At 58.1% G+C, this 230686-nt stretch carries 206 protein-coding genes, 7 tRNA genes, 3 rRNA genes and 6 pseudogenes (2 of these 222 running past the window's edge); 77 read left to right on the top strand and 145 right to left on the bottom strand.

Annotated features, from left to right (window positions below; all coding sequences use genetic code 11):
• From LJU29_RS03625 to LJU29_RS03610, 4 genes are all read left to right on the top strand, one after another.
• Window positions 1-1013, top strand: the 3' portion of a protein-coding gene (locus LJU29_RS03625; protein ID WP_005758474.1) for a sigma-54-dependent transcriptional regulator. Its footprint begins 325 nt before the window's first position; 1013 of the gene's 1338 nt are visible here — the last part of the coding sequence; its start codon lies beyond the left edge, outside the window; the stop codon is at window positions 1011-1013.
• Between the two features lie 340 nt (window positions 1014-1353).
• Window positions 1354-1971: a TetR/AcrR family transcriptional regulator gene (locus tag LJU29_RS03620; RefSeq protein WP_002551994.1), complete on the top strand. Its 618-nt coding sequence runs from the start codon at window positions 1354-1356 to the stop codon at window positions 1969-1971.
• A gap of 81 nt (window positions 1972-2052) precedes the next feature.
• Complete coding sequence (locus LJU29_RS03615; protein ID WP_257111657.1) at window positions 2053-3162, top strand: efflux RND transporter periplasmic adaptor subunit; 1110 nt, start codon at window positions 2053-2055, stop codon at window positions 3160-3162.
• A complete protein-coding gene (locus LJU29_RS03610; RefSeq protein WP_057454343.1) occupies window positions 3159-6248 on the top strand; it encodes an efflux RND transporter permease subunit in 3090 nt (1029 codons plus the stop codon). The genes LJU29_RS03615 and LJU29_RS03610 overlap by 4 nt, the downstream gene beginning before the upstream one ends.
• A 2-nt stretch (window positions 6249-6250) precedes the next feature.
• Here LJU29_RS03610 and thiO read toward each other — a convergent pair whose 3' ends face one another.
• From thiO to LJU29_RS03575, 7 genes are read right to left on the bottom strand one after another with little or no spacing between them, the layout of a single operon-like run.
• Entirely contained in the window at window positions 6251-7363 is a 1113-nt protein-coding gene (gene thiO, locus LJU29_RS03605; protein ID WP_005758483.1) for a glycine oxidase ThiO, read from the bottom strand.
• Between the two features lie 26 nt (window positions 7364-7389).
• Window positions 7390-7791, bottom strand: a complete 402-nt coding sequence (locus tag LJU29_RS03600; protein ID WP_057423379.1) for a type IV pilin protein — start codon at window positions 7789-7791, stop codon at window positions 7390-7392.
• An 11-nt stretch (window positions 7792-7802) separates the two neighbouring features.
• A complete protein-coding gene (locus tag LJU29_RS03595; RefSeq protein ID WP_054994860.1) occupies window positions 7803-11000 on the bottom strand; it encodes a pilus assembly protein in 3198 nt (1065 codons plus the stop codon).
• Window positions 10987-11481: a pilus assembly PilX family protein gene (locus tag LJU29_RS03590; protein ID WP_054994861.1), complete on the bottom strand. Its 495-nt coding sequence runs from the start codon at window positions 11479-11481 to the stop codon at window positions 10987-10989. Before LJU29_RS03590 ends, LJU29_RS03595 begins: the two co-directional genes overlap by 14 nt.
• An 11-nt stretch (window positions 11482-11492) precedes the next feature.
• Window positions 11493-12200 carry a PilW family protein gene (locus LJU29_RS03585; protein WP_054994862.1) on the bottom strand — a complete coding sequence of 236 codons (708 nt, stop codon included), beginning with the start codon at window positions 12198-12200 and terminating at the stop codon, window positions 11493-11495.
• On the bottom strand, window positions 12197-12712 hold the full coding sequence (gene pilV, locus LJU29_RS03580; protein ID WP_005758493.1) for a type IV pilus modification protein PilV: 516 nt from the start codon (window positions 12710-12712) through the stop codon (window positions 12197-12199). Before pilV ends, LJU29_RS03585 begins: the two co-directional genes overlap by 4 nt.
• On the bottom strand, window positions 12712-13185 hold the full coding sequence (locus tag LJU29_RS03575; protein ID WP_057423380.1) for a GspH/FimT family pseudopilin: 474 nt from the start codon (window positions 13183-13185) through the stop codon (window positions 12712-12714). The genes pilV and LJU29_RS03575 overlap by 1 nt, the downstream gene beginning before the upstream one ends.
• A gap of 131 nt (window positions 13186-13316) precedes the next feature.
• Here LJU29_RS03575 and LJU29_RS03570 point away from each other — a divergent pair, with 131 nt between their 5' ends.
• Entirely contained in the window at window positions 13317-13817 is a 501-nt protein-coding gene (locus LJU29_RS03570; RefSeq protein WP_057423381.1) for a GspH/FimT family pseudopilin, read from the top strand.
• A 6-nt stretch (window positions 13818-13823) separates the two neighbouring features.
• Here the strand turns inward: LJU29_RS03570 and ispH are convergent, their stop codons facing one another.
• From ispH to murJ, 6 genes are all read right to left on the bottom strand, one after another.
• Window positions 13824-14771: a 4-hydroxy-3-methylbut-2-enyl diphosphate reductase gene (ispH, locus tag LJU29_RS03565; RefSeq protein WP_004659634.1), complete on the bottom strand. Its 948-nt coding sequence runs from the start codon at window positions 14769-14771 to the stop codon at window positions 13824-13826.
• Between the two features lie 57 nt (window positions 14772-14828).
• Window positions 14829-15305: an FKBP-type peptidyl-prolyl cis-trans isomerase gene (locus LJU29_RS03560; protein WP_002551981.1), complete on the bottom strand. Its 477-nt coding sequence runs from the start codon at window positions 15303-15305 to the stop codon at window positions 14829-14831.
• A complete protein-coding gene (gene lspA / locus LJU29_RS03555; protein ID WP_004667306.1) occupies window positions 15298-15804 on the bottom strand; it encodes a signal peptidase II in 507 nt (168 codons plus the stop codon). Before lspA ends, LJU29_RS03560 begins: the two co-directional genes overlap by 8 nt.
• Window positions 15797-18628: an isoleucine--tRNA ligase gene (gene ileS / locus LJU29_RS03550; RefSeq protein ID WP_257111656.1), complete on the bottom strand. Its 2832-nt coding sequence runs from the start codon at window positions 18626-18628 to the stop codon at window positions 15797-15799. Before ileS ends, lspA begins: the two co-directional genes overlap by 8 nt.
• A 20-nt stretch (window positions 18629-18648) precedes the next feature.
• Window positions 18649-19575 (bottom strand): bifunctional riboflavin kinase/FAD synthetase, encoded by a 927-nt coding sequence (ribF, locus tag LJU29_RS03545; RefSeq protein ID WP_257111655.1) that lies wholly within the window; start codon window positions 19573-19575, stop codon window positions 18649-18651.
• A 122-nt stretch (window positions 19576-19697) separates the two neighbouring features.
• Complete coding sequence (murJ, locus tag LJU29_RS03540) at window positions 19698-21236, bottom strand: murein biosynthesis integral membrane protein MurJ (protein WP_005758509.1); 1539 nt, start codon at window positions 21234-21236, stop codon at window positions 19698-19700.
• Window positions 21237-21486: 250 nt separating this feature from the next.
• Between murJ and rpsT the strand changes: the two genes are divergently transcribed.
• Window positions 21487-21765: a 30S ribosomal protein S20 gene (gene rpsT, locus LJU29_RS03535; RefSeq protein WP_003344603.1), complete on the top strand. Its 279-nt coding sequence runs from the start codon at window positions 21487-21489 to the stop codon at window positions 21763-21765.
• Window positions 21766-21966: 201 nt separating this feature from the next.
• On the opposite strand, the gene LJU29_RS03530 is transcribed toward rpsT, so the two are convergent.
• The 5 genes from LJU29_RS03530 to rplU all read right to left on the bottom strand — a co-directional run bounded on the left by LJU29_RS03530 (window position 21967) and on the right by rplU (window position 25732).
• Window positions 21967-22437 (bottom strand): CreA family protein, encoded by a 471-nt coding sequence (locus LJU29_RS03530; RefSeq protein ID WP_003318791.1) that lies wholly within the window; start codon window positions 22435-22437, stop codon window positions 21967-21969.
• A 27-nt stretch (window positions 22438-22464) separates the two neighbouring features.
• Window positions 22465-23583 (bottom strand): glutamate 5-kinase, encoded by a 1119-nt coding sequence (gene proB, locus LJU29_RS03525; protein WP_057423385.1) that lies wholly within the window; start codon window positions 23581-23583, stop codon window positions 22465-22467.
• 89 nt (window positions 23584-23672) lie between these two features.
• Window positions 23673-24896: an Obg family GTPase CgtA gene (cgtA, locus tag LJU29_RS03520; RefSeq protein ID WP_002551973.1), complete on the bottom strand. Its 1224-nt coding sequence runs from the start codon at window positions 24894-24896 to the stop codon at window positions 23673-23675.
• Between the two features lie 216 nt (window positions 24897-25112).
• On the bottom strand, window positions 25113-25388 hold the full coding sequence (gene rpmA, locus LJU29_RS03515) for a 50S ribosomal protein L27 (RefSeq protein ID WP_002551972.1): 276 nt from the start codon (window positions 25386-25388) through the stop codon (window positions 25113-25115).
• Between the two features lie 32 nt (window positions 25389-25420).
• The gene (gene rplU, locus LJU29_RS03510) at window positions 25421-25732 is read right to left on the bottom strand and encodes a 50S ribosomal protein L21 (protein WP_002551971.1); all 312 of its coding nucleotides are present in this window, start codon (window positions 25730-25732) and stop codon (window positions 25421-25423) included.
• 239 nt (window positions 25733-25971) lie between these two features.
• On the opposite strand from rplU, the gene LJU29_RS03505 reads away from it, so the two are divergent.
• Window positions 25972-26940, top strand: coding sequence for a polyprenyl synthetase family protein (locus LJU29_RS03505; RefSeq protein ID WP_004659642.1), 969 nt, complete (start codon window positions 25972-25974; stop codon window positions 26938-26940).
• A gap of 82 nt (window positions 26941-27022) precedes the next feature.
• On the opposite strand, the gene LJU29_RS03500 is transcribed toward LJU29_RS03505, so the two are convergent.
• From LJU29_RS03500 to selD, 5 genes are all read right to left on the bottom strand, one after another.
• Window positions 27023-27919, bottom strand: coding sequence for a LysR family transcriptional regulator (locus LJU29_RS03500; protein WP_005746377.1), 897 nt, complete (start codon window positions 27917-27919; stop codon window positions 27023-27025).
• A 58-nt stretch (window positions 27920-27977) separates the two neighbouring features.
• Window positions 27978-28565 carry an NADPH:quinone oxidoreductase MdaB gene (mdaB, locus tag LJU29_RS03495; RefSeq protein ID WP_005733829.1) on the bottom strand — a complete coding sequence of 196 codons (588 nt, stop codon included), beginning with the start codon at window positions 28563-28565 and terminating at the stop codon, window positions 27978-27980.
• 198 nt (window positions 28566-28763) lie between these two features.
• Window positions 28764-29528 (bottom strand): sulfite exporter TauE/SafE family protein, encoded by a 765-nt coding sequence (locus LJU29_RS03490; protein ID WP_054076518.1) that lies wholly within the window; start codon window positions 29526-29528, stop codon window positions 28764-28766.
• A 33-nt stretch (window positions 29529-29561) separates the two neighbouring features.
• The gene (mnmH, locus tag LJU29_RS03485) at window positions 29562-30662 is read right to left on the bottom strand and encodes a tRNA 2-selenouridine(34) synthase MnmH (RefSeq protein WP_057454489.1); all 1101 of its coding nucleotides are present in this window, start codon (window positions 30660-30662) and stop codon (window positions 29562-29564) included.
• Window positions 30662-31696, bottom strand: a complete 1035-nt coding sequence (gene selD, locus LJU29_RS03480) for a selenide, water dikinase SelD (protein WP_257111654.1) — start codon at window positions 31694-31696, stop codon at window positions 30662-30664. The genes mnmH and selD overlap by 1 nt, the downstream gene beginning before the upstream one ends.
• A gap of 235 nt (window positions 31697-31931) precedes the next feature.
• Between selD and LJU29_RS03475 the strand changes: the two genes are divergently transcribed.
• The 4 genes from LJU29_RS03475 to phnE are packed head-to-tail and all read left to right on the top strand — an operon-like array spanning window position 31932 to window position 35162.
• A complete protein-coding gene (locus LJU29_RS03475; RefSeq protein ID WP_057434141.1) occupies window positions 31932-32783 on the top strand; it encodes a putative selenate ABC transporter substrate-binding protein in 852 nt (283 codons plus the stop codon).
• A complete protein-coding gene (locus LJU29_RS03470; protein ID WP_257111653.1) occupies window positions 32780-33577 on the top strand; it encodes a phosphonate ABC transporter ATP-binding protein in 798 nt (265 codons plus the stop codon). The genes LJU29_RS03475 and LJU29_RS03470 overlap by 4 nt, the downstream gene beginning before the upstream one ends.
• Entirely contained in the window at window positions 33571-34398 is an 828-nt protein-coding gene (locus LJU29_RS03465; protein ID WP_257111652.1) for a PhnE/PtxC family ABC transporter permease, read from the top strand. The genes LJU29_RS03470 and LJU29_RS03465 overlap by 7 nt, the downstream gene beginning before the upstream one ends.
• Complete coding sequence (phnE, locus tag LJU29_RS03460) at window positions 34395-35162, top strand: phosphonate ABC transporter, permease protein PhnE (RefSeq protein ID WP_257111651.1); 768 nt, start codon at window positions 34395-34397, stop codon at window positions 35160-35162. Before LJU29_RS03465 ends, phnE begins: the two co-directional genes overlap by 4 nt.
• 67 nt (window positions 35163-35229) lie before the next feature.
• Here the strand turns inward: phnE and ggt are convergent, their stop codons facing one another.
• The 3 genes and pseudogenes from ggt to LJU29_RS03445 form a co-directional block, all read right to left on the bottom strand.
• Window positions 35230-36957 carry a gamma-glutamyltransferase gene (gene ggt, locus LJU29_RS03455; protein WP_005777773.1) on the bottom strand — a complete coding sequence of 576 codons (1728 nt, stop codon included), beginning with the start codon at window positions 36955-36957 and terminating at the stop codon, window positions 35230-35232.
• A 205-nt stretch (window positions 36958-37162) separates the two neighbouring features.
• Window positions 37163-38050 (bottom strand): 3-hydroxyisobutyrate dehydrogenase, encoded by an 888-nt coding sequence (gene mmsB, locus LJU29_RS03450; protein WP_257111650.1) that lies wholly within the window; start codon window positions 38048-38050, stop codon window positions 37163-37165.
• 33 nt (window positions 38051-38083) lie between these two features.
• Window positions 38084-39610, bottom strand: a pseudogene (locus LJU29_RS03445) (CoA-acylating methylmalonate-semialdehyde dehydrogenase).
• 158 nt (window positions 39611-39768) lie between these two features.
• Between LJU29_RS03445 and LJU29_RS03440 the strand changes: the two are divergent.
• The 6 genes and pseudogenes from LJU29_RS03440 to LJU29_RS03415 all read left to right on the top strand — a co-directional run bounded on the left by LJU29_RS03440 (window position 39769) and on the right by LJU29_RS03415 (window position 48632).
• Entirely contained in the window at window positions 39769-40716 is a 948-nt protein-coding gene (locus LJU29_RS03440; RefSeq protein ID WP_257111649.1) for a LysR family transcriptional regulator, read from the top strand.
• Window positions 40717-40989: 273 nt separating this feature from the next.
• Complete coding sequence (locus tag LJU29_RS03435; RefSeq protein ID WP_257111648.1) at window positions 40990-43077, top strand: type VI secretion system Vgr family protein; 2088 nt, start codon at window positions 40990-40992, stop codon at window positions 43075-43077.
• Window positions 43074-43631 (top strand): DUF4123 domain-containing protein, encoded by a 558-nt coding sequence (locus LJU29_RS03430; protein ID WP_054994768.1) that lies wholly within the window; start codon window positions 43074-43076, stop codon window positions 43629-43631. The genes LJU29_RS03435 and LJU29_RS03430 overlap by 4 nt, the downstream gene beginning before the upstream one ends.
• Window positions 43628-46240: pseudogene (locus tag LJU29_RS03425) on the top strand (toxin VasX); the annotation flags it as partial. The gene LJU29_RS03430 and the pseudogene LJU29_RS03425, both read left to right, overlap by 4 nt.
• A 64-nt stretch (window positions 46241-46304) precedes the next feature.
• Window positions 46305-47467, top strand: a protein-coding gene (locus LJU29_RS03420) for an IS3 family transposase (RefSeq protein ID WP_122320854.1) whose coding sequence is annotated in 2 segments (ribosomal slippage) — window positions 46305-46560 and window positions 46560-47467 — 1164 coding nt in all. Because the reading frame shifts where the segments join, the coding sequence is not laid out codon by codon here.
• Window positions 47468-47651: 184 nt separating this feature from the next.
• Entirely contained in the window at window positions 47652-48632 is a 981-nt protein-coding gene (locus LJU29_RS03415) for an IS5-like element ISPsy2 family transposase (protein WP_054078085.1), read from the top strand.
• Window positions 48633-48779: 147 nt separating this feature from the next.
• Here LJU29_RS03415 and LJU29_RS03410 read toward each other — a convergent pair.
• From LJU29_RS03410 to LJU29_RS03400, 3 genes and pseudogenes are all read right to left on the bottom strand, one after another.
• A pseudogene (locus tag LJU29_RS03410) lies at window positions 48780-50210 on the bottom strand (PAS domain-containing protein); the annotation flags it as partial.
• A 31-nt stretch (window positions 50211-50241) separates the two neighbouring features.
• Window positions 50242-51064 (bottom strand): annotated as a pseudogene (locus LJU29_RS03405) (phosphate/phosphite/phosphonate ABC transporter substrate-binding protein).
• A gap of 292 nt (window positions 51065-51356) precedes the next feature.
• Entirely contained in the window at window positions 51357-52487 is a 1131-nt protein-coding gene (locus tag LJU29_RS03400; protein ID WP_057452760.1) for an ROK family transcriptional regulator, read from the bottom strand.
• Between the two features lie 165 nt (window positions 52488-52652).
• Between LJU29_RS03400 and LJU29_RS03395 the strand changes: the two genes are divergently transcribed.
• From LJU29_RS03395 to LJU29_RS03365, 7 genes are read left to right on the top strand one after another with little or no spacing between them, the layout of a single operon-like run.
• Window positions 52653-53969: an extracellular solute-binding protein gene (locus LJU29_RS03395; RefSeq protein ID WP_257111645.1), complete on the top strand. Its 1317-nt coding sequence runs from the start codon at window positions 52653-52655 to the stop codon at window positions 53967-53969.
• Complete coding sequence (locus LJU29_RS03390) at window positions 53966-54859, top strand: carbohydrate ABC transporter permease (RefSeq protein WP_257111644.1); 894 nt, start codon at window positions 53966-53968, stop codon at window positions 54857-54859. Before LJU29_RS03395 ends, LJU29_RS03390 begins: the two co-directional genes overlap by 4 nt.
• Complete coding sequence (locus LJU29_RS03385) at window positions 54856-55749, top strand: ABC transporter permease subunit (RefSeq protein WP_005753237.1); 894 nt, start codon at window positions 54856-54858, stop codon at window positions 55747-55749. The genes LJU29_RS03390 and LJU29_RS03385 overlap by 4 nt, the downstream gene beginning before the upstream one ends.
• Window positions 55746-56852: an ABC transporter ATP-binding protein gene (locus LJU29_RS03380; protein ID WP_257111643.1), complete on the top strand. Its 1107-nt coding sequence runs from the start codon at window positions 55746-55748 to the stop codon at window positions 56850-56852. Before LJU29_RS03385 ends, LJU29_RS03380 begins: the two co-directional genes overlap by 4 nt.
• A 6-nt stretch (window positions 56853-56858) precedes the next feature.
• Window positions 56859-57620, top strand: coding sequence for a glycerophosphoryl diester phosphodiesterase (locus LJU29_RS03375; protein ID WP_257111642.1), 762 nt, complete (start codon window positions 56859-56861; stop codon window positions 57618-57620).
• Window positions 57617-58360, top strand: coding sequence for an inositol monophosphatase family protein (locus LJU29_RS03370; RefSeq protein WP_005753240.1), 744 nt, complete (start codon window positions 57617-57619; stop codon window positions 58358-58360). Before LJU29_RS03375 ends, LJU29_RS03370 begins: the two co-directional genes overlap by 4 nt.
• The gene (locus LJU29_RS03365) at window positions 58360-59472 is read left to right on the top strand and encodes an endo-1,4-beta-xylanase (protein ID WP_257111641.1); all 1113 of its coding nucleotides are present in this window, start codon (window positions 58360-58362) and stop codon (window positions 59470-59472) included. The genes LJU29_RS03370 and LJU29_RS03365 overlap by 1 nt, the downstream gene beginning before the upstream one ends.
• A 129-nt stretch (window positions 59473-59601) precedes the next feature.
• Here the strand turns inward: LJU29_RS03365 and LJU29_RS03360 are convergent, their stop codons facing one another.
• Window positions 59602-60165 carry a single-stranded DNA-binding protein gene (locus tag LJU29_RS03360; RefSeq protein ID WP_257111640.1) on the bottom strand — a complete coding sequence of 188 codons (564 nt, stop codon included), beginning with the start codon at window positions 60163-60165 and terminating at the stop codon, window positions 59602-59604.
• Window positions 60166-60174: 9 nt separating this feature from the next.
• Window positions 60175-61569, bottom strand: coding sequence for an MFS transporter (locus LJU29_RS03355; protein ID WP_257111639.1), 1395 nt, complete (start codon window positions 61567-61569; stop codon window positions 60175-60177).
• Window positions 61570-61698: 129 nt separating this feature from the next.
• Between LJU29_RS03355 and uvrA the strand changes: the two genes are divergently transcribed.
• Entirely contained in the window at window positions 61699-64533 is a 2835-nt protein-coding gene (gene uvrA / locus LJU29_RS03350) for an excinuclease ABC subunit UvrA (RefSeq protein ID WP_002555460.1), read from the top strand.
• 94 nt (window positions 64534-64627) lie between these two features.
• Here uvrA and bfr read toward each other — a convergent pair whose 3' ends face one another.
• From bfr to aptA, 56 genes are all read right to left on the bottom strand, one after another.
• Complete coding sequence (gene bfr, locus LJU29_RS03345) at window positions 64628-65092, bottom strand: bacterioferritin (RefSeq protein WP_002555461.1); 465 nt, start codon at window positions 65090-65092, stop codon at window positions 64628-64630.
• A gap of 154 nt (window positions 65093-65246) precedes the next feature.
• A complete protein-coding gene (locus LJU29_RS03340; RefSeq protein WP_257111638.1) occupies window positions 65247-66692 on the bottom strand; it encodes a catalase in 1446 nt (481 codons plus the stop codon).
• A gap of 167 nt (window positions 66693-66859) precedes the next feature.
• Window positions 66860-67246 carry a 50S ribosomal protein L17 gene (gene rplQ, locus LJU29_RS03335; RefSeq protein WP_002555463.1) on the bottom strand — a complete coding sequence of 129 codons (387 nt, stop codon included), beginning with the start codon at window positions 67244-67246 and terminating at the stop codon, window positions 66860-66862.
• Window positions 67247-67287: 41 nt separating this feature from the next.
• Complete coding sequence (locus LJU29_RS03330) at window positions 67288-68289, bottom strand: DNA-directed RNA polymerase subunit alpha (protein ID WP_002555464.1); 1002 nt, start codon at window positions 68287-68289, stop codon at window positions 67288-67290.
• Window positions 68290-68311: 22 nt separating this feature from the next.
• Window positions 68312-68932, bottom strand: a complete 621-nt coding sequence (gene rpsD, locus LJU29_RS03325) for a 30S ribosomal protein S4 (RefSeq protein WP_002555465.1) — start codon at window positions 68930-68932, stop codon at window positions 68312-68314.
• A gap of 18 nt (window positions 68933-68950) precedes the next feature.
• The gene (rpsK, locus tag LJU29_RS03320) at window positions 68951-69340 is read right to left on the bottom strand and encodes a 30S ribosomal protein S11 (protein WP_002555466.1); all 390 of its coding nucleotides are present in this window, start codon (window positions 69338-69340) and stop codon (window positions 68951-68953) included.
• Between the two features lie 30 nt (window positions 69341-69370).
• Window positions 69371-69727: a 30S ribosomal protein S13 gene (gene rpsM / locus LJU29_RS03315; RefSeq protein ID WP_002555467.1), complete on the bottom strand. Its 357-nt coding sequence runs from the start codon at window positions 69725-69727 to the stop codon at window positions 69371-69373.
• Between the two features lie 130 nt (window positions 69728-69857).
• Window positions 69858-69974: a 50S ribosomal protein L36 gene (gene rpmJ / locus LJU29_RS03310; protein WP_002555468.1), complete on the bottom strand. Its 117-nt coding sequence runs from the start codon at window positions 69972-69974 to the stop codon at window positions 69858-69860.
• Between the two features lie 28 nt (window positions 69975-70002).
• Window positions 70003-71337: a preprotein translocase subunit SecY gene (secY, locus tag LJU29_RS03305; RefSeq protein WP_002555469.1), complete on the bottom strand. Its 1335-nt coding sequence runs from the start codon at window positions 71335-71337 to the stop codon at window positions 70003-70005.
• The gene (gene rplO, locus LJU29_RS03300; protein ID WP_002555470.1) at window positions 71338-71772 is read right to left on the bottom strand and encodes a 50S ribosomal protein L15; all 435 of its coding nucleotides are present in this window, start codon (window positions 71770-71772) and stop codon (window positions 71338-71340) included.
• 3 nt (window positions 71773-71775) lie between these two features.
• Entirely contained in the window at window positions 71776-71952 is a 177-nt protein-coding gene (gene rpmD / locus LJU29_RS03295) for a 50S ribosomal protein L30 (RefSeq protein WP_257111637.1), read from the bottom strand.
• 2 nt (window positions 71953-71954) lie between these two features.
• On the bottom strand, window positions 71955-72455 hold the full coding sequence (gene rpsE, locus LJU29_RS03290) for a 30S ribosomal protein S5 (RefSeq protein ID WP_003317099.1): 501 nt from the start codon (window positions 72453-72455) through the stop codon (window positions 71955-71957).
• Window positions 72456-72458: 3 nt separating this feature from the next.
• Window positions 72459-72809 carry a 50S ribosomal protein L18 gene (gene rplR, locus LJU29_RS03285; RefSeq protein ID WP_002555473.1) on the bottom strand — a complete coding sequence of 117 codons (351 nt, stop codon included), beginning with the start codon at window positions 72807-72809 and terminating at the stop codon, window positions 72459-72461.
• Window positions 72810-72819: 10 nt separating this feature from the next.
• A complete protein-coding gene (rplF, locus tag LJU29_RS03280) occupies window positions 72820-73353 on the bottom strand; it encodes a 50S ribosomal protein L6 (RefSeq protein WP_002555474.1) in 534 nt (177 codons plus the stop codon).
• Between the two features lie 12 nt (window positions 73354-73365).
• Window positions 73366-73758 (bottom strand): 30S ribosomal protein S8, encoded by a 393-nt coding sequence (gene rpsH / locus LJU29_RS03275; RefSeq protein ID WP_002555475.1) that lies wholly within the window; start codon window positions 73756-73758, stop codon window positions 73366-73368.
• Between the two features lie 214 nt (window positions 73759-73972).
• Complete coding sequence (gene rpsN, locus LJU29_RS03270) at window positions 73973-74278, bottom strand: 30S ribosomal protein S14 (RefSeq protein WP_002555476.1); 306 nt, start codon at window positions 74276-74278, stop codon at window positions 73973-73975.
• 13 nt (window positions 74279-74291) lie between these two features.
• Window positions 74292-74831: a 50S ribosomal protein L5 gene (gene rplE, locus LJU29_RS03265; RefSeq protein ID WP_002555477.1), complete on the bottom strand. Its 540-nt coding sequence runs from the start codon at window positions 74829-74831 to the stop codon at window positions 74292-74294.
• A gap of 20 nt (window positions 74832-74851) precedes the next feature.
• Entirely contained in the window at window positions 74852-75166 is a 315-nt protein-coding gene (gene rplX, locus LJU29_RS03260) for a 50S ribosomal protein L24 (RefSeq protein ID WP_002555478.1), read from the bottom strand.
• A gap of 11 nt (window positions 75167-75177) precedes the next feature.
• Entirely contained in the window at window positions 75178-75546 is a 369-nt protein-coding gene (gene rplN / locus LJU29_RS03255) for a 50S ribosomal protein L14 (protein WP_002555479.1), read from the bottom strand.
• A 23-nt stretch (window positions 75547-75569) separates the two neighbouring features.
• Window positions 75570-75836: a 30S ribosomal protein S17 gene (gene rpsQ / locus LJU29_RS03250; protein ID WP_002555480.1), complete on the bottom strand. Its 267-nt coding sequence runs from the start codon at window positions 75834-75836 to the stop codon at window positions 75570-75572.
• Window positions 75837-75838: 2 nt separating this feature from the next.
• Window positions 75839-76030: a 50S ribosomal protein L29 gene (gene rpmC, locus LJU29_RS03245; RefSeq protein WP_002555481.1), complete on the bottom strand. Its 192-nt coding sequence runs from the start codon at window positions 76028-76030 to the stop codon at window positions 75839-75841.
• Window positions 76030-76443, bottom strand: coding sequence for a 50S ribosomal protein L16 (rplP, locus tag LJU29_RS03240; protein ID WP_002555482.1), 414 nt, complete (start codon window positions 76441-76443; stop codon window positions 76030-76032). The genes rpmC and rplP overlap by 1 nt, the downstream gene beginning before the upstream one ends.
• 12 nt (window positions 76444-76455) lie before the next feature.
• On the bottom strand, window positions 76456-77142 hold the full coding sequence (rpsC, locus tag LJU29_RS03235) for a 30S ribosomal protein S3 (protein WP_003176422.1): 687 nt from the start codon (window positions 77140-77142) through the stop codon (window positions 76456-76458).
• Window positions 77143-77155: 13 nt separating this feature from the next.
• Entirely contained in the window at window positions 77156-77488 is a 333-nt protein-coding gene (gene rplV / locus LJU29_RS03230; protein WP_002555485.1) for a 50S ribosomal protein L22, read from the bottom strand.
• 13 nt (window positions 77489-77501) lie between these two features.
• Window positions 77502-77777 carry a 30S ribosomal protein S19 gene (rpsS, locus tag LJU29_RS03225; protein ID WP_002555486.1) on the bottom strand — a complete coding sequence of 92 codons (276 nt, stop codon included), beginning with the start codon at window positions 77775-77777 and terminating at the stop codon, window positions 77502-77504.
• Between the two features lie 16 nt (window positions 77778-77793).
• Entirely contained in the window at window positions 77794-78618 is an 825-nt protein-coding gene (gene rplB, locus LJU29_RS03220; RefSeq protein ID WP_003317104.1) for a 50S ribosomal protein L2, read from the bottom strand.
• Between the two features lie 14 nt (window positions 78619-78632).
• Window positions 78633-78932, bottom strand: coding sequence for a 50S ribosomal protein L23 (gene rplW / locus LJU29_RS03215; RefSeq protein WP_002555488.1), 300 nt, complete (start codon window positions 78930-78932; stop codon window positions 78633-78635).
• On the bottom strand, window positions 78929-79531 hold the full coding sequence (rplD, locus tag LJU29_RS03210) for a 50S ribosomal protein L4 (protein WP_002555489.1): 603 nt from the start codon (window positions 79529-79531) through the stop codon (window positions 78929-78931). The genes rplW and rplD overlap by 4 nt, the downstream gene beginning before the upstream one ends.
• A gap of 12 nt (window positions 79532-79543) precedes the next feature.
• Complete coding sequence (gene rplC, locus LJU29_RS03205) at window positions 79544-80179, bottom strand: 50S ribosomal protein L3 (protein WP_257111636.1); 636 nt, start codon at window positions 80177-80179, stop codon at window positions 79544-79546.
• 81 nt (window positions 80180-80260) lie between these two features.
• Window positions 80261-80572 carry a 30S ribosomal protein S10 gene (gene rpsJ / locus LJU29_RS03200; protein WP_002555491.1) on the bottom strand — a complete coding sequence of 104 codons (312 nt, stop codon included), beginning with the start codon at window positions 80570-80572 and terminating at the stop codon, window positions 80261-80263.
• A gap of 141 nt (window positions 80573-80713) precedes the next feature.
• Complete coding sequence (gene tuf / locus LJU29_RS03195; RefSeq protein WP_003369027.1) at window positions 80714-81907, bottom strand: elongation factor Tu; 1194 nt, start codon at window positions 81905-81907, stop codon at window positions 80714-80716.
• A 31-nt stretch (window positions 81908-81938) separates the two neighbouring features.
• Window positions 81939-84044, bottom strand: a complete 2106-nt coding sequence (gene fusA, locus LJU29_RS03190) for an elongation factor G (RefSeq protein ID WP_004666356.1) — start codon at window positions 84042-84044, stop codon at window positions 81939-81941.
• Between the two features lie 30 nt (window positions 84045-84074).
• Complete coding sequence (rpsG, locus tag LJU29_RS03185) at window positions 84075-84545, bottom strand: 30S ribosomal protein S7 (RefSeq protein WP_002555493.1); 471 nt, start codon at window positions 84543-84545, stop codon at window positions 84075-84077.
• Between the two features lie 122 nt (window positions 84546-84667).
• Window positions 84668-85039, bottom strand: coding sequence for a 30S ribosomal protein S12 (gene rpsL, locus LJU29_RS03180; protein ID WP_002555494.1), 372 nt, complete (start codon window positions 85037-85039; stop codon window positions 84668-84670).
• 198 nt (window positions 85040-85237) lie between these two features.
• The gene (gene rpoC, locus LJU29_RS03175; RefSeq protein WP_257111635.1) at window positions 85238-89437 is read right to left on the bottom strand and encodes a DNA-directed RNA polymerase subunit beta'; all 4200 of its coding nucleotides are present in this window, start codon (window positions 89435-89437) and stop codon (window positions 85238-85240) included.
• 64 nt (window positions 89438-89501) lie between these two features.
• A complete protein-coding gene (gene rpoB / locus LJU29_RS03170; RefSeq protein WP_257111634.1) occupies window positions 89502-93575 on the bottom strand; it encodes a DNA-directed RNA polymerase subunit beta in 4074 nt (1357 codons plus the stop codon).
• 221 nt (window positions 93576-93796) lie between these two features.
• A complete protein-coding gene (rplL, locus tag LJU29_RS03165) occupies window positions 93797-94162 on the bottom strand; it encodes a 50S ribosomal protein L7/L12 (protein WP_002555497.1) in 366 nt (121 codons plus the stop codon).
• 79 nt (window positions 94163-94241) lie between these two features.
• On the bottom strand, window positions 94242-94742 hold the full coding sequence (gene rplJ, locus LJU29_RS03160) for a 50S ribosomal protein L10 (RefSeq protein ID WP_002555498.1): 501 nt from the start codon (window positions 94740-94742) through the stop codon (window positions 94242-94244).
• A gap of 201 nt (window positions 94743-94943) precedes the next feature.
• Window positions 94944-95639 carry a 50S ribosomal protein L1 gene (gene rplA, locus LJU29_RS03155; RefSeq protein ID WP_002555499.1) on the bottom strand — a complete coding sequence of 232 codons (696 nt, stop codon included), beginning with the start codon at window positions 95637-95639 and terminating at the stop codon, window positions 94944-94946.
• Window positions 95639-96070: a 50S ribosomal protein L11 gene (gene rplK, locus LJU29_RS03150; protein WP_002555500.1), complete on the bottom strand. Its 432-nt coding sequence runs from the start codon at window positions 96068-96070 to the stop codon at window positions 95639-95641. The genes rplA and rplK overlap by 1 nt, the downstream gene beginning before the upstream one ends.
• A gap of 118 nt (window positions 96071-96188) precedes the next feature.
• On the bottom strand, window positions 96189-96722 hold the full coding sequence (gene nusG / locus LJU29_RS03145) for a transcription termination/antitermination protein NusG (protein ID WP_002555501.1): 534 nt from the start codon (window positions 96720-96722) through the stop codon (window positions 96189-96191).
• Between the two features lie 9 nt (window positions 96723-96731).
• Window positions 96732-97100 carry a preprotein translocase subunit SecE gene (gene secE / locus LJU29_RS03140; protein WP_257111633.1) on the bottom strand — a complete coding sequence of 123 codons (369 nt, stop codon included), beginning with the start codon at window positions 97098-97100 and terminating at the stop codon, window positions 96732-96734.
• A gap of 46 nt (window positions 97101-97146) precedes the next feature.
• Window positions 97147-97222 (bottom strand) — tRNA-Trp (locus tag LJU29_RS03135).
• A gap of 165 nt (window positions 97223-97387) precedes the next feature.
• A tRNA-Thr gene (locus tag LJU29_RS03130) sits at window positions 97388-97463 on the bottom strand.
• A 26-nt stretch (window positions 97464-97489) separates the two neighbouring features.
• Window positions 97490-97563: transfer RNA gene (locus LJU29_RS03125), tRNA-Gly, on the bottom strand.
• Between the two features lie 24 nt (window positions 97564-97587).
• Window positions 97588-97672: transfer RNA gene (locus LJU29_RS03120), tRNA-Tyr, on the bottom strand.
• Window positions 97673-97814: 142 nt separating this feature from the next.
• Window positions 97815-98243 (bottom strand): hypothetical protein, encoded by a 429-nt coding sequence (locus tag LJU29_RS03115; RefSeq protein ID WP_257111632.1) that lies wholly within the window; start codon window positions 98241-98243, stop codon window positions 97815-97817.
• 7 nt (window positions 98244-98250) lie between these two features.
• Window positions 98251-99000, bottom strand: a complete 750-nt coding sequence (locus LJU29_RS03110) for a pantothenate kinase (RefSeq protein WP_257111631.1) — start codon at window positions 98998-99000, stop codon at window positions 98251-98253.
• Window positions 98990-99949: a bifunctional biotin--[acetyl-CoA-carboxylase] ligase/biotin operon repressor BirA gene (gene birA, locus LJU29_RS03105; RefSeq protein WP_257111630.1), complete on the bottom strand. Its 960-nt coding sequence runs from the start codon at window positions 99947-99949 to the stop codon at window positions 98990-98992. Before birA ends, LJU29_RS03110 begins: the two co-directional genes overlap by 11 nt.
• A gap of 145 nt (window positions 99950-100094) precedes the next feature.
• Window positions 100095-100210: ribosomal RNA gene (gene rrf, locus LJU29_RS03100) — 5S ribosomal RNA — on the bottom strand.
• A gap of 160 nt (window positions 100211-100370) precedes the next feature.
• A 23S ribosomal RNA gene (locus LJU29_RS03095) occupies window positions 100371-103263 on the bottom strand.
• Window positions 103264-103502: 239 nt separating this feature from the next.
• A tRNA-Ala gene (locus tag LJU29_RS03090) sits at window positions 103503-103578 on the bottom strand.
• A gap of 30 nt (window positions 103579-103608) precedes the next feature.
• Window positions 103609-103685: transfer RNA gene (locus LJU29_RS03085), tRNA-Ile, on the bottom strand.
• 123 nt (window positions 103686-103808) lie between these two features.
• A 16S ribosomal RNA gene (locus LJU29_RS03080) occupies window positions 103809-105347 on the bottom strand.
• Together the 16S, 23S and 5S rRNA genes with 2 tRNA genes alongside form the textbook arrangement of a ribosomal RNA operon.
• Before the next feature lie 591 nt (window positions 105348-105938).
• Window positions 105939-107432 (bottom strand): CoA-acylating methylmalonate-semialdehyde dehydrogenase, encoded by a 1494-nt coding sequence (locus tag LJU29_RS03075; RefSeq protein WP_257111629.1) that lies wholly within the window; start codon window positions 107430-107432, stop codon window positions 105939-105941.
• A gap of 104 nt (window positions 107433-107536) precedes the next feature.
• Window positions 107537-108883: an omega-aminotransferase AptA gene (gene aptA, locus LJU29_RS03070; protein ID WP_257111628.1), complete on the bottom strand. Its 1347-nt coding sequence runs from the start codon at window positions 108881-108883 to the stop codon at window positions 107537-107539.
• 112 nt (window positions 108884-108995) lie between these two features.
• Between aptA and LJU29_RS03065 the strand changes: the two genes are divergently transcribed.
• The 9 genes from LJU29_RS03065 (at window position 108996) to LJU29_RS03025 (ending at window position 119409) form a co-directional block, all read left to right on the top strand.
• Window positions 108996-109916 (top strand): LysR family transcriptional regulator, encoded by a 921-nt coding sequence (locus LJU29_RS03065; RefSeq protein WP_257111627.1) that lies wholly within the window; start codon window positions 108996-108998, stop codon window positions 109914-109916.
• 185 nt (window positions 109917-110101) lie between these two features.
• Entirely contained in the window at window positions 110102-111499 is a 1398-nt protein-coding gene (locus LJU29_RS03060; RefSeq protein ID WP_057404556.1) for a uracil-xanthine permease family protein, read from the top strand.
• Window positions 111500-111594: 95 nt separating this feature from the next.
• Window positions 111595-112257: a TetR/AcrR family transcriptional regulator gene (locus tag LJU29_RS03055; RefSeq protein WP_002555510.1), complete on the top strand. Its 663-nt coding sequence runs from the start codon at window positions 111595-111597 to the stop codon at window positions 112255-112257.
• Between the two features lie 32 nt (window positions 112258-112289).
• Window positions 112290-112883 (top strand): IMPACT family protein, encoded by a 594-nt coding sequence (locus tag LJU29_RS03050; RefSeq protein ID WP_257111626.1) that lies wholly within the window; start codon window positions 112290-112292, stop codon window positions 112881-112883.
• A 522-nt stretch (window positions 112884-113405) separates the two neighbouring features.
• The gene (locus tag LJU29_RS03045; protein WP_257111625.1) at window positions 113406-114959 is read left to right on the top strand and encodes an ABC transporter ATP-binding protein; all 1554 of its coding nucleotides are present in this window, start codon (window positions 113406-113408) and stop codon (window positions 114957-114959) included.
• An 11-nt stretch (window positions 114960-114970) separates the two neighbouring features.
• Window positions 114971-116071: an ABC transporter permease gene (locus LJU29_RS03040; RefSeq protein WP_257111624.1), complete on the top strand. Its 1101-nt coding sequence runs from the start codon at window positions 114971-114973 to the stop codon at window positions 116069-116071.
• Window positions 116071-116997: an ABC transporter permease gene (locus LJU29_RS03035; RefSeq protein WP_004666363.1), complete on the top strand. Its 927-nt coding sequence runs from the start codon at window positions 116071-116073 to the stop codon at window positions 116995-116997. Before LJU29_RS03040 ends, LJU29_RS03035 begins: the two co-directional genes overlap by 1 nt.
• Window positions 116998-117240: 243 nt before the next feature.
• The gene (locus LJU29_RS03030; protein ID WP_054995097.1) at window positions 117241-117930 is read left to right on the top strand and encodes an SDR family oxidoreductase; all 690 of its coding nucleotides are present in this window, start codon (window positions 117241-117243) and stop codon (window positions 117928-117930) included.
• A gap of 123 nt (window positions 117931-118053) precedes the next feature.
• A complete protein-coding gene (locus LJU29_RS03025) occupies window positions 118054-119409 on the top strand; it encodes an 8-oxoguanine deaminase (protein WP_005752878.1) in 1356 nt (451 codons plus the stop codon).
• Between the two features lie 98 nt (window positions 119410-119507).
• Here LJU29_RS03025 and LJU29_RS03020 read toward each other — a convergent pair whose 3' ends face one another.
• Window positions 119508-120605, bottom strand: coding sequence for a calcium:cation antiporter (locus tag LJU29_RS03020; protein WP_257111623.1), 1098 nt, complete (start codon window positions 120603-120605; stop codon window positions 119508-119510).
• A gap of 265 nt (window positions 120606-120870) precedes the next feature.
• On the opposite strand from LJU29_RS03020, the gene LJU29_RS03015 reads away from it, so the two are divergent.
• The 7 genes from LJU29_RS03015 (at window position 120871) to LJU29_RS02985 (ending at window position 127993) form a co-directional block, all read left to right on the top strand.
• Entirely contained in the window at window positions 120871-121791 is a 921-nt protein-coding gene (locus LJU29_RS03015) for a Fe(3+) dicitrate ABC transporter substrate-binding protein FecB (RefSeq protein ID WP_003431850.1), read from the top strand.
• Entirely contained in the window at window positions 121792-122781 is a 990-nt protein-coding gene (gene fecC, locus LJU29_RS03010) for an iron-dicitrate ABC transporter permease FecC (protein ID WP_058400852.1), read from the top strand.
• Complete coding sequence (locus LJU29_RS03005; protein ID WP_005752871.1) at window positions 122778-123746, top strand: iron chelate uptake ABC transporter family permease subunit; 969 nt, start codon at window positions 122778-122780, stop codon at window positions 123744-123746. Before fecC ends, LJU29_RS03005 begins: the two co-directional genes overlap by 4 nt.
• 4 nt (window positions 123747-123750) lie before the next feature.
• Window positions 123751-124542, top strand: a complete 792-nt coding sequence (gene fecE, locus LJU29_RS03000) for a Fe(3+) dicitrate ABC transporter ATP-binding protein FecE (protein ID WP_057452892.1) — start codon at window positions 123751-123753, stop codon at window positions 124540-124542.
• Between the two features lie 283 nt (window positions 124543-124825).
• Window positions 124826-125920, top strand: coding sequence for a BMP family ABC transporter substrate-binding protein (locus LJU29_RS02995; protein WP_005731182.1), 1095 nt, complete (start codon window positions 124826-124828; stop codon window positions 125918-125920).
• Between the two features lie 75 nt (window positions 125921-125995).
• Entirely contained in the window at window positions 125996-126961 is a 966-nt protein-coding gene (locus LJU29_RS02990; RefSeq protein ID WP_057452894.1) for a 2-oxoglutarate and iron-dependent oxygenase domain-containing protein, read from the top strand.
• Between the two features lie 78 nt (window positions 126962-127039).
• Complete coding sequence (locus LJU29_RS02985) at window positions 127040-127993, top strand: adenosine deaminase (RefSeq protein WP_002555524.1); 954 nt, start codon at window positions 127040-127042, stop codon at window positions 127991-127993.
• Between the two features lie 261 nt (window positions 127994-128254).
• Here the strand turns inward: LJU29_RS02985 and LJU29_RS02980 are convergent, their stop codons facing one another.
• Window positions 128255-128947, bottom strand: coding sequence for an ArsR/SmtB family transcription factor (locus LJU29_RS02980; protein WP_002555525.1), 693 nt, complete (start codon window positions 128945-128947; stop codon window positions 128255-128257).
• 436 nt (window positions 128948-129383) lie between these two features.
• Window positions 129384-130307: a transcription regulator VimR gene (vimR, locus tag LJU29_RS02975; protein WP_257111622.1), complete on the bottom strand. Its 924-nt coding sequence runs from the start codon at window positions 130305-130307 to the stop codon at window positions 129384-129386.
• Window positions 130308-130419: 112 nt separating this feature from the next.
• Here vimR and LJU29_RS02970 point away from each other — a divergent pair, with 112 nt between their 5' ends.
• Window positions 130420-131433 (top strand): zinc-binding alcohol dehydrogenase family protein, encoded by a 1014-nt coding sequence (locus LJU29_RS02970; protein WP_057423706.1) that lies wholly within the window; start codon window positions 130420-130422, stop codon window positions 131431-131433.
• A 54-nt stretch (window positions 131434-131487) separates the two neighbouring features.
• Here LJU29_RS02970 and LJU29_RS02965 read toward each other — a convergent pair whose 3' ends face one another.
• A complete protein-coding gene (locus LJU29_RS02965; RefSeq protein WP_054996737.1) occupies window positions 131488-132684 on the bottom strand; it encodes a multidrug effflux MFS transporter in 1197 nt (398 codons plus the stop codon).
• A 135-nt stretch (window positions 132685-132819) separates the two neighbouring features.
• The gene (locus LJU29_RS02960) at window positions 132820-133017 is read right to left on the bottom strand and encodes a heavy-metal-associated domain-containing protein (protein ID WP_004659353.1); all 198 of its coding nucleotides are present in this window, start codon (window positions 133015-133017) and stop codon (window positions 132820-132822) included.
• Between the two features lie 146 nt (window positions 133018-133163).
• Between LJU29_RS02960 and LJU29_RS02955 the strand changes: the two genes are divergently transcribed.
• From LJU29_RS02955 to cueR, 3 genes are all read left to right on the top strand, one after another.
• Window positions 133164-133544 carry a hypothetical protein gene (locus LJU29_RS02955; protein ID WP_002555530.1) on the top strand — a complete coding sequence of 127 codons (381 nt, stop codon included), beginning with the start codon at window positions 133164-133166 and terminating at the stop codon, window positions 133542-133544.
• Window positions 133545-133613: 69 nt separating this feature from the next.
• Window positions 133614-135812 (top strand): heavy metal translocating P-type ATPase, encoded by a 2199-nt coding sequence (locus tag LJU29_RS02950; RefSeq protein WP_257111621.1) that lies wholly within the window; start codon window positions 133614-133616, stop codon window positions 135810-135812.
• Entirely contained in the window at window positions 135809-136207 is a 399-nt protein-coding gene (gene cueR, locus LJU29_RS02945) for a Cu(I)-responsive transcriptional regulator (protein ID WP_005742930.1), read from the top strand. Before LJU29_RS02950 ends, cueR begins: the two co-directional genes overlap by 4 nt.
• Window positions 136208-136413: 206 nt before the next feature.
• Here cueR and LJU29_RS02940 read toward each other — a convergent pair whose 3' ends face one another.
• Both LJU29_RS02940 and LJU29_RS02935 read right to left on the bottom strand, forming a co-directional pair.
• The gene (locus tag LJU29_RS02940) at window positions 136414-137310 is read right to left on the bottom strand and encodes a PA4780 family RIO1-like protein kinase (protein WP_002555533.1); all 897 of its coding nucleotides are present in this window, start codon (window positions 137308-137310) and stop codon (window positions 136414-136416) included.
• A gap of 244 nt (window positions 137311-137554) precedes the next feature.
• On the bottom strand, window positions 137555-138358 hold the full coding sequence (locus LJU29_RS02935; protein ID WP_005752856.1) for an AraC family transcriptional regulator: 804 nt from the start codon (window positions 138356-138358) through the stop codon (window positions 137555-137557).
• A gap of 85 nt (window positions 138359-138443) precedes the next feature.
• Here LJU29_RS02935 and LJU29_RS02930 point away from each other — a divergent pair, with 85 nt between their 5' ends.
• On the top strand, window positions 138444-139472 hold the full coding sequence (locus LJU29_RS02930) for a bile acid:sodium symporter family protein (protein WP_057423677.1): 1029 nt from the start codon (window positions 138444-138446) through the stop codon (window positions 139470-139472).
• Between the two features lie 6 nt (window positions 139473-139478).
• On the opposite strand, the gene LJU29_RS02925 is transcribed toward LJU29_RS02930, so the two are convergent.
• The 3 genes from LJU29_RS02925 to LJU29_RS02915 all read right to left on the bottom strand — a co-directional run bounded on the left by LJU29_RS02925 (window position 139479) and on the right by LJU29_RS02915 (window position 142701).
• Complete coding sequence (locus tag LJU29_RS02925) at window positions 139479-140876, bottom strand: DUF726 domain-containing protein (protein ID WP_257111620.1); 1398 nt, start codon at window positions 140874-140876, stop codon at window positions 139479-139481.
• Window positions 140877-140908: 32 nt separating this feature from the next.
• Complete coding sequence (locus LJU29_RS02920; RefSeq protein ID WP_004643020.1) at window positions 140909-141187, bottom strand: hypothetical protein; 279 nt, start codon at window positions 141185-141187, stop codon at window positions 140909-140911.
• Between the two features lie 236 nt (window positions 141188-141423).
• A complete protein-coding gene (locus tag LJU29_RS02915) occupies window positions 141424-142701 on the bottom strand; it encodes an acetyl-CoA C-acetyltransferase (RefSeq protein WP_057423675.1) in 1278 nt (425 codons plus the stop codon).
• 108 nt (window positions 142702-142809) lie between these two features.
• On the opposite strand from LJU29_RS02915, the gene LJU29_RS02910 reads away from it, so the two are divergent.
• From LJU29_RS02910 to LJU29_RS02885, 6 genes are all read left to right on the top strand, one after another.
• Window positions 142810-144165 carry a 3-oxoacyl-ACP reductase gene (locus tag LJU29_RS02910; protein WP_257111619.1) on the top strand — a complete coding sequence of 452 codons (1356 nt, stop codon included), beginning with the start codon at window positions 142810-142812 and terminating at the stop codon, window positions 144163-144165.
• A gap of 30 nt (window positions 144166-144195) precedes the next feature.
• Entirely contained in the window at window positions 144196-145053 is an 858-nt protein-coding gene (locus LJU29_RS02905; protein WP_057423673.1) for a MaoC family dehydratase, read from the top strand.
• 120 nt (window positions 145054-145173) lie between these two features.
• Window positions 145174-145479 (top strand): MazG-like family protein, encoded by a 306-nt coding sequence (locus LJU29_RS02900; protein WP_004659381.1) that lies wholly within the window; start codon window positions 145174-145176, stop codon window positions 145477-145479.
• Window positions 145476-146225 carry a methyltransferase domain-containing protein gene (locus LJU29_RS02895; protein ID WP_057453504.1) on the top strand — a complete coding sequence of 250 codons (750 nt, stop codon included), beginning with the start codon at window positions 145476-145478 and terminating at the stop codon, window positions 146223-146225. Before LJU29_RS02900 ends, LJU29_RS02895 begins: the two co-directional genes overlap by 4 nt.
• A 19-nt stretch (window positions 146226-146244) precedes the next feature.
• Complete coding sequence (locus LJU29_RS02890; protein ID WP_004659385.1) at window positions 146245-146883, top strand: DUF4136 domain-containing protein; 639 nt, start codon at window positions 146245-146247, stop codon at window positions 146881-146883.
• An 18-nt stretch (window positions 146884-146901) separates the two neighbouring features.
• A complete protein-coding gene (locus tag LJU29_RS02885) occupies window positions 146902-147468 on the top strand; it encodes a DUF4136 domain-containing protein (protein WP_005752841.1) in 567 nt (188 codons plus the stop codon).
• Between the two features lie 41 nt (window positions 147469-147509).
• Here LJU29_RS02885 and LJU29_RS02880 read toward each other — a convergent pair whose 3' ends face one another.
• The 3 genes from LJU29_RS02880 to LJU29_RS02870 are packed head-to-tail and all read right to left on the bottom strand — an operon-like array spanning window position 147510 to window position 149189.
• Window positions 147510-148100, bottom strand: coding sequence for an LON peptidase substrate-binding domain-containing protein (locus LJU29_RS02880; RefSeq protein WP_004666370.1), 591 nt, complete (start codon window positions 148098-148100; stop codon window positions 147510-147512).
• Window positions 148101-148113: 13 nt separating this feature from the next.
• On the bottom strand, window positions 148114-148830 hold the full coding sequence (locus tag LJU29_RS02875; RefSeq protein ID WP_257111618.1) for an LrgB family protein: 717 nt from the start codon (window positions 148828-148830) through the stop codon (window positions 148114-148116).
• Window positions 148827-149189, bottom strand: a complete 363-nt coding sequence (locus LJU29_RS02870) for a CidA/LrgA family protein (RefSeq protein WP_004659394.1) — start codon at window positions 149187-149189, stop codon at window positions 148827-148829. The genes LJU29_RS02875 and LJU29_RS02870 overlap by 4 nt, the downstream gene beginning before the upstream one ends.
• Window positions 149190-149394: 205 nt before the next feature.
• Here LJU29_RS02870 and LJU29_RS02865 point away from each other — a divergent pair, with 205 nt between their 5' ends.
• The 3 genes from LJU29_RS02865 (at window position 149395) to LJU29_RS02855 (ending at window position 152412) form a co-directional block, all read left to right on the top strand.
• Window positions 149395-149850 (top strand): MaoC family dehydratase, encoded by a 456-nt coding sequence (locus tag LJU29_RS02865; protein ID WP_005752838.1) that lies wholly within the window; start codon window positions 149395-149397, stop codon window positions 149848-149850.
• A 140-nt stretch (window positions 149851-149990) separates the two neighbouring features.
• Complete coding sequence (locus LJU29_RS02860; RefSeq protein WP_005752836.1) at window positions 149991-151742, top strand: C13 family peptidase; 1752 nt, start codon at window positions 149991-149993, stop codon at window positions 151740-151742.
• Between the two features lie 28 nt (window positions 151743-151770).
• Window positions 151771-152412: an oxidoreductase gene (locus tag LJU29_RS02855; RefSeq protein WP_257111617.1), complete on the top strand. Its 642-nt coding sequence runs from the start codon at window positions 151771-151773 to the stop codon at window positions 152410-152412.
• Between the two features lie 143 nt (window positions 152413-152555).
• Here the strand turns inward: LJU29_RS02855 and LJU29_RS02850 are convergent, their stop codons facing one another.
• Genes LJU29_RS02850 through mpl form a run of 3 tightly spaced genes read right to left on the bottom strand, consistent with a single transcriptional unit; the run spans window position 152556 to window position 154808 of the window.
• Window positions 152556-152840, bottom strand: coding sequence for a YceK/YidQ family lipoprotein (locus LJU29_RS02850; protein ID WP_002555551.1), 285 nt, complete (start codon window positions 152838-152840; stop codon window positions 152556-152558).
• Window positions 152833-153462 carry a flavin prenyltransferase UbiX gene (gene ubiX, locus LJU29_RS02845; protein ID WP_002555552.1) on the bottom strand — a complete coding sequence of 210 codons (630 nt, stop codon included), beginning with the start codon at window positions 153460-153462 and terminating at the stop codon, window positions 152833-152835. The genes LJU29_RS02850 and ubiX overlap by 8 nt, the downstream gene beginning before the upstream one ends.
• On the bottom strand, window positions 153459-154808 hold the full coding sequence (gene mpl / locus LJU29_RS02840) for a UDP-N-acetylmuramate:L-alanyl-gamma-D-glutamyl-meso-diaminopimelate ligase (protein WP_004666376.1): 1350 nt from the start codon (window positions 154806-154808) through the stop codon (window positions 153459-153461). The genes ubiX and mpl overlap by 4 nt, the downstream gene beginning before the upstream one ends.
• Window positions 154809-155033: 225 nt before the next feature.
• On the opposite strand from mpl, the gene exaC reads away from it, so the two are divergent.
• The 9 genes and pseudogenes from exaC (at window position 155034) to LJU29_RS02795 (ending at window position 164153) form a co-directional block, all read left to right on the top strand.
• Window positions 155034-156554, top strand: coding sequence for an acetaldehyde dehydrogenase ExaC (gene exaC, locus LJU29_RS02835; RefSeq protein WP_257111616.1), 1521 nt, complete (start codon window positions 155034-155036; stop codon window positions 156552-156554).
• 775 nt (window positions 156555-157329) lie between these two features.
• Window positions 157330-158724: an ethanolamine ammonia-lyase subunit EutB gene (locus tag LJU29_RS02830; protein ID WP_002551875.1), complete on the top strand. Its 1395-nt coding sequence runs from the start codon at window positions 157330-157332 to the stop codon at window positions 158722-158724.
• Window positions 158721-159584: an ethanolamine ammonia-lyase subunit EutC gene (gene eutC, locus LJU29_RS02825; RefSeq protein WP_044295530.1), complete on the top strand. Its 864-nt coding sequence runs from the start codon at window positions 158721-158723 to the stop codon at window positions 159582-159584. The genes LJU29_RS02830 and eutC overlap by 4 nt, the downstream gene beginning before the upstream one ends.
• 83 nt (window positions 159585-159667) lie before the next feature.
• A complete protein-coding gene (locus LJU29_RS02820; protein ID WP_002551873.1) occupies window positions 159668-160126 on the top strand; it encodes a GNAT family N-acetyltransferase in 459 nt (152 codons plus the stop codon).
• Between the two features lie 190 nt (window positions 160127-160316).
• Window positions 160317-160964 carry a DedA family protein gene (locus tag LJU29_RS02815; protein WP_054995937.1) on the top strand — a complete coding sequence of 216 codons (648 nt, stop codon included), beginning with the start codon at window positions 160317-160319 and terminating at the stop codon, window positions 160962-160964.
• Window positions 160965-160967: 3 nt separating this feature from the next.
• Window positions 160968-161777: a M90 family metallopeptidase gene (locus tag LJU29_RS02810; protein ID WP_005752823.1), complete on the top strand. Its 810-nt coding sequence runs from the start codon at window positions 160968-160970 to the stop codon at window positions 161775-161777.
• A 110-nt stretch (window positions 161778-161887) separates the two neighbouring features.
• Window positions 161888-162415, top strand: coding sequence for an inorganic diphosphatase (gene ppa / locus LJU29_RS02805; RefSeq protein WP_002551870.1), 528 nt, complete (start codon window positions 161888-161890; stop codon window positions 162413-162415).
• Between the two features lie 356 nt (window positions 162416-162771).
• Window positions 162772-163503 (top strand): LexA family transcriptional regulator, encoded by a 732-nt coding sequence (locus tag LJU29_RS02800; RefSeq protein WP_057402869.1) that lies wholly within the window; start codon window positions 162772-162774, stop codon window positions 163501-163503.
• A 407-nt stretch (window positions 163504-163910) separates the two neighbouring features.
• Window positions 163911-164153: pseudogene (locus LJU29_RS02795) on the top strand (helix-turn-helix domain-containing protein).
• Window positions 164154-164245: 92 nt separating this feature from the next.
• Here LJU29_RS02795 and LJU29_RS02790 read toward each other — a convergent pair.
• From LJU29_RS02790 to LJU29_RS02735, 12 genes are all read right to left on the bottom strand, one after another.
• Window positions 164246-165097 carry an alpha/beta fold hydrolase gene (locus LJU29_RS02790; RefSeq protein ID WP_057453571.1) on the bottom strand — a complete coding sequence of 284 codons (852 nt, stop codon included), beginning with the start codon at window positions 165095-165097 and terminating at the stop codon, window positions 164246-164248.
• Complete coding sequence (locus LJU29_RS02785; protein ID WP_054077153.1) at window positions 165097-167376, bottom strand: autotransporter family protein; 2280 nt, start codon at window positions 167374-167376, stop codon at window positions 165097-165099. The genes LJU29_RS02790 and LJU29_RS02785 overlap by 1 nt, the downstream gene beginning before the upstream one ends.
• A 192-nt stretch (window positions 167377-167568) precedes the next feature.
• On the bottom strand, window positions 167569-168612 hold the full coding sequence (locus LJU29_RS02780) for a WavE lipopolysaccharide synthesis family protein (RefSeq protein WP_005752818.1): 1044 nt from the start codon (window positions 168610-168612) through the stop codon (window positions 167569-167571).
• A gap of 42 nt (window positions 168613-168654) precedes the next feature.
• The gene (locus LJU29_RS02775) at window positions 168655-169260 is read right to left on the bottom strand and encodes a hypothetical protein (protein WP_257111615.1); all 606 of its coding nucleotides are present in this window, start codon (window positions 169258-169260) and stop codon (window positions 168655-168657) included.
• Window positions 169257-171032, bottom strand: a complete 1776-nt coding sequence (locus LJU29_RS02770) for a hypothetical protein (RefSeq protein ID WP_122321370.1) — start codon at window positions 171030-171032, stop codon at window positions 169257-169259. Before LJU29_RS02770 ends, LJU29_RS02775 begins: the two co-directional genes overlap by 4 nt.
• Before the next feature lie 3 nt (window positions 171033-171035).
• Window positions 171036-171356 (bottom strand): hypothetical protein, encoded by a 321-nt coding sequence (locus LJU29_RS02765; RefSeq protein ID WP_002551862.1) that lies wholly within the window; start codon window positions 171354-171356, stop codon window positions 171036-171038.
• Window positions 171353-172084 (bottom strand): glycosyltransferase family 2 protein, encoded by a 732-nt coding sequence (locus tag LJU29_RS02760; protein WP_257111614.1) that lies wholly within the window; start codon window positions 172082-172084, stop codon window positions 171353-171355. Before LJU29_RS02760 ends, LJU29_RS02765 begins: the two co-directional genes overlap by 4 nt.
• Window positions 172081-172719 carry an HAD family hydrolase gene (locus LJU29_RS02755; RefSeq protein ID WP_257111613.1) on the bottom strand — a complete coding sequence of 213 codons (639 nt, stop codon included), beginning with the start codon at window positions 172717-172719 and terminating at the stop codon, window positions 172081-172083. Before LJU29_RS02755 ends, LJU29_RS02760 begins: the two co-directional genes overlap by 4 nt.
• A gap of 7 nt (window positions 172720-172726) precedes the next feature.
• Entirely contained in the window at window positions 172727-173341 is a 615-nt protein-coding gene (locus tag LJU29_RS02750; RefSeq protein WP_005747676.1) for a PI-PLC domain-containing protein, read from the bottom strand.
• A 1-nt stretch (window position 173342) separates the two neighbouring features.
• On the bottom strand, window positions 173343-174104 hold the full coding sequence (locus tag LJU29_RS02745; protein WP_054077175.1) for a glycosyltransferase family 2 protein: 762 nt from the start codon (window positions 174102-174104) through the stop codon (window positions 173343-173345).
• A gap of 58 nt (window positions 174105-174162) precedes the next feature.
• On the bottom strand, window positions 174163-174867 hold the full coding sequence (locus LJU29_RS02740; RefSeq protein ID WP_005742963.1) for an ABC transporter ATP-binding protein: 705 nt from the start codon (window positions 174865-174867) through the stop codon (window positions 174163-174165).
• Window positions 174864-175640, bottom strand: coding sequence for an ABC transporter permease (locus tag LJU29_RS02735; RefSeq protein WP_005742965.1), 777 nt, complete (start codon window positions 175638-175640; stop codon window positions 174864-174866). The genes LJU29_RS02740 and LJU29_RS02735 overlap by 4 nt, the downstream gene beginning before the upstream one ends.
• 312 nt (window positions 175641-175952) lie before the next feature.
• On the opposite strand from LJU29_RS02735, the gene yghU reads away from it, so the two are divergent.
• The 7 genes from yghU to LJU29_RS02700 all read left to right on the top strand — a co-directional run bounded on the left by yghU (window position 175953) and on the right by LJU29_RS02700 (window position 183836).
• Window positions 175953-176795 carry a glutathione-dependent disulfide-bond oxidoreductase gene (yghU, locus tag LJU29_RS02730; protein WP_005752809.1) on the top strand — a complete coding sequence of 281 codons (843 nt, stop codon included), beginning with the start codon at window positions 175953-175955 and terminating at the stop codon, window positions 176793-176795.
• Window positions 176796-176995: 200 nt separating this feature from the next.
• Entirely contained in the window at window positions 176996-178012 is a 1017-nt protein-coding gene (locus LJU29_RS02725) for a PDDEXK nuclease domain-containing protein (RefSeq protein WP_057423019.1), read from the top strand.
• Between the two features lie 85 nt (window positions 178013-178097).
• Window positions 178098-179264 carry a cystathionine beta-lyase gene (metC, locus tag LJU29_RS02720; RefSeq protein WP_257111612.1) on the top strand — a complete coding sequence of 389 codons (1167 nt, stop codon included), beginning with the start codon at window positions 178098-178100 and terminating at the stop codon, window positions 179262-179264.
• 102 nt (window positions 179265-179366) lie between these two features.
• Entirely contained in the window at window positions 179367-179612 is a 246-nt protein-coding gene (locus tag LJU29_RS02715) for an exodeoxyribonuclease VII small subunit (protein WP_002551852.1), read from the top strand.
• Entirely contained in the window at window positions 179609-180496 is an 888-nt protein-coding gene (locus LJU29_RS02710) for a polyprenyl synthetase family protein (protein WP_002551851.1), read from the top strand. Before LJU29_RS02715 ends, LJU29_RS02710 begins: the two co-directional genes overlap by 4 nt.
• Before the next feature lie 160 nt (window positions 180497-180656).
• Entirely contained in the window at window positions 180657-182549 is a 1893-nt protein-coding gene (gene dxs, locus LJU29_RS02705; RefSeq protein WP_004666391.1) for a 1-deoxy-D-xylulose-5-phosphate synthase, read from the top strand.
• Window positions 182550-182621: 72 nt separating this feature from the next.
• Window positions 182622-183836 (top strand): AGE family epimerase/isomerase, encoded by a 1215-nt coding sequence (locus LJU29_RS02700; protein ID WP_257111611.1) that lies wholly within the window; start codon window positions 182622-182624, stop codon window positions 183834-183836.
• Window positions 183837-183878: 42 nt separating this feature from the next.
• On the opposite strand, the gene LJU29_RS02695 is transcribed toward LJU29_RS02700, so the two are convergent.
• The 6 genes from LJU29_RS02695 to LJU29_RS02670 form a co-directional block, all read right to left on the bottom strand.
• On the bottom strand, window positions 183879-184643 hold the full coding sequence (locus LJU29_RS02695; RefSeq protein WP_057423018.1) for an SDR family oxidoreductase: 765 nt from the start codon (window positions 184641-184643) through the stop codon (window positions 183879-183881).
• Between the two features lie 720 nt (window positions 184644-185363).
• Window positions 185364-186080 (bottom strand): ABC transporter ATP-binding protein, encoded by a 717-nt coding sequence (locus LJU29_RS02690; protein ID WP_003376368.1) that lies wholly within the window; start codon window positions 186078-186080, stop codon window positions 185364-185366.
• A complete protein-coding gene (locus tag LJU29_RS02685) occupies window positions 186077-186952 on the bottom strand; it encodes an ABC transporter ATP-binding protein (RefSeq protein WP_005752799.1) in 876 nt (291 codons plus the stop codon). The genes LJU29_RS02690 and LJU29_RS02685 overlap by 4 nt, the downstream gene beginning before the upstream one ends.
• Window positions 186949-188262, bottom strand: a complete 1314-nt coding sequence (gene livM, locus LJU29_RS02680; protein ID WP_002551845.1) for a high-affinity branched-chain amino acid ABC transporter permease LivM — start codon at window positions 188260-188262, stop codon at window positions 186949-186951. Before livM ends, LJU29_RS02685 begins: the two co-directional genes overlap by 4 nt.
• Before the next feature lie 2 nt (window positions 188263-188264).
• Complete coding sequence (locus LJU29_RS02675; RefSeq protein WP_002551844.1) at window positions 188265-189179, bottom strand: ABC transporter permease subunit; 915 nt, start codon at window positions 189177-189179, stop codon at window positions 188265-188267.
• Window positions 189180-189340: 161 nt separating this feature from the next.
• Window positions 189341-190477 (bottom strand): branched-chain amino acid ABC transporter substrate-binding protein, encoded by a 1137-nt coding sequence (locus tag LJU29_RS02670; RefSeq protein WP_054996597.1) that lies wholly within the window; start codon window positions 190475-190477, stop codon window positions 189341-189343.
• A gap of 505 nt (window positions 190478-190982) precedes the next feature.
• Here LJU29_RS02670 and LJU29_RS02665 point away from each other — a divergent pair.
• The 3 genes and pseudogenes from LJU29_RS02665 (at window position 190983) to nadE (ending at window position 194065) form a co-directional block, all read left to right on the top strand.
• Window positions 190983-191888: a LysR substrate-binding domain-containing protein gene (locus tag LJU29_RS02665; RefSeq protein ID WP_010193576.1), complete on the top strand. Its 906-nt coding sequence runs from the start codon at window positions 190983-190985 to the stop codon at window positions 191886-191888.
• Window positions 191889-191987: 99 nt separating this feature from the next.
• Window positions 191988-193211, top strand: a pseudogene (pncB, locus tag LJU29_RS02660) (nicotinate phosphoribosyltransferase).
• Between the two features lie 26 nt (window positions 193212-193237).
• Window positions 193238-194065 carry an NAD(+) synthase gene (nadE, locus tag LJU29_RS02655; RefSeq protein WP_004654655.1) on the top strand — a complete coding sequence of 276 codons (828 nt, stop codon included), beginning with the start codon at window positions 193238-193240 and terminating at the stop codon, window positions 194063-194065.
• Between the two features lie 467 nt (window positions 194066-194532).
• On the opposite strand, the gene azu is transcribed toward nadE, so the two are convergent.
• The 4 genes from azu to LJU29_RS02635 all read right to left on the bottom strand — a co-directional run bounded on the left by azu (window position 194533) and on the right by LJU29_RS02635 (window position 201889).
• Entirely contained in the window at window positions 194533-194979 is a 447-nt protein-coding gene (gene azu, locus LJU29_RS02650; protein ID WP_257111610.1) for an azurin, read from the bottom strand.
• A gap of 153 nt (window positions 194980-195132) precedes the next feature.
• Window positions 195133-196026, bottom strand: coding sequence for a transglutaminase family protein (locus tag LJU29_RS02645; protein WP_054996760.1), 894 nt, complete (start codon window positions 196024-196026; stop codon window positions 195133-195135).
• Complete coding sequence (locus LJU29_RS02640; RefSeq protein ID WP_257111609.1) at window positions 196026-198521, bottom strand: circularly permuted type 2 ATP-grasp protein; 2496 nt, start codon at window positions 198519-198521, stop codon at window positions 196026-196028. The genes LJU29_RS02645 and LJU29_RS02640 overlap by 1 nt, the downstream gene beginning before the upstream one ends.
• An 89-nt stretch (window positions 198522-198610) precedes the next feature.
• Window positions 198611-201889 (bottom strand): transglutaminase family protein, encoded by a 3279-nt coding sequence (locus LJU29_RS02635; RefSeq protein ID WP_054077137.1) that lies wholly within the window; start codon window positions 201887-201889, stop codon window positions 198611-198613.
• Window positions 201890-202162: 273 nt separating this feature from the next.
• Here LJU29_RS02635 and LJU29_RS02630 point away from each other — a divergent pair, with 273 nt between their 5' ends.
• Window positions 202163-204907 carry a hypothetical protein gene (locus LJU29_RS02630; RefSeq protein WP_057422122.1) on the top strand — a complete coding sequence of 915 codons (2745 nt, stop codon included), beginning with the start codon at window positions 202163-202165 and terminating at the stop codon, window positions 204905-204907.
• Between the two features lie 51 nt (window positions 204908-204958).
• Here the strand turns inward: LJU29_RS02630 and LJU29_RS02625 are convergent, their stop codons facing one another.
• The 8 genes from LJU29_RS02625 to rnr all read right to left on the bottom strand — a co-directional run bounded on the left by LJU29_RS02625 (window position 204959) and on the right by rnr (window position 214591).
• Window positions 204959-207274, bottom strand: coding sequence for a YgiQ family radical SAM protein (locus LJU29_RS02625; RefSeq protein ID WP_257111608.1), 2316 nt, complete (start codon window positions 207272-207274; stop codon window positions 204959-204961).
• 107 nt (window positions 207275-207381) lie between these two features.
• On the bottom strand, window positions 207382-208776 hold the full coding sequence (gene dnaB / locus LJU29_RS02620; RefSeq protein WP_002551832.1) for a replicative DNA helicase: 1395 nt from the start codon (window positions 208774-208776) through the stop codon (window positions 207382-207384).
• Between the two features lie 123 nt (window positions 208777-208899).
• Complete coding sequence (rplI, locus tag LJU29_RS02615; protein ID WP_002551831.1) at window positions 208900-209346, bottom strand: 50S ribosomal protein L9; 447 nt, start codon at window positions 209344-209346, stop codon at window positions 208900-208902.
• Window positions 209347-209365: 19 nt separating this feature from the next.
• On the bottom strand, window positions 209366-210262 hold the full coding sequence (locus LJU29_RS02610; protein WP_004666401.1) for a YybS family protein: 897 nt from the start codon (window positions 210260-210262) through the stop codon (window positions 209366-209368).
• A 39-nt stretch (window positions 210263-210301) separates the two neighbouring features.
• Window positions 210302-210532: a 30S ribosomal protein S18 gene (rpsR, locus tag LJU29_RS02605; protein WP_002551829.1), complete on the bottom strand. Its 231-nt coding sequence runs from the start codon at window positions 210530-210532 to the stop codon at window positions 210302-210304.
• Between the two features lie 28 nt (window positions 210533-210560).
• Window positions 210561-210986, bottom strand: coding sequence for a 30S ribosomal protein S6 (gene rpsF / locus LJU29_RS02600; RefSeq protein WP_002551828.1), 426 nt, complete (start codon window positions 210984-210986; stop codon window positions 210561-210563).
• A gap of 213 nt (window positions 210987-211199) precedes the next feature.
• Window positions 211200-211961 carry a 23S rRNA (guanosine(2251)-2'-O)-methyltransferase RlmB gene (rlmB, locus tag LJU29_RS02595; protein WP_257111607.1) on the bottom strand — a complete coding sequence of 254 codons (762 nt, stop codon included), beginning with the start codon at window positions 211959-211961 and terminating at the stop codon, window positions 211200-211202.
• Entirely contained in the window at window positions 211958-214591 is a 2634-nt protein-coding gene (gene rnr / locus LJU29_RS02590) for a ribonuclease R (protein WP_257111606.1), read from the bottom strand. Before rnr ends, rlmB begins: the two co-directional genes overlap by 4 nt.
• Window positions 214592-214816: 225 nt before the next feature.
• Between rnr and LJU29_RS02585 the strand changes: the two genes are divergently transcribed.
• Window positions 214817-214903, top strand: a tRNA-Leu gene (locus LJU29_RS02585).
• Between the two features lie 124 nt (window positions 214904-215027).
• On the opposite strand, the gene LJU29_RS02580 is transcribed toward LJU29_RS02585, so the two are convergent.
• The 12 genes from LJU29_RS02580 to LJU29_RS02525 form a co-directional block, all read right to left on the bottom strand.
• Window positions 215028-216962 (bottom strand): methyl-accepting chemotaxis protein, encoded by a 1935-nt coding sequence (locus LJU29_RS02580; protein ID WP_257111605.1) that lies wholly within the window; start codon window positions 216960-216962, stop codon window positions 215028-215030.
• Between the two features lie 171 nt (window positions 216963-217133).
• Complete coding sequence (locus LJU29_RS02575) at window positions 217134-218426, bottom strand: adenylosuccinate synthase (protein ID WP_002551824.1); 1293 nt, start codon at window positions 218424-218426, stop codon at window positions 217134-217136.
• A 54-nt stretch (window positions 218427-218480) separates the two neighbouring features.
• Window positions 218481-219668 (bottom strand): ATP phosphoribosyltransferase regulatory subunit, encoded by a 1188-nt coding sequence (locus tag LJU29_RS02570; protein WP_057422127.1) that lies wholly within the window; start codon window positions 219666-219668, stop codon window positions 218481-218483.
• A 270-nt stretch (window positions 219669-219938) separates the two neighbouring features.
• Window positions 219939-220808: a protease modulator HflC gene (gene hflC, locus LJU29_RS02565; RefSeq protein ID WP_257111604.1), complete on the bottom strand. Its 870-nt coding sequence runs from the start codon at window positions 220806-220808 to the stop codon at window positions 219939-219941.
• A complete protein-coding gene (gene hflK / locus LJU29_RS02560) occupies window positions 220808-222007 on the bottom strand; it encodes an FtsH protease activity modulator HflK (protein ID WP_057422128.1) in 1200 nt (399 codons plus the stop codon). The genes hflC and hflK overlap by 1 nt, the downstream gene beginning before the upstream one ends.
• A gap of 96 nt (window positions 222008-222103) precedes the next feature.
• Window positions 222104-223405, bottom strand: coding sequence for a ribosome rescue GTPase HflX (hflX, locus tag LJU29_RS02555; protein ID WP_002551820.1), 1302 nt, complete (start codon window positions 223403-223405; stop codon window positions 222104-222106).
• A 12-nt stretch (window positions 223406-223417) separates the two neighbouring features.
• Window positions 223418-223678: an RNA chaperone Hfq gene (hfq, locus tag LJU29_RS02550; protein WP_002551819.1), complete on the bottom strand. Its 261-nt coding sequence runs from the start codon at window positions 223676-223678 to the stop codon at window positions 223418-223420.
• A gap of 91 nt (window positions 223679-223769) precedes the next feature.
• Complete coding sequence (miaA, locus tag LJU29_RS02545) at window positions 223770-224741, bottom strand: tRNA (adenosine(37)-N6)-dimethylallyltransferase MiaA (RefSeq protein ID WP_011167564.1); 972 nt, start codon at window positions 224739-224741, stop codon at window positions 223770-223772.
• Window positions 224742-226688 (bottom strand): DNA mismatch repair endonuclease MutL, encoded by a 1947-nt coding sequence (gene mutL, locus LJU29_RS02540; protein WP_257111603.1) that lies wholly within the window; start codon window positions 226686-226688, stop codon window positions 224742-224744.
• Complete coding sequence (locus LJU29_RS02535) at window positions 226685-228115, bottom strand: N-acetylmuramoyl-L-alanine amidase (protein WP_197710600.1); 1431 nt, start codon at window positions 228113-228115, stop codon at window positions 226685-226687. The genes mutL and LJU29_RS02535 overlap by 4 nt, the downstream gene beginning before the upstream one ends.
• A 2-nt stretch (window positions 228116-228117) precedes the next feature.
• Window positions 228118-228546, bottom strand: a complete 429-nt coding sequence (tsaE, locus tag LJU29_RS02530) for a tRNA (adenosine(37)-N6)-threonylcarbamoyltransferase complex ATPase subunit type 1 TsaE (RefSeq protein WP_371321907.1) — start codon at window positions 228544-228546, stop codon at window positions 228118-228120.
• A 29-nt stretch (window positions 228547-228575) separates the two neighbouring features.
• The gene (locus LJU29_RS02525; RefSeq protein WP_054996767.1) at window positions 228576-230066 is read right to left on the bottom strand and encodes an NAD(P)H-hydrate dehydratase; all 1491 of its coding nucleotides are present in this window, start codon (window positions 230064-230066) and stop codon (window positions 228576-228578) included.
• A 63-nt stretch (window positions 230067-230129) separates the two neighbouring features.
• Here LJU29_RS02525 and queG point away from each other — a divergent pair, with 63 nt between their 5' ends.
• Window positions 230130-230686, top strand: the 5' portion of a protein-coding gene (gene queG, locus LJU29_RS02520; RefSeq protein WP_054996768.1) for a tRNA epoxyqueuosine(34) reductase QueG. 538 nt of this gene lie beyond the right edge of the window; the window shows 557 of its 1095 coding nt (coding positions 1-557); it begins with the start codon at window positions 230130-230132; its stop codon lies off the right edge, out of view.

The following is a 230686-nucleotide window of genomic DNA, read 5'->3' as shown; positions in this document are numbered from 1 at the left end:
TCGGCAGGCTGCGCGAACTGGTCAATAGTGCGCTGAGCCTGCCTTGCGCCCAGCCAGCCCGCAGCATCGACAGCCGCCTGCTGGGCGACTCGCTGGCGATGCGTACCTTGCGCAACCAGATCGGCAAGCTGGCCCGCAGCCAGGCGCCGATCTACATCAGCGGCGAATCGGGCAGTGGCAAGGAGCTTGTAGCGCGGCTGATCCACGAGCAGGGTCCGCGCATCGACAAACCGTTCATACCGGTGAATTGCGGGGCCATTCCTTCCGAGCTGATGGAGAGTGAATTCTTTGGCCATCGCAAGGGCAGTTTCAGCGGTGCCCACGAAGACAAGCCCGGTCTGTTTCAGGCGGCACATACCGGGACGCTGTTTCTCGACGAGGTGGCCGACCTACCGCTGGCCATGCAGGTAAAGCTGTTGCGAGCCATCCAGGAAAAATCAATCCGCAGTGTAGGCAGCCAGCAAGAGCAGATTGTGGACGTACGCATTCTGTGCGCCACGCACAAAAATCTGAATGCAGAGGTTGCGGCAGGCCGTTTCCGTCAGGATCTGTATTACCGGTTGAACGTGATCGAAGTGCGCGTCCCCTCATTGCGCGAACGGCGCGAGGACATCGATCAACTGGCAGCCAGTGTTCTAAAGCGACTTGCTGGCAATGGCACGCAACCGGTGGCGCGCCTGAATGCGCAGGCGCTCGACACGCTGAAGAGCTACCGATTCCCCGGCAACGTGCGCGAACTGGAAAACATGCTGGAGCGCGCCTACACGCTCTGTGAAAACGATGAAATCCATGCCAGCGACCTGCGCCTGGCAGAGTCCGCCAGCCCCCAGGAGCCCAACAGCCCTAGCCTGGCCGACATCGACAACCTTGAAGACTATCTGGAAAGCATCGAGCGCAAGCTGATTCTGCAGGCACTGGAAGAAACCCGCTGGAACCGTACCGCAGCGGCAGAAAGGCTCAGCTTGTCCTTCAGATCGCTGCGTTACCGGCTGAAGAAACTGGGCCTGGATTGAGCGCTCCGTACGGCACAGCCTGACCGACTATCGTGCGACACTCCGCGTCGGCATGCGTTTCTGGACGCTCTGCGTCCTATCCTGAATAGGCGGCGCGGCGCAGATTTGTGACGCGGAGCGTCACCCCAGGCATTCCCACGCTGGAGCGTGAGGAACGATAAGTGTCTGGGCAACGATAATCTCCACTATCGTGCGACGCTCCGCGTCGGCATGCCATTTCTGGACGCTCTGCGTCCGGTCCCGGTTGGATGTCGCGTGCGTTGAGACCGTAATGTTCGTGACCAATCCCCAACAATGTCACTTATTGTCCACTTACTCCAATGTCAGTAAGCTCCGCCCCATGAGCAAAAACATCAGCAATCCCGCAGCAGGTCGTGGTCCGGTGGACCATGAGATTCGTGATCAGATCGTGATTGCGGCCACCGAACATTTCAGCCAGTACGGTTACGGCAAGACCACCGTGTCCGATCTCGCCAGGGCTATCGGTTTTTCCAAGGCGTACATCTACAAATTCTTCGAGTCCAAACAGGCCATCGGCGAGATGATCTGCGCCCACTGCCTGAGTGAAATCGAGGCCGAAGTCAGCGCCGCAATCAGCCAAACGGACCAGCCACCGGAAAAGCTGCGACGCATGTTCAAATCAGTCGTTGAGGCCAGCATTCGCCTGTTTTCGCAGGACCGCAAGCTGTACGAAATCGCCACATCGGCAGCTACCGAACGCTGGCAGGCGACGCTGGTTTACGAGGAACACCTCAAGGCAACTCTCCGGGACATTCTGCAGGAAGGCCGACAGACCGGCGACTTTGAGCGCAAGACGCCTCTTGATGAAACGGTCATGGCGATCTATTTGGTCATGCGCCCCTACATCAACCCGCTGCTGCTGCAATACAGCTTCGAGCACACCGACGAAGGGCCAAGTCAGTTATCCAGCCTGGTGCTGCGCAGTCTGTCGCCTTAACAAAACAACACTTGTGACTATTGACTAAATTGGTCACTGGAATCAAAGTGCAGACACTGATCACTGCACATTGAGATTCCCATGCTCCGGCACCGATTCGTTTTGCTTGCTCTCGCCAGTGTTCTGCCGGCTGTCCTGACCGGCTGCAACGAAAAAACGCCAGCGGACCCGCGCACAGAAGCGCCATTGGTGCGCGTTGCGAGCCTCCAGGAGGCCGGCCTGGAGCCCCGTTCCTTCACCGGAACCGTAGCGGCGCGGGTGCAAAGCGATCTTGGTTTTCGGGTGTCCGGCAAGGTGCTGGAGCGGTTTGTCGATACCGGGCAGGCCGTCAAGCGCGGTCAACCGTTGATGCGTATCGACCCAGCCGACCTGAAGCTCGCTGCCAACGCCCAACGCGAAGCGGTGAATGCGGCCAGAGCCCAGGCAAAGCAGGCCGCAGACGAAGAGATACGTTACCGAAGTCTGCGCAGCAGTGGCGCCATTTCAGCGTCAAGCTACGACCAGATCAAGTCGACGGCGGATTCGGCCAAGGCTCGACTCAGTGCAGCCGAAGCGCAGGCAGAAGTTGCTCTCAATGCAACTCGCTACGCAGACCTTGTGGCGGATGCCGACGGCATTGTCATGGAAACCCTCGTTGAGCCCGGCCAGGTCGTCAGTGCAGGGCAAGCCGTGGTACGCGTGGCCCACGCCGGACCGCGTGAAGCGGTTATTCAACTTCCGGAAAACCTGCGCCCCCGTATCGGCTCTACCGCCCAGGCCACGCTGTTCGGCAATCAGGACCTCAACGCCACAACACGGTTGCGACAGCTGTCGGACGTTGCGGACCGCCAGACCCGCACCTTTGAAGCTCGCTGGATACTCGAGGGCGAGATGGCAAATGCCCCGCTGGGCACCACCATCACCGTGAAAATCCCGAGCGTAGATAGCGCCGGGCAAAGCACGTTGCGGGTGCCAATCGGCGCGCTGTATGACGCAGGCAAGGGACCGGGCATCTGGGTCATTCAAGGGGAGCCAGCACAGGTTTACTGGACGCCAGTAGTGGTTCAGCAGCTTGATGACGAGCAAGCCAGCATCAGTACGCAGCTCAAGCCAGGCACACGAATAGTCGCACTTGGCGCGCACCTTCTGCACGAAGGTCAGCAAGTAAGAGTGACCGCTCAAGCGGCTTTGGCACAGAGCGCGCGCCCATGAGTAATGACCGTTTCAATCTGTCAGCGCTGGCCGTCCGCGAGCGCTCGATTACCCTGTTCCTTGTTTGCCTGATTTCGCTGGCCGGGATCATTGCCTTTTTCAAACTGGGCCGGGCCGAAGACCCGGCATTTACAGTCAAGGTAATGACCGTGGTGTCCGTCTGGCCGGGAGCAACCGCCCAGGAGATGCAGGATCAGGTGGCGGAGAAGATCGAAAAACGCCTTCAGGAGCTGCGCTGGTACGACCGCGCTGAAACCTACACCAGACCGGGCATGGCATTCACAACCCTGACTCTGCTCGACAGCACGCCGCCGTCGCAAGTGCCGGATGAGTTTTACCAGGCGCGCAAGAAAATCGGTGACGAGGCCATGACCCTTCCATCCGGGGTTATCGGGCCGATGGTCAACGACGAGTATTCGGACGTCACCTTCGCGCTGTTCGCGCTGAAGGCCAAAGGCGAGCCGCAACGCGTACTGGCGCGTGACGCCGAATCGCTGCGCCAGCGCTTGCTGCATGTGCCGGGAGTGAAGAAGGTCAATATCGTGGGTGAGCAGCCCGAACGAGTCTATGTCGAGTTCTCTCACGAGCGACTGGCAACGCTGGGTATCAGCCCTCAAACGGTATTTGCCGCGCTGAACGACCAGAACGCACTGACTGCCGCGGGCTCGGTCGAAACCCGAGGACCGCAGGTATTTATCAGGCTCGACGGCGCTTTCGATGAGCTGCAGAAAATTCGCGATACGCCTGTTGTGGCAAAGGGCCGGACATTGAAGCTGGCGGACATTGCCACAGTAAAACGCGGTTACGAAGATCCGGCGACGTTCATGATTCGCAACGGCGGCGAGCCTGCGCTGCTGCTAGGGATTGTCATGCGCGATGGCTGGAACGGGCTGGACCTGGGAAAGGCACTGGACCAGGAAGTGGGCGCGATCAACGCCGAACTGCCACTGGGCATGAGCCTGAGCAAGGTCACGGATCAGGCCGTCAATATCAGTTCGGCGGTCGATGAGTTCATGATCAAGTTCTTCGTCGCACTGCTGGTTGTCATGCTGGTCTGTTTTATCAGCATGGGCTGGCGTGTCGGTGTGGTGGTTGCTGCCGCCGTCCCGCTGACCCTGGCGGTGGTCTTCGTGATCATGGCCATGAGCGGCAAGAATTTCGACCGGATCACACTGGGCTCGCTGATCCTGGCACTCGGGCTGCTGGTAGATGATGCGATCATCGCCATCGAAATGATGGTGGTGAAGATGGAAGAAGGATACGACCGCGTCGCTGCTTCCGCATACGCGTGGAGCCACACCGCCGCGCCGATGTTATCCGGCACGCTGGTCACCGCCGTCGGCTTCATGCCCAACGGCTTCGCGCGCTCCACGGCAGGCGAATACACCAGCAACATGTTCTGGATCGTCGGTATCGCGCTGATTGCCTCGTGGGTGGTCGCCGTGTTTTTCACCCCGTATCTGGGCGTCAAATTGTTGCCTGATGTGAAGCAGATCGAAGGCGGACATCAGGCGCTTTACAACACGCCGCGCTACAACCGCTTCCGTCGGATTCTGGCGCGCGTCATTGCAGGCAAATGGCTGGTAGCAGGCTCGGTCATCGGGCTCTTTGTGCTGGCCGTGCTGGGCATGGGACTGGTCAAGAAACAGTTCTTTCCAGTGTCCGATCGTCCTGAAGTATTGATCGAACTGCAGATGCCTTATGGCACCTCGATTTCTCAAACCAGTGCGGCCGCTGCAAAAGTGGAAAGCTGGCTGGCTGAACAGGCGGAAGCCGGGATCGTCACCGCCTACATTGGTCAGGGTGCGCCACGCTTCTACATGGCGATGGGGCCGGAATTGCCTGACCCGTCATTCGCCAAGATCGTAGTGCGCACCGACAGCCAGGAACAGCGTGAAACGCTGAAACACCGATTGCGCCAGGCTATTTCCGAGGGGCTGGCTGCAGAAGCGCGGGTAAGGGTCACACAACTGGTCTTCGGCCCCTATTCGCCCTACCCCGTCGCTTACCGTATTGCCGGACGCGACCCGGAAACACTGCGCAGCATTGCGGCGCAGGTGCAACAGGTTCTGAACGCCAGCCCGATGATGCGCACCGTCAATACCGACTGGGGCACACGTACTCCGGCGCTGCATTTCACTTTGCAACAGGACCGTATGCAGGCCATGGGGCTGAGTTCCAGTCAGGTGGCTCAGCAACTGCAGTTTCTCCTGACAGGTCTGCCCGTTACGGCAGTGCGCGAGGATATTCGCACCGTGCAGGTGGTTGCACGCTCCGCTGGCGACACCCGACTTGATCCGGCAAGAATAATGGACTTCACCCTCACCGGCGTCGACGGGCAAAGTGTTCCGCTGTCGCAGATTGGTACCGTTGATGTGCGTATGGAGGAACCGGTGATGCGACGGCGCGACCGCACGCCGACCATCACTGTGCGAGGCGACATAGCCGACGGCCTGCAACCACCGGATGTGTCGACAGCCATAACCCGACAGTTACAGCCGATTATCGACAAGCTGCCCAGCGGTTACCGGATCGAGCAGGCAGGTTCAATCGAGGAGTCCGGCAAGGCCATGACAGCGATGTTGCCATTGTTTCCGATCATGCTTGCGGTCACGCTGATCATTCTGATTCTTCAGGTGCGTTCGATATCCGCCATGGTCATGGTCTTCCTGACCAGTCCGCTGGGGCTGATCGGTGTAGTGCCTACGCTGATCCTCTTTCAGCAGCCATTCGGCATCAATGCACTGGTCGGGCTGATCGCACTGTCCGGCATTCTGATGCGCAATACGCTGATTCTGATTGGCCAGATACACCACAACGAGCAGGCGGGGCTCGACCCGTTTCAAGCGGTGGTCGAGGCTACCGTACAACGTGCGCGCCCCGTGATACTCACGGCGCTGGCCGCCATTCTGGCCTTTATCCCGCTCACCCATTCGGTATTCTGGGGCACGCTCGCCTACACGCTGATCGGCGGCACCTTTGCGGGCACGGTACTTACCCTGGTGTTTCTGCCAGCCATGTACTCGATCTGGTTCAGGATCAGGCCGGATGGCAGCGGGCGACGCCTGGAGACACAGCCTGCCTGAATTCAGTCAGTCGAAAAATGCAGACGCCCTGAAGGTGTATAAGGCGCTGGATCAATAATGGGCTCGCGGTTCAGCAGCAGGTCAGTGATCAACTGGCAGGAAGCCGGGGCCAGCACCAGACCGTTGCGGTAATGACCGCAGTTGAGCCACAGGCCATCAAACCCGGCCAAGGGCCCGATGAACGGAATGCCCTCGGGCGAGCCGGGACGCAGGCCTGCCCATTGGGCGACAGGCTCAGCGTTGGCCAGTTCCGGAAGCAATTCGATGGCCGACGCTTTGAGGCTTTCCAGCGCGGCATGCGTGGTGGTCTTGTCGAAACCTTCATGCTCCAGGGTGCTACCGATGAGTATGTGGCCGTCACGGCGCGGGATCGCGTAGCGCCCTTTGGCCAGCACCATGCTCGATAGAAAGTCCGACGCACACTTGTAAAGAATCATCTGGCCTTTCACCGGCTCGACCGGCAGGTCCAGACCAAGGGTCTTGAGCAGTTCACCACTCCACGCCCCCGCCGCCAGAATCACCCGATCCCCGGTTACATCGCCCGAAGGCGTGCTCACGCCCGAAACCCTGCTACCCTTGCGCACAAAACCGCTGACTTCGCACTGCTCGCGAATCTCGACATTGGGCATCGCCAGCAAGGCAGCCTTGAGCGACTTGACCAGCCGGGGGTTGCGCACGTTGGCCACATCGGCCATGTAGATGGCCCGCGAATAGCCCTCCCCCAGAACCGGTACGGCATCATTCACCGCCGAGATATCGACACTGGTCAACGAGCGTTTCTCGCGCACCGCCCATTCAAGCGCGGCCTGTTCGTCGTCAAGGTCGAGCCAGTACAGGCCTGTCTTGTGAACCTCGGGATCGATACCGGTCTGTGCGAGCAAACGCTCGGCGAGGTGCGGGTAGAAGTCCTGCGACCAGTGCGCCAGCGCGGTGACTGCCGGGCTGTAGCGCCACGGGTAAAGCGGCGAAACAATCCCGCCGCCCGCCCAGGAAGACTCCTGACCAACGCCCGAACGATCAAGCAAAACGACGCTGACCTGCTCGGAGGCGAGATTGAAGGCGGTCAGCAGACCTATGACGCCACCGCCTACGATGACTACTTTTTGCTTGGACATCTTGGTCTCGTGACAAGGAAACGGTTTTAGCGGCCCCAGCATTCTTTGGTGGTCACGCCCGAGGTAGCGCCAGTGTTGCTGCGCGCACCGGTGTTGGTGATCACGAAACTGCCGCATTTGTCACCGGCCATCAGCGTGCCCGGGGTTGGGGCTGCTGTCAGCGTGAAGTCGGTGGCGTTGAGGACCGAATTAATCTTGTAGTACGCATTGCTGGCAAACACACCCTTGTAATCAGCATAAGTTCCCTTTTGTGAATAGAAGCGCTCCAGCGCCTGGGTCTGCTCGGACAGCAGGCTGGCAATCGCCGACCGCTGGGTACGCTTCACGTATTCGGTGTAGCCGGGATACGCGATGGCCGCCAGAATACCGACAATCGCCACGACGATCATGAGTTCGATCAACGTAAAGCCCCTGGATGTCGCTCGCATGATTCGTTTCCCTATTGGATTTGTCGCCACATGATGCGTTGGAAGACGTTGGCGCTGCCGCCTTTTTCAAGGATCTTGTTGGGCGTGCCGCCGCTGGAGTCAATCACGTATTTATTGTCGTTGGTACCATTTGTACCGGCAACGATAGAAGCAACTACCGGGATGCCGGTCCCGATACCGAGACCACTAACGATCAAATCGGAAGAGTTGATATCGCCATCGTTGTTGGTATCCAGTACCTGGTAATTAAGCATGCTGCCGGTCGCGGCATTCAGCTCGAACAGGCGCCCGGTCCCGGTACTTTCGCAGGGATCGGTAGAGTTGACTGCCGCCGTGGTGAAGATGATACGACCGCGTGAGGTTTGTGCCGGATAGATAATCCGTTCGCCGACATAAGGAGCCGTGGTTGCCAACGGCAGGTACCAGCCTTTCTTGGTGCCCCAATCCACATCATTGGAAGTCGTGGTGTAATACGTATTGCCACTTCCGACCACCGTCCCATTGATGGCCTGGGGCTGCAGATTGGCCTCAACGATGTTGCCTGATCCATTATCGCCATCCCAGATGGCATAGAAATCTTGCAACGCGCTGGTTTGTTTGTCCGTGGTTTCGCTGAATTTACCGGTGCCGAAATACACAATCTTGCCGTTGAGGGGATGGTCCAGCAACAACGGCTGAACGGTAATCGACTGACTGGCCCCTTGAGGCGCAGTGAACAGCGGTGAGCCATTGAACGCGACTTTCCAGCTGGAAGCTGCGGCCCCGCTCATGTCGAACTTCCATAGGCGGCCTTTGAGATCGCCAGCGTAAGCCGCTTGAACGACGTTCTGCGAATTGACCCGAAGTTTCACCGAAGACAGCCCGTTATCCGTTTCACTGCCAATGACTGGAGTAGGGATTTCGGCAATGAACTGTCCGGTGTTGGCGTTCAGTACAAACAGAGACGCCCTGCCGGTAAAGCTGCCATAACCGTTGCCAACAACAACGATCCCCGTGCCGTCGGCCATACGTGCTACATCAGGCCTGGAGTAGGTGTATCCAAGATTGTTGAACTTGTTATTGGTGTCGGAAGTGTCCGGAGCCTTGACCTCCCACAATGCCCCGATGCTGTCTGCCGATCCTTCGAAGAGCTTGATCGCAAAAAAAGCCTTGCCGCCAGCCCCCAGTCCGGAATAAGCCACCGTGCGCCATACACTCCCTGCGGACGCCTGCGTGTCGAAGACTGCAATCTGACCATCCACTGTAAAACGGTGAACGCCGGAACCGTAGGAAGAGGACGAAATGGTCGCCAACGAACTCAGGGAGGTAGACGGCATATACGCGTATTTACGCGCACCGGAGTTGGCGTCAATCACATTGAAGAAGCCATCGTTGGCGTTGGCAAGCAGGCTGGAACTCATGTTGCTGGACTTGCCAGACAGGTAAGTGGTGTACGTGGTGTCTCCGAGCAGGTCAGAAGCCGTTTTCTCTGTCGGCAGCCCTGCGCCCAGTGATGAATTGACGATATCGCCCAGGAGCATGGTACGGGTACGAAGCTTGGCATTGGCCGTGCCCTTGGCCCAGGCAATAACTTCCGCGCCGGTCACTCCGGTCGGCAATGTTGCCGTGAAAGCATCACGCTGAGCCTGCGTGAAATTCAGAAAATCCAGAGTGATTTTCGTCGGCGTCGCCGCTGTGCTCCATGACTCGAAAATAGGCGCCTGGGTGCTGCTAGTGATCGTGGTGTCGGTGGTCCAGATTGGGGCGCTCAGCGCTCCTGTCGTAGCGTCCAGATTGTAGGCCTTGATCGTGCCATGCCAGTCCGTCGGATCATAAAGCGTCTGATAAAAGCGGCTGCCCGCCTGAAGGGTGGACGAGTTTGCCACGCCACCACCGCCTGAACCGGCCTTGGCGTAGATATCGCTCAGTGTGAGGTTCAAGGCGTTGTTCAAACCGGAACTGTCATTGGTCTGGAAATACTTGCCGTGCCCATGATTATTGTCAGCAGCGTCTATCAGCATCTGGTTGGCGGCGGTGAAACCAATGGTGTAGGTAATCATGTTCTGTTGGGCGAACCCATCGTTATCCCAACTTCTTTTGGTCAGATCGGTGGCAGGCGTGCTGGTGCCCCTTCGCATGTCAATGTCGTAGGCAAACTTGGCGATATCATCCAGATATAGCGTATCCCCTTCGCCGTCGCCATTGAGGTTGGCCCCATCGTTCGCTGCGTTCAAATCCCAATTGGGCAATGAACGGGACGTATTGAGGACATCCTCAGGATCGTCGGTTGGAAATGTACGGTCGTAGGTCGGCAGACCGTCAGTTATGACCACACCGAAGTTTTTTTGACAGCGATACTGTATCGGACTGGTGTAAGTGCTCGGCGCACCGCTGTAGCCGTAATAAGGCTTCATGCCTCGAAAGTAGCGGGTTATTTCATAATAGGTTTCAGCCAGAGGCGTATTGGAGTCCCCCCTGAGAGCCTTGATCGCTGCGTTGAGGGCCTCAAGGTTCTTGGTCGCCTGGTCCTGGTTGACCCCCCCGTTGTTGTAAGTCGTGGCTGGAACGGGAGAAAGGTCCAGGACTTCCCTGGAAATTTTTCCGCCGGCGCCTGGGTCCGAGCCCGAGGGCGGGTTAAATCCAGCCAGGCCGATTCTCAGGGATTTGTTATTTTCGACCAGCTTCAATGAAACGTTACGCGCGACATTGATGCGGTAGTCGTTGGGAATGATGTTATTGGCGGTGAAGTCTTTGGTGTTGGTGTTGGCGGCCCGCGTCAGGTCAATCAGATAAGAGAGGTAATCTGCAGTGTAGCGAGTGGTGCTTTCGTTGCTGGCCGGATCGGGCAACTTCAGGCAGTAACCCACGTTGTCACGCGCAACGTAGGTGTAATCGCTTCTGCACGTGTAGGGCCCGGCAGAGTCCAGCGAAAGCGTATCGTCGCCCTGAATGGAGACGCCTCTGCAGTTAAAAAGACCGCATGACCCTGGCTGCGCATAAATAATCGACGGACGATTAGTCACCGTCGGATCAAACCCGGCGGCCCAGATGATGTTGTACATACTCCCGGAGTTATCGACCATCAGCATCACATTGGGCGGCACAGCAGATGCACTTAACAGCGGGACCTGGGCTGGCGTGAACGCATACACGGGCGTAAGGGCATAAAAAGCCAAAAGCGCACCGCCGAGATACTTCAGGCTGCGACGTAGTTTCTCAGCAATTGGCATAAATACTCTCCAGCACAGTACGCGACGTGCCTTGAATAGCGACTGATGTCACACGGTACAACGTTACCGTACCGGTACAGGTGGGAGGACGTCTGATAGGTGTCGCCGTGGTCCCCAGATTCTGTACACCGTAAAAACCACCACCTGCTGCTGCCAGCCAGCTCACCCCGGACGCCCCCACTCCCGCAGCGGTCAGCGTGGCTGATTCAGCGGGTGGGGCGCAGTTTGTACACTTGGCCAGCGTGTACCCGGCCACTTTGATCGAAGACTCACCCAGCCTTAGCGCAGCTTCGGACCTTTGAAAGGTCTGATTGCGCAGCGTTACGCTACCCGACATTTTCTCCTGCAACGTTGCGTTCTGCATGGAAGAAATACCCAGCAGTGTCAGCAGCAGCAGAAACACCAGACTGACCAGCAGCACCATACCGCGCTGCCTGGCAGGAAAAGTGTTTTGCAACTTGAAACACAGGGTTCTGTTCATGCCGGGCCCGTTCAAAAGCGATTACGCAGGTAAGCAACGACGTTGTATTGCTGATTCTTGACGATGCCGTTCTGGCCGTCCTGCATTGTCAGGCTGATACGCACGCTGCGTATGTCAGGCGCATTGGCCGCGGTGATAACCGAGGTGTAGGACATCGGATTACCTGCCATGCCAAAGGAAACGGAAAAGTCAGCGACGTTTTGCAACAGCGGCTGCGGCGTAGTCGAGTTCCCGGGCCTGATCGTCAGGTCGGTGCCGCTGAAGGCGTAAATCCACTGGCGAATTGGAAACGCCGTTTGCCCGGTACCGGGTGTTCTTGCGCCGGAATAAAGCTGAGTCGTTGTCTGGCAGTCGGAAATGATTGTCCAGGTCGGAGTACTGCCAGCCGTCCCCACGTCCGCAGTCACCAGCGTCAGCGTTTTGCTCGCGTTATCCCATAGAATCGGAGTGGTAAGTGCAGTAGGCCACGCGATTGCCGGAGAAACAGGCGTGACGTTTTTATAATCCAGGCAGCCGTACATCCCGGACATCCTGATTTCCTGAATCAGCTTGCTCAGTATGAAGCGCGCATCTTCCTGCATGCGTGCGGCGGCGTTCTGGCTCTGATAAGTGCCTCTTGAGGCCGAGAATATCTGGATGATGCCCAGACTGACCACCAGCCCAAGCACCAGCGCCACCATGATCTCGATCAGCCCAAAGCCTTCGGAACGCTTCCTCATGGATTGACCCCCACACGAGAGGTCAAAACAAACACTTGCCCGGCTACCGTTGCCGCTGTGTTGCTAATGGCGTTATCGCTAGCCCCCGTCGCACGCGCGTCGCTCCAGCCAATGGTGATAGTGACAGCGGGGGCATTGCTGACGTCTATGCTGCCCGTGCCGCTCGCGCCTGCGAACGTGGTTATGTTGTTACTGAAGTCATACAGATCCTGATCCCGGGCTTTGTTCAAATTGGCAACTGGCGCCGCTGCCAGATTCGCCAGGGAATAGGTCGCCAGTACGTTGGTCGAGCCATTGGCACTGGCATTGCCATCAACATTGGCGCGAATACGATCCATCATGTCATAGGCAATGAAGCTGGCCTGGCTTCTCATGGTCGAGCTGTCGGTGTATTTGAGGGCATTAAGCTGGATAGCGGCGGCCCCCAGCAGGCCAATCGCCAGGATCAGTACCGAAACCAGCACCTCGATCAGGGTCATGCCAGTCTGACGATATCGTGCTTCACAGGCCATCAGCAGCCTCCGCCCAAGGTGATCCGACCGGTCAGACAGACCTTTATGGTCTTGCTAATAGTGCCTCGGGTGTAGGTCATGGTCACCGCCGCAGCCGGGGCAATGAGCGCTCCCAGGTTGTTGAAATCAATTGCCGTGGCATTGTTATCGGCCACCAGTGTGGCGCCGCTGCTCATGGCCGCCACTTTCCGGAGCGCAGTGGGCGTCGCCTGAGTATCGGAAACCAGATAAACCTGCAATTCGCCAGTCCACGCCGTCCCGCTGGTCGGTGCAATACGCACCGTCACTCCCCGGTTTATCGCCTCAAGTCGCGCATAGTTGAGCGCCCGCTGCAAATCGCTGAGCTCGGTGTCGGCCTTGTTGCTCTGAATGGAACTGGTGAAACTCGGGATAGCGATAGCCGCAAGGATGCCCACCAGGGACACAGTGACTAACAATTCGATGAGGCTGAATCCCTTGGCTATATGACGCATTGAGTGTCTCCTAGACGTTACGACTATAAGGCAGCAATGCCGCAGGAAAATCCATAGCGGGACGTACGGTTGTTTTGTGACGACGAACGCCCGCAAGGTTCTGAAACCGCGGTTTCCAGGGAGGAAAGCATATGAGGCATGCAGGGTTCACACTGATCGAATTATTGATCGTCGTTGCACTGATCGGCATTCTGGCCAACGTCGCAACACCTTCTTTCAAGCAACTGATCGAATCCAGTCGCGGGCTCGCCGCCGCTCAGGAGCTGGCCAGCGGTATCCGTTCAGCAAGAGTCGCCGCTATAACGCGCAATCAGATTGTGACGATTCATGCCATTGAAGGTGACTGGAGCAACGGCTGGCGGATCATACTCGACCTGGACGGCAAAGGCCCCGACGAAAACGATACGCTGCTTGTAGAGCGCGCCAATGGCGGAATGACCCGCGTGGTCGGCAACCAAAAAGTGACGGAGCGACTGAGTTTCAACGGCCTGGGCAACTTGCGTAACAGAACCAACGGCACGTTGCATGTGTGCCTCAACGGCCAGCCGGTCAGCAGCTATCGCGTGATAGTTGCGCCGACTGGACGGGTCAGGATAGAGGACACGAAGCGTGATGTTGCGTTGTGCGGCTAGGCAGCTTCAGAGCAGCGACTTGACGCGCAATTCCTTGGGCATGGAGAACGTGATGTTCTCCTCGCGACCGGCGAGTTCATCCGCACCGGTGGCGCCCCAGGCCTGCAATTGCTGGATCACACCACGCACCAGAACTTCCGGAGCCGACGCACCCGCGGTGATGCCAATACGCTCGACGCCTTCGAACCAGCCTTGTTGCATGTCCTCGGCACCGTCGATGAGGTACGCCGGAGTCGCCATGCGCTCGGCCAGCTCGCGCAGGCGGTTGGAATTGGAGCTGTTCGGACTGCCCACTACCAACACCACGTCACACTCGTCGGCCAGTTGCTTGACCGCGTCCTGACGGTTTTGCGTGGCGTAGCAGATGTCGTCCTTGCGCGGCCCGCCAATGGCCGGGAAGCGCTTGCGCAACGCGTCGATCACCCGGCTGGTGTCATCCATCGACAAGGTGGTCTGGGTCACGAACGCCAGGGAATCAGGGTTGCGCACCTGCAGGCTGGCGACGTCCTCTTCGTCTTCGACCAGATAGATCGCGCCGCCATTGCTGGCGTCGTACTGGCCCATGGTGCCTTCGACTTCCGGGTGACCGGCGTGGCCGATCAGGATGCACTCGCGGCCGTCACGGCTGTAACGGGCGACCTCGATATGCACCTTGGTCACGAGCGGACAGGTGGCATCGAATACTTTCAGGCCACGGCCAGCTGCTTCGGTACGCACCGCCTGGGAAACACCGTGGGCGCTGAAGATGACAATGACGTCATCCGGCACCTGGTCCAGCTCTTCGACGAAGATCGCACCACGAGAGCGCAGGTCTTCGACGACAAATTTGTTGTGAACGACTTCATGGCGCACATAAATCGGCGGACCAAACACTTCCAGAGCGCGATTGACGATTTCGATCGCGCGGTCCACTCCGGCACAAAAGCCGCGGGGGTTGGCGAGTTTGATTTGCATGCTGTGCCTCATGGTTGGTACGGGCAGCCCGGCCTGGGCCGGGCTTGATGGCGAAGGTCAGGAAGCCAGAATCGCCTTCACTTCGAAGATTTCCACTTCAAAGCTCAGTGTCTTGCCTGCCAGCGGGTGATTGAAGTCGATGGTGACCTGATCATCATCGAAAGCCTTCACCACGCCGGGCAATTCGGTGTTGGCGGCGTCGTTGAAGATCACCAGCAACCCTTCGGACAGTTCCATTCCCACAAACTGCGAGCGTGGCATGATCTGCACGTTTTGTGGGTTGGGCTGACCAAAGGCGTTTTCCGGCGGAATTTCCACGGTCTTACGATCGCCCGCCTTGAAGCCGAAAATCGCCATTTCGAAACCGGGCAACAGGTTGCCGTCACCAACTTTGAACGTGGCCGGGGCCTTTTCGAAGGTGCTGTCGACGGTATCGCCGTTTTCCAGACGCAGGGCGAAGTGCAAGGTGACCTGCGTATTCTGACCGATGCGCAGCTCGCCAGACGAGCCTTGAGTCGAAGACTGCTCAGTCATTGACGGTTTCTCCGGTTTTCTTGCTCTTGAACATATCCAGCGCCAGCATGATTGCGCCGACAGTGATCGCGCTGTCAGCGACATTGAACGCCGGGAAGTACCAGCGGTTCTGCCAATGGACCAGAATGAAGTCGATCACATGGCCCAGCACAATACGGTCGTATAGGTTGCCCAGTGCGCCGCCAAGTACCAACGCCAGTGCAACAGCCAACCATGTATCGTCGCGCCCCAGACGCTTGAGCCAGACGACCAGCACGGCACTGACCACAATGGCGATCAGGGCAAACAACCAGCGCTGCCAGCCGGCACCGTCTGCCAGAAAACTGAAGGCAGCACCGGTGTTATAGGCCAGGGTCCAGCTGAAGAAGTCCGGAATCACAATGATCTGTTGGTACAGGCTCAAGGCGTTCTCGAAGTAGTACTTGCTGGCCTGGTCAATGACCAGAACCAGCACGCTCAACCACAGCCAGGCCAGACGGCCAAACGAGGTGTCAGGCATAGTGACGGACCTCGCCTGCACCGCTGATGTTGTCTACGCAACGGCCGCAGATTTCCGGATGCTCAGGGTTTACCCCCACATCCTCGCGATGGTGCCAGCAACGGGCACACTTGGCGTGGCTGGACTTGAGCACTTTGAGTTTCAGGCCCGCGACCTCGGTAACCACCGCATCAGCCGGAGCAGACACCAATGGAGCAACGCTGGCAGTCGAAGTGATCAGCACGAAGCGTAGTTCGTTGCTCAGCTTCGACAGATCGGCGACCAGCGAATCTTCAGCGTACAGGGTCACTTCGGCCTGCAGGTTGCCGCCAATGGCCTTGGCCGCGCGCAGGTTTTCCATTTCCTTGTTGACCGACGTCTTCACCGCCATGATCCGTTCCCAGTAGGCGCGGTCCATTTCGAAGTCGGCAGGCATTTCAGTCAGGCCTTCATACCAGGTGTTGAGCATCACCGATTCGTTGCGCTCGCCCGGCAGGAACTGCCACAGCTCGTCGGCGGTGAACGCCAGGATCGGCGCGATCCAGCGTACCAGCGCTTCGGAGATGTGGAACAGTGCGGTCTGGCAGGAACGACGCGCGGTGCTGTCGGCAGCCGTGGTGTACTGACGATCCTTGATGATGTCCAGATAGAACCCACCCAGCTCCTGCACGCAGAAGTTGTGGATCTTCGAGTACACGTTCCAGAAGCGGTATTCGCCGTAATGCTCTTGCAGTTCGCGTTGCAGCAGCAGCGTGCGATCCACGGCCCAACGGTCCAGCGCGAGCATTTCTTCGGCCGGCAGGATGTCGGTTGCCGGATTGAAGCCCGACAGGTTGGAGAGCAGGAAGCGCGCAGTGTTGCGGATACGACGGTAAGCATCGGCGCTACGCTGCAGGATCTGGTCGGAAACCGCCATTTCGCCCGAATAGTCAGTCGCCGATACCCACAGGCGCATGATGTCCGCACCCAGCGAGTCGTTGACCTTCTGCGGTGCCACTACGTTGTTCAGCGACTTGGACATCTTGCGGCCGTTCTCGTCGACCACAAAGCCGTGGGTCAGCAGCTCGCGATACGGTGCGTGATCGTCCAGCATGCAACCGGTCAGCAGCGACGAGTGGAACCAGCCACGGTGCTGGTCGGAACCTTCCAGGTACAGATCGGCACGTGGACCGCTTTCATGGCCCATCGGATGCGAACCGCGCAATACGTGCCAGTGCGTGGTGCCCGAGTCGAACCAGACGTCCAGGGTGTGGGAGATCTTGTCGTACTTGGCAGCCTCGTCACCCAGCAGCTCGCTGGCGTCCAGCTTGAACCAGGCTTCGATGCCCTCTTTCTCGACACGCTGCGCCACTTCTTCCATCAGCTCGACGGTGCGTGGGTGCAGGTCGCCGCTTTCCTTGTGCAGGAAGAACGGAATCGGTACGCCCCAGTTGCGCTGACGCGAGATGCACCAGTCAGGACGGTTGGCGATCATTGAATGAAGACGCGCCTGGCCCCACGCCGGAACGAACTCAGTGTCTTCGATGGCCTTGACCGCACGCTTGCGCAGGGTCTCGCCGCTTTCTGGCTGTTTGTCCATGCCCACGAACCACTGCGCGGTGGCGCGGTAGATCAATGGCGATTTGTGGCGCCAGCAGTGCATGTAGCTGTGGCTGATGGTTTCGGTGTCCATCAGGCTGCCGACTTCGACCAGCTTGTCGATGATGTTCTGGTTGGCCTTGAAGATGAACTGGCCACCGAAGAACTCCAGCGATTCGACATACACGCCGTTGCTCTGCACCGGGCTGATGATGTCGTCGTTGCTCAGGCCGTACTGCTTGCAGATATTGAAGTCGTCTACGCCATAGGCAGGCGAGGAGTGAACGATACCGGTGCCGGCACCCAGCTCGACATAGTCAGCCAGATAGACTGGCGACAGGCGGTCGTAGAACGGGTGGCGGAAGTTGATCAGTTCCAGCGCCTGACCGGTGGTGGTCGCGATGACCGTGCCTTCCAGCTTGTAACGGGCCAGACAGCTTTCGACCAGTTCGGCGGCCAGTACCAGCAGTTTGTCGCCGACATCGACCAGCGCGTATTCGAACTCGGGATGAACGTTCAGCGCCTGGTTGGCAGGGATCGTCCACGGTGTGGTGGTCCAGATCACGATGGAGGCAGGCTTGCCCAGCGCGGGCAAGCCGAACGCCGCCGCAAGTTTTGCCTCATCGGCGATCGGGAACGCGACGTCGATGGTCGAGGACTTCTTGTCCTGATACTCGACTTCGGCTTCAGCCAGTGCCGAGCCGCAATCGAAACACCAGTTGACCGGCTTGAGGCCCTTGAAGACGAACCCGCCCTTGACCATCTCGGCCAGCGCGCGGATTTCCCCGGCTTCGTTGGCGAAGTTCATGGTCAGGTATGGATTGCTCCAGTCGCCCAGCACACCCAGGCGGATGAATTCTGACTTCTGGCCTTCGATCTGCTCGGACGCATAGGCGCGGCACAGCTCACGCGTACGGTCTGCGGAGAGGTTCTTGCCGTGGGTCACTTCAACCTTGTGCTCGATCGGCAGACCGTGACAGTCCCAACCCGGCACGTACGGGGCATCGAAGCCCGCCAGGGTCTTGGAACGCAGGATCATGTCCTTGAGAATCTTGTTGACCGCATGACCGATGTGAATATTGCCGTTGGCGTACGGAGGACCGTCGTGCAGGACGAACTTGGGACGATCCTTGCCAATCTCGCGCAGCTTCTGGTACAGGCCAATGCTGTCCCAGCGCTGCAGAGTTTGCGGCTCGCGCTGGGGCAGGCCGGCCTTCATAGGGAAGGCGGTGTCCGGAAGGTTTAGCGTGGCTTTATAGTCAGTCATTTCAGGCTCTTGTTTAGCGGTTAGCCATGCCAATGGGCACGGGCGGCGGCGACGTCCGCATTGATCGCCGTCTTGAGCGCCTCCAGTGAGGCGAAACGCTGCTCATCACGCAGCTTGTGGTGGAAAGCCACCGTCAAACGCCGGTCGTAAAGATCGCCGGCAAAATCCAGAAGGTGCACTTCAAGGTGGGCACTGCCATCACCCGCTACCGTCGGACGCACACCGATGTTGGCGACCCCCGGCCAGGTTTTGCCATCGATTTCGGTGCTGACCAGGTAAACCCCGCTCAACGGCACACGACGACGCTTGAGTTGCACATTGGCGGTGGGCGTACCCAATTGACGCGCCAGCTTCTGACCATGCAATACCCGTCCAGTGATCTGGAACGGACGACCAAGCATGCGTTCGGCCAGGGCAAAATCCGACGCAGCCAAGGCCTTGCGTACCTTGGTACTGCTGACCCGGATGCCATCTATTTCAACGGTCTGCGCCGCTTCTACAGTAAATCCGTACGTCGTGCCGGCCTGTTGCAGGAAGTCAAAATCGCCGACCCGGTCAAAACCGAAGCGAAAATCGTCGCCTACTTCTAGGTGTTGAACGCCGAGGCCGTCGATCAGCACGGTTTCGACGAAACTCGCGGCACTCAGCTTGCACAGTCGCTGATTGAAGGACAGGCAAAGTACCCGGTCAACGCCTTCGGCACTTAGCAGCTCGATTTTGTCACGCAGTCGGGCCAGACGTGCCGGAGCGGTCTCGGGAGCGAAGAACTCACGCGGCTGCGGCTCGAAAATCACCACACAGCTGGGCACACCCAATTCGACGGCACGCTCGCGCAGACGCGCCAGGATAGCCTGGTGGCCGCGGTGAACGCCGTCGAAATTGCCAATCGTGGCGACGCAGCCCCGATGTTCGGGGCGCAGGTTGTGAAGGCCTCTAACCAGCTGCATAACGCACTTCTTGCTCATAAAGTGGCCGATTATAACCACACACGGCCGTGGGCGACAGGCAACACACCAAGACCGGATGAAGGTTCTTGGCGTGGCCCCAGAAAACAACGATCAAACCGGGCCTACATAATGGCCTTGCGGGCGAAATCCCTTAGGCGAAAGCCCAGCAACAGAAGCATGGCGAAGTAAGTCACGACACCCGCCGCAACCAGCGCACCCAGACGCAGAAAGCGCTCCAGCATATGACCTTCGTCCCACGCCGGCATGACGTGCATGAGCCCGAGCAGCACAGCCGACATCACCGCAACAGCCACCACCAGCTTAAACAGAAACACCGTCCAGCCAGGTTGCGGCTGAAACAGATCCTGTTTGCGCAACTGCCAGAACAGCAACCCGGCGTTGATACACGCCCCCACACTAATGGCCAGCGCCAGACCGGCATGTTGCAAGGGCACGATGAAGGCCAGGTTGAGCAACTGAGTCACTATGAGGGTGAAGATCGCGATTTTCACCGGGGTGCGGATATTTTGTTGGGCATAAAAGCCGGGAGCCAGCACCTTGATCAGGATGATCCCCAGCAACCCGACTGAATAGGCAACCAGAGCACGCTGGGTCATGGCTGAATCAAGCGCATCGAATCTACCATACTGGAACAACGAAACGGTCAACGGCTCGGCGAGCAACCCCAGCGCCAATGTGCAAGGCAGGACCAGCACGAAACACAGTCGCAGCCCCCAGTCGAGAATCCGCGAATATTCCTGACGATCGCGCTGCGCGTAGGTTTTCGACAGGATCGGCAGCAGGATCGTACCCAGCGCAACACCCAGTACGCCGGAGGGTAATTCCATCAGACGGTCGGCGTAGTACATCCATGACACCGAACCGGCGACAAGGAACGAGGCAAATATCGTATTGATGATCAGAGAAATCTGACTGACAGAAACGCCAAGGATGGCGGGCAGCATCTGTTTCATTACGCGCCAGACGCCGGTATCACGCAGATTCAGGCGCGGCAGCACCAGCATGCCGATCTTTTTCAGGTGTGGCAGCTGGTAGAGCAGCTGTAGCAGGCCGCCGACCAGCACCGCCCAGCCCAGCGCCATGACCGGGGGATCGAAGTACGGGGTCAGAAACAGCGCGAAGAAAATCATGCTGACATTGAGCAGCGTCGGCACGAACGCAGGCACCGAGAAACGGTTCCAGGTATTGAGGATCGCCCCGGCCATCGATGACAGGGAGATCAGCAATATATAAGGAAAGGTCACCCGCAGTAGGTCCGAGGTCAGCGCAAACTTCTCCGGGGTGTCGACAAAGCCGGGCGCGGTGGCCCATATCACCCAAGGTGCAAAGACCACCCCGAGCAGCGTTACCAGCGCCAGTGCCAGGGTCAGCAACCCGGTAACGTAAGCGACAAAGGTGCGGGTCGCCTCCTCCCCTTGCTGGCTCTTGTATTCCGCCAGGATAGGCACGAACGCCTGGGAAAAAGCGCCCTCTGCGAAAATCCGGCGCAGCAGGTTGGGCAGTTTGAAGGCGATGAAGAACGCATCGGTGGCCATTCCGGCTCCGAAAGTGCGCGCGATGATGGTGTCGCGAACAAAGCCCAGAACCCGGGAAACCATGGTGATAGAGCTTACGGCGGCGAGTGACTTGAGTAGATTCATTGAAAGAGTTGTGCGCCTTGGCAAAGGATGGGCGATTAAGCCCGCCATTTATGCGATACTTCGCGCCGCAAAAACGCCCGAAGCAAAGGCCGCGAGTTTACAGGTCACAGGCCGGAAATAAATCCTCCGGTCAAATGTAGCAACCACTCAGCGGAACACCTTAACTGCCCTTGACAAGACTTCAACTCATCGGCATGATTCGCGGCCTATTTTGTTTGCTATTTCACAAAGTCTTTCGAGGAGCTCGACGGTGGCCAACACACCTTCCGCCAAAAAACGTGCAAAACAGGCTGAGAAGCGTCGCAGCCACAACGCCAGCCTGCGTTCCATGGTTCGTACCTACATCAAGAATGTAGTTAAAGCCATCGACGCAAAAGACGCAGAAAAAGCGCAAGCCGCTTATGTTCTGGCTGTTCCTGTTATCGACCGTATGGCCGATAAAGGCATCATCCACAAGAACAAGGCTGCTCGCCATAAAGGTCGTCTGAACGGTCACATCAAGGCTCTGAGCCTTGCTGCTGCAGCCTAAGCGACCCGCTTGTTAAAAAACCGACCTCAGGGTCGGTTTTTTATTGCCTGCTGGAAAGTAGCCGGTGCAACGGAACTTGTGACGCAGAGCGTCACGACAGGCATTCCCACGCTGGAGCGTGAGGAACGGCAATTCAACTATCGTGCGACGCTCCGCGTCGGCATGCCGTTCTGGACGCTCTGCGTCCACCCCTGAGCCACATCAAGGCGCGGGCGCGGTTGTCCATGGCAGGATCGGAATGGCGGTCACGGCATTCTGCGGACTGCCCTCAATGACCCGGTCGCTATAGACCAGGTACACCAGCGCGTTGCGCTTCTTGTCGAAGAAGCGCACCACCTGCATGGTCTTGAAGACCAGCGACGTACGCTCCTTGAAGACCTCATCGCCATCCTTGAGGGTTTCCTTGAAGCGGATAGGCCCGACCTGACGACAGGCAATGGACGCCTCGGCACGGTCTTCGGCCAACCCCAGACCACCCCTCACGCCACCGGTCTTGGCGCGCGACAGATAGCACGTCACACCGTCGACCTTGGGATCGTCAAACGCCTCGACCACGATGCGGTCGTTTGGCCCGACCATCTTGAACACCGTCGACACCTGACCGATCTCTTCAGCCGAGACCAACACCGGCATCAGCAACGCGGCCGCCAACAAACCTTTCATGAAGCGCATCAAATAGTCCTTTTTTGCAGCCTCGAGTCAGACGAGGATCAGGTTATCCCGATGAATCAGCTCAGGCTCGGCCATATAGCCCAGCTCACGCACGATGGATTCGGAAGAGTGACCAATGATTTTCTGGGCTTCGATGGCACTGTAGTTGCTCAGCCCACGAGCGATCTCGCGACCGTCCGGGGCGACGCATACCACCATCTCGCCACGCCGGAAACTGCCCTGCACCAGCTTGACACCCACCGGCAGCAGACTTTTCTGATCCTTGGCCAGCGCCGCAACAGCGCCATCATCCAGCACCAGCGTACCGCGGGTCTGCAGATGCCCTGCCAGCCACTGCTTGCGCGCCGCGAGCATGCCGCGCTCGGGAGACAGCAATGTACCCAAACGCTCGCCACCCTTGAGCCGCGCCAGCACACGCTCGATGCGCCCACCGACGATGACAGTATGCGCACCGGAACGCGCCGCCAGACGCGCAGCGCGCAATTTGGTCTGCATACCACCGCGCCCCAGTGCGCCACCTGTACCACCGGCCACAGCATCAAGCGCCGGATCATCGGCGCGCGCTTCGTGAATGAGTTGTGCATCCGGGTTGTTGCGCGGATCAGCGTCGAACATGCCGTCGCGGTCAGTCAGGATGACCAACAGATCAGCCTCGACCAGATTGGCAACCAGCGCCGCCAGCGTGTCGTTATCGCCAAAACGGATTTCGTCGGTGACCACTGTATCGTTTTCGTTGATGACCGGCACAACCCCAAGCTCGACCAGCGTGCGCAGGGTACTGCGGGCATTGAGGTAGCGCTTGCGGTCCGACAGGTCGTCATGGGTCAGCAGAATTTGCGCGGTATGCCGGCCGTGCTCGGCAAAACTCGATTCCCACGCCTGCACCAAGCCCATCTGACCGATGGCCGCAGCAGCCTGGAGCTCATGCATGGCGCTGGGTCGAGCCGTCCAGCCAAGACGGCTCATACCGGCAGCCACCGCCCCGGAAGACACCAGCACCAGCTCGACACCCGCCTCATGCAGCGCCACCATCTGCTCCACCCAAACACCCATGGCGTTGCGATCCAGCCCCTTGCCATCCGCGGTCAGCAAGGCACTGCCAATCTTCACAACCCAGCGCTGGGCGCCCGTCACTTTGCTGCGCATCTTCTTCCAACCTTAGCCAGAGATTTTCAAATTCAGGATACAAAAACGCCGCTGACAATCGTAGCGGCGTTCAAGTTTACTTCAAGCGATCAGTCACGGACGTAAATGATTTCCGGACCGTCTTCATCGTCCACATCTTCTTCGTCCCAGTCATCGTCACCAATGTCATGCACGCTCTTCACGCCGCTGCGACGCAGTGCACGCTGGTCATCCAGCGCCTGCAACTGAGCACGGGCTTCGTCTTCGATGCGCTGATCCAGCTCGGCCAGCTCTTCAGCATAACCAGGCTCCTCGGCGATACGCTGGCTGCGCTCTTCGAGGTAACGCATGATGTCGCGAGTCAACTGCTCGGTGCCTTCTTTGGCAATCGCAGAGATCACGTAAACAGGGCCGGTCCACTCCAGACGATCAACGATCTCCTGCTTGCGCGCTTCCTGCTCCTCTTCGAGGATCTGGTCACACTTGTTCAGCACCAGCCAGCGATCACGCTCGGCCAGCGACGGGCTGAATTTTTCCAGCTCGTTGACGATCACTTCGGCGGCATCCGGAGCACTGCTTTCATCCAGCGGCGCCATATCGACGAGGTGCAACAGCAGGCGGGTACGCGCCAGATGCTTGAGGAAGCGAATCCCCAGACCGGCACCATCGGATGCACCTTCGATCAGACCTGGAATGTCGGCCACCACAAAGCTCTTCCAGCGATCGACACTGACAACACCCAGGTTTGGCACCAGCGTGGTAAATGGATAGTCGGCGACTTTTGGCTTGGCAGCGGATACCGAGCGAATGAAGGTGCTCTTGCCAGCGTTTGGCAAGCCCAGCAAACCAACATCGGCCAGCACTTTCAGCTCAAGCTTGAGATCACGCTGATCACCCGGCTTGCCCGGCGTGGTCTGACGCGGAGCACGGTTGGTACTGGATTTGAATCGAGTGTTACCCAGACCGTGCCAGCCGCCCTGGGCGACCATCAGGCGCTGACCGTCTTTAGTCAGGTCACCGATGATTTCCTGGGTAGTGGCGTCGATGATGGTGGTCCCGACCGGCACACGCAGTACCAGCTCCTCACCCTTGCGACCCGTGCAGTCTGCGCTGCCGCCATTGGAGCCGCGCTCGGCATCGAAGTGACGGGTATAACGGTAGTCGACCAGCGTATTCAGGTTGACGTCGGCGACCATGAAGATCGAGCCACCATCACCACCATCACCACCGTTCGGACCACCGTTTTCAATGAATTTTTCGCGACGGAAGCTCATGCAACCGTTGCCACCGTCACCGGCTTTTACTCGAATGGATACTTCATCTACAAATTTCATAACGCACGCCTCCCGCCACAGGGACGAGCAGAACCACATAAATTACATAAGACTCTTGCAAAAATGAGCGTTGCGATACCGATCAGAAACCAGCGACCCCAGGGGTCAACATCACAACAGCCCGCACAAACAGTTTTGCAAGAGACTCACCTGCCTCTCTACCTCTACAAACAAAAAAGCCCCGTCGCAAGACAGGGCTTTTAAGCAACTGCGTGATTACGCTGCGGAGACTTCAGTCTTCGGAACGATGCTCACGTAGCGGCGACCGAAGGCGCCCTTGACCTGAAACTTGATCACGCCTTCCACTTTCGCGAACAGGGTGTGATCCTTACCCATGCCAACGCCGTAGCCAGCGTGGAATTGGGTACCGCGCTGACGCACGATGATGTTGCCAGGAATGATAGCCTGGCCGCCATACATCTTCACGCCAAGGCGTTTGGCTTCTGAGTCGCGCCCGTTACGGGTACTACCACCAGCTTTTTTGTGTGCCATGAGTCAATTCTCCAAATGAGGATTAGGCTGAATTAAGCCTGAATACCTGTGATTTTGATCTCGGTGTACCACTGGCGGTGGCCCATACGCTTCATGTGGTGCTTACGACGACGGAACTTGATGATACGAACCTTATCGTGACGACCTTGCGAAACCACTTCAGCCACAACGGTAGCGCCAGCAACAACTGGAGCACCGATGTTGACGTCGTCGCCATTGCCAACCAGCAGAACGCGGTCGAAAGTGACGGATTCGCCAGTAGCGATTTCCAGTTTTTCAATTTTCAGGTATTCACCTGGGGCGACTTTGTACTGCTTGCCACCGGTAACAATTACTGCGTACATGGTATTTCTCCGAAAATCCTGCTCACCCAGCTCTTTATAAGAAGAGTATCGGCTGGCATGGCTGCATGGGGCTGGAACGGCCCGTTTGCATTGCGTAAGGCAGGTGCTGCCCAGGAAAGTTAGGGTGCGCGATTGTACGCAAGGCATTCGTGTGTTGCAAGAGGCGGGTCGTCATACCTTGACACGCTCTACCCCGCGACCTAGCATGCGGCGCAACCTATCCGGAGCACGTGTCGCTGATGCAACCCCAAGCCTTCTATCGCGCGGTGGCGGACGACTTTAGTGCCGTTGACCTTATCATCAAAAAGCAACTGACGTCGCGCGTACCGCTGGTCTCAAAAATCGGTGATTACATTACGTCGGCAGGCGGCAAGCGTCTGCGTCCGTTGCTGGTACTGCTGTGTGGCAAGGCGCTGGGCCGCGAAGGCGATGACCTTCGCCTGCTGGCCGCCACCATCGAATTCCTCCACACCGCAACCCTGCTGCATGACGACGTCGTCGACATGTCCGGCATGCGTCGTGGCCGATCCACCGCCAACGCGCTGTGGGGCAATGCGCCCAGCGTGCTGGTCGGCGACTTCCTGTATTCGCGCTCGTTCGAAATGATGGTCGAACTGGGCTCGATGGAAGTCATGAGAATCCTGTCCAAGGCGACCCGTATCATTGCCGAAGGCGAAGTGCTGCAGTTGTCGAAGATTCGCGACGCCAGCACCACTGAAGAAACCTACATGGAAGTGATTCGCGGCAAGACAGCCATGCTGTTCGAAGCCTCGACTCACAGTGCCGCAGCCCTGTGCAACGCACCAGAGGTACAGAGCGAAGCGCTGCGCACCTTCGGCGACCATCTGGGCGTGGCTTTCCAGCTGGTCGATGACTTGCTGGACTACCGTGGCGATGCCGAAACCCTGGGCAAGAACGTCGGCGACGACCTTGCCGAAGGCAAGCCTACCCTGCCGCTGATCTACACCATGCGTGAAGGCAGCCCGGAGCAGGCCGCGCTGGTTCGTCAGGCGATCCAGAAAGGTGGTCTGGAAGATCTGGAAAGCATCCGCAATGCTGTGGAAAGCGCTGGAGCGCTGGACTACACCGCACAACTGGCCCGTGACTATGCCGCCCGCGCGATCGCCTGTCTGGATGCCCTGCCGCCCAGCGAGTACCGGGATGCATTGGTCGAGCTGAGCGAGTTTGCGGTCGCCCGCACACACTGACAGCCATCGCAGCCGAAAAGCCCGTCCAGCGTGACGGGCTTTTTTATTACCTGCGCACAACGCCCATCGCGCTCAAGCACCTTCAGTGTGTGTAGCCAGCAAGTTTCTCCTGCATGAAATCCAGAAAACACTGAATCCTCAACGCAAGTCGCGAATTGCGGTAGTACACGGCATGAATCGGCTGACGATAGCCACTGTTGGCGCCCTTCAACAGACAGACCAGCCGCCCCTCGCGCAGGTCATCATTGGTCATGAAGTCGGAAAGACAGGCGATTCCCACGCCCTCCAGCACCAGATGGCGCAAGGTGTCACCGCTGGATGCCGAAATGGCAGGCTTGATGGACAGGCGATCGCCCTCAGCGTGGCGCAACGGCCATTGATTGAGAGATTCCACGTGTGTGAAACCCACCAATACGTGTTGCGCCAGATCTTCTGCGGTTTTCGGGGAGCCGTGGCGTTGCAGGTAAGCCGGGCTGGCGACGATATTCAGCAGGCAACTGCCCAGCGAGCGGGCATGCAGGGTTGAGTCAGGCAGCACGCCGATTCGAATGGCAATATCGGTGCTCTGCTCAAGCAGGTCGATGAACCAGTCATCACTGTTGAGTTCCAGTTCGATATCCGGGTAACGCTGACGAAACTCCGCCACATGCGGCACGATGCAATGCAGCATGAACGGTGATGCGGCATTGATACGCAAGCGGCCAGCGGGCGTCTGCCGGGAGGAAGAGAGCCTTTCTTCCAGGCTTTCCATCTGCTCAAGAATATGGCGGGCCCGTTCCAGAAAGAACTTGCCCTCCTCGGTCAGGTCCATGCGCCGCGTCGTGCGGTTGATCAGCGTGGTTTCAAGCTTGGCTTCCAGACGTGACAGGGTACGGCTGACACCGGAGGGCGTCTGGCCCATTTTCTCTGCCGCCGCGGAAATCGAACCGCTTTCGATGACCGAGACAAACACCTGCAATTCATCAGATCTGGCTTTCACTGTTGTCCCCTGCTCAACGCTCAGAGGATATTAGCGCTGTTCAGTGCAAAGGTTGTGCTTACTGCGCACCAAACACTTTGCCCAAGTGAGCCTCGTAACGCTGCACATCCGCTTCGATATTCGGCATTTTCATCACGTCCACTGCCAGAAACGTCGGCAGCCCGGTCATACCCAGAAACTCGTTGGCCTTGTGAAACGGGAAGTACACCGCGTCGACGCCCTTGGCCTCGAAGAAATCAGAAGCGTCATCGAAGGCTTTCTGTGGCGCATTCCAGGTCGCGGAAATCATGTATTGCTTGCCCTGCAGCAAGCCACCGCTGCCATACGTCTGCGACGCATCCGAACGGGTGCGGCCGTCATTGGCGTACAGGCTGCCGTGCCCTTCGGTGAACACTTCATCAATGTATTTTTTCACTGTCCACGGCGCCCCCATCCACCAGCCAGGCATTTGCCAGACGATGACATCGGCCCAGAGAAACTTCTGCACTTCCTCGGCCACGTTGTAACCGCCGTCAATGAAGGTTTCCTTCACATCAAAACCGGCACGGTCCATGAACGCCACTCCAGCCTGATGCAGGGTTGCGTTGTAACGACCATCGGAGTGCGCGAACTGCTTGCCGCCGTTGAGGAACAATACTTTTTTCATGGCTGATCTCTCGCTACCCGACCCCGCCCGTCTTGAGGCTGAGATGGAGGTGATTAATGGATGAGCCGAGAGTAAAGAGATGTGCGCCCGTGAGTAAGACAGCGAAGGGCAAAATACTCTTGCTTCACAGTCACGAATGGCGTTAAGACTATTGAGAAAAATGCCTGAGCGGATGAAGACAGGTTTACCCCATCAGGCTCAACCCTTTATCAGCAGGTGCAGCCCTAACAGCCCCATGCCGATGAAGAACACGCGCTTGAACAGCGCCGCGCTGATTCGCTGACGCAGCCACTGCCCCAGCAGCATGCCCAACAGGGCTGGCATCAGCGCCAACGTGGATGCGCCCAGTTCTGCGCCGCCCAGCGCACCGTTCCACGACAAGCCCGCTGCCAACGCCAGCGTGGAAACAGTGAAGGACAGCCCCAGCGCCTGCACCAGTTGATTGCGTTCAAGCCCCAAAGCCTGCAAATAAGGCACCACGGGAATCACGAACACGCCGGTGGCCGAAGCGACAACCCCGGTAATAAGGCCGCACAACGGCCCCAGCCAGCGCTCTTTGGCGGCCGCGACCCTGAAGGTCGGCAGCAACAGCCCGCTCAATGCATAAAGAAACAGCGCACCGCCCAATGCTCGCGTCATCGAATGACTGCCGCTCATGCCAAGCCAGAAAGCCCCGGCCAGAGTGCCGATGAGAATCATGCCCAGCATCGGCCATAGCCGCTTCATCAGCGGTCGCAGGTTTCCGCCCGTCGCCAGTTGCCAGACGTTGGTGAAGGTCGATGGAATGATCAGCAGCGCCGCAGCCTGCGCCGGCAGCATGGCCAGCCCCAGTAAGCCCATCGCTACAGTGGGCAGGCCGAGGCCAATGACACCTTTGACCGTGCCGGCCAGCAGAAAAGTGCCGATCACCAGCGCCGAAAGGCCCCAGCCGAGGGTTTGATAGAAGTCGAGAATTGAGTGCATGGCATCCCTGCCCAGGTCGATAAAAAGTGGGGCCTAACGTTTGTCAGACCGCTCGCGCAAATAGGCCAGCACGTCCATTTGGTTGCCGGCGAATTCGATACGCGCAGCTTTATGTTCGCGCTGATAAGCGTACATCGGGTCGTAATATTCGCCGAGCAGGCCCTCGATCCAGCCCCTGTGCAGATCAACCTTACCGCTGCGCTGTTGCTCGTCCAGCGCTGCCTGCATAAGGCCGGACAAGCGTTGATGACGCTCGCCGCCCAAGCGTTTGTGAATGTTGTTCAGGCTCTGCAATAGACGCTCAGCGAACAGGCCAAAGCCCTGCTCTTCGCCCTTGACGGTGATGAACTCTGCGCAGAGGTTGATCACATAGTCGTCGAGAATGCGCTCGACGCGGTTCTCGAAGCTGTCTTCCAGCCAGACCATCGGGCAGCCTTGCATTGCTTGATGAAGCTCCAGCGGCACGTTGCAACTGCCGACCAGACGGCTTTCATCTTCCACAACGAATTGTTCGATACCGGCTGCGCGCTTCTTGAGCAAATCGATGGCCAGCCGGTTCTCGAAGTCGATCTGCGCCGGCTGCCCGGTGGCACGCTTGCCGAAGCTGGAGCCGCGGTGATTGGCGATGCCTTCCAGGTCCAGGCTGTTGCGCAGTTGCGTCAACACTTCGGTCTTGCCCGTGCCGGTCATTCCGCCGAGCACGACGATCTCGCATTCGCTCACTGCCTCGTGCAGGATATCCAGCAGGAACGTGCGCATCGCCTTGTAGCCGCCAATGATGCGCGGGTAGTCGACCCCGGCATCCTTCAGCCAGCGCTGGACCGTCTGCGAGCGCAGGCCGCCACGAAAGCAGTACAGGTAGCCATCCGGATTCGCCCTGGCGAACTCGACCCACGCATTGACGCGTTCATCCTTGACCTGACCACAGACCAATTGATGCCCAAGCTGGATAGCGGCGTCCTGGCCGTGTTGCTTGTAGCAGGTGCCGACCTTCTGCCGCTCGATGTCGTTCATCAGCGGCAGGTTGATCACACCAGGAAAAGCCCCCTTGGAAAACTCCACCGGAGCACGAGCGTCCATCATCGGCACGTCGTTGAGAAACAATGCGCGGTAGTCGCTGCTGTTGTCGGCCATCAGAACACCTCGACGGCGTGGGTCTGTCGCTCACGCAGGGTGCCGATAGGGTTGAGCAGCAGGCCCAGTTCGGCAGCCACCGTCAGAAACTCCGCCTCACCTTCAGGGCTGACCGCGACCAGCAGACCGCCGCTGGTCTGTGGGTCGCACAGCAGGTCGCGCTGGGCCTCGCTCAGCGCAGCGATCCTGTCGCCATAGCTTTCAAAATTGCGCAACGTGCCGCCCGGCACACAGCCCTCGGCAATGTAATGCTCGACGCCGGGCAGGCGCGGTACAGCGGCGTAATCCAGACGAGCGGTCAGGCCTGCACCATCAGCCATTTCAACCAGATGCCCGAGCAGACCGAAGCCGGTGACATCGGTCATTGCCAGCACCCCGGCCAGCTTGCCGAAGCGACTGCCCGGCTTGTTCAAGGTGCACATCCAGTCCCGCGCCAGACCGATGTCTTCATCGCGCAATTTCGACTTTTTCTCGGCAGTAGTGAGAATGCCAATGCCCAATGGCTTGGTCAGGTACAGCGTGCACCTCGCCTGGGCGGTGTCGTTGCGTTTCATGTGCTTTTTCTGCACCACGCCAGTTACAGCCAGACCGAAGATCGGCTCCGGCGCATCGATGGAGTGCCCGCCCGCCAGAGGAATACCGGCAGCGTCGCAGACTGCACGGCCACCGCGAATGACTTCACGAGCGACCTCGGGTGGCAGCACGTTGACCGGCCAGCCGAGAATGGCGATGGCCATCAGCGGATCGCCGCCCATCGCATAGATATCACTAATGGCATTGGTCGCGGCGATACGGCCGAAGTCGAACGGGTCATCGACGATAGGCATAAAGAAGTCAGTGGTCGAGACCACGCCGCGCTCGTCATCCAGCGCATAGACCGCTGCGTCATCACGCGAAGCATTGCCAACCCAGAGCTTGGGGTCGAGGTTCTGAGCGCCGCTGCCAGCGAGGATCACGTCCAGCACCTTGGGGGAAATCTTGCAGCCACACCCTGCTCCATGACTGTACTGGGTCAGGCGGATTGGCTCATTCATTGCGACACTCTCGGTTACTGGGAAACAGGCTGTGGAGTCTAGGGGCTGTTCCCTTATCAGCGCAAACCGCGTCGTGCGCCGATCGTGCACTCGGGCGATGAATCTGCCGAACTGGCCTTTCTCGCCATGCCTCTTATAATCCCCGCGCATCACCACCGAATTCTGTGAAGCGCCGCCTGCTCGTGCTGGCGGGCGTCACGTTATCCTTTTTCCGCTATTGAACCGGAGAACCTCCATGCTCAAGCGTACCCTGGCGCTCGCCGCCGGCCTTGCCCTGTCCTTCTCCGCCCTGACCAGCCACGCTGCCGACACCCTGCGCGTCTCGGCCATTCCCGACGAAGCGCCCACCGAACTGCTGCGCAAGTTCAAGCCGCTGGGTGCCTATCTGGAACAACGACTGGGCATGAAAGTCGAGTTCGTTCCGGTCGCCGATTACCCGGCAGTGGTCGAAGCACTGGCCACTGACCGGCTCGACATGGCCTGGCTGGGCGGCTTCACCTTCGTTCAGGTCAACCTCAAGACCGGTAACGCCGTGCCGCTGGTACAACGCGAGCAGGATGCGAAATTCACCAGCAAATTCATCACCTCCGACCCGAACGTGAAAACCCTGGCGGACCTCAAGGGCAAGACGTTTGCCTTCGGCTCGGTGTCGTCGACATCCGGCAGCCTGATGCCGCGTTATTTCATGCTCAAGGAAAACATCAAGCCGGAAACGTTCTTCAGCCGCGTCGCCTATTCCGGCGCGCATGACGCAACCGCTGCCTGGGTTCAGGCGGGCAAGGTCGATGCGGGCGTGCTCAACGCCAGCGTGTGGGACAAACTGGTCGCCAGCGGCAAGGTCGACACCAGCAAGGTTCACGTCTTCGAAACCACGCCAACGTATTTCGACTACAACTGGACTGTACGCGGCAGCCTCGACCCGGCGCTGGCGGCGAAGATCAAACAGGCCTTCCTTGACCTTGACCCGGCCAACCCGGAGCAGAAGGCAATCCTTGATCTTCAGGCTGCCAGCCGCTTCATCGAGACCAAGCCCGAGAACTACAAAGGCATCGAAGAAGCCGCACGCGCTGCCGACCTGCTGAAATGACCTTGCGTCTGTCCGGCATCGAGCTGCGCCACAGCGACGGCACACTGGCGTTGCGCGGTCTTGATCTGAACATCGCTGGTGGCGAGCGGGTCGCGATCATCGGGCCCTCGGGTGCGGGCAAGACAACGCTGCTCAATCTGCTGGCCAGCGCGTTGCCGCCCAGTGCCGGACAACTGGAAGTGCTGGGGGCTGATCCCTGGCAGCTTTCCAGCAAACGCCGCCAGCGCCTGCGTAGCCGCATTGCGCTGATCCATCAGGCACCGCCGTTACCCGCGCGCCAGCGGGTCATCACTGCGGTGTCGGCGGGCAAACTTGGTCAATGGGGGCTGGGCAAAAGTCTGCTGAACCTGCTGCACCCACTGGACGTTTCTGGCACCCGCGAAGTGCTGGCACGTCTGGACCTCGCGGACAAACTGTTCGAGCGCTGCCAGCAGTTGTCTGGCGGGCAGCTGCAACGCGTTGGCATCGCCCGCGCCTTGTATCAGGCACCTGAACTGCTGCTGGCCGACGAGCCGGTTTCGGCGATGGACCCGCGTCTGGCCGATCACACCCTTGCGCTGTTATGCCAGCACGCCATCGAGCACCACGTGACGCTGGTCGCCAGCCTGCATGCGGTGGAGCTGGCGCTGGCGCACTTTCCGCGAATCATCGGGGTGCGCGACGGGCAAGTTCACTTCGACCTCGCCGCAAACGAGGTCGACCGGCAGCATCTCGACACCCTGTATGCCAATGAACAACTGAGCCCTCAGCCTGCCCCGGATGTGTCTGAAACACCCTGGACGCCGCGATGCTGACTCAGGATCAGCGCGACCCGGCGGCAACGCCACGCCTGTTGCTGACGCTGCTGGCGGTCGCCCTGCTCTGGCCGGGCATTCGTCTGGCCGAACTGAATCCGCTGGTACTGCTGCAAGCCGATAATGCGCGGACGATGGGCAGCTTTCTCGCTGGGTTCTGGCCTGTGGCGCACTCTGCAGAATTCCTCGGGCTGTTGCTGGAGGCGACATTGCAAACGCTGGCTATCGCCACGGCTGGCATCGCCCTTGCTCTGCTGCTGGCTGTACCGGCAAGCCTGCTCGCCAGCAAGGCGCTGTCCCTGTCGGCCGCCTCACGCGGCGGGCGTCCCGGCTGGCTCGGCCAATGCCTGCGCTGGCCGGTACGCGGCGTGTTGATCTTCCTGCGCAGCGTGCCGGAAATCGTCTGGGCGCTGTTGTTCGTGCGCGCGGTCGGCCTGGGTCCGACCGCGGGCGTACTGGCAATCGCCATCACTTACGCAGGCATGCTCGGTAAGGTATACGCCGAGATTTTCGAATCGGTGGACCAACGCCCGGCCCACGCCCTGCTTCAATCGGGCAGCGGACGCCTCGCCGCGCTGGCTTACGGCATCCTGCCCAGTGCGGCAGCCGAATTGACGTCCTACACTGTGTACCGCTGGGAGTGCGCCGTGCGCGCTTCGGTGGTCATGGGTTTCGTCGGCGCAGGCGGACTGGGTCAGCAGATCGACCTGTCGATGCGCATGTTCGCCGGTGACGAAGTGGCGAGCATGCTGCTGACCTTCCTGCTGCTGGTGCTGCTCGCCGACCAGCTCAGCCGCCTGCTGCGCAGGCAGTTCACATGAAGCGCGCAGGCAATCTGCTGCTGGTGCTGGCGATGATTAAGGCAGTGATCGCATCGTTTATGTACCTCGGCCTCGACCTCTTCACCCTGGGCAGTCATGACAACCTGACGCAGATGGGCCGTTATGCATTGCGCTTCATGAGCCCGGACCTCAGCAGTGAGCATTTGCAGGCAATCGGCCAGGGCGCTCTGGAAACGCTGGCCATGTCGGCACTTGGCACCTTGCTGGCTGCCATCGCAGGTTTGCTGCTGGCATTGCCCGCTGCCGGTCGCTTGGGCTGGCCGTTGCGCAGCGTGAGTCGCCTGCTGCTCAATGCACTGCGTGCCATTCCGGAACTGGTGTGGGCCGTGTTGATGGTGCTGGCTGCCGGGCTCGGCCCCAATGCAGGCACGCTGGCGCTGGCACTGCACACCACGGGCGTTCTGGGCCGTCTGTTTGCCGAAGCGCTGGAAAACACCGCGCCCGAGCCCGCCGCTGCCATTCGCCTGCAAGGCGGTAGTGCCTGGCAGGCATTCGGCTATGGCACCCTGCCCAACCTGTGGCCGCAGTTGCTGGCCTACACGCTGTACCGCTGGGAGAACAACATTCGCATGGCCAGCGTGCTGGGTTTTGTCGGCGCGGGCGGTCTGGGGCAGATGCTGTATGTCAGCCTCAGCCTGTTTCAGGAAGCGCAGGCCAGTACCGTGATTCTGGCGATGCTGATTCTGGTGTTCGCCGTCGACGCGTTGAGCAGCTGGAGCAGACAGCGCTGGGTGCGTAACTGAGCAGATCTCAGAAAGCAAAACGCCACGACCCTGAAGCTCAGGGCCGCGGCGTGATCAGCAGCGTGACTCAGTAGCCCAGCGACAACCCGGTGTTGCGACGCGGGTCGTTGGCACCGTAGAAGCGGTTGTTACCGACCGGTTTGCCGCCCAGCGAAGGCGCGCCGACCAGAATCGCTGCCACATGATTGAGTGGCTGCGGACCGGCAAACTTGTGGCCCCAGCTCTCAAGAATCTTCAGCGTGTCGGGGCTGACCGCGAAGGTATCGATGTTGGTCGCCTCAGGCTGCCATTGCTGGTGGAAACGCGGCGCATCCACGGCTTCCTGAATGTTCATGCCATAGTCGATGACGTTGAGCATGGTCAACAAGGTCGCGGTAATGATGCGACTGCCGCCCGGCGTGCCGACAACCATTACGGCCTTGCCATCCTTGGTGACGATGGTCGGGCTCATCGAAGACAGCGGCGTCTTGCCCGGCGCGATGGCGTTGGCTTCGCCCTGCACCAGACCATACATGTTGGGCACGCCGACCTTGACGGTGAAGTCATCCATTTCGTCGTTGAGAATCACACCGGTCTTGCTGGCCATCACGCCCGCGCCGAACCAGTTGTTCAGGGTGTAGGTCACCGAGACCGCATTGCCCCATTTGTCGACGATCGAATAATGGGTGGTGTTGCTGCCTTCGTGCGGCGCGACGCCCGGTTTGATCTTGTTCGAGTCGCCAGCCTTTTGCGGCTCGATGGCCTCACGCAGCTTGGCCGCGTACTTGACGTCCAGCAGGTGCTCGACCGGGTTCTTGACGAAATCGGGGTCGCCCAGATAGCTGTTGCGGTCTACGTATGCATGACGCATGGCTTCGATCTGATAATGCATACCCTGCGCCGAGCGGAAGCCCAGCTCTTTCATCGGGTAGCCCTCGAGGATGTTCAGAATCTGGCAGATGACCACGCCACCGGAACTTGGAGGTGGCGCTGACACCACGTGGTAGCCACGGTAGTCGCATTCGACCGGAGCCAGCTCGCGGGTCTTGTAATGATCGAGGTCGGCCTGGGTGATGATGCCCTTGCCAGCCTGGCTTGAATCGACCAGCGCCTTGGCGACCCAGCCCTTGTAGAAACCATCGCTGCCCTTGTCGGAGATTTCTTTAAGAGTCTTGGCCAGGTCTTTCTGCACCAGCTTCTGACCGACCTGCATCGGCTCGCCCTTGTCGAGGAAGATCGACCCGGAATCAGCCATATCTGCCTTGAACACCTCCGTGGCGCTCGACAGCATGTCGACATCGCCCTGACCCAGCACAAAGCCCTCCTCGGCCAGCTTGATCGCCGGGGCGATAACTTCTTCGCGTTTGCGGGTGCCGTACTTGCTCAGGGCCATTTCCATGCCGGACACGGTGCCCGGCACGCCAACGGCCAGATGACCTTTGGCACTGAGATCAGGAATGACCTTGCCGTCCTTGTCCAGGTACATGTTGGCCGTCGCGGCCAGAGGTGCCTTTTCGCGGAAGTCGAGGAAAGTCTTGCGCCCGTCCGCCAACTGGACGGTCATGAAGCCGCCGCCACCGAGGTTACCGGCCGCAGGATAGACCACCGCCAGCGCGTAACCGACCGCTACAGCCGCATCGACGGCGTTGCCGCCAGCCTTGAGCACATCGACACCCACATGGGTAGCCAGGTGCTGAGCCGTCACGACCATGCCGTTTTCGGCGGCAACCGGGGCTTGTGATGCAGCAAATGAGGGGGAATAAGCGACGATCAATGCCGTCGCTATCAGCGATCTGGCGAGGGGTTCGAACTTCATGGTCGATCTCTTCTTTTTCTGAGTCAGGGACGTTTGATGAGTGGAGCGCCAGCCTCCAGGCGAGGATGCGGCGCTTCTCGTCGAAGCGTACCGAGCATCCCTGCGCTGATCTGACGAGGTCCAAAGTAGCCGGTTCTGCCACGTTTTCCTAATGTAAAAACCGGATACAAAGCTACGCCCCGCTGATTCCCGACACCGGTGACGCCTAGGCTTTCGGGCGATACCCCTCAATGATCGCCGAGAAATCCTTGCCGCCATCGCCACGCAGGCTCATGGCCTGGTACAGCTGTTGCGCCACGGCGCCGAGGATGACCGGTTGATGCGCAGCGCGCGCAGCCTCGGTTGCCAGGCCAAGATCCTTGAGCATCAACTCAGCGCCAAAGCCGCCGCTGTAACCGCGTGACGCTGGAGCGGTTTCGACAATGCCAGGCCACGGGTTGTACGCCTCGGAACTCCAGCAACGGCCAGTCGAGGTATTGATGATGCCGGCCAGCACATGAGTATCGATGCCCAGCGCATTGCCCAATGCCATGGACTCGGACACGCCGATCATGGAAATCGCCAGCAGCATGTTGTTGCAGATCTTGGCAATCTGGCCGGTGCCCACCTCGCCACAATGCACGATGTTACGGCCCATCTGCTCCAGTACCGGTTTGAGCACGGCAAAATGCTCGGCAGATCCGCCGACCATGAACGTCAACGTCCCGGCCTGCGCGCCACCGGTGCCGCCTGACACCGGCGCGTCGCCCAACACCACGCCTTGCTGTGCGGCGACAGCGGCGATGTCACGGATGGTCTGCGGGTCGATGGTGCTGCAATCAACCGCCGGAACGCCGGGTGAGATGCCTTTCAGCACGCCGTCGTCGTTCAGGTACACACTACGCACATGCGCCGCAGCAGGCAGCATGGTGATGACCAGCTCGCTGCCTTCGGCGGCCTGCCGGGGTGAGTCGCTGACCTCTGCGCCCAGTCCGGCGAATTCAGCCAGCACGCTCTTGTTGAGGTCGAACACCTGCAAGGTGTGTCCGGCCTTGATCAGGTTGCGGGCCATGGGCGCGCCCATGTTGCCCAGACCGATAAATGCGATGTTCATTATTGTTCTCCTGGCCTGGCTGAGAGGCTGTGCTCAACGCAAATTGATCGTGGTGTTCACGCCGTCGTTCACGCTGTCGTCATCGAACCAGCGGCTGGTAACGGTCTTGGTCTGAGTGTAGAACTGCACCACCTGTTTGCCGTACGGGCCCAGATCGCCCAGCTTGGAACCCCGCGAGCCAGTGAAGCTGAAAAACGGTACCGGTACCGGAATCGGAATGTTGATCCCGACCTGCCCGACATCGATCTCGCTTTGAAACTTGCGTGCCGCCGCGCCGCTCTGGGTGAACAAGCCAGTGCCGTTGCCGAACGGGTTGGCGTTAACCAGCGCGATAGCCTCATCAAGGGTGTCGACCTCCAGCACAACCAGCACCGGACCGAAAATCTCCTGGGTGTAGATCTGCATGTCGGTGGTGACACCCGAGAACAGCGTCGGCCCTACGAAGTTGCCGCCCTCGTAACCCGGCACCGAAACCTCCCGACCATCCAGTTCAAGCGTCGCGCCTTCACGCACACCGCTCTCGATGAGATCCAGAATGCGCTGCTTTGCCTTTCTGGAAATCACTGGCCCGATGTCCGTGCCCGCCTCCTGACCGGCATTTACCTTGAGTTTCTGCGCCCGCGCCTTGAGGTCCGGCAGCCACTGTTTCGACGCACCGACCAGCACCACTACTGAGGTCGCCATGCAACGCTGGCCCGCTGCACCGAAACCTGCGCCCACCAATGCATTCAGCGTTTGCTCACGGTTGGCATCAGGCAGCACGACCGCGTGATTCTTCGCGCCCATCATCGCCTGCACACGCTTGCCGTGCCGACCAGCCAGATCGTAGACATGCGTGCCGACAGCGGTCGAACCGACAAAGGAAACAGCCTTGATGTCCTTGTGAGTACAGATCGCGTCCACCACGTCCTTGCCGCCATGCACCACATTCAGCACGCCGGCCGGCACTCCGGCCTCAATCGCCAGTTCAACCAGCAACAGCGTCGACAGCGGGTCCTGCTCAGAAGGTTTGAGGACAAAGGTATTGCCACAGGCAATCGCCATCGGAAACATCCACAGCGGAATCATCGCCGGGAAGTTGAACGGCGTGATGCCCGCGCAGACGCCGATGGGCTGGCGCAAGGTGTAGGTATCCACGCCATTGGCAACGTTTTCGGCAAACTAGCCCATTTGCAGCGTGCCGATCGAACACGCGTGCTCGACCACCTCAAGGCCGCGAAAAATATCGCCCTCGGCATCGGCCAGGGTCTTGCCTTGCTCGGCACTCAATACTGCCGCAATGCGTTTGGAGTGTTCGCGGATCAGCGCCTGCAATTTGAGCATGATGCGCATACGCACACCGACAGGCGTTTCGCGCCAAGTGCGATAGGCCGCGTGAGCCGCAGCGACGGCAGCGTCCACCTCATTGGCCATGGCAAATGGCACCCGGGCGAGGACTTCCTGAGTCGCAGGGTTGACGATGTCTTGCCATTCACTGCTTTGAGAGTCTATCCACTCGCCGTTGATCAGCAGTTTTACGCGAGCAATGGTGGTTGTGGTGTCGTTCAACGAGGCGTTCATTTCAGCGGTTCTCCCTTCAGCAAACCACGCATCCAGCGCATGTGCAGATGGATCGCCGTGGTCTCCCGGCAGTCTTGTTTTTGAGTTGGTCAGGGGGCGTGCTTTGGAGTATAGATGTGCAAACTTCTAACAAGAACGCAGATAAAAGCAGGGTCAACATGCAAAAAAACATCACCTCCCTGGGGCTGTTGAACTGGGATGACCTGAAGTTTTTCCTTGAGGTGGCACGCACCCGAAAAGTCAGCAGCGCGGCCCGGCGTCTGGGCGTTGACTACACCACCGTGTCGCGGCGCATCAACTCGCTGGAAACCTCACTGGGCACACTGCTCTTCGAGAAATCGCGCAACAACGGCTTCATCATGACCGCCGAAGGTCAGCGCCTGCTGGGTTATGCCGAGTCCATCGAAAGCACACTGCACATGGCTTGCGAACAGGTTTCCGGGTCCAGCGTCGCGCTATCAGGGCATGTGCGCATGGGCTGCACCGAAGGCTTCGGCAGCTTCTTCATCACCCCGCAACTGAGCCACTTTCTCGACAGCTACCCGAGCATTTCGCTGGACATCCTGCCGCTGCCGCACTTCATCAGCCTCTCGAAACGCGAGGCAGATATCGTCATCGCCCTGGAGCGCCCGGAACACGGCCCCTACGTGTGTTGCAAACTCTGCGACTACAGCCTGCGCCTGTATGCGACCCAGGCGTATCTGGATAGCCACCCGGCCATCGAGCAAAAAGCCGACCTGAGCGGACACGTCTTCATCAGCTACGTCGACGATCTGGCGTTCAGCTCCGAGCTGCTGTACCTGAGCAACCTGCTGCCCAACGCCCAGGCACAAATGCGCAGCACCAGCGTCATCGCCCAATACACCGCGGCGCTCCAAGGCCGCGCACTGGCGATCCTGCCATGCTTTCTGGCCGCCCAGGACCCGCGACTGCTGCCGGTGCTGGCAGAAGAAGTGAACATCACTCGTCAATTCTGGATGTACTGCCGGGAGGACCTGCGCAAGTTGAAGCGGATCACGTTGCTGTGGGATTACATTCGGGAAGTGACGGAGTTGAATAAGGGTTTTTTGTTGGGGGAGAAGTCGGAATTACGCTTTGCAAGATGATGCGCAAGAAGTTGCCTTGTCCTGCTGTGTAATAGAGGCACTGGATAGCTGAGGAGCAAGCTTCACGTACGTTTCGAGGCGCTGCGCAACATCGCGAAAAAGCGCGCAAGATGATGCGCAGATTTTGCTGCTTTTTTTGCTCCACGCACCTAAAACCCATCCCTAACGTCGCCAACCTACTGATTCATATATAAAAATATTATCTGGCACCTTTCTTGTTATCTCTCACGCTATTCAGCGGGCGAATTCGTCCGTTACCGCGGAGAGTTTCGGATGTTCGCACCTGCCAGTCAGCCTCGTTTCAGCCTGAGCATCGATAGCCACAACGGCATTGATCATGGTTTTCAGGTAACGGCGTTTACCGGCCATGAGGCCATCAACCAGCCCTTCTGCTTTACGCTTGAGCTGGTCAGCGAGCGCATGTCGCTGGACCTTGAAGACCTGCTGAATCGTCCTGCATTTCTGCAGTTCGCGCCAGATGCTGGCGGCATTCATGGCTTGATTGATCAGGTATCCCAAGGCGACTCCGGCGCACGCCTCACGCACTACTCGATCACCCTGCGCCCGCATCTGGCCCGGCTCGGGCATCGCACCAATCAGCGTATTTTCCAGAATCGCACCGTGCAGCAGATCATTGCGCAGGTACTGGAAGAACATCACCTGCTGACCAATGACTACCGCTTCAAACTCGGCACCACATACGCCAAACGGGAATACTGCGTGCAGTACAACGAGTCGGATCTGCATTTCGTCCAGAGACTGTGCGAAGAGGAAGGTCTGCACTATCACTTCGAACACAGCCCCACAGCGCACCAACTGGTGTTTGGCGATAACCAGATGGTGTTTCCTAAACTCGATTCGGTGATCTATCGCCATGACAATGGCCTGGTGGCCGATGAGCCGGTCATCAAGCGTTTCAAGCTGCGCCTGGAAACCCGCGTCAACCGCACCACTCGCCGCGATTACCACTTTGAAAAACCCCTTCTGAAGATGGAAAGTTCAGCGGATATCGAGACGCAGCCTGATCTTGAGGACTATGACTACCCCAGCGGTTTCATCCACCGTGATCAGGGTCTGCAACGGGCGAATCGAGCCCTTGAACGCCACCGCCACGATTACCGGCTGGGCGAAGGTCAAAGCGATCAGCCTCGTCTGGTCAGCGGTCATTTTCTGCCATTGGATGGACATCCCAACGAGGACTGGAATGATCTGTGGTTGCTCACTGAGGTGCGTCACGAAGGCCACCAGCCTCAGGTTTTTGAAGAGTCCGCACATGAAATCCAGAGCCCTGACAACTTTCAACAGGGCTATCGCAATACCTTTTTCGCTACTCCCTGGCAGGCCTTGTATCGCCCGCCTCTGCATCATCCCAAACCGAGAATATTCGGCAGTCAGACTGCGGTGGTGACTGGCCCGAAAGATCAGGAAATCCACTGCGACCGGCATGGCCGGGTCAAGGTGCAGTTTCATTGGGATCGTGAAAGCAACGGTGATGACAAGAGCAGCTGCTGGCTGCGAGTATCGTCCAGCTGGGCTGGTAATCGCTACGGCGGCATGACCATTCCGCGGATCGGCATGGAAGTCCTGGTGACGTTTCTGGAGGGCGACCCTGACCAGCCATTGATCAGCGGCTGCCTGTACCACGCCGAACACATCCCGCCCTACGACTTGCCTGCGCATCAGACGCGCAGTGTATTCAGAACCCTGAGCAGCCCCGGCGGCAACGGCTCCAACGAACTACGCATCGAAGACCGGGCCGGTCAGGAGCATATCTATGTTCACGCTCAACGCGACTGGGAGCAGAACATCGAGCACCAGCAAAAAATAAGAGTCGGTCATGAGCGACATGACCGGGTCGAGGGCAACAGCTACAGCGAGTTCAAGGCTGAGGAGCATTGCACTGTCGATAGCAACCGGCTGACCGAAGTCAAAGCGGACGATCACCTGACGGTGGGTGGAACACAGCACATCAGGGCGGGCGATGGGTTACTGGCATACGCCGGGCAGGAAATTCATCTCAAGGCCGGTAACAACGTGGTAATTGAGGCGGGACTGGAAATCACCGTCAAAGCGGGTGATTCCTTTATCAAGATCGACGCCAGTGGCGTGACCATTACCGGGCCTCAGATAAAACTCAACTCAGAGGGCAAGCCAACCTTGGGCACCGGCGCATCGCCCGTTTTGCCTGGGCTTGTGAAACAGGCGGGTGACACGGGACCAGGGCAGTTGCTGACGCAGCGCCTGGGTGAACCAGGCCCGATAGTAGAGCTGTGCCAGAAACCCGAGAATGGAACGCCCATGGACTGCCCACTTGCCGATTGCGGCTGTCGCAGAGCGTTGCTGTCGAGAGGTCCAGCATGAGCGTTTACGTACTGTTGGAGCGCGCCGACTCGCTGCTGGAACAACTCTACCAACGGCTGCCCGATCCAGCGCCCGCCGTGTTATTCGACAAAACCGAGCTGGCCGCCTACTGGGAGAAAAGTCCGCTTTTTTTGGACACATCAGGCAGCAATACCCTCGTTGAGGCAATGCATGAAGAGCCAGAATCCTGGCCCGGCCTGATCATCGAAAGCCCCTCTCCCGCCGACGTGTTGCTCGGCCATCTGCGGCACATTCTGTTTGTCAGGTTCGACGGACAACGCCGAGGCGTGCTGCGCTACTCACACCCGGTCACTGCCAGCTATTTCTTTACCGTTGATGCGCCTCAATCCATCGCCCAGTGGTTCGGCCCTATTTCCAAGCTTGGCTGGTACGGCGGCACCTGGGAGGACCTTGCACGAGGCAAGCAGCGCTGGTTCGACGTTCGCAATCCACACGCACCTGATTGGCAACCGCCACAACCTCAAGTGACGTTCGGTTTAAACCAGTGGCAAGAAGACGCGTTGCGGCGCCAGAACAAGGAGTTCTTACAATGACCAACGGCAGCCTTAGCGCTGGACCATCCTGCGAAATGGACAAACTGATCGTCCAGATCGTGGGCAAGAAGCATTCGGACCAGCAGCAGGTTTTGCTGCTCGGTTCTGATGGGACCCGTATCTATTCACCCAAATCGGAAGTGCTGGAAAGGGACCTGTTCAGCAGCACCCTGAAGGTCTGGGATCACATCGAGGGCACGCATCTTCATCTGCAGATCGCGCCCCTTGAAGGCGAGCCGATTCGCCTGCCGTTGCTCAGCGGCACCAAGGTCACACCGCGACAGGCCGATGCGCAGTTCAACCAGATCGTTCCGGTATTACCGTTCGTGGCATTGCCCGGTTCGAAAACGTTGGACGACATGGGTACACCGGTGCTGGCTCGCGCGGGTTATGTGTATGTGTTTTATCAGGAGAAGCTGTGGCGCGAGCTGGAGATCCACGTCAGCGAAAACGGCAACACTTATCACGACATCGACGTGGCACGATATCGTCAGCAAAGCGGGTTTCTAGCGGGCGAGCGCAAGGCCACTGGCCAGGCGCTTGAGGACATCTGGCTGCCGGCACTCTGGAACAACCGGCACGTGCAGACGCTACAGTTGTGTTTCTCGGAAATACAGCTCAGCGCGGCACGCCTTGAGCGTCTGGAAAAAGACGCGGCTTCAAGAGATCAGCGCTGCAACAGCCCTGACCTGAGCGGGTCGAAAATGCGCTTCAAGGACCTGTACAAGGGCAAGCCCGATGGCAAAGCGATGCTCGATGCGTTTTCCGGCTTTGATGCCAAAAACCCTGTCGCCCAGGCACTCATCGCCCCGATCAAGGCGACCCGGCTGAATCTGCAATACAACGCGTTCCCAGTCAGCCTGGCTGCACCGCAGCGCGCCCGCCAGCCCGGTTATGAAAGGCTGCTCGATCATCCGGCGCGGTATCTGTGTGATCTGTCGGGGCAGTTTCCGGTCGAGTCCTTCAGAGAAGCCAAGGCATTTCTCGCTCAGACTGGCAGAGGTGTTGCTGTGCAGGATGTCAGGCGCCTGGAGCTGACAGCGATGGCCGACGCGCTGCTCGCCAGTTTGCCGATCGAAGCGGATGCCGAGCCCGTCGATGCGGGGGTGCTCTGGGAAGCGCAGGCCGGTGTCGTCGATGTGCTGGAAAACGCCCGCCAGCGGCAGGTCTGCGGTGTACTGCTGGACGATGCCTGCTATCGCCTGCGTCATCTGCGACAACGTGTCGATACGTGCCAGCAACTGTTCGCGCTGTGCGCCCGACACGCCGTTCTTCACCCACACCATGCCAGCGCGTTGCTGGTGCAGCAACTGGTGGTGCCGCGCAGTATTCGCGGTCAGGAAAACCCGCTGCACGCGGCGATGGCCAAGCTGCATGAGCCTGGCAGACGAGCGATCAACCAATGCACTGCCACGGTCCAGCGCGCGGCGGTCTGGCGGCACATGCGCAGTGCTCAGGACGCACTGGTCGCCAGCCTGAAACAGAGCACTACGGAGCAAATGCTGGCGGATCATCTGAGCCTTGAAGGTTTCGACTACGTGGCGGCGATGTATGAGTTGAGCCGGACGCTGGCGACTCTCGCGCTGCTGCCATCCAACGTCGATCCGCTGGCACCCGGTGGCGACATGGTGGATGCGGTCACGGGTGTTGGGGTATGGGATCAGGCCGTGAGCCTTGGGCAGAAATTTTTGAACCACATCGCCAGCGATGACACGTCGCCCCTGCACCTCATGCTCTGGCCCGAGTGCGATCTACAGACCGCTTGCGCGCCTTATGTCGTGCCGGTTACAGATGATGAGAACAAAGGCGACGGCCGTTTTCGCGCCACCGAACTGGCCCGTTTCGAGACTCAGCCAGCGCCTGACCCTATCGCCCAAGTCACACTGGACGCCACCACCCTCGCTAACTTGCTGGCGGGCGACAGCCTGCAGAACTTCTTCCTGATCAACAACGGCAAAGCTACAACAGCGGCGCTGGTCGGGATCTTTGAAAACCTGCAAAGCGCCGCAGATGGCGCTGCGAACGCCGTCGCCAAAGCCAGCCAGACTCTTGTGTCAGCCAAAGGTAATGCAAACAGCGCCAATGCCAACGTCCGGTCGGCAATCGACCGACTGGCCCAGATGCAAAAACGCCTCGGTGCAAACGCCGACAAGATCAACGTCAACCGCCAGGGCCGAGGCGTACAACAACTGCGCAGCATGATGCCCGAGCATTTTGGTGCTGCTTTCCTGATCCGGCGTAATCAGGTCACTCCACAACACTATGTATTCGGCCTGGAAGACCTGCCCGGCCGTGAGTCATTGCCGAAAACACGCTACGGCGAATACCTGAGACCCGACGGAACGCCATTTGGCGACATCGCCCCGCCGCATCCCTCTTCTACCCGCCTGGCAAAAGGCGACCATCTGGTGCTGGTGATCCCACGCGGCCACAAAACCGCGCAGGTGGTCGGCGACATGAACCGAACGCTCAAAAAAGCTCGTGAGGCGGCAGGTGCGGTGGGTGATGCTGAACGGGGTCATATTCGGGCGAAGAGCGGGTTGAGCGAGGCGATAGAGGGACTGGATTCGGAGAAGAACAAGGCGGCTTATCGGGTGCTGGGGTCGACACTGTAGTGGTCTAATGGTTCCGGACACTCATTTAGGCGAGAATATCGCCAGATAGAGGTGTCTGATGACCAAACAACGCCGTACCTTTTCCGTTGAATTCAAACGCGAGGCCGCAGGCCTCGTGCTCGATCAAGGCTATAGCCATATCGAAGCCTCCCGCTCGCTTGGGGTGGTCGAATCTGCGCTGCGTCGCTGGGTCAACCAGCTTCAACAAGAGCGCAACGGTGTCACTCCACAGAGCAAAGCCCTCACGCCCGAGCAGCAAAAAATCCAGGAGCTCGAAGCCCGGATCGCCCGTCTTGAGCGGGAGAAATCCATTTTAAAAAAGGCCACCGCGCTCTTGATGTCGGAAGAGCACGAGCGCATGCGCTGATTGATCAGCTCAGTGTCCATGAGCCAATCGAATTGCTGTGCGAAGTGTTCGAGGTACCTCGCTCGTGCTACTACAACCATTGCCTGCGGCGTCGGTCTCCAGACGCCGAGCGGGTTCGTTTACTTAGCCGAGTCAATGAGCTGTTCGGGCAAAGTCGAGGCGCTGCCGGCAGCCGCAGTATCGTGTCGATGATGCAGGCGGATGGCGAGCAAATCGGTCGGTTCAAGGTGCGTAGCTTGATGCGGGAGCTGGGATTAATCAGCAAGCAACCAGGCTCGCATGCTTATAAAAAAGCAACAGTGGAGCGGCCTGACATTCCGAACATTTTGAATCGGGAGTTCGATGTACCCGCGCCCAATCAGGTCTGGTGTGGCGACATCACCTACATCTGGGCGCAAGGAAAATGGCATTACCTGGCGGTGGTTATGGATCTTTACGCGCGTCGGGTGGTGGGCTGGGCGTTTTCGAACAAACCGGATACGGACTTGGTGATCAAGGCGCTGGACATGGCTTATGAGCAACGCGGCAAGCCTCAGGGCCTGCTGTTTCATTCCGACCAGGGCGTCCAATACGGGAGCCGACAGTTTCGCCAGCGGCTTTGGCGATACCGCATACGCCAGAGCATGAGCCGCCGGGGTAATTGCTACGACAACTCGCCGATGGAGCGTGTGTTCCGCAGCTTGAAAACTGAGTGGATACCGACCGTGGGCTACATGACGGTCCAAGAGGCTCAGCGGGATATCAGTCATTACCTGATGCATCGTTACAACTGGATTCGGCCACACCAGTTCAATGATGGAATGGCGCCCGCTCAGTACGAGAAAAACCTTAACGTCGTGTCCGGGATCAGTTGACCACTACAACACCGTTTTGTCTGGCGGTGCTGATGCTGGAGGTTTGGAATGTGAGTTCGGAGGCGTCTGCTTGGGAGCAGACGGTTAGGGAGAAAGGCGTAACTAGAACGGATTTAGGGAAACTCTGAAAAAGACTTCCTAATTTGGCAAAATCTCCGGACACCAGTCGCCGAGCTTTTCGATGATGAAACAGATGACCTTCGCCGACGCCGAGTATGCCGGCAAGCGCAAGCAGACCCGTAAGGAATTGTTCCTGATCGAGATGGATCAGGTGGTGCCCTGGAAAGGTTTGATTGCCCTGATTGAGCCCTATTATCCAAAAGGAGAAGGTGGCCGGCCCGCCTACCCACTGATGGCGATGCTGCGTGTTCATCTGATGCAGAACTGGTTCGGCTACAGCGATCCGGCGATGGAAGAAGCGCTGTATGAGACGACCATCCTGCGTCAGTTTTCAGGCCTGAGCCTGGAGCGAATTCCAGACGAAACCACCATTCTCAACTTCCGTCGTCTGCTGGAAAAGCACGAGTTGGCGACCGGGATTCTCGGCGTAATTAATGGTTATCTGGGCGACCGTGGCTTGTCGTTGCGTCAAGGCACCATCGTCGATGCCACGCTGATTCACGCGCCCAGTTCGACCAAGAACAAGGATGGCAAACGCGATCCTGAGATGCATCAAACCAAGAAAGGTAACCAGTACTATTTCGGCGCCAAGGCTCACATCGGCGCCGACGACGAGTCAGGCCTGGTGCACAGCGTGGTAGTAACAGCGGCCAATGTGGCAGACGTCACGCAGGTTGCCAAACTGCTGCACGGCGAGGAAAACGTAGTCTGCGCCGACGCAGGTTACACCGGGGTCGAGAAGCGCGAAGAACACGCTGGGCGCAAGGTCATTTGGCAGATTGCCGCCCGCCGCAGCACTTACAAAAAGCATGGAAAACGCAGTATTTTGTACAAGGCGATCCGCAAAATCGAGAAGGCCAAGGCCCAGGTTCGCGCCAAGGTCGAGCATCCGTTTCGGGTCATCAAACGCCAGTTTGGCTATGAAAAAGTGCGCTTTCGGGGCTTGGCCAAGAACACCGCGCAGATGGTGACGTTGTTCGCCCTGTCAAACCTGTGGATGGCCCGCCGACATTTGTTGGCGAGCGCAGGAGAGGTGCGCGTGTAATGCAGGAAATGGTTACCGCAAAAGGCTTTGCAGCGGCCGAAAGAGCTAAAAAGCGAAGATAATTGAGCAAATTTCGACATGCATCGTTTTTTGAAAAGTGCTGAGGACTCGGTAGCCGGAAAACATCCGGCTACTTCAGACCTTCCCTAGACCACTTCTAATACCGCAAGCCTCCACTGTTTCACCCGGCAGCAGCGTGTACCTGTTATCAGGTGTATCAGAATCAATGACACACCCGGTGGAAGAAGCAGTACCGTTCAAAAAATCATTGTGATAACCACTGCGGACTTCCACGTGGTTCAAGCCAACCTCCGCGTTGAGGATGACCCCATGACTCACTCGATCAACAACTAATAACGCCGCCTTGCTCAATGTTAATCCTTGCGCTGCAGTCAGTGCTGCCAGCTCACCCAGCGCACTGACGTTTTCTTCCGTCAATGCCTGCTGACCAAACAAGGCGATAAGGTTTTGCCTTCTGGAGTTATCCAGAATCGCGACCTCAAACTCCTTTCGAACAGTAATATCGATATCGATGCAAATATATTTTTCAACGCCGCCCATGTCATCGAGAATAGGTATTATGGTGCGTCGATGCCATGCGTCCTTACCGGTACGACCCGAGAGCCTGACCTCACCGTTCCACACCTCATTTTCAGGTACCCATCGCCACGGCTCAGAGGCTGAAGACATGCCGGTCCAGACTTCATCGATCTTCAGCTCTAAAAGCTCAGCTCGCGAATGCTGCGAGCTTTTTACGAATCGTTCGTTAACGTAGGTGATACGTCCGGAGGCCGAAACTTCGCAAACGATTGAAACTTCATCCAGGGCATTTTTATGCTGCACCAAGGTATTCATCAGCGAGTCGATACGCAGGCCAAAGTGATTGCGCATACTGGCGGCAGTGCGATTTACCGCTTTTATAGCCTCCTGTATTTCCATGGGGGCATCAGCGACCAACATAGCTTCAGCGGCCACTGCGCCTGAAGCGATTTCTGCCTCATACGAATGAAGTTTGCCCAGATGGGCAAGCGAACGCTTGATCATGAACCCCATTAAAATCAGACTGATCAGTAAAAAAAATACTGCAAACAGTGTCGCCTGAATCACCAGGCTATAGAGTTCGGTAGCGATTCTCTCGGCATTAAAAGACAGACGCATCACGCCATAATCTTTCCCGCCGACCGTAATCGGGCGATTGACATCGAATAATCTCGCAGCGACTTCGGACTCTATCCACGCAGGGGCCCTTCCAACAGGCGCACTGGCTGCCTGCAGGCGAATGACGCCACCCGACAGGTCAATAAACACGGCCGACTTGAACGGCGAGCGAGCCAAGGTTTTTTCGAGGGTCCTTTTGATGGTGTCGTAATCGCCGATGACGACGCTTTCCTCTACAGCTTGCGCGGCGACCTCGATCAGCATGTTAGCGGTGTCTTGTATCTCTTCAATATGCTGAAGCAGCTGGTTTTTATAAAACAGCCCCAGCCCTGTCGTCAAAAAAGTCAGTATCAGAATGGATAACATCGCCAGTATTCGCGACGTCAGTGATTTGGGCAGCAGGCTTTTAAAGAAATTCATTAACAGCCTCTCCAGCTAAAGTTGAAATTATTTACTTAAGGTTTGCTGGCAAACTGTTATAAAAATCACGATAGGACGCATAATCCGCTTCCGTCGCAGGAATGAAGGTAATCGGTGCCGGTGCATGGACCAGCTCGGTCGCCTCACGAAGAACCCTGCTACCGTCGGGATCGTTTTGCATATTAAAAAATGCGTTGGCTACCGCATCACGTTCTTTTTTAGAAACCCGAGGGGATGCCATGAGGGCCAGGTCATTGAACGAGGCCGAATTCCACAGCACACGGAACGACTTACCTTCTCTCTCAGTGTAGCCACTTACAAGCTGTGAATTGGCCCCCATCGCTTGAGCCTTGCCACTAAAGAGTTGGCTGAAAGCGCCATCCATGTTTCCGGCAAACACGGTAGACGTACTGATCCCTTTCTTCACCAATTCCGAGTTTGTGACTTTATAAGCGATGAACGCTTCCGGTCCCGGATACACGACTTCCTTGCCCTCTAGCTCCGAAAGGCTATGAATGGGCGAGTCGGCAGGTACCACGATCTGCCCTTCGAGGGCAGGCGCGTCACGGCGACCAAACACCTTCCAGCCCATCTTGTCGCGTTCCGGGCTAAAAAGATGGTTAGTAAAAGCGAAATCAACTTCTTGCGCGAGCACATAACTTGTTGTATCAGAGGATGTTCTGACCTAATTTCAGCGTGAGATTCACGTCGCTTTTGTCGGACACATACTTTATGATTGGATTCCAAAAACTGGCTGACAGATTAAGATTGTACTGATTGACAGGCGAAAAGTTGTAAACCTTAAGTTCTTCAGACGCGGCCACATTTGACAAGGCAAACGACAGGACAACCATTATAGCTTTGCAGCCCAGGCATAACTTCACTTGTCAACTCCACATGCAGACTAACGTCTTACCCAACGGTGATGAGCAATAACTTAAGCTCAGTAATATAGTATGATCGGCCGACAACCTTGAATCTTAAGCACCGACTGCATGAAGAAATATTAATCGGCCAGCCAACACACCTGCCTGCCGCGTCCGCACGATAGTCTTGAACTGGACAGGCCGAGGTGGCTTTTGCTGCATGACCATTGCCTCGGCCGCAACGTGCAGTACCCTGCAATGAGCTATTGCTGACGACAGATCAAACAAAAAACCGCTCTTTCAACGGCACCAGTGCCGCACCGATAGCCGCCGCATCGCCATTGGTCTCACTCAGCAATAACTGAGGCCGAGGCGGTGGCGCGTTGTAGCGGTGGACTCCCCAGAAAGCCGTCGCCGCAATCAGGCGTCTGCCCAGCTCTGGCGGTAATTGCCCGCCAAACACTACCGCCTGTGGATCGAACAGGCCCGCCAGTGCGTTAACCAGACGATCCAGGGTTGGTTTGACGCGTGCCAGCCAAGTGTCCACGCCGGGCCAGTCGGGGTCGAAGCGCAGGCGCAGGTCTTCGATTGAATCTACCTGTACGCCGTTCTGATGCAATTCATCCAGCAGGTAACGCAAGGCCGGACGGTTTATCGACTCTTCGTCGTTGTAGAGGGTGATCTCGCCCGCGTTGCCGTGGCTGCCGAAATACGGTTTGCCGTTGATCACCACGCCTGCGCCGAAACCGAAGTTGAACGACAGGTAAATGAAGTTGCTGGCCCAGGCCCCCACGCCCACCAGGCTTTCACCGATGGCCGCAGTGGTGGCGTTGTTTTCCAGCCAGACCGGCATGCCGAAGCGTTCTTCGAGTATCGGTTGCAAGTCAATCAATGACCAATCGCGCAGCGGTTCGGGTGCATTGATCTGGCGGTTCTCAAGAAAAAAACCGGCGATGGCGAAGCCCATGCCAATTACTCGTTGCGCCTCGATGCCATTGCGTTGAAGCATGCGTTCGATGGTCTGATCAAGCGAATCCAGCGTGCTGTTGCGGCTCAACGGCGGCGTACGCAAGGTGACCTGTTCCAGCACATTGCAGCCCAGATCGGCGATGCAGACCACTGCCGAATCGGTATTGATCGATACGCCGATGACATACACCGCCTCGTTGACCAACTCAATGCGCGGGCTGGGCTGACCACGGCCGTTCTTCACTCGCTCGCCGCTGCGCAGTAGGCCTTGGCTGATGAGTTCTTCGATCAGACGGTGCACCGACTGCTGAGCCAGGTCCATCTCGGTCGAAACCGTGGCGCGGGTGATCACACCTCGACGGCGAAGGATATCCAGCAATTTGCGTTCATTCAGGCTCAGCGGTTGGTGCGCATGAAGTGGCGTATCGAGGTCGAGGGGCATGGAATCTACAAATCAGGGGAGGATTAAAACAGTGGGCGTGTAAAGCAGTGTATCGCCCGCCACCCATTGCATACTTCCATCATGAAAATTTAATAAAAGTCGCGCAGGTCACAAATACTACACACAAGCTGTATTAAATGGCACTGAGTTCTTGTGGGTGTCCTCATGCCTTTCATCAGTAAGACGCTTTCCATGCTGGCGCTGCTGCCGTTCGCTGCTCAGGTCTTCGCCGCCCCCGCCGAGTTCTGGTATAGCCACGGCGGCGCGGCCGGAAGTGCCATCGCAGATTTGTGCAGAAGCTTCAATGCGCAGCGTGAGGATGGGGATCGCCTGCACTGTATCCGCCAGGGCAGTTATGAGCAGACGCTGCATAAGACCGTCGCAGCGTACCGCGCAGGCATAGGCCCGGCGCTGGTCGAAATCTATGACGTGGCCACGCCTGACATGCTACTGGGCGGTGCCACTCTGCCTGTCGAGGCCATCATGGCCGGTCATCAAAGGGCCTATTCCGACGACACCTTTCTGCCAGCCTTGCGGCGCTATTACTCCGATGATCACGGCGCTCTGGCGGCCCAGCCTTTTGCGGCGTCCACGGCCGTGCTCTATACGCACCGAAATGCCCTGGCCGCAGCCGGTATCAGCGAGCCACCCGCCACTTGGGAAGCATTTGCTACTGCCTTGCGGGCCTTCAAGAAAAACGGCCACACGTGCCCTGTCGTCAGCGAATTTTCGCCGTGGATCTGGCTGGAGCAGACCAGTGCAGCGCAAGGCACCGAAGTTGCGGTTCGCGCCGCTGGCACCGAACGCTATCAGTTCGACAAAGGCGCCCACCTGCGGCTGATGAACGACCTGGCGCAATGGACCGCCGAAGGTCTGGTGGTGCACGAGGATTCGACTCGCAGCGGCCAACAGGCGCTGGCTTTCGCCACCGACGACTGCGCCATGCTGATCGACTCCACCGGTGCCTGGAATATCGTGCACAGCACGCTCAAATCCGATATCGATGTCACAGCACTGCCGATTTACGCCAACACACAACGTCGTACCAACGCTCCCGGAGGTTCCTCGCTGTGGGTGATGCGTGGGCATGCCGCTCGGGATTACCGGCTGGTCTCGGAGTTTCTGGCGTTCGTACTGCAGCCGGATAATCAGTTGGTGTTCAGTGCCCGGACCGGCTACCTGCCAGTTACTCAGGCGGCAGCGGCACGGTTGCAATCCGCAGGCAGAGAGCCGTCGGCCGTAATGGTCGGGCTTGCGGCACTTCACGACATTGACGGCCAGCCTTCTACGCCTTTGCGCTGCGGCTTTATCACGCTGATGCGTCTTGTTTGGTCGCAGGAAATGGAAAACGCGCTCGCCGGTCGCCAGAGCGTTGAACACGCCCTGCGTCAGACAACGCTGCGTGCCAACGAATTGCTCAGTCTGTTTCAGCAGATGCATCAGGCCCAGGCCAGCAACGAGTCAGACGGGGCAACGCCATGAAGCCTCGTGCGCATTTTCCGCAACCGCGCCTGGCGCTGCTGTTTGCCCTGCCCCAATTGCTGGCACTCGGGTTGTTCTTTTATTGGCCTGCAGTCCAGGCAATCTGGTGGTCGTTTCATCTGGTGCCGCCCTTCGGCGGTAACGAAATCTTTATCGGCCTGAGCAACTATTGGCGAGTGTTGAGAGACCCTGGCGTGCTCGCGTCGCTAGGCTCGACGCTGGTGTTCAGCCTGTCGAGCGTTGTGCTTTCGATCCTCATCGCACTGGTGCTTGCGCTGTGCCTTGAACTGAAACTGCGCGGCAACGCAGTGTTTCGCAATCTGCTGATCTGGCCCTACGCGGTATCGGGCGCCACCATCGGCATTGTCTTTCACGTGCTGACCAATCCGGTGATGGGAATTTTCGCCTGGCTTAACGCGATTGCCCCCGGCACTTGGGCACCCTACGCCAGCCCGATGCAGAGCATGTTGTTGCTGATCGTGGCGTATGCCTGGTGCCTGGTGCCGTTCAACTTCGTGATGCTGGTCGCCAGCTTGAAGTCCGTCCCCGATGACTACCTCGCCGCCGCCGCACTGGATGGAGCAGGCCCGTTGCGACGCATGCTCGACATACAGCTGCCGCTGATTGCGCCCTATCTGCTGTTCGTGTTTGTCATCGACCTGCTGGAAAGCCTGTCGAACAGCTTCGGACTGGTCGACACCCTTACCCACGGCGGGCCCGGCGATACCACCAACGTACTGGCCTACAAGATTTACACCGACGGTTTCATGGGCCTGGATCTGGCAGGTTCGTCGACACTGTCAGTGCTCATGTTGCTGGCAGTTGTAGCGCTGAGCATCGCTCAGTTCAAACTCTTGTCCCGCTTCCAGCGCCGTGGGGTGAAAGCATGATCGAGCGTCACCGGCTGATCGACGCGGGCGCTTATCTGCTGCTGACGCTCGGGCTGGTGTTCGCGCTGGGGCCGCTGTACGTCGCAGTCTGCTCGGCAACTGTGAGCAACCCACAACTGTTCGCCCACGGCCTTGCACTGATACCCGGCGACCAACTGCTGGAGAACCTGCAACAAGTCACCCGACGCCTCGACCTGCTGCGCTTGCTGGGCAATAGCCTGCTGGTCGCCACGCTGGTGGTAATCGGCAAGCTGACACTTTCGGCGCTGACAGCATTTGCCGTGGTGTACTTTCGCAGCCGCTACACCTCGGTGATCTTCTTTGCCGTGCTGGGCGCTCTGCTGCTGCCGCTGGAGGTACGCATCATCCCCACGTATGCGGTGGCCAGCGACCTGTTCGGACCGCTACGCAACCTGTTGCAATGGCTGGGCATCCAGTGGCTGCCGATGCCGACCATCAACCTGCTCGACAGCTACACCGGGCTCGCCTTGCCGCTGATTGCCTCAGCCACCGGCACCTTTCTGTTCCGGCAGTTTTACCAGACTCTGCCCGCCGAACTGGTCGAGGCCGCACGTATGGACGGTGCCGGGCCCTGGCGTTTTTTTGTCGACATTCTACTGCCGCTGTCGAAGACCAACTTCGCGGCGCTCGGCACGCTGGTTTTCATCGGCGCGTGGAAAGACTACCTGTGGCCGCTGGTCGCGACCAATCGCGAGGACATGCGCACGCTGGTGCTGGGCGTCGCCAGCTTTCTGCCGACCGATGCAACCCAGGTCCCCGAATGGAACCTGCTGATGGCCGCCGCCGTGGTCAGCATGCTACCCCCCATCCTCGTCATTGCGCTCATGCAGCGATGGTTTGTCAAAGGCCTGATCGGAGTCGGTAAATGAACGCGCTCACCCCTATTGCCTGCGCGCCGGATATCGTCCTCAAGGGCCTGCACAAAACCTATGGCTCAGGTCACATCCTTCATGGGCTCGATCTGGTTTTCAAGGCGGGCGAGCTTAACGTCATCCTCGGCCCGTCCGGGTGTGGCAAGTCCACGTTGCTGCGCATGGTCGCCGGGCTGGAGGACGTCAGCAAAGGGCAGATTCTGATGGGTGGCCGCGACGTGACGCGTCTGCCGCCCAAAGAACGCGGCTGCGCCATGGTGTTTCAGAACTACGCGCTCTACCCGCACATGAGCGTCGCCGACAACATCGGTTACGCGCTGAAGCTGGCACGCATCTCACGCACGGAGCGCGAACAGCGTATTCGCGAGTGTGCCAGTTCGCTGGGGCTGGAAGAGTTGCTGCAACGCAAGCCCGGAGAGCTTTCCGGCGGTCAGCGTCAGCGCGTCGCGATCGGTCGGGCGCTGATCCGCAAACCGCCGGTGCTGCTATTCGATGAACCGCTGTGCAATCTGGACAGCGCGCTGCGCCATGAAATGCGCCTGTTGATTCGTAACCTGCACCAGCAGACCGGTGCGACGATTCTGTATGTCACCCACGATCAGACCGAGGCCATGACCCTCGCCGAGCGTGTGGTGATTCTCAACAAGGGCCATGTCGAGCAGATCGGCACGCCCACCGACATCTACGATCAACCCGCCAGCATATTCGTCGCCAGCTTCATCGGCACCCCGCCCATGAACCTGCTGCCTGTGCACTGCCTGGACGACAACGTTCTGATCCTGGCCGACGGACAACGCCTGCCCATCAAACTCGGCATTGCCAGCAACCGGACAGGCAAATGGCTGATGGGCCTGCGCCCCGAGACCGTCGTGCTCGGCCAGACAGGCGTCACCGCCACCGTGGAGTCCTCCGAAAATCTCGGCAGCCACAGCCTGCTGTATTGCCAGTTGGCCGGAACACGCTGTGTTATCAGTCTCGCCGAACGGCAGCATCTGATGCCCGGCACCCAGATTCGACTTGCCATCCATCCCGCGCCCTTGCTGTTCGATATCGAGAGTGGCCAACGCCAGCTCGTTTCCTTCTCCCAAACCACCAAGTGACCCGCCATGCAAAAAACTGCGCCCCTCGTCCGCTCGTCCCTGATTGCCCATCGTGGTGCCAAGGCTTACGTGCCGGAAAATACCCTGCTGGCCCTGGAGAAAGCCGCCGAGTGCGGCGCCGAGTGGGTCGAGATCGACGTGAAGCTGACCCGCGATGGCCAGCCTGTCGTGATTCACGACGACTTGCTGGACCGCACCACCAACGGCCGTGGCGCCGTGGTGCTGCATGACCTGAAGGCTATCCGCGCGCTGGACGCAGGCAGCTGGTTCGCGCCTGAATTCGCGGGCCTGCAGATCCCGACCTTCGAAGAGATCGTGGCCTGCGCGCTGCGCCTCAATCTGGGTTTGCAAGTCGAACTCAAACCGACCATTGGCGACGATATCGAGACGGCGGAAGTGGTGATGCCAATCCTCAAAAGCCTGTGGCCCGCCGACAATGATCGGTTGTTCGTCTCCAGCTTTTCGGTGCGCTCGCTAACTGCCGCCCGCCGCTTGTGGAACGACGTACCACTGGCCATCGCCTCGGTGGTCGCGCCTGCTGACCCGGTCGCTTTGCTGGCCGAATATGACTGCCGAATACTTCACGTACTTGACGACATGCTCGATGACCATCACCTTGTTCGCGTGAAAAGCAGCGGCGTCGAATTCGCCGTGGCTACCATCAACAGCCCGAAACGCGCGCGTTACCTGCTGGAACACGGCGCGCAGTCGATTCTCAGTGATTACCCGGACCTGTTGAACCTGCCGAACGGAGGCTGTCTGCAATGAAAAACCGACTCAGTGTCGCCATGCAAGCTGTAGAAAAGGCCACTGGCCTGGCCATGGCATATTTCAACGACCGCCACACCCTCGACATCACCACCAAAAGCGCACAAGACCTCGTCTCCCGCGCCGACTTCGAAGTGGAGCAACTGCTCCGTGCAGAGCTGAGCAAACACTTCCCCGACGATGCAATTCTTGGCGAAGAAATGGGCGGCGAATTCATCACCGACGGCTGGGTTATCGACCCTATCGACGGCACCGGCAATTACCTGCGCGGCACCCCATTGTGGGGAATCGCGGTGGCGTACATGTCGGCAGGTGAACCCGAAATCGGCGTCGTCGCCTACCCGGCATTGGGCTACACCCTCGCAGCCCGCACCGGCGAGGGCCTGCTGCGCAACGGCATCCCTTTCGTCCGCCCGCAACCGCCAGAGCACTTGCGTATTGCCGGCGTAGGCGAAAATACCCGATGGGACGCTGAAGAGTTGGGACGGCTACAACTGACCTTGCGCCAACAAGGCTGGGGCCTGGCAGGCTATCGCTGCGCAACCATCGGCCTGGCGTTCGCCGCGTTGGGGCAAACGGATGGGTACATGGAGAAATTCACCAGCCTGTGGGACATCGCAGCAGGCGCAGTGATTTGTCGAGAAGCTGGATTGCTGTGCACGATTGAAGGCGAGCAGAAGCAAGGGTCAATGACTGTGATGGTCGGGCGTGAGGAGTTGATGGAGATTTTTGGTGCGTAATGCGCCGGGCTAATCGACGCAGTTTTCTGACTGCGTTTGTCCGCCTGCTGGCGTGCCTGCCCTTCGTCAACAGCAGGCTGCTGGCGGCAGAAACCTTTCCCGCATTGCGCCAGCCTGCAGCCGAGAAAGGTATCCGGTTCGGCTTTGCGGTTGATCCGGCAAAGCTGAATGACGATGCGGCCTATCGGCAACTGGTCGCCCGTCAGGCCAGCATCGTAGTGCCAGAAAACGCCTTGAAGTGGCAGACCGTCCACCCCGAACCAGAGCGTTACAACTTCGCACCCGCCGACGCAATCGCGGGGTTTGCGAAAGCGCATGAACAGCGTATGCGCGGCCATACTTTCTGCTGGCATCGCTCTTTACCCGACTGGGTTCACCAAACCGTCACCCCGACGAACGCCGAAGCAGTGCTGACGGCGCACATCAGTACCGTCGCCAGCCATTATCGCGGCCTCATCAGCGCATGGGACGTCGTCAACGAAGCCATCCAGCTGGAGGACGGCCAGCCTGACGGGCTGCGCAATTCATTCTGGTATCAGATGCTCGGGCCTCGCTATCTGGACATAGCCTTCAAGGCTGCGCACAAGGCTGACCCGGACGCCCTGCTCTGCTACAACGATTACGGCCTGGAAAAGGATACCCATTACGGCGAAAGCAAACGCACTGCTGTGCTCGCCCTGCTGCGCGGGCTCAAGCAGCGCGGCATTCCGATACACGGCTTGGCCATTCAGTCCCATCTGCGTGCAGGCGACACATTTGGTCCGGGCCTTTCCCACTTTATTCTTGCAGTGCGTGATATGGGGTTGTCGATCCACATCACGGAACTGGACGTCGACGACAGCCACTTCACGGGGTCCATCGCAGATCGTGATGGATCAGTTGCAGCGACTTATAAGCGGTATCTCGACGTGGTGCTTGCCACGCGCTCGGTATCTACCGTTATTACGTGGGGGGTTTGGGACAGCCCGCATGTTGCAGGCGCCACGGCCAGTAACGGGCCGTTGGCACAGCGGGCATTAGCGTTTGGCCCGCGAGGTGAGGTGAAGCCGGCGAGCTGGGTGATCGCGCATTGTTTCGAAAACGCGCAAACACAGAAGGATGAGCTGTTTTAGGTGCTCAGCGGCTCCCACGGCAGCAGTGCAGCCAAAGTGGTTCAGCGCTTTTTGACGCCTGAAAACGACGAAGCCCCCGATAAACGGGGGCTCCGGGTCTGGACCTGTACAGCAGGGTCCAGCGATATCCTAGAACGGAATATCATCATCAAAGCTATCAAAGTCAGCAGCTGGCTGCGGCGCTTGCTGTTGCGGCGCCGGGCGCGAGTCGCGTTGTGGCGGCTGCTGGTTGTAGTTTTGCTGAGGTGCGGACTGCTGCGGCGCCGATTGCTGTGGGCGCGACTGCTGTGGACGCGGTGCGGACTGGTTGTAGTTGCCGCCGCCCTGACCTTGTTGGGAGTCGACTTGCGGACGGCCGCCCAGCAGTTGCATGGTGCCCTGCATGTCGACGACGATTTCAGTGGTGTAGCGCTTGATACCGTCTTTTTCCCACTCGCGGGTCTGCAGCTTGCCTTCGATGTAGACCTGCGAACCCTTACGTAGGTATTCGCCAGCGATTTCGGCAACTTTGCCGAACATCGATACACGGTGCCATTCGGTCTTTTCGACTTTCTGACCGCTCTGCTTGTTAGTCCATTGTTCGCTGGTTGCCAGACTCAGGTTGGTCACGGCGTTACCGTTAGGCAAGTAGCGAACTTCGGGATCCTGGCCGCATGTACCGACCAATATGACTTTGTTAACCCCACGGGCCATAACGTTCTCCTAGGCTTCGCACGCTTCTGACGCTGGATTGACCAGCTTTTCAAGAGAGGCGCGATCCAATAATTTTGTGTCGAGTTTTATGTAGATGGCCGCCTCTTCAGCAACCACCACTGCATCTGTTACGCCTGCTACGGACATCAAACGCTCTGCCAGGCCTGCTTCACGCTGCGCCTGCGGCGACAACGGCAGACGTAGGCTGGTCACGTAAGGCGGTTCTCGCATGGTCACTGCAAAGGCGAGCCAGACGGCGGCCATGGCTGCACCACCAAGGAACACCACATCGAGCCCACCGTGCTGGAACAACCGGCCGCCCAGTATCCCACCTGCGGCCGAACCAAGAAACTGGCTGGTGGAATAAACTCCCATCGCCGTGCCTTTTCCGCCAGCCGGTGAAACCTTGCTGATCAGTGATGGCAGGGACGCTTCCAGCAGGTTGAACGCCGTGAAGAATACCACTGTCCCGATGACCAGTGCCCGCAACGTGTCGCCGTATGCCCAGAAGAATAGCTCAGCCAGCATTAAAACTGTGACGGCGCCCAGCAGAACGCGCTTCATTTGACGTTTCTTCTCGCCATAGATGATGAACGGGATCATCGCGAAGAAGGAAACCAGCAAGGCGGTCAGGTAGACCCACCAGTGCTCTTCCTTGGGCAAACCGGCTTTTTCGACCAGCGCCAGCGGCAAGGCCACGAAGCTGGACATGAGCATCGCATGCAACACAAAGATACCCAAATCCAGGCGTAGCAGGTCGGGATGACGCAAGGTTGCCCCAAGGGCCTGTCTGGCAACTCCGGATTCGCGGTGCATCAACGGGCCATTGGCCTTGGGCACCACAAATGCGACGATCAGAAGCCCCAGCAAGGCCATACCGCCTGTGGCCAGGAACAATCCCGAAAGACCGAAAATGCCGGTGATCACCGGGCCCACCACCATGGCGATGGCGAACGACAGACCAATGGTCATGCCGATCATGGCCATGGCCTTGGTGCGATGCTGTTCGCGGGTCAGGTCAGAGAGCAAGGCCATGACCGCGGCGGAAATCGCGCCGGCACCCTGCAGGATGCGCCCGGCGATGATTCCCCAGATCGAATCGGCATTTGCCGCCACCACGCTGCCAATCGCAAAAATGATCAGGCCGAGATAAATAACCGGTCGCCGTCCGATACGGTCGGAAATGATCCCGAACGGAATCTGCAGCACTGCCTGGGTCAGGCCATAAGCGCCAATCGCCAGACCGATCAATGCAGGGCTCGCGCCCGCCAGGTCCATGCCGTAGGTTGCCAGAACCGGCAAAACCATGAACATGCCAAGCATGCGGAACGCGAACACCAGGGCCAGACCGCCTGCTGCGCGGGTCTCGCCGCTACTCATACGCTCGCTGTGGGTATCGTGCATGGAATAACCTCGTGTGAACCGGCGGCGATTCTACCAGTCCCATCGTTGTACAGCACATACGCGACGCTTTGCCGCGTAATGGCTCGGAGCCTTATACTCCGTCGTTTATGCCCGCCAAGCGAGGCCGCAGTGGACAAGATCCTGATACGTGGGGCACGAACCCACAACCTGAAAAATATTGACCTGACACTTCCCCGCGACAAACTGATCGTTATCACCGGGCTCTCCGGCTCAGGCAAGTCTTCACTGGCTTTCGATACGCTGTACGCCGAAGGGCAACGCCGTTATGTCGAGTCGCTGTCTGCCTACGCCCGGCAGTTCCTGTCGATGATGGAAAAACCGGACGTCGACACGATCGAAGGTCTGTCGCCGGCGATTTCTATCGAGCAGAAGTCTACTTCTCATAATCCGCGCTCGACCGTGGGTACGATCACTGAAATCTACGACTACCTGCGTCTTTTGTATGCGCGCGTCGGCCAGCCTCGCTGCCCGGACCACGATATCCCGCTGGAAGCGCAGACCGTCAGCCAGATGGTCGATCTCGTGTTGACCCAGCCCGAAGGCAGCAAGTTGATGCTGCTTGCGCCGGTTATTCGTGAGCGCAAGGGTGAACATCTGTCGGTCTTTGAAGAGCTGCGCGCGCAAGGTTTTGTTCGCGCGCGGGTCAACGGCAAGCTGTGTGAGCTGGATGAGCTGCCGAAGCTGGACAAGCAGAAGAAGCACTCGATTGATGTGGTCGTGGACCGTTTCAAGGTCCGCGCCGATCTGCAGCAGCGTCTGGCCGAGTCCTTTGAAACCGCCTTGAAGCTGGCCGACGGCATTGCGCTGGTCGCGCCCATGGACGATGAACCGGGCGAAGAAGTGATTTTCTCTGCCCGCTTCGCCTGCCCGATCTGTGGCCATGCGATCAGCGAGCTGGAACCGAAGCTGTTCTCCTTCAACAACCCGGCCGGCGCATGCCCGACCTGCGACGGTCTGGGCGTAAAGCAGTTCTTTGATATCAAGCGGCTGGTAAATGCCGAGTTGACGCTTGCCGAAGGCGCGATACGAGGCTGGGACAGGCGTAACGTCTATTACTTCCAGATGCTGGGGTCGCTATCCAAGCACTACGGTTTCAGTCTGGAAGTGCCGTTCAAAGAAATCCCGGCCGACATGCAGAAAGTTCTGCTCAACGGCAGCGGCTCGCAGAGTGTCGACTTCCGCTATCTGAACGACCGCGGCGATATCGTCAAGCGCGCACACCCGTTCGAAGGCATCGTGCCGAATCTGGAACGTCGCTACCGGGAAACCGAATCAGCGACTGTGCGTGAAGAGCTGGCCAAGTTTCTGGGCACGCAGCCCTGCCCTGATTGCCGAGGTACCCGCTTGCGTCGTGAGGCGCGCCATGTGTGGGTAGGTGAAAAGACCTTGCCTGCGGTGACCAATCTGCCGATTGGCGACGCCACGCATTACTTCGAGACGCTCAAGCTGACCGGACGGCGCGGCGAAATTGCCGACAAGATTCTCAAGGAAATCCGTGAGCGTCTGCAGTTTCTGGTCAATGTCGGGCTGGATTACCTGACATTGGATCGCAGCGCGGACACTCTGTCCGGCGGTGAGGCTCAGCGTATCCGCCTGGCCAGCCAGATCGGCGCGGGCCTGGTCGGGGTGATGTACATCCTCGATGAGCCGTCCATTGGCCTGCACCAGCGCGATAACGATCGTTTGCTGGGCACGCTCAAGCACCTGCGCGACATAGGCAACACCGTGATTGTGGTCGAGCACGATGAAGATGCGATTCGCCTGGCCGACTATGTGGTCGACATCGGCCCGGGCGCGGGTGTGCATGGTGGTCATATCGTTGCCGAAGGTACGCCGGACGAAGTGATGTCGCATCCCGACTCACTGACCGGCAAGTACCTGTCGGGCCGTGTGAAGATTGCTGTACCCGCCAAGCGAACGCCGCGTAACAAGAAGCTCTCGCTGACGCTCAAAGGTGCGCGTGGCAACAACCTGCAGAACGTCAATCTCGATATTCCGATTGGTCTGCTGACCTGCGTGACGGGTGTTTCCGGGTCGGGCAAGTCGACGCTGATCAACAACACACTGTTTCCGCTGAGCGCTACGGCGTTGAACGGTGCCACGACGCTTGAGGCGGCCGCCCACGACAGCATCAATGGCCTGCAGCATCTGGACAAGGTCGTCGACATTGACCAGAGCCCTATTGGTCGTACGCCGCGCTCCAACCCGGCGACCTATACCGGGCTGTTCACGCCGATTCGTGAACTGTTTGCCGGTGTACCGGAATCGCGTTCACGGGGCTACGGTCCGGGCCGGTTCTCGTTCAACGTCAAGGGCGGACGCTGCGAGGCGTGCCAGGGCGACGGGCTGATCAAGGTCGAGATGCACTTTCTGCCGGACATCTACGTGCCCTGCGATGTGTGCAAGAGCAAGCGTTACAACCGCGAAACGCTTGAGATCAAGTACAAAGGCAAGAACGTACACGAAGTGCTGGAAATGACCATCGAGGAAGCTCGAGAGTTCTTCGACGCCGTTCCTGCACTGGCGCGCAAGCTACAAACCCTGATGGATGTAGGACTTTCCTATATCAAGCTGGGGCAATCGGCCACAACACTGTCAGGCGGTGAGGCGCAACGGGTCAAGCTGTCACGCGAGCTGTCCAAGCGCGACACTGGCAAAACGCTGTACATCCTCGACGAGCCGACCACGGGCCTGCACTTTGCGGATATTCAGCAGTTGCTGGATGTATTGCATCGCTTACGCGACCACGGCAACACGGTAGTGGTGATCGAGCACAACCTGGATGTCATCAAGACGGCGGACTGGCTGGTGGACCTGGGGCCGGAAGGCGGTTCAAGAGGCGGGCAGATCATTGCGACCGGCACACCTGAACAGGTCGCCGAGATGGAGCAGTCGTACACCGGGCATTACCTGAAGCCTCTGTTGATCAGAGACAGGGCTTAACCGGCATTGCGAAAACGGGTCTGGTTTCGGTCAGACCCAGGTACAAAAAAGCTCCTGTCACGCAAGTGCAGGAGCCTTTTTTATGGCTGCCGAATCAGAACTGCGATTGCAGGTAATTCTGCAGGCCGATGGACTTGATCAAGCCCATCTGCTGTTCAAGCCAATAAGTGTGGTCTTCTTCCGTATCGGCCAGTTGCACACGCAGGATTTCACGGGTCACGTAGTCACCGTGCAGCTCACAGAGCTCGATGCCCTTGCACAGCGCAGCACGAACCTTGTATTCCAGACGCAGATCGCTGGCGAGCATCTCAGGCACTGTGGTGCCGACGTCCAGATCATCCGGACGCATGCGTGGCGTGCCTTCAAGCATCAGGATACGACGCATCAGCGCATCAGCGTGTTGTGCCTCTTCTTCCATCTCGTGGTTGATACGCTCATAGAGCTTCGAAAAGCCCCAGTCTTCGTACATGCGTGAGTGAACGAAATATTGGTCACGAGCCGCCAGTTCGCCCGTGAGCAACGTGTTGAGATAATCGATTACTTCGGGGTGGCCTTGCATCGCACCAGACTCCTGCTTCAAAGCCGATAGTTTGAACCAAGCGCCGCGCAAGGTCACTGAGAAAAACGCAATAAACCGACGAAAAGTGGCGAAATTACGCCGTTAAGAAGCGAAAAACCGCCCAAATGAGGGCGGTTCTGTTTCTCACTTCGACTCAGCCCAGTTTTATACCCAGAGCGTTGGCAATGCCTTCCCCGTAGGCCGGATCAGCCTTGTAGAAATGCTGCAACTGACGCTGCACGATGTCACTGGAAACACCCCCCATCGCGCCGGCAATGTTACTGATCAGTAGCGCTTTTTGATCAGCGCTCATCAGGTTGAACAACTTGCCCGCCTGACTGTAGTAATCGCCGTCCACGCGATGATCATGACGACCTGCGGCACCACTCAAAGCCAGCGCAGGTTCTGCGTAGCGCGGATCTTCCTTCGGCGCATCCGAATAGCTGTTTGGCTCATAGTTCGGAGCCGCCCCGCCATTGGTACCGGAGGCCATCGACCCGTCACGCTGGTAGCTATGCACTGGGTTTCTCGGTGCATTGATCGGCAATTGCTGGTGATTGGTACCTACGCGATAGCGATGTGCATCGGCGTAAGCAAACACCCGCCCTTGCAGCATGCGGTCCGGTGACAAGCCAACCCCGGGCACCATATTGCTGGGACCAAACGCTGCTTGCTCAACCTCGGCAAAGTAGTTGAGCGGGTTACGGTTCAGCTCCAGTTCACCTACTTCAATCAGCGGATATTCCTTCTGCGACCAGGTCTTGGTCACGTCGAACGGGTTCTCGTGGTGGTTCGCAGCCTGGGCTTCGCTCATCAGCTGAATGCAGACCTGCCACTTGGGGAAGTCACCCCTCTCGATAGCAGTGAACAGATCGCGCTGGGCGTAATCGGGATCAGTACCCGCAATGCGCGCAGCCTCGTCTGGCGTGAGGTTCTTGATGCCCTGCCGGGTCTTGTAGTGCCACTTCACCCAATGACGCTCACCTGCTGCGCTGATCAGGCTGTACGTATGGCTACCAAAACCGTGCATGTGACGATAGCCGTCCGGAATGCCTCGGTCCGAGAACAGAATAGTGACCTGGTGCAGCGCTTCAGGCGAATGCGACCAGAAATCCCACATCATTTGCGGGCTTTTCAGGTTGGTTTGCGGAAGACGTTTCTGCGTGTGAATGAAGTCAGGAAATTTCAGAGGGTCACGGATAAAGAACACTGGCGTGTTGTTACCCACGATGTCCCAGTTACCTTCCTCGGTGTAAAACTTGATTGCAAAGCCGCGCGGATCACGTTCGGTGTCCGCCGAGCCACGCTCACCACCTACAGTGGAGAAACGCAGAAAAATCGGGGTCTGCTTGCCGACCGTGTCGAACAGCTTGGCGCTGCTGTATTGGCTGATATCACGGGTAACGGTGAACGTTCCATGAGCACCCGATCCTTTGGCGTGGACACGACGCTCCGGAATATTCTCACGATTGAAATGAGCGAGCTTTTCGATCAGGTGGAAATCATCGAGCAGTAAAGGACCACGCGGGCCTGCCGAGCGAGAATTCTGATTGTCGGCGACTGGTGCACCGCTGGCGGTCGTAAGGGTCTTCTGGCTCATGTAAGTCTTCCTCTGGTGTGTATAGCCGGTTGATTGGCTTGAGAGGAAGTATTGTGGAAAACTATTGCAGCGTCGAATTCATTAAGCCATGACTATCGATAGGTTTTTTAAATCCCAGACAACAAAAAACCGGGCGCAAGGCCCGGTTTCTTGTTCAAACTGATGTCTTATTCAGCGGCTTCTACAGAGCCACCGACAGGACGATCAACCAACTCGACGTACGCCATTGGCGCGTTGTCGCCAGCGCGGAAACCGCACTTGAGGATACGCAGGTAGCCGCCCTGACGGGTTGCATAGCGCTTGCCCAGATCGTTGAACAGCTTGCCGACGATTTCTTTCGAACGAGTACGGTCGAAAGCCAGACGACGGTTAGCAACGCTGTCTTCCTTGGCCAGGGTGATCAGCGGCTCGGCAACGCGACGCAGTTCCTTGGCTTTCGGCAGGGTAGTTTTGATCAGCTCGTGCTCGAACAGCGACACCGCCATGTTTTGAAACATGGCTTTACGGTGAGAGCTGGTACGGCTCAGGTGACGTCCACTTTTACGATGACGCATGGTTCATTCCTTACCAAACTCGCGTTCGGTGATTACGACGATCAGGCCGTAGCCTTGTCGTCCTTCTTAAGACTTGCCGGCGGCCAGTTGTCGAGGCGCATGCCGAGGGAGAGACCACGAGAAGCCAGAACGTCCTTGATCTCGGTCAAGGATTTCTTGCCCAGGTTCGGAGTCTTCAACAGCTCTACTTCGGTGCGCTGAATCAGATCGCCGATGTAGTAGATGTTCTCCGCCTTAAGGCAGTTGGCCGAACGCACGGTCAGTTCCAAATCGTCAACCGGACGAAGCAGGATCGGATCGATCTCGTCTTCCTGTTCGATTACCACTGGTTCGCTGTCGCCTTTGAGGTCCACGAACGCAGCCAGCTGCTGTTGCAGGATGGTTGCAGCGCGACGGATAGCCTCTTCAGGGTCCAGAGTACCGTTGGTTTCCAGATCAATAACCAGCTTGTCCAGGTTAGTACGCTGCTCGACACGGGCGTTTTCCACCACGTATGCGATACGACGAACCGGGCTGAACGAAGAATCAAGCTGCAAGCGACCAATGCTGCGGCTTTCGTCTTCATCGCTTTGACGCGAGTCTGCCGGCTCATAACCACGACCACGAGCTACGGTGAGCTTCATGTTCAAGACGCCGTTAGACGCCAGGTTAGCGATTACGTGATCGGGGTTAACGATCTCGACATCATGATCCAGCTGAATATCGGCAGCGGTAACCACCCCCGAACCCTTCTTCGACAAGGTCAGCGTAACTTCGTCTCGACCGTGCAGCTTGATAGCCAGACCTTTAAGGTTCAACAGGATTTCAATGACGTCTTCCTGTACACCTTCGATGGCGCTGTACTCATGGAGTACACCGTCAATCTCGGCCTCGACTACTGCACAGCCGGGCATGGAGGACAACAAAATGCGGCGAAGCGCGTTGCCCAGGGTATGGCCGAAACCACGCTCGAGAGGCTCGAGAGTGATCTTGGCGCGGGTTGGACTGACAACCTGCACATCAATATGGCGGGGTGTCAGGAACTCATTTACCGAAATCTGCATGGATGCACCTATTTTCTAGCCCTTACTTGGAGTAGAGCTCGACAATCAGGCTTTCGTTGATGTCGGCGGATAGATCACTGCGAGCTGGAACGTTCTTGAAAACGCCCGATTTCTTCTCAGTGTCTACTTCTACCCATTCTACGCGGCCACGTTGGGCACACAGATCGAGAGCCTGGACAATACGCAGCTGATTCTTAGCTTTTTCGCGGATAGCAACAACGTCGCCAGCACGAACCTGATAAGAAGGAACGTTAACGGTTTTGCCGTTTACGCTGACCGACTTGTGCGAAACCAATTGACGGGATTCGGCACGCGTCGAGCCGAAGCCCATGCGGTATACAACGTTGTCAAGACGGCATTCGAGCAGTTGCAGCAGGTTCTCGCCTGTTGCACCTTTCTTGCCGGCGGCTTCTTTGTAGTAGCCGCTGAACTGACGCTCGAGAACGCCGTAGATACGACGGACTTTTTGCTTTTCACGCAGCTGAGTACCGTAATCGGATTGGCGACCGCGGCGTTGGCCGTGGATACCTGGAGCTGCTTCGATGTTGCACTTGGATTCGATAGCGCGAACGCCGCTCTTCAGAAAGAGATCGGTGCCTTCACGACGAGCAAGTTTGCATTTTGGACCAATGTAACGAGCCATTTCTTACAGTCTCCTGGATTACACGCGGCGCTTCTTCGGCGGACGGCACCCGTTGTGCGGGATTGGCGTCACGTCGGTGATGCTGGCGATCTTATAGCCACAGCCGTTCAATGCACGGACAGCGGATTCACGACCTGGGCCTGGACCCTTGACATTGACGTCGAGGTTCTTCAGACCGTACTCCAGCGCAGCTTGGCCAGCACGCTCAGCAGCTACTTGAGCAGCGAACGGGGTGGACTTGCGCGAACCACGGAAACCCGAACCGCCGGAGGTAGCCCACGAAAGAGCGTTACCTTGACGATCGGTAATGGTGACGATTGTGTTGTTAAACGACGCGTGGATGTGGGCGATGCCATCAACCACTGTCTTTTTAACTTTTTTACGAGGACGAGCAGCAGGTTTTGCCATGACTAAATTCCTGTCGTTGCGCTGGTGCGGTTACTTGCGGATCGGCTTACGCGGACCTTTGCGAGTACGCGCGTTGGTCTTGGTACGCTGACCGCGTACTGGAAGACCACGACGATGACGCAGACCGCGGTAGCAGCCCAGGTCCATCAAGCGCTTGATTTTCATGTTGATTTCGCGACGCAGGTCACCTTCAGTGGTGAACTTCGCCACTTCGCCACGCAGCTGTTCAATCTGCTCGTCGCTCAGATCTTTGATTTTCACCGCTGGGTTTACACCGGTGGTTGCACAAATTTTCTGTGCAGTGGTGCGACCAACACCATAGATGTAGGTCAGCGAGATAACAGTATGCTTGTTATCTGGAATGTTAACGCCTGCAATACGGGCCATTCAGTGGGACTCCAATTGACAGCTACCTACGCCCCGGAAGCCAAGAAATAGGGCGCAAGATAATATCGCTGTAGTAACAAATAATCAACCCAGCAGCGCACTAGCTGCTGGGCTTAAGCACAAATCACAATCAGCCTTGGCGCTGCTTATGACGTGGTTCCGCGCTGCAAATTACTCGAACCACACCTTCGCGGCGAATAATCTTGCAGTTACGGCACAGCTTTTTCACCGATGCACGAACTTTCATCACCAACTCCTCGAACCTTAGGGGTGCTTCAGCGCAGCATACCGCCGCTGCCACCGTAGCCCTTCAGGTTGGCTTTCTTCATCAGGGATTCATACTGGTGCGAAACGAGGTGAGATTGCACTTGCGACATAAAGTCCATCACAACCACGACCACGATCAGCAACGAGGTCCCGCCAAGGTAGAACGGTACGTTTGCCGCAACCACCAGAAACTGGGGAAGCAGGCACACGGCCGTCATATATAGAGCACCGAACATGGTCAAGCGAGTCAAAACGCCATCAATATAGCGCGCCGACTGCTCGCCTGGACGAATACCCGGAATAAAGGCACCGGACTTCTTCAGGTTTTCCGCTACGTCTTTCGGATTGAACATCAACGCCGTATAGAAGAAGCAGAAGAAAATAATCCCTGCACTAAACAGCAGAATATTCAACGGCTGACCAGGAGCGATCGACTGCGAGATGTCCTGCAACCAGCCCAGACCTTCAGACTGACCAAACCAGGACCCCAACGAAGCCGGAAACAGCAAAATGCTGCTCGCGAAGATGGCTGGAATAACGCCAGCCATGTTCACTTTCAGCGGCAAGTGGCTTGTCTGTGCAGCGAAGACCTTGCGGCCCTGCTGACGCTTGGCGTAGTGAACAGCGATACGACGCTGACCACGCTCAATAAACACCACGAAACCGATGATCGCTACCGCCAGCAAACCGATAGCAACCAGAGCGAAGATGTTGATATCACCCTGACGCGCAGACTCGAAAGACTGCCCAATTGCTCTCGGAAGACCAGCGACGATACCTGCGAAGATCAACATCGAGATACCGTTGCCGACACCGCGCTCGGTAATCTGCTCGCCCAGCCACATCATGAACATCGCACCTGCCACGAAGGTAGTTACGGCCACAAAGTGGAAACCCAGGTCCCCAGAAAACGCGACGCCCTGACTCGCCAGGCCAACGGACATGCCGATAGCTTGAACAAGAGCCAGGACAACGGTGCCATAGCGGGTGTACTGGCTTATCTTGCGACGGCCAGCTTCACCTTCCTTCTTCAACTGCTCCAGTTGCGGGCTGACGGCGGTCATCAACTGCATGATGATCGATGCCGAAATGTACGGCATGATCCCCAATGCAAAGATGCTCATCCGTTCCAGCGCGCCACCGGAAAACATGTTGAACAAGCTAAGAATGGTCCCCTCATTCTGTCGAAACAGTTCTGCGAGTCGGTCAGGGTTAATACCTGGAACCGGGATGTGCGCGCCTATTCGGTAGACGATAATCGCCAGGAACAGAAAACGCAGACGAGCCCAGAGTTCAGACATACCGCCTTTGCCGAGCGCAGAGAGAGCACCTTGCTTAGCCATTTATTCCTCGAACTTGCCGCCAGCTGCTTCGATAGCCGCACGCGCACCTTTGGTGGCGGCGATACCCTTGATAGTGACAGCGCGAGTAACTTCGCCCGACAGCATGATTTTCACACGCTGAACGTTCTGGTTAATCACGTTGGCATCTTTCAAGGACTGCACAGTTACGATGTCGCCTTCCACTTTAGCCAGCTCGGACAGACGCACTTCTGCGCGGTCCATGGCTTTCAGGGAAACGAAACCGAATTTTGGCAGGCGACGATGCAGCGGCTGTTGGCCGCCCTCAAAGCCCGGAGCAATAGTGCCACCAGAGCGGGAGCTTTGACCTTTGTGGCCACGGCCACCGGTCTTGCCCAAACCGCTACCGATACCACGGCCCGGACGATGCTTTTCGCGACGGGAACCCGGCGCTGGACTCAGATCATTGAGTTTCATCGATTAACCCTCGACTCGCAGCATGTAGTAAGCCTTGTTGATCATCCCGCGATTTTCGGGAGTATCCAGGACTTCTACAGTGTGACCGATGCGACGCAGACCCAAACCCTTAATGCACAATCTGTGATTAGGGATGCGGCCGGTCATGCTTTTGATCAGCGTTACTTTAAAGGTAGCCATGATCAGATGATCTCCTCAACACGCTTGCCACGTTTGGCAGCGATCGACTCAGGAGACTGCATGCCCTTCAAACCCTTGAAAGTGGCGTGAACCACGTTTACCGGGTTAGTCGAACCGTAGCACTTGGCCAATACGTTCTGGACACCAGCAACTTCCAGCACTGCGCGCATAGCGCCGCCAGCGATGATACCGGTACCTTCAGAAGCAGGCTGCATGTACACCTTCGAGGCGCCATGAGCAGACTTCATTGCGTACTGCAGGGTAGTGCCGTTCAGATCAACCTGAATCATGTTGCGACGAGCAGCTTCCATCGCCTTCTGGATCGCAGCAGGCACTTCACGTGACTTGCCACGGCCGAAGCCAACGCGCCCTTTACCATCACCCACTACGGTCAACGCAGTGAAAGTGAAGATACGGCCGCCTTTTACGGTTTTGGCCACGCGGTTAACTTGAACCAGCTTCTCGATGTAGCCTTCGTCGCGTTTTTGGTCGTGATTTGACATAACTTAGAACTCCAGCCCGCCTTCACGAGCAGCATCAGCCAGCGCTTTGACACGGCCGTGGTACTTGAAGCCAGAACGGTCGAAAGCGACTTGCGATACACCCGCGGCTTTCGCGCGCTCGGCGACCAGCTTGCCAACCTTAGTGGCCGCGTCGATGTTGCCAGTGGCGCCATCACGCAGTTCTTTGTCCAAAGTCGAGGCGCTTGCCAGGACTTTGCTGCCGTCGGCCGAGATGACCTGGGCATAAATGTGCTGCGAAGAGCGGTGCACGCAGAGACGCACGACTTCCAGCTCGTGCATTTTCAGGCGTGCTTTGCGAGCGCGACGCAGTCGGGTAACTTTTTTGACGGTCATTTGCTATGCCCTACTTCTTCTTGGCTTCTTTACGGCGGACGACTTCGTCTGCGTAACGCACACCTTTGCCTTTGTAAGGCTCAGGACGGCGGAAGTCGCGGATCTCAGCGGCCACTTGACCAACCAACTGCTTATCGATACCGCGAATCAGGATATCGGTCTGGCTGGGGGTCTCAGCGGTGATGCCATTCGGCAATTCGTAGTCCACTGGGTGCGAGAAGCCAAGTGCAAGGTTCAGTACCGTGCCTTTTGCTTGCGCCTTGTAACCAACACCGACCAGCTGGAGCTTGCGCTCGAAGCCTTGGCTCACGCCTTGGACCATGTTGTTTACCAGTGCACGAGTGGTGCCTGCCATTGCGCGGGTTTGTTGATCGCCATTGCGAGCAGCGAAACGCAGCTCACCAGCTTCTTCAACAATCTCAACGGACGAATGGATGTTCAGTTCTAGAGTGCCCTTGGCACCCTTCACCGAAAGCAGCTGGCCGACGAGTTTGACTTCGACGCCGGATGGCAGCTTAACGGGGTTCTTAGCGACGCGTGACATGCTTACCCCCCCTTAGAACACAGTGCAAAGCACTTCGCCACCGACACCGGCAGCGCGCGCAGCACGATCCGTCATCACACCTTTACTGGTGGAGACGATAGACACACCAAGACCGCCACGAACTTTCGGCAGATCATCGGAGGACTTGTACTGACGCAAGCCTGGGCGGCTGACGCGCTTAACCTCTTCGATGACCGGACGGCCTTCGAAGTACTTAAGCTCGATGGACAGCGAGGATTTAACTTCGCTGCTGATCTGATAACCCGCAATGTAGCCTTCGTCCTTCAGGACTTTTGCTACAGCAACCTTCAACGTGGAAGATGGCATGCTTACGACGGGCTTTTCAGCCATCTGGGCATTACGGATACGAGTTAGCATGTCCGCTAACGGGTCCTGCATACTCATGGGCTAGACGCTCCTAAAACAAAATAATTAGCCTTGCGGCTACAGCTTGATCGCCGAGAACTTCCGGGCAAGTAAAAACACGGGCTCAGGCGAGCCGGCAATTCTAGTCCTACCCCGGAAATGAATCAAGCCCCAAAAGGGGCTTGATTCAAATTCAGGCCTCATCCCGACCGGCGACTTGCGTAGCCGGCGGAACGAAGCGAGAGGTGTCGCCTTACCAGCTGGCTTTAACCAGACCTGGAACGTCGCCACGCATTGCTGCTTCACGCAGCTTGTTACGGCCGAGGCCGAACTTGCGGTAGACGCCGTGTGGACGACCAGTGATGCGGCAACGGTTACGCATGCGCGCAGCGCTTGCGTCACGTGGTTGCTTCTGCAGGGCTACGGTCGCTTCCCAACGTGCTTCTGGACTTGCGTTCAGATCAACGATGATAGCTTTCAGCTCTGCACGCTTCTTGGCGTACTTGGCAACGGTGAGCTGACGCTTCAGCTCACGGTTTTTCATGCTCTTCTTGGCCATTTTCCTACTCCAATCAGTTGCGGAACGGGAATTTGAAAGCACGCAGCAATGCGCGGCCTTCGTCATCGTTCTTGGCAGTGGTGGTCAGGGTAATGTCCAGACCGCGGAGAGCATCGATCTTGTCGTAGTCGATTTCCGGGAAAATGATCTGCTCTTTCACGCCCATGCTGTAGTTACCACGACCATCGAAGGACTTGGCATTCAGGCCGCGGAAGTCGCGAACCCGAGGCAGGGAGATCGACAGCAGACGATCCAGGAATTCATACATACGATCGCGGCGCAGAGTCACTTTGACGCCGATCGGCCAACCTTCGCGGACTTTAAAGCCAGCGATGGATTTCCGAGCGTAAGTCACAACGACTTTTTGACCGGTGATCTTTTCCAGGTCAGCAACAGCGTGCTCGATGACTTTTTTGTCGCCGATCGCTTCGCCCAGACCCATGTTCAGGGTGATTTTGGTAACGCGCGGGACTTCCATCACGTTCGAAAGCTTAAGTTCTTCCTTAAGTTTCGGAGCGATTTCCTTCCGGTAAATCTCTTTTAGTCGTGCCATGGTCTTCTACCTAGCAGTGTTCAAGCATCAACCGCTTTTTGGGTCGACTTGAAGACACGAATTTTCTTGCCGTCTTCAACTTTGAAACCAACGCGGTCAGCCTTGTTGGTTGCGCCGTTGAAAATGGCGACGTTGGAAGCGTGCAGTGGCGCTTCTTTCTCGACGATACCGCCCTGTACGCCCGACATCGGGTTTGGCTTGGTATGACGCTTCACCAGGTTGATCCCACCAACGACCAGACGGTCGTCAGCGAGAACCTTGAGCACCTTACCGCGCTTACCTTTGTCTTTGCCGGCGATCACGATGATCTCGTCGTCACGACGAATCTTTTGCATGTCGGATCTCCTTAAAGCACTTCAGGGGCGAGCGAGACGATTTTCATGAACTTCTCAGTACGAAGTTCACGGGTCACTGGCCCAAAGATACGGGTACCGATCGGCTCTTGCTTGTTGTTCAACAGAACAGCAGCGTTGCCGTCAAAGCGGATGATGGAGCCGTCTGCACGACGAACACCGTGGCGAGTGCGGACTACAACTGCAGTCATCACCTGGCCTTTTTTCACCTTACCGCGCGGAATTGCTTCCTTGACGGTCACTTTGATGATGTCACCGATACCAGCGTAACGACGATGGGAGCCACCCAGCACCTTGATGCACATAACGCGGCGTGCGCCGCTGTTATCGGCCACATCGAGCATGGATTGAGTCTGAATCATATAATTTCTCCGACCCCTAGCCCTTAGACTTCCACAGCGCGTTCGAGGATATCAACCAACGCCCAAGACTTGGTCTTGGCTACCGGACGAGTTTCACGAATCGTGACCTTGTCGCCGATATGGCATTGGTTGGTTTCGTCGTGCGCGTGCAGCTTAGTCGAACGCTTAACGTATTTACCGTAGATCGGGTGCTTTACGCGACGCTCGATCAGAACGGTGATGGTCTTGTCCATCTTGTCGCTGACAACACGGCCAGTCAGCGTACGGACAGTTTTTTCGGCTTCAGCCATGATTACTTACCTGCCTGCTGGTTGAGCACAGTTTTCACGCGAGCGATGTCACGCTTAACTTGCGAGAGCAGATGAGACTGCCCCAACTGGCCAGTTGCTTTCTGCATACGCAGATTGAACTGGTCGCGCAGCAGGCCGAGCAGTTGCTCGTTCAGCTGCTGTGCTGATTTTTCACGAAGTTCATTCGCTTTCATCACATCACCGTCCGCTTAACAAAGGAGGTGGCGAGCGGCAGCTTTGCAGCAGCCAGGGCGAAAGCCTCACGCGCCAGCTCTTCAGTAACACCCTCGATTTCATACAGGACTTTGCCTGGCTGAATCTGGGCAACCCAGTACTCCACGTTACCCTTACCTTTACCCATCCGAACTTCGAGTGGCTTTTTGGTAACAGGCTTGTCCGGGAACACACGGATCCAGATCTTGCCGCCACGTTTAACGTGACGGGTCAGAGCACGACGCGCTGACTCGATCTGACGAGCGGTGAGACGACCACGAGCAACAGACTTCAGCGCGAACTCGCCGAAGCTGACTTTGCTACCGCGCAGTGCCAGACCACGGTTGTGGCCGGTCATCTGCTTACGGAACTTCGTACGCTTTGGTTGCAACATTTGGCGTACCCCTTACTTAGCAGCTTTTTTACGAGGCGCTGGTGCTTGTGGTTTCAGTTCTTCTTGGCGACCACCAATTACTTCGCCTTTGAAGATCCAAACCTTTACACCGATCACACCGTAAGTGGTGTGAGCTTCGTAGTTGGCATAGTCGATGTCGGCACGCAGGGTGTGCAGTGGCACACGACCTTCGCGATACCATTCAGTACGTGCGATTTCAGCACCGCCGAGACGACCGCTCACTTGGATTTTGATGCCTTTGGCACCAATGCGCATGGCGTTCTGAACAGCGCGCTTCATAGCGCGACGGAACATTACACGACGCTCCAGCTGCTGAGCTACGCTCTGCGCAACCAGCATACCGTCGAGCTCCGGCTTACGGATCTCTTCGATATTGATGTGCACAGGCACACCCATTTGCTTGGTCAGGTCCTGACGCAGTTTCTCAACATCTTCACCTTTCTTCCCGATAACGATACCTGGACGAGCGGTGTGGATGGTGATACGTGCTGTCTGAGCCGGACGATGGATATCGATACGGCTGACGGACGCGCTTTTTAATTTGTCTTGGAGGTACTCACGCACTTTCAGATCAGCGAACAAATAGTCCGCATAAGTCCGACCGTCTGCGTACCAGACGGAGGTGTGCTCCTTGACGATTCCCAGGCGAATGCCAATGGGATGTACTTTCTGACCCATCTCTTCGACTCCGTTACTTGTCAGCAACCTTGACAGTGATATGGCAAGACCGCTTGACGATGCGATCAGCACGGCCTTTAGCACGTGGCATGATGCGCTTCAGCGAACGCCCTTCGTTGACGAAAACGGTGGAGACCTTAAGGTCATCAACGTCTGCGCCTTCGTTATGCTCGGCGTTGGCTACAGCCGACTCCAGCACTTTCTTCAGGATCTCGGCGGCTTTCTTACTGCTGAAAGCCAACAGGTTGAGCGCTTCGCCCACCTTCTTCCCGCGGATCTGGTCGGCGACCAAGCGGGCTTTCTGGGCGGAGATTCGAGCGCCCGACAACTTAGCGGCTACTTCCATCGTTCCTTACCCCTTAACGCTTGGCTTTCTTGTCTGCCACGTGCCCACGATATGTGCGGGTACCGGCAAACTCGCCTAGTTTATGGCCGACCATGTCTTCGTTCACGAGAACTGGAACATGTTGACGACCGTTATGCACTGCAATGGTCAGACCGACCATTTGTGGCAGGATCATCGAACGACGCGACCAGGTTTTAACTGGTTTGCGATCGTTCTTTTCCGCCGCCACTTCGATCTTCTTCAGTAGGTGAAGATCAATAAAAGGACCTTTTTTCAGAGAACGTGGCACTGTCGTATCCCTCTATTTACTTGCGACGACGGACGATCATTTTGTCGGTACGCTTATTACCACGAGTCTTCGCGCCCTTAGTCGGGAAGCCCCACGGCGATACCGGATGACGACCACCAGAGGTACGACCTTCACCACCACCATGTGGGTGGTCAACCGGGTTCATGGCAACACCACGAACGGTTGGGCGAACGCCACGCCAGCGTTTGGCACCAGCTTTACCCAGCGAACGAAGGCTGTGCTCGGAGTTCGAGACTTCGCCAAGCGTTGCACGGCATTCAGACAGTACTTTACGCATTTCACCGGAGCGAAGACGCAGGGTTACGTACACACCTTCACGAGCGATCAGCTGTGCGGAAGCACCAGCGGAACGAGCGATTTGTGCGCCTTTACCTGGCTTCAGTTCGATGCCGTGTACGGTGCTACCAACTGGAATGTTGCGCAGTTGAAGAGCGTTGCCCGGCTTAATTGGTGCCAGAGCACCTGCAATCAGCTGGTCGCCAGCACTCACGCCTTTAGGGGCGATGATGTAGCGGCGCTCGCCGTCTGCGTAAAGCAGCAGAGCAATGTGAGCAGTACGGTTTGGATCGTATTCGATACGCTCGACGGTGGCAGCGATGCCATCCTTGTCGTTGCGACGGAAGTCGACCAGACGATAATGCTGCTTATGGCCACCACCGATATGACGGGTAGTAATACGACCATTGTTGTTACGACCACCAGACTTCGATTTTTTCTCGAGCAGCGGTGCGTGAGGAGCGCCTTTATGCAGCTCCTGGTTGACCACCTTGACCACAAAACGGCGGCCAGGGGAAGTCGGTTTGCATTTAACGATTGCCATGATGCACCCCTTCCTTACTCAGCACTGCTGCTGAAATCGAGATCTTGGCCTGGCTGAAGGGAGATAACTGCCTTCTTCCAGTCATTACGCTTGCCCAGACCGCGAGCAGTGCGCTTGCTCTTACCCAGAACGTTCAGGGTAGTAACACGCTCTACTTTCACGCTGAACAGGCTTTCGACGGCCTTCTTGATTTCCAGCTTGGTTGCGTCAGTAGCAACCTTGAAAACGAACTGACCTTTTTTGTCTGCAAGAACCGTAGCCTTTTCGGAAACGTGCGGGCCAAGCAGAACTTTAAATACGCGTTCCTGGTTCATCCCAGCAGCTCCTCGAATTTCTTCACGGCCGACACGGTGATCAACACCTTGTCGTATGCGATCAGACTAACTGGATCGGAACCTTGAACATCACGTACATCAACGTGTGGCAGGTTACGAGCAGCCAGGTACAGATTCTGGTCAACAGCGTCAGACACGATCAGGACGTCAGTCAGGCCCATGCCAGTCAGCTTGTTCAGCAGATCTTTGGTTTTCGGTGCTTCAACAGCGAAGTCCTGAACCACGACCAGACGATCAGTACGAACCAGTTCAGCAAGGATGGAGCGCAAAGCAGCGCGATACATCTTCTTGTTGAGCTTCTGAGTGTGATCCTGAGGACGAGCTGCGAAAGTGGTACCGCCGCCACGCCAGATTGGGCTACGGATAGTACCGGCACGAGCACGGCCAGTACCTTTCTGACGCCAAGGGCGCTTACCGCCACCACGAACGTCGGAACGGGTCTTTTGCTGCTTGCTGCCCTGACGACCGCCAGCCATGTAGGCCACGACTGCCTGGTGAACCAGCGTCTCGTTGAATTCGCCGCCAAATGTCAGTTCGGAAACTTCGATTGCCTGAGCGTCATTTACATTTAATTGCATGTCAGCTTCCCCTTAACCGCGAGCCTTGGCTGCCGGACGTACAACCAGGTTGCCGCCAGTAGCGCCAGGAACAGCACCCTTGACCAACAACAGATTGCGTTCAGCGTCCACGCACACTACTTCCAGGGACTGCACGGTCACGCGCTCAGCGCCCATATGACCGGACATTTTTTTGCCCTTGAATACACGACCAGGAGTCTGGCACTGGCCGATAGAGCCTGGGACGCGGTGGGAGACGGAGTTACCGTGGGTATTGTCTTGACCACGGAAATTCCAACGCTTGATCGTACCCTGGAAGCCTTTACCCTTGGACTGACCGGTTACATCAACCAGTTGACCAGCGGCGAAGATTTCAGCGTTGATCTGATCGCCAGCCTGGTAGTCGCCTTCTTCAAGACGGAATTCCATGACAGTACGACCGGCGGCAACGTTCGCCTTAGCGAAGTGGCCAGCCTGAGCGGCTGTAACACGCGAAGCGCGACGCTCGCCGACAGTGACTTGCACTGCACGATAGCCATCGGTTTCTTCGGTTTTGAACTGAGTGACGCGACTCGGCTCGATCTCAATGACCGTGACCGGAATGGAGACACCTTCTTCGGTGAAAATACGGGTCATACCGCATTTACGACCGACTACACCAATAGTCATGTTGTAAACCTCATGAGTGTACGGGGCTTTCACCCGCTATGGCCGCCCATTTCAGAGCGTTACACGACTAAGACCCAAGTCTTAGCCGAGGCTGATCTGAACTTCCACACCGGCCGCAAGATCAAGCTTCATAAGCGCATCAACGGTTTTTTCCGTTGGCTGAACAATGTCCAGAACACGCTTGTGAGTACGGATCTCATACTGGTCGCGCGCGTCTTTGTTGACGTGCGGAGAAACCAGAACGGTGAACCGCTCTTTACGAGTCGGCAGTGGAATCGGACCACGCACCTGTGCACCAGTACGTTTCGCGGTTTCCACGATTTCCTGGGTTGATTGGTCGATCAGGCGATGGTCAAAAGCCTTCAACCTGATACGGATTTGCTGGTTTTGCATTGGATTCAGACTCCAGATTGCTGTTCCCACCGAGCGCAATACGCCCGTTAAAAGGAGGCGCAATTCTATAGACGACCTCACTAGGTGTCAACCCAATAAAAAAGCCCCCGCGTTGCGGGGGCTCTTTTTGGGAATCAACGCTTACGCGATGATTTTGGCCACGACGCCAGCGCCGACGGTACGACCGCCTTCACGGATTGCGAAACGCAGACCATCTTCCATTGCGATTGGCTTGATCAGGGTAACGGAAACTTTAACGTTATCACCTGGCATAACCATTTCTACGCCTTCCGGCAGTTCGCAGCTACCAGTTACGTCGGTAGTACGGAAGTAGAACTGTGGACGGTAGCCTTTGAAGAACGGAGTGTGACGACCGCCTTCTTCTTTGCTCAGAACGTAGATTTCAGCTTCGAACTGAGTGTGCGGCTTGACGGTGCCTGGCTTGACCAGAACCTGGCCACGCTCAACGTCGTCACGCTTGGTACCACGCAGCAGAACGCCGCAGTTCTCGCCAGCACGACCTTCGTCGAGCAACTTACGGAACATTTCAACACCGGTGCAGGTGGTGACGGTAGTGTCACGCAGACCAACGATTTCCAGTGGATCCTGAACCTTGACGATACCGCGCTCAATACGACCAGTCACAACAGTACCGCGACCGGAGATCGAGAACACGTCTTCGATTGGCATCAGGAACGGCTTGTCGGTCAGACGAACTGGTTCTGGAATGTAGGAGTCCAGTGTTTCAACCAGTTTACGAACGGCAGTGGTGCCCATTTCGTTGTCGTCTTTACCTTCCAGAGCCATACGAGCAGAACCGATGATGATCGGAGTGTCGTCGCCTGGGAAGTCGTAAGTGCTCAGCAGATCGCGCACTTCCATCTCAACCAGTTCCAGCAGCTCAGCGTCGTCTACCAGGTCAGCCTTGTTCAGGAAAACCACGATGTACGGAACGCCAACCTGACGGGACAGCAGGATGTGCTCACGGGTTTGTGGCATCGGACCATCAGCGGCCGAACAAACCAGAATCGCGCCGTCCATCTGGGCAGCACCGGTGATCATGTTCTTCACGTAGTCAGCGTGACCTGGGCAGTCAACGTGAGCGTAGTGACGGATCAACGATTTGTATTCAACGTGCGCGGTATTGATGGTAATACCACGAGCTTTCTCTTCCGGTGCGCTGTCGATCTTGTCGAATTCAACAGCAGCCGAACCGAAAACTTCGGAGCAGACGCGAGTCAGAGCAGCGGTCAGCGTGGTTTTACCGTGGTCAACGTGACCAATGGTGCCAACGTTGACGTGCGGGAGGGAACGATCAAATTTTTCTTTAGCCACGACAAATAACTCCTAGCCTAAAGGCGCTGAATCAGCCTTGTTTTTTGGTTACAGTTTCGACGATGTGCGACGGAGCTGTATTGTATTTTTTGAATTCCATAGAGTAGCTTGCGCGACCCTGAGACATGGAGCGAACGTCGGTCGCATAACCGAACATCTCACCCAACGGAACCTCGGCACGAATTACTTTGCCGGAAACCGTATCTTCCATACCCAGGATCATGCCGCGACGGCGGTTAAGGTCGCCCATCACGTCACCCATATAGTCTTCAGGCGTAACAACCTCTACCGCCATGATCGGCTCAAGCAACTCACCACCGCCCTTCTGGGCCAGTTGCTTGGTCGCCATGGAAGCAGCCACCTTAAACGCCATCTCGTTCGAGTCGACGTCATGGTAGGAACCATCAAACACGGTAGCCTTCAGGCCGATCAGCGGATAGCCGGCAACAACGCCGTTCTTCATCTGCTCTTCGATACCCTTCTGGATAGCCGGGATGTATTCCTTGGGAACAACACCACCTACCACTTCGTTTACGAATTGCAGACCTTCCTGACCTTCGTCAGCAGGTGCAAAACGGATCCAGCAGTGACCGAACTGGCCACGACCGCCGGATTGACGAACGAACTTGCCTTCGATTTCACAATTCTTCGTGATGCGCTCACGATAGGAAACCTGAGGCTTGCCGATGTTGGCTTCGACGTTGAACTCACGGCGCATCCGGTCAACCAGGATGTCCAGGTGCAGCTCGCCCATGCCAGAGATGATCGTTTGACCAGTCTCTTCATCAGTCTTGACGCGGAAAGAAGGGTCTTCCTGAGCAAGTTTGCCCAGAGCGATACCCATTTTTTCCTGGTCATCCTTGGTTTTTGGCTCAACGGCAACCGAAATAACCGGCTCCGGGAAGTCCATGCGAACCAGGATGATTGGCTTGTCAGCGTTGCACAAGGTTTCACCAGTGGTGACGTCCTTCATGCCGATCAAGGCCGCGATGTCACCAGCGCGAACTTCCTTGATTTCTTCGCGGGCGTTTGCGTGCATTTGCACCATACGACCCACACGCTCTTTCTTGCCTTTCACCGAGTTGATCACGCCGTCGCCGGATGCCAACACGCCCGAGTAAACGCGGACGAAAGTCAAGGTACCCACGAATGGGTCGGTAGCGATCTTGAACGCCAAAGCCGAGAACGGCTCGTTGTCGTCTGCATGACGCTCCATCAGGACTTCTTCGTTATCAGGATCGGAACCCTTGATAGCTGGAATGTCGGTCGGAGCCGGCAGGTAGTCGATCACGGCGTCGAGAACCAGGGGAACACCCTTGTTCTTGAAGGAAGAACCGCAAACAGCAAGAACGATCTCACCAGCGATAGTACGCTGACGCAGAGCGGCCTTGATTTCCTCGTTGGTGAGCTCTTCACCTTCGAGGTATTTGTTCATCAGCTCTTCGCTGGCTTCGGCAGCAGCCTCAACCATGTTGCTGCGCCACTCATCAGCCAGTTCCTGCAGCTCGGCAGGGATAGGCTCACGACGTGGAACCATACCCTTGTCGGCATCGTTCCAGTAAACAGCTTCCATGGACATCAGATCGATCTGACCCTGGAAGTTGTCTTCGGCACCAATGGCCAACTGGATCGGTACCGGGGTGTGACCCAGGCGCTGCTTGATCTGAGCGATTACGCGCAGAAAGTTTGCACCAGCACGGTCCATCTTGTTCACGTAAACGATACGTGGAACACCGTACTTGTTGGCCTGACGCCATACGGTTTCGGACTGCGGCTCTACGCCGGAAGTGCCACAGAACACAACGACCGCGCCATCGAGTACACGCAGGGAACGCTCAACTTCAATGGTGAAGTCAACGTGGCCCGGGGTGTCAATAACGTTGAAACGGTATTGGTCTTTGTGTTGCTTCTCGGAACCCTGCCAGAAGGCAGTAATAGCAGCAGAAGTAATGGTAATACCACGCTCCTGCTCCTGAACCATCCAGTCCGTGGTCGCGGCGCCGTCATGCACCTCGCCCATTTTGTGGCTTTTGCCGGTGTAAAAAAGGACGCGCTCGGTGGTGGTGGTTTTACCAGCATCCACGTGAGCAACGATACCAATGTTACGGTAGCGGCCAATCGGAGTAGTACGAGCCATAAAGCCCTCGCAAAATTAGTGACGCTGAAATTAGAAGCGGTAGTGCGAGAAAGCCTTGTTGGCCTCAGCCATACGGTGCACGTCTTCACGCTTCTTGACCGCAGCACCTTTACCTTCGGCGGCGTCCAGCAGTTCGCCAGCCAAACGCAGCGCCATTGACTTCTCACCGCGCTTGCGCGCGAAGTCTACCAGCCAACGCATTGCCAGAGCATTACGACGGGACGGACGAACTTCGACAGGAACCTGGTAAGTAGCACCGCCTACACGGCGCGACTTTACTTCGACCAGCGGAGCGATGGCGTCGAGAGCTTTCTCGAAGATTTCCAGGGGGTCGCTGTTCTTGCGTTCTTTAACCTTTTCCAGCGCGCCATAAACGATACGCTCGGCAACGGCTTTTTTGCCGCTTTCCATAACGTGGTTCATGAACTTGGCCAGGATCTGGCTGCCGTATTTTGGATCGTCAAGCACTTCGCGCTTGGCTGCTACGCGTCTTCTTGGCATGGATAAGCCCTAAAACGGTCTTCAGGTTAGCTCGGGACCACCATCCTGCAAGGGATGCGCCCGACCTTACTCTTATCGACTCAGAAAAATAGAAATCTGCAATTTCACACAGAAGCCAAAAACTACTTAGGCTTCTTGGTACCGTATTTCGAGCGACCCTGGTTACGGCCTTTAACGCCGGAAGTATCCAGAGAACCACGAACGGTGTGATAACGAACACCTGGCAAGTCTTTTACACGACCGCCACGGATCAGTACCACGCTGTGCTCTTGCAGGTTGTGACCTTCACCACCGATGTACGAGGAAACCTCGAAACCGTTGGTCAGGCGCACACGGCAGACTTTACGCAATGCCGAGTTAGGTTTTTTCGGCGTGGTGGTATACACACGAGTGCACACACCGCGACGTTGCGGGCAGTTCTGCAGCGCAGGCACGTCGGATTTCTCGACGATACGCTTACGCGGCTGACGTACCAGCTGGTTGATAGTTGCCATCTACTAGCTCCACTGTTGTCTTGCGACGCTATTGTCTTACAAGAAAAGCAAATGACAGGGCACAAGCCCCGCCAAATTTAGGGGTACAAGAGTCTAAAGAGGATCCCGCCCCCAGTCAAGACAAAGCCCCGACATCCTCAAGAGGCAAACAACACGAAAACGTGCTGTCTGCCAGATGAAAATGCCGAGGCTTTAGTCTCAATTACCGCTGGAGTTCAACGCTTCAGTCAGAGCGGCTTCTACTTCGCTCGCGCTGACACGGGTCGGTTTGTCCATTTCACGACGACGCTTGCGCTCGCTGTGATAAGCCAGACCGGTACCGGCCGGGATCAGACGACCCACAACCACGTTTTCCTTCAGGCCGCGCAAATAATCGCGCTTGCCAGTCACAGCCGCCTCGGTCAGCACGCGGGTTGTCTCCTGGAAGGAGGCCGCGGAGATGAACGACTCGGTGGACAGCGATGCCTTGGTGATACCCAGCAACACGCGAGTGAACTTGGAGACAAACTTGTCTTCCGTGCTCAGACGCTCGTTTTCTACCAGTACGTGAGTCAATTCCATCTGGTCGCCCTTGATGAAACTGGAATCGCCAGACTCGGCAATTTCAACCTTGCGCAACATCTGACGCAGAATCGTCTCGATGTGCTTGTCGTTGATCTTCACGCCTTGCAGACGGTATACATCCTGAATCTCGTTGACGATGTACTTGGCCAGCGCACTCACACCCAGCAGACGCAGGATGTCGTGTGGATCGCTAGGACCGTCGGAGATAACTTCGCCGCGGTTCACTTGTTCGCCTTCGAAGACGTTCAGGTGACGCCACTTCGGAATCAGCTCTTCGTACGGATCGCTACCGTCGTTCGGGGTAATGACCAGACGGCGCTTGCCTTTGGTTTCTTTACCGAATGCGATGGTACCGCTGACTTCTGCAAGGATCGACGCCTCTTTCGGACGACGGGCTTCGAACAGGTCGGCAACACGCGGCAGACCACCGGTGATGTCACGAGTCTTCGAAGTTTCCTGCGGAATACGAGCGATAACATCACCGATCGCGATCTGCGCACCGTCAGCCACACCGACCAGGGCGTTGGCCGGCAGGAAGTACTGAGCAGGTACGTCAGTACCCGGCAACAGCAGATCCTTGCCATCCAGACCGACCATCTTCACAGCAGGACGGATGTCCTTGCCGGCAGCCGGACGGTCTTTGGCGTCAAGCACTTCAATGTTGGTCATACCGGTCAATTCGTCTGTCTGACGCTTGATCGTGATGCCTTCTTCCATGCCGACGTAGGTAACAGTACCTTTCATCTCGGTAACGATTGGGTGAGTGTGCGGATCCCACTTGGCCACGATCGAACCAGCGTCGACCTTGTCGCCTTCCTTCACCGAAATCACTGCACCGTATGGCAGCTTGTAACGCTCACGCTCGCGACCGAAGTCATCAGCGATGGCCAGTTCACCGGAGCGGGATACCGCAATCAGGTGACCGTCAACACGCTCAACGTGCTTCAGGTTGTGAAGACGGACAGTACCGCCATTCTTCACCTGAACGCTGTCGGCTGCCGAGGTCCGACTTGCCGCACCACCAATGTGGAACGTACGCATTGTCAGCTGGGTACCCGGCTCACCGATCGACTGTGCAGCGATTACGCCGACAGCTTCACCGATGTTAACCTGGTGACCGCGAGCCAGGTCGCGACCGTAGCACTTGGCACAGATGCCGTAGCGCGTTTCACAGCTGATTGGCGAGCGAACGATCACTTCGTCGATGCTGTTCAGCTCGATGAACTCGACCCACTTCTCGTCTACCAGTGTGCCAGCAGGAACGATGACGTCTTCTGTGCCCGGCTTGAACACGTCACGGGCGATAACCCGACCCAGTACGCGCTCACCCAGCGGCTCTACAACGTCACCGCCTTCAATGTGCGGAGTCATCAGCAGACCGTGCTCGGTACCGCAATCCACCTCGGTAACGACCAGATCCTGAGCAACGTCTACCAGACGGCGAGTCAGATAACCGGAGTTAGCGGTTTTCAGTGCGGTATCCGCAAGACCCTTACGAGCACCGTGAGTGGAGATGAAGTACTGAAGTACGCTCAAACCTTCACGGAAGTTCGCAGTGATCGGCGTTTCGATGATGGAGCCGTCAGGCTTGGCCATCAGACCACGCATACCAGCCAACTGACGAATCTGGGCAGCAGAACCACGCGCACCGGAGTCAGCCATCATGTACATCGAGTTGAAGGATTCCTGGTCAACTTCGACGCCATGACGATCGATGACCTTCTCTTTCGAGAGGTTCGACATCATTGCCTTGGACACTTCGTCGTTGGCCTTGGACCAGAGGTCGATCACCTTGTTGTACTTCTCGCCCTGGGTTACCAGGCCGGAGGCATACTGACTTTCGATCTCTTTAACTTCTTCGGTGGCCGCGTCGATGATGCGAGCTTTTTCATCCGGGATAACGAAGTCGTTAACGCCGATGGAAACACCCGAAATGGTCGAGTAGGCAAAACCGGTGTACATCAACTGGTCAGCGAAGATCACGGTCTCTTTCAAACCAACCACGCGGTAGCACTGGTTAATCAGCTTGGAGATCGCCTTCTTCTTCATGGGCTGGTTGACGACGTCGTAGGACAGGCCGGCCGGAACCACCTGGAACAGCAGCGCACGGCCGACAGTGGTGTCGACGATACGGGTGTTCTTGACGCTGCCACCGTCACGGTCGTTGACCGTTTCGTGGATACGAACTTTGACCTTGGCATGCAGAGCCGCTTCGCCGGCGCGGAATACGCGGTCGACTTCCTGCAGGTCCGCAAACACACGACCTTCGCCCTTGGCGTTGATCGCTTCACGAGTCATGTAATACAGACCCAGTACAACGTCCTGCGAAGGAACGATGATTGGCTCACCGTTGGCTGGCGACAGAATGTTGTTGGTCGACATCATCAGTGCACGCGCTTCGAGCTGAGCTTCCAGCGTCAAAGGTACGTGAACGGCCATCTGGTCGCCGTCGAAGTCGGCGTTGTACGCAGCACAGACCAGCGGGTGCAGCTGAATAGCCTTACCTTCGATCAGTACTGGTTCAAACGCCTGGATGCCCAGACGGTGAAGCGTTGGCGCGCGGTTCAGAAGCACCGGGTGTTCGCGAATTACTTCAGCAAGAACGTCCCAGACCTCTGGCAGCTCGCGCTCGACCATCTTCTTGGCAGCTTTGATGGTCGTGGCCAGGCCACGCATTTCCAGCTTGCCGAAAATGAACGGCTTGAACAGCTCGAGAGCCATTTTTTTCGGCAGACCGCACTGGTGCAGACGCAGGGTCGGACCTACGGTAATTACCGAACGACCCGAGTAGTCAACACGCTTACCGAGCAAGTTCTGACGGAAACGACCCTGTTTACCCTTGATCATGTCAGCCAGGGACTTCAGAGGACGCTTGTTGGAACCTGTGATCGCACGACCGCGACGACCGTTGTCGAGCAGCGCATCGACCGCTTCCTGCAGCATGCGCTTTTCGTTGCGCACGATGATGTCGGGAGCAGACAGATCCAGCAGACGCTTCAGACGGTTGTTACGGTTGATCACTCGACGATACAGATCGTTGAGGTCGGACGTCGCGAAACGACCACCGTCAAGCGGAACCAGAGGACGCAGATCTGGCGGCAGAACCGGCAGAACGGTCAGCACCATCCACTCAGGGAGGTTGCCGGAACCCTGGAAGGCTTCCATCAATTTCAGACGCTTGGACAGCTTCTTGATTTTGGTTTCGGAATTGGTTTGCGGAATTTCTTCACGCAGACGGCCAATTTCGTGCTCCAGATCAATAGCGTGCAGCAGTTCGCGGACAGCCTCGGCACCCATGCGGGCGTCGAAGTCATCACCGAACTCTTCGAGGGCTTCGAAGTATTGCTCGTCGTTCAGCAGCTGACCTTTTTCAAGGGTAGTCATGCCTGGATCGATAACGACATAGCTCTCGAAGTAGAGAACACGTTCGATATCACGCAGGGTCATGTCCATCAGCAAACCGATACGGGACGGCAGCGATTTCAGGAACCAGATGTGAGCAACCGGCGAAGCCAGCTCGATGTGAGCCATGCGCTCGCGACGAACCTTGGCCAGTGCTACTTCAACACCGCATTTTTCGCAGATGACACCGCGGTGCTTCAGGCGCTTGTACTTACCGCACAGGCACTCGTAATCTTTTACCGGGCCAAAGATCTTGGCGCAGAACAGACCGTCACGCTCAGGCTTGAACGTACGGTAGTTGATGGTTTCCGGCTTTTTAACTTCACCGAACGACCAAGAGCGGATCATCTCAGGCGATGCAAGTCCGATACGGATTGCGTCGAACTCTTCGACTTGACCCTGGTTTTTCAGCAAATTCAGTAGGTCTTTCAAGGCTTTTCCTCCTGGCGGAGCAGGGAGCAGGCAATACCGCCCTGCCCCCGATTCGCGTCACGTGTTATTCGGTTTCCAGATCGATATCGATACCGAGCGAACGGATTTCTTTGATCAACACGTTGAAAGACTCGGGCATGCCCGGCTCCATACGGTGATCGCCGTCCACGATGTTTTTGTACATCTTGGTACGACCGTTCACATCGTCCGACTTCACTGTGAGCATTTCCTGCAGAGTGTACGCCGCGCCGTATGCTTCCAGCGCCCACACTTCCATCTCCCCGAAACGCTGACCACCGAACTGTGCCTTACCACCCAGCGGCTGCTGGGTAACCAGGCTGTACGAACCAGTGGAACGCGCGTGCATCTTGTCGTCCACCAAGTGGTTCAGCTTCAGCATGTACATGTAGCCAACCGTTACAGCACGTTCAAACTTGTTGCCGGTACGACCGTCGAACAGCTGCATCTGGCCGCTTTCCGGCATATCTGCCAGCTTGAGCATTGCCTTGATTTCGCTTTCCTTGGCACCGTCGAAAACCGGGGTAGCCATCGGTACGCCGTTACGCAGGTTCTTCGCGAGGTCCAGAATCTCGTTGTCGGTGAAGTCTTCCAGAGACTCCTGACGACCGCCGATTTCGTTATAGATCTCGTTGAGGAACTTACGCAGCTCAGCAACTTTACGCTGCTCTTCAAGCATGCGGTTGATCTTCTCGCCCAGACCTTTGGCCGCGAGGCCCAAGTGAGTTTCAAGAATCTGACCAACGTTCATACGCGAAGGTACGCCCAGCGGGTTGAGGACGATATCCACCGGCGTGCCATTGGCATCGTGCGGCATGTCTTCAACCGGCATGATCACGGAGACCACACCCTTGTTACCGTGACGACCGGCCATCTTGTCGCCCGGCTGGATGCGACGACGGATTGCCAGGTAGACCTTGACGATTTTCAGAACGCCTGGAGCCAGGTCATCGCCTTGCTGCAGTTTGCGTTTCTTGTCTTCGAACTTGTCATCCAGGAGACGGCGACGATCAACGATGTAGGCCTGAGCTTTCTCAAGCTGCTCATTCAGAGCATCTTCAGCCATGCGCAGTTTGAACCACTGACCATGCTCAAGACCATCAAGCACTTCGTTGGTGATTTCCTGACCTTTCTTGAGGCCAGCACCGCCTTCGGCTACACGACCCACCAGCGCAGAGCGCAGACGTTCGAAAGTAGCGCCTTCGACAATACGGAACTCTTCGTTCAGATCCTTACGGATCTCGTCGAGTTGCGACTTCTCGATGGACAGGGCACGCGCATCACGCTCGACGCCATCACGGGTGAAGACCTGAACGTCAATGACAGTACCCTTGGTGCCGGTCGGCACGCGCAGGGAAGTATCTTTAACGTCGCTTGCTTTCTCACCGAAAATCGCGCGCAACAGTTTTTCTTCCGGAGTCAGCTGGGTCTCGCCTTTCGGAGTGACCTTGCCCACCAGGATGTCACCAGCGCCGACTTCGGCACCTACATAAACAATACCGGCTTCGTCCAGCTTGTTCAGAGCCGCTTCACCCACGTTCGGGATGTCGGCGGTGATCTCTTCAGGCCCAAGCTTGGTGTCACGAGCCACACAGGTCAGTTCCTGAATGTGGATCGTTGTGAAGCGGTCTTCTTGAACTACACGCTCGGAGAGGCAGATGGAGTCTTCGAAGTTGAAACCGTTCCAGGCCATGAACGCGATGCGCATGTTCTGACCCAGAGCCAGCTCACCCATATCGGTGGACGGACCGTCGGCCATGATGTCGCTACGCTGAACACGGTCACCCTTGCTGACCAGCGGACGCTGGTTGATGCAGGTGTTCTGGTTCGAACGGGTGTATTTGGTCAGGTTGTAGATATCTACACCTGCTTCACCTGTTTCTACTTCGTCATCGGCAACGCGAACAACGATACGGCTGGCGTCGACAGAGTCGATCACGCCGCCACGACGAGCCACGACGCAAACGCCGGAATCGCGAGCAACGTTGCGCTCCATGCCAGTACCTACCAGCGGCTTGTCGGCACGCAGGGTCGGTACAGCCTGACGCTGCATGTTCGAACCCATCAATGCGCGGTTGGCGTCATCGTGCTCGAGGAACGGGATCAGCGATGCGGCTACCGACACAACCTGCTTGGGCGAAACGTCCATCAGGGTGACATCGGCTGGTGCCTTGACGGTGAATTCGTTCAAGTGACGCACAGCAACCAGCTCGTCGATCAGCTCTTGCTTGTCGTTCATTGCGGCCGAAGCCTGAGCAATGACGTGGTCCGCTTCTTCGATCGCCGAAAGGAAAACGATTTCTTCGGTTACCAGACCTTCCTTGACCACACGGTACGGGCTCTCAAGGAAGCCGTACTGGTTGGTGCGGGCATAAGCCGCCAGGGAGTTGATCAGACCGATGTTCGGACCTTCAGGCGTCTCGATCGGGCAAACACGGCCGTAGTGAGTCGGGTGAACGTCTCGAACTTCAAAGCCAGCACGCTCACGAGTCAGACCGCCAGGGCCGAGTGCAGAAACACGGCGCTTGTGAGTGATCTCGGACAGCGGGTTGTTCTGGTCCATGAACTGGGAAAGCTGGCTGGAACCGAAGAATTCCTTGACCGCCGCCGCAACAGGCTTGGCGTTGATCAGGTCCTGAGGCATCAGGCCTTCGCTTTCTGCCATGGACAGGCGCTCTTTGACAGCGCGCTCGACACGGACCAGACCTACACGGAACTGGTTCTCGGCCATCTCACCAACGCAACGAACGCGACGGTTACCGAGGTGGTCGATGTCATCGACAATGCCTTTGCCGTTACGGATGTCAACGAGGGTCTTGAGGACCGCTACGATGTCTTCCTTGCACAGCACGCCCGAGCCTTCGATTTCAGTACGACCGATACGACGGTTGAACTTCATCCGACCCACAGCAGACAGGTCGTAACGCTCAGGACTGAAGAACAGGTTGTTGAACAGTGTTTCAGCGGCATCCTTGGTTGGCGGCTCGCCAGGACGCATCATGCGATAGATCTCGACCAGCGCTTCCAGTTGGTTGCTGGTGGAGTCGATCTTCAGCGTGTCAGAGACGAACGGACCGCAGTCGATGTCGTTGGTGTACAACGTTTCGATGCGAACGACCTGAGCCTTGGCGATCTTGGCCAGGATTTCAGTGTTCAGCTCGGTGTTGCACTCGGCAATGATCTCACCGGTTGCCGGATGCACGATGACCTTGGCAGTAGTACGACCCAGGACGTAGTCCAGAGGTACTTCCAGCTCTTTGATCCCGGCTTTTTCCAGCTGGTTGATGTGACGAGCAGTAATACGGCGCCCCTGCTCGACAATGACCTTGCCCTTGTCGTCCAGAATATCCAGAACGGCAATTTCACCACGCAGGCGCTGAGGCACCAGTTCCAGGCTCAGGTTTTCGCCGCGCACGTGGAATACGTTGGTGGTGTAGAAAGCATCGAGCACTTGCTCGGTGGTATAACCCAGAGCGCGCAGAAGTACGGACGCAGACAGCTTGCGACGACGGTCGATACGGACGAATACGCAGTCTTTCGGATCGAACTCGAAGTCCAGCCACGAACCGCGGTAAGGAATGATACGAGCGGAGTAAAGCAGCTTACCGGAGCTGTGCGTCTTGCCACGGTCGTGGTCGAAGAATACGCCAGGCGAGCGGTGAAGCTGAGACACGATAACGCGCTCGGTGCCATTGATTACAAAGGTACCGTTTTCAGTCATCAGGGGGATTTCACCCATGTAGACTTCTTGCTCTTTGATGTCCTTGATCGCTTTGTTCGACGATTCTTTGTCGAAAATGATCAGACGGACCTTGACCCGCAGAGGTACTGCGTAAGTCACACCGCGCAGCACGCATTCCTTGACATCAAATGCCGGTTCGCCCAAGCGATAACCTACATACTCCAGCGCAGCATTGCCGGAGTAGCTGATGATCGGGAAAACGGATTTGAAGGCTGCATGCAGACCGACGTCGCGGAACTGATCTTTGGTCGCTCCCGCCTGCAGGAATTCGCGATACGAATCCAGCTGGATGGCCAAGAGATACGGCACATCCATTACGTCCGGCAACTTGCTAAAGTCCTTGCGGATACGTTTTTTCTCAGTATATGAGTAAGCCATCAGCGTTCCCCAGCTTGGTCACCTGCTTGTTTGGCTCCCTCCCGACGGAAGCAGCCAGAAAATCTTGCAAACCCCTTGGTTTGCGCCACCGCCATCGGTGGATACCGCACATTACAAACGTTGACAGCGCCAATCGTCTATAACGGAAAAAGGCCGGTGGCAAAAGCCACCAGCCATCAGCCTTTCGCTAATCGCGTGGGCTGGACACTCAAAGTCGATGCTTATTTCAGCTCGACTTTAGCGCCTGCTTCTTCCAGAGTAGCTTTGGCTTTGTCAGCTGCGTCTTTGGCAACAGCTTCCAGAACCATTGCTGGCGCGCCGTCAACGACTGCCTTGGCTTCTTTCAGGCCCAGACCGGTCAGTTCACGTACTGCCTTGATCACGTTAACTTTCTTCTCGCCAGCTTCCAGCAGCATGACGTTGAATTCAGTTTGTTCTTCAACAACAGCAGCAGCAACAGCTGGACCAGCCGAACCGGCAGCAGCGGTAACGCCGAACTTCTCTTCGAACGCCTTGATCAGCTCTACAACCTGCAGAACGGACATTTCAGCTACGGCGTTAAGGATATCGTCTTGAGAGATGGACATGACTCAATTTCCTGAATTGGGGGACGGCCTACGCGACCATCAAAATAAACAAAAATACGCGAAAAGATCTGACTGAGCCTTAGGCTGCAGCTGCTTCTTTTTGGTCGCGAACAGCCGCCAGAGTACGAGCCAACTTGCTGGTAGCGCCTTGAATCACGCTCATCAGCTGAGAAATTGCTTCGTTACGGGTCGGCAGGCTTGCCAGTACATCGATCTGATTAGCTGCGAGGAACTTGCCCTCGAACGCAGCTGCCTTGATCTCGAACTTGTCCTGACCTTTGGCGAATTCCTTGAACAGACGGGCAGCAGCGCCAGGATGTTCATTGGAGAACGCGATCAAGGTCGGGCCAGTGAACACGTCGTTGAGGACACTGAATTCAGTGTCAGCAACAGCGCGCTTGAGCAGGGTGTTACGTACAACACGTACGTAAACGCCAGCTTCACGAGCCTCTTTACGGAGTCCGGTCATTGCGCCAACCGTCACACCACGGGCATCAGCCACGACAGCGGACAGACCAGCTTTGGCAGCCTCGTTGACTTCAGCGACGATGGCCTTCTTGTCTTCGAGTTTAATTGCCACGGGTTTAACTCCTGCTTGTTACCGTTTCATCCGACCGGAGTCAGATGTCGTTTTGGTGTCTGATTCGGTAAGGAACCGGGAGCACCATCTGCGTAGGCTTGAGGTTTAAGACTTGCGTCGCCTACGGTCTTGGATAGCCCCCGCCAGGCAGGGACCCCAATCTTTCAAACGGTACGGCGTCAAAACCGCACCGCTTCTGTCTTACGCTTCCAACGAACCCTGGTCGATGACCAGGCCTGGGCCCATAGTGGTGCTCAGGGTGATGCGCTTGACGTAAATACCTTTCGAAGAAGCAGGCTTGATACGCTTAAGGTCAGCGATCAGGGCTTCAACGTTTTCCTTCAGCTTGACAGCGTCGAAACCGACCTTGCCAACGGAAGTGTGGATGATGCCGTTTTTGTCGGTGCGATAACGAACCTGACCAGCCTTGGCGTTCTTGACGGCGTTAGCCACGTCAGGAGTAACGGTGCCGACTTTCGGGTTAGGCATCAGACCACGAGGACCGAGAACCTGACCCAACTGACCCACAACGCGCATTGCGTCCGGGGAAGCGATAACGACGTCATAGTTCAGATCGCCCGCTTTCATTTCAGCAGCCAGATCGTCCATACCAACGCGATCAGCACCAGCAGCCAGAGCAGCTTCAGCAGCAGGGCCCTGGGTGAACACTGCAACGCGTACAGTTTTACCAGTGCCGTGCGGCAGTACGGTAGCGCTACGAACAACCTGGTCGGACTTACGAGGATCGACACCCAGGTTAACAGCAACGTCTACAGACTCGCTGAACTTGACGGTCGACAGCTCGGTCAGCAGGGCTGCGGCGTCTACGAAATTGTAAGACTTACCAGCTTCGATCTTGCTGGCGATTGCCTTTTGACGCTTGGTCAGCTTAGCCATTACACACCCTCCACGTTAAGGCCCATGCTACGAGCGGAACCGGCGATAGTACGCACGGCCGCCTCCATGTCAGCTGCAGTCAGATCCGCGTTTTTTGCTTTAGCGATATCTTCCAGCTGAGCACGAGTCACGGTGCCAACTTTAACGGTGTTCGGGCGAGCCGAGCCGCTGGTCAAGCCTGCAGCTTTCTTCAGCAGAACCGATGCAGGGGTACTTTTTGTTTCGAAAGTGAAGCTACGGTCGCTGTATACAGTGATGATCACTGGAGTCGGCAAGCCTGGCTCAATACCCTGAGTACGGGCGTTGAACGCTTTGCAGAATTCCATGATGTTCACACCGTGCTGACCCAGAGCAGGACCAACTGGCGGGCTTGGGTTAGCCTGAGCGGCTTTCACTTGCAGCTTGATGTATGCGGTTATCTTCTTGGCCATGAGGCACTCCAATTACGGGTTCAAGCGCCAATAAAGGCTCCCCGGTTACTTACGCGTATATCCCAGTGACGAAAAAACCCCACAGCCTTGGGCTGCGGGGTATGGGATTCCAGCTCAGTTATGCCTTTTCGACCTGACTGAACTCTAGCTCTACCGGGGTAGAGCGTCCGAAAATGAGCACCGCCACTTGAATCCGGCTCTTTTCGTAGTTAACTTCTTCAACCGTGCCATTGAAATCGGCGAACGGACCGTCGGTGACACGAACAACCTCACCCGGCTCGAACAGCGTTTTCGGCTTCGGCTTGTCGCTACCGTCAGCGACACGACGCAGAATCGCTTCTGCCTCTTTATCAGTGATGGGAGCAGGCTTGTCAGCGGTACCGCCGATGAAGCCCATGACACGCGGGGTGTCCTTGACCAAGTGCCAAGTACCCTCATTCATATCCATCTGAACAAGCACATAACCTGGGAAGAACTTGCGTTCGCTTTTGCGTTTCTGGCCATTACGCATTTCAACCACTTCTTCAGTGGGAACCAGAATTTCGCCGAAGCCATCTTCCATGCCTGCCAGCTTCACACGCTCGATCAACGAGCGCATGACATGCTTCTCGTAACCCGAGTAAGCATGCACTACGTACCAACGCTTAGCCACGGGACACCCTTAGCCAACTATCAAGGAAACAAGCCAGCCGAGCAGGGAATCAAGCCCCCACAACAGCAACGCCATAACCAACACAACTGCCACAACGATCAACGTGGTTTGAGTGATTTCTTGGCGAGTAGGCCATACGACTTTACGAATCTCAGCGCGAGCTTCTTTCGCCAAAACGAAGAAGGCTTTACCCTTACCGGTCTGCAGCGCGACAAATGCAGCTGCAGCAGCAATCACAAGGAGAGCAAGAACGCGGTACAGGATCGGCTCAGCAGAATAATACTGATTACCGACAACACCCACGACAACCAAAACGACTACCAGGAGCCACTTCAGCATATCAAAGCGAGAGTCTGATGCTTCAGCCTTGGGATTCATCTACGGAGATCCTGTGAAAAGAAAGCCAGATTACATCTAGGAAATCTGGCAGGTCAGGAGGGAATCGAACCCCCAACCTACGGTTTTGGAGACCGTCGCTCTGCCAATTGAGCTACTGACCTAAAAGCAAAATCAGGCCGACCATTATGCGGACCTGACGAGAGTTTTTCAACACCTTATTCAGGGAGCGCCTTACAGGTGACGCACTCCGAACAAGCTTCAAGCGGATCACGCACAGCGCAACCACCTAAAACAAAGGCAGATATTTTCATATCTGCCTTTAGCAATGGAGCTCTTGAGCGGATTTGAACCGCTGACCTCACCCTTACCAAGGGTGTGCTCTACCAACTGAGCTACAAGAGCAAAACACAATGCATGAACCACAAACCTGGAGCGGGTAGCGGGAATCGAACCCGCATCATCAGCTTGGAAGGCTGAGGTTCTACCACTAAACTATACCCGCGCAATTTGCAGATCGCGCTAAATCTGGTGGAGGGGGAAGGATTCGAACCTTCGAAGTCGTAGACGTCAGATTTACAGTCTGATCCCTTTGGCCGCTCGGGAACCCCTCCTAAGCGAGGCAGCATTCTCAACTCATGCTGCCCTTCTGTCAACCTTTTTCTCAGTAAAAACCTGAGGTTACATGCGTTGACTACTACCACCCCGTTCGCGAGACTTTCACCTCGCTGCGAAGCGGGCGCCATTCTATGTAAACTACTCAGCAGTTGCAATGCCCTCGCACGACATTATTTGATTTTTTAATTGTGGGAAATCCTGACTCAATTGATTGATCACACCTGCCTCCACAAGACGTCGGCTTTCCGGGGCAATCCTTAACCAGTAAGCCGTCGCCCCATTCGTTTGCAGCGACTGAAATTGAGACTGGATATCCAGACTGTTCAAGCGCTGCTCCACCAGGCGAGCATCCTCTTGCCTCGCAAAGCCACCGACATACAGGCACTTCGTGTCGGCATCATGCGACATGCGCCCCGCATCCGACTCACTAAGCAGGCGAATATCCTGCTGGGGAGCGCGATGCAACGACAATGGCATGACCTCTTTAGCCCTGAGCGGAACCTCCTGCTGATGCCAGAGGTAATAAAAGGCATTAAGCATCAACAGCAGAAGAAATAACCAACGCATAGAGACCTCAACGCAAAGGGCAAGCCAGAGCCAGACCCACGAAGACCAGATCAGGAACAATACGAGCCCCCGGCAGTACATCCGCAACCAGCGCAGCATCCCCGCCAGTCACAAAAATAGCAAAATCGTTGCCCCAGTACCCCTGTGCTATCTCAATCTGAGTCAATGCAAACCCACGAAGCATCAACGAGCAGCCGCGCTCTACAGCCTTTGCAGTTGCACGCCCTGGAACAAGTCGGGCTAGGGCTTTTTCAGCCTCTGTGTCGTCATATCTGATGCGACGGGTATGGGTACGCAACTGATTGCGCATCAAGGGCATTCCAGGACAGATAAAGCCACCGAGATGCGCACCACCGGCGTCGACAAAATCAGACGTCACAGCAGTTCCCAGATCAATCACCAGGCTCGCGCTTCTGGCGAGATGGTAAGCACCTACGAAAGCCAGCCAGCGGTCCAGCCCCAGACGCGCGAAGTCATCATAGCCATTTATCACGCCAGCAAGCTCTTGAGCAGGTTCCGCGCAGACAGGCGCAACGGAAAAGGTGTCAGCCAGCAAAGAGACAAGCCTCGCCGTTTCTTCGGCACTACGCACACTCACCAGACGGCAGTCAGTGAATGATGTGTCAGGCAGATTACTCAAGTGCATCAGCAAGGCAGCATCGGAGTCCACAACGCCGCCGCTAATCACTGCCGCATCGTTCTTCGCCGTTATCCGCCACTTGATGAAGCTGTTGCCACAGTCGAGCTCAAGAATCATCTCGCAACCTCAGGCTGAGCTCGCCACCACTAAAGCTCTTTTCTACCCCATTCACTTCCAAACGCAACGCTCCAAGCGAGTCGACCCCCAACACTACCCCTTCAACTGCCTCAGCGCCTGAAAGCAATCTGACAGCAGCTCCCTGCCACAAATGTCCGCGCTCCCACTCATCCTGAAAAGCCACGAAGCCTTCTTTGCGATGAACTGCCAGAAGAGACTCAAGCTGACTGCTTATAAGGGCTGCAATCCGATTCCGATCAGCAAGGCTGCCCGTTTCGAGTCGAATCGACGTCCATAGCTGATCCACTTCGCTGGATGACCGCATGTTCACGTTCAGCCCTATTCCGATGATCACATGACAAACGTCTGCCGGATCCCCAACAAGCTCGAGCAAAATGCCAGCAATCTTCTGTCTTCCGACCAGCACATCATTAGGCCATTTCAGGCCCGCGCCTTGAACCCCAATGTCGCGCAGTACGTTCATCACAGCCAATCCGACCAAAAGGCTGAGACCTTCCAGCTGACGCATTCCACCATCAATGCGCAGGACCAGACTGTAATAGAGGTTCTCGGCAAATGGACTTACCCACTTTCGACCCCGCCTCCCCCTTCCCGAGGTTTGCTGCTCGGCCACTACCAGTAAAGGCATGGGAGCCCCGTGAGCAATAAGACGCGTGGCCTCTGCATTGGTTGAGTCGATAGTGTCGTAAGTGCGTACAGACCAGCTGGCGGGGAATCCGCACTGAGCTATGCCAGCGGGGCTTAAAAGCGAAATAGGCGTTGCCAGTCGATAACCCCGTCCGCGCACTTTATGCACCTCTATGCCCAGGTCAGCTTCAAGCTGCTGAAGCTGCTTCCAGACCGCACTGCGGCTTATGCCGAGGGCATTGCCAAATACCTGTCCAGAATGAAATGCACCATCGGCAAGAAGCTTTAACAAGGTCAGCATTTGGAGTCGCCCGGCAATGAGGCACGCATAATAGCCACGCAGAGGCATGCTGCATAGAAACGAAAACGTATTTTCATGGCAGTTTTTGTGCAGCAGAAAAACAAAAACCCTCAACGCGTAAGCGATGAGGGTTTCTGGAATTTAATCTTGACGATGACCTACTCTCACATGGGGAAACCCCACACTACCATTGGCGATACATCGTTTCACTACTGAGTTCGGGATGGGATCAGGTGGTTCCAATGTTCTATGGTCGTCAAGAAATTCGGGTACCGAATCGTGCCTTGCGGCGCGCTTCAGCAAATCGGGTATGTGATAGCTCGGTGCGGTTGTGACGCAAACTTTCGGTTCGTGTCATCTTCACAGTCACCGCAATCTGATGCTCCTGTCAGGAAGTCCATTCAAATTGCTTGGGTGTTATATGGTCAAGCCTCACGGGCAATTAGTATTGGTTAGCTCAACGCCTCACAGCGCTTACACACCCAACCTATCAACGTCGTAGTCTTCGACGGCCCTTCAGGGAACTCAAGGTTCCAGTGAGATCTCATCTTGAGGCAAGTTTCCCGCTTAGATGCTTTCAGCGGTTATCTTTTCCGAACATAGCTACCCGGCAATGCCACTGGCGTGACAACCGGAACACCAGAGGTTCGTCCACTCCGGTCCTCTCGTACTAGGAGCAGCCCCTCTCAAATCTCAAACGTCCACGGCAGATAGGGACCGAACTGTCTCACGACGTTCTAAACCCAGCTCGCGTACCACTTTAAATGGCGAACAGCCATACCCTTGGGACCGGCTTCAGCCCCAGGATGTGATGAGCCGACATCGAGGTGCCAAACACCGCCGTCGATATGAACTCTTGGGCGGTATCAGCCTGTTATCCCCGGAGTACCTTTTATCCGTTGAGCGATGGCCCTTCCATACAGAACCACCGGATCACTAAGACCTACTTTCGTACCTGCTCGACGTGTCTGTCTCGCAGTCAAGCGCGCTTTTGCCTTTATACTCTACGACCGATTTCCGACCGGTCTGAGCGCACCTTCGTACTCCTCCGTTACTCTTTAGGAGGAGACCGCCCCAGTCAAACTACCCACCATACACTGTCCTCGATCCGGATAACGGACCTGAGTTAGAACCTCAAAGTTGCCAGGGTGGTATTTCAAGGTTGGCTCCACGCAGACTGGCGTCCACGCTTCAAAGCCTCCCACCTATCCTACACAAGCAAATTCAAAGTCCAGTGCAAAGCTATAGTAAAGGTTCACGGGGTCTTTCCGTCTAGCCGCGGATACACTGCATCTTCACAGCGATTTCAATTTCACTGAGTCTCGGGTGGAGACAGCGCCGCCATCGTTACGCCATTCGTGCAGGTCGGAACTTACCCGACAAGGAATTTCGCTACCTTAGGACCGTTATAGTTACGGCCGCCGTTTACCGGGGCTTCGATCAAGAGCTTCGCTTGCGCTAACCCCATCAATTAACCTTCCGGCACCGGGCAGGCGTCACACCCTATACGTCCACTTTCGTGTTTGCAGAGTGCTGTGTTTTTAATAAACAGTCGCAGCGGCCTGGTATCTTCGACCGGCGTGGGCTTACGCAGTAAATGCTTCACCCTCACCGGCGCACCTTCTCCCGAAGTTACGGTGCCATTTTGCCTAGTTCCTTCACCCGAGTTCTCTCAAGCGCCTTGGTATTCTCTACCCAACCACCTGTGTCGGTTTGGGGTACGGTTCCTGGTTACCTGAAGCTTAGAAGCTTTTCTTGGAAGCATGGCATCAACCACTTCGCGTTCTAAAGAACACTCGTCATCAGCTCTCGGCCTTGAGATCCCGGATTTACCTAAGATCTCAGCCTACCACCTTAAACCTGGACAACCAACGCCAGGCTGGCCTAGCCTTCTCCGTCCCTCCATCGCAATAACCAGAAGTACAGGAATATTAACCTGTTTTCCATCGACTACGCTTTTCAGCCTCGCCTTAGGGACCGACTAACCCTGCGTCGATTAACGTTGCGCAGGAAACCTTGGTCTTTCGGCGTGGGTGTTTTTCACACCCATTGTCGTTACTCATGTCAGCATTCGCACTTCTGATACCTCCAGCAAGCTTCTCAACTCACCTTCACAGGCTTACAGAACGCTCCTCTACCGCATCATCATAAGATGATACCCGTAGCTTCGGTGCATGGTTTGAGCCCCGTTACATCTTCCGCGCAGGCCGACTCGACTAGTGAGCTATTACGCTTTCTTTAAAGGGTGGCTGCTTCTAAGCCAACCTCCTAGCTGTCTAAGCCTTCCCACATCGTTTCCCACTTAACCATGACTTTGGGACCTTAGCTGACGGTCTGGGTTGTTTCCCTTTTCACGACGGACGTTAGCACCCGCCGTGTGTCTCCCATGCTCGGCACTTGTAGGTATTCGGAGTTTGCATCGGTTTGGTAAGTCGGGATGACCCCCTAGCCGAAACAGTGCTCTACCCCCTACAGTGATACATGAGGCGCTACCTAAATAGCTTTCGAGGAGAACCAGCTATCTCCGAGCTTGATTAGCCTTTCACTCCGATCCACAGGTCATCCGCTAACTTTTCAACGGTAGTCGGTTCGGTCCTCCAGTTAGTGTTACCCAACCTTCAACCTGCCCATGGATAGATCGCCCGGTTTCGGGTCTATTCCCAGCGACTAGACGCCCTATTAAGACTCGCTTTCGCTACGCCTCCCCTATTCGGTTAAGCTCGCCACTGAAAATAAGTCGCTGACCCATTATACAAAAGGTACGCAGTCACCCAACAAAGTGGGCTCCCACTGCTTGTACGCATACGGTTTCAGGATCTATTTCACTCCGCTCTCCGCGGTTCTTTTCGCCTTTCCCTCACGGTACTGGTTCACTATCGGTCAGTCAGTAGTATTTAGCCTTGGAGGATGGTCCCCCCATATTCAGACAAGGTTTCTCGTGCCCCGTCCTACTCGATTTCATTGCAAAGGGATTTTCGCGTACAGGGCTATCACCCACTATGGCCGTCCTTTCCAGAACGTTCCGCTAATCTCAATACAACTTAAGGGCTGGTCCCCGTTCGCTCGCCACTACTAAGGGAATCTCGGTTGATTTCTTTTCCTCAGGGTACTTAGATGTTTCAGTTCCCCTGGTTCGCTTCTTGCACCTATGTATTCAGTACAAGATAACCACCTTATGATGGCTGGGTTCCCCCATTCAGACATCTCCGGATCACAGTCTGTTTGCCGACTCCCCGAAGCTTTTCGCAGGCTACCACGTCTTTCATCGCCTCTGACTGCCAAGGCATCCACCGTATGCGCTTCTTCACTTGACCATATAACCCCAAGCAATCTGGTTATACTGTGAAGACGACATTCGCCGAAAGTTTGCATTCACAAACTTTACCTTAGCCCGGACACGCACCAGTGAAAGAGGTGCCCGGTCTATTTCTTTCTATCACATACCCAAATTTTTAAAGAACGATCTAATCAAAGACTAGAAATCAACATTCACTCATTGATCATCAGGATCAATGGAATGCTCATTTCTAGGCTTTCAAACAGAAGCAGTAAGTGGTGGAGCCAAGCGGGATCGAACCGCTGACCTCCTGCGTGCAAGGCAGGCGCTCTCCCAGCTGAGCTATGGCCCCGTATTTCTACAGCCGTTTCCCACACAAAATTGGTGGGTCTGGGCAGATTCGAACTGCCGACCTCACCCTTATCAGGGGTGCGCTCTAACCAACTGAGCTACAGACCCAATTTCGAGCTTGTAGCCGCTAGCGTTGAGCTATCAGCTTGGAGCTTAAAGCTGCTTCTAATCGTCTTCTTCAATGAATCAAGCAATTCGTGTGGGTGCTTATGGCGCAGCTGAGTCGTCGATTAAGGAGGTGATCCAGCCGCAGGTTCCCCTACGGCTACCTTGTTACGACTTCACCCCAGTCATGAATCACACCGTGGTAACCGTCCTCCCGAAGGTTAGACTAGCTACTTCTGGTGCAACCCACTCCCATGGTGTGACGGGCGGTGTGTACAAGGCCCGGGAACGTATTCACCGCGACATTCTGATTCGCGATTACTAGCGATTCCGACTTCACGCAGTCGAGTTGCAGACTGCGATCCGGACTACGATCGGTTTTGTGAGATTAGCTCCACCTCGCGGCTTGGCAACCCTCTGTACCGACCATTGTAGCACGTGTGTAGCCCAGGCCGTAAGGGCCATGATGACTTGACGTCATCCCCACCTTCCTCCGGTTTGTCACCGGCAGTCTCCTTAGAGTGCCCACCATAACGTGCTGGTAACTAAGGACAAGGGTTGCGCTCGTTACGGGACTTAACCCAACATCTCACGACACGAGCTGACGACAGCCATGCAGCACCTGTCTCAATGCTCCCGAAGGCACCAATCCATCTCTGGAAAGTTCATTGGATGTCAAGGCCTGGTAAGGTTCTTCGCGTTGCTTCGAATTAAACCACATGCTCCACCGCTTGTGCGGGCCCCCGTCAATTCATTTGAGTTTTAACCTTGCGGCCGTACTCCCCAGGCGGTCAACTTAATGCGTTAGCTGCGCCACTAAGAGCTCAAGGCTCCCAACGGCTAGTTGACATCGTTTACGGCGTGGACTACCAGGGTATCTAATCCTGTTTGCTCCCCACGCTTTCGCACCTCAGTGTCAGTATCAGTCCAGGTGGTCGCCTTCGCCACTGGTGTTCCTTCCTATATCTACGCATTTCACCGCTACACAGGAAATTCCACCACCCTCTACCATACTCTAGCTTGCCAGTTTTGGATGCAGTTCCCAGGTTGAGCCCGGGGATTTCACATTCAACTTAACAAACCACCTACGCGCGCTTTACGCCCAGTAATTCCGATTAACGCTTGCACCCTCTGTATTACCGCGGCTGCTGGCACAGAGTTAGCCGGTGCTTATTCTGTCGGTAACGTCAAAACAATCACGTATTAGGTAACTGCCCTTCCTCCCAACTTAAAGTGCTTTACAATCCGAAGACCTTCTTCACACACGCGGCATGGCTGGATCAGGCTTTCGCCCATTGTCCAATATTCCCCACTGCTGCCTCCCGTAGGAGTCTGGACCGTGTCTCAGTTCCAGTGTGACTGATCATCCTCTCAGACCAGTTACGGATCGTCGCCTTGGTGAGCCATTACCTCACCAACTAGCTAATCCGACCTAGGCTCATCTGATAGCGCAAGGCCCGAAGGTCCCCTGCTTTCTCCCGTAGGACGTATGCGGTATTAGCGTCCGTTTCCGAGCGTTATCCCCCACTACCAGGCAGATTCCTAGGCATTACTCACCCGTCCGCCGCTCGCCACCAGGTACAAGTACCCGTGCTGCCGCTCGACTTGCATGTGTTAGGCCTGCCGCCAGCGTTCAATCTGAGCCATGATCAAACTCTTCAGTTCAAACATCTAACTGGGTTTTGAGAAAACCCTAAACTTGGCTCAACAATCGTTGGTTACATCTTTGATTTCTCGCGGAGTAACTTGGGTTGCTGATAATCTGTTGACTTCAGTCTGACACCACAAGCACCCACACGAATTGCTTGATTCAGTTGTTAAAGAGCGGATGGTTAAGAGCTTTCGTCTCAACCGAGGCGCGCATTCTACAGCGTCTCCTGTATCTGTCAAGCGGTTATTTTAAGAAGTTTTCAAAGTTTCCTTTGCAACTTCAACCACTTGCGCTTCGATCAACTCTTCAGTTGCTCATCAGCGGGAGGCGAATTCTACAGCGTTACAACCGCGTGTCAAACTCTTTTTTCTCACCGCTGTCGATCACTGCAGACTCGACCTCCTTCCTCGCTGACTCCTCACTCTAAACCCTTGTAAACTATTGATCTACAAGGCTTTTTTGTTTCCGTCTGCGCCGGAAGTGGGGCGAATTATAGACAGATCACAGAGGGCGTCAACCGTTAATTTCAAAAATCTGCAATTCAACTGCTGTGCCCCAACAACCACGGGAGATCCTCTTTAAAGACGATCTCCCGCTACGGGAATTTACAAGCTGGGAAATGCGAATTGCGACGCTTCATGGCTCGCACGTTGCGGCCAGCGCTGCGTAATCGCCTTGCGACGCGTATAGAAGCGCACACCATCGGGACCGTACGCATGCAAGTCGCCGAACAGGGAACGCTTCCAGCCACCAAAGCTGTGATAGGCAACCGGTACCGGCAGCGGAACGTTGACCCCGACCATTCCTACTCCAATCTCATCGCAAAACAACCGCGCAGCTTCGCCATCACGGGTAAAGATGCAGGTACCGTTGCCGTATTCATGGTCGTTGATCAGTTGCATGGCCTGTTCAAGGCTGTCCACGCGCACGATGCACAGCACCGGCCCGAAGATCTCTTCTTTATAGATGCGCATTTCTGGAGTTACGCGATCGAACAGACAGCCGCCCATGAAGAAGCCCTGTTCGTGCCCGGCAACCTGGAGATTGCGACCGTCTACCACCAGAGTAGCGCCCGACTGCACACCGTCCTCTATATAGCCGCCGACCTTGTCGCGATGCTGCCCGGTGACCAGTGGCCCCATATCCAGACCGCAAGTCGTACCTGCGCCGATTTTCAGGCCCTGAATTTGCGGAACCAGTTTGGCCACCAACGCATCGGCGATCTGATCCCCGACGCATACCGCAACCGAAATAGCCATGCAACGCTCACCGCAAGATCCATAGGCAGCGCCCATCAAGGCACTCACTGCGTTGTCCAGGTCGGCATCCGGCATCAGTACCGCATGGTTCTTGGCGCCACCGAGAGCCTGAACCCGCTTGCCACGCGCTGCGCCCTCTTTGTAGATGTACTCGGCAATCGGGGTCGAACCGACAAAGCTCAGCGCCTTGACCTCAGGCGCTTCGATCAGTGCATCGACGGCAACCTTGTCACCATGAACCACATTCAGCACACCCTTCGGCAGCCCGGCCTCGTGCAGCAGCTCGGCTATCAGCAGCGTGGAACTGGGATCGCGTTCGGAGGGTTTGAGGATGAAGCAATTGCCACACGCGATGGCCAGCGGGTACATCCACAGCGGCACCATGGCCGGGAAGTTGAACGGAGTGATACCGGCAACGATACCTAGCGGCTGGAAATCAGACCACGCATCAATGTTCGGCCCGACATTACGGCTGTATTCCCCCTTGAGTATTTCCGGCGCGGCACAGGCGTATTCCACGTTTTCAATACCGCGCTTCAATTCGCCCGCAGCATCTTCCAGGGTCTTGCCGTGTTCTTCACTGATCAACTGAGCAATACGCGCTTCGTTCTGCTCCAGCAATTGCTTGAAGCGGAACATCACCTGAGCGCGCTTGGCTGGCGGTGTGTTACGCCAGGCCGGAAACGCAGCCTTGGCCGAATCGATCGCCTTCTGGACCGTGTCCCGAGTGGCAAGCGCTACCGTGTGGATAACCTGGCCGGTCGATGGATTGAACACATCTGCGGTGCGGCCATCTTCAGAAATGAACTCGCCGTGGATCAGGTGTTGAATGCTGCTCATGGAAAACTCCGGATAATTGCATCGGGCGCGAATGGCTTCGCGGCCCATGCGACAAAAGCACCTGTATAAAAGTACCTATATAAGAAGAGAGCCTGTCAGCGTGGTCAGTCGATCAGGTTCAGTGTTTCGCCGACGGCATCGAACAACCGGTCCAGGTCCTGCGCCTGACTGCTGAAGGTCGGGCCAAACTGCAAGGTGTCACCGCCAAAACGCACATAGAACCCGGCTTTCCACAGTTTCATGCCTGCCTCGAAAGGCCGCACGATGGCATCGCCGTCACGAGGTGCGATCTGGATGGCGCCTGCCAGTCCGTAGTTGCGGATATCCACCACGTTTTTCGCGCCTTTGATACCGTGCAGCACGCTTTCAAAATGCGGAGCGATTCCTGCTGCCTGCTGTACCAGGTTTTCACGCTGCAACAACTCCAGCGCCGCGAGCCCGGCCGCGCAGGCCACCGGATGTGCCGAATAGGTATAGCCGTGGGGGAATTCGACGGCGTATTCCGGCGTTGGCTGATTCATGAAGGTCTGATAGATCTCGCTGCTGGCGATCACTGCGCCCATGGGGATCGCGCCATTGGTGATCTGCTTGGCGATACACATCAGGTCAGGCGTGACACCGAAACTGTCCGCGCCAAACATCGAGCCTGTACGGCCGAAGCCGGTAATGACTTCGTCGAATATCAGCAGGATATTGTGCTGATCACAAATCTCGCGCAGACGCTTGAGATAGCCTTGCGGCGGAACGATCACGCCGGCAGAGCCCGCCATGGGTTCGACGATTACCGCCGCGATGTTCGACGCATCGTGCAGCTCGATCAGCTTGAGCATCTCGTCGGCCAGCGCAATACCGCCCGCTTCGGGCATCCCCTTCGAATAGGCGTTGCTGGCCAGCAGTGTGTGCGGCAGATGGTCGACATCCATCAACTGGCCGAACATCTTGCGGTTACCATTCACTCCGCCCAGGCTGGTGCCCGCCACGTTCACGCCGTGATAGCCACGCGCGCGCCCGATCATCTTGGTCTTGGTTGCCTGCCCTTTCAACCGCCAGTAGGCACGCACCATCTTCACTGCCGTGTCCGCGCATTCGGAACCGGAGTTGGTATAAAAGACGTGATTGAGATTGCCCGGCGTCAGTTCGGTAATCTTTTCCGCCAACTGGAACGACAGCGGATGCCCGAACTGAAAGCCCGGCGAGTAATCCAGAATGCCCAGTTGCCGGGAAACGGCTTCCTGAATTTCCTTGCGGGTGTGCCCGGCCCCGCATGTCCATAGCCCGGAAAGCCCATCGTAGATCTTGCGGCCCTTGTCGTCTGTCAGATAGCTGCCGTGCGCAGCCACGACCATGCGCGGGTCACGCTGGAAATTTCGATTCGCCGTGTAAGGCATCCAGTGGGCATCAAGCTTCAACTGACTGGCTACAGACACATCAGACGCTTCGAACATATTCATGGGGGGCAAGCCTCGCAGGCGCTAAACGAACGGTCATTGCAGCCAAGGTGTCACGCGGCTAAAGTTCATAAAACCCGATTTTCATGATCTTTGGTTTGGTAAGGACTAAACAATGAGTATCCGTCGGCCCGACCCACTGTCGCAGGTGAGCGATTTTGATATCCGCTTGCTGCGCATTTTCAAAAGTGTCGTTGAGGCAGGTGGTTTTTCCGCGGCCGAAAGCGTGCTCGGCATTGGCCGGTCGGCGATCAGCCAGCAAATGAGCGATCTGGAACAGCGTCTCGGCTTGCGGCTTTGCCAGCGAGGGCGGGCCGGTTTTTCACTGACCGACGAAGGACGTGAGGTTTATCAATCGTCGTTGCAACTGCTCAGCGCTCTGGAAAGTTTCAGGACTGAGGTCAACGGCCTGCATCAGAACCTGCGCGGCGAGTTGAACATCGGCCTGACCGACAACCTGGTCACCCTTCCCCACATGCGCATCACCCATGCACTGGCCCGCCTGAAAGAGCGTGGCCCGGGCGTGCACATCAATATCCGCATGATTGCTCCCGCCGAAGTCGAGCGAGGCGTATTGGACGGCGGCCTGCATGTCGGTGTCGTGCCACAGGCCAGCGCCCTGCCCGGCCTTGAATATCACCCGTTGTACAGTGAGCGTTCGCTGCTTTATTGCGCAGTGGGACATCCACTCTTCTACGCGGACAACTCAACGCTGGATGATGAACGCCTCGCCCAGCAGGAAGCCATTGCCCCGACCTTTCGCCTGCCCAACGATATTCAGGAGCATTATCAGGCACTGACTTGCACCGCCAGTGCTTCGGACCGCGAGGGCATCGCGTTCCTGATTCTGACTGGACGCTACATTGGCTACCTGCCAGATCATTACGCCAACGCCTGGGTGCAGGAAGGTCGATTGCGCGCGCTGAAACCGGACTCAAAGTTCTACGACCTCAACCTGGTGACCGTTACCCGAAAAGGCCGACGCCCTCATTTGGTGCTGGAGAGCTTTCTGGAAACACTGGCCGCTACCCGATGACACACTCCTGCAGGACACTCTTCCAGTCAGCCAACGTTGCAGAGCGGCTCGAAAACGCTATCAGGCTGATATTTATTGAAATAGTTGGACTCAAATAAAAATAACCTGAGCAACTGGACAGTTTTTTGCAGTAATCCCGATAACGACACGCCAGTACATGGCAGTTCCCCGTCCGAGACCTCGCCATGCAGCCTGAAACACTCGACAACGATGACCTGATTTACGGCCTGAATGATCGCCCAAGACCTTTAACGGCCATATTGGCAGCGTTCCAGCATGTCCTCGCCAGCTTCGTCGGGATCATCACCCCGCCGTTGATCATCGGATCGACGCTCGGCCTGACTCAATACCTGCCGTATCTGATCAGCATGGCCCTGATGGTGTCGGGCACAGGTACTTTCATTCAGGCGCGCCGCCCGTTTGGTATCGGCGCAGGCATGATCTGCCTGCAAGGCACCAGCTTCGCTTTCCTGGGCGCGGTGTTGTCCGCGGGTTTTCTGGTCAAGCAACGCGGCGGCAGCCCGGAGGACATCATGGCGATGATCTTCGGCGTGTGCTTTTTCGGCGCGCTGGTGCAAATCGTGCTCAGTCGCTGTATTGGCCAGTTGCGACGTGTCATCACGCCGCTGGTGACCGGCATTGTCATTACGCTGATTGGCATAAGCCTGATCAAGGTAGGTGTTACAGACCTGGGCGGAGGCTTCAACGCACCTGACTTCGGCGCGCCGTTGAACCTGGCGCTGGGCGCCTTCGTTCTGGCAGTGATCATCGTACTTAATCGTTCGAATACGCCCTGGGTGCGCTTGTCGGCGATCATCATCGGCCTGGCGGTCGGCAGTCTCGCCGCCTGGTTCAGCGGCAAGCTGATTCCACAGCCGATCCACGACCTGCCCTTGATCAGCGTGCCGGTGCCGTTCCGTTTTGGTTTCAGCTTTGACTGGACCGCTTTCCTGCCGGTCGCGCTGATTTATCTGATCAGCAGTATCGAAACGGTCGGCGACCTGACGGCCAATTGCATGCTAGCCCGCCAGCCGATCAGTGGCCCGAGCTACATGGCGCGTCTCAAGGGTGGCGTGCTGGGTGACGGTGTTAGCTGCATGATTGCCGCAACGTTCAGTGCATTCCCTAACACCACCTTTGCGCAGAACAATGGTGTAATTCAGCTGACCGGCGTTGCCAGCCGCTACGTCGGACTGTACATCGGCGCGGTGCTGTTCGTGCTCGGGCTGTTCCCGCACATCGGTGCCATCGTCCAGCAGATTCCCAAACCGGTACTCGGAGGCGCAACGCTGGTGATGTTCGGCAGCGTCGCGGCAGCCGGCGTGCGCATTCTGGCCCAGTCTCCGCTGGACCGACGCAGCATGCTGATCATCGCCACGTCACTGGGTGTCGGTCTGGGTATCGCCGCGCAGCCTGCGCTGCTGCATCAGATGCCCAAACTGGTACAGAACCTGTTCGATTCGGCCATCACCAGCGGCGGCATCACAGCCATCGTAATGTGCCTGCTGATTCCGGAAGGAAAGGTCGCCGTGACCCGGAATGATTCAGCGACGGAACCCAATCCCCTTGAACAACCACGATAGGTTTCCATAGCCGCACTTGCGCCGGTGCTTGCGAGATAATCGCCGGTGCGCTATCTGTTCATTAGTTGCGCCCTACGACCTGTCCGGAATTGCCCATGACCCTTGAAGTCCCCGCACACAGCGCTCACGTCACCAAGCCCGCAAGCCGTATTCGTCAGAAGAACGAACAAGCAATCATCCAGGCAGCCGAAGATGAATTTGCCCGCCACGGCTTCAAGGGCACCAGCATGAACACCATTGCGCTGAAAGCCGGGCTGCCCAAAGCCAACCTGCATTACTACTTCACCAATAAGCTGGGCCTGTATGTCGCGGTACTGAGCAACATCATTGATTTGTGGGACAGCACGTTCAACCACCTGAGCGTCGAAGATGATCCAGCCGAGGCACTGGCCCGCTACATTCGCGCCAAGATGGAGTTTTCGCGCCGCCAGCCTCAGGCTTCACGGATCTTCGCCATGGAGATCATCAGCGGTGGCGAATGCATGAGCGAGTATTTCAGCCAGGACTACCGCCTGTGGTTCCAGGGCCGGGCAGCGGTTTTTCAAGCCTGGATCGATGCAGGCAAGATGGACCCGGTCGACCCTGTACACCTGATCTTCCTGCTGTGGGGAAGCACCCAGCACTACGCTGATTTTGCCTCGCAGATCTGCCGAGTCACCGGTCGCTCCCGCCTGACCCGGCAAGACATGGATCAGGCCAGCAATAATCTAATCCGGATCATCCTCAAAGGTTGTGGGCTCACGCCGCCAGCCTTGTAGAATCGGTGCCTTGACGTCAGCTGGATACACGCATGCCTTTTACCCTGGTCGGCCCTTGCGAGTTTCGTGAAGAAATCCGCAAGAGCCGCTTCATCACCCTCGCCGCCCCCATCGCCAGCCCGGCCGACGCCCAGGCGTTCATCGAGCAGCACAGCGACCTCAACGCCACCCACAATTGCTGGGCCTGGAAGCTGGGTGGTCAGTATCGCAGCAACGATGACGGGGAACCGGGCGGTACTGCAGGCAGGCCGATCCTGGCAGCCATCGAGGCGCAGGAATTCGATCAGGTCGTGGTGCTGGTGATCCGCTGGTACGGCGGCATTCAACTGGGGACTGGAGGCCTGGCCCGCGCCTATGGCGGTGGTGCCAACAAATGTTTGCAGCAGGCCGAGCGTCTGCCGCTGATTCAGCGTTCGTCATTCCAGCTTGAATGCAGCTTCAGTGAACTGGCGCTGGTCAAGTTGCGTCTCGCGGAAGTCAACGGCCTGCTGGAAAGTGAAAACTTCACTGCTACTGGCGTGCAGATGGCAATCGCGATAGGCCCCGAGCATGCCGACACGCTGCAACGACAACTGGCTGATCTGAGTCGCGGCAAAATTGTTTTGCACAAGACCACAACAGAGTAGGCAACGCGTCAGCAATTGCCCACATCTACTGTGCATCCGGCTGTGGATAAGCTGAGCACACTCCACTGCGGGCCTTGCCGGGCTTGCGTTTCAGGCGAATGATCGTTTTTTGAGCAATCGCCTGACATGGATCCATAAACGGTGCAAAAACAGTCTGTTAGCGCTCGTTAGTCCCTTTGGATGCTAACCACCGGCGTATTATTCTCCGCTGACGCGCTTGCGCACAGTATCTGTGGAAGAACCTGTGGATAACAGGTGCAAGGGTCGCGCATCCGTATAACGCACCTCGCTTGACGCCTGCTGTACATTTTTCACTCAAATCAAAGAGCCACATTTGCCCCTCGCTCCGCCAGCGCGCCCCGAACTGGTGCCGAAATGATCGCGTCAGGTTGTCACTGCACGGCCATGAATGTCGAAAACACCTCACTCAACCTTGATTGAACGCACAGGACAGGAATCCTGACTCCTTGGCCAGGATTTTGCTTTATCCACAAGCGACCCACTTCTGCCTTCGAGCCTTTCATGTCAAACCACGCGATACCTGCGCGTCTACAACTGCGCCACATCACTAAACGGTATCCCGGCTGCCTGGCCAACGACGCTGTCGACCTGACGATTCAGCCCGGCGAGATTCATGCCCTGCTGGGAGAGAACGGTGCCGGCAAAAGCACGCTGATGAAGATCATCTATGGCGTGACGCAGCCCGACGCCGGGTCGATCATCTGGCAAGGCCAAGTGCAGACCATGCGCAATCCGGCACAGGCAAGAAGTCTGGGGATCGGCATGGTGTTCCAGCATTTCTCGCTGTTCGAAACCCTCAGCGTCGCGCAAAACATCGCCTTGGCTATGGGCGCTGCGGCAGGCACGCCCAAACAACTGGAACCGCGCATTCGCGAGGTTTCGCAACGCTACGGCATGGCAGTGGAGCCCCAGCGCCTGGTCCATAGCCTGTCGATTGGCGAGCGGCAGAAAGTCGAAATCATTCGCTGCCTGATGCAGGACATTCGTCTGTTGATCCTCGACGAGCCCACCTCTGTGCTCACACCCCAGGAAGCCGAAGAGCTGTTCGTGACCCTCAGGCATCTGGCCGCAGAAGGCTGCAGCATTCTGTTTATCAGTCACAAGCTGGGCGAGGTTCGCGCCTTGTGTCACAGCGCAACCGTCCTGCGCAACGGTAAGGTATCCGGGCACTGTATCCCGGCTGAATGCTCCGATCTGGAGCTGGCGCGCTTGATGGTCGGTGATGCCGAAGGCTTGACCGCGCACTACGACAAAGTCAGCGGCAGCGAAGCCTTTCTGCGCGTCGACAAGCTGTCCTGGCACAACCCGGACCCGTTCGGTTGCTCACTGAAAGACCTGAGCCTGGAAGTACGCAGCGGCGAAATCGTCGGCATTGCGGGCGTTGCCGGCAATGGTCAGGATGAATTGCTGGCGCTGCTGAGTGGCGAACAGACACTGCCTCATGCCCAGGCGACGACCCTGCGCTTCCAAGACACCCCGGTCGGCGACCTGCGCCCCGACGCCCGCCGCAAGCGTGGGCTGGCGTTCGTTCCGGCAGAGCGTCTGGGGCATGGTGCAGTGCCTGAACTCAGCCTGGCCGACAACGCTCTGCTGACCGCTTTCCAGCAAGGACTGGTGAGCAACGGCTTGATCCAGCGCGGCAAGGTTCGCGCACTGGCCGACGAAATCATCCGTCGCTTTGCGGTCAAGACGCCGGACGCACAGGCCGCGGCGCGCAGCCTCTCGGGCGGCAACCTGCAGAAATTCATTCTCGGCCGGGAAATCCTGCAAAACCCCAAACTGCTGATTGCTGCGCACCCGACCTGGGGCGTGGATGTCGGTGCTGCCGCAGCGATTCACCGGGCATTGATTGCCTTGCGTGACGCGGGGGCAGCCATTCTGGTGATTTCCGAAGACCTGGACGAGTTGTTCCAGATCAGCGACCGACTCGCCGCCCTGAGCGGCGGCCAGCTTTCCGACCTGATCCCCACTGAACAGACCAGCACCGTGCAAATCGGCGGCTGGATGGCGGGACAGTTCGATCATTCTCACACCCTGGCCCATGCGGCGGGTTAACGGAGCAAAAGATGCTGCTTTCTCTGGAACCGCGCGGCCAGCAATCGCGCGCCATGTTGTGGTGTTCCCCTTTACTGGCTGCCGTCCTGACACTGGTCTGCGGCTCGCTGCTGTTCATCGGCCTGGGGCTCAACCCTTGGGTGACGCTGCACACCTTGCTGATCGCACCGGTCAGCGACTGGTATGGCATGTCGGAATTGATGGTCAAGACCTTGCCGATTCTGCTCTGCGCGCTGGGCCTGGCGGTCGCGTATCAAGCGCGCATCTGGAACATCGGCGCGGAAGGCCAGTTGCTGCTCGGCGCATTGGCGGGCAGTGCCGTAGCGGTGAATATCATCGAGATGGAAAGTCGCTGGGCCTTGGTCATGGTGCTGCTGGCCGGCACCCTGGCAGGCGCGGCCTGGGCGGGCGTGACCGCCTGGCTGCGCACGCACTTCAACGCCAATGAAATCCTCACCAGCATCATGCTCAACTACATCGCCCTCAACTTGCTGCTGTACTTCGTGCACGGGCCGCTTAAAGACCCGGCGGGCATGAATTTCCCGGAGTCAGCGACTTTTGGCGACGCCAGCCGCCTGCCGCTGCTGATGGAAGATGGCCGCGCGCACATCGGCGTGTACTTCGCCCTGCTGGCACTGGTCGCGGTCTGGGTATTGCTGCAGCGCAGCTTTGTCGGTTTCCAGATCAAGGTGCTCGGGCTCGACAAGCGTGCTGCCGGTTTCGTCGGCTTTCGCGAGAAGCAACTGGTATGGCTGGCACTGTTGATCAGTGGCGCACTGGCCGGTCTGGCGGGCGTGTCGGAAGTGACCGGGCCGATCGGTCAACTGGTGCCGCAGGTCTCGCCGGGTTACGGCTATGCCGCGATCACCGTGGCTTTTCTCGGACGCCTCAACCCCATTGGCATTCTGTTCTCCAGCCTGCTGATCGCCTTGCTGTACCTGGGTGGTGAAAGCGCACAAATGACCTTGAACCTGCCCTTGGCAATCACGCAATTGTTTCAGGGGATGATGCTGTTCTTCCTGCTGGCCTGTGATGTGCTGATTCTTTATCGCCCACGTTTGAAACTGCACTGGGCCAAGCGCCAGATGACAGCCGTCACAGGAGCCGCATGATGGATATCGACCTGCTGAGCAACATTTTCTATGCCATGGTCCGCTGCGGAACCCCCTTGCTGCTGGTGGCGCTGGGCGAACTGATCTGCGAAAAAAGCGGCGTCATCAACCTGGGTCAGGAAGGCATGATGCTGTTTGGCGCGGTGATCGGTTTCATCATCGCCCTGAGTACCGGCAATCTATGGCTGGGCGTGCTGCTGGCGATGCTCGCTGGCATGCTGCTGTCGGCACTGTTTGCGCTGGTGGCGCTGGTGTTCAACGCCAATCAGGTTGCAACCGGGCTGGCGTTGACCATCTTCGGCGTCGGCCTTTCCAGCTTCGTCGGTGCCGCCTGGGTCGGCAAGCCATTGAGTGGTTTTGAACCGGTGGCCATCCCGCTGCTGAGTGACATTCCGCTGATCGGCCGCATGCTGTTTGCCCAGGACCTGCTGGTCTACCTGTCCTTTGCGCTGTTTGCACTGGTCGCCTGGGCGCTGCTGAAAAGCCGCGTCGGGCTGATTATCCAGGCGGTCGGCGAAAATCCCGATGCGGCCAGCGCCATGGGCTTGCCAGTGTTGCGTGTACGCACGTTGGCCGTGCTGTTCGGCGGCGCAATGGCTGGGCTGGCCGGGGCCTACCTGTCGCTGGCCTACACACCGATGTGGGCGGAAAACATGAGCGCCGGACGCGGCTGGATAGCCTTGGCGCTGGTGGTGTTCGCCAGCTGGCGCGTGTGGCGTCTACTGCTCGGTGCGTACCTGTTCGGCCTCGCCAGCATCCTGCACCTGGTCGCGCAAGGCATCGGCCTGGCCATCCCGTCCAACCTGCTGGCGATGCTGCCTTACCTCGCCACCATCATCGTCCTCGTCCTGCTCTCCCGCGACGCCCTGCGCACCCGACTGTATGCGCCGGTATCGCTGGGCCAGCCTTGGCGGGCGGGGCATTGAGGGAGCTCGCGGCGCAGATGGTTGACGCAGAGCCTCATGAACGGCATTCCCACGCTGGAGCGTGCGGAACGATAATCCCGACTGTCGCGCCGATGCTCAGCATCAGACATCTACCTTGAACGTTTCCGGCTCATGGAGATTCCAACACTGCATAGGCAGTAGTACGCTGCGGGGTCGAAACTTTCGAGAGGTCCTGCTGGCGCTGCCATGGAGTCTGTCTCTCAATTTGCCAAGGAATCATTCATGACCACTACCAAGAAAACCGCCCTCATTATCGGTGCTTCGCGTGGCCTCGGGCTCGGGCTGGTGCAGCGCTTGACCGAACAGGGCTGGCACGTCACCGCCACCGTACGTGATCCGCAAAACGCTGAAAACCTGAAAGCGGTCGAGGGCGTGCGCATCGAAGCGGTGGATCTGGACGAAACGGCCTCGCTTGAAGTGCTGGTCCAGAAGCTGCGCGGTGAAGTGTTCGACGTGCTGTTCGTCAATGCTGGCATCAGTGGCGCGGCACACCAGAGCGCTGCGAAGTCGACCGCTGCCGAACTCGGGCAGTTGTTCCTGACCAACGCGGTGGCACCGATTCGTCTGGCCGAACGCTTCGTCGATCAACTTCGTCCCGGTACGGGCGTTCTGGCGTTCATGAGTTCGTGGCTGGGCAGCGTCACTTGCCCGGACGGCGCAAACCTTGCGTTGTACAAGGCCAGCAAGGCTGCACTCAATTCGATGACCAATACCTTTGTCACCGAGCTGGGCGAGAACCGTCCTACCGTGCTGTCGATGCATCCGGGTTGGGTGAAGACCGACATGGGCGGCGAAAATGCCGCCATCGACGTCATGACCAGCACCACCGGGCTTGTCGAACAGCTCAATGCCTACGCAGGCAAGGGCGGCCATCACTTCATCGATTACCAGGGCAAGACGATTGCCTGGTAATCGGCTGCTCGACTAGAATCGCCGTCCTTCGCCGGGGCGCACCTGACCCCGGGGACCCTGGATCAGCAGACAGGGCAACACTGAGCTGGCTAACCTGAACCTGTCTTTCAGAGGAGCCGGCCCATGCCTGCGATCCGTATCTGGTTGAAAAATCCCCTTGCCGTGTTCACTGCCAATGACCTGGACGCCCGTGGCGGTCTGGTGATCGAAGGCGGCGTCATCACCGAAGTGCTGGCCGCCGGGCAAACTCCTTCAAAACCCTGCACTCAGATGTTCGATGTCCGTGAGCATGTGCTGCTGCCGGGGCTTATCAACACGCATCATCACTTCTACCAAACCCTCACCCGCGCCTGGGCACCGGTGGTCAACCAGCCATTATTCCCGTGGCTGAAAACCCTGTACCCGGTATGGGCGCGCCTGACGCCAGAGAAGCTCGCGGTCGCCAGCAAGGTGGCGCTGGCTGAATTGCTGCTGTCGGGTTGTACAACGGCTGCTGACCATCACTATCTGTTCCCCGACGGGCTGGAACACGCCATCGATGTTCAGGTGCAAAGCGTTCGCGAGCTGGGTATGCGCGCAATGTTGACGCGTGGTTCGATGAGCCTTGGTGAAGCCGACGGAGGTTTGCCGCCACAGCAAACCGTGCAGCAGGGCGAGGTGATTCTGGCCGACAGTCAGCGCCTGATCGAGACCTATCACGAGCGCGGCGATGGTGCGCAGATCCAGATCGCGCTGGCACCCTGCTCGCCGTTCTCGGTCACGCCGCAAATCATGTCCGAGAGTGCGGCCATGGCCGAAAAACTCGACGTGCGCCTGCACACGCATCTGGCTGAAACCCTCGACGAAGAGGACTTCTGCCTGCAACGCTTCGGCCTGCGCACCGTGGATTATCTGGACAGTGTCGGCTGGCTCGGCCCGCGCACCTGGCTGGCCCACGGCATTCATTTCAACCCCGACGAGATTGCCCGCCTCGGCGCTGCGGGCACCGGCGTCTGTCACTGCCCAAGCTCGAACATGCGCCTGGCTTCTGGCATCTGCCCGACGCTGGAGCTGATCGCTGCTGGCGCGCCGCTGGGGCTCGGGGTCGATGGTTCGGCGTCCAACGATGCATCGAACATGATCCTCGAAACCCGCCAGGCGCTTTACCTGCAGCGCCTGCGCTACGGCGCCGAGAAAATCACCCCGCAACTTGTGCTGGGCTGGGCCACCAAGGGGTCAGCGCAATTACTGGGACGTACCGATATCGGTGAGCTGGCGGTGGGTAAACAGGCCGATCTGGCGCTGTTCAAGCTGGACGAACTGCGTTTTTCCGGCAGCCATGATCCGCTCTCGGCGCTGTTGCTGTGCGGCGCTGACCGTGCCGACCGAGTGATGGTTGGCGGTCAGTGGCGAGTGATTGACGGGCAGGTTGAAGGCCTGGATATCAAGCAGTTGATTGCCGATCACAGCCAGGCAGCGCGAGAGTTGATTGAGGGCTGAGCATTGGCATGCCGTTCATTAACTTATCGTGCGACGCTCCGCGTCGGCATGCCGTTCAGGACGCTCTGCGTCCTCTTGCGACGCAGAGCGTGACATTCCTAAAGCCCCAGGCACGACAGCATGATGAACGTCGCGAACAGCACGAAGTGGGTCATGCCTTCGATGGCGTTGGTTTCGCCGTCGTTGAGGTTGATGGCGGACACCAGCAGGGTGATGAAGATCATCACGGTCTGCACCGGCGTCATGGCCATCTGGAACGGCTGGCCGCTGTAAAGCGCCATCGCTTCCATGACCGGAACCGTCAGAATCACGGTGGACAACGATGCACCCAAAGCGATGTTGACCACTGACTGCATGCGGTTGGCGAGTGCCGCGCGCAGGGCGGTCAGAATCTCTGGTGCAGCGGAAATGGCGGCCACCAGAATGGCGGTCATCACTGGCGGTGCCCCCGTCCCTTCCAGGCCCAGGTCGACCGTCTTGGACATCACTTCAGCCAGCGCGCCAATCACCACCACACCGGTGACCAATGTGACAATCGAGCGGGTCAGGTTGACCGGCTCTGCATGCTGTTCAGCCTGATCCGAGCCCTGGCGTTTTTTCTTTTCCGGGTAGCTGTAGCTGAAAAAGTAGCTGTGCGGGCCGACCTGCATGCGCAGGAACAGCGTGTAGAGCAGAATCATCGCGCCAATGGTGAACGCCGAATAGATCTTCCAGTCGCCTTTGGGGATGAACTCGGGCACCACCATCGACACGCCCATGGCGGTGAGGATCATCACGCTATAGGTGCGCGCCGAGTCATCGTTATAGGACTGCTCGCCGTGCTTGATACCGCCCATCAGCGCGGCCAGGCCAAGGATGCCGTTGATGTCGAGCATCACCGCCGAGTAAATGGTGTCTCGCACCAGCGTCGGCGATGGTTCGTTGCTCATCATGATCGCCAGAATCACCACTTCGACCAGCACCGCCGAGAGCGTGAGGATCATCGTCCCGTAGGGATCACCGACCTTTTCCGCGAGCATCTCGGCGTGATGCGCGACGCGCACCGAGGCGCAGACGATGAAGCCGACCAGCGCCAACCCGGAAACCAGTGCGACGACCTGTCCGTTGCCCAGCAGTACATGCTCCAGCGGATAGGCGACAAACATGGCAATGATTGCCAGCAGTAGAAACTTTTCTTGCTTGAGCAAAGCGCCCATTACTTTCTCCAAACCCTTGCGACAGATCGCCGCGGATAGTCATGAACGTGTCTGTCATTGAAGCCGTTCAGAGTGCGGTGTGTGACAAAAGGTTTCAACAAATGACCCGAATGAGAACTGCACCCACACGTAAATGACTTTTGATCCAGTCGTCGCGATGTGAAATAGTGCCCGCCGTTTTCAACAATAGCGCCCGCCGTTTTCTTCGCGGCCTTCAGGGCGCGCCTGTTTTCATGATTCCGCTTTGTTAGAAAGGACCTTCGCCATGCGTGCTTTTCGACTTCCGCACCTGCTGGCTTGCGGCCTGCTGACCTTGATGGCCAGCGCCGCCCAGGCCGCGCCTATCGACATCGATGACGGCCAACACAAAGTCCACCTGCCTGACACTCCCAAGCGCGTAGTGGTGCTGGAGTTCTCGTTTCTCGACGGCCTGGCGTCGGTCGGCGTAACACCCGTCGGTGCCGCGGACGATGGCGATGCCAACCGGGTACTGCCCAAAGTGCGTAAGGCGGTAGGCGAATGGCAGTCCGTGGGGCTGCGCTCGCAACCCAATATAGAAGTGATCGCGCGGCTCAAGCCGGACCTGATCATTGCCGACCTCGGCCGCCATCAGGCGCTTTACAACGATCTGGCCAGCCTGGCACCAACACTGATGCTGCCGTCGCGCGGCGAGGATTATCAGGGCAGTCTGAAATCTGCCGAGCTGATCGGCGTGGCGCTCGGCAAAGGCCCAGAGATGCAGGCGCGGATCGCGGAGAACCGCCAGCACCTGAAGACTGTTGCCGAGCAGATTCCGGCCAACACCAACGTGCTGTTCGGCGTCGCACGCGAAGACAGCTTCTCGGTACATGGCCCGCACTCTTATGCGGGCAGCGTGTTGCAGGCGATCGGTCTGAAGGTCCCGGAAGTACGCAAAGACGCCGCGCCCACCGAATTCGTCAGCCTGGAGCAGTTGCTGGCATTGGACCCGAACTGGTTGCTGGTCGGTCATTATCGTCGCCCGAGCATCGTCGACAGCTGGAGCAAGCAGCCGCTGTGGCAGGTGCTTGGCGCAGTACGTAACAAGCAGGTAGCTGAAGTGGATGGCGACAGCTGGGCGCGCAATCGCGGGATCATGGCGTCCGAGCAGATCGCCGACGACGCGCTTGCCGTACTCAAGGGCGGCAAGGCCGTGCTGAACCCGTAAATGCGCCGCTGGCTGATGGCGGGCGTGATCACCGCGACCTGCCTGGGACTGTTCTGGGTGTCGCTGTTCGCCCTGTCGTCGTTCAGCATTCGTCAGGTGGATGCCTGGAACGGACTGATCACGCAGGGCCGCGAGGGCGGTAATATCGCTTATATCGTTGCGCAATTGCGCGTGCCACGCGCCTTGTGCGCGGCCCTGGTCGGTGCCTGCCTCGGCGTGGCCGGGGCCTTGATGCAGGGCATCACGCGCAACCGTTTGGCCTCCCCCTCATTGTTTGGCGTTACGGCGGGCGCGGCGCTGGGGCTGGCGCTGTTTTCCACCGGGCTGGTCGCCCTGCCCTTCCCCGGCGGCGCGCTGCTGATGACCTGCCTCGGTGGTGCGTTGGCATGGATCACCGTGTTCAGTCTTGGCGGCGCATGGTCGCCTGCCACCGCTCAGGGGCGACTGGTGCTGGCGGGTGTCGCCGTCGCCGCGCTGTGCGCAGCCTTGACCCGCCTCACTGTGATTCTTGTCGAAGCACAGGCGCAAAGTGTCCTCAACTGGCTGGCCGGTTCACTTGCCAACGTCGGCGCGGCGCAGTTGCAACTGCTCTGGCCTTGCACGCTGATCGGTCTGGTGCTGGCGATTGCCTGTGCGCCGCGCCTGAACCTGATCAACCTCGGCGAAGACGCTGCCCGTTCACTGGGCGTGCGTATCGGTGCCTTGCGTCTGCTGGTGTTCGTGGTCAGCCTGCTGCTGGTCGGCGCCAGCGTCTGTGCGGTGGGGCCGATAGCGTTTGTCGGCCTGATCGCGCCGAACATTGCTCGCCAATGGCTGGGCAATGACTACCGCTGGTTGATCCCGATCAGCGCCGGACTGGGTGCGGCTATCGTGCTGGCTTCCGACCTGATCAGCCGCGCCGTGGCATTCCCCGTGGAAACGCCGGCCGGCGTGGTCACGGCGTTGATTGGCGCGCCGTTCTTTCTGTTTCTGGCGAGGCGCGCGCTATGAACCAGTCTCGCTCACGGCTGTTGTTGCTGATTGTGTTGCTGGTACTGGCCCTGCTGTTGAGCCTCAGCGCGGGCACCGTCTGGCTGACGCCCGGCGCGGTGCTTGATCATCTGATCGCCCACGACAGCAAGGACTTCGAAGTCTGGAATCACCGCCTGCCACGCGGACTGATCGCAATCATGACCGGCTGCGCGTTCGGCCTGGCGGGCGCCATCGTGCAAGGTGTGATTCGCAACCCGCTGGCCTCGCCGGAAATTCTTGGCGTGACTCAGGGCGCAGGGCTGGCGCTGACCGTCGCGATTATCGGCCTGCCGCAATTGCCGGTGGCCGCGCTGCCGTTTGTGGCGTGTCTGGGCGGTGCAGCGGGGGCATTGCTGCTGGCGTTGTACAACACCGGCGTGCAGTTCTCTGGCGTGCGTTTCGCGCTCTCCGGGGTAGCGATTGCCGTGACGCTGTCGAGCATCACCGAATTTCTGATTCTGTCCAACCCGCTGGATATCAATACCGCCCTGCTGGCCCTGACCGGCAGTTTGTGGAGCCGTAACTGGCACCATGTGTTGCTGGCCTCGCCGCTTCTGCTGCTGATCCCGCTCAGCTTGCTGCTGGCCAAACCGCTGAACCTGATCGGCCTGGGCGATGAAGCAGCGCAGAGCCTGGGTACCGGCCTCAAACGTACGCGCTGGCTGGCGATGGGCAGTGCCGTGCTGTTGACCAGCCTGGGCGTGGGCATCATCGGACCGGTGAGTTTTGTCGGGCTGGTCGCGCCACACATGGCACGCCGTCTGGTCGGCGGTCATCATCAATACCTGCTGCCCGCCTCCATGGTATTGGGCGCGTTATTGCTGGTGCTGGCCGACACGCTGGGCCGCACATTGATCGCACCCAGCGAGATCCCCGCCGGTATTCTCACGGCGGTGATCGGCGCTCCGTATTTCCTCTGGCTGCTGGCCCGATTCAAAGGTTGATCCCATGAGTATTCTGAAGGCGCAGCAACTCGACATCGGCTACGGCGCAACACGCATCGTGCAAGACCTGTCGTTCAGCCCGCCGCCTGCGCAGGTCACTGCGCTGATCGGTCCCAATGGCTGCGGCAAATCCACCCTGCTCAAGGCCTTCGCCCGAATTCTCACCCCGCAATCGGGCAGTCTCAGTCTGGATGGCACGGCCTACCGTCAGCTGTCGGCCAACGAGCTGGCGCGCAAGGTGGCTTTTCTGCCGCAAGTGCTGCCGATTCCGGAAGGCGTCAGCGTACGCCAGCTGGTGGCGTACGGCCGCAGTCCGCACAACAGTCTGTGGGGTCGCCTGAGTGGCGCCGATCAACACAGTGTCGATCAAGCCTTGCAGCGCATGGAGCTGGACACACTGGCCGAGCGCCCGCTGTCGGATCTGTCCGGCGGGCAACGACAGCGCGCCTGGCTGGCGATGATCCTTGCGCAGGACGCGGCCATCGTCCTGCTCGACGAGCCGACCACCTATCTGGACATCAGCCATCAGGTCGAACTGCTGGACCTGATGCGCGAACTCAGCGCCGAAGGCAAAACCGTGATTACCGTGCTGCACGACATCAATCAGGCCTGTCGCTATGCCGACCATCTGGCGGTCATGCAGGGTGGACGTCTGGTGACCTGCGGCGCGCCGGGCGAGGTGCTGACAGCCGAGCTGGTCTGCCAGGTGTTCGATGTGCAGGTGCAGATCATGCGCGAACCCGTGGCCGGTACGCCGATGTGCATCGTCGAGCGCAGCACGCGCTGCACCAGTTAGCGGCGCAGCCCACCGCACCTGCACCTTCTCGCTGCACTACGCGTTACACACAAGTCTGTTTTAGATTCTGGCCGAAGGCCGTGGGAGCGAACTTGTTCGCGAAAGGGTCGGCATATTCTCCGAAAATGCATCGTCTGAACGACCTCCTTCGCGGACAAGCCCGCTCCTACACACGCACTATTGCTACAGGGTGAAGCACGCCAGCATCGTAAGTTGTCCTGTTGGTCAGTTATTTGCATTGCTCGGGCATGCACTCCAACAAGACCGCAAGGAGCTAGACCCGATGCACCTGACCAACCCACGTCGTCCCCTGAAAAAACTGCTGTGCGCCATGGCCGCCGTTGTCGGCATTGGCTCCAGCCTGCTCGCCTCGGCAGCCGATCCGCTGAAAGTCGGATTCGTCTACATCGGCCCCATTGGCGACCACGGCTGGACCTATCAGCACGAGCAGGGCCGCCAGGCGATGGTCAAGGCGCTGGGCGACAAGGTCAGCAGCAGCTATGTGGAAAACGTACCGGAAGGCGCGGACGCCGAACGGGTTATCCGCAACATGGCCAAGGGCGGTTACGACCTGATTTTCAGTACCTCGTTCGGCTACATGAACCCCACTCTGAAAGTCGCCAAGCAATTCCCCAAGGTGAAGTTCGAGCACGCGACCGGCTACAAGCAGGACAAGAACATGGGCACGTATCTGGCCCGAACCTATGAGGGTCGTTACGTGAGCGGTTACATCGCCGCGAAAATGACCAAGACCAAGAAAATCGGTTATGTCGCTTCATTCCCGATCCCTGAAGTGCTGCGTGACATCGACGCCATCCAGCTGGCGCTGAACAAATACAACCCGGGCACCGAGATCAAAGTGGTGTGGGTCAACTCCTGGTTCGATCCGGGCAAGGAAGCCGATGCTGCCAACGCACTCATCGATCAGGGCGTTGATGTGGTCTTCCAGCACACCGACAGCCCTGCGCCGATCCAGACCGCCGAGCGTCGTGGCGTCTATGCAGTTGGCTACGCTTCGGACATGGCGCACTTCGGGCCGAAAGCGGTACTGGCTTCCATCGTCAACAACTGGGGCCCGCATTACATTCAGGCCGCCGAGGGTGCCATCGCAGGCACCTGGAAACCACAGGATTACTGGGGCGGCCTGAAAGAGGGTACGGTCGAGTTGCCGATCAGCGACGTGGTGCCTGCTGATGTGAAGGCTGAGGCGCAGAAGATCATCGCCAGCATCGAAAGCGGCGAATTCCATCCGTTCACCGGGCCGATCAAGGACCAGAACGGCACCGTGAAAATTGCTGACGGCGTGGTTGCAACCAACGCTGAGCTGGCGTCGATGAACTATTACGTCGAAGGGATCAAGGCCGAACTGCCTAAATAACCGCCTGGCGTCTCGTGCCTGCTTCGGCGGGCACGCTCATCGACAGCGAACACCACATGATTTCCAGGACCGTTAATGGACCAGCTTCCCGTCATCGACATAGCCCCGCTCTACGGCACCGACCTTGAGGCCTGGCAGGATGTTGCCCGGCAGATCGACAGTGCCTGTCGGCAATGGGGTTTCTTTTATATCAAGGGCCACCCGATCAGCGCGCAACGCATCGAGCAGGTGCAATCGGCAGCCAAAGACTTTTTCGCTCGTCCGGCAGCCGAAAAGCTCATCATCGACATCACGCAAAGCACCCATCATCGCGGCTACGGTGCCATCGCTACAGAGCAACTGGACCCCAGCCTGCCGAGCGACCTGAAGGAAACCTTCGACATGGGCCTGCATCTGGATTCAGGCCATCCCGACGTACTGGCTGGCAAACCATTGCGCGGGCCCAATCGGCACCCGGACATTCCCGGCTGGGAAAGCCTGATGGAACAGCATTACCTGGACATGCAGGCATTGGCGCAAACCCTGCTGCGCGCCATGACCCTGGCGCTGGGCATCGAACGCGATTTCTTCGATCAGCGCTTCAAGGACCCGGTCAGCGTGCTGCGCATGATTCATTACCCACCGCGTGATACAGCGACCTCGGCCGAGCAACAAGGCGCAGGCGCGCATACCGATTATGGCTGCATCACCCTGCTGTATCAGGACACGGCGGGCGGCTTGCAGGTGCGCGACGTGCGGGGCGAATGGATCGACGCGCCGCCGATTGACGGCACGTTCGTGGTCAACCTCGGCGACATGATGGCGCGCTGGAGCAACGACCGTTATCTGTCCACGCCGCACCGGGTTATCAGCCCGCTTGGCGTCGACCGCTATTCGATGCCGTTTTTCGCCGAACCGCATCCCGACACGCGTATTGAATGCCTGCCCGGTTGCCAGAGCGAAAGCCAGCCAGCGCGCTATCCTGTTACCACCTGCGCCGAGTTTCTGCTGTCGCGCTTTGCTGATACCTATGCTTACCGCCGCGATCAGGAGGCAAGTTGAACGTTCGGTCAGGTTTTACCCTGCGCAGCGACGTGCATCTGTAGAATGCCCGCGATCTGCACCTGATGAGAAAAGAATATGTACGACTGGTTGAACGCCCTGCCCAAGGCAGAACTGCACTTGCACCTCGAAGGTTCGCTGGAACCCGAGTTGCTGTTCGCCCTGGCAGAGCGCAACAAAATTGCCCTGCCGTGGAATGACGTCGAAACCCTGCGCAAGGCCTATGCCTTCAACAACCTGCAGGAATTCCTTGATCTGTATTACCGCGGTGCGGACGTTTTGCGCACAGAGCAGGACTTCTACGACCTGACCTGGGCTTACCTGCTGCGCTGCAAGGAACAGAACGTTATCCACACCGAACCGTTCTTCGATCCGCAAACCCACACCGACCGTGGTATCCCGTTTGAAGTGGTGCTGGCCGGGATTACCGGTGCGCTGAAAGACGGCAAGTCGAAGCTGGGCGTCGACAGCGGTCTGATCCTGAGCTTCCTGCGTCACCTGTCCCAAGAAGAAGCCGAAAAAACCCTCGATCAGGCGCTGCCGTTCCGTGATGCGTTCGTCGCCGTGGGCCTCGATAGCTCCGAGATGGGCCATCCGCCAAGCAAGTTCCAGCGCGTATTTGATCGCGCCCGCAGCGAGGGCTTCCTGACCGTCGCCCACGCCGGAGAAGAAGGCCCGCCGGAATACATCTGGGAAGCACTGGACCTGCTGAAGATCGAGCGCATCGACCACGGTGTACGCGCCATTGAAGACGAGCGACTGATGCAGCGCATCATCGACGAACAAATCCCGCTGACCGTCTGCCCGCTGTCCAACACCAAGCTCTGCGTGTTCGACGACATGGCCCAGCACAACATCCTCGACATGCTCGAGCGTGGCGTGAAAGTCACCGTCAACTCGGACGACCCGGCCTACTTCGGTGGCTACGTGACCGAAAACTTCCATGCGCTGTACACCCACCTGGGCATGACCGAAGATCAGGCAAAACGCTTGGCACAAAACAGCCTGGATGCACGACTGGTCAAGCCCTAAAGAGGGATTGAGCGAGTTACATCCATCGCTGCTCATGCTCTGCGTCGCAGAGGACGCAGAGCGTCCGGAACTGCATACCAACGCGGAGCGTTGGCACGATAGTGGTGGGGCGGGCACGCACATCCATCGTTCCTAACGCTTCGCGTGGAAATGCCTTTCGCGACGCTCGGCGTCGCAAGAGGACGCGGAGCGTCCGGAACTGCGTGCCGACGCGGGCCGGTGGTACGTTAGTGGTGGAGCGCGCCACACCTGCGGTTCCCGTCAGGCCGCCGCCGCGATCTTGCTGATTTCCCGCTGCCCACTGGAGGAGACCTGCAAGGTGCTGGGTTCCTCGGTGGTGCGCAGCCAGCCCATTTGAAAGAATAACTGCAGCAGCCCTGCCCCCAGCGCGCCGCCCAGGTGCGGGTTGCGATCATTCCATTTCGGGCAGGCACATACCGTTTCACGCTTGCGCTGTGCCAGCGCCGGTATGTAAATACCGCGCTCGGCAAAACTGGCCACACCCTTGCTCGTGACCTCGACACGCTTCTCTTGCTGTTCTATCCAGCCCGCCTCCAGAAGGCGCTGATAAAGCTCGGCGGCCATTTCGCCGCCCAGATGATCGGAGCAGATTCTTGCACGGCGTAGCGGCAACGGCGGCATAGGCTGAGCAAACCTGCGGCTGATCTGTTCGGCACTGGCCAGCGAGGCACAGGCCAGAGCTTCTACAGCGGCCCCCACTTCCGGCGCGGCGAGGCGAAAGAAGCGCTTGCGACCCCGCGCCTCCTGTTTCAACAAACCGCCGCTGGTCAGACGCGCCAGGTGCGCGCCTGCAGAAGAAGTCGAGAGTCCCGCCAAAATCGCCAACTCATCGGCAGGACGAGCAGTACCATCCATCAGTGCCCAGATCATTGCGCTGCGCTTGGGGTCGGCCAGCAATGTTGCGATCTGGCTGATGCAAGGTCCGTATTCCATGTGTTCACTCCCTGTTGAAACATTCATCTATCGTGATGACTGGGTGAAAGCAATCACGCCTCGGTAGAGTTGAACGTGGTTCTTATATGAAATGACAAGTATAAACTCTATGCCCTTCGGCCCCAGTGGGCGAAAAACGATTCGTACAAACTGTTGTTGTACAACAGCTCGAAAAAACCCACGTTTCTCTCTCGCCCGATCGGCAGGAAGATCTTCCTGCCTTAACGGCAAACCCCCTCTAGCAAAGGGGTTTCGACCATTACGTCAAAAAGAGATTGAAAAAACAAGCGTAATACCCATGACAAAAACGCCAAAACCACTCAACAACAGACAGTTTTAACTTCGCCTGAGAGTTGAAACTTTGCACCGTTGAAACACTTTCAAATATTATATTTTCCGACACTTCCGAAGGTTATTTCCTACCCGGACGTGGCTATTAAAACAAACCAACGGGCGACGGACCTACAGCCTGTTGCTTACAACGTGACCTGAGCATTTCCAGCAACAGAATGACCGGCTTGCTGAGCTGCGCCCGGTGGGCGCATAACAGGTTCAGCGGCGCTCGCTCGCCGATCAAATCAGGCATCAGTACTTTCAGGTGCCCGGCCCGTACATCTGCGGCGACGTCCAGCCAGGATTTGTACGCCACACCTTCGCCCGCTACTGCCCAGCGGCGCACTACATCTGCGTCGTCACTGAACCGGTTGCCGCTGACCGTCAGGCTGATTTCGCGCTTGCCATCATTCAGCGTCCAGCGGTCATGCACACGATCACCGAGCATGAACAACAGGCAGTTATGCTGCGCCAGTTGCTCAACCTGCTGCGGTTCGCCATGACGCTGCAGGTAACTCGGCGCGGCACACAACACCCGCCGGTTGTCAGGCAACACCGGCAATGCGACCAGGCTTGAATCCTCCGGCTCGCCGTAACGCAGCGCCACATCGACCGGCTGGCGGAACAGGTCGGCAATACGATCACCCTGCAACAGGCGCACGGTCAGTTGCGGATGTTGCTGCTGAAATTCGTCGAGCCAGGGCAAGAGTACGTTACGTCCCAGATCCGACGGTGCCGAGAGTTGCAACACGCCCTCACAACGGTCCTGGCTGCTGGCCAGCAGGCGCCGCCCTTCTTCCAGACTGCCCAGTGCAGCGCGAGCATACTCCAGAAACCCATCGCCTTCGGCAGTCAGACGCAGGCTGCGGGTCGAACGTGCCAGCAAGCGCGCACCCAATTGCCGTTCAATACGTTTGAGCGCCGCGCTGGCAACCGCTGCAGACATGTCCATCACCCGCGCTGCGGCAGAAAGACTGCCCAGGTCCGCTGCACGAACGAACAACTGCAAGTCGTCAAAACGCAACATCAATGCCTCGTATTATCAAAATAAAATTGAAAGAGCCTGCCGTTTTAGCGGGTTTTATCTTTACTGGAAATAGCCAATGATCTATTCATCATTTTTCCCGAAGAGGCCCGTCATGAAAGCAATCGCGTATTACCACTCGCTGCCGATCAGCGACGCACTGTCATTGCAGGACATTGAGCTGCCTGAACCGGTGGCTGGCGCTCGTGATCTGCTGGTAGAGGTCAAGGCCATCTCCGTCAACCCGGTGGACACCAAAATCCGCCAGAACGTCCAGCCCGAGGATGGCGCTCCCAAGGTGCTGGGCTGGGATGTGGCAGGTGTCGTGAAAACGGTGGGTAGCCAGGTCACGCTGTTCAAGCCGGGTGACAAGGTGTTCTATGCCGGCTCCCTGACCCGGCCGGGTGGCAACAGCGAACTGCATGTGGTCGACGAGCGTATTGTCGGGCATATGCCGAAAACCCTGAGCTTTGCCCATGCGGCCGCGTTGCCGTTGACGGCGATCACTGCCTGGGAGCTGTTGTTCGAGCGCCTGCAGATCGCTCAGCAAAAAGGCGAAGGCTCGCACAGCCTGCTGATCGTCGGTGCAGCGGGCGGTGTAGGTTCGATCCTTACCCAGTTGGCACGTCAGCTGACCACCCTGAAGGTCATCGGCACCGCTTCCCGGCCTGAGACCGAAAGCTGGGTCCGCGAACTGGGCGCACACGAAGTGCTGAACCACAGCAAGCCGTTGAGCGAAGAACTGAAACGCGTCGGCCTGAATCAGGTGACCCATGTGGCCAGCCTGACCCAGACCGAACAGCATCTGGACCAACTGGTCGAGGCGCTCAAGCCACAAGGCAAGCTGGCGCTGATCGACGATCCCAAGTCACTGGATGTGTCGAAGCTCAAGCGCAAGAGCCTGTCGCTGCACTGGGAGTTCATGTACACGCGGTCGATGTTTGAAACCGAGGACATGATCGAACAGCACAACCTGCTCAACCGGGTGGCCGAGCTGATCGACGCCGGAACGCTGAAAACCACCTTTAGTGAGCACTTCGGCAGCATCAACGCAGAGAATCTGCGCCGCGCTCATGCCCTGCTGGAAAGCGGCAAGGCCAAGGGCAAGGTCGTACTGGAAGGTTTCTGAACGCGAGATGGTTGTGTCAGCGCATAGCGTGACTGACACAACCATTGCGCCGAATCAGACCGGCTTCGCCTGCGCATCCCGCGTGCCTTGCGCACGGCGTGTCAGTACCGAAAGGCCGACCGTCAGCACACCGCACAGGCTGATAACCAGCGCCATGGGTGTGGCCGTGCCGTCATGCAACAAGCCCACCAGGCTGGCGGCGATGGCGGCAACACTGAATTGCAGACAACCCAGCAGCGCCGAGGCACTGCCCGCACGCGCCCACTGGCCGCTCATGGCACAGGCTGACGCATTGGGGATGATGCACCCAAGGCTTGCCACGCAAATGAACAATGGCACCAGCAGCGGCCAAAGCGCTTCGGTGCGCAGCAAGCTGATCGCCAGCAACGCCAGCGCCGCGGTCAGATAGATCCAGACCGTGCGTGACAGCAAAAATGCCGGCCCCGTCTTGCGCAGCAGACGCGCATTGATCTGCGCGACCAGAATGAAACCCGCCGCGTTCATCCCGAACAGCCAGCCATAATGCTCGGCTGGTACGCCGTACAGCTTGATGAACACGAACGGCGACCCGGCGACGTAAGCGAACATTCCGGCCATGGCAATGCCGCCCGTCAGTGCATGGCCGATGAAGACGCGGTCCTGCAGCAGGTTGACGTACTGGCGAAATGCGCCACTCAACGGCTGACGAGGCGTGCTGGCGGGCATGCTTTCCGGCAGCCCCAGTGCAACCGCCGCCAGGCAGGCACCACTGAAAAGCGCCAGGCTGACAAAGATCGATTGCCAGCCAAAGGTGCTGACCAGTACTCCGCCAAGCATGGGTGCCAGAATCGGAGCCAGGCCCATGACCAGCATCAGTTGCGAAAAGACCTTGGCCGACTCGACGGCATTGCACTTGTCACTGACGATTGCCCGCGACAGCACCATCCCGGCACAGCCGCCCAACGCCTGAACGAAGCGCGCACCAATCAGCCATTCAAGGCTTGGCGCAAAGGCGCAGGCTATCGAGGCGAGCATGAACAAGGTAACGCCGAACAACAGCGGAATGCGCCGGCCGAACCGGTCAGCCACCGGACCATAGGCCAGTTGTCCCAGGGAAAGCCCGAGAAAGTAAGCCGCGAGGGTCAACTGAATATGTTTTTCGTCGGTCCCGAAATACGAGGCCATGGCCGGAAAGCCAGGAAGATAAAAGTCGATGGCCAGAGGGCCGAAGGCACTCAATGAGCCAAGGATAAGGATTGTGCGTAGATTCATCGGGTGTCCATTAACGGGTGCAGGGCAACGGGTTAGTCTAACCGGCTTACCTTGCAGAGAACGAAGGACAGGGTAATTAATTCAAAACTTTTCAAAGTTTACAGACAGGGAGACCGTTCCGGTCTCCCTGTCCCGTCATGCCGGCTGCGCCTGATAACCCTCTTCGCTGATCAACCTGACGATCTGCTCGGGTGACAGACTGCTTTGCACCTTCACCTGCTTGCTGGCCAGTTCAACCTGAACATCAGCGCCTGGGTCGTCGTTCTTGATCGCTTGAGTCACCGCGCGAACACAGTGCCCGCAGGTCATGCCTTGAACATTGAATAACTGCATGGTGTCACTCCCTCATTGATGGATAGCGAGCATCTTCAACCTTGTCATGATGGCAAGGTCAAGTTTCTGTTATCGCTGCCGGGCTGGTATTCGTGCTGATCGTGAGCCAAGCTGACTCATCAACGTTTACATCAGGAGTATCAGCGATGCGCTGGTCAGCAGTGAGCCTCTTCAGCATTCTCGGTTTCTTGGCTATCGCACCCGCCACTCAGGCCGATCAGGATTACGGCATCCTGATCATTTCCCGAGAGCGCCTGGAAGTCGCGACCTCCTGTGAGATCGGCATCTATGTGCAGGACCGTCTGGCTGGAAGGCTTTTTCAGGAGGACTCGGTGTCTTTCAACCTGCCTCCCGGTGAAGTGTCGATAAGACTGAGCACCCTGCGGGGCACCGTGGTGGGCTGCGAACCGGGAATGGAAGCGCCGCGCAGCACCAAGATCCAGCTCCGCTCGGGCGATATCCTCAAATACCGTATCGCCGCGGACCTGAACGGCATGTACCTCAAGAAAGCCGACCTCAACTATTGATTCGCGCTTGACCTTGCCCATGTGGCAAGGTTGATCCTTGCAGGTATCCAGCCTCAGGGAGTGATTCACATGCAACAAACCACCACCTTCGACCTGCCGATCAGCGGCATGACCTGCGCCAGTTGTGCGGGTCGGGTCGAGCGTGCTCTGGCCAAAGTGCCGGGGGTCAACAGCGTGACGGTCAACCTGGCCAATGAGCGCGCCCATGTAGACACCGCAGCCCAGACCGATCCGCAAACGCTGATCGACGCCGTCAGCCGTGCCGGTTACAGCGCGACGCTGGTTGAGGATCGCCACGCCGAAGCTGACCAGAAAGCACGCCACCTGCACAACGAACGATGGGCCCTGCTGTTGACCATCGCGCTGGCACTGCCGTTGATCGCGCCAATGTTACTGACGCCGCTGGGCGTTCACTGGATGCTGCCCGCCTGGGCACAATTCGCACTGGCGACACCGGTGCAATTCGTTCTGGGCGCGCGTTTTTATGTGGCTGCCTGGAAGGCCGTACGCGCGGGCGCAGGCAATATGGACCTGCTGGTCGCCATCGGCACCAGCGCGGGCTACGGCTTGAGCGTCTATCAATGGCTGAGTGCTGCACCCGGCTCAACGCCGCATCTGTATTGCGAAGCATCGGCGGTAGTTATCGCGCTGGTGCTGTTGGGCAAATACCTGGAAAGCCGCGCCAAGCGTCAGACGGCCAGCGCCATTCGTGCCCTCGAGGCACTACGCCCGGAACGCGCCCTGCGCGTGGTCGACGGCCTCGAACAGGACGTCGCGATCAGCTCACTGCAGCTTGGCGATCAAGTGCTGGTCAAACCTGGCGAACGGTTTCCTGTGGACGGCGAAGTGGTCGAAGGCAGCAGCCATGCCGACGAAGCGCTGATTACCGGTGAAAGCCTGCCGGTGGCCAAGCAGGCGGGTGACAAGATCACGGGGGGTGCCATCAACGGCGAGGGCCAGTTGCTGGTGAGAACCACTGCGCTGGGCGCAGAAACAGTGCTGGCGCGCATCATTCGGCTGGTCGAAGACGCTCAGGCGGCCAAGGCCCCGATCCAGAAACTGGTGGATAAAGTCAGCCAGGTGTTTGTACCCACTGTACTGGGGATTGCCTTTTTCACGCTGGCAGGCTGGCTGCTGGCTGGAGCATCGCTTGAGGTGGCGCTGATCAATGCGGTCGCTGTATTGGTGATTGCCTGCCCCTGCTCTCTGGGCCTTGCGACACCCACAGCGATCATGGCCGGAACCGGCGTGGCGGCGCGCGATGGCATTCTGATCAAGGATGCAGAGGCACTGGAGCGCGCCCACGCTGTGGATGCCGTGGTATTCGACAAGACCGGCACGCTGACCGCAGGCACGCCGCGCATCACCAACATGAGTGCGGTGTCGGGCAATGAAGAACACCTGTTGCAACTGGCGGGCGCACTGCAACGCGGCAGTGAACACCCGTTGGCCAGGGCGGTGCTCGATGTGTGTCATGAATGGCAACTCAAGCTCGATGCAGCCGAAAACAGCCATGCCCTCAGCGGCCAGAGCATAGCGGGCACCGTTCAGGGCCGGGAGCTGGCGCTGGGCAATCGACGCCTACTGGATGAAAGCGGCCTGCCCATCGGCGAACTGGCCGAATCTGCGCGTATCTGGGAAGCCGAAGGGCGAACGCTGTCCTGGCTCATCGAGCAGGCCCCGGAGCCGAAGGTCATCGGCATGTTTGCCTTTGGTGACACACTCAAGCCCGGAACGGATCAGGCGATCAGGGCGCTGAACGCACGCGGCATTACCAGCCATCTGCTGACCGGCGATAACCGTGGCAGCGCTCAAGTAGTCGCCAAGGCCTTGGGGATACACGATGTACATGCCGAAGTGCTGCCTGCCGACAAGGCGGCCACCGTCACCCAGCTGAAAAACCATCATGTGGTTGCCATGGTCGGTGACGGCATCAACGATGCACCGGCGCTGGCGGCTGCGGATGTGGGTATTGCGATGGGCGGCGGAACGGACGTCGCGATGCATGCAGCAGGCATCACCCTGATGCGCGGCGACCCGCGACTGGTTCCGGCGGCGCTGGACATCAGCCGGCGAACCTACGCAAAAATCCGCCAGAACCTGTTCTGGGCATTCGTCTACAACCTGATCGGTATTCCCCTCGCGGCGCTGGGCTACCTCAACCCGGTACTGGCTGGCGCGGCCATGGCGCTGTCCAGTGTCAGCGTGGTGAGCAATGCGCTGCTGCTGAAAACCTGGAAACCACGTGATCTGGAGGACACGCCATGAACATCGGTCAGGCGGCGAAAAGCAGTGGTTTGAGCGCGAAGATGATCCGCTACTACGAGTCCATCGGTCTGCTGCAAGCGGCACATCGCAGCGACAGTGGCTATCGCCTGTACAGCGCCGACGATTTACACACGCTGGCGTTCATCAAACGTTCGAGAGACCTGGGGTTCTCGCTAGAGGAAGTCGGCAAACTGCTGACCCTCTGGCAAGACCGCCAACGCGCCAGCGCCGACGTCAAGGCGCTGGCCCGCCAGCATATCGTGCAGCTGAATCAGAAGATCGACGAACTGGCCAGCCTGCGCGATACGCTTCAGGAACTGGTAGAACACTGCCACGGCGACGACCGCCCGGACTGCCCGATCCTCAAGGACCTGGCGTCGGGAGGGTGTTGCTAGCCACCACCTACGTTAGAGCTAGTCCAACACGCCCGGCTCGCTCCCACAGGGGTCTTACTGCATCACTAGGTGGTGCGCCTGCACACGCACTCCCGTGGGAGCGAGCTTGCTCGCGAAAGGGCCGGTACAAGCTCCGAAAACAGCGCGCCTGATCCATCGTCTTCGTGAGCAAGCGAAGCGTCGCCCGGCTCGCTCCCACAAAAGCTTTACTGCATCCACGGCGGTGGCGGTTCTTCGGTGGATTTGCTCGGTGGCGCATCGTCTGCCGCACGAGCTGCCTGACGGCGAGCCTCGTCGAGACGGGCGGCTTCGATTTCGCGCAGTACGCCGCCCACATCGGCTTCGTCCTCCGGCTCGTCGAACTCACCAGTCAACACCGTGGCGGGCGACAAAGTGCCAGCCTCGTAGTACGACCACATTTCCTTGGCGTATTTGGTCTTTCTGAGCTCCGGCGCGAAGCGGCCGAAGTACAGCGCCATGTTGCCAACGTCACGCTCCAGCATGCTGAACGCGTGGTTGTTGCCCGCGGCGTCGACTGCTTGCGGCAAGTCGATGATGACCGGGCCGGACGGTGCCAGCAGCACGTTGAACTCGGAAAGGTCACCGTGCACCAGACCGGAACACAGCATCAGCACGATCTGCTCGATCAGGAACGCGTGATACTCGCGTGCCTGATCCGGCTCCAGCACCACATCGTTCAGACGCGGCGCAGCGTCGCCATACTCGTCGGCCACCAGTTCCATGAGCAGTACGCCTTCCAGGAAGTCGTACGGCTTGGGCACCCGGACACCCGCGCTGGCCAGACGAAACAGTGCAGCCACTTCGGCGTTCTGCCAGGCGTCTTCGGTTTCCTTGCGCCCGAACTTCGAGCCCTTGGCCATGGCCCGGGCCTGGCGACTGTTGCGTACCTTGCGGCCTTCCTGATACTCGGCCGCCTGACGGAAACTGCGTTTGTTAGCCTCCTTGTAAACCTTGGCACACCGCAGCTCATTGCCACAGCGCACCACATAAACAGCTGCCTCTTTACCACTCATGAGCGGGCGCAGCACCTCGTCGACCAGACCGTCTTCGATCAGGGGTTCAATGCGTTTAGGAGTTTTCATCAGCTTTTATTGTGGGTCCTTTGTTGCCAGATACGCGATTGTTGCCGTTATACGGCAATCCTCCGCCAGCGAGTAGGGGTAGGGGCCAGTGGATTGAAAGGTTTTTTAAGCAAAAACCACGCAATCCCCCGGTTTAAAGCACCTTTCGTGCCGTACAGGCGATAAAAGATATTCGGGGACAAAACGTGTAAAGCCCGAAAAATCTTCGTTAAATGCACTCGTTAGTACGCAATACAACTTGGCGTTACTTGAACAAATCACCGGGCGTATAGCCGAACAAGCCCTTGAACGCAGCGATGAAAGCCGACGTCGAGTCATACCCACAGGCCAGCGCGGTATGGGTCACACTGGCGCCCTCTTCCAGTGCAGAAAGTGAGGACAGCAATCGTGCCCGTTGACGCCAGCCGCGAAAGCTCAACCCGGTTTCCCGCTGAAACAGGCGCATCAGGGTTTTCTCGGATGTGCCAAGACGTGCCGCCCAGTCGTGCAGGGTAATCAACTGGCCCGGTTCTTCGATCAACTCGTTGCACAGCCCCAGCAAACGCGGGTGACGCGGCAACGGCAGCGAAAAACCGACTTCCGGCAAGTGCGCCAACTGGTCCAGCAATACCTGCACCAGCCGCGCCTCATGGCTGTCCTGCTCGGGATAGTCCACGGGCAACAGGCAGAAGCTCTTGATCAGTTCGCGGGCCAGCGGCGTGACTTCAAGTACCCGGCAACGCTGTGGTGCCCAGCCCGAATCAGCCGTGCGAATGTACAGGCTGCGCATTTCGGCACGCATGGAGGTCACGACCTCGTGTTCAAGCCCGGCCGGCACCCAGACGCCCCACTGTGGCGGTGCAAAAAAACTGCCCTCGGCGGTATGCACACCTAATACCCCGCTGATCGCATAGGAAAACTGCACCCAGTCGTGACGATGGGGCGGCGTCCACGAACCAGCACTGAGGCTTTCAGCGCGGGCATACAGCGGGCGCGGCAGACCGGACAGTGCCGGTATCTGCCGCTCGCCAGTGGGATGTCGCTGATCGATCTGTCCGTTAGTCGGCATCTTATGGCCTTATGTCGCAAGACGGCTATGGCGCAACAGAGTAGCCTGCACGCATCTCTGTGTACAAACGTTCTACGGACCCCGCATGCAATCACTCAAACACTTCAAACGCGTCGCTACCGACTGGTTCCTCTGGGGCATGGTTCTGGCGACGGTGCTCGCCTACTTCTTCCCGCGTTTCGGCGCTACCGGCGGCAGCATGCACGCTGAATACGTCATCAAGGTCGGCGTGTTCGTGGTGTTCTTTCTGCACGGCGTCAACCTGTCCAGCGAGCAGATCAAACGAGGGCTGACCAACTGGCGGCTGCATGTGATGATCCAGGTCTTCACCTTCGTGGTGTTCCCGCTGATCTGGCTGGCGTGCCAAAAGCTGCTGGGCTCGTATGTGCCGGCGCTGCTGATGCTGGGTTTTCTCTACCTGTGCGCCCTGCCCTCGACCATTTCGTCTTCGGTGGCGCTGACCGACAGCGCAGGCGGCAATGTCCCGGCAGCGATTCTCAACGCCAGCATGTCCAGCGTCATCGGGATTTTCATCACCCCGTGGCTGGTCAGCCTGGTGGTCGGCACCGGCGCTGGCGGGATCGATCTGGGCGATACACTGCTCGACCTGTGCGCCATGCTCCTGCTGCCACTGGTGCTTGGCCAGCTAATGCGGCCGTTGCTGGGCAAGTTTTTCGCCCGTCACAAGAAGTACACCAACCTGATCGACAAGCTGGTGATACTGCTGCTGGTGTACGCGGCATTCTGCAATTCGATGATCTCAGGCATGTGGCAGAGCCAGGGCAACAGCGTGATCCTGACCGCATTCATCGGCACCGCGCTGCTGCTGGCGGTGATCCTGTTGATGACCACGCGCACCGCACGGGCGCTCAAGTTCGATCATGCCGATAAGGTCGCGGCGGTGTTCTGCGCCACCAAGAAATCGCTTGCAGCAGGGGCGCCGATGGCAGCGCTGATCTTCGGCAGTAACCCGGGGCTGGGCCTGATCCTGTTGCCGATCATGATCTACCACCCGATGCAGTTGATCGTCTGTTCGATCATCGCCGAGAGCTACGCCAGTCGTCATCGCCAGCAGCTTTCGCAGGCCGCGCTGGAAGAAGCCCAGGCCGCCTGACCGCCGTTACATCAGCGCGTCATCGCCCAGCGTGACGCGCGCGTAAAAGACGATTGCCACTGTCGGGATCAACGCTGAATAACCCGGCCTGAGCGCCGTGCCAAAGTGCGTCAGCAGGCGCTGCACCGGCGCCTGGCGAATTGCACCCAGCAACCCTTTGATCGTGCCGGGAGCTTTCTCGGCCTGCGCGGGCTTGAAGAATGCAGCAACGGTCAAACGCTCGGCCAGTGCGTCGATATGTGCCGCATACACTTCCCAGCTCATCGCGCTGACACTGGCGCGAGGCATTTGTACCAGCGGGTGATCGTTGCTGAACGCCTGCCGGAAAAACGTCCGCAGCAGCAGTTCCTCCACTTCAACCACCGTCGCACAGTTGTGCAGCGAATCGCTCAGGCCGTATTGCCGCGCCAGCATGCCCAGCACTCGCGTGTAGGGCACGCCTCGACGCCGGGCGGCATTGATCAGAAAGTGTCCGGCGACCAGCTGGAATTCGCGCACAAATGCGTAGGTGCGATCCGCTTCGGTGGCCTTGAGGCGCGTCCATCGACTGCTGCACAAATGCTTGATGGCCGCCTCCAGCACGTAGTCTGGCGAGCGGGCCAGAACGCTGTGCAGCCAGATGTCCTGCAACACCGGGTCGCGGCTGACTGTCGGTAAAACGGCAACGCCGGTTTCCAGTCCTTCACAGCAGCTGAAGCGAGTTGCGATCAGCACTTCCTGCAAGCGTCTCCAGTAATGGTGATGGCGATAACCCTGCATCCGCACATTCTCGAAATGCTCGACCGGCGTGCGTCCCAGGCTCTTCTCGCCCAGATTCAGCAACAGCACGTGGTCTTCGCTGGAGTAAGCGTTGATCAATCGCCCGCTGATTTTCTGCTTCAACACTTCGGCCTCGGCCGCTTCAATGCGCACCGCAGCAGCCATCAGCAACACATCGCCCACCACCAGCCCGTGTTCGGGCGTCTGTTGCAGGTTCTTGAGCGCGCTGACCAGTAGTCGTCCGCCCAGTGAGTGGCCAATCAGGTTGACCTGTTTTACGTCCGGGTGATGTTCAAACAGGTAACGGTCCAGTTGTGCCAACAACACTTTGCCTATATCGCGAGCCCGGTTGCGGATACGCGCAAAATGAACGACGCGGTCTCCCGCCAGCGCGGCTGCGCCCGCCAGCGGATGCACTCGGGCGGCGGCCATCAACAGGCCACGGGAACGGTTGTCCATCTGGGTAAAATGGCTGGATGGCCAGAACGCCAGAATATTCACGCTTTGGCGCAAGGCACCAGGAATACTGTTGGCCAGCATGCGCCGGTCGTCCAGATCATGCCCTGACGAATAGCCGTGAATGAAGACGTTGGCGACCTCGCCCGATGTCTTGGGCAAGGTCAGAAATTTGAAGTGATTTTCCACGTTGTCCTGTCACACATGGGCGGGTTGCACGCTCAATTTCTGACGATGAAGCGCCTGGCGATCAGTATGATCAGCCGCAGGCAAAACATGATACCGGTCACAGCGATCACCCATTTGGCAACCAGCAGGAAATAACTTTCGATTTCATCGGAAACCAGCCCTACCAGCAAGCCCATCCCGCCGATCAGCAACCCAATCAGCGCCAGGCCGATATAGGGCCTCAGCCAGCGGGTCCGCGCGCCTTTGTCAAACAGATAGAACACCGTGCCGATCAGAATCAGAAGTACCGATACCCCAATGATGAACCCCATGCCTTACCTCAACGTTACAGGCCAATAATGCTGACTGTTCATCCCGCGCACGGGTGTGACGCGGAGCGTCACGAAATGCATTCCCACGCTGGAGCGTGAGGAACGAGAGGTGTCCAGAAGAACCTTATCGTGCCAATGCTCCGCGTCGGCATGCCGTTCATGACGCTCCGCGTCATATCTCTTCAGACGTACCGTCCTTTTCCGCTGTGGATTATGCCCATGCCCCCAGTATTTGCCTAACGCTCCAGAATCGCCGTAACACCCTGCCCGCCAGCTGCGCAGATCGAAATCAATCCCCGCCCGCTGCCTGCTGCATCGAGCAGTTTGGCCAGGTTGGCGACGATGCGGCCTCCGGTTGCGGCAAACGGATGCCCGGCTGCCAGCGAGCTGCCTTTGACGTTCAGTTTGCTGCGGTCAATAGCACCCAATGGCGCGTCCAGTCCCAGACGGGTCTGGCAGTAATCAGCGTCCTCCCAGGCTTTGAGCGTGCACAGCACCTGCGCGGCGAAGGCTTCGTGGATTTCGTAGTAATCAAAATCCTGAAGGGTCAGGCCATTGCGCGCCAGCAGGCGCGGAACGGCGTAGGCCGGGGCCATCAGCAGCCCTTCTGCGCCGTTGACGAAATCCACCGCTGCCGCCTCGCCATCACGCCAGTAGGCCAGCACCGGCAGGCCACGCTCGCGCGCCCACTCTTCAGTGGCCAGCAACACCACCGACGCGCCGTCGGTCAGCGGCGTCGAGTTGCCGGCCGACAGCGTGCCCTTGGCACTTCGCTCGAATGCGGGCTTGAGGCCAGCCAGCTTTTCGAGGGTCAGGTCCGGGCGCAGGTTGTTGTCACGGATCAGCCCAAGGTACGGCGTCATCAAGTCATCCTGCCAGCCCTCGGCGTAGGCTGCGGCCATTTTCAGATGGCTCTCGAGCGCCAGTTGATCCTGCGCCCCGCGCTCTATGCCCCAGTTCTGCGCCATCAGCTCGCAATGCTGCCCCATCGACAACCGCGTACGTGGCTCGCCGTTACGGGGCAGCTCCGGTTTGAGGTGGTGTGGACGCAACTGCATCAGGGCCTTGATCTTGTCGCCCGGCGTCTTGCTGCGGTTAACCTGTAACAGAATCTTGCGCAGCCCTTCATTGACACCTATCGGCGCATCCGACGTGGTGTCCACGCCCCCGGCAATGCCGCACTCGATCTGCCCCAGCGCGATTTTGTTGGCCACCAGCAACGCGGCTTCCAGCCCCGTGCCGCAGGCTTGCTGAATGTCATACGCCGGGGTCTGCGCCGACAGTCGCGAGCCGAGCACGCATTCGCGGGTCAGGTTGAAGTCTCTGGAGTGTTTGAGCACCGCGCCTGTCACTACTTCGCCCATGCGCAGCCCGTGCAGATTGAAGCGCTCGATCAGCCCCTCCAGAGCGGCCGTGAGCATGTCCTGATTGCTGGCAGTGGCGTAAGGGCCATTGGAGCGGGCGAACGGAATACGGTTACCGCCAACGATGGCGACCCGACGAGGATGCGTCATGGAAAACTCCCTTTCTTCAAGCGAATGGATGAGCCGTGTCGATCGCAAGAACAAACGTCATGCCACCGTGGTCCATTCCTTTGAACCCCGACTTCAGGAGAGTGTTCCATGCCGTCAGATCGCTATATTGATTTCGCCAATTCCGACATGGGTCGGCGCTTGGTGAATGCCGTCGGTCTGCCCGCCCCCACCCACCTGGAGCGCTGGCAGGCCGGCCGGCTTCGTCCTTTAGAAGGCACGCTGCTGATCAGTGCCGGGCCGCTGGGTGATCAGGTCCGTCAGTTCGCCAGTCGTCTGACCGACTCGCTTTACAGTTTCGGCAGTGACATGCCTGGCGCCACCACTTGGGTGTCCAACCAGGGGCCTCGCCTGAAAGCGGTGGTGTTCGACGCCAGCCAGATCCTGCGCACCGAGCAGCTCAGGCAGTTGCGGGACTTCTTTCAGCCGCTGCTGCGCAATCTTGACCACTGCGCACATGTGGTCATCCTCGTCAAATCCCCCGAAACACTCGCTGATCCGCTGGCGGCCAGCACTCAACAGGCCATCGTAGGTTTCAGCCGCTCGCTGGCCAAAGAAGTGCGCAATGGCGCAACGGTCAAGCTGCTGCAAGTGGATGACGACGCGCAGGATCAACTGGAGGGCGCCTTGCGCTTCTTCCTGACGCCCAAGGCTGCGTTCATCTCCGGTCAGTTTGTCCACCTGAGCGCCTGTCCGGGCAAAGTGCAGGACTGGACTCGCCCGCTGGCCGGACGCAAGGCTGTGGTGACGGGCGCGGCGCGCGGCATCGGTGCGTCGATTGCCGAGACCCTGACCCGTGATGGCGCGCAGGTCATCCTGCTGGACGTGCCACAGACCAAAAACGAACTGGAAGCACTGGCCTCACGGCTCGGCGGCCAGGCACTGGCGCTGGACATCTGCGCAGCGGATGCTCCAGCCCAGTTGCTTGAACACCTGCCGGACGGCGTCGACATACTGGTGCACAACGCCGGCATCACGCGTGACAAGACGCTGGTCAACATGCCGGAGGACTTCTGGGACTCGGTACTGGCGGTCAACCTCAATGCGCCGCAAGTGCTGACTCAGGTGCTTCTCGACGCCGGTGCGCTGAAGGACAACGCGCGGATTGTGCTAATGGCGTCGATCAGCGGCATTGCCGGTAATCGCGGACAAACCAACTACACCACCAGTAAGGCCGGTCTGATCGGTTTTGCCAAGGCGATGGCTCCCGGGCTCAAGTCGCGCGGCATCAGCATCAATGCCGTCGCGCCAGGTTTCATCGAAACGAAAATGACCGCGCACATGCCGTTCACCCTGCGTGAGGCAGGACGGCGCATGAGTTCGCTCGGTCAGGGCGGTTCGCCACAGGATGTTGCTGAAGCTGTGGCGTGGTTCAGCCAGCCGGGCAGCGGCGCGGTGAGCGGTCAGGTTCTACGTGTATGTGGTCAAAACGTGATCGGGGCATAAGCCCCAGCATCGAATTCAAGGAGATGGATGATGACGGCTCACTGGCGCTACCTCAATTCTCTGCAGCCCCTGTCCAACCTGTTCATCCAGGCAGCGCTCAGGCGCAAGGTCACAGGGTCGCAGTTACCCGATCTGGGATTGCGAAGCTGGATCGCGGTCGATACCGACAAGCTTGATGCCTACCGCAAGGTCTGTGGATTCGAAGAAAGCAGCCTGCTGCCGCCGACGTATCCGCATGTGCTGGCCTTTCCGTTACAAATGCAGCTGATGACCTCTCAGGAATTCCCGTTTCCGTTGCTGGGGCTTATTCACCTTGCCAATCGCATTCGCACTCATCGCCCGCTCGGCGGCGTAAGCCAGCTGTATATCAGCGTTCAGGCCACCGACCTGCGCCCGCACGCCAAGGGCGCCACCTTCACCCTGGTGACTCAGGCCGAGGACGGCATGGGCCTGCTTTGGGAAGAAGAAAGCACCATGCTGTGCACCGCTGTGCATCTGGAAGACGCTCCTGTAGAGCATCCCGAGCTTGCGCCGCTGCCCCTGATCAAGCTGGACAACTGGCGTGCGTCGGCACAAATCGGGCGCGAGTACGCCAAGGTGTCGGGCGACTACAACCCGATTCACCTCAGCGCACCCAGCGCCAAGCTGTTCGGCTTCCCGCGTGCCATCGCCCACGGCATGTGGCTCAAGGCACGTACGCTCGCGGCCCTTGGCGAGCACTTGCCAGCCTCGAATGTCGAGATCAGCGTGCAGTTCCAGAAGCCGGTACGCCTGCCCGCCGACGTCACACTCTCGGCCAGCGCCGCTGGCTCTCATGGTCAGTTCCGTGTCGAAGGCCAGGAGGGCATCGTGCATATGATCGGTAGCTGGCAGCCTGCAACCGAGTGATGCATCCCTGATAAAACCCTCTGACGGGAGCACCGCTCCCTTCAATGGCTGAACAAACCGCAACGCCCACTTGCCTGGCGACCCGTTCCCCCTGAAGCTATGCACCTTCAGGAGAGCACGATGAACATCGACGAATTGACCCAACGCCTGCACCGCATCCGCGACCAGAATGACTGGAAGCAATTTCACAGCCCGAAAAATCTGGCCATGGCTGCCAGCGTGGAAATGGCCGAGCTGGTGGAGATATTCCAGTGGCTGCGTGAAGACCAGTCCCGCGAGCTGCCTGCCGACCAACTGGAACATGCCGGTCAGGAAGTCGGCGATATCGTTCTTTATCTGTTGTTGCTGTGCAGCGAGCTGGGGCTGGACATGGAAACCGTGGTGCGCAACAAGCTGGCAGACAGCGAGCGGAGATTTGCCAAGTGAGTGATCGGCATTTCGACCAGCTGGCGACCCGCTTTGCAGAAAAGATCTACGGCGGTGCCAAGGGAGCCATTCGTCTGGCGGTGCTGCAGGCCGATTTGACCGAGACGCTGCCCGCACGACCGCTTCGCGTGCTGGATATCGGCGCGGGGCTGGGCCACATGTCACTGTGGCTGGCCGAACAAGGACATGAAGTGACCCTGGCCGAGCCCGCCGAACCCATGCTCGAAGGCGCACGTCAGCGCTTTGCCGAGGCCGGACAGACGGCGACCTTCATTCAGGCTCCTTGGCAGGCGCTGCCCGGTTTACTGAGCGACACTTACGATCTGGTGCTGTGCCACGCCGTGCTGGAATGGCTGGCCGAGCCGCACGCCATCCTTCCGGTACTGCGCCGCTTGACCCGCGACGATGGCTGGCTGTCACTGGCTTTTTACAACCGTGATGCGCTGATCTATCGCAACTTGTTGAAAGGTCATTTCCGCAAGATGCGCAAAAATGACATGGCCGGGGAAAAGCAGAGCCTGACGCCACAACAACCGCTCGACCCTCGGGAACTGGCGACGCAACTTGAAGGCCTGTGGCAAGTCGAAACCCGTAGCGGCGTACGGGTGTTTCACGATTACATGCCGGTTGAATTCCAGGCTCGGGCCGAGCTGACCGACCTGCTGGAAATGGAGCTGGCGCATCGGCGTCATCCAGCCTTTGCCGGGCTGGGCCGTTACATGCACTGGATGTGCCGTCCGGTCTGACATCACTGCGGAGACCACCATGAAACACCGTTCTGCCTTGTTTGCCGTGCTTCTGGGGACTGGCCTACTCGGGATTAGCGCGTGCCAGAGCGATAATCCGTATGTGGCCAGTTCTCTGCCCATGCCGCCTGCTCCTGCGCAGGCGGCAAAGACCCTAGACATGAGCGCCTACCCTGCGCCGCCGCGCGACTATGGCAGGTATCGGTCCTGGGGCTGGCTCAACGGCCAGTTGCCGCCCGGTACGGCGTGGGTGGATTCTGCGCAGGTGGTCGAAGCGGTCAGCAATGGTCTGGACCAACGCGGCTTGCGGCCGGCTCGCGGTAATCAAGCTGCGGACCTCTACGTCAGCGCCACGACCCGGCAGGAAACCCGGTTGCGTCAGGTGCGCGAAGATTACGATCCATATTACGGAGGCGGCATGGGCTATGGCCGCTACGATGGCTACCGGCCCGGTTACGGCGGATACGCCAGCGTGCCGGTGGTGCGCACTTATAAGGAAAACGTGATGGTGGTGCAGATCAATCTGATCGACGCACGCACCGGTCAACCGGTATGGAGCGCTAGCGCAGATGCACGCGCCAGCAATAACCTGGCAGACCGCAGCAGCGCATTACGTCAGGCCGTGCAACAGGCGCTGACGGCCTACCCTCCTTCGTAACCCATTCGGAGCACTGCCATGTTTCGCCGTATCGTCCTGCTGTCCTGTGCCTTGCTGCTGGCTGCCTGTCAGAGCAATTCGATCAATCGCGATTTCGATGCCCAGCGTGATTTCGGCGGCTATCGCAACTGGAGCTGGAAAGAGCCTGCCGTTCAGTATCAGCCGGATGATGACCCACGGCTCAAAAGTGACCTGACCGAGCAACGCATTCGCCAATCGATCAGCGAGCAACTGGACCAGCGCGGCCTGCGTATGGCCACTACCGGTGCCCGGTCGGATTTGAAAGTACAGGCCTGGCTGATTGTCGAAAACCGCCAGCAAACGGTCAGCACCAACTATGGCGGCGGCTGGAACCCTTGGGGTGGCTACGGCTACTGGAACGGGCCGATGAACACCGAAACCCGCAGCGTGGACTACAAGGTCGGCACCTTGCAGATTGATATGTTCGACGGTAAGGACGGCAAACTGGTCTGGCGCGGCAGCACCGAGCGCATCCTTAACGACAACGCTGGCAACCCGGCTGAACGGGAGCAGGCCATCCGCACCACGGTGGCAAAAATTCTGGAGCAATATCCGCCGCGCTAACCTCGCCTGACGTGTTGCGCAATGAGCAGCGCGATCGAGGCTCAGGCCTGCAGATCGCCCTGCATTTCATCGAGTAGCTCCTGAATCGCGTCGAGGCGTTCTTCGGGGTCGTCGATTTCCAGAAGCTCCACCTTGTCCTTTTCGGTGAACGGCAGCAGATAGGCAAGCTGGTTGGACAATGAATACTGCCCACCGGCCGACACGCCCATGTTCAAGGACGCCACCATCGGGTGCTCGGCCAGCGCTTCCAGCAGTGCAACGAGGTCGGCGTCTTCTTCCTGCAACGGACGCTCCACGGGCTCTTGCAGCCATTCAACCTCAGCAACCAGCAGTTGATCGCGCTGAACTTCAGCGGCGACCACACGGAAGCGCCGCCCACCGACGACACGGATGCCCAGCAAGCCGTTGTCCTGCTGCTGGAAATCCGTGACCAGTGCTTCGCAGCCAATCGGCGAGTAGCCGCCCGGCACGGTGCCCACCTCACTTCCTTCGGTGATGCACACCACACCAAACCCTTCACCCTGCTTCATGCAGCGGCCGATCATGTCCAGATAGCGCGCTTCAAACAACTGCAGGTCAAGCACGCAACCTGGAAACAGCACAGCGTTCAACGGAAACAATGGCAACGTCATGGAAAAGCCTCCTTTAAATGGCCAGCGACATTGCCAGCGGCAGGAACAGTGCCGTCGCAACGCCCATCAGACTCATTGCCAACGCAGCAAAAGCCCCCGATTCCTCTCCCTCCTGCAATGCCACGGAAGTCCCCACCGCATGAGCGGTAAGACCCAGTGCCATGCCGCGAGCCGCAGGGTTATCAACCCCGGCCAGCGACAGCAGACCGGGGCCGAAAATGGCACCGAATACGCCAGTAATCAACACAAAAACCGCCGCCAGGGCTGCGACGCCGCCGATCTGCTCGGCAACCAGCATGGCGATGGGCGAGGTGACCGACTTGGGTGCCATGGTCATCAGAATCATATGGTCGGCACCGAACAGCACCCCGAACCCGACACACAACCCGGTGGCAAAAACCCCGCCGACTACCAGCGTAGTCAAGACAGGCCAGAACAGCTGTCGGATTCGGCGCATATTCAGGTAAAGCGGCACCGCCAGCGCCACGGTCGCAGGCCCCAGCAGCGTGCTGAGAATTTCAGTGCTCTTGCGGTACTCGGTGTATTCAAGATCGCAGAACGGCACAACACTGATTACCACCACCATCGAGACCAGCACCGGCTGCAGAAACAGCCAACGGGTTCGCTCGTACACAGCCATCGCCAGTTGATAGGCACCCAGGGTGATCGCGATGCCAAAAAGCGGATGGTGAATCACCGATAGCCATGCACCGTGCCAGTCCATATTCATGACCCCTCCTGGCGTCGGGCCTGGCGCCTGATGAGTGCCTGCATCAGCCAGCCGACAAAGGTCACGGAAATCATCAACGACAGGGTCAGCGTACCGAAGATCGCCCAGAAGTCCTTGGCGATGGCCGACGCATACACCATCACGCCAACGGCAGGCGGTACCAGCAGCAGCGGCAGATAACGCAGCAGACTGCTGGCGGCCATGCTGATCGGCTCGCTCACTTCACCGCGCAGCACCAGATAGGCCATCAACAGCACAAGACCGATGATCGGCCCCGGCAATATCGATAGAAACAGATGGTTCAGCGCGGTTCCCAGCAATTGGAACAGCACCAGCCATGTCAAACCCCGTAACAACATGAGGACCCCGGCAAATAAACGAATCCAGCGAATTATCGGCGTCATTATAAACACGCCGCGTCGCAGGTCATGAGCGGGTATTCGTATTGAGGCAGTTGCTTGACCAACAGGCAACACTCTGCTGATCTTGTGATTCGCCCGCAGACGTTAGCTGATGCGGGCGGTGGCAACTCGACACAAAACCACATCAGACAAGGAGAGCGGCATGCCTTCTGTACCCGTCACAGAGCTCAAGCATTACATTGGCAAGGAAGCAGAATGTTCAGACTGGCTGACCATCGACCAGGAGCGCATCAACCTGTTCGCCGAAGCCACAGGGGATTTTCAGTTCATTCATGTCGACCCGGTCAAAGCGGCGCAGACCCCGTTCGGCGCGACTATTGCGCATGGTTTCCTGTCGTTGTCGCTGATTCCCAAGCTGATGGAGGGCATCATGGTGCTGCCCGAAGGCTTGAAGATGGCGGTCAACTACGGAATGGACAGCGTGCGCTTCGTTCAGCCTGTGCCGGTCAACTCTCGCGTGCGTCTCAAGGTCCAGTTGACTGAAGTGACCGAGAAAAAACCCGGCCAATGGCTGCTCAAGGCAATCGCCACGCTGGAGATCGAAGGTCAGGAAAAACCCGCTTTTGTGGCCGAACCTTTAACCCTGTGTTTCGTGTAACACGTTTAAAATATGAAACAGTCGTAACAGACTGTTTCATACCGCTTACTCGCTGCGGCATACTCCCCTGCGGTCGTGCCCCATAACATCTGCTCAAGCAGAGCCGGGCCCGCCCCTGAATCATTTTTCCGGGATCTCACATACGCGCGCTCGCTCCATTGGCTTTGACACTCTTGATCGCAGGCTGCGGTGATGGCGAATCAATTTTGCCACCCGACGGCCGTCTCTCCGACGGCGGGCGCTATCGCGGCGATCTGGTCAACGGCGTATTGCAGGGCCAGGGCCGTATCGACTACCCCAACGGCAGCTGGTACGCAGGCCAGTTCGAAAACGGCCTGCGCCAAGGCCAGGGTGAATGGCACGCCAGCAACGGCGACGTCTACAAGGGTGGTTTCGAGCAAGGCCTGTTCAACGGTCAGGGCCGATTAACGACCCGCAATGGCGCGAGTTATGTCGGTAACTTCAAGCTCGGGCTGCGCGACGGCGAAGGCACTCAGAAAGACAAGGGCGTGCTTTATCGCGGTCAGTTCAAGGCAGGCCTGTACGACGGCCCCGGACGTCTGGAGCTTGAAGATGGCAGCCAGCACCAGGGCATGTTCGCCAATGGCAAGGCCAACGGCGAAGGTTCGCGCAGTGACGCCAGCGGCAATCAATACAGCGGTAATTTTGTCGACGGTCAATTGCAGGGCACCGGCAGCTTCACCAGCGCTGATGGCGATCAATACGTCGGCAACTTTCGCAACAGCCAGCTCGACGGCAAAGGTCGCTATGAAAATAGCGACGGCGACGTCTGGAGCGGTGACTTCAAGGAAGGCGCGCTGACCGGCAAAGGCGAATTGATCGGTGCTGACGGCAGCCGTTATCAAGGCGACTTCGACAACTGGCGCTTCATGGGGCAAGGCCAGCTGCAACTGGCCGACGGCAGCCGCTATGTCGGCCAGTTCGCCGATGACACCTATCAGGGCGATGGCGTGCTGATCTCCCCGGACGGCAAGGAGCAGCGCGGTATCTGGGCCAATGGCCAACGGGTGCGCGACGCCAAAGGCAAACTGCTGCCCGACGCCAAAGGCAAACTGCTGCCCGACGCACTTGAAGCAGGGCTGCTGGTACAAGGCACCCTGCTGGAAAAAGCGCTGGCCGCAGTCCCTGCGTCAACGCCCGCCACCGAGCTTTACACTCTGGTCGTGGGCGGCGACGGCAAGCAGAGCGTGTTCATGCGCGAGGCAGACTATGTCAGCAACCTGCTGAAGTCGCGCTTTGGAGCCGTCGGGCAGGTCAGTCTGGTCAATCATCGCGACCACATGGATGACCGGCCAATGGCAACCCGCGAGACCATCTCCCGCGCAGTCCAGACACTCGCGCAACGTACCGGCCCGGAAGACCTGATCTTCATTTACCTGACCAGCCACGGCACCCAGGACCATGAACTGGTGCTGGACCAGCCGCGCCTGTCGCTGGCCGACCTGCCCGCCGATGCCCTCGCCGCGGCCCTTGCGCCGCTGAAGAATCGTGACAAGATCGTGGTGATTTCAGCCTGTTATTCCGGTGGTTTCATTCCAGACCTGAAAGATGAACGCACGTTGATCATGACCGCCTCACGCGCCGACCGGGTGTCGTTCGGCTGCTCGGAAGAGGCTGATTTCACTTACTTTGGCGATGCACTATTCGCCAGGGCATTGGTCGAAACCGATGACCTGCAACACGCTTTCAACGAAGCAAAAGCCTATGTTGCCCAACGAGAGAGCGAAGACAATTTCGATGCCTCCGAACCGCAGATATGGGCACCAAAAGGAGTTCTGGCGCGCTGGCAGCAGTTGCGCAAAAGCCAGGCCGAACGCGCTTTGAATACGGCGTTGAACCGCACGGAAGCGAAGACCTCGACTAGCCACTAGGCTATCAGTGTATGAAGGGAGAACGGTTATGTATCTGACGCCGCAATACATCCTGCTTGCAGGGGCCACCGGCCTGACGGGCGAACACTTGCTTGACCGCCTGCTCAACGAACCGACAGTCAGCCGCGTGCTGGCACCAACGCGCAGGCCCTTGGCAGAACACCCGCACCTTGAAAACCCGGTCGGCGAGCTGACCACTCTGCTGCCAACACTGGCTGGCCGTGTGGATATCGCGTTCTGCTGCCTGGGCACCACGATCAAGCAAGCGGGCTCACAGGATGGGTTCAAGGCGGTTGATCTGGACCTGGTCACTGCGTTCGCCAAACGAGCGCGAGAGTTGGGCGCGCGCCACTTGCTGGTCATCAGTGCGATTGGTGCAGACCCCAAGTCCAGCACCTTCTACAACCGTATCAAAGGCGAGATGGAACAGGCATTGCGCGCGCAGGACTGGCCGCAACTGACCATCGCCCGCCCTTCATTGCTGGTAGGCAGTCGCACCGAAACCCGCTGGGTCGAGCAACTGGCAGCCCCCATCGCCAAACTGATCCCCGGTAAGTATGGCGCTATCGAAGCCTGCCAGCTGGCCCGCGCCATGTGGCGCTTGGCGCTGGAAGAGCAGAATGGCGAGCGTATCGTCGAGTCGGATGAACTGCGCAAGCTGGGCAAGTAGATGACGGTCGCTGCGGCCGGACGATGATCGTTTTCCAGCCCATCGCATGATCGTTCCCATGCTCCGCGTGGGAATGCAATTCGTGACGCTCTGCGTCACCCGAGGGAGCATTACCTGATAGCGCAGGTGTTGCACCGGTAACCCTAAAGCCCGCCCGTAGCCTGAACCCCTAGTCCCGCTGCCGTCAGCAATGACAGCGGCAGCAACAAGGTGTCGAGCAGCGCGCTGCCCGGCAGGTCCAGGCCCGGATAGCTCGGTGCTTCGGCACCGAAACGGTCAGCCGCACAGCAACCACCCTGCAGCGCATACATATTCAACCGCGTGCCTGCATACACCACCGGCGCGCCGGGTTTGGCCGCATCGAGCGTGCGCGCGGTGGCGCAGCCGGTCAGTGCCAGCGCAAGTGATATCAATATCAGCTTATTCATCGCCGCCAATGTGGTGCTCGCCCCAACGCGGCAGCATGTCCTGAGGAATATTCAGCAGATTGAGAATCCGCGCGACGACAAAGTCCACCAGGTCGTCGATGGTCTGCGGCTGATGATAAAAGCCCGGAGATGCGGGCAGGATCACCGCCCCCATATTCGACAGCTTGAGCATGTTCTCCAGATGAATACTGGAAAACGGAGCCTCGCGGGGCACCAGAATCAACTGGCGACGCTCCTTGAGCGTGACGTCGGCAGCGCGTTCGATCAAATTGTTGCAGGCCCCGGTAGCAATTGCCGACAGCGAACCTGTGGAGCATGGCACCACCACCATTGCGCTGGGCGAACCAGAACCTGACGCCACTGGCGACATCCAGTCGTCACGACCATAAACGCGAATCTGCCCGGCAGACGCGCCAGTGTATTCCGTCAGAAACGCCTGCATCATCATCGGTTTGGGTGGCAGGCGTACGTCGGTCTCGGTGGCCATTACCAACTGCGCGGCCTTGGAAATCAGGAAGTGCACCTCCCGGTCCTCACGCACCAGACAATCCAGCAAGCGCAGGCCATATTGCGCGCCAGAAGCGCCGGTCATCGCAACCGTAACGCGCTCCGGGCCGCTCATTTCAGCGCCTCGGCCAGTTTGCCGTGCAGGCCGCCAAAGCCGCCGTTGCTCATGATGACGATATGCGTGCCGGGCTGCGCCTGGCTATGGACTCGCGCGATGATTGCTTCAAGCGAATCACATACCGTCGAGGGTACGCTGCCTCCTGCGACCGTAGCCGCCAGGTCCCAGCCAAGATTGGGCGGGGCATACCAGACCACCTGATCTGCCTGACTCACGCTTTCCGGCAGACCATCGCGGTGCGCGCCAAGCTTCATGGAATTGGAACGCGGTTCGATGACGGCAATGATCGGCGCATCACCGATTTTCTTGCGCAGGCCATCCAGCGTGGTGGCAATGGCCGTCGGGTGGTGAGCGAAGTCATCATAAATAGTGATGCCGCGCACTTCGGCGACCTTTTCCATGCGCCGCTTGACGCTCTTGAAGGCGCTGAGTGCCTGCACGCCCAGCGAAGGCACAACGCCCACGTGGCGAGCAGCCGCCAGCGTTGCCAAGGCATTGGCCACGTTGTGCTGACCGGTCATGTCCCACTCGACGCAACCTTGAAGCTGGCCCTCGAACAACACTTCAAAACGCGAACCGTCTTCACTCAACAGTCGAGCCTGCCACTGACCGCCTTCGCCAGTGGTTTGCACCGGCGTCCAGCATCCCATTTCGATGACCCGCGACAACGCAGGCTCGGTGGTCGGATGGATCACCAGGCCTTCACTCGGAATGGTACGCACCAGATGGTGAAACTGGCGTTCGATGGCGGGCAGATCCGGGAAGATGTCGGCATGATCGAACTCAAGGTTATTGAGGATCGCAGTGCGCGGGCGGTAATGAACGAACTTGGAGCGCTTGTCGAAAAACGCGCTGTCGTATTCATCGGCCTCGACCACGAAGAACGGAGTGTCACCCAGACGCGCCGACACGGCGAAGTTCTGCGGGATGCCACCGATCAGGAAGCCGGGGCTCATGCCGGCATGTTCCAGCACCCAGGCCAGCATGCTGCTGGTGGTGGTCTTGCCGTGCGTACCGGCCACCGCCAATACCCAGCGGTCTTGCAGCACATGGTCGGCCAGCCATTGCGGGCCGGACACATACGGCAAACCTTTATTCAGGACGTATTCAACCGCCGGGTTGCCACGCGACAGCGCATTGCCGATCACAACCAGATCAGGTGCGGGGTCCAGTTGCGCAGAATCGTAACCCTGGGTCAGCTCGATGCCCTGGGCTTGCAGTTGGGTGCTCATCGGCGGATAGACGTTGGCGTCGGAGCCGGTGACCCGGTGCCCCGACTCTTTGGCGAGCACCGCCAGAGAACCCATGAACGTGCCGCAGATACCAAGGATATGAATATGCATGACCAACCTCTCAGAACATCTGCGCAGGTTAACGTAGGGACGGTGAAATGGCACCCTGAGTTTGTCCGCTGCATTGCCTGCACAGGCCATTTCAATGACCGGCAGATAAGCCTAAAGTCCTAACCACGGCCGGATGCAATTGGCCTATTCTTGAACGCTTATTGCCATATGCCCGAAAGCAGAATCGACACAGACTCCCTCACAACAAGAACCAGGAGACATATCATGCGTTACGCTCATCCCGGTACCGAAGGCGCTATCGTCAATTTCAAGGAACGCTACGGTAACTATATCGGCGGCGAGTTCGTCGCACCGGTCAAAGGCCAGTACTTCACCAACACCTCGCCCGTCACCGGCAAGGCCATCGCCGAATTCCCGCGCTCCACCGCCGAAGACATCGAAAAGGCCCTCGACGCTGCGCACGCAGCCGCTGCAGCCTGGGGCTCGACCTCGGTGCAGGCGCGCTCGCTGGTGCTGCTGAAGATTGCCGATCGTATTGAAGCCAATCTCGAAGTCCTGGCCATCACCGAAACCTGGGACAACGGCAAGGCGATCCGCGAAACCCTCAACGCTGATATTCCGCTGGCCGCCGATCACTTCCGCTACTTCGCTGGCGTGCTGCGCGCGCAGGAAGGCAGCGCTGCGGAAATCGACGGCAATACCGTGGTCTATCACATTCATGAGCCGCTGGGCGTGGTCGGGCAGATCATCCCGTGGAACTTCCCGCTCCTGATGGCAGCCTGGAAACTCGCCCCTGCGCTGGCTGCTGGTAACTGCATCGTGCTCAAGCCAGCCGAACAGACCCCGCTGGGGATCAGCGTACTGATTGAACTGATTGGTGACCTGCTGCCTCCTGGCGTGCTGAACATCGTGCAGGGTTATGGTCGCGAGGCAGGCGAAGCGCTGGCCAGCAGCAAGCGCATCGCCAAAATTGCCTTCACCGGTTCGACCCCTGTCGGCTCGCACATCATGAAGCTGGCGGCAGACAACATCATCCCGTCCACCGTCGAGCTGGGCGGCAAGTCGCCGAACATCTTCTTCGAAGACATCATGAGCGCCGAGCCTGAGTTCATCGACAAGGCTGCAGAAGGCCTGATGCTGGCGTTCTTCAATCAGGGCGAAGTCTGCACTTGCCCGTCCCGCGCGCTGGTGCAGGAGTCGATCTATCCACAGTTCATGGAAGCGGTAATGCGCAAGGTCGAGAAGATCAAGCGCGGTGACCCTCTGGACACTGACACCATGGTCGGCGCTCAGGCATCTGAGCAACAATTCGACAAGATTCTTTCGTATCTGGACATCGCCAAGGGCGAAGGCGCCGAGCTGCTGACCGGCGGCAAGGTCGAGAAGCTTGAGGGCAGCCTGTCCACTGGCTACTACATCCAGCCGACGCTGCTCAAAGGCAACAACAAAATGCGTGTGTTCCAAGAAGAAATCTTCGGCCCGGTGGTCAGCGTCACCACCTTCAAGGACGAAGCAGAAGCTGTGGCCATCGCCAACGACACCGAGTTCGGTCTGGGCGCAGGCTTGTGGACCCGCGACATCAACCGCGCCTACCGTGTGGGCCGGGCGATCAAGGCCGGGCGAGTCTGGACCAACTGCTACCACCTGTACCCGGCCCACGCCGCGTTCGGTGGCTACAAAAAGTCCGGCGTCGGCCGCGAAACCCACAAAATCGCGCTTGAGCACTATCAACAAACCAAAAACCTGCTGGTGAGCTACGACACCAACCCGCTGGGTTTTTTCTAGGCCAGTTGATTGTCCGACTATCGTTACCACGCTCCAGCGTGGTAACGCCGTTCTGGACGCTCTGCGTCCAATCCTGAATGCGCGGGGTCAGCACGAGCTTTTGACGCAGAGCGTCACGAACTGCATGCCGACGCGGAGCATCGGCACGATAGTCGTCTCAAAATGCTCATCGTTCCCATGCTCCGCGTGGGAATGCCTTTCTGGACGCTCTGCGTCCGATCTCAAATGCGCGGGGTCAGCACGAGCTTGTGACGCAGGGCGTCACGAACTGCATGCCGACGCGGAGCATCGGCACGATAGTCGTCTCAAAATGCTCATCGTTCCCATGCTCCGCGTGGGAATGCCTTTCTGGACGCTCTGCGTCCAATCCTGAATGCGCGCTGGCAACACGAGCTTGTGACGCAGGGCGTCACGAACTGCATGCCGACGCGGAGCATCGGCACGATAGTCGTCTCAAAATGTTCATCGTTCCCATGCTCCGCGTGGGAATGCCTTTCTGGACGCTCTGCGTCCGATCTCAAATGCGCGGTGTCAGCACAATAGTCATCTCAAAAAGCATCGCGCACCAACCCTGTGCATGGCGCCTTGGCATACTGCCTTGGCGTGATGCATCTTTGCTCTGAATCCTCTGTTCATGGTTGCAAACTCGCACTCCCGGCCGGGATGGAGTATTAATTGCTTGCATCGCTTCCCACAGTCGTTTGAACCGGGACGTCACCGGCTCACCCGAAAGACTACGTCCGACGCAAGCAGCGCGGCGTCATGGAGAATCTGTATGGCGAGCTTTTCCCATTCTGTCGGTGCGCAGACGTACCGCTTCGACAGCCTCAAAGAAGTCATGGCAAAGGCCAGCCCCGCGCGCTCCGGTGATTATCTGGCCGAGGTTGCGGCGCAAAGCGACGGCGAGCGCGTTGCAGCGCAGATGACGCTGGCGAATATTCCGCTCAAGCACTTTCTTGAAGAGGCCCTGATCCCTTACGAACAGGACGAAGTCACCCGGCTGATCATTGATACCCACGACAAACTGGCGTTTGCCCCGGTCAGCCATCTGACGGTCGGCGGCTTTCGTGACTGGCTGCTCAGCGAGCAGGCCGATGAAACCAGCCTGCGCGCATTGGCTCCCGGCCTGACACCGGAAATGGCCGCTGCCGTGTCGAAAATCATGCGCGTGCAGGACTTGGTTCTGGTGGCACAGAAGATCCGGGTGGTGACGCGCTTTCGCAACACTATGGGCCTGCGCGGGCGGCTGTCGACACGCCTGCAACCCAATCATCCCACCGACGACCCGTCCGGCATTGCCGCCAGCGTGCTCGACGGCCTGCTGTACGGCAATGGCGATGCCATGATCGGTATCAACCCGGCAACCGACAGCACCTCGTCCATCGTCGCCTTGCTGGAAATGCTCGACGCCATCGTCCAGCGCTATGAAATCCCGACCCAATCCTGCGTGCTGACCCACGTCACCACGTCCATCGAAGTGATAAACCGTGGCGTACCGGTGGACCTGGTGTTCCAGTCGATCACCGGCACCGAGGCCGCCAACGCAAGCTTCGGCATCAGCCTCAAGCTGTTACAGGAAGGCTACGAAGCGGGCCTGAGCCTGAACCGCGGCACCCTCGGAAAAAACCTGATGTATTTCGAGACCGGGCAAGGCAGCGCGCTGTCGGCCAACGCACATCACGGCGTCGACCAGCAGACCTGCGAAACCCGAGCCTATGCCGTCGCCCGGCATTTCAATCCGTTTCTGGTCAACACCGTGGTCGGTTTCATCGGCCCCGAGTACCTCTACAACGGCAAGCAGATCATCCGTGCCGGTCTGGAGGATCACTTCTGCGGCAAGCTGCTGGGTGTGCCGATGGGATGTGACATCTGCTACACCAACCACGCAGAAGCCGATCAGGACGACATGGATACCCTGCTGACGCTGCTGGGAGTTGCCGGGATCAACTTCATCATGGGCATCCCCGGCTCGGACGACATCATGCTCAATTATCAAACCACCTCGTTCCACGACGCGCTGTATGCCCGGCAAAGCCTGGGCCTGCGTCCCGCACCGGAATACGAGGCCTGGCTGGAGAAAATGGGCATCTTTACCCAGACCGACGGCCGCGTCCGCTTCGGTGACAGCCTGCCGCCTGCGTTCCGCCAGGCACTGGCGCACCTCGCATGAGTGATCAGCCGATGAACGAAATACAAGACAACGCCGCACCAGCCAATCCCTGGCTGGAGCTACGCCGCCTGACCTCCGCACGCATCGCGCTGGGGCGAACCGGCACCAGCCTGCCCACCTCCGCGCAGCTCGACTTTCAAGCGGCGCATGCCCAGGCGCGCGATGCCGTGCATCTGGCCTTCGATCATGCCGCGATCAGCGCGCAACTGACCGAGAAAGGTCGTGAAACCATTTTGCTGCACAGCGCTGCTGCCGACCGCGACAGCTACCTGCAACGCCCGGACCTGGGCCGACGCCTGAATGAGGAGTCTGCGCAGGCACTGCGCGAGTACGCGGCGGCTCATCCGGGCGGCCTCGATCTGGCGGTAGTGGTCGCCGACGGTCTGTCAGCACTGGCCGTGCATCGACATGCCGTGCCTTTTCTCATTCGCCTTGAAGAGCAGGCAAACGCCGAAGGCTGGTCCCTGTCGCCAGTGATAATGGTCGAGCAGGGCCGCGTCGCCGTGGCTGACGAGGTGGGTGAACTGCTCGGCGCGAAAATGGTGGTTATCCTTATCGGCGAGCGCCCGGGCCTAAGCTCACCGGACAGTCTGGGGCTGTATTTCACCTACGCGCCGAAGGTCGGGCTGAATGATGCGCACCGCAACTGTATTTCCAACGTGCGCCTGGAGGGCTTGAGCTACGGCATGGCAGTCCATCGGCTGCTGTACCTGATGCGCGAGGCCTGCAGGCGGCAGATCTCGGGGGTCAATCTTAAAGACGAAGCGCAACTGCAGACCCTTGATTCAGACGGCCCGGCCGAGCATTCAGACAAGCCGATCGGCAATTTCCTGCTCGACGGCCCGGCCGCACCACATTAGATTGTGCTTTCTAAAGTCGCTGGGCAGGATCGCGTAATCATCCCGGCGCACTGCATCAGCCCATAGGGAAGTTGAGGCCAACCATGCGGATCATCAAAGCGACTCTCGAACACCTGGACCTGCTCTGCCCATTGTTCATCAAATACCGCGAGTTCTACGGCGAGTCACCGTTCCCGGACTCCTCACGGGACTTTCTCGAAAAACGTCTGCGTCGTGACGAGTCAGTGATCTATCTGGCGCTGGCCAAGGATGACGAGAGCAGACTGCTGGGCTTCTGCCAGCTGTATCCCAGCTACTCATCGCTGTCGCTCAAGCGGGTATGGATTCTCAACGACATCTATGTTGCTGAGGACGCGCGCCGCCAACTGGTCGCCGATCACTTGATGAAACAGGCGAAGAAGATGGCCAAGGAAACACATGCGGTGCGACTGCGCGTGTCGACCAGCAGCAATAACGAGGTGGCGCAAAAAGTCTATGAGTCCATCGGTTTCAAGGAAGACACGCAGTTCAAAAACTACGTGCTGCCCATCAACCAGGACTGATCACCCGCTCGCCAGCACGCGGCAGCAAAGCCGCGTCAGCGCAACATACAGCTCCAGTCGTCACACATCAAAAACCCAGCGTTTATTCCCAAACCCCTTCTGCGCATTCTGCTTCTATAATGCCGCGCATACTGAACAGTCGTTTCTTCCGCATGCGACCCCGTACAGGGTTATCGCCTCAGGTGCCTTAATGGATTTCAACCCGCTTGACCTTATTATGCATCTCGACGTCTACCTTGACCTGTTGGTGACCAACTACGGTACGTGGGTCTACGCGATTCTGTTTCTGGTAATTTTCTGCGAAACCGGGCTGGTGATCATGCCCTTCCTGCCAGGCGACTCGCTGCTGTTCATCGCCGGAGCCGTGGCTGCCGGCGGCGGCATGGACCCGGTCCTGCTGGCCGGGCTGCTGATGCTGGCGGCGATTCTGGGCGACAGTACCAACTACGTCATTGGCCGCACTGCGGGCGAAAAACTGTTCAGCAACCCCAAATCGCGCATCTTCCGCCGCGACTACCTGCTGCGCACCCAGGACTTCTATGAGCGCCACGGCGGCAAAACCGTAACACTCGCGCGTTTCCTGCCGATCATCCGCACGTTTGCTCCATTCGTGGCCGGTGTGGGCAAAATGTCCTATCCGCGCTTCGTGGGTTTCAGCGTATTGGGCTCAGTGCTGTGGGTCGGCAGCCTGGTGACACTGGGCTTCTTCTTCGGCAACGTGCCGTTCATCAAGCACAACCTGACCTTGCTGGTGCTGGCAATCATCCTGCTGTCGCTGGTGCCGATGATCATTGGTGTGGTTCGCAGCCGTAGCGCGCCTCCGGCAGACGCACGCTGAATCATGTGGTCGTTCAGCAACTGGCGCAGGCAGCGCACGCTCGCCAGACACCCGGTTGCTGACGAGCTGTGGCAGAAGGTGCGTGGACGTCTGCCGATCCTCGATGGGCTGAGCAGCGGGCAGCATGCGCAATTACGTGACGCCTGCGTACTGTTTCTGAATGACAAACACCTCAGTGCACTGCCGGGCGTTGATCTGGATGACGAGCAGCGATTGTTTCTCGCCGCCCAGGCGCAACTGCCTCTGCTGAATCTGGGCGAACTGAACTGGTATCAGGGCTTTCACGAGATCGTGCTGTACCCCGACGACTTCGTCAGCCCGCAGCGCCATCGCGATGCAAGTGGCGTGGAGCACGAGTGGGACGGCGAACACAGCGGCGAAGCCTGGCTGCAGGGCCCGGTGATTCTGGCCTGGCCGGGCGTGTTGAGCAGCGGCCACTGGGATGGCTACAACCTGGTGATCCATGAACTGGCGCACAAGCTCGACATGCTCAACGGCGACGCCAATGGGCTGCCGCCGCTGCACAGCGACATGCAGGTGACCGAATGGGCTCGCGTCATGCAAAGCGCGTTCGATGATCTCAACCGGCAACTGGACCACAACCCCGACGCCGAGCCCGCCATCGATCCTTATGCCGCAGAAGACCCTGCCGAGTTTTTCGCCGTGACCAGCGAATACTTCTTCAGCGCACCCGACCTGCTGCACGACAGTTACCCGGCAGTCTACGAACAACTGAAGGCGTTTTACCGGCAAGACACTCTCGCCAGACTGAACCTGCTGCGTCAGCAGGACCCGGCTTACCGGGACAACTGACAGCCGCCAAGGCCATGCGTGGCAACCAAAACAGAATATGCCTATAATCCGGACCACTTTTTGGCGGTTCGCGCCAAAATCTGTCTGGTCAACTATGGGGGCAATGCCCAATGAGCTACAGCAAGATTCCGGCAGGCAAAGACCTTCCGAACGACATCTACGTCGCGATCGAAATCCCGGCCAACCATGCGCCGATCAAGTACGAAATCGACAAAGAAACCGATTGCCTGTTCGTTGACCGTTTCATGGCCACCCCGATGTTCTACCCGGCCAACTACGGTTTCATCCCTAACACGCTGGCTGACGACGGCGACCCGCTGGACGTGCTGGTGGTGACGCCTTACCCGGTGTCCCCAGGTTCGGTCATCCGTGCCCGCCCGGTCGGCATTCTGCACATGACTGACGACGGCGGTGGCGATGCCAAGGTTATCGCAGTGCCACACGACAAGCTGTCCCAGCTGTATGTCGACGTCAAAGAGTACACCGACCTGCCAGCCCTGCTGCTTGAACAGATCAAGCACTTCTTCGAGAACTACAAGGATCTCGAAAAAGGCAAATGGGTAAAAATCGAAGGTTGGGGCAATGCTGACGCTGCCCGCGCCGAGATCACCAAATCGGTTGCAGCGTTCAAAGGCTGATCACTGATCTGGCGTTTCAGGGCACGCCACACACGTGCCCTGAAACACGCTTGACCCCTTCCCTGCCGCTGCTCCCCGCCAATACCGTTCCTTGAAACACACCTATCCATTTTTTTGTAGCGCACACGTTTAAAAATGCGTTCGACTTTTAGGCGCTCGATAAACAGTTCGTTAATTCCCGTATAGCAAGGGTAAACGCCCGATACGTCGTTTAGCCAAAAAAGCGCTATTACGGAATCTGCCTACACGATATTCATTCCATCCGTAGTCCGAATAGCCGCCACCCCCTTGGGATAACGTCGATCTCAACACCTCGTTCATTTAAACGCCCAAGTGACGTCCGTAGACTTCGCCCTATGAATACATCAGGCGATCGACTCCGCATCCTCCTTCGGGAGTGCCATCTCACAGCGACTGACTTTGCGGCCAACCGCAAAATCACGCCGCAACACGTCAATAACTGGTTCAAGCGTGGCGTGCCCATGGCGCGGATCGATGAGGTGGCTGAACTGTTAACCGTAAACGCACGCTGGCTGCGCACGGGCGACGGGCCCAAACATCCCAATGAATCGGCCAATGAAAACACCGGTGACGACACCCGAATGGTCATCCAGCAGACCAGAAACGTCCTGCGCGGCGATGTGGAAATTCAGATCTACACGGAGGTTGAATCCACTCATGGCGTCGGCAAAACCGTCCTTTCCGAAGCCCCTGGGCAAAAAATCCGCCTGCCCGTGCAAGTTCTGCAAACCATGGGCATCGACCCAAAAAACTGCATGTGTGTCGCCATGGTCGGCAACAGCATGGCCGACAAGATCCAGGACGGCTCGATTCTCGGCGTCGACCGCGAACTGACCCAGGTCATCGACGGCGAAATCTACGCCCTCGAGCACGGCGGCATCCTGCGCGTGCGCTACCTCTACCGCATGCCCAATGGCGGTCTGCGCCTGCGCAGCCATAACGACGCCGAATACCCGGACGAACTGTTCAGTGCCGAAGACATCGACCGGGAGAAAATACGGATTCTGGGCTGGATATTCTGGTGGTCGACACTCAACAGTCGGCGCAATGCGATGCTGCTGTTGTGAGGCGTTTGGGGTTGAAAGGCATTCGGGCTGGGCATTGGCGGAGAATTTCAGTATTCTGTGCGCCATCCAGAGCACCTGACGCAGTCATGCGATGCGGTGTTTGAATGGGGCATGTGATCCGTTTGCCCTGTTGCCTATTCGCGCTTCTTCAAGAGGCGCATCTGTTGAAGGCGATTGCGGTCTATCAAAAATAGATCGGAACCGCCTACGAGAACCCGGCCACAAGCCGGCTTTTTAATGCCTACTGCTTTCTTCCCGCGGCTGGGCAGTGGATATCATCTACTTGAGAAGCTTCCCGCCAAATCAGCCGTTGACAGTACTTTGCTGGTTGTCCCGGTCGAAACCCACTTTAGGATAATCCCAAGTCAGGTTTATTCAGGTAACCGGACTATTAGAGGGTTTGCCAAGTGAAAACCATCCATAACGCCCGCTACCAAGCGTTGCTTGATCTTCTGCTGGAAGCGCGCAGCGCAGCCGGTATGACGCAAAAAGAATTGGCCATCAGGCTAGGGCGGCCACAGTGATTTGTCTCAAAGACGGAGAACGCCAAGCGCAGGCTCGATGTCATTGAGTTCATGGATGTCTGTCGGGGGATCGGGACTGACCCGTATGCGCTGCTCAGCAAGCTGGACTCTATGGCTCGCCTGTAATCGACAATCGCGAAGCTTTGCTGGATGCGCGCTTGCATGAAAAATGACTCATAACGATTCAATGCAGTGCGTTTTGGTCAGCTATAGGACTCTCACGGACACACATCTACGTCCCGTCCTCTCCACAGCTCCCAGACCTCTTCCCAACCGTCTTCATGACTCGGACCCGAGACAATAACCAGCTGACTGCACGCACCGTTGCCTAGCTGCTTGATGTAATGCTTTGCCAGTTCAGTCGGGATCATTTCGTCACGCGTTCCCGACAAGTGACGCTGAGGTATCAATGCCAGGCGCTGAATGTAATCGAGTGGATCCAACGAGCCATTGAGAGGCGAAAGTCCTTTTAGTTCTGTCCACTGGTTCGGGGCGAGATTGCCAGCGATGGTCTGAATCAGGGTGATGTCGTTTCGTTGTCCCGCCAGTAGCAACGCGAGGGTTGCGCCGCCTGAATAACCAATCAGCTCGAACTCGTTATTACCGTAACGTTGTTTCATATGGTCCAGCGCGCTGCTGAGGCTGGTGACCACTGCCTGGGAGAAACGGCGATTGGTCCAAAGGGCAGCGCTACAGGCCGGGGCTGTGATGAATTGACAAGGTCGTGCCAGATAGGCGCTGGGCGTCGGGTCGTTGACTGCCATCTGCGGCACGAACAGCTTACGTGGGCTCGGCTCGATACTGGGTTGAGTGGCGGTGGCCCAGGCATGGCCGTCGCCTTCCAGATAGACTCGTAGGCGAGTTGTTCTGAAGGTCTCTGGCGGCAATAGCGCCGCCAGTGGAAAGGGCTGTGCCGGCAGAATCTGCATCTGTCGGCCATGCTGGTTGGCCAATTGCTGTAGATCAGCGCGCGGAGACTGACAACCGGCGATGGCTCCGCTCAACAGCAGCGCCATCACGACTGCAAGGGTACCGCCCAAGCGTTTTCGACCGGGGCGGTAACTCCACATCAAAAGTCGTAACGCACTTTTGCAGAGAACACATCGGCATCGAAGCCTGATTTACCGATGTAGTCATAATTTACGCCCAGTGTGACGGCACCCAGTTTGTAATCGGCACCCACACCCGCTTCGTAACTGTCACGCACAGCCTTGGCACCGCTGGTTACAAACGGTGTACTGCCGAGCAAAAAGGTGGACGTGCTCTGCGCTTCGTCGGCGGCAAAGTCGTGGTAGGCCATCAGTTTGGCTTGTGGCTCCAGCGTTCCGGCGCCCAAGAGGAAGCTGCCAGCCACGCGCATGCCTGCGCCCAGCTCAATGGTTTCATAACGCTGGTCTTCAACCTTTAACGCAGCCGACGAGCCTTTCTCACGATAGCCGTCGATGTTCACTTGGCTGTAACGCGCCGCCAGGCGTGGTTCGACCAATACTTGCGGGTTGACGTGATAGGTGTAGCCACCCACCAGATTCAGGCCCAGCAGGTCACTGTCGTAATCTGCCTTAGCACGCGTACCTGCAATGCTGCGTTTGCCCTGGTTGTCGTTGAGCCCGTAAGTCAGGCTTGTATCGACAAAGTAATTGCCTTGTTCGAAGCCGCTGTACAGCGTGAATGCATGGCTATCGACTTCGGTCTTGTTGCCACTTTTGCCATTCACGTCGGTATTGATGAAGCTGTACGCCAACCCCAGCGTCAGGTTGTCGTTGAGCTTGCCGTCAGCGCCCACCGCGACTCCGCTGCTGTACGCGTTATAGCCAGCAATTCCGTCACGCTGGCCTTGAGTGGCGTCGCTGTAGAGCGACTGGACCCAAACCCCGGCATTCTTGAAACCTTCGCCAGAAGACGCGCCGCGTATCGAGCTGGTGCGGCTGCCCGTTACGTTGCTGATCAGACCCTGGCTGGTAGTAGCGGCGCTTCTGGCCCCGCCGTTGACCTCCGGCGACAGCTGCGAGGCCAGCTTGGCAAGCTGCCCGCCGTCAGCGTTCAGCAAAAGCTGTTTGAACGCATCGCTGTCGTTCAGCTTGCTGATGATGCTGTCGCCGGTCAGGTTGACCAGTGTGGTCTGTTCATTAACTGACCCGCCGTTGTTGGCAACTACCTGAGCGACCTCTTCCTTGCCCTTGGCGGTGACCACAGCCACAACGTCTTTGCCGTCAACGGTATAGCTGTCGATTTTAAGCAGCGCCGAGGTACTGACTACATCCAGTTTGCCAGCAGGATCGACCGCGCGCCCATCCTTGGTCAGCAGTTCGATCTTGCCTGATTCGATGAGCGTGTAAGCAGTGCCGTTGGCATTGAAGTCGTCACCCTTGGCCGCGAGCTTTACTTGCGCTCCCGGTTCGAACTGAGTAGTGCCGGTAACTTTCAGCACCGCGGTTTTAGTATCAGTGGCCTTACTCAGATTCAGGCCGAGCGCCGAATTGCCGTCGACATACAGATCGCCGCCAATGCTGCTGTGTGCGGACTCGAAAGTCATGGTAGTAGGACTGTCGGAGGTGCCACCAACATAAACCGATCCGCCGCTTTTGAGGCGAATGTTGTAGCCATCTTTACGGCTGTCAGTACCTGTGAAGGAAGTATCCCCCTCCAGCTCGATATTGCTCACGTCGATCAGGTTACCGACAACGACGCTGCCCTTTCTCAGGATCAGCTCGATAGGACGATTGCTTCCAGAAGCGTCGATGGCCCTGTCAGCGGAAATGATCGAACCTTCGTTATAGATATTGAAGTCGCCCCGTTCGATGTACCAAGGCTGAGCGCCGATCATAGAGAATTTAGTAGTGCCCATCACGATAGCAGCGCTCTCGCCGCGGATCGTCCCGGTGTTGGTTATGTCCGCACTATTGCCTATCATAGTGGCCCCGTCGATTCGAAGACCTTGAGACCCCGCGCCGCTAGCGGAGAGGCTGCCATGGTTTTCGAAGAATTTCAGGCTCGTGGCGACGTCCAGGGCCGTCGCGCCTTGACCGGAAACTTCAACCAGACCATGGTTGATGACGTTGCCGTTGATCTTACCGCCCTCCAGGCTGATGCCTTTGGCACCTTCACCACTAGCAAAGGTGCCGGAGCCACTGATGTTCCCGTTGAGGATAAGGTTCTTTTCAACGGTCGAACCACTTAGCTGAATCGCATCTTTAACCGCACTCCCCGAATAGGCACCGTTGATCTCAAGATTGCCGGTATGGGTCTGACGCTCGCTTTTGTAGCCAGCGTTGGTCAGTTGGACTGTTTCAGCAAAAGCCGGAACGGCAGTTGCAGCCACAGCCATGGCGAGAAGGGTCTTGCGAAACATCACAGAGTTCAAGATTCATTCCTTATGTTGGGGGCGCTGCCATGCTTGTCGAGAACCTGCCGCAGCGAAAAGTGGCCATTGGCCACACAGAAGAGCGCGGCGAGAATAAAGTAACCGACTTGAAATAACATCAACTATTATCGGCACAATCACACTTCGCTAAAGTCGTGCAAGTGCTCAGGGTCGGGATGGCTAGACCCGATAGGACTCTGCATGCGCTACCTTCCTGAGCGTGCGCCAGTACGAGCGAACGCGCTTGGCAAAGGTCGGCGAACTGCTGAACAATACGATGGTCGCAAAGGACACCCACCAGCCGGGGCGCAGGCAGGTCAGCAGGTACTGATTGAGCCAGATGCGCGCGATTCTCAGCCTGTAGCGCTTCGGATCAATACCCCGCAATTGCTCTATCGCAGAAGCTTTGTAGAGTGTGCTCAATACGCGGCGGCTGGTTAGAAAGCGTTCCGGGAAGTCTACGCCAGCCTCGGAGTGATTCAGGACTCTGAAGTTGCGCCTCAAGACGTTGTCCCATAACTTCAGATTGCTCAGCCCTACCTCGCAGGGACGTCCAAGCCGGGCGTCAATGCCCTTCCTGCGCATGACACCCAGCATCAGCGCCTGCTCGGTCACCAGGCGCGCAGACGTGTAGCCAATGAAGTTGCCAAACGGGTTGCGAGACGGCTTGTCATTGAAAAGCGCGCTCCTTTCAAACAGTGGTTGCTCCCACATGGCGAGCATCGCATCGCGTGTGCCGAACTGAACAATGTCCGATATGTGGAACAACATCGGTAACCGTTCAGGGTCACGAATGTAGAGCGTCGTGGTGGTAATTGGCGTCTCGAACAGCTTTGTTTCGCCAGGCTCGGCATCATCTGACTGGCCTATGACGGCCAGTGCAGGGCTGGTCAGGTTGTGGTCGGCGCGCATCTTCATGACATACGGTCTTGAGGCGGCCTGAATACCGCACAACGTCGATCGCAGCATGCGATTGATGTTGATCTGATTACCGGCATCGTCGACGAAGGCACCCGGATCATCCGACATGATGAGCTGATCCGCTTCAACCGCAGAAGTATCTTCATGACACCAGGTAGAGACGATAACTTCGGCATGTGGCAGGTGTGTCCTGACCGATGCGATACAGGCGAAGATATTCCGCTGGGGGCTCAGGTTGCGATAAAGAGGTCCCTGGATAACCACGCTGATTTTTCTGGAATCAACGGCCACAAGATGAGGCATGTTCTTAACCTTTAATGAGGAATGACGACGAGAACAGATCATTCAGATAAATCTCGCAGCACGCCGAAAGACGCGCAAAAAAAGACGATGCATGCGACGCAGGACTCCAGCCAGCATTGGCAGGCTGATCAGCACCGTCTCAAGACGGGTGACCATGAATAACCTCCCGATTTGAGCCGAACGAGCTGCAGCTGTTGTGATTGAAGGCAGGTTATTGAACGAGGCATTGAGGGTTCGCGAATAGATACCCAGGTGCATGGCAGGCACCATGATCACGATGTTTCGGTTTCGAAGCCTTGGGCTCAAATAGTTGTAGCGAGCCATTTTCTGGATGAAGTCCATGCAGGTAGCCGAGTCATGCTGACCAAAATCAATCAGTACCCATACGCTCTCGACCTTATCCATATGACGCGCAACGCTGTTCGCCACGATGCCGCTCAGGCCATTTTCGTGAAGGAAATCTTCCAGACTGAACTGGACGTGGTCCGTCGGTATATCGCTGATGGGCAGTTCGGTCAGGTTGTAGCGGTCATCGATGACAAGCACCGGGATTGTCTTTCTATACGCGTGCTGGATGTGGGACAGCTGACAGATCAGCTCATGACTGGCCGGCCTGGGGCTCAAATGAGACACGACGAATATCTTCATTTTGAACCTCTGGCATAGGACTTGAAGGGAGTGGAGTTATAGATAGCCTTCACCGCAGCCCACACGCCTTCAAAATAGAAGATTTTCCCGTTGTTTCTGCAAGCACGAACCGCCGAAATCAAAATACCCGGGAGCGACAGGAGGATGTGATGAAAGTAATCATCCTGCTGACGAACAAACCATGTCTGCGTACTGCGTTGACGCAACATATTGCGCACTTCACAGCTCTGGGTGATCAGCGTCTGTTTGGCCAGCACAGGGTCTGCAAGGAAGCGATTGACCAGAAACTCTTGCCGCGTACTTGGGAGCTGGTCAAACAACACCAGCCTCTCAAAGTCGCTGATAAATTCTCTGACCGTTCCAATATCGTTTTTGAACGTGGACTGCTGAACGACATGATTGATCAGCTCGATCCAGGCTCGAACACTTATATGACAAACCCCGGTCGGTATACTCACTGTTGCCCGGCTGACGAGGTACTTACTTGCGAACTGGTGCAGCCTGGCGAGAGCCGTTTTGCTGGAGATGTTGATCAGAGGCTTCTTGTTCAGAACCGAGAAGTAACGCGGGCCTATGCGTCCGAGTTTGCCACTTGCTGATTGCACCAAAGTCTCTGATCCCAATAGCGCACGGGAGGTGATTGATTGCGTAATGCCGAATGGATTGACCCTGCAAGGTACGCCAGCTTTTGACAGGCGCATACCGTGTTCAATGTCTTCAAATTCAACCCAATACAAAGACTCGTCCAACGGGAAGGCATTCCACACTTCCTTCCGGCAGATGTAGAGACTGCCGGTCGCGTAGCAGGAGTCGCTGTTGTAACGCATGGCACTGGCATAACTGAAACCGGTCCGCTCGATCTCTGGAAAAATCGACGGGGCGATACTCGCTGCATCGCTGCAGTTTCGGCTCACCCCCTGAAGACCGTTGGCTATCGCGCCCAAAGCCATGCCGTAATCCGAATAGCGGCGAGGGTGCATACTGAGCCGATTGTCGAAAAACATGCTTTGCAGTGTCATCAACGGATAGCGCGGACCAAAGCGACGTACGATTTCTCCAAAATTCCTGGGCAGAAATACGCGGTCATGCAGGATCACGAGATTGCTGAATCCGGCCTCCAGAGCGAGACGATTTTTCTTCTTGCAGATCTGCACTGGCGGAGCAGTAATGTCCTGCCCCACGATGCGGACCTTGTCGAAATAGGCGAAGTTGCTTCCCGGTGTGCCACACAGAAGTATCTCCTTGCGCGGGACGTCAATTTCCAGAATACGCTTCACTACCGCATTCAGGACCGTGGCGTCTCCTGGCCCTACAGGAAGGCAAAAGCTCCAGCCATCAAGATCGTCATCGGATTCCGCCGCCAGCCTTGCTAGCTTTTTGTAGGTGACAGAGGTGGCCGAGCGTTCGATTACCTTGAGTGATCCGGCAAAATATTCACGGTCCAGATAGCACTCAAACTCAGTGTCTTCGATAACTGTAATCTTCTCGCCAACATTCAGAAAATGGGCACCGTCCCACAGCAGCAGTGGCGCCAGCGGTGAATCACTCTGGACACCATAAAAGCAGTAACTACCCGAGTCGTACATGGATAACGGACGCAGTGCGGCATGCAGGTTTTTGATTACCCGCTCCGGCTTGCGAAACGGATGGGCGCGGAACGAAACAAAACCCGAACATTCATGGGGCAGCAGCAGGCCAACCGGGAGCTTATGCAGGCTGTCCGCCGCCAGGTAACCAAGGCTTGGATGGTGCTGGAGATGGGTCGTTTTCATGGCTCAGACGACGTACTTGTCGGCAAGCGCGCCGGGCACCTTAACGACAACGGTGGTTGCATCAGTGAGCGCTTCGAACGCAGTGATGTCGCCCGGCTCCAGAACGATGATGTCGCCTGCATGCCAGACCTGATCGCGCATGTTGACGGATCCGGAAATGAGCACGGTTATCTCTGTGGCAACCTTATGATAATGGGCAGCTTCCTTTTCGCCTGCCTGGTAAATCTTGACCCCGACCTCACAGGACTCGGTATTGAAAGCAGCAGGCTCGAAGCCGCCCACAAACCAGCCTTTGACCATGTCTTGCAGTCTTGCCGTTTTCATCGCATTTCTCCTGCTTCGAAAGCGTGAAGCTGACTATTGGTTTTCAGTGGCCGGTACTGACTGGGTTCGATTCGGTAGGCACCGATCCTTTTCTGTAACAGCACCAGCTCATTGAGGGCGGGTGCTATGTAGAAGTTGTCATTGACCCTGGCATCCTTGCGAATCATCTCTTTCGCCGCCGCCACGAACAGCGAGCCGGATTTGAACCAGTACACACCTGCAATGGCGTGGGGACTGATCGGATTTTTTTCGGCAGCTTCAATGACCCGGCAGTTGCTATCCAGACGTGCGAATGAATAGCGAGGGTGCAGTGAATTGAAGATAACCACGCCGGCATCTTCATCGTTGTCCCGAAACGCACGCACGGCGTCACGCAGCTCTATATCCAGAAAATCACTGACACTGAGAATCAACAACTCATCATCGTTGTCGATTTGCCCGCTCACCAGAAGTGCCGTGCAGGCGGCACCCCGGGTGACTTTGTTAATGGGCAGAACACTGGCCGCAGGGTGCATTTGCTGGACCATGTTGCGAAGGTGCAGCCGAGTGACATCGTCATTCGAGAATGTGCAGATGATCCTGCGCGGCTCAAGCGCAGCACAGTTGTCGATCAGCATATGGATCAGTGGCTTGCCATTGCATTCGCACAGATATTCGGGGTACTCGCCGTCGTCGAGCGACGTCTCTCCCTTCTTTCCCGACAGAAGAATGATGTTCAATGCGCTCACAGGCTAGCCACCTTGTCGACGTTGATCTCATCGACCTTGCCGAGGATGTTATTGAGGTTTACATCGCAGGTTTCAGCCACGACCAGAACATGGGCACCGGAATCTCTGGCGGCTTTGATACCATTTTCGTTGTCTTCGACGATCAGACACTCTTCGGGCATCAGGCCCAGTTGCCTGATGGCTTTGGTATAGATATCGGGAGCTGGCTTGGCATGTTTGACATCCTCGTTGGAGAGCTGCAAATCGAGGTATCGCTCCAGGTCTGCCCTGTTCATCATGACCTCCACGGTGTTGCGAATGGAGTTGGATGCAACCGCCAGCTTGTAGCCCATTGTTTTCAACGATGACAACGCGTACTGATGCACAAACGTCGGTTTGCACTGGGCGTACACGATTTCCATGGTGTACAGCTGCTTCATTTCGTTGATGAATGCGTGCAACGCAACCGGCAGGTCGCGCTCTACGCTCAGCATGTCGAGTTTGCGCGAGGTGGGCAGACCGTCGTAGGCGGTGAGGTGTTCATGGCGACTGATGTTGTAACCGAACAGGCTGAGGGCTTTGTTCAGTGCATCGTAATGCCATTCCTTGGCTTCAATGAGGACGCCATCCATATCGAATATCACTGCCTTGATCATGATTGCCTCACTTGAAGAAAGTGGCTGCGTCTGCGGGAATATCAGTGCAAATCGTTAAACCGTCGTGCGCGTCGAGTTCAAGCAATTGCTGCCACAGGCCGCGATGGTCACGCCCGTGCAACTCGGGAGATACCACACACACCTGCTTGCCCTGAGATAGAAGATCGCCAATAACCAGACTGGAAAACCATTCCCCCTCAAAACCGTCAAGCCAGACACCTGCTGCCTTTTCGATCCAGGCTGGGGACGGTTCAACTTCGCTGAGCCGGGTGTAAGTAATAACGTTCGCGTGAAAGTAACTGCGCATGTCCGGTACCGCCATATCGAAGGCAAACCAATTGGTATGACCATATCGAGCGAAGGTTTTGGCGAGCGCCTGCGCCATTCCATCAGCTTTGATGTTGATGGCCAGTGGCAAGTTACGACCTGCCATGATGGCGAGCAGCTCCTCAAGCGTCAGTTCGCCACCAACGGGCATGTCGTGAGAAATAACCAATTGACCCGCTACATCACGGACATCGGTTTCTGTGCCGAAACCAAGGTCGAATGATCGGTGAAATGCTTCGGGCAAATTGCGCTCCGGCTTTTGCAGCCAATAGCCGCGATGGCTGATGATCTGCATGTCAGGCCTGCCTTCCCGAGGCTGCCTGCCTGCTTAGCGGCAACGACAGGAATTGGTTCAGGTCTGCCGGTATACCCAGACCGTACATGCCATGACCCTCTGCGCCAATACTGTAATGAATCACTTTGGCGCCGCGTCCGATGATCTCGTTGTACGCCGGGGCAACATAGAACTCGCCATTGACGCGAAGATCTTTCATGACCATTGTCTCGATGGCCGATATCAACTGACCTGCATTGCGAAAGTTGTAGATGCCGACAGTGGCTTCGTCAGAGATGACCTCTTTTTCCACCACGCGAGTGATCAGGCCTTCTGCACTGAATCCCACAAACGACCACTTCGGATCACTGGCTTTCATCGTCATGATCAAGCCCGCTGCGTCACTCTCGTTCATTGCCCGCAGATAAGCGTTTATGTCCACATCTACATACTGGTCACTGTTGGCAATCATTACTTGCTGGCTACAGTCGAGCAGGTGCCTCGCGGCATAAACGGAGCACGCAGCGCCGCCTGTCAGCCCACCGAGTTCGACGATGTCGCATCCAGGTGCCCAGGCATTCAGCTTTTCCCTCAGTGAATAGGTTGCGACCTGATCCGCCTGACAGATGAAGATGAATCGGTGCGGACAATCCGGCGTCAGGTTGTCAATCACGACCTTGATCATCGGTACGCCATGTACAGGGATCAACGGCTTGGGATCGGTGTAGCCCGCGACCGCAAAGCGACTCCCGGCACCCGCCATTGGAACGATAATTTGCAGCATGAAAATCCCTTTTGAATGGGTGATTTGAAGTTGACGAAGCGGCATTGACAGCAATGAATCAATAACAACCGTGTTCAATCATCCGGCCACGCTCAAGCGTCAAATAGCGCTGACAAAACTCTTTACCCTCTTCTACCGCGTGGGTAACAAGAATCAGGGCCATGCCGTCATCCTGCAAAGTGCGAATTCGCTCGTGGCATTTGCGCTTGAACTCTTCGTCCCCCACAGCGAGCACTTCGTCAGCCAGCAAAACCTGTGGCTCAACATGAACCGCCACCGAAAAACCCAGCCTCATATACATACCCGACGAATAGTTCTTGACCGGAGTATCAATGAAGTTTCCCAGCCCGGAAAAATCCACGATCTCGTTGAAACGCGAACGTACTTCCCTGTTACTTAACCCGAACAGGCTGGCGTTAAGATAGATATTCTCCTCCCCTGTCAGATCAGGGTGAAAGCCCACACCGATTTCTATTAAAGGGGCTACACGACCCACCGTAGTCAAGCGTCCGCTGGTGGGAACAAGGATGCGTGAAACCAGCTGTAAGAGCGTGCTTTTACCTGAACCGTTATGCCCCACAAGTGCAAGCGACTCCCCTTTATGCAAGGTGAACGACACGTCGCTGACTGCCATGAACGTTTCGGCATGCTCACGGTATCGAGCATCGAACAGGCCTAGAAACTTGCTTTTCAAACCGCCCCTGTTGTGGCGAAGAGTGAACTGCTTGGTAAGGTTTTCCGCCTTGATGACGACGCGGCTCATAAATACTCCACCACGTCGTCGACCTTTCTGAATATCAGCAGGCCGATGAGCAACGAGGCGGCCCCCATCAACACGCAAAGCAGCAGATCACGGGTGTCTGGAACCACACCAGCATGCAAAATGCTGCTGAAACTATCGAAATAAAGAGCTACCGGGTTGTAGGCCGCTATGCTGGCGACACCCTCGGGCAGCGCGGAGGTGACCCACACAATTGGCGTCAACCAGAACAGCAAGGGCAGAAACACATCGATGAAGTGTTTTGCATCCCTCACAGTTACCTGAATGACGCTAAGCGCCAGACCGAACCCCATAATCAGCGCCATGAACGCAATCAGTACAATGGGATAAAAAAACAGAGCGCGTGAAAACACGCCACCCAGCATGGGAAATAACGATGCATACACGATCATGCAGCCCGCCCAGAACACAGCAATCGACAATGCTCCGGAGAGGGGTAGCAATATACGCGGGAACCGTAACTTTCGAATGAGATTGCCGTTATTGATGAGCCATTCCCCGCTCTGTGAAACTATTTGCGCCAAAAGCATCCAGTGGACAACACCCGTTACCAGATGAAGTGCAAAACGGTCCTGACTGCTGGGCAGGATATAGGTAAAAACCGTGTAATACGTAAGTGTAACAACCAGCGGATTTCCCAATGACCAAACGAAGCCTAGCGTCGCACCCATGTAACGGATTTTAATTTCCTTGGACACGAGATTGATGATCAGGTCACGCCATTTTATAAAGCTTGTGCTGCGAGATGACGACATACGGTATCCAGCTATTGACAGGTAGATCAGAGAACGATTTTGACAATCAAGATCATAAATGGATAACCTTATGGCCTCCTGCTGCGGGCACATGTTCTCTTCTTTCATAGAGTTACAGCTATAGGACGACGCCTTAGTTACTGTAGGAATATTCCACAAACTACCGGCGGCAGCTAAATGGCCCTTTCGAGGCCTCGCCACGCTCGATCAGAATCGCAAGGCACTTCCATCCGCGCACGTTGATCTATAACGTCAATGGTCATTCGCAATACGACCGGTCCAGCGATCACCCTTGAACAAGCGAGGCTACTCATGACCCAAACCCCTTACACCCCGCCGAAGGTATGGCAGCAGGAAACAAAAGCAGGCGGTACGTTCGCCAGCATCAACCGGCCCGTAGCCGGTCCCACGCATGACAAGGTACTGCCCGTCGGCAAGCACCCACTGCAGCTTTATTCTCTGGCCACACCCAACGGGGTGAAGGTCACGATCATGCTCGAAGAACTGCTGGCGCTGGGGCATAGCGGCGCGGAATACGATGCCTGGCTGATCCGCATTTCCGAGGGCGATCAGTTCTCCAGCGGCTTTGTCGAGATCAATCCCAACTCCAAGATCCCTGCATTGCTGGACCGAAGCCATGAAACACCTGTTCGGGTATTCGAGTCCGGTTCGATTCTGCTGTACCTGGCTGAGAAGTTTTCCAGTTTCCTGCCCGCCGACCCGGCAGGCCGTACCGAAACGCTGAACTGGCTGTTCTGGCAGATGGGCGCGGCGCCCTACCTGGGTGGCGGGTTCGGGCACTTCTACGCCTACGCGCCGGAGAAACTCGAATACCCCATCAATCGCTTCGCGATGGAGGCCAAGCGCCAACTCGATGTGCTGAACCGCCGACTGGGCGAGCACCGCTACCTGGCTGGCGATACCTACACGATTGCCGATATCGCGGTCTGGCCATGGTATGGCGCGCTGGTAAGGAACAAGGTTTATTCGGCCGCCGAGTTCCTGTCGGTGCACGAATACCCGAACCTGATTCGCTGGACGGAAGAAATCGCCACGCGCCCTGCTGTCATCAAAGGCCAGAAGGTCAACCGCACTTGGGGCGAAGAGGCGGATCAGGTGCCGGAGCGGCATCAGGCATCCGACCTGGATAAATAAGACGCAAGTCAAGGCCTGCGCAAACAGAAACCTGATGCTACACACTCAAAAGAGATTCTGGGTCGGACAGTCGTGATCTGAACGTAAAGTAGCGTCCTTAGCCACTGCCCAAGGACGCGCCCTATGAGCCGGACAACTGCCCATCCAGATTTTCACTTGCAACTCGACACCGGTTTTCCATGCAGTGGAGTACTTGCAGCATGAGTACTCCCAATGCACTGCATACGCCTGTAAATGATCGCTTTGATGAAGTGCTCGCAATGATTCAGGGCGCTCGACAGCAAGCTGCACAGGCGGTCAACACTCGCCTGATCGAGCTTTACTGGCAGGTAGGCGCTTACATCAGCCGCAAGATTGAAAACGCCGAATGGGGTGACGCGGTGGTCAGCCAGCTTGCCGAGCATCTGGCTGTAACCCAGCCAGGGTTGCGCGGGTTTACGCGTCGAAACCTATTTCGTATGCGCCAGTTCTTCGAGGTTTACCGCGACGATGAGAAAGTGTCAGCAGTGCTGACACAATTGCCATGGACTCATCACCTGATCATCTTCAGCCAAAGCAAGCGCCCCGAAGAGCGTGAGTTTTATCTGCGCATGGCAATCAGGGAAAACTGGTCCAGCCGAGAGCTGGAGCGCCAGTTCAAGACCGCCTTGTTCGAGCGCAGTATCACCCAGCCAGCCAAGGCCTCGGCGATGCTCAAGGAAACCCGACCGGCAGCACTGGATGTGTTCCGTGATGCCTACATGGTGGAGTTTCTCGAGCTGCCATCGGGACACGCCGAAGCTGACCTGCACCGCGGTTTGCTGCAACGCCTGAGGGATTTTCTGATCGAGCTGGGCCGCGACTTCTGTTTTGTCGGCTCCGAGTACGCGTTGCAGGTCGGCGGCCAGGATTTTGCGCTGGATCTGCTGTTTTTCCATCGCGGCCTCAACTGCCTTGTTGCCATCGAACTCAAGGTCGGCCGCTTTGAACCCGAATACCTGGGCAAGCTGGACTTTTATCTTGAAGCGCTGGACCGGAATGTACGCAAACCCCATGAAAACCCGGCCATCGGCGTTTTACTCTGCGCCAGCAAAAACGATGAAGTGGTCGAGTACGCCCTGAACCGCTCGCTTTCACCCGCGCTGATTGCCGAGTACCAGACCCGCTTGCCGGACAGGCAGCTATTGCAGGCGAAGCTGCATGAGTTCTATACGAGTGCTGTGCTGAGCGATCAGTGATACCTGCCAGACGCACGATGCATTACGCTTGTGCATGCCTGAGCGGCAGTCTGCCTGCTTGCCCTTTCCCTGACTGGAGCCTCCAATGCCGCACGATAAGGACCCTCGCGCCCACACCGCCCTGTCGCAACGCGGCCGTAGCGCCAGCAGCGGGCTAGGGCTGGCGGTCAACCCGCCGGTCGTACGTCTGAGTACGGTGCTGTTCGACAGTCTGGAGAGTTTGCGCGAGGCGGAAATTCGCACCACGGGGCCTGAGCGCTCACTGACTTACGGTGCCAACGGCAACCCGACGGCGTTTGCCTTGCAGGATCTGATTTCCGGGCTTGAGGGCGCACACGGTACTTGCCTGTACCCGACCGGGCTGGCGGCAGTGGCGCAGATGTTTCAATCGTTTCTGCGCCCAGGCGACCATGTGCTGATTACTGAATCGGTGTATGGCCCCGTTCGGCGCCTGGCGAAAACGATGCTGACCGCCTTCGACATCCAGTTCGATTTCTACGCGGCCGACGGTAGTAATGTGGAATCGCTGATCAAGACCAACACACGGATGATCTACGCTGAAGTGCCCGGCTCGCTGACGTTCGACATGTGCGACCTGCCTGCACTGTCACAGGTGTGCAAGGCCAGGGATCTACTGCTGGCTGTGGATAACTCGTGGGGCTCGGGAATTCTGTTCAAGCCGCTGGAACTGGGCGCGGACATTTCCCTGATGGCCCTGACCAAGTACGTGGCCGGGCATTCCGACGTCATGATGGGCAGCGTCAGCACCACCGAAGCGCACTGGAAAACCCTCAAGACCATGAACACCGCCGTGGGCAATACCGTCAGCCCCGACGATGCGTATCTGGTGCTGCGCGGTGCCCGCAGTCTGGCGGCACGCATGGCCATGCATGAACGCCACGCGATGCAAATTGCACAATGGCTGCAGGACCAGCCTCAGGTTGCCCGCGTGCTGTATCCCGCATTGCCGGACGATCCGGGCCACACCATCTGGAAGCGCGATTTCCATGGCTGCAACGGCTTGCTCAGTTTCGAATTCCATGCCGTTGACCGGCAGGTGCTGGACCGATTTACCGGCGCGTTGAAACTGTTCGGGATTGGTTACTCCTGGGGCGGTTTTGAAAGCCTGATCACTGAAGTCGAGCAATATGGTCCTGACCGCGGCACCGGCCCGATGCTGCGGCTGCAGGTTGGCCTGGAAAGCCCGGAAGACCTGATTGCAGACCTGCAGAACGGGTTCGCTGCGGGTTAATCCTGATAGTTGCTGCCCTGGCATTGCTCCGTCGCCGTTATTTGCCCAGAAGCCCTCGCTCTGCTAGTGTCGCGCGGTTTAACCTCTACCGGAAATGCCCCCATGGCCCGCAAGAAAGCTGCACTGGATTTCGAACAGTCACTCGCTGACCTGCAAGCGCTGGTAGAGCGGCTGGAGAATGGCGAGTTGTCTCTGGAAGACTCCCTGACCGCCTTCGAGCAAGGTGTACGCCTGACCCGCGACTGCCAAAGCGCCCTTACCCAGGCCGAACAGAAGGTCCAGGTGCTGCTGGAGCGCGATGGCGAACTGAGCGAAGAGCCGTTCGACGATGCGGAACTTCCCGAATGATCGCGAGCTATCAAGCGCAAAGCCAGACTCGCGTCAACGCAGCACTCGAAAAACTGTTTCAGGCACCGAGCCCTGAGCTGAACCGGCTTTACGAAGCCATGCGCTACAGCGTGATGAACGGCGGCAAGCGCGTGCGCCCGCTGCTGGCCTACGCGGCCTGCGAAGCGCTGGGCGGCGTAGCCGAGGATGCCAACGGTGCCGCCTGTGCGGTTGAACTGATTCACGCTTACTCGCTGGTGCACGACGATTTACCGGCGATGGACGATGACGACCTGCGTCGCGGCCAGCCGACCACGCACAAGGCTTTCGATGAGGCCTGCGCGATCCTCGCAGGTGACGGCCTGCAAAGCCTGGCGTTCACTGCACTGCTCGCGCCGCACCTGACCTCACGCGATGCTGAAACGCGTCTGCAGATGGTCAATACCCTCGCAGCCGCTGCCGGCCCGGCAGGTATGGTGGGCGGGCAGGCGATCGATCTGGGCTCTGTGGGGCTGAAGCTTGATCAGGCGGCGCTGGAATACATGCATCGGCACAAGACCGGTGCGTTGATCGAAGCCAGCGTCCGGCTTGGCGCACTGGCCAGTGGTCAAGCCGATCAGCCCCGTCTTGACGCCTTGCAGATTTATGCGCGCGCGGTCGGTCTGGCCTTTCAGGTTCAGGACGACATTCTCGATGTCGAAAGCGATACTGCGACCCTCGGCAAGCGTCAGGGTGCCGATATCGCCCGCGACAAGCCGACCTACCCTGCGTTGCTGGGCCTGGAAGCGGCCAAGCGCTATGCACTGGAACTGCGTGATCAGGCGCTAACCGCGCTGAGCACGTTCGATGCCGCCGCAGAACCGTTGCGCGAGCTGGCACGCTATATCGTCGAACGTCGCCACTGATCACCGTCACCGAAGCCGGAAATCTGCTGAATCAACCACGGTTCGTCAGGTCTCAGTCATTAAGCGTGTCAGTCGGCGGACTATCCGCCGACTCACTTCATGGGCAGCTTGCGATGCATAAGGTAAACTGCCGCCTCTTTTACTTATAACGATTCGCCTGATGCCCACGACGTTCAAAGAGATCCCCCGCGAGCGCCCGGTCACGCCGCTGCTCGACCGAGCCGATACCCCGCACGGCCTGCGCCGTCTGGGCGAAGCCGAGCTGGAAACCCTGGCCGATGAGCTGCGCCTGGAATTGCTGTATTCCGTTGGCCAGACCGGAGGGCATTTTGGTGCCGGTCTTGGGGTCATCGAGCTGACCATCGCGCTGCATTACGTTTTCGACACCCCGGACGATCGCCTTGTGTGGGACGTGGGTCATCAAGCCTATCCGCACAAGATCCTCACCGGCCGTCGCGCGCGCATGTCCACCCTGCGCCAGAAGGATGGGGTGGCGGCCTTTCCGCGTCGTAGCGAGAGCGAGTACGACACCTTCGGCGTCGGGCATTCCAGCACCTCGATCAGCGCCGCACTCGGCATGGCGATTGCCTCGCGCCTGCAAGGCAGCGAGCGTAAATCCATTGCCGTGATCGGCGACGGTGCGCTGACTGCCGGCATGGCCTTCGAAGCGTTGAACCACGCGCCGGAAGTGGCAGCCAACATGCTGGTAATTCTCAACGACAACGACATGTCGATCTCGCGCAATGTCGGCGGTCTGTCGAATTACCTGGCCAAGATTCTTTCCAGCCGCACGTACAGCAGCATGCGCGAAGGCAGCAAAAAGGTGCTTTCGCGCCTGCCCGGCGCTTGGGAAATCGCACGTCGCACCGAAGAATATGCCAAAGGCATGCTGGTCCCGGGCACGCTTTTCGAAGAGCTGGGCTGGAACTACATCGGCCCTATCGATGGCCACGACCTGCCGACTCTGATCGCCACTCTGCGCAACATGCGTGATCTGAAAGGCCCGCAGTTTCTGCACGTGGTCACCAAGAAGGGCAAAGGTTTTGCGCCAGCCGAAGTCGACCCGATCGGTTATCACGCCATTACCAAGCTTGAGCCGCTGAATGCGCCTGTCGCCCCGAAAAAAATCAGCGCGCCGAAGTATTCCGCAGTGTTTGGCCAGTGGATCTGTGACATGGCCGAGGCTGACTCACGGCTGGTGGGCATCACGCCAGCCATGAAGGAAGGCTCGGACCTGGTGGCATTCAGCGAACGCTTTCCAGAACGCTACTTCGATGTTGCCATCGCCGAACAACACGCTGTAACACTGGCTGCCGGTATGGCCTGCGAAGGCAGCAAGCCGGTCGTGGCTATCTACTCGACCTTCCTGCAACGCGGCTACGATCAACTGGTGCATGACGTCGCGGTGCAGAACCTCGACGTACTGTTTGCCATCGACCGCGCCGGGCTTGTGGGCGAAGACGGCCCGACCCACGCAGGCAGCTTCGACCTGTCCTACCTGCGCTGCATCCCCGGCATGGTGGTCATGACGCCGAGTGACGAAAACGAACTGCGCAAGCTGCTCAACACCGGTTACCTGCACACAGGCCCCGCGGCAGTGCGTTACCCACGCGGTACCGGTCCGAACGCGTTGATCGAGACAGGCCTTGACCCGGTCGAAATCGGCAAGGGCGTTGTGCGTCGTCAGGGCCAGGGCGTTGCGATTCTGGTGTTTGGCGTGCAACTGGCCGATGCGCTGGTGGTGGCCGAGAAGCTCGACGCGACGGTGATCGATATGCGCTTCGTCAAGCCACTGGACGAAGCCTTGGTGAGCGAAGCTGCCGCCAACCACGAGTTACTGGTCACACTGGAAGAAAACGCAGTGATGGGCGGTGCCGGTGCTGCGGTCAGTGAGTTTCTGGCACGCGCCAATATCCTCAAGTCGGTACTCCACCTGGGCCTGCCGGACACCTACGTCGAGCATGCCAAGCCTGCGCAGATGCTGGCTGAGTGCGGGCTGGACGCCCAAGGGATCGAAGCGGCGATCAATGAGCGGTTGGCGTTGATTGGCTGAGTGGCAGAGGTTCCTCACGCGCCGAGCGTGAGGAATCATCACCACGACCCCGCATGCAGCAATCCTGATAACATGCTGCGCACTTCGACACTGCCGCGATGCCAGCCGATGCCTCATGTGACCCGCTCCGCCCCCACGCCTGAATTGACCTCGGTGTTCGCTGCCTTGCAGCAGCATTTTCTGCAGGTCGTCGTTCCGCTCTGGCAGGGCCCTGGCTGGAACGCACAATTGGCATTGCCTTACGAAGCGCTCGACGCCAACGATCAGCCTCTACCGCCGCAACGCTATCGAGCCATGGCCTGCGCACGTCAGCTGTTTCTGTTTTCCAGCCTTATCGATAACGTCGAAGTGCCGAACGCTCGGGCGCGGGCCGGTGAGCTGTTTCGCTCCCTGCAACAGCACTTCCACGATGCCGAGCATGGCGGCTGGTTCTATAGCATCGATCCACAGGGCAAACCTCTGGATCGCCGCAAGGACCTCTACACTCACGCCTTCATTATTTTCGCCTGCGCACATTACTGGGCGAAGGTGCAGGACCCGCCGGCAGAGTCAGTGCTCAATGCGGCGCTCAGCGTTGTAGCGGAGCGCTTTGCCGACGATGACGGGCTGTACGAAGCGCAACTCGATGAAGACTGGTCGACGCTGGGCAGCGGCCCGCTCCAGAACCCCCTGATGCATCTGGCAGAGGCCTTTCTGGCAACGCTGTCGGTGCGCGCCGACCCTGCAACCCAGTCAGCGCTGGACGCTCTGGTTATCCACATGCAGCGTCGCTTTGTCGACACCGCCACCGGCGTGATGCTGGAGAAACCCTTGGGCGCTGTGGATAACTGGTACGAGCCAGGTCATCAGTTCGAATGGTTCTTCCTGCTGCAATCGTCGCCAGAGCTGCATGGACGTGAGCTGCACGAATCCATGACCCGCGCGTTTGCCTACGCTCAGGCACAGGGTGTCGAGCCACAGAGCGGCGCGGTGACTGCAATGCTGACACTTGATGGCACGGTACGCGACGCCACCCAGCGTATCTGGGCTCAGGCGGAATACCTGCGAGCCATGGCCATGCGGCCAGAGTGCGAGGCGAACCTGGCTGCGCAAATGTCAGCCTTTGCGCAGCGCTTCCTGCATGCCAAAGGCTGGAACGAGTGCGTAGAGCCCGATGGCGCGGTCAGCCGCAGTGACATGCCGTCGACCACGCCTTACCACTTGGCAACCTGTTACATCGGGCTGGCCGACTTTGTCGAGAACCGCTTCGTGAACGCTTTCCCGCCGCCCACGCCTGTAGAAGACTGATCGATCGAACCGCACCACCTGTGCGGCCCGATCAGCAAGCAATCAACCGCGGTTACGATCAATCGCAAAACCGGCCCAGGTCTGGCTGACAGGCATCAGTTCCAGGCTGTTGATATTGACGTGCGCTGGCGTGTTCATGATCCAGAAGATAGTGTCGGCGATGTCCTGCGGCTGAATTGGCTCGGCGCCCGCGTAAGTGGCGTCGTACTTGGCCTGATCACCGCCGAAACGTACCAGCGAAAACTCACTCTCGCACAGCCCGGGTTCCAGGTTGGTGACGCGTACGCCAGTGCCGATCAGATCGTTGCGCAGATTCAGCGAGAACTGCCCGACAAACGCCTTGGTGCCACCGTAGACGTTACCACCCGGATAAGGATAGTTGCCGGCTACCGAGCCCAGGTTGACGATACTTGCCCCGCGACCATGCGCAATCAGACGTGGAAGCAACAGGCGTGTGGTGTAGACCAGACCTTTGACGTTGGTGTCGATCATGGTGTCCCAGTCATCCAGATCGCACTTGGGCGCAGGGTCGATCCCCAGCGCCAGACCGGCGTTGTTGATCAGCCCGCGAATGCTGCCGAACTCTTCAGACAAATCTGCGATAGCACTCTCCATTGCCTTGCGGTCACGCACATCCAGTACCAGCGTATGCACCTTGGTCTGCTTCGACAGCTCGGCGCTCAACGCGGCAAGACGGTCCTCGCGACGGCCGGTCAATACCAGCGACCAGCCTGCTTCGGCAAAACGGCGGGCACAGGCCTCACCGAAACCGGAAGTAGCGCCCGTGATGAATACAGTGGAAGTCATTTCGTTCTCCTGACCTGGCGCGAAAAAACAGCGCACCTGTTAATAAGTTCTGATGAGGGCAGCAGAATGCCCGTCAGCGGCACGTCGATGCAACAACCCAGTGTATTTGTACAAAAAACAACCAACTCAAGCCGAGCCATACGCCACGGGCCTTGCAGGCAGTTTTGCCCACCTTATCCACAGTCAGACACACAATCTCTGGGGGCAAGTCGGTAACGCTGAAAGTCCCGTAGTTCGGGGCTTCCAGCAGGTATGGAGAAGTTTTGACCTTGACTTTGCCCGATACTGCCAGGACGCCACGAGGCGTCAGAAAACCGTAATGGCCTGTAGCCCAGACGCAGTAACGGCTGGATCACTATTTCCAAGGCTTGTTAACAGACTTATCCACAGGCTGTGTAACTGGAAAAGCTGTATGAACGACCAGCTTCAATACTGTTGACAAACACCCCTGAAAACCGGTCGAAAACCCTTGATCAAAATTTAATCAATCGCCTGCAAGCCTTATGCATAAAGGGCTTCAGGCACATACTCCCAAGTTATTAACAGCCGGTTCCACAGTAAACCTGAACAAGTCAAAACGGTGACAAAACAACCATTTGCAGCGGTTTTATGTCGCACTTGGCAGACCCGTCAAAATTGTTTTCCACAATCGCAAAAAGTGACGCCCCGAATGTTTGCACATTCGGGGCGCGCGTCGAAAACGGCAGGGTTTTGACGAACTCAGTGTCCGCCCAGATAAGCGTTCCTGACCTCTTCATTTACAAGCAATTCCTTGCCTGTGCCGGACAGCCGGATCTCGCCATTAACCATCACGTAGGCGCGATCAGACAGCTTCAGCGCATGGTTGGCGTTCTGCTCGACCAGAAAGATCGTCATGCCAGTCGCTGCCAGTTCCCGCAGGGTCGAGAAGATCTGTTTGACGATGATCGGCGCCAGCCCAAGGCTCGGCTCATCAAGCAACAACAGCCTGGGACGACTCATCAGCGCACGGGCGATGGCGAGCATTTGCTGCTCGCCTCCGGACATGGTCATGGCGCGCTGGTTGCGGCGTTCCTTGAGCCTGGGGAACAGTTCGAACATGCGCTGCATGTCTTCGGCCGAATGCTTGTCGCCAATCGGTATGGTGCCCATCATCAGGTTCTCCTCGACCGACATGTCGGGAAACACCCGCCGCCCTTCCGGCGACTGCGCAATGCCGTTGGAGGCGATGTAATGCGAGGACTTCTGGGTGATGTCGGTGCCCTGATAGATGATCTGCCCGCTGGCGGCGCGCGGCTGGCCGAAGATCGACATCAACAGCGTCGACTTGCCTGCACCGTTGGAGCCGATCAGGCTGACTGTTTCGCCCTCGTTTATGTGCAGCGAGACCTTCTTCAAAGCCTGAATCGGCCCGTAAAACACATCGATCTCTTTCAGTTCGAGGATCGGCTTGCTCATACCAGCTCCTCTTCATCAGCGCCCAGGTACGCAGCAATCACTTTCGGATCGTTGCGGATCTGTTCCGGCCCGCCCGCGGCAATCACGTTGCCATGGTCGAGCACCACAATATCGTCGGAAATTCCCATCACCATGCCCATGTCGTGCTCGATCAGCACAATGGTCATGTCGTGTTCATCGCGCAGCAGGCGGATCATGCCGCTGAGCGCCTCGGTTTCCTGCGGGTTGAGACCGGCAGCCGGTTCATCCAGGCAGATCACCTGCGGACGCGTGCACATGGCCCGGGCGATTTCCAGACGACGTTGCTGCCCGTAGGACAGCTCTCCGGCCAGACGATTGGCGCAGTCCACCAGGTCCACGACTTCCAGCCAGTAGAACGCCGTATTGAGCGCATCCTCTTCAGCCTTGCGATAGCCTTTGGTGTTGAGGATCCCGCTGATCAGGCTGCGGTTGACCCACATGTGCTGGGCAACCAGCAGGTTTTCAACGACCGACATTTCCTTGAACAGACGAATGTTCTGAAACGTACGCGCCAGCCCTGCCCTGTTGACCAGATGGGTACCACCAAACATTTTGTAGTACACCCGGCTGAAGAAGCTTCTAGGCGAAACAAAGTCGGTCGCCTTGAACGGCTCGCCCAGCAGCCTGATCACATTGGTGGTCTTGTCGCGGGTGTGCAGCTCGATGCGTCCGCCTGTGGCCTTGTAGAAGCCGATCAGGCAGTTGAACACGGTGGTCTTGCCTGCGCCGTTGGGGCCGATCAGAGCGAAGATAGAGTTGCGGCGAACTTTGAGGCTGACATCGCTGAGAGCCTTGATGCCGCCGAAGTGCATCATCAGGTGCTCGACGGAAAGAATCACTTCATTGCTCATCGCGCACCTCCTTCTGTCACCAGCGCACCCTTGCGCGGTTTGACGCCGGTACGGCTGATGCGGATCAGCCCGCGTGGGCGCCAGATCATCATCAACACCATCAGGATGCCGAACAGCAGCACGCGGTACTCGGAGAAGCTGCGCAACAGTTCAGGCGCAACGGTCAGCACGAACGCAGCGATAACCACCCCTACGGTCGACCCCATACCGCCCAGCACCACAATCGCCAGAATCAGTGCAGACTCGAAGAAGGTGAACGACGTCGGGTTGACGAAGCCCTGATAGCTGGCGAAAAAAACTCCAGCCAGCCCGGCCGTCGAAGCACCAATGGTGAACGCCGAGAGCTTGACCAGAACATGATTGAGGCCCATCGAACGGCAGGCGATCTCGTCCTCGCGCAGGGCTTCCCAGGCGCGGCCGATCGGCATGCGAGTCAGACGATGCTTGATGAACAACACGGCCAGCACGACGAGAAACAGCACGGTGTAGATGAACAGGAATTTCAGGTCCGGGTTGTAATCGAAGCCGAAATATTCATGAATCGGAATGCCACCATCCTTGGCACGACGGCCGAACTCCAGGCCGAAAAAGGTCGGTGACGGCACCGGCACACCGTTCGGGCCGCCCGTGAACGACAGCCAGTTATTCAGCACCAGACGGATGATTTCCCCGAACCCCAGCGTCACGATGGCCAGATAATCGCCATGCATGCGTAACACGGGAAAGCCCAGAATACATCCGGCCAGTGCCGCCGCAATTGCCGCCAGCGGCAGCGCCGACCAGAAGCCCAGGCCAAGGTACTGATAGCCAAGCGCCAGGCCATAGGCTCCGATGGCATAGAACGCCACGTAGCCCAGATCGAGCAGGCCGGCCAGGCCGACCACGATATTCAGGCCAAGCCCCAGCAATACGTAGATCAGCCCGAGGATAACCACGGTCAGAATGTACTTGTTGGCGAAGATCGGAAACACGATGGCAATCACGATCAGTAGCGGAATGATCCAGTACAGGCGGGATTTGTGATCAGGCTTGAGCACATGCACGCCGGAGTCGGAGCTTTCGAAGCTCTGGGAAACACGTATGCCTTTGGGTGTTTGCAGAAACAGGCTGATCAGAAAACGACCGACCATGACCACGGCCACCAGCCAGGCCACACGGGTGGGTTGCAGGTTGAAACTGTAGCCATCGAGCACTATCCCGACGATGGGACCGAACACGATCAGCGCCAGCAGCCCCGCAACCACGGCATCTATCAGGCTTTTCTTGATTTCAACAGGTTTGACGACAGGAGCAGCAACAGGAGCGGACATACTTATACCTTCGCCACGAGTGGGCGACCCAGCAGGCCTTGAGGACGGAAAATCAGGATAAGCACCAACAGCCCGAAACTGAACACGTCTTTGTAATCGGAGTTGATCAGGCCGGAGAACTGCGACTCGGCAACCCCCAGGATCAAGCCGCCCAACATGGCACCCGGCAGCGAGCCGATCCCGCCCAGCACTGCGGCAGTGAACGCCTTGATGCCGATGATGAAGCCGGCATAGAAGTCGAACGTGCCGTAATTCATGGTGATCAGCACACCGGCCAGCGCCGCCATGGCAGCACCGATGATGAACACGTAGGAGATGACCCGATCAGTGTTGATGCCCAGAATCGACGCCATCTTGCGGTCCTGCTGCGTGGCGCGGCACATGCGGCCCAGCTTTGTGTATTTGATGATGTAGGTCAGCACGCCCATGCCGACAAAAGCGGCGATGAGAATGAAGATCTTGGTGTAGGTAATTTGCACAAAGCCGCTGCCAATCTCGAAGCGCCACGCACCTTCAAGCAACGTGGGCACGCCCTGCTGGCGAGCGCCCTGACTGATCTGCGCGTAGTTTTGCAGGATCAGGGAAATACCGATGGCGCTGATCAGCGGTGCCAGCCGGGTCGAGTTGCGCAGCGGCTTGTAGGCCACGCGCTCGATGACAAACCCGTATACCCCCGTCACCACGATGGTGAAGACCAGTGTGCCGAGAATCAGGAATGGAAAGGATTCCAGTCCGAAGAAAGACAGAACCGCCAGACCGATAGCGGCCAGGTAGGCGGAAATCATATAAACGTCGCCGTGGGCGAAGTTGATCATGCCGATGATGCCGTAGACCATCGTATAGCCGATGGCGATGAGGCCATAGACAGACCCGAGGGTGAGTCCGTTGACCATTTGTTGCAGGAAGATCCCATCCATCACGCACGCTCACACTGAAAGGCAGCTCAGCACCCCGCCGATCACACCCTCGTGAGGTGCGACCGACAGGTCCGAAAACAATAAAAGAGATGCAGGCTCGCTCATGGGCGAGCCCATCACCGGGTCAGCGTCTGCCGGGCAGAACTGACACGAGGTCTATCTCACTTCTGTTTTTCGAGTTGCTTGTATTTGCCGGCGGCGTCCCACTGGTAAACAACATAGTCGGAAACTTTCAGGTCGCCTTTGGCATCCCAGGCTTTTTCACCCATGACGGTCTTGACCGGGTGCGCTTTAAGCCACTCTGCGGCTTTGTCGCCCTTGTTGGATTTGGCACCATTGAAACCGGCAGCCAGGGCCTGTATCGAAGCGTACGCGTAGAGGGTATAGCCTTCAGGCTCGTAACCAGACTTGCGGAATTGGTCCACGACTGCCTTGCTGTCCGGCAGTACGCGCGGGTCGGCACCGAAGGTCATGTACACGCCGTCTACGTATTGCGCACCACCGGCAGTGGTGACCAGTTCGTCAGTCACGATACCGTCATCAGACATGAACTTGACGTCCTTGAGGCCCTGCTCGCGCATCTGGCGAACCAGTGGACCGGCTTCCGGATGCAGGCCACCGAAGTACACAACGTCGGCACCGGTCGAACGGATTTTCGTTACCAGCGCACTGAAATCCTTTTCGCCTCGGGTCAGACCCTCCTCAAGTACCGGCTTCACGCCACGCGCTACCAGTTGTTTGGCAGTGGCATCAGCAAGCCCTTTACCGTAGGTGTCCTTGTCATTGATGACCGCGACTTTCTTGCCCTTGAGCACATCAACGATGTAATCACCGGCGACCACACCTTGCTGATCGTCACGACCGCACATACGGAACATTTCCTTCAGGCCACGCTCGGTCACCGTCGGGTTGGTCGAACCCGGCGTGATGGCAATTACTCCCGCATCGCTGTAAACCTCTGAAGCAGGAATGGTCGACGACGAGCAGAAGTGCCCGACCACGCCGATCACTTTGTCCTGGTCAACCAGACGGTTGGCCACTGCCACGGCCTGTTTCGGCTCACAGGCGTCATCGCCCGCGACCAGCACGATTTTTTCCCCGTTCACACCGCCCGCCGCGTTGATCGCGTCGGCCGCAGCCTGCGCACCTTTCATGTACTGCAGCCCAAATGATGCGTTCGCGCCGGTCATCGGACCCGCAACACCGATTTTCACGTCCGCCTGTGCAAACGAAGACACGCCCAATGCAGTTGCCACTGCGATTGCCAGAAAACCTTTCCTGTAAAACGTATGCGACATGAGTGGTGCTCCTGAGGATATTTTTTTAATTAGCAGTGCGGTTACATGATTGCCCGGATACGCGTTTGCTTAGAGCAAGGCTCGTGCCATCACTTTTTCCTTATTGAAAATGTCATGCGTTTCCAGCCATTCAGTAACACGACTGCTCAAGTCGCAGGCCGTACAACCGCTTGAGACGCCAAAGGTGCAACCCTCCCCATAAAAAGGGCAACCCAAGCCGGATCAAATAGCAACCCGACCCAATACCTTTGGACAACCCACCTGTAACAACACGCGTCACCGAATTGCACACGCCCGGTGCGCGAACGCTACGAGACGCACCATTTGAGGCTAGCGGATTCAGCCGCAACTGCCGGAATCAACGCCTTAATCTGAAACACACGTCACGCAAGCGCAGTAATAACCTTCCCGCATGCGACCGACAAACGACCTTTAAGCGAGATATCATTCCGATTATTCATAGTGCCCGTGTCTGCACCCTCGCGCCTCGAACAGAGAAACCATCATGCTGAACAAACGTCATCTGCCCTCGATAGCCGCATTGCAATGCTTTGAGGCGGTGACCCGGCACCTGAGCTTCACCCGCGCGGCCGAAGAACTCAACCTGACCCAGAGCGCCGTCAGCAAACAGGTTGCGCAGCTTGAGGAGCTGGTTCAGCACCTGCTGTTTCAGCGCGTCCGCCGCCGTTTGCAGTTGACGCCAGCCGGGGCGCTGTATCTGGCCGAAGTGCGCAAGATCCTGACCCAGATAGAGATGTCCACTCACTTCCTGCGCTCTTACGGCGGAGAAACCGAGGTACTGCGGGTGTCCACGCCCTCGACGTTCGGTGCCCGGTGGCTGGTGCCACGCCTGAAGGGCTGGCGCTTGCGTCATCCGCATATTCACCTGGACCTGATCAACGAACAGGAGTCTGACGACCTGATCAAAGGACGTTGCGACGTGTCGTTCTACTTCGGTCAGGCCGCCATACCGGGCGCGGAAAGCGTGAAGCTGTTTGGCGAAGAACTGGTAGCGGTGTGTTCACCCGAGAGCCTGCCGGTTGAACCCCTCAGCGACCCGACTCAGTTGAGCGAACTGGTCCTGCTACAGAATGCCTTCCGCCCCGAGGCCTGGCACGAATGGTTCGAAAGCCAGGGTTATCACACCGACCATAGCTATCACGGGCCGCGTTTTGAGACGTTCTATATGTGCATCCGCGCCGCACAGGTCGGCTGCGGTGTCGCGCTGTTGCCACGCTTTCTGGTCGAGGAAGAACTGGCAGAGAACAAGCTGGTAATTGCATGGGATTACGCATTGCCCAGCACTAACAGTGCGTACTACCTGTCCTATCCGGAACACACTGCCGACGTGCCCAAAATCCGGGTTTTTCTGCAGTGGATGCTGGAACAGTTGGATCAACCGGCCCGTTAAGGGCGACAATGCCCACCCATCCGGCCGTGAGCTTTCCGTGGTGACAGACAGGAAGTCGCGGGTCCGACATTATCCGGCTGCTCTGGAGAGCCCGATTCAATGAGCGAGAGCGCCTTTTCAAATCGTATCGTGCAAAGCCTGCTCGACACCGATTTCTACAAGCTGACCATGATGCAGGCGGTGCTGCACAACTACCCCAACGTCGACGTTGAGTGGGAGTTTCGGTGCCGCAACGGGGAGGATCTTCGCCCCTACCTGGACGAGATCAGACACCAGATCGAGTTGCTGTGCGAGCTGTCCCTGAGCCCGGAACACCTGGCTTTTCTGGAGCGCATCACGTTCATAAAACCGGACTTTCTGAGGTTTCTGGGACTGTTCCGCTTTAACACCCGCTATGTGAAAACCAGCATCGAAAACGATGAGCTGTGCATTCGTCTGCACGGTCCCTAGCTGCACGTCATTCTGTTCGAAGTGCCACTGCTGGCGATCGTCAGTGAGGTGCGTAACCGACACCGCTATCCTGACACCCTGCTCAGTCAGGCGCGGGATCGTCTGTATGACAAGTTCGAATGGCTGACCACTCATGCCACGGCCGATGAACTGGCCGAGCTGAAAGTGGCGGACTTCGGCACGCGCAGGCGTTTTTCCTATCGTGTGCAGGAAGAAATGCTTGGCGTCCTGAAAAACGATTTCCCAGGCCAGTTTGTCGGCACCAGCAACGTTCATCTGGCCCGTCAGCTTGACCTGAAACCCTTGGGCACCATGGCTCACGAATGGATCATGGCCCATCAGCAGCTGGGACCGCGCCTGATCGACAGTCAGATCGCCGCGCTTGATTGCTGGGTCCGCGAGTACCGCGGCCTGCTGGGGATCGCGCTGACAGACTGCATCACCACTGACGCATTCCTGAATGACTTCGATCTGTACTTCGCCAAACTGTTCGACGGTTTGCGCCATGATTCGGGCGACCCGGTGAAGTGGGCCGAAAAATGCATCTCGCATTACCAGAAGCTCGGTATCGACCCGATGAGCAAGACGCTGGTGTTTTCCGACGGGCTGAACCTGCCCAAGGCACTCGACATCTTCCGGGCGTTACGCGGACGCATCAATGTCAGCTTCGGGATCGGCACCAACCTGACCGCCGACATACCCGGCATCGCGCCCATGAACATGGTGCTGAAAATGACCGCATGCGCCGGTCAGGCTGTGGCAAAGATTTCCGACGAGCCCGGCAAGACGCAGTGCAAGGACCCGAACTTTGTCGCCTACCTGCGACATGTGTTCAAGGTGCCGGATTTGCCGAGCCCTGAAAAACCAGCTTGAATTGTCCTATTTACGAGGAGTGAATCATGCACGCCGTACAGCGCCAGATTGCTGAACAGCTCAAGGTCCAGCCACCTTTCGCGGACCAGAACGCGCTACAGGCCGAAGTCGCCCGCCGCGTCAGTTTCATCAAGGAATGCCTGCAGAACGCACGGCTCAAGACCCTGGTGCTCGGCATCAGCGGCGGGGTCGACTCACTGACGGCCGGCTTGCTCGCTCAGCGTGCGGTGAAGGAATTGCGCGCGAGCACAGGCGATAACAGCTACCGCTTTATCGCCGTGCGTCTGCCCTATGTCGTGCAGGCCGATGAGCACGAAGCCCAGGCCTCGGTCGACTTCATCGAGCCGGACGAGCGCCATACCATCAACATCGGTAGCAGCGTCAAGGCGCTGGCTGCCGAGGTGAAGGCGTTTGACGGTCTTCCAGCCAGCTCGGTGGATTTCGTTCTCGGCAACACCAAGGCGCGCATGCGCATGGTCGCGCAGTACACCGTCGCCGGCGCTTATCAGGGTCTGGTGATCGGTACTGACCACGCTGCCGAAGCGGTCATGGGCTTCTTCACCAAGTTCGGCGACGGCGCATGCGATCTGGCACCGTTGAGCGGTCTGGTGAAAAACCAGGTACGCGCTATTGCCCGCCATTTCGGCGCACCGGAATCACTGGTCGAGAAAGTACCGACGGCGGACCTGGAAGACCTGTCCCCCGGCAAACCGGACGAAGCCTCGCACGGCGTGACCTACGCCGAGATCGACGCTTTCCTGCACGGTGAACCAGTACGTGAGGAAGCCTTCAAGATCATCTGCGAAACCTACGCCAAGACCCAGCACAAACGCGAGCTGCCGTACGCGCCGTGAGTGGGTGCGTGCGGAACGAGAGAGCAGCAACACCATCGTGCCCATGCTCCGCGTGGGTACGCCTTTCTGGACGCTCTGCGTCCGTTTCTGAATGTGCGGCGCGGCACAGTTCTGTGACGCAGAGCGTCACCCACGGCATTCCCACGCAGGAGCGTGCGGAACGATAATCTCAATTATCGTGCGACGCTCTGCGTCTGGTCTTGCGTTTGCGGCGCGGCGCATATCTGCGACGCGGAGCGTCAACCAAGGCATCCCCGCGCTGGAGCGTGCGGAACGATAATCTCAACTATCGTGCGACGCTCTGCGTCTGGTCTTGCGTTTGCGGCGCGGCGCATATCTGCGACGCGGAGCGTCAACCAAGGCATCCCCACGCTGCAGCGTGCGGAACGATAATCTCAACTATCGTGCGACGCTCTGCGTCGGCATGCCGTTCTGGACGCTCCGCGTCCTCGTTCGGGGGCGTGTCGTTACTTCAGGGTCACAGCGCCTTTCATCATGCTGATGTGCCCTAGAAATGTGCAGAAGAACTGGTATTCCTGTGCCGGGTCCAGCTTCGATACATCAAAGGTAACCGAGTCTTTTTCACCAGCGCCGATGACTTTGGTGTGGGCGATGACGCGGCTGTCGTCGGGCTTCAGGTAATCCTTGTCGATGCCGACAGCCATGCCGTCGGTAACGATTGCCTGGGTATCGGACTTCTTGCTCAGCACCCAGTTATGGCCCATGACATTCTTCGGCAGGCTGCCGGAGTGCGTCAGGTTGACGGTGAATTCCTTGCAGCTCTTGTCTATCTCAATGGCTTTGGTGTTGTACATCATTTGATCGGTCGAATCGACTGTGGCCGAACACTCGGCAGCCAGCAACTGGCTACTGGCCAACGACAACAGCGAAATCGCTACAAGCTTGCGAATCATTTGAATCTCCAGGGCAGGACTTGATTAACGTGATAACTGACGTAAGAAGAGAGTGCCCGATCAGGGCCGGGGTTCCAAGGACGTGCGTCAAATGGTCCCTCGGGCGCTCGCGACGGAGCGCCCTTCTGAAGAACGATTCACGGGAGCAGGTAATTAGGCGCTGACCGGCATCACCGTCACCCGGACATCGGGATCATGCGTGCCGCCGCCCAGAATCACGCCGCGCAAAGGCGAGACGTCAGAAAAGTCCCGTCCCCAGGCCAGGCTGATGTGCTCCAGCGCAGGTTGCACATTGTTGGTGGGGTCGAAGTCGACCCAGCCAGAAGCCGGACAGAACACCGATACCCAGGCATGCGAGGCATCGGCACCGATCAAGCGGGGCTGGCCCGGTGGTGGCTGGGTCAGCAGATAGCCACTTACGTAGCGCGCGGCCAGACCTCGAGAGCGCAGGCACGCCAGCATCAAGTGGGCGAAGTCCTGACACACCCCCCGTCGCCGCTCCAGCACTTCCACCAGGGGCGTGGCGACCTGAGTCGCCTCTTCATCGAAGGTGAATTCGTCGAAAATCTTTTCCATCAGGGCCTGTACGCACAGCAACAACGGGCGGCCCGGCGGGAAACAGACCTGCGAGAATTCGACGAACGAACGCTTCAGGTGAACATAGGGGGATTCGAAGCGATAGCGGCAGGCCTCCAGAATATCAGCAGTCATCGGCTTGGCGCTGTAAGTCAGCGCACTGCGGGTCACTTCCCATTCCGGCGACAGATTGAAGTCCAGAAACGGCTTCTCCATGACCTCGATACGCAACCGCGCATTGACTTGCAACTCGTCGTGCGGACGCTCGAACGCCAGTCGGGTCAGCGGGTTGCCGAACACATCCAGCTCATCACGGCGCGTGGTAGGCTCCGGAAAAATCTCGAGTGCCTGCTCGGTGCAACGCTGCCACGGGCTGCTGCGCGGCCAGAGATGCGCCAGTTGCTGAGCCAGCGAAACCGGGCTGTCGTACTTGTAATGCGTGTCATGAAAAATCTGGTAGAAGGCGCTCATCAGACAGATACCGTGCGTTGGCTGACGTCATCGACGTGAGCAAAATGGCGCAGCGCCAGGCGGTCGGAGGCCTGCCCACTGCTGTCACCAATGCTCTGCAGCAGATCGGCCAGCCCGTCGAGAACAGCGTCGATGCTGCTCTGACCGAACAGCGGGTTCTCCAGACTGCCAAGGTCAAATGCGGCGAGACGCTGAGCCAGCACCGCCAGGCTGCTGTCACGCGGCGCATCGAACTCGTCGTTCAGGCGGCGCAGCGAGCGTTGCACCAGCTTGAGCTGAAACAGCACCGCATGCGGGTTCTGCTCATCAAGCAACAAAAGGTCCAGCACCGGAATCAGGTGCGGCACGGCCATGTACCGCGAACGATAAGTGATGCTGCTGTTGCCCAGCTCCAGCAACCACTCCAGCCCGGCTTTCTCCGAGACTGCCGAGCCGCGCAAGAACGCTGCCAGACTGGTGCTGAGAAACTTCAGGCGCTCGATACGTCGCCCGATCATCAAAAAGCTCCAGCCTTCGTCGCGGGTCATGTCGTCCAGCGCAAAACCGGAAAGCGCTGCCAGAGACATCACCAGACGGTTGAGAAAAGCCAGCAGCTCGCCAAAATCCGGCTCTTCGGTTTCCAGGCTTGAGGCTTCGCGCTGCAATTCCACCAGCGCCTGCCAGTTTTCCCGTGAGAGCTTGCCGCGCACTTGCGAAGCGGCCCACTGCAAACGCTGCAAATTGGCGCGCAGGCTGAACGGCCACTCGTCGCCCAGCAGAGCAACCAGCAGGCGATCCTTCAACTCTTCGCCCTCCTCGGCTTCGGGCAGCATGCCCAGGCTCTCGGCCAGCGCGACGGCCGCCTGCAACGCGAGGGGATCGTCGTCATCGACATAGCGCGTCAACATGATGCGCAGCAGGCGAGCACTGTCGTCGCAACGTTCGCAGTAACGCCCGAACCAGAACAGGTTCTCCACCACCCGCGACGGCAGGTAAGGATCACGGCGAATCAGGTCATAGACACCCAGCGTGCGCTGCCCCTTCCAGGGCTCGCCAAGGTGCGAGCGTTCGCCCAGCACCCAGGTGTCCTTGCTCGCACCGCCGCGCTGCATCGACACCACGTCGGCATCGGCTTCGGCGGCCACTCGGGTCAGGCCGCCCGGTAGCACGCGATAGCCGTCAAGGCTGGCCACTGCGTAGACACGCATGCCGATGGCGCGCGGCTGCAAACCGGTACCATCGGCCTGCAGCACCGGTGCATGAGACAACTGCGCCAGCTCCTGGGCGACGTAGGCATAGGGGCGCGACTGCATGCGCAGGGCAAGCGCGTTGCGCTGCTCCTCATTCAAGTCGCGACCGAACACCGGGGCGAAGTGCTGCGAAGGAAATGCAGGTTTGATCAACAGATCGGGCAGTTTCTCCAGCGCTTGCGCCAGCACGGGCGGTTCTCCGCACCACCAGGTTGCGACCGATGGCAGGATCAGATCTTCGCCAAACAGGTACTGACTGATTTTCGGCAAAAAGCCCAGCAGGCCAGGCGACTCCAGAACACCACTGCCCAATGCGTTGGCGACCAGCACATTGCCCTGACGCACAGCCTCCAGCAGCCCCGGCACACCGAGCGCGGAATCGGTACGTAATTCCAGAGGATCGCAGAAGTCGTCGTCCAGACGGCGCATGATCGCGTGAACCCGACGCAAGCCGCTGAGGGTTTTCAGGTAAACAGTGGCATCGCGTACGGTCAGATCGCCGCCCTCGACCAGCGGATAACCCAACTGCCGCGCTAAATACAAATGCTCGAAGTAACTTTCGTTGAAACGCCCCGGCGTCAGCAGCACCACCAGAGGCGCCTCGCTGCTGGTCGGTGCCTGCCGGGCAAGCGTCTGTTGCAATGCGTCGAAGAAACCCGAGAGGTGCCGGACTTGCAGGTCACGATAGGTTTCCGGCAAGGCACGCGCGACGCTCTGGCGATTTTCCAGTGCATAACCAGCACCCGAAGGCGCCTGGGTGCGGTCGGCAGTCACCCACCAGCGCCCGTCCGGGGTACGTGCCAGATCGACCGCGTACATATGCAGGAACGTGCCTTCGGGAGGTTTTACGCCCTGACACGGCCACAGAAAGTTGTTATGGCCAAATACCAGTTCAGCGGGCAGCAGGCCATTGGCAATCAGCGTCTGCGGGCCGTAAAGGTCCGCCAGCACCGCGTTGAGCAGCCGTGCACGCTGGGCAATACCTGCCGCCACGTGCTGCCACTCATCGGCCGCAATGATGTGCGGCAACAGGTCCAGCTCCCATGGGCGGTCCGCGCCTTTGGGGTCGGCGTAAACGTTATAGGTGACACCGTTTTCCTGGATCTGCCGGGTCAGCAAGGCTTGGCGCTGGATCAGTTGCGCCGAGGTGCTGCGTTGCATGTGTTCGTACAGACGACGCCAGTGCGGGCGGACGGCACCGTCGGCATCGAGCATTTCGTGGTAAGTACCCTCGGACAGCGGGTAATGGTCAAGCAGGTCGGGCATGGAAGGCTCGGCAGGCAACGTAAGGACTTCAGATTAGTGCAGTCAGATGTCACGTCCGTGTGCATCTGACGCACAGAGCCACTGTTTTTCTAATGCAGACGCATATCCAGCGTCATCGGCAGCTCGTCGTTAATGTTGAGCGACGGAACGTCCAGTTTGCCCGGGGTGTGACCGATGCGGAAGAAACGTGACAGGCGACGACTTTCCGCTTCGTTGGCGTTGACCGGCAAGGTTTCGTAGTTACGGCCGCCCGGATGGGCGACATGATACTCGCAGCCACCCAGCGAGCGGTGCATCCAGGTGTCGAGCAGATCAAAAACCAGTGGCGCGTGGACGCCGATGGTCGGTTGCAGGCAGTTGGCCGGTTGCCAGGCGCGATAACGCACACCCGCGACGAACTCGCCAACCCGTCCAGTGGGCTGCAAAGGCACCGCGACGCCGTTGCAGGTCAATACGTAGCGCTGCGGTGGTAGCCCGCTGAGATGCACCTGCAAGCGCTCCAGCGACGAATCGACGTAGCGCACCGCGCCACCGGCCGAGCCTTCTTCACCCAGAACGTGCCAGGGCTCCAGCGCCTGCCGCAGCTCCAGCTCGATGCCATTGACGGCGTAATCACCCACTTTCGGAAAGCGAAACTCCAAATGCGCAGAGAACCAGTCGGCCTGCACCGGGTAGCCTGCCGAGTTGAGGTCGGCGACCACATCGGCGAAATCCTGCTCGATGAAGTGCGGCAGCATGAAGCGATCATGCAATTGCGTGCCCCAGCGTGCCAGCTTGGCCGGTGCATAGGGTTCACGCCAGAAACGCGCCACCAGTGCGCGTAGCAGTAACTGCTGCGCCAGGCTCATGCGCGCATGCGGCGGCATCTCGAAGGCACGCAGCTCCAGCAGGCCAAGACGCCCGGTCGCACCATCGGGCGAGTACAGCTTGTCGATACAGAATTCGGCGCGATGGGTATTGCCGGTGACGTCGATCAACAGATTGCGCAACAGACGATCGACGATCCACGGCGCGACTTCTTCACCAGGCTCCGGCATCTGTGCGAAGGCGATTTCCATTTCATAAAGCGAGTCGTTGCGCGCCTCATCGATGCGTGGTGCCTGGGACGTCGGGCCGATGAACAGGCCGGAAAACAGATACGATAGCGAAGGATGGTTGTGCCAATAGCTGATCAGACTGCGCAGCAGGTCTGGACGACGCAAAAACGGCGAATCCGCCGGTGTCGCACCGCCCAGCACGAAGTGGTTGCCGCCGCCTGTGCCGGTGTGGCGGCCGTCGATCATGAATTTCTCTGTGGTCAGACGTGTGAGACGCGCCTGCTCGTAAAGAAACTCGGTGCGCTCGACCAACTCGTCCCAACTGGCGGACGGCTGCACGTTGACCTCGATCACACCAGGGTCCGGGGTAATGCGGAAGTTACACAGACGCGGATCGCTCGGTGGCTCGTAGCCTTCCAGCAGAATCGGGCATTGCAGTTCTTCAGCGGTCGCTTCGATCACGGCCACCAGTTCAAGGTATTCCTCAAGCTTTTGCAGTGGCGGCATAAACAGATACAGACGCCCGTCGCGCGCTTCGGCACACAGCGCCGTACGAGTCAGCCAGTCGGCCGACTCATCGATTTTCGGTGAGCGTTCGGCGTCGATATCTGTGGACTTGAGCGCCGAGGTCAGCGAGTCGCTGTCGGCAAGCTCCGGGAAGTCCTGGTTATGATCGGTCGGATGAATGAACGGGTACTCCGCCGCCTTGACCCAGGGTTGCGAGGCCAATGGCAGGCGATAGCCCAGCGCGGAATCACCCGGCACCAGACGGCAGTGTTCGTCACGCAAGTACCAGCGGCCACTCTGCCAGCTATCGCCGCCTGCATTACGGGCCAACGGCAGGACCTGACCAATCATCTTGTCCAGCCCCTGAGCGAAGACCTTGCGCAGACGCGCGCGCTCCAGCTCATCACCCAGCCGCGAGTCTTCGGCAGTCACGTTGACTGGCAATGCGCCTTCGCGCCACAGGTAGTAGAAATTGTCTTCGTAAGCCGGAAAAACGAAACGGGCCGGTAGTTTCAGACGCTCGGCAACGCTGGCCAGAAAGCGCCCGGCCAGCTCGCCGGTAGCGCCGTAATCCTGGGTTTCATCGGCGATCAGCGCATTGTTGCGCCAGACCGGTTTGCCATCCTTGCGCCAGAAACAGTTCAGTGACCAGCGTGGCAACTGTTCGCCCGGATACCATTTGCCCTGGCCAAAATGCACGATCCCCAGTGGCGCGTAATGCGCGCGCATGCGCTGAAACAGCTCGGCAGACAGCTCGCGCTTGCGAGGCCCCAGCGCAGCCGTGTTCCATTCGGCACCGTCGCGATCATCGATGGACACGAACGTCGGTTCGCCGCCCATGGTCAGGCGCACGTCGTCACGCGTCAGGTCCGCGTCGATCTGTCGGCCGAGGGACTGAATGTCCTGCCATTGCTCTTCGGTGTACGGCTTGGTGACCCGCGGGGCCTCCCAGATGCGCTCGACCGACATTTCGTGGCTGAAATCGGTTTCGCACGGCTCGACCAGACCGCTGATCGGCGCTGCGGAAGACGGTTCCGGGCTGCACGCCAGCGGAATATGCCCTTCGCCTGCAAAGAGGCCGGAAGTAGCATCCAGACCGACCCAGCCAGCACCCGGCAGATAGACCTCGCACCAGGCATGCAGGTCTGTGAAGTCGACATCAGTGCCCGACGGCCCGTCCAGCGCCTCGACATCGGCCTTGAGCTGGATGAGATAGCCCGATACAAATCGCGCCGCCATACCCAGATGGCGCAACAGCTGCACCAGCAGCCACGCGGAGTCACGGCAAGAGCCTGAAGCGTTTTCCAGGGTGAATTCCGGGGTCTGCACACCCGGTTCCATACGGATCAGGTAAGCGACGTCCTGACTCAGGCGCTGGTTGAGGCCCACCAGAAAGTCGATGGCGGGTATCGGCTCGCGACTGATGCTGTCCAGATACGCCTGAAATCTTGGGGTCAGCGGCAGTTTTTCCAGGTACGGCGCCAGCTCGCGCTGTTCTTCGCTGGCATAGTTGAAGGGGATGTTTTCGGCGTAAGGCTCCAGAAAGAAATCGAACGGATTGAACACCGCCATCTCGGCGACCAGATCGACCTCGACGCGAAATTCCCTGGTCTTTTCCGGGAAGACCAGACGCGCCAGGTAATTACCTTGAGGATCCTGCTGCCAGTTGATGAAGTGGTTTTCGGGCAGGACTTTCAGCGAATACGACAGTACGCGCGTGCGGCTGTGAGCGGCCGGGCGCAGGCGAACGATCTGAGGACCCAGTTCGACCGCGCGTTCGTAGCGATAGTGCGTGACATGGTGCAAGGCAATATGAATCGACACGGCGTGCCTCCTGCGAGCCTGAACGGTAATTGAGCCGCGCAAGACTTATGCCATCCGGTCAAAGTCGTGCGCCAACGAGAGTGACATTCCCCGCCCGATCAGGCGCAGCACCAAAATTGTGCTCGCCTGAACTGAAGGTGCAAGGGTCGCACGGAAACGGGGCGCACAGGGCAATAAGGTTGGACCCGCACGCAATATTTACTTAGTGCCACAGACAGATTGATGCCTGATTACATCGTCCTCCAATGATTAACCATTATCGGAGCACTTGTAATGACACAGCTAAATCCCGCGCAACAACCGCTTTCAGAACCGACCCCGGCTGTCGACGCTCACATCGACCTCATGGATCCGGCCGAAAGTGCTGACTACGAGACGACACGAAAAGCATTGCTTGCGGTAATGCAGAGCAGCAATGCCCCTATCAGCCTTGAAGACATTCGAATCAAGCCAGATCCAGCGTCCGGATTCGGCGAATACTGCGCTGAGAAAGCGGCTCTGCCTGCACCGCTCCAAGCCGAAAAGCAGGAGTTGCCGTTTCAGATAGACAGCGATGGCAGCGTCAGCCTGGCATTGATGCTGAGCTACAACTACGGGTTGTCGCTTCCACCATCGCCTGACAAAACGGCAATCAAAACCCTGCTCAATACGCTGGCAGAACTTCGCGCCAGTCAGGAATTGGGGCTTATTGATCAGTTCGACATCAAGGCCATGCTGACACCGAAAAATCTGCAGGACCTGAAACGAGCCCGCACCGAGTACCTGGGCAACGAAGGTGGCACGCTGCTAAGCAAGCTGGGTGCTGAAATCATTGCCTCCTGTCCACTGGCAGATGTGCAGGACTCCCCAGTGGCGGTTATGGCCCGGGTTCTCAGATCCGGACCGGCAAGGGCATTGGGACGAACGCTGCTGGCACAACTTGATCGGCCTGAGGGAGAAACGTCCGCGTCCCTGATGACACTCATGGACCGGATTTTATGGCATGCCATCAGCAGCGATCTTCAGCAACCTGAGGATCGAAAGCCTGGAGAAATTGCCGGCTACACATTCTCCAAAACAGAAGACCTGGGGCGTAGCCACGCTGACATCCTGAACGATATGCACAGCCACCTGATCAACACGGGCAAAGCGGCGTCGATCAACGAAGCAATACTCGCACGCTTCGTACTGGCACTGGAGAACTGCCCTGAATGGCTGGTCAACGGTGTTCCCGACGATCTGCCATATGGTTGTACTGAAGTGTGGGTCAATTTTCAGCATGGGGTCACCCTTGCGGAAGCCATCGAGTTTGGTTCTTCACGCTGGATGAGCTTTGACGACCTGATCGAACTGCCAGTGATCTTCAACAAAAAGATGGACACCGAAGAACAGCAGGCAGCCTATCTTACAACCCGCCTGCCCATCCTTCTGGCATGGGCGCAGGCCAACGGTTATATCCGTATTCAGGGCAAACTGCCTTATTCCGAACAAGAGATAGCACAGGCAGTCAGCGCGTTCGAAGAATCCGAAACCGAATCACTTGAAGCTGTGAATGCACTGGTTCGCACAGCGCCAGAACGCAAGGCGATGGCCATCGTCGCCATGACAGAAGCGCGAAGGACGCCTGCAATTCAACAGATACTTGAGCAGGAAGATTATCCATTCCCGCCCATTGATCTACGCCCCAGGCTGGCGGTGCTACGCAAAAGCCATACGCCTGTCTATCGCGATCATAAAGGCACCCTCTCAGCATCCAATCTGCCCTATAACGCTTACGGCATAAAACACGATTCGTCATCGTTGCTGGAGGTCTACATGGCCGGTGAAAACATTGATGACTGGAGACTGCCGGGGCGCGACAGCACGGAAGGCCTACTTCCCATAAACCGTGAAATGCAGTTGCTGTACAAGGCGCTGCCAGACATCAATCAACAATTCGAGCATGAGTTTCAGGCTTATCTGGCTGATGCCCGCAAGGCTTACGCGACAATCATTAAAAAGTTGCTGACTCAACTGCCTTTCAAGCATCGCCTGGCCATCGAAAATGGTGCCGTATCACTCTACTCGCTCAGACTACCGACCCAAGACCTGATGGCTGTTGCAGAAACCGAGAAGCATCGAGAACCACTGCGAGGCCGCGCCGGTTTTATCATTGAGGCTGTCTACGAAGGCAAAACAAGGTTCTACGAAGTTTTCCCGCTGTTGATGAGGGTGCGTTATCGCCCTGATCTGAAGGCGCTTATCGAGAATGGTGTACCCGGGATCGAGTTCTGGACGATGACATCCACAATCCCGACGCCGGTGATTGTCAATAAGGGAAGAACATTGCCGTTTGATCAAAACGCCTACCTGCGCGGCGATGAACCGCGTGATGGCGCGACCGCCACCATGATTGCAGAAATTGTTGGCGAGCCATTCGGCCCATCGAACACTGAGACAGCCCTGCATATGCCCATAACCACGTTTTCAAAACGCTGTGCCAGCATCGCCAGCACTGTCTGCAGCCAGTTGTTCTACGTTAATGAGGATGACCTTTATGCACAATGCAAAGGCATTACCAAAATAGAAAAGGACAAAAGCGCGCCCGGGGCTATCGAAGAGATAACCAATATCCTGATATCTCTGACGCCCTGGCCCGAATTCAAAAGCCTCCTGTCCGGAGAGAAAAATCGCATGAGGGCAGGAGCACTAGGGCTGACGGTCTACATGATTCCGTACGGTGGCTTCGCCGGAAAGCTGCTTGCAGGTACTGCAAAGGTCGCCACGCGTTTAGGCAAAAAGCTGATAGCCCGAGTTGGCAAAGTTCATGTTTCGAAATTGCTCATGAAAACGCGCATTACACTCAGAGGTACCACCTCGATCAATATCAGGCCAGCCCCTGACGTGACGGGGAAAGTATTGACTGGCGTCTCGCAATTCGTCGTGAAGCACGTCACCTGGAAGTTTTTGGCGATAAACGTAGGCAAGGGTTACAGTCGCAGACTGATCGCCAGTATGGGCACGCAGGAGCCTCAAGCTGAAGAGCAAAAGGCTACCTGACCTGAAGAACAGCCGAGCCGCAGGTACAAGCGTACCTGCGGCCCATAGCTATCAGCGAGGCACTACAGGCTTGCGGGCTGGCTTGCCGCCTTTGCCCTTGCCACCCTTGGCTGCATCCATGCGCTCCTTGGCGGCCTGCTTGTTGCGCGCCATTGCGGCGGCCTTGGCCTCTTCGCGTTTGTCCCACGGCTTGCTGCCATCGCTGCCACGCGGTGGCAGGCCAGTATGCTGGGTCTGGATCAGCGTAGTCTTCGCGTTCTTGGCAACCTTGTGGCTGCCGGCTGGCGTCGAGTTCTTGCGGCGCGCACTTTGATAGCTGTCGGTCGCCGGCTGATGCAACGGGATCAGTTGATCCTTGCCCGGCCCGATCAGATCGGCACGGCCCATGCGTTCAAGGGCCTCGCGCAACATCGGCCAGCCTTTAGGGTCGTGATAGCGCAGGAAGGCCTTGTGCAGACGACGCTGCGCTTCACTCTTCACAATCGTGACTGCGTCGCTCTTGTAGGTGACCTTGCGCAAAGGGTTCTTGCCGGAGTGGTACATGGCCGTGGCAGTGGCCATTGGCGACGGGTAGAACGCCTGCACCTGATCCGCGCGGAAGCCATTGCCCTTGAGCCACAGCGCCAGGTTCATCATGTCTTCATCGGTGGTGCCCGGGTGGGCGGCGATGAAGTAAGGAATCAGGTACTGCTCCTTGTCGGCTTCCTTGGTGTACTTCTCGAACATGCGCTTGAACTTGTCATAGCTGCCAATGCCCGGCTTCATCATCTGGTTGAGCGGACCTTCCTCGGTGTGTTCCGGGGCGATCTTCAGGTAACCACCTACGTGGTGAGTAACCAGTTCCTTGACGTACTCCGGCGACTCGACCGCGAGGTCATAGCGCAGGCCGGAGGCGATCAGGATCTTCTTCACGCCCGGCAAGGCACGCGCGCTGCGATACAGCTGGATCAGCGACGAGTGATCGGTATTCAGGTTCGGGCAGATGCCCGGGAATACGCAGGACGGCTTGCGGCAGGCCGATTCGATCTCCGGGCTTTTGCAGGCGATGCGGTACATGTTCGCGGTTGGCCCGCCCAGGTCGGAAATGACCCCGGTAAAGCCCGGCACCTTGTCGCGGATCTCTTCGATTTCGCGAATGATCGACTCTTCGGAGCGGTTCTGAATGATCCGGCCTTCGTGCTCGGTGATCGAGCAGAAGGTGCAGCCGCCGAAGCAGCCACGCATGATGTTCACCGAGAAACGAATCATGTCGTAGGCAGGGATCTTTTCCTTGCCGTACGCAGGATGCGGGACGCGCGCGTAAGGCATGCCAAACACGTAGTCCATTTCTTCAGTGGTCATCGGAATGGGCGGCGGGTTGAACCAGACGTCGACCTCTCCATGCTTCTGCACCAACGCACGGGCGTTGCCCGGGTTGGTTTCAAGGTGCAGGACGCGGTTGGCGTGGGCATACAGCACGGCGTCGTTGCGGACTTTTTCCACCGATGGCAAGCGGATGACCGTCTTGTCCCGGGTCATGCGTGGGCTGGCAAGAATCTGCACCACCTTGGCTTCGTTGGGGTCCTCGACGTTGCCTTTTTCCTGCTCGATGGCGCAGGCCTGCGTGTCCTGGGTGTTGACGTACGGGTTGATGATCTTGTCGACCTTGCCCGGACGGTCAATACGCGTGGAATCGACTTCGTACCAGCCCTGCGGCGTGTCGCGACGAATGAACGCGGTGCCGCGCACATCGGTGATGTCTTCGATCTTGTGGCCGTAGGACAGGCGCTGAGCGACTTCGACAATCGCACGCTCGGCGTTGCCGTACAGCAGGATGTCGGCGCAGGCATCGATCAGGATCGAGTTGCGAACCTTGTCCTGCCAATAGTCATAGTGGGCAATACGACGCAGGGAAGCTTCGATGCCGCCCAGCACGATAGGCACATGCTTGTAAGCTTCCTTGCAGCGCTGGCTGTAGACCAGACTTGCGCGATCCGGACGCTTGCCGGCCATGCCGCCAGGGGTATAAGCGTCATCGGAGCGAATTTTCTTGTCCGCGGTATAGCGGTTGATCATCGAGTCCATGTTGCCTGCAGCGACACCGAAGAACAGGTTCGGCTCGCCGAGCTTCATGAAATCGTCTTTGGACTGCCAGTTTGGCTGCGCAATGATCCCGACCCGAAAGCCCTGGGACTCAAGCAGACGGCCGATGATCGCCATGCCGAAAGACGGGTGATCGACGTACGCATCACCGGTAACGATGATGATGTCGCAGGAATCCCAGCCAAGCAGATCCATCTCTTCCCGGCTCATGGGCAGGAAAGGTGCTGGTCCGAAACATTCGGCCCAGTACTTGGGATAGTCAAATAACGGCTTGGCTGCTTGCATGTTCAGGACCTACGTTTGCACGTTGGAAAAATCGCGGGCGCGGAATATAGCACATTTTTTGATCAAACCCGACGACAGTGGTCGGATTTGATGAGCCTGACCTCGGGTCAATCGTCGTCGAAGTTGTAACTGCCCGGTGCCAGGTTCTCGAAACGCGTGTATTTGCCAATGAATGCGAGGCGCGTGGTGCCGATCGGCCCGTTACGCTGCTTGCCGATGATGATCTCGGCAATGCCTTTATGCTCGGTCTCCGGGTGATACACCTCGTCCCGGTAGACGAACATGATCACGTCGGCGTCCTGCTCGATCGCTCCGGATTCCCGAAGATCGGAGTTGATCGGACGCTTGTTCGGCCGCTGCTCCAGGGAGCGGTTGAGCTGCGACAGGGCAATGACCGGGCAGTTGAATTCCTTGGCCAGCGCTTTCAGCGAGCGCGAAATCTCGGAAATTTCGTTGGTCCGGTTGTCACCGCTCGATCCGGGAATCTGCATCAATTGCAGGTAGTCGATCATGATCATGGCGATATCGCCGTGCTCACGCACGATCCGCCGTGTACGCGCACGCATTTCGGACGGGCTGATACCGGCAGTGTCATCGATGAACAGCTTGCGATCATTGAGCAGATTGACCGCAGACGTCAGCCGCGGCCAGTCATCGTCGTCGAGCTGGCCCGCGCGCACCTTGGTCTGGTCGATGCGCCCCAGTGACGACAACATACGCATGATCAGCGATTCACCTGGCATCTCCAGCGAGTAGACCAGAACCACCTTGTCACTGCGCAGCACCGCGTTCTCGACAAGGTTCATGGCAAACGTGGTTTTACCCATCGACGGACGTCCGGCAACGATGATCAGGTCAGCGGGCTGCATTCCGCTGGTCTTTTCGTCGAGGTCGGTGTACCCGGTGGACAGGCCGGTGATGGCGTTATCACTGTTGAACAGGGTATCGATACGGTCGATGGCCTTGGTCAGCAGGTCGTTGACGCTGACCGGGCCACCAGTCTTGGGGCGCGCTTCGGCGATCTGGAAGATCTGCCGCTCAGCCTCGTCAAGAATTTCTTCGGCGGTGCGGCCTTCCGGGTTGAACGCACTGTCGGCGATTTCGGTGCTGATGCCGATCAATTGCCGCAATGTGGCACGGGCCCGCACAATCTGCGCGTAGGCCTTGATGTTGGCGACAGAAGGCGTGTTTTTCGCCAGCTCACTGAGGTAGCCCAGGCCGCCTACTTGTGAGGTCTGCCCTTCCTTGTCCAGTTGCTCAGCCAGGGTGACCACGTCAATCGGGCTGTTCTGATCGGCCAAACGAGCGATGGCGCGGAAAATCAGGCGGTGGTCATGTCGATAGAAATCACCATCGGAAACTTGATCAAGCACCCGCTCCCAGGCGTTGTTATCCAGCATCAAACCACCGAGCACGGCCTGTTCGGCCTCGATGGAATGTGGCGGCACCTTCAGGGCAGCGGTTTGCAGATCGTATTGCTCGGGGGTGGAAATATCGTTCATGGCCACTTCAATTCGAGGTTTGCAGAATGGGGATGGCACAAAGACAAAGGGCACGACCTGTGAACAGGATCGTGCCCGATGTTAATCCTCTGGCAGCAATGCCGCCAGACGATTACGTATTGCTTAAGCAGCCACTACGACAACGCGTACGGTCGCTTCTACGTCGCTGTGCAGGTGCACGGCTACGTCGTATTCGCCAACGTTGCGGATAGTGCCGTTCGGCAGACGAACTTCGCTTTTTGCAACTTCAACGCCGGAGGCGGTCAGTGCATCAGCGATGTCGTGCGTACCGATCGAACCGAACAGCTTGCCTTCGTCACCAGCGGTGGCAGTGATAGTCACTTCCAGCTCAGCCAGTTGGGCAGCGCGAGTTTCGGCAGATGCTTTCTTGTCTGCAGCCAGTTTTTCCAGCTCTGCACGACGCTCTTCAAACGCAGCCACGTTGGCAGCAGTTGCAGCGGTTGCTTTGCCGTAAGGCAGCAGGTAGTTACGGCCGTAGCCGGCCTTAACGTTTACTTTGTCGCCCAGGTTGCCCAGGTTGGCGACTTTTTCCAGAAGGATCAGTTGCATGTGGAAATCCTCTTAACTTTTAACCTTCACCGTTCGCAGGACCATTGCCGGAATCTTTCGAACTCCGGCGACCGCGAAAATCAATCAGGCTGTCGACAATGGCAATTACCACGAGCAACGGATAGATCAGTTGCATGAACACCAGCAGCGTTATGTACATCCCTACCAGCCAGAACCGGGAAAGCCGCTTTTCAGCAACCAGACCGTGGATCAGAGCCAGCCCCGCAAACACCAGCGGTACGCTGCAAAGCGGTGTAAGCATTGCTATCTGCGGACCGAAATTCGGCCCCACCAGCATGCACACCAACAGCGCCAACGCAGGCACCAGCGGGAGTTTCACAGCGCGAAATTCACGCCCGAAACCACCAGGGTTGTACAACATCGCTTGCCAGTACCGCCCAAGAATCAGGCACAGCACACTGACGATTTGCAGCACAGCCGCTATCAGGCCATTCAGGACGGGTGCAATCAGTGCTCCCAGACGCGCTCGCTCTTCTACGTTCAACTGCTCGTAGAGCCCGGCCAGCATTGTAGGCAGATGCTTTTGCAGCTCCTGCGACATTGCTTCCAGAGGTTCGCGAAAAACCGTGCCCAGAATTACTGCATACACCACGCCCAACGCCACGCTGACCAGCAGCACGCGGACCCAGGACTCGCTGGCACGCAAAACCATTGCCAAACTCAGCGAACCGGCCAGCACCATGGCTGTACGGGGTTCGCCGAAATACCACCAGACCAAAGCCGGCAGCAGAGCCCAGGACAGGACACCAACGGCATCACTGAACCCGCGTCGCAGAAGCACAAGGCACCCTGCGGCAGCACTCAACCAGAACAACAGCGGCAATGCCGCACATCCAGCCACTACGAGAGTGGCCTGCATACGGCCGCGCATGATGAATTCAGCCAGGGCACGCATGCTTTCTATCCTTTGTTACGTTTTGTCGACTACCTGGTCTCAGCGGCCGTGGCTGTCGGTGTAGGCCAGCAGGGCCAGGAAGCGGGCACGCTTGATAGCGGTGGCCAGCTGACGCTGATAACGTGCTTTGGTACCAGTGATACGGCTTGGAACGATTTTGCCGGTCTCGGATACGTAGGCTTTCAGAGTGTTGAGATCTTTGTAATCGATCTCTTTGACGTCTTCAGCGGTGAAGCGGCAGAATTTACGACGACGGAAGAAACGTGCCATGTGATTGGCTCCTCAAAAGGTCCGTGGATTACTCGTCAGCGTTATCGCTAACGTCGCTGTTGTCGCCGTCATCGCCATCGGCGCTGTCGGAGTGCTCAGGACGGTCACGACGCTCACGGCGCTCACTGCGGTTCTCTTCAGCCTTGAGCATCTCGGACTGGCCAGTTACGGCTTCGTCGCGACGGATGACCAGGTTACGGATCACAGCATCGTTGTAACGGAAGTTGTCTTCCAGCTCGGCCAGAGCCTTGCCAGTGCACTCAACGTTCAGCATCACGTAGTGAGCCTTGTGAACATTGTTGATTGCGTAAGCCAGTTGACGACGGCCCCAATCTTCCAGACGGTGGATTTTGCCGCCGTCTTCTTCGATCAGCTTGGTGTAACGCTCTACCATGCCGCCGACTTGCTCGCTTTGATCCGGGTGGACCAAAAAGATAATTTCGTAATGACGCATGAATGCTCCTTACGGGTTGTAGCCTGCCGCTCAAAAGCGGTCAGACAAGGAGTGAATGACACTGTTGGTCTTGCTCAGGGACAGGCACATGCGCGCCTGCCGTGACAGCAAGGGGCGCAATTGTAGAGAAGGGTCGAGGGAGGCGCAAGGCAATTGGTGAATTAATGAGCAGATCGCATGGCGCGACCTGCTCACTCTGGCCAGGCGCCGAAATCAGGCCTTTTTGCCGGCAGCCTTGACACTGCGCTGACGCAGCGCTTCAAACAGACACACGCCGGTCGCGACCGACACGTTGAGACTGCTGACACTGCCCGCCATCGGCAGACGCACCAGATAATCGCAGTGCTCGCGGGTCAGGCGACGCATGCCCTTGCCTTCCGCGCCCATGATGATGATGGTCGGGCCGGTCAGATCCTGTTGATACAACTCGACCTCGGCCTCGCCTGCCGTACCGACAACCCACAAGCCGCGCTGCTGAAGCTTTTCCAGCGTGCGCGCCAGATTGGTCACAGCCACCAGCGGGATGACTTCTGCCGCACCGCAGGCGACTTTGCGCACCGCTGGCGTCAAGGCTGCAGACTTGTCCTTGGGCACGATCACGGCCAGTGCACCTGCCGCATCGGCGGTACGCAGGCAGGCGCCGAGGTTGTGCGGATCGGTCACGCCATCAAGCACCAGCAGCAACGGCGAACCTTCGCTGCGGTCGAGTAGCTCGTCGAGCATTGCCTCGCCCCAGACCTGACTCGGGCTCACATCGGCAACCACACCCTGATGCACGCCTTCAACCCAGGCGTCCATTTCGCGGCGTTCCGCCTGACCAATGGTCACGCGATTCTCACCCGCCAGCGCCACCAGCGTCTGTACGCGAGGGTCGTTACGACCCTCGGCCAGCCAGATGTGCTTGACGCGTTTCGGGTGATGACGAAGTAACGCTTCTACGGCGTGAACGCCGTAGATTTTTTCCAGCTGACTCATGACTTGGCCTTGGGTTTACGAGCGCCACCGCTTTTCGCGGTTGGCGCGGAGCCCGATTTTGACGGACCTTTACGGTGTTTACTGGCCGGCTTGCTCGACGAAGGAGCAGAGCCCGACCTGTCAGACTTTCCCGACGACGCCTTGCTACCACCCTTCGCGTCTGCCAGAAGGGCTTTTTTCAGCTCGCGGCTTTTACGCACTTCTGCGTTTTTCGCCGCCGCATCGCTCGGGCGATACGCTTCGGTACTGCTCTCCTTGGCAGAAGCGCTACGGCGACCGGACTTGGCAGGCGCCTTTTCCTTTTCAGTCGTTGTCGTGGCGGCAGGCGGCGCAGTGTCATGACCACGACGCTTGCGACCAGCCGGCGTTGCAGCCGCTGCGGTTTCGGAAATCTCGAAGTCGATCTTGCGCTCATCCAGATCAACACGCATGACGCGCACTTCGACGCTGTCGCCCAGACGGAAATTACGTCCGGTACGCTCGCCGGCAAGGCGGTGATGCAGGGGGTCAAAATGGTAGTAGTCACCCGGCAGAGCCGTGACGTGGACCAGACCTTCGACGTAGATGTCAGTCAGCTCGACGAACAGGCCAAAGCCGGTTACCGCCGTGATCACGCCCGGGAATGACTCGCCCACGCGATCTTTCATGTACTCGCACTTGAGCCAGTTGACCACGTCGCGCGTAGCCTCGTCGGCACGGCGCTCGCTCATCGAGCATTGTTCGCCCAACTGATCGAGCAGCGCGTCGTCGTACGGGTAGATACGCGCCTTCGGAATCGTTGCAGCACCGGCACGACGTACGTGTGGAGTATCCTGCTTGGAGCGGATAACGCTGCGAATAGCACGGTGCGTCAGCAGATCCGGATAACGACGGATCGGCGAGGTGAAGTGCGTATACGCTTCGTAATTTAGACCGAAGTGGCCGTTGTTGTCCGAGCTGTAAACGGCCTGGCTCAACGAACGCAGCATGACGGTCTGAATCAGGTGGTAATCCGGGCGGTCACGAACGGTTTCAAGCAGCGCCTGATAATCCTTCGGTGTCGGTCCTTCCTTGCCTTTGTGCAGCGTCAGACCCAGCTCACCCAGGAATGCACGCAGTTTTTCCAGACGCTCTGGCGGCGGACCATCATGGACGCGGTACAACGCGGGAATTTCGTGTTTCTTCAAGAACTGCGCGGTGGCCACGTTGGCGGCCAGCATGCACTCTTCGATCAGCTTGTGAGCATCGTTGCGAGTGGTCGGACGGATTTCGGCAATCTTGCGCTCGGAACCGAAGATGATCCGGGTTTCCTGAGTTTCGAAATCGATCGCACCGCGCACATGACGCGCACCCAGCAACACCTTGTACATGGCGTAAAGCTGCTTGAGGTGCGGAACCACGTCGCCGTATTCGCCACGAAGGCTTTTGGCTTCAGCCGTTTTCGGCTGTTCCAGGATCGTGCTGACCTTGTTGTAGGTCAGGCGAGCGTGGGAGTGGATGATGCCTTCGTAGAATACGTAGTCAGTCATCTCGCCGGTCTTGGAGATGGTCATCTCGCAAACCATGGCCAGACGATCAACGTGCGGGTTCAGCGAGCACAGGCCGTTGGACAATTGCTCAGGCAGCATGGGCACGACGCGCTCGGGGAAGTACACCGAGTTGCCGCGAACCTGGGATTCAGCATCCAGCGCCGAGCCGATTTTCACGTAGCTCGATACGTCGGCAATGGCCACATAGAGCTTCCAGCCACCGGAGAACAAGCGCAGCTTGCCCGGCTTGGCTTCGCAATAAACCGCGTCGTCGAAATCGCGAGCGTCTTCGCCGTCGATGGTTACAAAAGGCAGGTGGCGCAGGTCTACGCGATTTTCCTTGTCCTTCTCTTCGACTTCCGGCTTGAGCTTCGCAGCTTCCTTGAGTACAGCCTCAGGCCACACGTGCGGAATATCGTAAGTGCGTAACGCAACATCGATCTCCATGCCCGGTGCCATGTAGTTGCCGACCACTTCGACAACATCACCTTGTGGCTGGAAGCGCGGCGTTGGCCAGTGGGTGATTTTCACCTCGACGAACTGGCCGATCTTCGCACTGTTGTTGCGGCCCGGTGTTACCAGCACTTCCTGCTGGATTTTCGGATTATCGGGTACAACAAAACCAATGCCGCTCTCTTCAAAGTAGCGACCAACGATGGTTTCGTGAGCACGCGAGATCACTTCGACAATAACGCCTTCGCGACGACCGCGACGGTCAAGGCCGGAAACACGCGCCAGCGCCCGGTCACCGTCGAACACCAGACGCATCTGCGCCGGGCTCATGAACAGGTCATCGGAACCGTCGTCCGGCACCAGAAAGCCGAAACCGTCACGGTGCCCGGAGATACGACCCAGAATAAGGTCAAGCTTGTCTACCGGTGCATATGTGCCACGACGGGTATAGATCAACTGGGCGTCACGCTCCATTGCCCGAAGGCGGCGGCGCAGAGCTTCGAATTGGTCTTCGGTGGTCAGGCCGAATTCTTCGACCAGTTGCTCGCGACTGGCCGGCGAACCGCGCTCGGCAAGGTGCTGCAAGATCAGCTCACGGCTGGGAATAGGGTTTTCGTATTTTTCCGCTTCACGAGCGGCCTCGGGATCGAGGGACTGCCAATCGACCATTAGATAGTTTTCACCTTGTATATATAGGGGTTAGTTTGGCATAGACCTCATGAAACGGGAAATTTCACGCTCAAACCACTCGACAAAAAGCCTCCCTGACCACGCTGCAAGACCCGAAACACACCGCTCGCGATTTTTTTCGACTTTTTTTCATCGCCGGGGTTTACAGCCTAAAAAGCGCTCCGTATAGTGCGCGCCATCGGCAGGTTGATGCCTTCCGATACTGCCCAGATGGTGAAATTGGTAGACACGCCAGCTTCAGGTGCTGGTGACCGCAAGGTCGTGGAAGTTCGAGTCTTCTTCTGGGCACCAATTCAAACAAAACTGAGCCACTGGCTCGGTTTTGTGCTTTCAGGGGTTTGAACTTTCCGGGGTCTGAAAGTGTTATGGCCCTGCGTGTGTACAGCGCCACATTAGGTGCCGCCCTACGAAAGCCTCAAGCCCTGAATTGCCCCAGGCTCGCCTTCAACTGCGCAGCCAGCCCGTTTAGCACTTTGCCGCTAGCAGTCGTCTCAACCACCGCTTTTGCGGCTTTCTCGGCCTGCGCGTGAATCACCTCGACCCGACCGCGAACGGCCTGCGCGCCTTCAGCCTGATGTACAGCCGCCTTGGTTGCCAGACCGATGGCAGCATGCACTTGCTCGACGGACGCCTGCACGGTCTGCTGGCGTTTGGCGCTGTCACGCAATACTTCCAGCCCTTCCTTGGCCTGTCGGCCAGCGATGCCGATGGCAGCGACCGCCTCTTTCGCACCGCGCTGCAAGGCGATGATGTGTTCCTGGATATCGCCCGTCGAGCTTTGTGTCTTGCTGGCCAGCGCACGCACCTCGTCAGCTACCACGGCGAAGCCCCTGCCCGTTTCACCCGCGCGCGCCGCTTCGATGGCTGCGTTGAGTGCGAGCAGGTTGGTTTGTTCGGCAATGCCGTGGATAACTTCCAGCACAATCTCAATCTGCTGGCTTTGCTGCGCCAGACGCTCGATGACCTGCGCACCGGTTTCGACCTGCCCGGCCAGCGCCTCGATCAAACCGCCGACCTGATTGGACGTGCGGGTGTTTTCATCGGTCGCCTGCTTGATATCGACCACTTGACGTAGGGCTGCCTGCATCGCCTGGCTTTCCGACTGCGCCTCATCGGCCATCTGCTCCAGCGCCTTGAGGCTGGCCGCCACTTCGTCTCGCTGCAGTTCGGCTGCAGCATCGGCGCCGGCGTTGCGCTGGCCCATCACGCCGATTTCCTGCCCGGTGCGCTGCGCCACCTCGCCCGCCTCACGAACGATAGGCTGCAACTTGTCGATGAAGCGATTGACCGCCGCCGACATGTCGCCGATTTCGTCATTACTGTCCAGCTTGACGCGCTTGGTCAGGTCGCCCTCACCCGCCGCCAGATCATTGAGCGCAGCGATCAGCAGATGCAGCTTGCTGACGACTCGACGCCCGAGCACCACCGCCAGTAACAGCAGTACGCCCAGGCCGACCAGCGTCAGCCCCATGCCGATCCGCCAGCGCAACGTTTCGGCGGCTTTCTGAACCGCAACACGCGTGTTGGTGGTCATTGCAGCACCCGCCGTCTGAGCGGATTGCAAGCGCGCGCGCAAGGCGGTCGAACTGTCTTTGGAGGCACTGGCAAGGCTGTCGGAAACCAGTTGCTCGCCACTGGTTATCAGGGTGGCGAAACGCTTGTCCAGCGCAGCAAGATTTTCCTCGACCATTGCCGTCGACACTCCCATGCGCACCTTGCCGATCTCGACACCGTTAGGGCTGATAGAGGCCTCGACGTAATACACCGACGGGTCGTTTTTCGCGGCATTGAGGATCTTGTCCATCGCCCGCTCGCCTTCACCCTTGGCCAGCAGCGCCTTGACCAGCGGGTTATCGCGGTTCATGTACCGCGTAAGGTGCTCACCCGCGGCGTCGTCATAGACCACAAACAACACGTTGGGATTGCGCTGGGCGCGTCGGGCGAATTCGGAAAGGGTTGGCGTGTCGTTGTCCCACATGGCGCGCGGGGCAACCGCAGCCAGTAGCTCGGCCATGTCAGTGGCGGACTCTCTCAGGTCTTTTTCCAGCGTGGCACGCAGTTGGGCCTGCTCTTCCTTCAGGCGGGTAGAAAGTCCGACGCTCAAGCGCTGACGCGTACTGGCTGAAAGCGAGTCGAGGCTCGACGTCACTTCGCTACTCGCCAGCTCCAGCTCGGAGGAAAGATGTTGCGAATCTACCCCAAGGCGATTGGCAAGGTCAGCCTCAAGCGCTGTGACTGTGCTCCGGGTAAGAGCAACCGCCACGATGACCTGCACCAAAAGAGCAATGCCCAGGGCAATGAAGACCGGGCGCAGCAGACGGCTTTGCAATAGAGATAAGACAGCAGACACAGGAGAATCCCTCCACCCTCAGCGCCATTAAAATGATGGCACTTTTCTGTCATCTTTGTAGCAAGCGCCGTGCCGTGACACAAGTCTCACTTTTGCCGCGATTGAATCCTGCGGACGCTGAAAACAAAAAGGGCCGCAAACGCGGCCCTCTTGATACAGCGCGGCGAAGTATTAGCCGAACGGGTGACGCAGCACGATGGTTTCGTTACGGTCAGGACCGGTCGAAATGATATCGATAGGCGCGCCAACCAGCTCTTCGACGCGCTTGATGTAGGCGCGAGCGGCTGCAGGCAACTCTTCCAGGGTCTTGGCACCCAGCGTGGATTCGCTCCAGCCAGGCATCTGCTCGTAGACCGGACGCAGACCCAGGTAGCTGTCGGCGTCAGTAGGTGCGTCGATGACCGCGCCTTCTTCGTTCTCGTAGCCGACACAGATGTTGATGGTCTCAAGACCGTCAAGCACGTCCAGCTTGGTCAGGCACAGGCCCGAGATGCTGTTGATTTCGATGGCGCGACGCAGGATGACGGCATCGAACCAGCCGCAACGACGAGCGCGACCGGTGGTAGCGCCGAACTCGTGGCCACGCTTGGCCAGGAAAGCACCGACATCGTCGAACAGCTCGGTCGGGAACGGACCCGAACCCACACGCGTGGTGTAGGCCTTGGTGATGCCCAGAATGTAATCCAGGTACATCGGACCAAAACCCGAACCGGTAGCGATACCGCCAGCAGTGGTGTTGGAGCTGGTGACGTACGGATAAGTACCGTGGTCGATGTCCAGCAACGAACCCTGGGCACCTTCGAACATGATGTCCTTGCCGTCGCGACGCATTTCATGCAGCGCAGCGGTGACGTCGAGCATCAGCGGCTTGAGCAGATCGGCGTATTCCATGCACTCGTCGAGTGTCTTCTGGAAGTCGATGGCAGGCTCTTTGTAGTAATTGACCAGCACGAAGTTGTGGTAGTCGAGCAGCTCGCCCAGCTTGGCCGCGAAGCGTTCGCGATGGAACAGGTCGCCAATGCGCAGACCGCGACGCGCAACCTTGTCTTCGTAAGCCGGGCCGATACCACGACCGGTGGTGCCGATCTTGAATTCGCCGCGGGCTTTTTCACGCGCCTGGTCCAGTGCAACATGGTACGACAGGATCAGCGGGCAGGACGGGCTGATGCGCAGACGCTCACGCACTGGAATGCCTTTCTCTTCCAGCTTGATGATTTCGCGCAGGAGCGCGTCGGGAGCAACCACTACACCGTTACCGATCAGGCACTGCACGCCTTCGCGCAGTACACCGGACGGAATCAGGTGCAATACGGTTTTCTCACCGTCGATCACCAGTGTGTGACCAGCGTTGTGGCCACCCTGATAGCGAACTACGGCGGTAGCATGTTCGGTCAGCAGATCAACGATCTTGCCTTTGCCCTCATCACCCCATTGAGTGCCCAGGACTACGACATTCTTACCCATAACACTTGTCCTCATTCACGCAAACTTGGTGCCGGCGGCCGCCGACAGGAATACTCAAGAAGCCAGCGGCATTACCTGCCAGTGCTCGCCATGCTGAATCAATTGCCGGTCACAGTCGGCTTCACGCGCGGCGCTCGCCTGCTGCCCAGGCAAAGCCTGAACCACACGCTGACCTTCACTGCGCAACTGGCAAACCGTCTGCCAGAGTGCCGCATCCGTACTGTCCGGCACCCAGATGCCACCAGACGGTAAGACGATTTCTGCCTGCCCCAGGGTTACCAGGGTTTTCAGGTCGGTGGAAAAGCCGGTAGCCGGACGGGCGCGGCCGAAGTCGGCGCCGATGTCATCGTAACGACCGCCCTGCGCGATCGACTGGCCCACGCCCGGCACGAACACCGCAAACACCACACCGGTGTGGTAGTGATAGCCACGCAGCTCGCCGAGATCGAAGTACAGCGGCAACTGCGGGAAACGCGCAGCCAGACGCTCGGCTATTGCCAGCAAGTCGTCCAGCGCGGCCAGCACCGGCGCAGGTGCGCCAGCCAGACGATCACGCGCCGCGTCCAGCACCTCACGACCACCACACAGATCAACCAGCGCACGCAGCATTGTTGCGAGCTCTTGCGGGAGATCGGCGGTCAGGGCAACCACTTCATCAATAGCCTTGCGCTGCAGTGCATCGAACAACTGCTGCTCGACTTCTCCCGACAGGCCAGCGGCACGCGCCAGACCACGGTAGATGCCGACATGCCCAAGGTCCATGTGCACGTCCGGCACATCGGCCAGTTGCAACATGGCCAGCATCAGGCTGATGACTTCTACGTCACTGCTCGGGCTGGCATCGCCGTACAGCTCGGCGCCCAGTTGAATGGGGCTGCGCGAGGAAGACAGTGCGCGTGGCTGGGCGTGCAGGACACTGCCCGCGTAGCACAGACGACTAGGGCCTTCACGCTTGAGGGTGTGAGCATCGATGCGTGCAACCTGCGGCGTGATGTCGGCGCGAAAGCCCATCTGCCGGCCCGATTGCGGGTCGATAACCTTGAAGGTGCGCAGGTCCAGATCCGAACCCGCGCCGGTCAGCAGGGATTCGAGATACTCGATATGCGGGGTGACGACAAACTCATAGCCCCAGCTCTGAAACAGATCCAACACCTGACGGCGCGCTACTTCAATGCGCGCCGCTTCCGGTGGCAGTACTTCTTCGATGCCATCTGGTAGCAGCCAGCGGTCGACCGTTGCCATTACGCCATTCCCCTGTGATCCAGGCGGCCAGCCTACAGGCCAGCCTTGAGTGAAGCAGAAAGTGGTGCGCTGTATGACGGGCACGACAAATGCCCGAGACAGGTCTTGCAGACCACTTTCCTCGAAAAATCTTGCCGTGCTCTGATTCAGATACGGCCAATCAATCGTGCAGACGCAAAAAAGCCGGGAATTTCCCGGCTGCCGCATGATACACACGTTTCACCGTACGTTCACCCCACCGGGCGGTTTTGCCGCCCGGCGGGTGATTAATTACGGCTTGGCTTTTTCCAGATAGCGAAAGAATTCGCTGTTCGGATCGAGCACCATCACGTCGCTCTTGTCCGCAAAGCTTTCACGGTAGGCGCGCAGGCTGCGATAAAACGCGTAGAACTCCTGGTCCTGACCATATGCCTTGGAGTAGATCGCGGCAGCCTGGGCATCACCATCACCACGCGCTTCTTCCGACTCGCGATAGGCTTCTGCCAGCAACACACGACGCTGACGATCGGCGTCGGCACGAATGCCTTCAGCCAGCTCGTTACCCTTGGCACGGTGCTCGCGAGCTTCACGCTCACGCTCGGTGCTCATACGCTCGAAAACGCTGCGATTCACTTCCTTCGGCAGGTCGATGGCCTTGACCCGGACATCGACAACTTCGATACCCAGCTCTTTCTCGGCCATGCGGTTCAGCGAACCGGTGATATCAGCCATCAGCGCATCACGCTCACCCGACACAACTTCGTGCAGGGTGCGCTTGCCGAACTGGTCACGCAGGCCCGACTCCAAACGACGCGAAAGACGCTCGTCGGCAATCTGCTTGAGGCCGGAAGTCGCGGTGTAGAAACGCTCCGCATCCTTCACACGCCACTTGGCGTAGGCATCGACCATGACCGCTTTCTTTTCCAGCGTCAGGAAACGCTGGGTCGGTGCATCGAGGGTCAGCAAACGACCGTCGAACTTGCGCACCTGGTTCACATAAGGAACCTTCACATGCAGACCCGGCTGAACGTCCGCCTGGACCACACGACCGAATTGCAGCAGAACCGCGCGCTCGGTCTGGGACACTATGTAAAAGCTGTTCCAGGCGATGACTGCCAGTACCACGCCGACAATAAGGGTGATCAGTGATTTGTTACTCATCAGCGAGTCTCCCTGGTACGTACTTCACCACGCTGCTGAGCCTCATTCGCCCGGGCAGTTGCGGCGGCAGCGGCAGCATCATTAGCCGACTGCGATGGCGTACCTGAATTGGAGCCATTGCCGTTACTGCTGCGGCTGCTCTCGATCATCTTGTCGAGCGGCAGATAAAGCAGATTGTTCTGCCCCTTGTCGCCGGTCACGAGAACCTTGCTGGTGTTGCTGAAGACTTCCTGCATTGTGTCCAGATACAGACGCTGGCGGGTAACTTCAGGAGCCTTGCGGTACTCGGCAACCAGTTTGGTAAAGCGATCCGCCTCACCCTTGGCGCGCGAAACCACTTCATCGCGGTAGCCGTTGGCATCCTCAAGGATGCGCTGAGCCTGACCACGGGCTTCCGGAATCACGCCATTGGCATAGCTTTCGGCCTGATTGCGTGCACGCTGCTCGTCTTCACGAGCGCGGATCACGTCATCGAACGCTTCCTGCACTTCACGCGGTGCCGCGGCGCTCTGTACGTTCACCTGAGTGACGGTGATGCCGGTGCGGTAGGTATCGAGGAAGCGTTGCAGACGCTCCTTGATTTCGCTGGCCATCAGTTCACGACCTTCAGTCAGCACCTGATCCATTGCCGTGGAACCCACGACATGGCGCAGCGCACTTTCAGTGGCGTGCTGCAGGCTGATTTCAGGCTGATCGACGTTCAGGACGAAGTCCTGCAGGTTGCTGATCTTGTATTGCACGGTCAGCGGCACTTCGACGATGTTCTCGTCTTCGGTAAGCATCTGGCCCTGCTTGCTGTAGGCACGCTCGCGAGTCACGTTTTCCATGTACTTGCGATCGAACGGCGGGAAGTAGATGTTGAGACCCGGCCCTACGGTTTCGTGGTATTGACCGAAACGCAGCACGACAGCCTGCTCTTGCTCGTCAACAACATAGATAGCGCTGTAGAGCCAGAAAGCGACGAGCACGACCAGGCCGATACCGAGCAAGCCAAAGCCACCGCCCTTGCCTGAACCGCCACCACTGCCGCCGCCATCGCTGCCGCGTTTGTTACCGCCGCCGAACAACCCCTTCAGGCTTTCCTGCAGCTTACGGAAGGCCTCGTCGAGATCAGGTGGTCCCTTGCGGTCGCCGCCACGGCGTTTGCCACCCCAGGGATCTTGATTATTCGAGTTGCCACCCGGCTCATTCCAAGCCATAGCGCTCTCCATCTGATAAAGCAAAGACGCGCCCGCGGCGCGCCGACCAATGCTACAGAATGCTCGCGAAAGCCGTACAACGGCTTTCTCGTGCTTTTATTGCAAAGTGTGTTGCTCGATGAACTCCAGCGGCTGCAATCCTTCGCGACTCACCAGTCGATTGAGTTCAACGCGCGGCAGTCGTACGGCCAACACGCTGGCACCTTCCTCGTCATGCGTTTCGCTCTGCACCGCACCCAATTCGAAAAACTGGGCACGCAGTCGGGCAAGACTCTGAGGCAAAAGCAGCGTACCGACAAACAGGTCGTCGCCGAGCAGTTCGGCGATGGCCTGCTTGAGCAGATCCAGCCCTCGACCATCGCGGGCAGACACCCAGACACGCTGCGGCTTGCCATCGGCATCCCGCTGTATCTGAGGCTCCACGCCTTCAAGCAGATCGAGTTTGTTATAGACCTCAAGGATCGGCAAGCCCTCGGCACCGATCTCACCGAGCACGGCCATGACCTGCTCGATCTGCGACATGCGGTCAGGCTCGTGGGAGTCGATCACATGCAGCAGTAAATCGGAGTTGCTCGACTCTTCAAGCGTCGCTCGAAAGGCTTCTACCAGTTTGTGCGGCAGATGGCGAATGAAGCCTACGGTATCGGCCAGCACGATAGGGCCCAGATCATCGAGCTGCAGACGACGCAAGGTCGGATCGAGCGTGGCGAACAGCTGGTCCGCCGCAAACACATCCGAATCGGTCACCGAGTTGAAAAGGGTCGATTTACCGGCGTTGGTATACCCCACCAGAGAAACCGAAGGGATATCGGCGCGACGGCGTCCACGACGTGCCTGATCGCGCTGGCTGCGAACCTTCTCCAGCCGCCCCTTGATCTGCCGCAGGCGAACCCGCAGAAGACGTCGGTCGGTTTCGAGCTGGGTTTCGCCTGGGCCGCGCAGGCCGATACCACCTTTCTGACGCTCAAGGTGAGTCCAGCCACGGACCAGACGCGTACTCATGTGCTCAAGCTGGGCCAGTTCGACCTGAAGCTTGCCTTCGTGGGTGCGTGCACGCTGCGCAAAGATATCGAGGATCAGCCCCGTACGATCAAGCACGCGGCACTCGAAAACGCGTTCGAGGTTACGTTCCTGACTGGGCGTGAGGGTGTGATTGAAGATAACGAGATCAGCCTGTTCGGCCTTGACCTGGTCGCGAAGCTCCTCGACCTTGCCAGAGCCAATCAGGTATTTGGCCGATGGCCGATGACGCGGCACGTTGATAAACGCAACGGTATCGGCACCGGCCGATATGGCCAGCTCCTGAAACTCCTGCGGATCTTCGCGCGCCTCAGGGTCCTGACCATCCAGATGAACGAGAATTGCACGTTCACCACCACTGTGGCGCTCAAAGAACAAGGCAGACTCCTATCAGGCGTTACCTGGCTCGGCGTCTGCGCCGTCAGCGTCGGTAGCGCTGGGAAGGCGAATCGGGCGAACCGGTACGACGGTGGAAATGGCGTGTTTGTAAACCATCTGGCTGACAGTATTCTTCAGCAAAATGACGAACTGGTCGAAAGACTCGATCGTGCCCTGCAGCTTGATACCGTTGACCAGGTAGATCGATACCCCGACCTTCTCTTTTCGCAAGGTATTCAAGTAAGGGTCTTGTAGCGAATGCCCTTTTGACATGTGCCGCACTCCTTTAAGGATCAATAAATAATAAATCGAATTCGATTGGCTTACCGGCCACCCCCCAAGGATAGACGGCTATTGCAGGGACTCAGCTCAATATGGAGACCGATCCCAGGTATTTCAAGGCGCGCGACAGATTGTCGCTGGCCAGACTGTCCAGCCAGTGCAAATCCTCCCAGCTGCGTAGCCAGGTGAACTGCCTTTTGGCCAACTGGCGCGTTGCAATAATGCCGCGCTCCTGCATTTCATCCCGCGTCAGCTTCCCATCCAGGTGATCCCAGACCTGGCGATAACCGACGGCTCTTATCGAGGGCAACCCGGAATGCAGGTCGCCTCTTGAGCGCAATGCCAGTACTTCGTCCAGAAACCCCTGATCCAGCATTTGCTCAAAACGTAGCGCGATGCGTTGGTGCAGCACCTTGCGATCAGCCGGAGCGATGGCAAGGTTCGCGACAGTATAGGGCAATTGCTGACGCCCTGATGCCGCCGCTTCGGTACTTTGCGCAGTTTGTTGCTCGCGGTGTGCCGTCATGCTCATTCCGCTGACCCGATACACCTCGAGCGCCCTGATCAGTCGCTGCGGATCATTGGGGTGAATGCGCGCCGCCGAAACGGGGTCGACCACCGCCAATTGATCGTGCAATGACTGCCAGCCATAGGCCTGTGCATCAGCTTCAAGCTGTGCCCTTACCTGCGCATCGGCAGCCGGCATATCCGCCAGCCCGTGCAATAGAGCCTTGAAATACAACATAGTGCCGCCGACCAGCAAAGGAATATTTCCGCGCGCGGTAATTTCCGCCATGGCCGCCAGGGCGTCACTGCGAAAATCGGCTGCGGAGTAGCTTTGCGCTGGGTCGAGGATGTCGATCAGACGGTGTGGATATTCAGCCAGCTGTGCTTTTGAAGGCTTGGCGGTGCCGATGTCCATGCCGCGATAGACCAACGCCGAATCGACGCTGATCAGCTCGCAAGGCAACACTTTGCTCAGTTCTATCGCAAGGTCGGTCTTGCCTGCGGCGGTAGGCCCCATGAGAAAGATGGCCGGAGGTAAAGCATTCATTCATTGACCGCGCAGGAATAATTTATCCAGGTCATTGAGACCCATCTGGGTCCAGGTAGGACGACCGTGGTTACATTGCCCGCTGCGTTCGGTGTTTTCCATGTCACGCAACAGGCCGTTCATTTCCGGGATGGCCAGTCGCCGATTGGCGCGAATCGCGCCATGACAGGCCATGGTCCCGAGCAACTCGTTCATGTGTGCCTGCACCCGGTCGCTGGTGCCGTACTCCATCAGATCCGCCAGCACATCGCTGACCAGCCGATTGGCCTCGGCCTGCTTGAGCAACGCAGGGATCTGGCGGATCGCCAGGGTTTCCGGGCCAAGCCGCTGCAGCTCGAAGCCCAGACGCTGAAACGTCGCGATATGTTCTTCGGCGCAGTCCGCTTCACGCTGGCTGACCGCGAGAGATTCGGGCACCAGCAATGGCTGACCACTCAGGCCTTCATTGGCCATCGCTATTTTCAGGCGCTCGTACATGATTCGCTCGTGGGCGGCGTGCATGTCCACCAGCACCAGCCCGTGAGCGTTTTCAGCGAGGATGTAGATACCTTTTAGCTGCGCCAGCGCATAACCCAGCGGCGGGATATCGCCGGGCGACTCCGGCAGCGACGAGGGTGCGGTGCTGGGCAGCGGTGCGAAGAATTCACGGTAGGCACTTTGCGCTTCGGCCACCGGCACGCCAGAGGTGGGCCGAGGCGTATATTGATACTGATAACCGCTGCCAGCGCCGCCACCGGCAGCAGGTCGGGCAAAAGGCTCGCCCTGCGGCTGTTCCAGCACGTTATTGGCCAGACGCATTTCACCCTGCGGCCCGAACTCACCGGCCTCAGGCCCGGTAGGCCGAGGCTCGGCGGCGACCGGTACGCTGCCGCCCAGCTGGTTTTCCGGACGCACATCACCCAATGCACGGTGCAGGGTGCCATAAAGGAAGTCATGCACCATGCGCCCGTCGCGAAAGCGTACTTCATGCTTGGTCGGGTGAACGTTGACGTCTACAGCAGCCGGGTCGACCTCGAAAAAAAGCACGAACGTGGGGTGACGGCCATTGAACAACACGTCGCGATACGCCTGACGCACCGCATGAGCGACCAGTTTGTCGCGCACCGCACGCCCGTTTACGAAGAAATATTGCAGGTCGGCCTGGCTGCGCGAAAATGTCGGCAGCCCTACCCAGCCCCACAGATAAAGGCCGTTGCGTTCGATCTCGATAGGCAGCGCCTGCTCTAGGAAGCCCGGCCCGCAGATCGCCGAGACACGTCGTGCTCTGGAAGTGTCGTCATGCGCTTCATGCAGGCTCAGCACGGTCTTGCCGTTGTGACGCAAATGGAAGGCCACGTCGAAACGTGCCAGCGCCATGCGCTTGATGACTTCCTGCAGGTGATCGAATTCGGTTTTTTCGGCCTTGAGAAACTTGCGCCGGGCAGGCGTGTTGAAGAACAGATCGCGCACTTCAACGGAGGTGCCTACCGGATGCGCTGCTGGCTGGACGCGCGGTGCCATGTCACGGCCTTCGGTCTCCACCTGCCAGGCCTGATCGGCGTCGCGAGTGCGCGAGGTCAGCGTCAGGCGCGCCACGGAGCTGATCGAAGCCAGGGCCTCGCCGCGAAACCCTAGGCTCATGACGCGCTCGAGGTCCTCCAGATCGCGAATCTTGCTGGTGGCATGTCGCGCCAGCGCCAGTGGCAGGTCATCCGAGGAAATACCGCCACCGTCGTCACGCACTTTCAACAGCTTGATACCGGCCTGCTCTACATCGACATCAATACGCCGCGCGCCGGAATCAAGGCTGTTTTCCAGCAGCTCCTTGATAACCGACGCTGGACGCTCGACGACTTCGCCAGCCGCAATCTGGTTGGCCAGACGCGGGCTTAGCAATTCGATGCGCGCAGCGTTCAGGACAGTCTGAGCGTTATCGGCTTCGGTGCCGTCGAGCAGAAGATCGGTCATTGCTGAGTCGCCACCTCGGAACTTGGAATTCGCAGATCCTGGCCAATCTTCAATTCATCGGTTTTCAGATTGTTGGCGCTGCGCAGCGTGGCAATGTTCATGTCATAGCGCGCCGCGAGCATGGCCAGGGTTTCGCCAGAGCGGACCACATGGTTGCGTGGCCCTTGAGCCAGCTTGCCGTTGTCACGCAGCCAGGCAATATAAGTGCCCTGTGGCGGGTTCTGCTGGAAGAACTGCTTTACCCCGGAATTGATCGAACGCGCCAACGCCTGTTGGTGCGACGCAGAACTCAGCTTGTTGGCTTCGTTGGCGTTGGAGATAAAGCCGGTTTCCACCAGAATCGACGGGATATCCGGCGACTTGAGCACCATGAAGCCCGCCTGCTCGACGCGCGATTTGTGCAGCGAGGTGACGCGGCCAATATTGCTCAGCACCTTCTGGCCGACGTTCAGACTGGAAGACAGCGAAGCGGTCATGGACAAGTCCAGCAACACCCCGGCGAGCATGCGGTCCTTGTCATCAAGGCTTACTGCACCGGCACCACCGATCAGGTCGGAACGGTTTTCACTGTCCGCCAGCCAGCGTGCGGTTTCGGAGGTCGCACCGCGATCAGACAAGGCGAACACCGAAGCGCCAAACGCCGCGGTGGACGGCGCAGCGTCGGCGTGAATGGACACAAACAGGTCGGCCCCCTTGGAGCGGGCGATCTCGGTACGTTTGCGCAACGGAATAAAGTAGTCACCGGTCCGCGTCAGTTCAGCGCGGTAGCCTTTCTCGGCGTTGACCTGGCGCTGCAGTTCCTTGGCGATCGACAGCACCACGTTTTTCTCTTTCTGCCCAGCACCGCCCGAGGCACCCGGGTCTTCACCGCCGTGCCCGGCATCGATCACCACGACAATGTCGCGCTTGCCGTTGGGCACCGGGGTCAACTTGATTTCAGGCTTGGCCGGGCTAACCGGGACAGCGGGCGCGGTATTGGCGGCGGTATCCGGGATCACCGGTGTCGGGTTGGCATCGGCAGCGTTATCGAACAGGTCGACCACCAGACGGTTGCCGTACTGCTGGTTCGGCGCAAGCGTGAAGCTTTTGGGCGTCACCGCCTTTTTCAGGTCGATGACCACGCGCAGATCGGTCGGCGTGCGCTGGGCAGAGCGCATGCTGCTGATCGGCGTATTGGCTGTCGAGACATTCAACGGGCCACCGAGTGTCGCGCCATTGATATCGATCACCAGACGATCAGGCGAAGTCAGGGTGAATACGCTGTGCTGGACAGGCCCGGACAGGTCGAATACCAGACGTGTGTTGTCCGGTGCTCGCCATAAGCGGACACTTTTTACTTGCGTAGCGGCAACCGCCTCGACAGCCAGGGCCATCAGCAGCAGACCAACTACAGTAACCAGCGCGCGCATGCGCATACCTAACCCCATATCTATTTGAATTCCAAAGCCAAAGTGGCACACCAGCGTTCGCCACGCGAGCCCAGCGGGCTCAATATCACGGACCGACCTTCTCCGTGCGGGCCAATGGTAATGGTCAGGTCAGGCTTTGGCAAAAAGCCTGCACCACGCTGGGGCCATTCAATCAGACAAAGTGCATCGCCGTCGAAGTAATCACGCCCCCCCATGTACTCAAGCTCTTCGGGATCGACCAGACGATACAGGTCAAAGTGAAAGACCCGTATGGCACCTATTTCGTAGGGCTCGACCAGCGTGAAAGTAGGACTCTTGACAGCCCCGACATGCCCGAACCCGCGAATCATTCCCCGCGAAAGAGTGGTTTTTCCAGCGCCCAGATCGCCATCGAGAAAGATGACGCCCACGCCTTCGGTAACCGTTGCCAGGCGTGCACCAAAATTCATCATTGCCTCTTCGCCAACCACATGCAGCGTTAAATCAGACACGGTTGCAGCTCCTCCAATAACTGACGAATGGCAGGAATAATATCGCTGGCAGCCAGCCCGCGACCGTATTCACCGACTTTCTGACCGGCGCTTGCGTGCAGCCACACCGCCAGACAGGCCGCATCGAATGGCGTCAGATGCTGCGCCAGCAGCGCACCGATCAACCCGGCCAACACGTCACCCAGTCCGGCGGTGGCCATGGCCGGATGACCACGGTCGCACAACGCCAGTTGCCCGCTCGCATCGGCGATCAGGCTGCCAGAGCCCTTGAGCACGCAAACCGTATCGAACTTGCGCGCCAGCGCCCGCACAGCAGCGGCCCGGTCAGCCTGAATGTCTTTGATGCCGACGCCCAGCAAACGCGCGCCCTCTCCCGGATGCGGAGTGATGACGCAGCCTTTGGGCAGGCTCACCGCCCCGGCGGCCAGCATATTCAGAGCATCGGCATCCCAAACCTGAGGCCGCTCGGCGTTGGCGGCAGCCGACAGCAAACTACGCCCCCAGGCGGCCTGCCCCAGCCCCGGACCGACCACCAATACGCTGGCCGGCTCGATCAACGCCATCAACTGGTTCGCCGAGCGAATGGCCGCACTCATGATTTCCGGCATGCGCGTCAAGGCGGCCGGAATATGTTCGGCGCGGGTCGCCAGCGTCAGCATGCCCGCCCCGCTGCGCAAGGCGCTTTCGGCGCCGAGCAAGGCAGCACCGCCAAAACCGTGATCGCCACCGATGACCAGCACTCGGCCGAACATGCCTTTATGAGCAGTTCGCGGACGCGGTGCCAGCGTCGGCAGACTGGATGCGCCCAGACGTTTCGCGCTGACCGGCACCTGCGCAACCAGCGCAGGGTCGGCGCGCAAATCATCAAACACCAGCTCGCCCACCAGGTCCGCCGCATCGCCTGTCAACAAGCCCAGTTTGAGGCCGATGAAGGTAACGGTCACATCGGCACGCACCGCCACGCCCAGCGTCTGGCCGGTGTCTGCACTCAAGCCCGACGGGATGTCCACGGCGGCGACCGGCAGGCCGCTGGCATTGATCGCCTTGATGGCCGAAACATAGGGCTCGCGCACTTCACCGTTGAGCCCGGTGCCGAGCAAGGCATCCAGCACCACGCCGCTGAGCGGTTGTCCGGCCCATGCCTGAGTGTCGATGCCGGAAGCTGCCGCGTGCGCCGAAGCGGCATCACCGGCCAATGCAGCCGGGTCGCCGACAGCCAGCACCCTGACTTGCCAGCCTGCCTTGTGCGCCAGCGCGGCCACCAGATACCCGTCACCGGCGTTATTGCCACGCCCGGCCAACACGGTCAGTTCATTGGCCTGCGGCCAGCGTCGGAGTATCGTCCGCCATAGCGCTTGGGCAGCGCGCAGCATCAATTCCAGGCCTGGCGTACCGGCAGCAATCAGCCGTGCATCAAGGTCGCGGACCTGCGCGGCGCTGTACAGCGCGTCGGGTAAATGAGGTTTCGTGTCGAACATGCGTCTATAGGCTCCGATGTCTGGCAGAATTATACGCACCTTGGCCCCGGTTTCTCTCTGCGCATGTCCGCTATTACTGCTGTACTTCCCACTTCCGATGATCTCGCCACCCTTGCCGTCTCAATCAAGGCATGGGGGCGTGAGCTGGGCTTTCAGGAAGTGGGGATCAGCGGTCTGGACCTGGCAGAGCACGAGCAGCACCTGCAACGCTGGCTCGATGCAGGCTATCACGGCGAAATGGACTATATGGCAGCCCACGGCAGTAAACGTTCCCATCCGGACGAGCTGGTGCCGGGAACGTTGCGCGTGGTGTCGCTGCGCATGGACTATCTGCCCGGCGACACCGAGATGGCCCAGCGCCTGACAGAACCGGAAAAAGCCTATGTGTCACGCTACGCCCTGGGCCGTGACTATCACAAGTTGATCCGCAAGCGCTTGCAGCAACTGGCCGAGCGCATTCAGCAGGTCATCGGGCCGTTTGGTTTTCGGGCGTTCGTGGACAGCGCGCCAGTGCTGGAAAAGGCGATTGCCGAACAGGCCGGGCTCGGCTGGATCGGCAAGAACACGCTGGTGCTCAACCGCAAGGCGGGCAGCTTTTTCTTTCTCGGCGAGCTGTTTGT

The organism is Pseudomonas ficuserectae, from assembly GCF_024584585.1.
Lineage (GTDB): Bacteria > Pseudomonadota > Gammaproteobacteria > Pseudomonadales > Pseudomonadaceae > Aquipseudomonas > Aquipseudomonas amygdali.
This window is presented reverse-complemented; position numbering and strand designations above follow the sequence as displayed.

Excerpts from the sequence above, each read along its gene's own strand:
- mpl (WP_004666376.1), bottom strand. The coding sequence starts at position 154,808 with ATGCATATTCATATCCTTGGTATCTGCGGCACGTTCATGGGTTCTCTG.
- LJU29_RS03490 (WP_054076518.1), bottom strand. The coding sequence starts at position 29,528 with ATGCACTCAATTCTCGACTTCTATCAAACCCTCGGCTGGGGCCTTTCG.
- LJU29_RS02980 (WP_002555525.1), bottom strand. The coding sequence starts at position 128,947 with ATGGAATACGGACCTTGCATCAGCCAGATCGCAACATTGCTGGCCGAC.
- rpoB (WP_257111634.1), bottom strand. The coding sequence starts at position 93,575 with ATGGCTTACTCATATACTGAGAAAAAACGTATCCGCAAGGACTTTAGC.
- rpsE (WP_003317099.1), bottom strand. The coding sequence starts at position 72,455 with ATGTCAAATCACGACCAAAAACGCGACGAAGGCTACATCGAGAAGCTG.
- LJU29_RS02770 (WP_122321370.1), bottom strand. The coding sequence starts at position 171,032 with ATGAAAACGACCCATCTCCAGCACCATCCAAGCCTTGGTTACCTGGCG.
- ggt (WP_005777773.1), bottom strand. The coding sequence starts at position 36,957 with ATGAAGTTCGAACCCCTCGCCAGATCGCTGATAGCGACGGCATTGATC.
- rplK (WP_002555500.1), bottom strand. The coding sequence starts at position 96,070 with ATGGCCAAGAAGATAACCGCATACATCAAGCTGCAAGTGAAAGCCGCT.
- rplA (WP_002555499.1), bottom strand. The coding sequence starts at position 95,639 with ATGGCTAAGCTGACCAAGCGTCAAAAGGCAATCGCCAGCAAGATCGAA.
- LJU29_RS02865 (WP_005752838.1), top strand. The coding sequence starts at position 149,395 with ATGCCTTCTGTACCCGTCACAGAGCTCAAGCATTACATTGGCAAGGAA.
- rplO (WP_002555470.1), bottom strand. The coding sequence starts at position 71,772 with ATGAAACTCAATGATCTGAGTCCAGCGCCGGGTTCCCGTCGCGAAAAG.
- LJU29_RS03620 (WP_002551994.1), top strand. The coding sequence starts at position 1,354 with ATGAGCAAAAACATCAGCAATCCCGCAGCAGGTCGTGGTCCGGTGGAC.
- LJU29_RS03020 (WP_257111623.1), bottom strand. The coding sequence starts at position 120,605 with ATGGGCGCTTTGCTCAAGCAAGAAAAGTTTCTACTGCTGGCAATCATT.
- LJU29_RS03590 (WP_054994861.1), bottom strand. The coding sequence starts at position 11,481 with ATGAACAGAACCCTGTGTTTCAAGTTGCAAAACACTTTTCCTGCCAGG.
- LJU29_RS03075 (WP_257111629.1), bottom strand. The coding sequence starts at position 107,432 with ATGAGCAGCATTCAACACCTGATCCACGGCGAGTTCATTTCTGAAGAT.
- LJU29_RS03040 (WP_257111624.1), top strand. The coding sequence starts at position 114,971 with ATGCTGCTTTCTCTGGAACCGCGCGGCCAGCAATCGCGCGCCATGTTG.
- miaA (WP_011167564.1), bottom strand. The coding sequence starts at position 224,741 with ATGAATGCTTTACCTCCGGCCATCTTTCTCATGGGGCCTACCGCCGCA.
- LJU29_RS02955 (WP_002555530.1), top strand. The coding sequence starts at position 133,164 with ATGCGCTGGTCAGCAGTGAGCCTCTTCAGCATTCTCGGTTTCTTGGCT.
- rpsQ (WP_002555480.1), bottom strand. The coding sequence starts at position 75,836 with ATGGCTGAAGCCGAAAAAACTGTCCGTACGCTGACTGGCCGTGTTGTC.
- rpsH (WP_002555475.1), bottom strand. The coding sequence starts at position 73,758 with ATGAGTATGCAGGACCCGTTAGCGGACATGCTAACTCGTATCCGTAAT.
- rplX (WP_002555478.1), bottom strand. The coding sequence starts at position 75,166 with ATGCAAAAGATTCGTCGTGACGACGAGATCATCGTGATCGCCGGCAAA.
- LJU29_RS02575 (WP_002551824.1), bottom strand. The coding sequence starts at position 218,426 with ATGGGTAAGAATGTCGTAGTCCTGGGCACTCAATGGGGTGATGAGGGC.
- selD (WP_257111654.1), bottom strand. The coding sequence starts at position 31,696 with ATGAATGAGCCAATCCGCCTGACCCAGTACAGTCATGGAGCAGGGTGT.
- rpsL (WP_002555494.1), bottom strand. The coding sequence starts at position 85,039 with ATGGCAACTATCAACCAGCTGGTACGTCAGCCGCGTAAGCGTATCGTC.
- rplI (WP_002551831.1), bottom strand. The coding sequence starts at position 209,346 with ATGCAACTGATCCTTCTGGAAAAAGTCGCCAACCTGGGCAACCTGGGC.
- rplP (WP_002555482.1), bottom strand. The coding sequence starts at position 76,443 with ATGTTGCAACCAAAGCGTACGAAGTTCCGTAAGCAGATGACCGGCCAC.
- hfq (WP_002551819.1), bottom strand. The coding sequence starts at position 223,678 with ATGTCAAAAGGGCATTCGCTACAAGACCCTTACTTGAATACCTTGCGA.
- LJU29_RS02870 (WP_004659394.1), bottom strand. The coding sequence starts at position 149,189 with ATGTTGTTACGGGGTTTGACATGGCTGGTGCTGTTCCAATTGCTGGGA.
- aptA (WP_257111628.1), bottom strand. The coding sequence starts at position 108,883 with ATGAATATGTTCGAAGCGTCTGATGTGTCTGTAGCCAGTCAGTTGAAG.
- LJU29_RS02630 (WP_057422122.1), top strand. The coding sequence starts at position 202,163 with ATGACACAGCTAAATCCCGCGCAACAACCGCTTTCAGAACCGACCCCG.
- rpsG (WP_002555493.1), bottom strand. The coding sequence starts at position 84,545 with ATGCCAAGAAGACGCGTAGCAGCCAAGCGCGAAGTGCTTGACGATCCA.
- rpmD (WP_257111637.1), bottom strand. The coding sequence starts at position 71,952 with ATGGCTACCTTTAAAGTAACGCTGATCAAAAGCATGACCGGCCGCATC.
- cgtA (WP_002551973.1), bottom strand. The coding sequence starts at position 24,896 with ATGAAATTTGTAGATGAAGTATCCATTCGAGTAAAAGCCGGTGACGGT.
- LJU29_RS02950 (WP_257111621.1), top strand. The coding sequence starts at position 133,614 with ATGCAACAAACCACCACCTTCGACCTGCCGATCAGCGGCATGACCTGC.
- secY (WP_002555469.1), bottom strand. The coding sequence starts at position 71,337 with ATGGCTAAGCAAGGTGCTCTCTCTGCGCTCGGCAAAGGCGGTATGTCT.
- LJU29_RS02685 (WP_005752799.1), bottom strand. The coding sequence starts at position 186,952 with ATGAGCAATGAAGTGATTCTTTCCGTCGAGCACCTGATGATGCACTTC.
- rplQ (WP_002555463.1), bottom strand. The coding sequence starts at position 67,246 with ATGCGTCATCGTAAAAGTGGACGTCACCTGAGCCGTACCAGCTCTCAC.
- cueR (WP_005742930.1), top strand. The coding sequence starts at position 135,809 with ATGAACATCGGTCAGGCGGCGAAAAGCAGTGGTTTGAGCGCGAAGATG.
- LJU29_RS02890 (WP_004659385.1), top strand. The coding sequence starts at position 146,245 with ATGAAACACCGTTCTGCCTTGTTTGCCGTGCTTCTGGGGACTGGCCTA.
- LJU29_RS02715 (WP_002551852.1), top strand. The coding sequence starts at position 179,367 with ATGGCCCGCAAGAAAGCTGCACTGGATTTCGAACAGTCACTCGCTGAC.
- LJU29_RS02665 (WP_010193576.1), top strand. The coding sequence starts at position 190,983 with ATGCTGAACAAACGTCATCTGCCCTCGATAGCCGCATTGCAATGCTTT.
- LJU29_RS03355 (WP_257111639.1), bottom strand. The coding sequence starts at position 61,569 with ATGCACGATACCCACAGCGAGCGTATGAGTAGCGGCGAGACCCGCGCA.
- LJU29_RS03575 (WP_057423380.1), bottom strand. The coding sequence starts at position 13,185 with ATGCGTCATATAGCCAAGGGATTCAGCCTCATCGAATTGTTAGTCACT.
- LJU29_RS03360 (WP_257111640.1), bottom strand. The coding sequence starts at position 60,165 with ATGGCCCGTGGGGTTAACAAAGTCATATTGGTCGGTACATGCGGCCAG.
- bfr (WP_002555461.1), bottom strand. The coding sequence starts at position 65,092 with ATGCAAGGCCACCCCGAAGTAATCGATTATCTCAACACGTTGCTCACG.
- LJU29_RS02910 (WP_257111619.1), top strand. The coding sequence starts at position 142,810 with ATGCCGTCAGATCGCTATATTGATTTCGCCAATTCCGACATGGGTCGG.
- LJU29_RS03370 (WP_005753240.1), top strand. The coding sequence starts at position 57,617 with ATGAAAAACCGACTCAGTGTCGCCATGCAAGCTGTAGAAAAGGCCACT.
- rplW (WP_002555488.1), bottom strand. The coding sequence starts at position 78,932 with ATGAACCAGGAACGCGTATTTAAAGTTCTGCTTGGCCCGCACGTTTCC.
- nadE (WP_004654655.1), top strand. The coding sequence starts at position 193,238 with ATGCACGCCGTACAGCGCCAGATTGCTGAACAGCTCAAGGTCCAGCCA.
- pilV (WP_005758493.1), bottom strand. The coding sequence starts at position 12,712 with ATGGCCTGTGAAGCACGATATCGTCAGACTGGCATGACCCTGATCGAG.
- LJU29_RS03390 (WP_257111644.1), top strand. The coding sequence starts at position 53,966 with ATGAAGCCTCGTGCGCATTTTCCGCAACCGCGCCTGGCGCTGCTGTTT.
- LJU29_RS03505 (WP_004659642.1), top strand. The coding sequence starts at position 25,972 with ATGCAACCCCAAGCCTTCTATCGCGCGGTGGCGGACGACTTTAGTGCC.
- LJU29_RS03035 (WP_004666363.1), top strand. The coding sequence starts at position 116,071 with ATGGATATCGACCTGCTGAGCAACATTTTCTATGCCATGGTCCGCTGC.
- LJU29_RS02690 (WP_003376368.1), bottom strand. The coding sequence starts at position 186,080 with ATGAGCAAGCCGATCCTCGAACTGAAAGAGATCGATGTGTTTTACGGG.
- LJU29_RS02775 (WP_257111615.1), bottom strand. The coding sequence starts at position 169,260 with ATGAAGATATTCGTCGTGTCTCATTTGAGCCCCAGGCCGGCCAGTCAT.
- LJU29_RS02625 (WP_257111608.1), bottom strand. The coding sequence starts at position 207,274 with ATGCAAGCAGCCAAGCCGTTATTTGACTATCCCAAGTACTGGGCCGAA.
- mnmH (WP_057454489.1), bottom strand. The coding sequence starts at position 30,662 with ATGGCCGACAACAGCAGCGACTACCGCGCATTGTTTCTCAACGACGTG.
- rplU (WP_002551971.1), bottom strand. The coding sequence starts at position 25,732 with ATGTACGCAGTAATTGTTACCGGTGGCAAGCAGTACAAAGTCGCCCCA.
- eutC (WP_044295530.1), top strand. The coding sequence starts at position 158,721 with ATGAGTGATCAGCCGATGAACGAAATACAAGACAACGCCGCACCAGCC.
- LJU29_RS03365 (WP_257111641.1), top strand. The coding sequence starts at position 58,360 with ATGCGCCGGGCTAATCGACGCAGTTTTCTGACTGCGTTTGTCCGCCTG.
- LJU29_RS02915 (WP_057423675.1), bottom strand. The coding sequence starts at position 142,701 with ATGACGCATCCTCGTCGGGTCGCCATCGTTGGCGGTAACCGTATTCCG.
- LJU29_RS03610 (WP_057454343.1), top strand. The coding sequence starts at position 3,159 with ATGAGTAATGACCGTTTCAATCTGTCAGCGCTGGCCGTCCGCGAGCGC.
- LJU29_RS03015 (WP_003431850.1), top strand. The coding sequence starts at position 120,871 with ATGCGTGCTTTTCGACTTCCGCACCTGCTGGCTTGCGGCCTGCTGACC.
- rpsF (WP_002551828.1), bottom strand. The coding sequence starts at position 210,986 with ATGCGTCATTACGAAATTATCTTTTTGGTCCACCCGGATCAAAGCGAG.
- LJU29_RS03560 (WP_002551981.1), bottom strand. The coding sequence starts at position 15,305 with ATGACTGAGCAGTCTTCGACTCAAGGCTCGTCTGGCGAGCTGCGCATC.
- LJU29_RS02645 (WP_054996760.1), bottom strand. The coding sequence starts at position 196,026 with ATGAGCGCCTTCTACCAGATTTTTCATGACACGCATTACAAGTACGAC.
- LJU29_RS02725 (WP_057423019.1), top strand. The coding sequence starts at position 176,996 with ATGAGTACTCCCAATGCACTGCATACGCCTGTAAATGATCGCTTTGAT.
- rplL (WP_002555497.1), bottom strand. The coding sequence starts at position 94,162 with ATGTCCATCTCTCAAGACGATATCCTTAACGCCGTAGCTGAAATGTCC.
- mmsB (WP_257111650.1), bottom strand. The coding sequence starts at position 38,050 with ATGAACATCGCATTTATCGGTCTGGGCAACATGGGCGCGCCCATGGCC.
- LJU29_RS02985 (WP_002555524.1), top strand. The coding sequence starts at position 127,040 with ATGTACGACTGGTTGAACGCCCTGCCCAAGGCAGAACTGCACTTGCAC.
- LJU29_RS03595 (WP_054994860.1), bottom strand. The coding sequence starts at position 11,000 with ATGCCAATTGCTGAGAAACTACGTCGCAGCCTGAAGTATCTCGGCGGT.
- LJU29_RS02700 (WP_257111611.1), top strand. The coding sequence starts at position 182,622 with ATGCTGCGCACTTCGACACTGCCGCGATGCCAGCCGATGCCTCATGTG.
- LJU29_RS03005 (WP_005752871.1), top strand. The coding sequence starts at position 122,778 with ATGAACCAGTCTCGCTCACGGCTGTTGTTGCTGATTGTGTTGCTGGTA.
- ileS (WP_257111656.1), bottom strand. The coding sequence starts at position 18,628 with ATGACTGACTATAAAGCCACGCTAAACCTTCCGGACACCGCCTTCCCT.
- LJU29_RS02970 (WP_057423706.1), top strand. The coding sequence starts at position 130,420 with ATGAAAGCAATCGCGTATTACCACTCGCTGCCGATCAGCGACGCACTG.
- LJU29_RS02810 (WP_005752823.1), top strand. The coding sequence starts at position 160,968 with ATGTGGTCGTTCAGCAACTGGCGCAGGCAGCGCACGCTCGCCAGACAC.
- LJU29_RS03570 (WP_057423381.1), top strand. The coding sequence starts at position 13,317 with ATGAGGCATGCAGGGTTCACACTGATCGAATTATTGATCGTCGTTGCA.
- LJU29_RS03430 (WP_054994768.1), top strand. The coding sequence starts at position 43,074 with ATGAGCGTTTACGTACTGTTGGAGCGCGCCGACTCGCTGCTGGAACAA.
- hflK (WP_057422128.1), bottom strand. The coding sequence starts at position 222,007 with ATGGCTTGGAATGAGCCGGGTGGCAACTCGAATAATCAAGATCCCTGG.
- LJU29_RS03440 (WP_257111649.1), top strand. The coding sequence starts at position 39,769 with ATGCAAAAAAACATCACCTCCCTGGGGCTGTTGAACTGGGATGACCTG.
- rpsN (WP_002555476.1), bottom strand. The coding sequence starts at position 74,278 with ATGGCCAAGAAGAGCATGAAAAACCGTGAGCTGAAGCGTCAGCTCACC.
- LJU29_RS02780 (WP_005752818.1), bottom strand. The coding sequence starts at position 168,612 with ATGCCTCATCTTGTGGCCGTTGATTCCAGAAAAATCAGCGTGGTTATC.
- LJU29_RS02735 (WP_005742965.1), bottom strand. The coding sequence starts at position 175,640 with ATGTCGTCATCTCGCAGCACAAGCTTTATAAAATGGCGTGACCTGATC.
- LJU29_RS02830 (WP_002551875.1), top strand. The coding sequence starts at position 157,330 with ATGGCGAGCTTTTCCCATTCTGTCGGTGCGCAGACGTACCGCTTCGAC.
- rnr (WP_257111606.1), bottom strand. The coding sequence starts at position 214,591 with ATGGTCGATTGGCAGTCCCTCGATCCCGAGGCCGCTCGTGAAGCGGAA.
- LJU29_RS03115 (WP_257111632.1), bottom strand. The coding sequence starts at position 98,243 with ATGCGTTGGTTATTTCTTCTGCTGTTGATGCTTAATGCCTTTTATTAC.
- LJU29_RS02995 (WP_005731182.1), top strand. The coding sequence starts at position 124,826 with ATGCACCTGACCAACCCACGTCGTCCCCTGAAAAAACTGCTGTGCGCC.
- LJU29_RS03340 (WP_257111638.1), bottom strand. The coding sequence starts at position 66,692 with ATGAGCCAGAAGACCCTTACGACCGCCAGCGGTGCACCAGTCGCCGAC.
- LJU29_RS02850 (WP_002555551.1), bottom strand. The coding sequence starts at position 152,840 with ATGAATAAGCTGATATTGATATCACTTGCGCTGGCACTGACCGGCTGC.
- rplF (WP_002555474.1), bottom strand. The coding sequence starts at position 73,353 with ATGTCACGCGTCGCTAAGAACCCCGTTAAGCTGCCATCCGGCGTCGAA.
- LJU29_RS02610 (WP_004666401.1), bottom strand. The coding sequence starts at position 210,262 with ATGCGTGCCCTGGCTGAATTCATCATGCGCGGCCGTATGCAGGCCACT.
- rplD (WP_002555489.1), bottom strand. The coding sequence starts at position 79,531 with ATGCAATTAAATGTAAATGACGCTCAGGCAATCGAAGTTTCCGAACTG.
- LJU29_RS02525 (WP_054996767.1), bottom strand. The coding sequence starts at position 230,066 with ATGTTCGACACGAAACCTCATTTACCCGACGCGCTGTACAGCGCCGCG.
- LJU29_RS03025 (WP_005752878.1), top strand. The coding sequence starts at position 118,054 with ATGCCTGCGATCCGTATCTGGTTGAAAAATCCCCTTGCCGTGTTCACT.
- fusA (WP_004666356.1), bottom strand. The coding sequence starts at position 84,044 with ATGGCTCGTACTACTCCGATTGGCCGCTACCGTAACATTGGTATCGTT.
- vimR (WP_257111622.1), bottom strand. The coding sequence starts at position 130,307 with ATGTTGCGTTTTGACGACTTGCAGTTGTTCGTTCGTGCAGCGGACCTG.
- mdaB (WP_005733829.1), bottom strand. The coding sequence starts at position 28,565 with ATGAAAAAAGTATTGTTCCTCAACGGCGGCAAGCAGTTCGCGCACTCC.
- rpsD (WP_002555465.1), bottom strand. The coding sequence starts at position 68,932 with ATGGCTCGTTACATTGGTCCAAAATGCAAACTTGCTCGTCGTGAAGGC.
- rplB (WP_003317104.1), bottom strand. The coding sequence starts at position 78,618 with ATGGCAATCGTTAAATGCAAACCGACTTCCCCTGGCCGCCGTTTTGTG.
- LJU29_RS03600 (WP_057423379.1), bottom strand. The coding sequence starts at position 7,791 with ATGCGAGCGACATCCAGGGGCTTTACGTTGATCGAACTCATGATCGTC.
- ribF (WP_257111655.1), bottom strand. The coding sequence starts at position 19,575 with ATGCAGCTGGTTAGAGGCCTTCACAACCTGCGCCCCGAACATCGGGGC.
- rpmA (WP_002551972.1), bottom strand. The coding sequence starts at position 25,388 with ATGGCACACAAAAAAGCTGGTGGTAGTACCCGTAACGGGCGCGACTCA.
- LJU29_RS02790 (WP_057453571.1), bottom strand. The coding sequence starts at position 165,097 with ATGTGGAGTTACCGCCCCGGTCGAAAACGCTTGGGCGGTACCCTTGCA.
- LJU29_RS03030 (WP_054995097.1), top strand. The coding sequence starts at position 117,241 with ATGACCACTACCAAGAAAACCGCCCTCATTATCGGTGCTTCGCGTGGC.
- LJU29_RS02815 (WP_054995937.1), top strand. The coding sequence starts at position 160,317 with ATGGATTTCAACCCGCTTGACCTTATTATGCATCTCGACGTCTACCTT.
- ispH (WP_004659634.1), bottom strand. The coding sequence starts at position 14,771 with ATGCAAATCAAACTCGCCAACCCCCGCGGCTTTTGTGCCGGAGTGGAC.
- rplN (WP_002555479.1), bottom strand. The coding sequence starts at position 75,546 with ATGATTCAGACTCAATCCATGCTCGATGTGGCCGATAACAGCGGCGCA.
- LJU29_RS02880 (WP_004666370.1), bottom strand. The coding sequence starts at position 148,100 with ATGACGTTGCCATTGTTTCCGTTGAACGCTGTGCTGTTTCCAGGTTGC.
- LJU29_RS02935 (WP_005752856.1), bottom strand. The coding sequence starts at position 138,358 with ATGCCGACTAACGGACAGATCGATCAGCGACATCCCACTGGCGAGCGG.
- dxs (WP_004666391.1), top strand. The coding sequence starts at position 180,657 with ATGCCCACGACGTTCAAAGAGATCCCCCGCGAGCGCCCGGTCACGCCG.
- birA (WP_257111630.1), bottom strand. The coding sequence starts at position 99,949 with ATGCTGACCTTGTTAAAGCTTCTTGCCGATGGTGCATTTCATTCTGGA.
- LJU29_RS02675 (WP_002551844.1), bottom strand. The coding sequence starts at position 189,179 with ATGGATGGGATCTTCCTGCAACAAATGGTCAACGGACTCACCCTCGGG.
- LJU29_RS02695 (WP_057423018.1), bottom strand. The coding sequence starts at position 184,643 with ATGACTTCCACTGTATTCATCACGGGCGCTACTTCCGGTTTCGGTGAG.
- LJU29_RS03380 (WP_257111643.1), top strand. The coding sequence starts at position 55,746 with ATGAACGCGCTCACCCCTATTGCCTGCGCGCCGGATATCGTCCTCAAG.
- yghU (WP_005752809.1), top strand. The coding sequence starts at position 175,953 with ATGACCCAAACCCCTTACACCCCGCCGAAGGTATGGCAGCAGGAAACA.
- LJU29_RS02740 (WP_005742963.1), bottom strand. The coding sequence starts at position 174,867 with ATGAGCCGCGTCGTCATCAAGGCGGAAAACCTTACCAAGCAGTTCACT.
- LJU29_RS02905 (WP_057423673.1), top strand. The coding sequence starts at position 144,196 with ATGACGGCTCACTGGCGCTACCTCAATTCTCTGCAGCCCCTGTCCAAC.
- LJU29_RS03530 (WP_003318791.1), bottom strand. The coding sequence starts at position 22,437 with ATGCGCTTCATGAAAGGTTTGTTGGCGGCCGCGTTGCTGATGCCGGTG.
- LJU29_RS03055 (WP_002555510.1), top strand. The coding sequence starts at position 111,595 with ATGACCCTTGAAGTCCCCGCACACAGCGCTCACGTCACCAAGCCCGCA.
- hflC (WP_257111604.1), bottom strand. The coding sequence starts at position 220,808 with ATGAGTAACAAATCACTGATCACCCTTATTGTCGGCGTGGTACTGGCA.
- LJU29_RS03400 (WP_057452760.1), bottom strand. The coding sequence starts at position 52,487 with ATGCCCCTCGACCTCGATACGCCACTTCATGCGCACCAACCGCTGAGC.
- LJU29_RS03475 (WP_057434141.1), top strand. The coding sequence starts at position 31,932 with ATGCTCAAGCGTACCCTGGCGCTCGCCGCCGGCCTTGCCCTGTCCTTC.
- LJU29_RS02960 (WP_004659353.1), bottom strand. The coding sequence starts at position 133,017 with ATGCAGTTATTCAATGTTCAAGGCATGACCTGCGGGCACTGTGTTCGC.
- metC (WP_257111612.1), top strand. The coding sequence starts at position 178,098 with ATGCCGCACGATAAGGACCCTCGCGCCCACACCGCCCTGTCGCAACGC.
- rplC (WP_257111636.1), bottom strand. The coding sequence starts at position 80,179 with ATGACTATTGGTGTAGTCGGTCGTAAATGCGGTATGACCCGTATTTTC.
- proB (WP_057423385.1), bottom strand. The coding sequence starts at position 23,583 with ATGCGCAGCAAAGTGACGGGCGCCCAGCGCTGGGTTGTGAAGATTGGC.
- LJU29_RS02855 (WP_257111617.1), top strand. The coding sequence starts at position 151,771 with ATGTATCTGACGCCGCAATACATCCTGCTTGCAGGGGCCACCGGCCTG.
- LJU29_RS03435 (WP_257111648.1), top strand. The coding sequence starts at position 40,990 with ATGTTCGCACCTGCCAGTCAGCCTCGTTTCAGCCTGAGCATCGATAGC.
- rpsJ (WP_002555491.1), bottom strand. The coding sequence starts at position 80,572 with ATGCAAAACCAGCAAATCCGTATCAGGTTGAAGGCTTTTGACCATCGC.
- LJU29_RS02670 (WP_054996597.1), bottom strand. The coding sequence starts at position 190,477 with ATGTCGCATACGTTTTACAGGAAAGGTTTTCTGGCAATCGCAGTGGCA.
- LJU29_RS03615 (WP_257111657.1), top strand. The coding sequence starts at position 2,053 with ATGCTCCGGCACCGATTCGTTTTGCTTGCTCTCGCCAGTGTTCTGCCG.
- lspA (WP_004667306.1), bottom strand. The coding sequence starts at position 15,804 with ATGCCTGACACCTCGTTTGGCCGTCTGGCCTGGCTGTGGTTGAGCGTG.
- LJU29_RS02875 (WP_257111618.1), bottom strand. The coding sequence starts at position 148,830 with ATGAATATGGACTGGCACGGTGCATGGCTATCGGTGATTCACCATCCG.
- fecE (WP_057452892.1), top strand. The coding sequence starts at position 123,751 with ATGAGTATTCTGAAGGCGCAGCAACTCGACATCGGCTACGGCGCAACA.
- LJU29_RS02940 (WP_002555533.1), bottom strand. The coding sequence starts at position 137,310 with ATGAAAACTCCTAAACGCATTGAACCCCTGATCGAAGACGGTCTGGTC.
- LJU29_RS02765 (WP_002551862.1), bottom strand. The coding sequence starts at position 171,356 with ATGAAAACGGCAAGACTGCAAGACATGGTCAAAGGCTGGTTTGTGGGC.
- rpsC (WP_003176422.1), bottom strand. The coding sequence starts at position 77,142 with ATGGGTCAGAAAGTACATCCCATTGGCATTCGCCTGGGAATCGTCAAG.
- thiO (WP_005758483.1), bottom strand. The coding sequence starts at position 7,363 with ATGTCCAAGCAAAAAGTAGTCATCGTAGGCGGTGGCGTCATAGGTCTG.
- ubiX (WP_002555552.1), bottom strand. The coding sequence starts at position 153,462 with ATGAGCGGCCCGGAGCGCGTTACGGTTGCGATGACCGGCGCTTCTGGC.
- LJU29_RS03465 (WP_257111652.1), top strand. The coding sequence starts at position 33,571 with ATGCTGACTCAGGATCAGCGCGACCCGGCGGCAACGCCACGCCTGTTG.
- rpsM (WP_002555467.1), bottom strand. The coding sequence starts at position 69,727 with ATGGCCCGTATTGCAGGCGTTAACATTCCAGATAACAAGCATACTGTT.
- LJU29_RS03375 (WP_257111642.1), top strand. The coding sequence starts at position 56,859 with ATGCAAAAAACTGCGCCCCTCGTCCGCTCGTCCCTGATTGCCCATCGT.
- LJU29_RS02990 (WP_057452894.1), top strand. The coding sequence starts at position 125,996 with ATGGACCAGCTTCCCGTCATCGACATAGCCCCGCTCTACGGCACCGAC.
- ppa (WP_002551870.1), top strand. The coding sequence starts at position 161,888 with ATGAGCTACAGCAAGATTCCGGCAGGCAAAGACCTTCCGAACGACATC.
- LJU29_RS02800 (WP_057402869.1), top strand. The coding sequence starts at position 162,772 with ATGAATACATCAGGCGATCGACTCCGCATCCTCCTTCGGGAGTGCCAT.
- LJU29_RS02710 (WP_002551851.1), top strand. The coding sequence starts at position 179,609 with ATGATCGCGAGCTATCAAGCGCAAAGCCAGACTCGCGTCAACGCAGCA.
- LJU29_RS02820 (WP_002551873.1), top strand. The coding sequence starts at position 159,668 with ATGCGGATCATCAAAGCGACTCTCGAACACCTGGACCTGCTCTGCCCA.
- mutL (WP_257111603.1), bottom strand. The coding sequence starts at position 226,688 with ATGACCGATCTTCTGCTCGACGGCACCGAAGCCGATAACGCTCAGACT.
- livM (WP_002551845.1), bottom strand. The coding sequence starts at position 188,262 with ATGTCCGCTCCTGTTGCTGCTCCTGTCGTCAAACCTGTTGAAATCAAG.
- LJU29_RS02785 (WP_054077153.1), bottom strand. The coding sequence starts at position 167,376 with ATGTTTCGCAAGACCCTTCTCGCCATGGCTGTGGCTGCAACTGCCGTT.
- secE (WP_257111633.1), bottom strand. The coding sequence starts at position 97,100 with ATGAATCCCAAGGCTGAAGCATCAGACTCTCGCTTTGATATGCTGAAG.
- LJU29_RS03045 (WP_257111625.1), top strand. The coding sequence starts at position 113,406 with ATGTCAAACCACGCGATACCTGCGCGTCTACAACTGCGCCACATCACT.
- rplR (WP_002555473.1), bottom strand. The coding sequence starts at position 72,809 with ATGACCGTCAAAAAAGTTACCCGACTGCGTCGCGCTCGCAAAGCACGC.
- LJU29_RS03415 (WP_054078085.1), top strand. The coding sequence starts at position 47,652 with ATGAAACAGATGACCTTCGCCGACGCCGAGTATGCCGGCAAGCGCAAG.
- LJU29_RS02570 (WP_057422127.1), bottom strand. The coding sequence starts at position 219,668 with ATGGCAACGGTCGACCGCTGGCTGCTACCAGATGGCATCGAAGAAGTA.
- tsaE (WP_371321907.1), bottom strand. The coding sequence starts at position 228,546 with ATGAATTTTGGTGCACGCCTGGCAACGGTTACCGAAGGCGTGGGCGTC.
- LJU29_RS02640 (WP_257111609.1), bottom strand. The coding sequence starts at position 198,521 with ATGCCCGACCTGCTTGACCATTACCCGCTGTCCGAGGGTACTTACCAC.
- rlmB (WP_257111607.1), bottom strand. The coding sequence starts at position 211,961 with ATGAGTCAGCTGGAAAAAATCTACGGCGTTCACGCCGTAGAAGCGTTA.
- LJU29_RS02900 (WP_004659381.1), top strand. The coding sequence starts at position 145,174 with ATGAACATCGACGAATTGACCCAACGCCTGCACCGCATCCGCGACCAG.
- rpsR (WP_002551829.1), bottom strand. The coding sequence starts at position 210,532 with ATGGCACGTTTCTTCCGTCGTCGTAAATTCTGCCGCTTCACCGCTGAA.
- dnaB (WP_002551832.1), bottom strand. The coding sequence starts at position 208,776 with ATGAACGATATTTCCACCCCCGAGCAATACGATCTGCAAACCGCTGCC.
- LJU29_RS02885 (WP_005752841.1), top strand. The coding sequence starts at position 146,902 with ATGTTTCGCCGTATCGTCCTGCTGTCCTGTGCCTTGCTGCTGGCTGCC.
- fecC (WP_058400852.1), top strand. The coding sequence starts at position 121,792 with ATGCGCCGCTGGCTGATGGCGGGCGTGATCACCGCGACCTGCCTGGGA.
- LJU29_RS02930 (WP_057423677.1), top strand. The coding sequence starts at position 138,444 with ATGCAATCACTCAAACACTTCAAACGCGTCGCTACCGACTGGTTCCTC.
- LJU29_RS03330 (WP_002555464.1), bottom strand. The coding sequence starts at position 68,289 with ATGCAGATTTCGGTAAATGAGTTCCTGACACCCCGCCATATTGATGTG.
- exaC (WP_257111616.1), top strand. The coding sequence starts at position 155,034 with ATGCGTTACGCTCATCCCGGTACCGAAGGCGCTATCGTCAATTTCAAG.
- rplV (WP_002555485.1), bottom strand. The coding sequence starts at position 77,488 with ATGGAAGTAGCCGCTAAGTTGTCGGGCGCTCGAATCTCCGCCCAGAAA.
- LJU29_RS03585 (WP_054994862.1), bottom strand. The coding sequence starts at position 12,200 with ATGAGGAAGCGTTCCGAAGGCTTTGGGCTGATCGAGATCATGGTGGCG.
- LJU29_RS03385 (WP_005753237.1), top strand. The coding sequence starts at position 54,856 with ATGATCGAGCGTCACCGGCTGATCGACGCGGGCGCTTATCTGCTGCTG.
- LJU29_RS03470 (WP_257111653.1), top strand. The coding sequence starts at position 32,780 with ATGACCTTGCGTCTGTCCGGCATCGAGCTGCGCCACAGCGACGGCACA.
- rpsK (WP_002555466.1), bottom strand. The coding sequence starts at position 69,340 with ATGGCAAAACCTGCTGCTCGTCCTCGTAAAAAAGTTAAAAAGACAGTG.
- LJU29_RS02965 (WP_054996737.1), bottom strand. The coding sequence starts at position 132,684 with ATGAATCTACGCACAATCCTTATCCTTGGCTCATTGAGTGCCTTCGGC.
- LJU29_RS03395 (WP_257111645.1), top strand. The coding sequence starts at position 52,653 with ATGCCTTTCATCAGTAAGACGCTTTCCATGCTGGCGCTGCTGCCGTTC.
- rplE (WP_002555477.1), bottom strand. The coding sequence starts at position 74,831 with ATGGCACGACTAAAAGAGATTTACCGGAAGGAAATCGCTCCGAAACTT.
- LJU29_RS02745 (WP_054077175.1), bottom strand. The coding sequence starts at position 174,104 with ATGCTGCAAATTATCGTTCCAATGGCGGGTGCCGGGAGTCGCTTTGCG.
- LJU29_RS03110 (WP_257111631.1), bottom strand. The coding sequence starts at position 99,000 with ATGATTCTTGAGCTCGACTGTGGCAACAGCTTCATCAAGTGGCGGATA.
- rpmJ (WP_002555468.1), bottom strand. The coding sequence starts at position 69,974 with ATGAAAGTTCGTGCATCGGTGAAAAAGCTGTGCCGTAACTGCAAGATT.
- LJU29_RS02755 (WP_257111613.1), bottom strand. The coding sequence starts at position 172,719 with ATGATCAAGGCAGTGATATTCGATATGGATGGCGTCCTCATTGAAGCC.
- LJU29_RS02750 (WP_005747676.1), bottom strand. The coding sequence starts at position 173,341 with ATGCAGATCATCAGCCATCGCGGCTATTGGCTGCAAAAGCCGGAGCGC.
- LJU29_RS02920 (WP_004643020.1), bottom strand. The coding sequence starts at position 141,187 with ATGGGGTTCATCATTGGGGTATCGGTACTTCTGATTCTGATCGGCACG.
- LJU29_RS03060 (WP_057404556.1), top strand. The coding sequence starts at position 110,102 with ATGCAGCCTGAAACACTCGACAACGATGACCTGATTTACGGCCTGAAT.
- LJU29_RS03065 (WP_257111627.1), top strand. The coding sequence starts at position 108,996 with ATGAGTATCCGTCGGCCCGACCCACTGTCGCAGGTGAGCGATTTTGAT.
- LJU29_RS03050 (WP_257111626.1), top strand. The coding sequence starts at position 112,290 with ATGCCTTTTACCCTGGTCGGCCCTTGCGAGTTTCGTGAAGAAATCCGC.
- azu (WP_257111610.1), bottom strand. The coding sequence starts at position 194,979 with ATGATTCGCAAGCTTGTAGCGATTTCGCTGTTGTCGTTGGCCAGTAGC.
- phnE (WP_257111651.1), top strand. The coding sequence starts at position 34,395 with ATGAAGCGCGCAGGCAATCTGCTGCTGGTGCTGGCGATGATTAAGGCA.
- LJU29_RS02535 (WP_197710600.1), bottom strand. The coding sequence starts at position 228,115 with ATGGGGTTAGGTATGCGCATGCGCGCGCTGGTTACTGTAGTTGGTCTG.
- murJ (WP_005758509.1), bottom strand. The coding sequence starts at position 21,236 with ATGAATCTACTCAAGTCACTCGCCGCCGTAAGCTCTATCACCATGGTT.
- rpmC (WP_002555481.1), bottom strand. The coding sequence starts at position 76,030 with ATGAAAGCGAATGAACTTCGTGAAAAATCAGCACAGCAGCTGAACGAG.